Genomic DNA, 175,798 nt, shown 5'->3' with positions numbered 1-175,798 from the left:
CCCCGACCATTTAGCCTGCCCATCTGGTATTTCTCGATCTAATCGAGTTTCGGGGGCTCGGAGATGTTTTTAAGCTGCTGGTACGGGGCGGGGTGGGGAAAGAAGCCGCGCAGCGCTCGAACACCACCGCCCCCTCCCCGCCCCGCTTCACCACCAGAACCTCCGGCTCCGGCAGCACGGCCCGGACGGCGGCCGGATCGGCGACCCCCCACAACACCTCCGCCTCGTCCGCCCCGACGAACACGAGGTCCGCCCTGCGGGCGAGTTCGAGCAGCACGTCACCGGCGGCCTCGGGCCGCCGCCGCCACAGGCCGGGCCGGTGGTTCACATCGAAGGAGACGAGCGGGCGCCCGGCCCGGGGCGCGGTGAGCTCCCGCATCAGGGCGAGGCAGTCGGCGGAGAGGGCGGCGGTGATGCCGGAGAGGTGGAGGACCCGGGCGCCGGCGACGGAGTCGTACGGCACGGTGGCCGGCGACATGGCCGAGGCGGCCGATCCCGCCCGGTAGTAGGCGACCTCGTGGGCGTCGGTGGCCCGGTCCGCGTCGGTACGGAAGTAGACGCCGGTCGGCCGGTGCGGGTCGCGGCCGACGGCGCTGACGTCGACGCTGTACGCGCCGATCGTCTCCACCAGGTGGTCGCCGAAGCCGTCCCGGCCGACGCGGCCGACCCATTTCGCCCGGTGTCCTGCGGCGGCGAGGGCGCAGGCGACGTTGGACTCGGCGCCGCCGATCGCCCGGGTGAAGGCGGGGACGTCGGCGAGGCGGCCCGGACGGGTCGGAAGGAAGGTGACCATGGACTCGCCGAGGCAGAGGACGTCGGGGTGCGCGTCCACGGGCGCGTGTGCGCTCACTCTCGTGCTCCCTGTGGCTCGTACGGGCCTGTCGACCCGGCGTGGCTCGTACGGGCCCCGTCGGCCCGGCGTGACTCGTCCGGGTCCATTGACCCGGCCTCGGCCCGGATGTTAGACAGCCATGAGCAATATGCGCAATGCGCGTTGCATATAACGCAACGCACTGATGAGGAGGCCTCATGCCCGACCCGGCGAACGAGAAGCCCGACCTGGCGAACGAGCGCGTCGACCACCGCTTCAAGGCCCTGCCCCCGGACGCCGAGGGCCTGACCGTCGGCGAACTCTCCGCCCAGCGGCGCAACCTCTTCACCGGCGGCTTCACCACCCCGGTGCTCGCCCTCTCCGCCGAGTCCGTCGAGCACAACCTGCGCCTCCTGAAGACCTACGCCGAGCGCCACGGCCTCGCCTTCGCCCCGCACGGCAAGACCTCCATGGCCCCGCAGCTCTTCGACCGCCAGCTGGCGCACGGCGCGTGGGGCATCACCGCCGCCGTGCCCCACCAGGTCCGGGTCTACCGCGCGCACGGCATCGCCCGGATCTTCCTCGCCAACGAGGTCGTCGACGCCGCCGCCCTGCGCTGGCTCGCCGCCGAGCTCGACGCCGACCCGGACTTCCGGCTCGTCTGCTACGTCGACTCCGTGCGGGGCGTCGAGCTGATGGACGAGGCGCTGCGCGCGGCGGGCGCCCGGCGCCCCGTGGACGTCGTCGTCGAGCTGGGCGCCGGCGAGGGGGCCCGTACCGGAGCCCGTACGGAGGCCGACTGCGCCGCCGTCGCCGACGCGGTCGCCGCCGTCACGACCCTGCGGCTGGTCGGTGTCGCCGGGTACGAGGGCGAGGTGCCGAAGCCGGACACCGAGCGGGTCCGCGCCTGGCTGCTCCGGCTGACCGGGCTCGCCGCCTCCTTCGACGAGGAGGGCCGCTTCGACACCGGCATCGGCGAGATCGTCGTGAGCGCGGGCGGCAGCGCCTGGTTCGACACGGTCGCCGAGGTCTTCGCCGAGCTGCCCGAGCTCTCCCTCCCGGTCCTCAGGCTGCTGCGCTCCGGCGCGTACGTCTCCCACGACGACGGCCAGTACCGCAATCTGACCCCCTTCAACCGGGTGCCCGAGGAGGGCGCGCTCCAGCCCGCGTTCCGGCTCTGGTCGCAGGTCGTCTCCCGGCCCACCCCCGAGCAGGCCTTCACCAACGCGGGCAAGCGGGACGCCGCCCACGACCTGCACCTCCCCGAGGCGCAGGTGGTCCGCGACGCCCGCACCGGCGAGATCCGTCCCGCCGACGGCATGACCGTCACCGGCCTCTCCGACCAGCACGCCTGGGTACGGACGGAGGAGGGCGCCGACCTGGAGGTCGGCGACTGGCTCGGCATGGGCCTGTCGCACCCGTGCACGTCCTTCGACAAGTGGCAGCTGATCCCGCTGGTCGAGGCGGACGGCACGGTGGTCGACCACATCCGCACGTTCTTCTAGAAGGAGTCGGCATGGACCTCGTCTTCCGTGACGCGGAGGTCGTCGACGGCACCGGCGGTCCGTCCTACCGTGCCGACGTGGCGATCGAGGGCGGCCGGATCGCCGCGATCGTCCAGGAGGGCGCGGCGGCCGGCTGCCAGCGCCCCACCGCCCGGCGCGTGGTGGACGCCGAGGGCCTCGCGCTCTCCCCCGGTTTCATCGACATGCACGCCCACAGCGACCTCGCGCTGCTCCGCGACCCGGACCACAGCGCGAAGGCCGCGCAGGGCGTGACCCTCGAGGTCCTGGGCCAGGACGGGCTCTCGTACGCGCCGGTCGACGACCGCACGCTGGCGCAGGTGCGCACGGCGATCACCGGCTGGAACGGGTACGGCGACGACGTCGACCTCGACTGGCGGACGGTCGGCCAGTACCTGGACCGCCTCGACGGCGCCCACGGCGGCCGGGGCATCGCCGTGAACGCCGCCTACCTCGTCCCCCAGGGCACGGTAAGGATGCAGGCCGTCGGCTGGGAGGACCGTCCCGCGACCGGGGCCGAGCTGGACCGGATGCGGCGGCTCGTCGCCGAGGGCCTGGAGCAGGGCGCCGTCGGCATGTCCTCCGGCCTGACGTACACCCCGGGGATGTACGCGCCGGACGCCGAGCTGACCGAGCTGTGCCGGGTGGTGGCGGAGTACGGCGGCTACTACTGCCCGCACCACCGTTCGTACGGGGCGGGGGCCCTCGAGGCGTACGAGGAGATGGTGCGGCTCACCCGTGACGCGGGCTGCGCCCTCCACCTCGCCCACGCCACCATGAACTTCGGCGTGAACGAGGGCAGGGCCCCGGAGCTCCTCGCCCTCCTCGACGAGGCCCTGGACGCGGGCGCGGACATCAGCCTCGACACGTACCCGTACACGCCCGGCTGTACGACCCTGGTCGCCCTGCTGCCGGGCTGGGCGAGCGAGGGCGGCCCGGAGGCGGTCCTCGCGCGGCTGCGGGACGACGCGACGGCCGAGCGCGTCCGCCACCACCTCGAGGCCGTCGGCTCGGACGGCTGCCACGGGGTGCCGGTCGAGTGGAACACGGTCGAGGTCTCGGGGGTGTCGGATCCGGCGCTCGCGGGGTTCGTGGGCGGTCGTGTGGACGGCTGGCCGACGGCCCGGCGGCTGCTCCTGGACGACCGGCTGGGCACGACGATCCTCCAGCACGTGGGCCACGAGGAGAACGTGCGGACGATCATGCGGCACCGGGTCCACACGGGCGGCTCGGACGGCATCCTCCAGGGTCTGAAGCCGCACCCGCGCGCGTACGGGACGTTTCCCCGGTACCTCGGCCGGTACGTGCGCGAGCTCGGCGTCCTCTCCCTGGAGGAGTGCGTCGCCCACCTCACGTCCCGCCCGGCGGCCCGCCTGCGCCTCCCGGACCGGGGCAGGATCCGGGAGGGCTTCGTGGCGGACCTGGTCCTCTTCGACCCGGCGACGGTGGCGGCGGGCTCGACGTACGCCGCGCCGCGCACCCCGCCGGTGGGCATCCCGCACGTCCTGGTCGACGGCAGGTTCGTGATCGAGGACGGCCGGCGGACGGACGTCCTCGCGGGCCGGGCGATCCGCCGGACGCCGGTACAGAGCCGTTCCCGCTAGAGCCGTTCCCGCTGGATCCGTTCCAGCTGGAGCTGCTTCCGCACCCAGGCGGGGTCCGGGTTGACGTGGGCGCGGCCGTCCACGACGACGGTGGGCACGGTCTCGTCGCCGCCCGTGGCCGCCCGCACCACCGCCGCCGCCTCCGGGTCGCGCCAGATGTCGACCCAGTGCGCCCGGCGGGCCCGGACGCCGAGACGCAGACGGAGGCGCAGGCAGAACACGCAGCCCGGCCGCCAGTAGACGACCGGGCGGCCGTCGGCGGCGGCGCGGCGCCGGGCCTCCGCCGCCCCGGTCGACCCCGGGAAGACAAGCGGTGAGGTGACGGCGGCGAGCAGCGCGAACAACGACAGCAGGATCACGGCCGTGCCGGGACTCCCTCCGGCGGCCCGCCCGGCCGCGAGGAGCGAACCGCAGAGCAGCGACAGCACCGGCAGGATCCAGGCACGCGTCATGGTGCCGGAGGTTACCGGGACCGGGCGCCCTTCCGGCCGCGGGGGCCCTCACCCCATCGTGACGACGACCTTGCCGGCCTTCGCGCGGCCCTTCTCGACGTACTCCATGGCCTCCCGGGTCTCCGCGAAGGGGAAGACCCGGTCGACGACGGGACGGATCCTCCCCGCGTCGATGAGCGGTGTGAGTCCGCGCAGCTGGGCGCCGCTGGCCTTCATGAACAGGAACGAGTACGTCACGCCGTAACGCTCGGCGCGGCGCCGGGTCCTGTAGCTCAGTGCGCTCATCGCCAGGCGGAGGACCGGGTTCGCGCCCAGTTCGCGGGCGAAGGCCGCGTCGGGAGGGCCCGCGACGCTGATGAGCTTCCCGCCGGGCCTGAGCACCCGCAGGGACCTCTGGAGCGTCTCGCCGCCGAGGCTGTCCAGGACGACGTCGTAGCCGTCGAGGACGGTCTCGAAGTCCTGCCGCCGGTAGTCGACGACCACGTCGGCGCCGAGCTCCTTCACCAGGTCGAGCTTGGCGGTGCTCGCGGTGGCGGCCACGTGCGCGCCCAGTTCCTTCGCCAGCTGGACGGCGACGGTGCCGAGGCCGCCGGCGCCCGCGTGGATCAGGACCTTCTGGCCCGGCCGCACCTGTGCCCGCTCGACCAGCGCCTGCCACGCGGTCAGGGCGACCAGCGGGAGGGAGGCCGCCTCGGTCATGGTGAGCGTGGCCGGTTTGATCGCCGCGTCGTCCTGGTGGACGGCGATGAGTTCGGCGAAGGTGCCGATGCGGTCCTTGTCGGGCCGGGCGTAGACCTCGTCGCCCACCGCGAACCGGGTGACGGCCGGTCCCACCCGGACCACCGTCCCGGCGAGGTCGTTGCCGAGGACGAGCGGGAGGCGGTACGGCAGGATCGCCTTGAGGTCCCCGTCGCGGATCTTGAGGTCCAGCGGGTTGACGCTCGCCGCGTGGATCCGGACCAGGACGTCGTCGGCGCCCGCCCGCGGGTCGGGCATCTCGGCGGCGCGCACGCCGGCCTTGTCGCCGTACCTCTCGATCATGAAGGTCTTCATCGTCGTCTCCTCAGGCCGCGTGCGGCGCGGCGGCCAGGCTCTGCCTGACGTACCGGGTGATCTCGTCGGCGAGGATCTCGGGCAGGCCCGTCTCGATGCCGTCCAGGGCCTGTGCGGCGACGTCGGCGGGGTCGGTCTTCTGATCGGCGGGTACGGCCGCGGCCATGTCGGTGTCCATGTAGGCGACGTGCAGCGCGGAGACGGTCATTCCGCGGGGCGCCAGTTCCTCCCGGGCCGCGTCGGTCAGCGCCCACGCGGCGGCCTTGGCCGCGGCGTAGGACCCGAGGCCGGCCGGGTGCAGCCAGGACAGGACGGACAGGACGTTGAGCACGGCGCCGCCGCCGTTGCCCTCGATGACGGGGGTGAAGGCCCGTGTCACGGCGAGCGGACCGAAGAAGTTCGTCTCCATCTCGCCGCGCACCGCGTCCAGGTCTCCCGCGATCAGCGGCGTGCCGGTGGAGATGCCGGCGTTGTTCACGAGGAGCGTCGCGTCGGACGCGGTGCGGGCCGCGGCGCGGATCGACTCCTCGTCCGTCAGGTCCAGGCGGAGCGGGGTGACGCCGGGCAGGTCGACCGTCTCGGGGCGGCGGGCCGCCGCGTACACCTTCGCCCCGCGCTCCACGAGCTGGGCGGCCAGATGCCGGCCGAGCCCCCGGTTGGCGCCGGTGACCACCGCGACCGCGTCCTTCAGTTCCATGTCCACTCCCTGCGTCGCGGGCGCCCAGCGACTCCCGCACAATTAGATTACAATTACAATCTAAACCATGGACTAGAATAGATTGCAACCGTCATCCAACTGGGAGGTGGCTCATGGGCCGCGTATCGCAGGCGCAAGCCGAGGAGAACCGCCGACGGGTCGTGGAAACCGCGTCCCGGCTCTTCCGGGAGCAGGGCACCCACGTCAGCGTCGCCGACCTCATGAAGGCGTCCGGCCTCACCCACGGCGGCTTCTACAAGCAGTTCGCCTCCAAGGAGGCACTCGTCGACGAGGCCACGACCCACGCGTTCACCGAGCTCACCCGGCTCCGCGACGAGGGACTCGCACAGCACGCCGGACGGCGCGACGCCGCCCAGCGGGCGCTGATCGACACCTATCTCTCCGTCGGGCACCGGGACGGCGCGGCGGACGGGTGCCCCGCCGCCGCACTCGCCGGCGACATGGCGCGCGCCCCCGGGGACCCCGAGGCCCGCCGCGTCTACGCCGAGGGAGTGGGCGACTTCGCCGAGTGGCTCACCACCGAGGACCAGGACGGCATCACCCGGCTGTGCACCATGGTCGGCGCGCTCGTCCTGGCCCGGGCCACCAAGGGCTCCCCGCTCTCCGAGGAGATCCTCACCACCGCGCACGCGGCGTTGACGGCAACCGACTGACCGGGGGCGGCGGAGGCCACGAGGACCGGACGCCCACCGACCACGACCAGCCGGAGGCCGTCAGAACCGGACACTCACCGGCCACGACCGACCGAGGGCCCTCAGGACCGGGCCCTCACCGGTCGCGGGTGCCCCCCGGCGGGCACGGCCGTGGGCCACGGGTCGCGCCGGAGCCACACCAGGCCGAGCGCGAGCACACCGCCCGCGAGCACGAAGCCGTACCAGGGCGTGTGCCCCGAGGGCGCCGTCTCGTACACGAGGGCGGCCGAGAGGACGGCGAGCACCTGCCCCGCCCGTCCGCGCCAGGCGACCGCCGCGACGACGGCCGTCCCCCACAGCAGGTACCAGGGCTGCACCATCGGCGACAGGGCGACGAGCGCCACCAGCGAGAGGCCGAGCCCGAGGACCGGGTCGATCCGTCCCCGCCAGGCCCGCCACGCGAGCACCGCGATGATCGCGGCGGCGGCGAGCAGGCCCAGCTTCTGCACGGCGCCCTTGACGGGGTCGGGGTCGTCCGCGAGGAGCGTGCCGAGGGCGAGTCCGAGGTCGCTGGTGAGGGAGAGGGGGGTGTGGATGGCCCCGGCGACGCTCTGGGTCCCGAGCCAGCCGAAGCCGGTCCCCGCCGCCAGGCTCGCGGCGGCGGCCACGGCACCCGCGACGGCCCCCGGCAGGACGAGGCCCTTGACCGGACCCCGTACGCCCCCGTCCCGGCGCGCGACCATCACGCCGATGAACAGCAGCGCGACCGCGGCCGGCGACTTGATCATCACCGCCAGGCCGACCAGGACGCAGCCGAGCACCCACCGCCCGCGCGTGGCGAGCAGGACGCCGCCGAGCAGGAGCCCGATCATCAGGCCGTCGTTGTGCGCACCGCCGACGACGTGGATCAGGAGGAGCGGGTTGAGGGCGGCCAGCCAGAGCGCGCCGGACCGGCCGCCGGGGCCGCCGCCGAGTCCGCGTACGGCCCAGACGATGAGGGCGAGCGCGGCCAGGGCGATCAGCCGCGTCCCGAGGACGGCGGGCACGATCGCCCCGCCGGTCACCTTCACGACGGCCGCGGCGAGGAGCAGGAAGACGGGTCCGTACGGGGCGGGGGTGTCCGTCCAGTTCCCGCCGACGCTCGCGGCGGCGTCCGCCCCGAGCTCGTCGGGGCCGAGGACGGAGGGCCCGCCGCCGTACACGTCGTGTCCTTCGAGGACCATCGCGCCCTGTGCGATGTAGCTGTACACGTCGGCGCTGTGCAGGGGCGGGGCGAGGAGCAGCGGAGCGGTCCAGCAGGCGAGGGTGGCGAGGACGCCGTCCCTCAGGCCCCGGGCGAGGAGGACGCCGTACCGCCACCAGGCGGCGACGAGCAGGGTCAGGCCGAGGTACGCGAGGACGGCGCCGGCGACGGTGAGCGCGGAGCCGCGCGGCTCCCACAGCCCCCAGCCGCCGCGCACGGGCAGCGACCCGGCGGCCCATCCGCCCACGGCGACGCCGAGGGCACCGCCCGTACCCAGCCACCGGCATCCGGAGGCACTGAAAGCCCACATGACGGGCCAACCTATCCCGGCCCGCCCCGGTGGGCCGCCGGACCCCTCGCCCGCTACCTGGGTCGCTTGGTCTGTCCCCGGCCCCGTCCGGGTTTGTCCTGCTGTCCCTCGTCGGCGGAGGCGGAGGGGTCGTCCTTCGGTCCGGCCGCGGAGTCGGCCGTCGCCGCTCCGTCCCCGGACGGAGCAGTCGTCGGGCCCGGATCCGAGGCCTTCGAGGAGGCGGAGGGGTCCGTACCGCCGTCCCCGCCCGGCTCGCCCCCGTCGGCGCCCGTGGAACCCGGGGAGCCGGAGGCGCCCGGCGTCCCGCCGGAGCCGTCCGATCCGCCTGAGTCGCCGGAGCCGTCCGATCCGTCCGTCGGATCCGCCTGGATCAGCGCGGGCGGCCCCTCGGGGGCGCCTCCGTCCGGGGCCCCCGTCCCGCCGCCCTGACCGGCGCCTCCCGCGAACAGCGCGGCGCCGATCCCGAGGGCCACGGCGCCGCCGGCGGCGAGCAGCCAGACCGCGCCCGGGCCCCGGCGTGCGGGGGCGTGACGGCGGCGGCCGGGCCGTGGCGCGGCGGCTCCGGAGACGTGGTGGCTCATGGGCCCGGATTGTAGGGAGCACGACACCCCCCGTGCGACACGGGTCACACCGGGGCCGCGCGACGGGCGCCGACGTGTCCGACGTGTCCCAAAACACGAGGCGTCCCGACCGCCCCGGCCGTAAGCTCTCGTCATGCAGGTGATCCAGTCCACGAAGCTCGCCAACGTCTGTTACGAAATCCGGGGTCCGGTGCTCGAAGAGGCGATGCGGCTCGAAGCCGCGGGTCATCGCATCCTCAAGCTCAACACGGGCAACCCGGCCGCCTTCGGCTTCGAGTGCCCGCCCGCCATCCTCGAGGACGTGCTGCGGAACCTCTCCGAGGCGCACGGCTACGGCGACGCGAAGGGGCTGCTCTCGGCCCGCCGCGCGGTGATGAGCCACTACGAGACCAAGGGCATCCCGCTCTCCGTCGAGGACATCTACCTCGGCAACGGCGTCTCGGAGCTCATCCAGATGTCGATGCAGGCGCTGCTCGACGACGGCGACGAGGTCCTCGTCCCGGCCCCCGACTACCCGCTGTGGACCGCTTCGGTGTCCCTCGCGGGCGGTACGGCCGTGCACTACCGCTGTGACGAGCAGGCGGACTGGATGCCGGACCTGGCCGACATCGAGCGGAAGATCACGGACCGCACCAAGGCGATCGTGATCATCAACCCGAACAATCCGACGGGCGCGGTCTACGACGACGAGATGCTCCGCTCGCTGACGGAGATCGCCCGGCGGCACAACCTGGTGGTCTGTTCGGACGAGATCTACGACAAGATCCTCTACGACGGCACCACCCACACCCCGACGGCCGCCGTCGCCCCCGACCTCCTCTGCCTCACCTTCAACGGGATGAGCAAGAACTACCGGGTGGCCGGTTTCCGCTCCGGCTGGCTCGCGGTCTGCGGACCGAAGCACCACGCGTCCTCGTACATAGAGGGTCTGACGATCCTCGCCAACATGCGCCTCTGCGCGAACATGCCGGCGCAGCACGCGGTGGCCGCCGCGCTCCAGGGCCGGCAGTCGATCGAGGATCTGGTGCTGCCGGGCGGGCGGCTCCTGGAGCAGCGGGACACGGCGTACGAGCTGCTCACGCAGATCCCGGGCGTGACGTGCGTGAAGCCGAAGGGCGCGCTGTACCTGTTCCCGCGTCTCGACCCGAGCGTCTACAAGATCAAGGACGACCGGCAGATGGTCCTGGACCTGCTGCGGGCGGAGAAGATCATGGTCGTGCACGGGACGGGCTTCAACTGGCACGAGCCGGACCACTTCCGGATCGTGACGCTGCCGGCGGCGGCGGACCTGGCGGACGCGGTGACGCGGATCGGCCGCTTCCTGGACGGTTACAGCCAGCCCTGAGGCGACCGACCGCGAGGCCCCGGGCCCGTCCGGGCACCCCTCCGGACCCGAATCAACTTTAGACAGGATCTAAGCTAGGATGGCTCCAGAGCACTAGGAGGCCGTCCCATGTACGAACCGATCCGCACCAAGTCGGTCCACCGGATGGCCGACGACGCCCACGACGCGTACCCGCACCGCTCCCGCGAGGAGGAGCTGGACATCCAGCTCGCCGGGCACCTCTCCGCCCTCCTCGCCGTCACGGACGAGCTCGGCGACACCGAGGCCGGCGAGCTGATCGCCCGGCAGGTGGCGCGGTTGCGCGGCGCACCGCCCGCGCGGCACGCGGGCCTGAGCGGCTCGCCCGCCCGGGACCTGCACCGCAAGGCGCACGCCCTCGCGGGCCGCGCACTGGTCGTCGCCGCCTCACGGGCCGACACGGCCGCCGCGATCCTCGCCGCCGAGCGCATGGACGCGCACACCGCGGCACTGGCCGGGGAGACCCTGGTCGGCGCCCCCTGACGGCCCCGGTCCGCGCGGCACGAACCGCGCGGACCGGGCGCCACCCAAAAGGGCCGCCCGCGGCGGACACGGTACGTTCCGCTCCGGTTCGGTACCGGGATCGCTCCTTCACTCCCCGTACACCCAACTCCCCCTGGAATGTGGGTTTCCGCGAGCACGCTGCCCGCGTGAGACGCATCCTGGGAATCATCCTGGCCGTCCTGCTCCTGGGCGGTGTGGCCGCCGTCCTCGTGACGGGCGGCGACAAGGACACGGGCACGGCAACGAAGACCGTGCGAGGAGTCATCGGGTCGGAGAAGGCGGAGTTCTTCGCCGACCCGCAGGTGGTGAAGGCCCTGGCCGCGAAGGGCTTCACCGTGGAATCCGAGACCTCCGGGTCCTGGGACATGGAGGAACTGCCTCTCGACGGATACGACTTCGCCTTCCCCTCCGCCAAGGGTCCGGCCGACGCGCTCCGCGCGAAGGCCCAGAAGCAGGCCGGGGACAAGGCGACGACCGCCCCGCTGCGGCCGTTCTACTCGCCGCTCGTGGTCGTCGCGCACAGCGCCGCCGCCCGGGTCCTCGCCGGGAACGGCCTGGCGACCCTCGGCCCGCGCGGCACCAGCGGCACCCTGAGGATGGACGCCTACCTCGCGGCGGCCCGCGCCGACCGGACGTGGCAGCAGCTCAAGGGCTCCGCCGGGCACGCCGAACTGAGCGGCACCCTCTTCATCACCTCCACCGACCCGGTCGCCTCCAACTCCGGCGCCCTCTACCTCGCCGCCGCGAGCTACGTCGCCGACGGCGGGCGGGTCGCCGGCGACAAGGCCGCCGTCAGCCGCACGGCCCCGCTGCTCCGCAAGCTCGTCCAGGTGCAGGGCGCCCAGCAGTCCGGCTCGGACGCCCCCTTCCGGGACTTCATCAGCGGCGTCGGCAATCCGCTGGTCCTCGTGTACGAGTCACAGGTCGCCACCCAGCTCCTGGCCGGCCGGCCGATGGGAGACCTCGTCGTCCTCTACCCGGACACCACGGTCAACAGCGACCACACCCTCGTACCGATCACCGCGAACGGCCGGGAGCTCGGCGAACTCCTCTCCGACGACTCCGAGTTGCGCAAGCTCGCGGTCCGCCACGGCTTCCGGCCGCAGGGCGCGGCGAGCGAGTTCACCGCCGCGACCGACGGCCACACCGAGTACCTCAACCAGACGCTGACCGGGGTCCGCCAGGCGCCCGTGCCCACCGGCAAGGTGCTGCGCGACATGGCCCTGCGCGCCCGTGACCAGGGGGACACCGCATGACCACGCCCGAGGATCCGAGAAGGACGATGGCCCTGACACCGCCCGAGCACGACGCCCCGCTGGTCCTCACGCCGCCGGAGCCCGTCCCCGTGGTCCGTGCCGCGCAGGCCTCCGGCCTGGTGCCGCTGGACGAGGCCACCCGTACGGAGATGGCGCGGCGGGCCGCCGAGTACGTCGGCTCGATCGAGGGACTCGACCCTCGCTCCCCCGAGTTCGCCGGCCGCGTCGGCGAGATCGCGGCGCTCGGCGCGGGCGAGATGCGCGCGGCGGCGCAGCAGTCGAACCGCATGCTCGACCGCACGGTCCGCTCGCTCGGCTCCGGCGCCTCCGGCGGCGGCGCCGAGTCCCGGGTCGGCACCTCCCTCGTCGAACTCCGGCGCACCGTCGAGGACCTGGCCCCCCAGGACACTCCCGCCAAGGGCTTCAAGGGACTCCTGTCGAAGCTCCCCGGCGGCAACAAGTTCCGCGACCACGTCGCCAAGTACGCCTCCTCGCAGACCACTCTGAACCGGATCGTCCAGTCCCTGCGCGACGGCCAGAACGAACTCCAGCGGGACAACGCCGCGTTGGAGGTCGAGCGGGGCCGACTGTGGGAGACCATGGGCAAGCTCCAGGAGTACGCGGTGCTCACCGAAGCCCTCGACGCGGCCGTGGAGCGGCGCGTCGCGCTCGCGCCCGATCCGGAGCGGGCGGACGCACTCCGCGCCGACCTCCTCTTCCCGGTGCGGCAGAAGCACCAGGACCTGCTGACGCAGCTGGCCGTCTGCGCGCAGGGGTACCTGGCGATGGACGTGGTCCGCCGGAACAACGTCGAGCTGATCAAGGGCGTGGAGCGGGCGGCGACGACGACCGTGTCGGCGCTGCGGATCGCGGTGATGCTCGCCTCCGCGCTCGAACACCAGCGGAAGGTCACCGAGCAGGTGAACGCGCTGCGCTCGACGACCGAGGACCTGATCAGCGGCAACGCCGAGATGCTGTCGTCGCAGGCCGGTGAGATCCAGCGGATCGCGGCGGACCCGGCGGTGGGCGCGGAGACGCTCCGTACCGCCTTCCAGCAGATCTACCGGACCCTGGACGCCATCGACACGTACAAGGCGCGGGCGACGGAGTCCATGGCGGCGACCGTCGAGTCCCTTTCCGCCGAACTCCACCAGGCGACGGCCCACTTGGAGCGCAGCCGCCGCACGGGCGCCCTGGAGGGTGGCACCTCCGCATGACGACCTCCCACGGCTCCCGGTCCCGCCCCCGCGCCCGCCTCCTCAGGCGTACGTTCACCGGGCTCGCCCTCGCCCTGCTCGTGACGGCCACCGGAAGCTCCTGCGACACCGACCGCACCGGCCCCGACCGTGACGGCGCCGACCGGAACGGCACGGAGTTCGTCCCCGGCACGCTCCGCGTCCTCGCCTCCTCCGAGCTCGCCGACATGGAGCCCGTCCTCGACACGGCCGGGCGGGCGACCGGCGTCCGGGTCCGTCCCACGTACGTCGGCACCCTCGACGCCGTCGAGCGGATCGCCTCGGGGAAGGCCGACAAGGAGTACGACGCGGTCTGGCTCTCCTCCAACGACTACCTCCGGCTCGACCCGGCCGCCGCGCGCCGGATCACCAGCGAGACGCCGATCATGACCTCGCCGGTCGCGCTCGGGGTGCGGCCCGCCACCGTCACCCGGCTCGGCTGGGACCCGGCGAAGGTCACCTGGTCGCAGCTCCACCGGGCCGTCGCCGACGGGAAGCTCAGCTACGGCATGACGGACCCGATGCGCTCCAACTCCGGCTTCTCCGCGCTCGTCTCGGTGGCCTCCGGGCTCTCCGGAGCGCAGGCCGCGCTCACCGGGGCGGACGTGCGCCGGGCCACGCCGAAGCTCAAGGAGTTCTTCACCGGGCAGAAGCTGACCTCGGGCTCCTCCGGCTGGCTGGCCACCGCCTACGGCCGTCGCGGCGACGTCGACGCGCTCGTCAACTACGAGTCGGTGCTGCTGTCCTCGTTCCCGGTCGGCGACCTGACCGTGATCCGGCCGACCGACGGCGTCGTCACCGCCGACTACCCGCTCAGCGTGCTCACCTCCGCCCGTCCCGAGGCGAAGGACGCGGCGCGCCGGCTCACCGACCACCTCCGCTCCCCCGAGGTCCAGGACCGGATCACCACGGCGACGCTCCGCCGCCCGGTGGTACCCGGTGTCCGCCCGGCGCCCGCGCTCGCCCGTGACCTGCGGCGCGAGCTGCCGTTCCCCGGCAGCCGGGCGGTGGCGGACGGGCTGCTCGACGCGTACGACAACACCCTGCGCAGGCCCTCCCGCACGGTCTACGTGCTCGACACCTCGGGTTCCATGAGCGGCGAGCGGCTCGAACGGCTCAAGGCCGCCCTCGTGGAGCTGACCGGTGACTTCCGGGACCGGGAGGAGGTCACCCTGATGCCGTTCGGCTCCGCGGTGAAGGAGGACGAGGTCCGTACCCACAGGGTCGACCCGGCCTCACCGCGGAAGGCACTCGACGCGATCAAGTCCGACGCGGCGAAGCTCACGGCCTCGGGCGGCACCGCGATCTACTCCAGCGTCCAGGAGGCGTACCGCTTCCTCGGCAAGGCGCCCGGCGACACGTTCACCTCGATCGTGCTCATGACGGACGGGCAGAACACCGACGGCGACCCGGCCACCGCCTTCGACTCCTTCTACCGCTCGCTGCCCGCCGAGCAGCGGCGGACCCCGGTCTTCCCGATCCTCTTCGGGGACTCCGACCGGGGCGAGCTCGACCACATCGCGAGCCTGACCGGCGGGCAGCTCTTCGACGCCACCAAGGGGTCGCTCGACGGCGCCTTCGAGGAGATCCGTGGCTACCAGTAATCCGCTGCTCCGGTACGCCGAGTCCCGCAAGAACCTCCTCGGCAGCGTCTGCGGCCTGGCCGGTGTGGGCATCGCCCTCACCGGCGCCGCGGGCGCCCTCTGGCCCCTGGTGATCGCGGGCCTGTACGGGGCGGGGGCGCTGATCGCCCCGCCCGAGCGGCCCGACACCCCGCACTTCCCTGACGCGGACGAGCAACTCGTGGCGCTGCGCGGCGACTTCACGACCCTGCGCGCGTATCTGACCGAGGTGGAGCTGCCGCCCGCCGCGCGCGAGCGGCTCACCGCACTCGGCACCCTCGTGGGGGCCCTGCTCGAACCGGGCTCCGTGAGCGACCCGGAGCACCTGCACGTGCTGGCCCGTGCGGTCCGCCAGGACATCCCCGAGGCCGTCGACACCTTCGTACGGACGCGGTGGTGGTCGCGGTTCGCACCGGGCGCCGAGCCGCCGGAGACCCACCTGGAACGGCAGCTCGCCGCGCTCCACGAGGAGGCGACGGCGATCGCCGCCACGCTCCGGGAGGCGGAGGCGATCCGCCAGGAGATCCTCACGCGGTACGTGGAGGGGCGCGGCGACGGCGGACATGCGCCGGCCCCCGGGGCCTGAGGGGGCTCCGGGGGCCGGTTGCGTCGTGGTGGGCCGTCGTGACCCCACTGGTCAGGGCGGTATCTCGGGGCAACCCACCACGAGTCTGCGGTGCGGGATCAGCCCAGGCGCTGGACCAGCGCGTGGTACTCGTCCCACAGCTCCTTCGGCGTGTGGTCGCCGAAGGTGTTCAGGTGGTCGGGGACGAGGGCGGCCTCCTCGCGCCACACGTCACGGTCGACCTTGAGGAGGAACTCCAGGTCCTCGGCCGGCAGGTCCAGGCCGTCGGTGTCGAAGGACTCCGGGGTCGGCAGGATGCCGATCGGGGTCTCGACGCCCTCGGCCTTGCCCTCCAGGCGCTCGACGATCCACTTCAGGACGCGGCTGTTCTCGCCGAAGCCGGGCCAGACGAACTTGCCGGCGTCGTTCTTGCGGAACCAGTTCACGTAGTAGATCTTCGGGAGCTTCGTGGCGTCCGCGGAGGCGCCGACCTTGACCCAGTGGGCCATGTAGTCGCCCATGTTGTAGCCGCAGAACGGCAGCATGGCGAAGGGGTCGCGGCGCAGCTCGCCGACCTTGCCCTCGGCGGCGGCGGTCTTCTCGGAGGCGACGTTCGCGCCGAGGAAGACGCCGTGGTTCCAGTCGAAGGACTCGGTGACCAGCGGGACGGCGGAGGCGCGGCGGCCGCCGAAGAGGATCGCGGAGATCGGGACGCCCTTGGTGTCCTCCCACTCCGGGGCGATCGTCGGGCACTGGCCGGCCGGGACGGTGAAGCGGGCGTTCGGGTGGGCGGCGGGCGTCTCGGACGCGGGCGTCCAGTCGTTGCCCTTCCAGTCCGTGAGGTGGGCCGGGGCCTCCTCGGTCATGCCCTCCCACCACACGTCGCCGTCGTCGGTGAGCGCGACGTTGGTGAAGACGGAGTTGCCCCAGAGGGTCTTCATGGCGTTGGCGTTGGTGTGCTCGCCGGTGCCGGGCGCGACGCCGAAGAAGCCGGCCTCGGGGTTGATCGCGTACAGACGACCGTCCTCGCCGAAGCGCATCCAGGCGATGTCGTCGCCGATGGTCTCGACGGTCCAGCCGGAGATCGTGGGCTCCAGCATGGCCAGGTTCGTCTTGCCGCAGGCCGAGGGGAACGCGGCGGCGACGTACTTCGCCTCGCCCTGCGGCGGGGTCAGCTTGAGGATCAGCATGTGCTCGGCGAGCCAGCCCTCGTCACGGGCCATGACGGAGGCGATGCGGAGCGCGTAGCACTTCTTGCCGAGCAGGGCGTTGCCGCCGTAGCCCGAGCCGTACGACCAGATCTCGCGGGTCTCGGGGAAGTGCGAGATGTACTTGGTGGAGTTGCACGGCCACGGCACGTCCTCCTGGCCCTCCTCCAGGGGGGCGCCGAGGGTGTGGACGGCCTTGACGAAGAAGCCGTCGGTGCCGAGCTCGTCGAGGACGGCCTGTCCCATGCGGGTCATGGTGCGCATGGAGACGGCGACGTACGCGGAGTCGGTGATCTCGACGCCGATGGCGGAGAGCGGGGAGCCGACCGGGCCCATGCAGAAGGGCACGACGTACATGGTGCGGCCGCGCATCGAGCCGCGGAAGATGCCCTCGGAGCCCGCGAAGAGCTCCTTCATCTCGGCCGGGGCCTTCCAGTGGTTGGTCGGGCCCGCGTCCTCCTCCTTCTCGGAGCAGATGAAGGTCCGGTCCTCGACGCGCGCGACGTCGGTCGGGTCGGAGGCGGCGTAGTACGAGTTCGGGCGCTTCACCGGGTCGAGCTTCGTGAAGGTCCCCTTGGCGACGAGCTCCTCGCACAGGCGCTCGTACTCGGCCTCGGAGCCGTCGCACCAGACGATGTTGTCCGGCTGGGTGATCTCGGCGATCTCGCTCACCCAGGAGACGAGCTCCTGGTGCTGGGTCGGAAGGGTCTGGGGAGCCGCGTTGTCGCGCGCCACGATTGCTCCTTGTAGAGGGGTTTTTTGGTGTGTGCCCCGTGGGGGCCGCGACCCGGATGCTTCGTAGCTGCTCATCCGGTGCCGACCGCACTCATTTGATCATCCGACGGATCCGCCCATATGTCCAGGGGGCCGCCCACGTGAGCATCGCCACTCATATCCGCCGCCTACGGAGGCGTAGGTACGATTCGTTCTCATGACAGCAACGCCGGAAGCCACCCCGATCGAGCTCCCCACGTCGCTCCCGATAAAGCCCCGGCTCAGGGGCTGGCTGCACGCGGGGATGTTCCCCGCCGTGATCGTCGCCGGCCTCGTCCTGGTCGCCCTCGCCGAAACCCCCCGGGCCCGCATCGCCTGCGGGATCTTCGCCGTCACCGCCTGCCTGCTCTTCGGCACCAGCGGGCTGTACCACCGCGGCAACTGGGGTCCGCGCGGCGAGGCGATCCTCCGGCGCCTCGACCACGCCAACATCTTCCTGATCATCGCGGGCACCTACACCCCGCTCACCCTGCTGCTGCTCCCCGCCTCCAAGGCCGAGCCGCTCATGTGGGCGATCTGGGCGGCGGCCCTCGCCGGCATCGCCTTCCGGGTCTTCTGGGTCGGCGCCCCTCGCTGGCTGTACACGCCCTGCTACATCGCGATGGGCTGGGCCGCCGTCTTCTTCCTGCCCGACTTCATGCGCGCCGGCGGCGTCGCCGTCCTCGTCCTCGTGATCGTCGGCGGACTGCTCTACAGCGCGGGCGGGGTCATCTACGGCATCAAGCGCCCGAACCCGTCACCGCGCTATTTCGGCTTCCACGAGGTCTTCCACTCGCTGACCCTGGCCGCCTTCATCGCCCACTACGTGGGCATCTCCCTGGTGGCCTACCAGCAGGCCTGACGGCCCCGAAGGAACCGGCCCGGCCGCCCTCACGGACGGGCCGGCGCCCCCAGCGCGTCCCTGAGCACCCGCGCCGACTCGGGATTGTCCGCGCACCCCCACACCCCGTGCGGGCAGTAGTCGGTGACCGTCTGGTACACCGGCCGGTGCCGGGCGAACCAGTCGAGCATCCCCCGTACGTACGCCGGGTTGTCCCCGTTCCGGAAGAGCCCCCACTCCGGGTACGAGACCGGCTTGCCGTGCGCCGCCGCGAACCGGACGTGGTGTTCGAGCCCGTACTCCTCGGCCACCTGGTCCTCGAAGGTGAGCCCCTCGGGCTGGTCGTACGCGTCCATCCCGATGACGTCGACGACGTCGTCCCCCGGGTAGCAGCGCGGCCACTCCACGGCGTCCCGTCCCCGGCTCGGCGTGAAGTCGAACCGGAACCGCTCCCCCGCCACCCCCCGCAGCACCCCGACCACCCGGCGCCAGTACGTCTTCCAGGCCGCCGGGTCCGGGCCGCAGCGGTGGCTGTACGTGGTGCCGTTCATCTCCCAGCCGAGCACCAGGACCGCGTCCCCGAGACCGTGCTCGACGAGCCGCTCCCCCAGCACCCGGAAGTGCCGGTCGTACGCGCCCGCGGCACCGCTCCGCAGCCCCGCCCGCACCTCGGCGTCCGGCAGGCCCTCCTCGCTGCGGTCGAGCAGCGGCACGTTGAGCACGAAGAGGCGCCCCGGCCGCGCCTCCTTCCAGCGCGCCCAGGGCCCGAAGAGCGCCGGATGACCCTCGATGTTGGACCAGCGGTCGCCCGGCAGATAGGTGTGGCCGACGGCCAGCGACCCGCCGCCGAGCCAGGCCTCCGCCTGGGCGATCCTGCGCACCCCCGCCTCGTCGGAGCCGGTGAAGAACCCGGAGGGCACCCCGGGCGGGGACGCCGGTTCGGGCGCGGCCCGGCTTCCGGTGTGCCGCTCGCCGGGCGCGATCCGCTCGGGTGCGAGCAGGAGCACGAGAACGGCCGCGAGCAGCACGGCGAGTGCGGCCCGCGGCCAGGAGAGGAAACGGTTCACGTCAGCTCGTCCAGAATTCCCACCACCGGGTCAGGATCAGCATCCCGATGATCCCGATGTGCAGGACGGGCAGGGCGAAGGTGAACTCGCCGAGGAAGGTCCGCAGCCCCGCCGGCGCGGGGATCAGCCGGTGGCGGACGTTGTGCGCGGTGACGTACCAGAACATGACGATGGTGGCGACCCAGGCCAGGCAGCACCACAGGCAGAGCGCGTTGATCTCGTACAGCGACTGGTACATCAGCCAGGTGCAGAAGCCGACCCCGAAGAGCATCCCGGCGTCGAGGCCGAGCCAGAGCCAGGCCCGGTAGCGGGCCCCGGCGAGCAGCCCCGCCCCGAGGGCGACGACGACGGCGTACGTGACGAGTCCGAGCATCGGGTTCGGGAAGCCGAACACCGCCGCCTGCTCGCTCTTCATGATGTTGCCGCAGGAGACCACCGGGTTCAGGCTGCACCCGGGCTGGAATCCGGGGTCCTCGAGCAGCTTGAACTTGTCGATCGTGATCACCCAGGCGGCGAGCACGCCGGCCGCCCCGGTGATCATCAGCAGCCAGGCGAAGGCCCGGCCGGCGCCGGTCGTCCCGTCGTCCCGCACGAGCCGTCGCTGCCCCGGTACGCCCTGGACATCCACCGTCGCCATGTCGCCGCCGCCCGTCGCCCGTTCAGCCCTGCAGTCGCCGGACCGGCAGCACGACGTGCGCCCCGCCCGACATGAAATCCTCATCGGTGAGGAAGGAACGCAGCTGCTTCTCCGAGATCGGCTCGCCGGGCGTGGCCTCGGGCCAGGGACGGACGGAGCAGACCAGGTAGGCGTGTCCGAGCTTCTTGGCGGCCGCCTCCCACTCCGCCGGCACTGAACACTGCACCTTGAGGAACGGCAGGGTGAGGACCGCCTGCTGGGCCTCGACGAGGAGGTGGGCGTCGACACCGGACTCCTGGGACGCGTCGACCACCGGTCCGCCGACGGTCAGACCCATGCCCTCCACGGCGACCCGCATGGCTTCCGCACCGGCCTCGGGACCCCCACTGCCGTTGCCGAGCGAATACACCATCAGGTATGCGGCGGCCGGCTTTTCCTCGGTGGGACCGGTGGTCCAGAAGACGGTCGCGAGGCTACCCAGCGGGGAGGCGCTGCGCGCCTCGGAAACGACATTCGAAGAAGTCATGGGTCCGGATGCTAGTGGTCGCATGCCCGCAACTCCCCACCCTGTTCACCCGATCGGCCGACATTCACCCGGCCGGCATTTCCACCACAACAAATCAGCGTTTTCCTCGTTGTTCCCTCAGGGTATTTCCCTCCGCCTGTGGCGGGGCCTCCGGACCACCAGGAGATCACTCATGACCGTCACGCGCCGCCTCGCACTGCGGTCCCTCTTCACCCTGACCGTCGCCGCCTTCACCGGTGGCACGCTCGCCCGTATCGCCATGACGCCCCGGAACGGAGCGGCGGGCGGAGCAGCCGCCCCCGACGCGCTGTCCGGCGAGACGTTCGACGAGATGTACCGGGGTCGCCGCATCCAGGGACGGCCGGTGCCCGCCGACGGGATCGAGGTCCTCGTCGACGACCGGCCGCTGCATCTGATGCGCTGCGCGGACGGCGGCTATCTCACCCCCATCGATCACTACCAGACCCATCCGACACCGCTGGCGGCCACGCGCGCGGCCGTGGACGAGCTCGGGTCCGCGCCGCTGACCCGCTTCGCCGCCGCCCACGGCGTCCACCCCCGGAGGGAGTCCGCGTGGCCTACACACGTAAGAACCAGCGCGATCTGACCAGCGCCGAGCGGAAGAAATTCGTCGCCGCGGTCCTGGAACTGAAGCGCAGCGGGGTGTACGACGACTTCGTCCGCACCCACATCGACTACTACACGTCCGACGGCGAGGGCCGCCTGCGCGTGGCCCACATGGCACCCAGTTTCCTTCCATGGCACCGCAAGTTCCTGCTGGAGTTCGAGCGGGCGCTGCGCCGGGTCGACCCGACGGTCACCGTGCCGTACTGGGACTGGACCCGCGACAACACCCCGGCCGCCTCCCTCTGGAACGACGACTTCATGGGCGGCAACGGCCGGCGCGGCGACCTCCAGGTGATGACCGGGCCCTTCGCCCGGGCGGGCGGGCGCTGGACCATCACCCACGGAATGACCGAAGGCACTTTCCTCACCAGGGACTTCGGCCGCCCCCGCGACCCGATCACGCTCCCCACCGGAGCGGACCTCGACGAGGTGATGCGCGAGACGGTGTACGACGTGGCGCCCTGGAACTCCACGAGCGCCTCCGGCTTCCGCAACCGCCTGGAGGGCTGGGCCCCGGGCCGGGGCAACGAGCGCTTCCGGATCCACAACCGGGTGCACCGCTGGGTCGGCGGCCTGATGCTGGGCGGCGCCTCGGTCAACGACCCGGTCTTCTGGCTCCACCACTCCTTCGTCGACCTGCTCTGGTCACGCTGGCAGCGGCGCAACCCGCGCGCCGGCTACCTGCCGGCGCAACCCCCGCCACCGGGTGACTCGCAGTACGGCCGGATCGCGGCCCGCGACGAGCGGATGGGCCCGTGGGGCGTCACCCCGGCGCAGATGCTCGACCACAGCGCGGTCTACCGGTACGCCTGAGGCGCACGAGCGGGCGCGCCGCACACGCGGGAGCGGCCCTCCGGCGGATGCGCCGGGGGCCGCTCCGTGTGGAAGGGGATCAGCCGCCGTAGCCACCGTCGTGGTGATCGTGACCGTCGATGTTCGCGCAGGTGTTGCCGAACGTCGGGTTGAGCAGACCGATGACAGTGACGGTGTTGCCGCACAGGTTGATAGGCACGTGGACCGGGACCTGGACGACGTTGCCGGAGGCGACACCGGGGGACGCGGCGGCGATGGCGTCGGCGCCCGAGTCGGCGACGGCCATGCCGGCTCCGCTGAGGGCAACGGCACCCGTGCCGGCGAGGACAGCGGCAGCCTTCGCGATGCGAGACATCAAGAACTCCTTGGACGTGGAAAGTCGACCGCGAGAATCACGGCCACACAGTTCCGTTCAACGCCGAAAAGGCGCACGAGTAACGGCCCTTAGGCCGGATGGGACGAAATGAAAGGATGAAGGCCCGCAGACCGATGGTCCTTCCGCCGCCGGATACGACGGGCCGAACCTCCGGACCTGCGGGCCGCGGCCATGCGACAAGCCTTCTGTTGTAACGAGCAACGACCCTTAGGGTTGCGGGGAAGAATCGTGTCTTCATCCGCCGGGCCATTGGCCGTACGAAGGAGCCTCCGTCAGGCCGTCGGCTGCGCCAGGCCCAGCTGGGGTTCCAGCACCCCGTTCACCGCGGGGGTGACGACGCCGGCGTCCGGCATCGTGAGGTCCGGGAGCCCGGACCTGTCGCCGCGCGGCAGGCCGACCGGGCTGCCGACCCCGGCCGCGGGGGTGGCCGCCTTCAGGGGCGAGCCCGGGGAGGTGAACAGGGCCGTGCCGAGCCGGCTCCCCTCGATGACCTCGGGAAGCGGGGCGGCGAGGACGGTCCTCGGGAGCGTGCTGGAGACCGGGACCCGCGGCAGGCCGATGTCCGGCAGGCTCCGGGAGCTCCCCTCGTGGAAGACGGTGGGGGCGCCCGGCACGGGCAGCGGAACACCGGTGGCCACGGTGGGCGCGTCCATCGGGATGGCCGGCTCCAGGCCCTGGAGCGGGACGACCACCGGGGCCTCGGCGGCGGAAGCGGGGGCGGCCATGGCCGCGGAGGCGAGAGCGGTCATGAGGATTCCCATGCCGGCTTGTGATCGCAGGTTCATGACTGCGTGTGCCCTTCGGAGAGTAACGGCGGTGCGGTGGAGCTGTGTCCTGTGAACGAGCCCTCCGGTGAGAACGTCGCGAAAATTCGCCTGGGTGCAGCAACGCCGAGGGTCCTCACCGGTGACGGTGAGGACCCTGGTTGACAGGCGGTCAGCCTGAGTCGTCAGTGCAGGCGTTCGGAACGCCCGGCGCGTCCGGCACGGAGACGGACGACCGTTCCACCGAGGATCAGGGCGACGCTGACGGCCGCGGCGCCCGTCAGTACGGCGGTGTCACTTCCGGTGTCGGGGAGCTGGGGCTTACCCGGTCCGGTCGGGCTGGGATGGGCCGGGGTGGTCGGCGGCTGGGTCGGCTCACCCGGCCCCGTCGGATGGCCCGGCCCCGTCGGATGGCCCGGCCCCGTCGGATGGCCCGGCCCCGTCGGCTCACCCGGCTTCGTCGGCTCACCCGGCTTCGTCGGGTGCCCCGGTCCCGTCGGTTCACCGGGCTTCGTCGGTTCACCGGGCTTCGTCGGATGACCCGGTCCCGTCGGCTCACCGGGCTTCGTCGGGTGCCCCGGTCCCGTCGGCTCACCCGGCTTCGTCGGGTGCCCCGGTCCCGTCGGTTCACCGGGCTTCGTCGGCTCACCCGGCTTCGTCGGCTCACCCGGCCCCGTCGGCTCACCCGGCCCCGTCGGCTCACCCGGCTTCGTCGGATGGCCCGGCCCCGTCGGCTCACCCGGCTTCGTCGGGTGCCCCGGTCCCGTCGGTTCACCGGGCTTCGTCGGCTCACCCGGCTTCGTCGGCTCACCCGGCTTCGTCGGATGGCCCGGCCCACCCGGCTCACCCGGAGGTGTCGGCGGAGTGGTCGGCTCACCAGGGTGCGTGGGGTGGCCCGGCTTCGTCGGCTCACCAGGGTGCGTGGGATGCCCCGGCCCCGTCGGCTCACCCGGCTTCGTCGGGTGGCCGGGAGGTGCCGGGTTCTCGCCCGGGTGGTCGGGGGTTTCGTCGTCCGGGCCGTCCCCGTAGCCGTCGGGGTCGTCGACGGCCTGGGCGCAGAGGTCACGGACCGCCCTGGTGGCGATGTCGCCGAGCTTCACGGAGTCCCCGCACAGGCTCATCGAGAGAGGGGCCTGACGATGGTGGCCCGCGCCGGGCCCCGGTGTGTCCCCCGTGGAGTTCGCCGCTACGGCGAAGCCTCCGGTCAGCGACAGAACGCCCGTCGCGGCTGCGGCAGTGAGCAGCTTCCTGGTGATGATGGATCGCATACCGCTCTTCCTCTGGAGAAAGGGAGAGACCGGCGGGGAGTAGTCCCCTCGCTCCGACCGGTCTTCCCGCGCACCCAGTGCGTCAGTCGCTGACGAACTGGTCACGGAAGATCGGGACTCGGGGACACCGGGCGGATGCGCCGCAGCGACCCACGAGCCGACCTTTCGTGGATGATTGGCGAGAGCGTAAGGAGCGGCACACGCCGAAGAACCGGACCCCCACGGCAATAGATCGGAAAATCATTCGATCAGCCGATCGCAGTGAGCAGCGGTGAGGTGTGCCGGAGGGAGCGACCGCCGGAACCGGGCGGAGCCTGGGTCCGTTCCAGAGGGGTCGAGACCGCGCTGCGCGGTCGTTCGCGCAGGAAAAGGGGCGCGGGGATTCCGTTACCGAGGAAGCGTCAGCCGCCCAGCGGGATGCCACCGAGCAGCGGCGCCTTCCTGGCGGTCTCGTTCAGCTGCCCGGAGACCTCGCCCACGGCCTTGACCGGGGAACCGTCCGTGGTGCTGCTCAGCGCGTCCGTCTCCAAGCCCTCGCTGGAGATCATGCCGAGACCCCCGTCAAGGCTGGTGGGAAGCTCCGCCGGCCCCATCGCCATGGCGGGCGCGGCGGCACCCAGGGCCATGACGGAACCGGCGACGATCGCGGCGACCTTGATGGGCTTCATGGAGTGAGTCCTTCCTCTAAGCGTCGATGCGTCTTCTTCACAAGCAAGTCGCCTGCCGCGCGGTGGGGTTGAGCGTCCCCGCGCGTCCTTCTGCTTCTGTAACGAGGGGTGTGCTCACCGGAAACTCCGGGGTGACGACACTGCACCCGAATGAAGGGCCCGGTCGTATTTGCCGATCGGGCGGGCGAACGCCGTACCGACCCAGGAGTGCCGGGCCGGGACGGTGAGGCGGAGTAGCACCCGGGGGCGCACGTTTGTTCCTTTTCCGTACGCGTCGGACGGCTTTCCCCTCACCGCGCCTGCGGGTATAGCGCTCCGCGATGGAGGAACTACTGAGCGCCACGCATTCGTTCGGGTGAATCCGCCCCTCCGGCCTGCTACTCCCAGGGGCGTGCGCCGTTGCACCGGGCGGCGCACGAGGGTGCGTCCGGACGGGCGGAAGGCCGGCGCGCACACCCCGGAGGGGCGGCGCACCGGCCTCGGGAGGGCCGCGATCGTGTGCGGGGTCAGGCGTTGACGCAGGTGTTGCCGAAGGCGGGGTTGAGGGCGCCGATGATGTTGATGCTGTTGCCGCAGAAGTTGATCGGCACGTGGACCGGCACCTGCACGACGTTGCCGGACAGGACGCCCGGGGATGCCACGGCCACGCCCTCGGCGCCGGAGTCGGCGACGGCGACACCGGCGGCACCCGCGACGGACGCGGCGACGGCCACGGACAGGACGACAGCCTTTGCGATACGGAACATGGAGAAGCGCTCCTCGATCGATTGCGAACCACTCGGACCGGAAGGCCGGCGGTGTGACCGGATCTGCCCGGCTCCTTCAACAACGCGGTTCCATTTACTCGGTTGCGCTCTCGAATGGGTGATTTTCAAGCCGCCTTTGGGCCATCAGAGGGTTTTTCGAGCGAGTGAGCCAGGAATGGCGCAACACACCCAACGAGGAACCGGACGCCTGGATACGAAAGTTAGTCTTTGTGGGCATCTAATGCTTACTATCGCCCGGAATCAGCGTTATAACGTTCCCCGACGTCGCCCACGGCCCAGCCGCGCGGCCACTCTTTTCGCGCGGCCGACAGTCTCCTCTTACCCGATCTCAACGGGTGTTTCCTTGTTTCTCTCATCAAAGCGGAGAACCTGCATGCGGAATTCAACGGTTCTTGCTGTACGCCGCGGCGTGCCGCGCGTCCGGTCCGGCACCACCCGGCGCACGGTGCTTTCCCTCCCGGCGGACGCCGGACGCTGACATGCTGCCTCCACGAGAACCGGACCGCTCCCTCTCCGTCCTGCACGCGGTCCAGCCCGGGGACGGGGGCGTCGCCCGTGTCGTCGCGGACCTGGTCCGCGACCAGCTGCGCGCCGGGATGCGGGTCACCGTCGCCTGTCCGCCCGGCACGCCGCTCGCCGCGGCCGTCCGCGTCGAGGGTGCCGACGTGTACGCGTGGCGGGCCGGACGCGACCCCGGTCCCCGGTTGGTCCGCGAGACGCTCGGCCTCGCCCGGCTGATCCGCACCGCCCGCCCGGACCTGGTCCACGCCCACAGCGCCAAGGCGGGACTGTGCGCCCGGCTGGCTCTGCGCGGCGCTCTGCCGACGGTGTACCAGCCGCACGCCTGGTCCTTCGAAGCGGTCGAAGGCACGGTCGCCGCGCTGGCCCGGCGCTGGGAACGCCGGGCGGCCCGCTGGACCCGGCGCATCGTCTGCGTGAGCGAGGCCGAGCGCCGCACCGGCGAGGAGGCCGGCGTACGCGCCTCCTGGTCCGTCATCCACAACGGCGTGGACGTGGCCAGGTTCGCGGACACCTCCGCCGACGCCGTCGCCCGCGCCACCGCGCCCAGCCGATCCGGTGACGGACCCGTCGTCGTCTGCGTGGGCCGGCTCTGCCGGCAGAAGGGGCAGGACACCCTGCTCGCCGCCTGGCCCGCCATCCTCGCCCAGGCCCCTACGGCCCGTCTCTTCCTGGTCGGTGACGGCCCGGACGGCGAGCGACTGCGGACCGCGGCTCCTCCGTCGGTGCGATTCACCGGCGCCGTCGACGACACCGCCCCTTGGTACCGGGCGGCCGACCTCGTCGTCCTGCCGTCCCGTTGGGAGGGCATGGCACTCGCGCCCCTGGAGGCGATGGCGAGCGGCCGTCCAGTCGTGGTCAGCGACGTGGACGGCGCGCGCGAGAGCCTGCCGCCGGGCCACGAACCCCTGTGCCTGGTCCCGCCCGGGGACCCGGCCGCCCTCGCCGTCGCCGTCGGCCGCCTTCTCGGCCGGCCGGAGCTGCGGCGGTCGCTGGGCCGCCAGGCCCACGAACACGTACTCAGCAGATTCGATGTGCGGCGCACCGGCGCCGCCGTCGCGGACGTGTACCGCGAGCTGGCCGGAGTGCGGTGCACCGAGCGCAGGGAGCCGATCTCGCCGTGACCACGGAAAGCACCAGCGTTCCTCCCGCGCCGGGGGCCTGGCCCCCGGCGAGCCGGAGCCACGCTCCCGGACTCGCCTCCCTCGCGCAGCGGCGCGGCGCCGCCGACCGGCTCGCGCTGCCGCCGCGCCGGACCGCGCGGACGCGGTTCGCCGCCGTCCCACTGGTGGCGGCCGACTCTCTGGCCGTGCTGCTCGCGGCCGGACCGCTCGCCGAGCCGCACCGCGAGGTCCGGCTGCTCCTGCTGGTCGTCGGGAGCGTCCTCGTACTCAACGGCCGTGCCGGACTGTACCGGCCGGGGCCTTTCGCCTCCGTCCTGGACGAGCTGCCCGCGCTGGCCGCCCGGGTCGGCGTCGCGTGGTGTGCCGCGGCCGCCGCCGTCGCCGTGTACGCCCCGGCTCTCGCGATCGGTCCGGCCGCGCTCTGCTCCGCGTACGCCACGCAGCTCGTCACCGTGTGCCTGCTCCGCGGCGCGGTGCACGCCCGCGGGCGGCGGACGGCACGGGCGCATCCGAGGTCCGCGCTGGTCGTCGGAGGGGCAGCCGCCGCGCGGCGGTTCGCGGCCACCCTCGGGCAGCATCCGGAGTACGGGATCCGGCCGGTCGGGATCGTCGGCACACGGCAGGGCGACGACTCGCCGCAGCCGACCGGGGAGATGGGGCCGCCGGTGCTGACCACCACGGAGGAGATCCACCGCGCCGTCATCCAGAACACCGTCCTCGACGCGGTGTTCCTGACCGACGACCCGGATCTGGTGATGCTCTTCCAGCACTACGGGTGCACCACCTGGCGGGTGGGCGAGCAGCGGCACGGCGGACAGATGGGTGAGCACCTGTGGGGGTACGCCTGCCGTCGTCTGGTACCGCCGGCCGAGCGGCGCGGTCTGACCGCGAAGCGCGTCCTCGACGTGACCCTGGCCGGTCCGGCACTGGTGCTCGCGCTGCCCGTGCTGCTGCTGTGCGCGGTGGCGGTACGGCTCTCGGACGGGCCCGGTGTGCTGTTTCACCAGGAACGAGTGGGGCAGAACGGGCGGCTGTTCACGCTGCTGAAGTTCCGTACGCTGCGCCCGGCCGACGAGACCGAGTCGGCGACGCGGTGGAACGTCGCCAACGACCGCCGCATGAGCGCGGTCGGCGGCTTCCTGCGGCGGACGTCGCTGGACGAGCTGCCGCAGCTGTGGAACGTCCTGCGCGGGGACATGAGCCTGGTCGGCCCGAGGCCCGAACGTCCTTATTTCGTCGCTCAGTTCAGCAAGGTCCACGCCGGGTACGTCGACCGCCACCGGATGCCGGTGGGGCTGACCGGCCTGGCGCAGGTGCACGGACTGCGCGGTGACACCTCGATCGAGGACCGCTGCCGGTTCGACAACCACTACATCGACCACTGGTCGTTCTGGCAGGACGTCCGCATTCTGCTGCGGACCGCGGCCGGGCTCGTCCGGCCCGCGGGGAGCTGATGATGGCGACGGCCGTACCGGTACGCGTGCCGGGACCCGCGCTCTCGCCGGTGGCGGCGCGTCGGCGGACACGCGGCCCGCTCCGCCGGGCGGGGGCGCTGTCCCCGGTCCTCGCGGTGATCGCCCTGCTGCTCGTCCCGTCCGCCGGCGGTGCGGAGGGCGGCACGGGCGGTTCGGGCACGCTCGCCGACGCGGCCTCGGGGCTGCTCGTGCTGGTCTGCCTCGTACGGGTCCTGCGCGGCGGGGCACGCCCGCTGACCCGGGGCGCGGCCGTCGTGCTCGGGCTGCCGGTCCTCGGGATCTGCCTGTCGGCGATCACGTCGAGCGACCCGGCCGCGAGCCTGCCGGGCGTCGCCCGTTACGTACAGGTCTTCGTGCTCGTCCCGGCGGCCGTGCTGCTGACGATCCGTGACCGGCGGGACTTCGCGCTCGTCGCGTGGGCGCTGGTCGCTCTGGCTCTGTTCCAGGGCGGGATCGGCGTGGTGCAGTACCTGACCGGCACGGGCGCCTCGTACATGGGGGAGGACATCCGGGCGGTCGGGACGTTCGGACCGACCGATGTGATGGGCATGGCGACGATCGTGTCGTACGGACTCGTCGTCGTCACCGGGATCGCGCTGGGCGGCGGCGGAAGGACGCGGACGGCGGCGGTCGTCTGCGCGGGACTGCTGTGCGTGCCGCTGGTGGTGTCGTTCAGCCGGGGCGCGTGGATCGCGACGGTGCTGGCGTGTGCGCTCCAGCTGGTGCTGTCAGGGCTCCGGCGGGCCGGCCGGGTGGCACTGGTGGTGGGCGCGCTGGCCGTGGTCCTCGTCGGCGGTCTCGGCGTCGGCTCGTCGATGGTGAAGGAGCGGGTCTCCAGCATCACGCAGGTGACGGCCGCGCCGGACCAGTCGGTGACGGACCGTTACACGATGTGGGCGGCGGCGGGCCGGATGTGGCGTTCGGAGCCGGTGACGGGGGTCGGGCTGAAGGGCTTCCCTCAGTACCGTGACTCCCACGCCTCGCTGGCGCTGTCCTCGGGCAGTGACACGGCGGGTGCCGGCGCCGACTTCCGGCGTCAGCCACTGCTCTCCCCGCACAACATGTACCTGCTGGTACTGAGCGAGCAGGGCCTGGTGGGGCTGCTCGCCCTGGCAGGCAGCTGGGTGGCGCTCCTTGCGGGAGCGCTGTGGCGGCGCTCCCGGAGCGCGGACTGCGCGCTGGTGGCGGTCGGCCTGCTGTCCTGGCAGCTCATCGACTTCTTCTACGCGGACATCGGCGGCCCCTCCACAGTCCTGATGTCGGTGGTCCTCGGTCTGGCGGCCTGGTGGTCGCTGACGGAGGTGAAGCGTGCGTGACCCCCGGGGCGGGGAGCCGGAATCCACGGACGCGGTGACGGTTCCGGCTCCGGTCCCGGCGCCTTCTCCGGCCCCGGTTCCCGCGCCTTCTCCGGCTCCGGGACCGCCCGGGGCCGGGACGGCGGGGACCGGTGGCCGGGGCCGCCACCGGCTCCGCCCACAGCCGTCCTCCGGCCGGTTCCTCGCGCGGGCCGCCGCCGTGACCGCGGGACTCACCGCTGCCGGTGCGGCGCTCGGACTCGTACGGGACCAGATCCTGGCGCACTTCTTCGGGGCGGGCGCCGAGACGGACGCCTTCCTGGTGGCCTGGACCGTGCCCGAGTTCGCCTCGACGCTGCTCATCGAGGACGCGATGGCGCTGATCCTGGTGCCCGCGTTCAGCCGGGCCCTCGCACGGCGGAGCGGCGTCCTCTCCGGTGACCCGGTCCTCTCCCTCGTACGCTCCACCCTGCCCCGGCTCGCACTCGCCGTGAGCGCCGTCGCGGGACTCCTCGTCCTCACCGCACCGCTCCTGGTCGCCGCCCTCGCGCCCGGTCTCGCCGACCCCCGGCTGGCCGTCGACTGCACCCGGCTGACCGCGACCTGTGTACTGACCTTCGCGCTCGCCGGCTACTGCTCCGCCGCTCTGCGCGCCCACGGCAGCTTCCTGCCACCGGCCGCCATCTACGTGGCGTACAACATCGGCATCATCGGCACGGTCGTGGTGCTCCGCGAGCCCTTCGGCGTCCGGTCGGCGGCCGCCGGGGTCGCCGTCGGCGGTCTGCTGATGGTCCTGGTGCAAGCCCCTTACCTGGTGAAGGAGTTGCGTCGCCCACCGGAATCGGAACCGGCGGCGACGACGGCGCTCCCCGGCGACGGGCGGCTGCTCGTCCTCGGGCTCATCGCGCCCGTCATCGCCTTCGCGCTCTCCCGTCAGTCCCAGATCCTCGTCGAGCGCTTCCTCGCCTCCCCCCTTCCGGCGGGCGCCATCTCGCATCTGAACTACGCGCAGAAGATCGCGCAGATGCCGATGATCCTTTCACTGATGCTGTGCACGGTCAGCTTCCCCGTCGTCGCCCGCGCCATGGCCGCGGGCGACACCGAGGGCGCCCGCCACCGGGTCGAGCGCGACCTGCTGCTGGCCGCCGTCGTCGTACTCGTCGGCGCCTCGATCGTGATCGCCGCCGCTCCCCAGATCGTCGAAGTCCTCTTCCAGCGGGGGGCGTTCGACCGAGCCGACACCGACTCCACCGCCGCCGTCATGCGCGTCTACGCCCTCGGGCTGCTCGGTCAGACGCTGGTCGGCACCCTCGTCCGCTGCTATTTCTCCGCCGCGCGACCGCTCTGGTACCCGGCCGCCGCCATGGCCACGGGGCTCGCCGTGACCGCCCTCGCCGGAATCCCCGGCGCCCGCCTCTGGGGTGCGGTCGGCATCGCCGCCGCCAACGCGCTGGGCATCACGCTCACCGCCGTGATGCTGCTGCTCGGCGCCCGCCGCCAGTCCATCCCGGTCCGCGTCCGCTACCTCGGCGAAGGGCTCCTGCGGCTGGCCACGGCCGCCGCCTGGGCCACCGGCGCCGGCTGGTTCTGCGCCTCCTTCGTGAGCCCGACACTCCTCTCGCTCGCCGTCGCGAGCGTGGTCACCGCGTCCGTCTTCCTGCTCTTCACCGCCTTGGCGCCTCGCGCGCCCGACATCCCGCCCCTCACCCCCATCGCATCACGAAGGCTCGCCCATGCCCGTTGCCTTGGCGCCCCGCACTCCCGCGATTCGTCGTCTGCTGCCGAAGCCGCCTCCCTGGGTGGTGATGTACCACTCGATCGCGGACACACCGATTGATCCGTACCGGGTGACCGTCTCCCCCGTGCGTTTCGCCAGGCAGCTGCACTGGCTGAGCGACCGGGGGCTGCGCGGTGTCTCGGTACGGGAACTGCTCGCCGCCACGGTCGCGGGCCGCGCGAAGGGGCTGGTCGGACTCACCTTCGACGACGGATACGCGGACTTCCTGGAATCGGCGGTGCCGCTGCTGCGCCGCCACCGGTTCACGGCCACCGTCTACGTCCTGCCGGGCCGCTTCGGCGGCGCGAACACCTGGGACGGGGACGGTCCGCGCAAGCCGCTGCTGACGGAGGACGGCATCCTGCGCGCCGCCGAGGCCGGCATGGAGATCGGCTCCCACGGCCTGCGGCACGTCTCGCTGCCCGCCGCCGACGACGCGGCCCTCGCCGACGAGACCCGCCGCAGTCGCGCCCTCCTGGAGGACCTCACCGGGACGACCGTGGACGGATTCTGCTACCCGTACGGCCATGTCGACGCCCGCACGATCCGCGCCGTACGGGCCGCCGGCTACCGCCACGCCTGCGCCATCGATCCCGGCCCGCTGACCAGCGCGCACGCGTTGCCGCGCATCCACATCGACGAGCGGGACGCCGCCTGGCGCCTCACCGCCAAGCGTGTCCTGCACCCGCTGCGCCGCCGTCGTCCCGCCGATCTGGTGCCCGCCCCGCAGCGGCTGGTCGGAGCGGACGCCTCATGAAGGTCCTGCACGTCATCACCGGCCTCGGCATCGGCGGCGCGGAACAGCAGCTGAGGCTGCTGCTGCGCCACCTGCCGGTCGGCGCCGAGGTCGTGACGCTCACCAACCCGGGCGCGGTCGCCCGCGGCATCGAGGCCGACGGCACCCCCGTCACCCACCTCGGTATGGCCGGCAACCGCGACCTCGGCGCACTGCCCCGCCTCACCGGACTGATCCGCCGGGGCCGGTACGACCTCGTCCACACACATCTCTACCGGGCGAACCTGTACGGCAGGATCGCCGCCCGCCTCGCCGGGGTCCGTACGGTCCTGGCCACCGAGCACTCCCTCGGCGACACGCAGATCGAGGGCCGCCCGCTGTCCGCCGGTACCCGCGCCCTCTATCTGGTCGGCGAACGCCTGGGCACCACCACCGTCGCCGTCTCCCCCAGTGTCGCGCGCCGGCTGGAGGGGTGGGGGGTGGCCCCGTCCCGTATCCGCGTCGTGCCCAACGGCATCGAGACGGCCCGATTCGGCTACACCGAGGACCGCCGACGGCTCGCCAGGAAGCTGCTCGGTCTGCCCGGGGACGCGTTCGTCGTCGGCGGGGTGGGGCGGCTCGCGCCCGCGAAGCGATTCGACCGTCTCGTACGGGCGGTGGCGTCGGTGCCGGAGGCGCGGCTGCTCCTCGTCGGCGAGGGCGAGGAGCACGAGCGGCTGACGGCGCTGGCCCGTGAGTGCGGGGCCGCCGACCGGGTGCTGTTCACAGGGGCCTGCGAGGACCCGGCACCTGAGGGAGCCGGGGGTCCCGGCCTGCCGTCGCTGCTCGCCGCGATGGACGTCTTCGTCTCCACCTCCCCCGACGAATCGTTCGGCCTGGCGGTCGTCGAGGCGCTGGCCGCCGGACTGCCGGTGCTGTACGTGGCGTGTCCGGCGATCGACGACCTGCCGCCCGACGCGGCCCCGGGCGCCCGCCGGATCGGCGGGTCGGTCATCGAGATCGCCTCGGCACTGCACGGCATCCGGGACGCCCGGCTCACCCGGCTCCCGGCGCCCGCCGCGGCATCCCGCTACGACATCGCCCACAGTGCACGGCAGTTGCTGTCGCTCTACGAACAGGCCGTTCACGGCGCCCCTCTCCCCGCGAAGCGAGACACCCGATGACCCCTTCACGCTCCTCACGCTCGGCGAGCTCTCCCGGCTCCGCGAGCTCGGTGAGCTCCGCGAACCCCGGCCCGCCGCCGTCACGCCGTTCCCCCCTCCCGAAGGCTCTGCGGACCCCGCGCCGCTGGTGGGCACTGCCCGCCTCCGTCCTTGCGGGCGTCGCCCTCGGCGGCGGTTACGGAGCGCTGAAGGCTCCGGAGTACGCGGCGACGAGCTACGTCATCGTGGTGCCGGCCGGGAAGTCGGACCCGGCCGCGGCCCTCGGCTTCGCCCAGGCGTACGGGCGGGTCGCCACCGACATCGCGGTGACCGGCGACGCCCAGGTGTGGGCCGGGGTCTCCGCGCAGACGCTGCGCTCCGACGTGCAGGCGGCCACCAGCCCGGACGCGCCGATGATCTCCATCACGGCGCGGGCGGCCAAGCCGACCCGGGCGGTGGCCATGGCCGACGGGGTGGCCCGCGCCCTGGTCCTCAACAGCTCGCACGTCTCGGGGAGCACGGGAGTGAAGGTGGTGCAGTTCTCGCGGGCGACCAAGCCCTCCGCGCCGGTCTCGCCGTCCGCGCCGCTCTCGGCGCTCGTCGGCGGCTGCGCGGGCGGTCTGCTCGCCGGTCTGGCCCTCCTGGTGCGCCCCGGGCGCACCGCGCGCGCCGAGGCGCGGCACTCGCGGCAGCCCGCCGCCGTCCCCGGTCCTGCGGGCGCGCAGCACCGGCCGGAACCGGAGACGGTGTGAGCACGGCGGGCGCGGGCGGTCTGCGGGCCGAGATCTGCCGGGACGACGCGGAGTTCGGCGAACTCGCGGACCGGTGGGGATCGCTGTACGCGCGCTGCTCGACGGCGACCCCGTTCCAGTCCCATGCGTGGCTTCACTCGTGGTGGGTGTCGTACGGCAGACCCGGCGCGCTGCGCGTGGTGCTCGTACGGCGGGAGGACGGCGGACTGGTCGCGGCGGCGCCCCTGATGCGCGCCCCCGGCCCGCTCCCGGTCCTCACCCAGCTCGGCGGCGCGATCACCGACTTCACCGACGTCCTCCTCGACGACTCCTGCCCGGACGCGGTCCCCGTCCTTGCCGGGGCGCTGGCCCGGGCGGCGCGCGGCGCGGTGATCGACCTGCGCGAGGTGCGGCCGGGGGCGGCGGCCGAACAGGTCTTCGGCCGCTGGCGCGGTCCGCGCAGACGGCTCGCCGACTCCCTCTGCCTGGAGCTGCCGGCGGTGCCGATGGACGACCTGCTCCAGCGGATCCCGTCGGCCAAGGCCCAGCGGGTGCGTGCCAAGCTGCGCAAGCTCGACGCGCTCGGCATCGACGAGCGGGTCGTGACCGAGGAGGAGGTGCCTGCGGCGCTGGAACGGCTGCTGCGGCTCCACCAGCTCCAGTGGGAGGGCCGGGGGGTGACCGCCGAGCACACCAGTGACCGGTTCGCGCAGCATCTCGCGCGGGCGGTCCGGCCGATGGTCGAGCGCGGGGACGCGCGGGTGACGGAGTTCCGGCTCGCCGGGGACGTGGTCGCGGCCGACCTCACCCTGATGTCGCCGCGGCTCGCGGGCGGTTACCTGTACGGCGCGGATCCGGTGCTGCGGGCTCGGAAGGTCGATGTGGCGACGATGCTGCTGCGGCACGGGGCGCGCGAGACCAGCGCGAGCGGGCGCGCGACGCTGAGCATGCTGCGGGGCACGGAACCGTACAAGCGGCACTGGCGGCCGGAGACCGTGTCGAACCAGCGGCTGATGCTGTCCGGGCGGGTCGCGGCTCCGTTGCTGTGGCTGCGGGCGGGCGCGGCGGACGGGCGGCGCCTGCTGGCGCGGCAGGCGCGCGAGCGGGCGTGGGTGGGGCGGGCGGTCGGACGTCTGCGCGGGCGGCCGAGCGGCGGAGGATGAACTCCGCCGCCGCGGTGACCCCGGGTGATCAGAAGGGCCAGGTCTCGCTGTCCATGATCTCCTCCCAGGGCTCGGTGTCGTCGATGTCGTTGATGTCGACGGCATCGACGACGTCGTCGATCGCGTCCTTCGAGCCGCCCTTGTCGATGCAGAGGGGCCCGCCGAGCCAGCTCTCGATCCAGGGACCGAGGTTGACGCTCCAGCAGTCGGTCTCGGGCTTCGGCGGCACCTCCGGCTTCGGCTCCGGCTTCGGCGGCACCTCCGGCTTCGGCTCCGGCTTCGGCGGCACCTCCGGCTTCGGCTCCGGCTTCGGCGGCACCTCCGGCACCTCGGGCACCTCGGGTTCTGCGCCGTACAGCATCTGCCGGAACACCTGTGACGACTTCGGATTGTCGTCGCACTGCCAGACGCCGTGCGGGCAGTAGTCGGTGATCGTGTGGTACAGCGGTTTGTGCTGCTGCATCCACTCGATCATGCGCCGCATGTACTCGGCATTGTCCCCGTTCCGGAAGAGCCCCCACTCCGGGTACGAGATCTGCTTTCCGTGTTCGGCCGCGAATTCCACCTGCTTGCGCAGCCCGTACGGCTCGTTGACGTGGTCATCGAAACTGGACCCCGACGGCTGGTCGTACGAGTCCATTCCGATGACGTCGACCACGCCGTCACCCGGATAGCATTCCGTCCACGGAACGGCGTCCCTGCCCCGGCTCGGGTTGAAGTCGAAGCGGAACTCCTGGCCGGGGACGGAACGCATCGCGGTGACGATCCGGTTCCAGTACTCCTTCCACGCCGCCGGGTCCGGTGCGCACCGATGGGTGTACGTGGTGCCGTTCATCTCCCACCCGAGGACGATGACGGTGTCCTTCGCCTCCAGGCCGACCAGGCGTTCGGCCAGCGCCCTGAAGTGATGGTCGTAGTGCCCCGAGGCGCCGAGCCGGAGCTGCCTGCGGACCTCCTGGTCGGAGACCCTGGCCTCGTTGCGCTCCAGCATCGGCACGTTCAGGACGAACAGCCGGTCCTCCCGCTCGTTGCGCCAGTCCGCCCAGGCGTCCAGGAACCCCGGGGGGCCCTCGATGTTCGACCAGAGGTCGCCGGGGAGGTACGTGTGCCCGACCCGCAGTTCCCTGCCGCCGAGCCACCGCTCCAGCTGGCCGATGCGGCTGACACCGACGGGGCCGGATTCCAGGAACGCGCCCATCGCGCTGGACAGAGTCGGTTCGGGGGCCTCGGTCGTTAGGGATTCGGCGGCGTGCGCCGGAGAGGACAACACGACCGAACCCGAGGCGAGGAGCCCCGCGGTGAACACCCCCCACCAGGTTCTCGATACTTTCCGTCTTCCACTGGCCATGGCCACTCCTTCTCGTCCCGCACCACTTGATGAGCCATCAATCCGATGTTCAGAAAGTATTCCTAATAAGCCAACCGTGAACGCGGTGGCGATCTGATCCGTAGTCCATTGGTGGATTTCATCCCCCACTTGGGGCACTCGAGAGGAGGACATGCCGTGCCGGGTTTTGACACCGGCGTCCCCGCGCTCCTTGTACGTCTCGACCGGAATCCCTTTCATCACGGCACGCTCGGTGCCGCCCGGTCCCTCGGGCGGGCCGGCGTTCCGGTCCACGCGGTGATCGAATCGCTCACCAGCCCCGTCGCCCGCTCGCGCTACGTCCGAGAGGTCCACCTGAGCCCCGACGCCCCCTCCCCCGCCGAGCTCGCCCGTCTCCTGCTGACGCTGTCCGACGGGCTCCCCGGTTCCGGGCCCGCGCTCCTCGTCCCCATGGACGACGTCACCGCCCTCGCGCTGGCCGAGCACCGCACCGAGCTCACGGGCCGGTACCTGCTGCCCGACCAGACGCCCGAGCGGCTTCTACGGGTGGCTGACAAGGTGGCCCTCGCCGAGACCTGCCGGGCCCTGAACCTCCCCCACCCCCGTACCGAGGTCCCCACCGGCGCCGACGAGGCGGCCGCCATGGCGTGGTCGCTCGGGCTGCCGGTCGTCGCCAAGTGGAGCCGCCCCTGGCTGCTTCCGGCCGGAAGCGGGTTGCGCAGTACGTCGATCGTGCATTCACTCGCCGAGGTGCGCGCGCTGTACGCCCGTACCCCGCAGGCCGGCAGCCGGCTGCTGCTCCAGCGGCTGCTGCCGGCGGGGCGGAACCTGGACTGGTTCTTCCACGGGTACGCGGACTCCACCGGCCGCTGCTCCGCCGCCGCCACCGGGTGCAAGGAGCGCTCGTGGCCGCACGGGGCCGGGCTCACCGCGGTCGGCCGATGGACGCCGAATCCCGCCGTCGAGCGCATCGCCCGCGAACTGCTCGCCGCGCTGGACCACCGGGGCGTGGTCGATCTCGACTTCCGGCTCGACCGGTCGACGGACACGTACCACCTGATCGACTTCAACCCGCGCCCCGGTGCCCAGTTCCGGCTCTTCGCGGACCGTGACGGTCTCGACGTCGTCCGCGCCATGCATCTGGACCTGACCGGGCGCCGGGTTCCACCGCGCTCCCCCGCGTACGGCCGCCGGTTCGTGGTGGAGAACTACGCGGCGCTGGCCGTGCTCACCTCCCCGCGCCACCGCCCGGACGCGGAACGTGACATCGAGGGCGGTGCGCGGTACGGCGTCGAAGGCGGTACGGAGACGGACGCGATACCGGCCACGGAGTCCGCCGACCCCACGCGGCGCGTGGAGACGGCCTGGTTCGCCGCCGACGACCCCGCGCCCGGCCTCGCCATGACCTGGGCCTGGGTACGCCACGCCCTGCGCAAGGGACTTCCGGCACTCCGCCGGGCCGGTCGGCCCGAAGGCTTTCGGCCCGCGACCGGCCCGGCGACCGCGCTCCTGTCCCCGCCGGCGGCCCGTACTCCCTCCCAGGAGGCGTGCCGCGCGACGAAGCCGACGCCGCGCTGATCGAGGGCCGCGAGGGCCGTGTCCGGACGTCCTGCCTCGTGCGGAGACATGACGAAAGGCCGGGCCCGGCCGGCGTGATGAACGCCTTCCGGGTCCGGCCCCTCAGGTCGCGCCCCGGTGAGGGCGCGCAGGCGTCAGTCGGCGTTGACGCAGACGTTGCCGGCGGTCGGGTTCAGCAGACCGATGATGTTGACGGAGTTGCCGCAGACGTTGATCGGCGCGTGGATCGGAACCTGGACGACGTTCCCGGAAAGGAGGCCCGGCGAACCGACGGCCCAACCCTCCGCCTCCGCGTCCGCGAAGGCGGGCGACGCCGCACCCATGGCCATGATGATTCCGGCGACGACGGCCGCGGCCTTCTTGCACTTCATTTCGTCTGCGTCCTTTCTGCGGCGGAAGACTATCCACGGATTTCGTGATCACGCGGGGCGCATTTTCATGCCCCCGGCTTCCGCTGCGCACATCACCGAGCACCATTCCCTGGAAGCGGGCCGGGCGCATCTCGGGACCGACGGTATTCACTCCATCGCATTCACCGAATTACGCCGGACGCCGCACATTTCGGCTCAGCGCGGCCAGATCGGCGCCCTGATCAGCCGCTCCCACTCGCGATCCGGGACTCCCGGCACCGTGCGGCCCTCCAGGGCCCATCGCTGTACCAGCGAGGAGTACAGGGGGAACGGATCTCGGTCGGCGGGTGGCGGTTCCACCACATTACGGCTCTTCGGAATGAAGGCCATCCGCTCCCATTTGCCGGGATCGGGCGCCATCTTTCCCTCCCATCCGGTGTGGTTCCCACATCATTCCACAGACCCCGCACGAGAGTGATTCGACCGGCCGATGCCGCGTCGCGAACCTGTGTGCGACGGAAATCGATTTACAGTGCGGGTCCACATTCCCGAGCTCCGGTGGTGTACGCCCGTGTCCGTCAGGAAATTCACGCGCCCGCGGCGACTCGTGCCTGCCGTCGCCGCGCTCGTCGCCCTCGCTTCCGGGGCGCTCGCCGCCGGCCCCGCCGCCCTGCCGTCCCCCACCCTGCCGTCCCCGGGCCAGGGGCTCAACATCCTGGTGGTCGGTCTCGACACCAGGAAGGGCGTGACCGCGCGGGAGAAGGAGGCGTACCTGCTCGGTGGCAAGGAGTGCGGCTGCACCGACGTGATGATGCTGGTGCACGTCTCCGCCGACAACAGTCGGGTCAGCGTGCTGGGGCTGCCGCGCGACTCGCTCACCGAGTTCCCCGCGGGCCACCGGGACCGGCGGTCGGGCGCGGCGCACGACGCGCATGCGGCGAAGCTCAACAGCGCCTGGGCCGAGGGCGGGCCGTCGTACGCGATGGAGATCGTCGAAAGGGCGACGCGGCTCCCCGTGCACCGCTATCTGGAGATCGACTTCCGCCGGTTCATGGACGCCGTGGACCAGTTGGACGGCGGCGTGCCGATCTGCGCCAAGGAGCCGCTGAAGGACACGGTCACCGGCATCGACCTCGCGCCGGGCACCAGGAACGTCGGCGGCGGAGAGGCCCTCCAGTACGTGCGCTCGCGGCGCGCCGACGGGCAGATGGACTTCGGGCGGATCCGCAAGCAGCAGCAGTTCGTCGTCAACGCCCTGCGGAAGGTGCGTTCGGACCTGCTGGGGAACCCGGTGAAGCTGATGACGTTCGCCTCGGTGCTGAGCGGGACGACGGCGGCGGAGCGGCGCGGTCTCTCCACCCTGGACCTGATGTTCCTCGCCATGCGCCTGCGGAACCTCACCCCGGACCGTATGGAGTTCGCGACCGTGCCCGTGCTCCGCTTCGAAAACGTCCAGGGCGCCGGGTCCTCGGTCGCCTGGAACGTGGCGCACGCCGAGGAGGTGTTCGCGCGGCTGCGCGCGGACGAGCCGCTGCCGCCGGCCCGTCCCACCCCGTCCAGTGAGATCCCCCAGGCCGAGTACCGGCCGGCCGGCGGCGCTTCGCTCGTCTGCGCGTAACCCTCCGGGCCGGTGCCGGTCCGGGCCGGCGCGGGGCGCCGTCAGCGGCCGAGCTTGCGTGCCAGCTCGGCCGGGTCCGTCGTCGGCGCGTCGCAGGTGAAGTGCCGGCAGACGTAGGCGGCCGCTCCCCCGTTCACCAGCGGGCGGTCCCTGAGCAACGGGAACTCGTCGCTGTCAGGGGTGCCGAAGGCGACGACCGCGCCGGGCGCGGGCGCCAGCAGGGCGGTGCGGTGCAGGGCGCGGGCCGGGTCGTCCCCGGCGGGGCCGACCACCGCGATCTCGCGCGGCCCGTCGAGCAGGGCCTCCGCCGTGGCCAGGCCCCAGCCGATGAAGCGGGGAGCACGCGGCCCCAAGGCCTTGACCACGCCCAGTGCGCCCTCGGCGGCCGCCCGGTGGGCCTCCGAGCCGGTGTGTGCGGCGTACGAGAGGAGCGCTCCGGCGGCGGCCGTCCAGCCGGACGGGGTCGCGTTGTCGGTGGGGTCCTGCGGTCGGCGGATCAGGGTCTCCGCGTCGTGGGCCGTGTCGTACAGCGCCCCGCCCTCGGCGACGAACTGGTCGAGCACGATGTCCAGAAGGAAGCCGGCGAACTCCAGCCACACGCCCTCGCCGGTGACACCGGCGAGGGCGAGGAAGCCCTCGGCGACGTCCGCGTAGTCCTCGAGCACTCCGGCGTTGGTCCCGACCCGGCCGTCCTTGGAGGTCCGGGAGAGCCGCGCGCCCTCTCCCATGTGTACGCGAACGAGCAGGTCGGCGGCCTCAGTGGCGCGTTCGACCAGGTCAGGCCGATCGAGGAGGGCGCCGGTCTCGGCGAGGGCGGCGATCGCGAGGCCGTTCCAGGCGGCGACCACCTTGTCGTCGCGACCGGGGCGGGGCCGCCGCGCGCGGGCGGCGAGGAGCCGCTCCTTGATCGAGGCGATCCGGTCGGCGTCGACCGGGTCCGCGTCCCGCGGGAGCTGGAGGACCGAGGCGCCCTCCTCGAAGGTCCCCTCCTCGGTCACTCCGAAGTACCGGGCCGCGTCACGGGCGTCCTCCTCGCCCAGCACCTCGGTCAGCTGCTCCGGTGTCCAGACGTAGTACGCGCCCTCGGCGTGCCGCTCGTCCCCGCCGGAGCCTTCGTCCCGGGAGGGCTCCCCTCCGTCTTCGACGGGGCTGTCGGCGTCCAGCGCCGAGGCGAACCCGCCCTCCGCGGTGCGCAGCTCGCGGACCATGAAGTCGGCGGTCTCCAGCGCGACCCGCCGGGCCAGGTCGTCGCCGGTGGCCCGCCACAGGTGCGCGTACACCCGGCAGAGCAGGGCGTTGTCGTAGAGCATCTTCTCGAAGTGGGGCACGACCCAGTCGCGGTCCACGGAGTAGCGGGCGAAGCCGCCGCCGAGCTGGTCGTAGATGCCGCCGCGGGCCATCGCCGCGCAGGTGTCGGCGGCCATCTGAAGCGCGCCCTCGGCCCCCGTGCGAGCGTGGTGGCGCAGCAGGAACTCCAGCGCCATCGACGGCGGGAACTTGGGCGCGCCGCCGAAGCCGCCGCGGGTCGCGTCGTACTCCCTGGTCAGTCCGAGGAGCGCCTGGGCCAGCTCCTCCTCCCCGGGGACGCCGTCGCCGCCGTAGGCCAGGGAGCGGGACGAGAGGTCCTTGACGATGTTGCCGGCGACCTCGCCGACCTCGTCGCGGCGCTCGGTCCAGGCGCGGGAGACGCCGTCGAGGACGTCACGGAAGGAGGGCATGCCGTGCCGGGGCTCGGGCGGGAAGTAGGTGCCGAAGTAGAAGGGTGCGGCGTCCGGGGTGAGGAAGACCGTCATCGGCCAGCCGCCCTGGCCGGTGGCCGCCTGAACGGCCTCCATGTAGACGGCGTCGACGTCGGGGCGCTCCTCGCGGTCGACCTTGACGGCGACGAAGTGCTCGTTGACGTAGGCGGCGGTGGTGTCGTCCTCGAAGGACTCGTGGGCCATCACATGGCACCAGTGGCAGCTGCTGTAACCGACGCTGAGCAGCACGGGAACGTCGCGACGGCGCGCCTCGGCGAACGCCTCGGGCGACCACGGCCACCAGTCGACCGGGTTGTCGGCGTGCTGGAGGAGGTACGGGGACGTCTCATGGGCCAGTTTGTTCGGCATGCTCCCCATCCTCGCGCACACGGCTGCGCCCCGTCCGTGCGCCACGGGGGCGTCAAACGGTCGGGGCGCCGTTACGGCGGAGCGGCCCCGCCCTTCGCAGGGGAACTGCGAAAGGGGCGGGGCCGCTCAGCGACGAAGCTGACGTCAGCTGACGTCGGTGTTGCCGTTGTCGGCCAGGAGGTCGACGAGGTCCGACAGCGGGTTGTTCTGCTGCTGCTCGACCGAGTTCTGGGTGCACGTCATGTTCTGCTTCGGGCTCAGAACGTCGTCGATCGGGACGGAGACGAGGTTGATGACCGGCACCTGAGCCGTGACGTCCTGGACGTCGAAGCAGTGCAGGACGCCACCGTTGATGAGGCCGAAGTTCGGGCTCATGTAGCCACCGGTGGAGTTGCTGCCGATGGCCTGCTTCGACGTGTTGCCGATGACGTTGGTGCTGTTGCCGTCATCAGCCGCCGCAGTCGCCGTGGCAGCGGACATGCCGACGACGGAGGCCGCAACTGCCGCGGTGGCGAGAACCTTCTTGATCACGAGATTTTCCTTCTTGAGCTGGAGGGCCCTGGAATGCTCCGTTACCGAAGCACGCTGATCAACTACCGGAAAATGGATTGGTTCCGGCTGATCACCCTGATGCGCTATTCGACAGATGAACGCCATCGGACGTGATCTCGAAGGGCACACGTTCGGTAGGGCGCGAGCCCCCGCGGAGGCCGGGCGGGACACCGGTCGACCGCTCCGCGCCCTCGCGCGACGCACATCGCGCGGGACACTTGTTCGGGGCGCTTGTTCGCGAAAGCGGAAGCTCTGGGAGAGGAACCCGCACACGGGACAGCCCCCGGGCCGGAGCCGAGGGGCTGTGGGTACGCGGCCGTGTGGACGAGGAGTGCGGCGCGGGAGGCGGGGACGAAGCGCCGCGGCCGTTCTACGGGCGGGTACGGCTCAGGGCCCCGGGAGGTCCCGGGGCCCTGAGCCGGCGGCTTACCGCTACTTCCCTGGCGCCGCCTTGCCGGGCTCCGCGGCCGCGGGAGCCGACGGGTCCGGGGCCTCCTCGAAGGAGACCTTGCCCATGTGGCGGTTCATCGACTTCATCAGCTGCCAGACCGCGAGGGCCAGGACCGCGAAGACGACGAAGCCGAGGACGCCGGGGGTCACCTTGTTCTTGTCCAGCTCTTCGGCGGCGAAGGGGACAAGCTGGGTCAGTGCCAGGTGTGCGCTCATGTCAGGCATTGTCGCGGATGCCCGCGAAGAGATCTTCCTCGGGGAGGGAGGTGGGCACCAGCGCCTTGCTGAGCTCGTACTCCTCCGTCGGCCAGACCTCCTTCTGGATCTCCATCGGGACCCGGAACCAGCCGCCGTCGGGGTCGATCTGGGTGCGGTGGGCGATCAGGGCCTTGTCACGGGTCTCGAAGAAGTCGGCGCACGGCACGAAGGTGGTCAGCGTCCGCTCCTTGCGCTCGAACTCGCTCCAGCGCTCCAGCCACTCCCCGTACGGGGACTCCAGGCCGCGGGCGAGCAGCGCCTCGTGCAGGGCGGTGGTGCGGGGACGGTTGAAGCCCTGGTTGTAGTAGAGCTTCAGGGGCTGCCAGGCCGGGCCGAACTCGGCCTCCGGGTACTTCACGGCGTCGTTCGCGCCGTCGAAGGCCACCATCGAGATCTTGTGGGTCATGATGTGGTCGGGGTGCGGATAGCCGCCGTTCTCGTCGTAGGTCGTGATCACCTGCGGACGGAAGGAGCGGATCTTGCGGACGAGCGCCCCGGCCGCGGTGTCGACGTCCTCCAGGGCGAAACAGCCCTCGGGCAGCGGGGGCAGCGGGTCGCCCTCGGGGAGCCCGGAGTCGACGAAGCCCAGCCACTCCTGGGAGACGCCGAGGATCTCGCGGGCCTCGTCCATCTCCTTGCGGCGCACCTCGTGGATGTTCGCCTCGATGTAGGGGTCGCCCTGGAGCCGGGGGTTCAGGACCGAGCCCCGCTCGCCGCCCGTGCACGTCACCACGAGGACGTCCACCCCCTCGGACACGTACTTGGCCATCGTGGCCGCACCCTTGCTCGACTCGTCGTCGGGGTGGGCGTGAACGGCCATCAGTCGCAGCTGCTCAGTCAAGACTCGATCCTCAGTGATTCGACGCGGAGGGTGGTCTCTATAGTGACGGAATCGGGGGAGTGAAAATTCCGCCACCCCCTGGCTTCGAGAGGACCGATCATGAGCGCGGCGCGAGAGCAGCTGCCCGAGGGGCGCTACGGACGCTCCGCGGACCAGGCGGCGGACCGCAGGCTCAAGATCACGGGCGCGGTGCTCGGCGTCCTCTTCCTCGGCCTGATGGGCTGGTTCGGCTGGTACTACGTCGTCGACAGCAGGATCAGCGCCGAGATGATCAAGTTCGACGTGGTGAGCGCGACCGAGGTGCAGGTGCACCTGGAGGTCCGCAAGGACGAGGGCGTCGTGGGCGTCTGCACGCTGCGCTCGCGGTCCGAGGACGGCGCCGAGGTGGCCCGCAAGGACGTCCGGATCGACGACCCCGCCACCCGGGTCGACAGCGTCTTCTCGCTGCGTACGACCGCCCACGCGACCAGTGCCGAGCTCATCGGGTGTACGGCCAGGTAGCGGTGGGTAGGGACGGGGTGTCGAGTCCCGGCGAGTCACCACGGTGACCTGGGAAGACGCCACCCCTGATGGTTATGTCCTCCCGCTTTTCGCCACTGATTGTTAGGCTCGTGGTTTCGCCCACCCGGGACGCAAGCTTTCCCGTGTAGGGCGATGCTTTGTATCCCCAGTACCTACGAGGAGCACCCGTGACCCAGACCAGCGACAACGTCACCTGGCTCACCCAGGAGGCGTACACCAAGCTCAAGGACGAGCTTGAGTACCTGTCTGGTCCCGCGCGTACCGAGATCGCCGCCAAGATCGCCGCCGCACGCGAAGAGGGCGATCTGCGCGAGAACGGCGGGTACCACGCGGCCAAGGAGGAGCAGGGCAAGCAGGAGCTCCGGGTCCGCCAGCTCACCCAGCTGCTCCAGCACGCCAAGGTCGGCGAGGCCCCCGCGGACGACGGTGTCGTCGAGCCGGGCATGGTCGTGACGATCGCCTTCGACGGCGACGAGAACGACACGATGACCTTCCTGCTCGCCTCCCGCGAGTACGCGAGCGGTGACATCGAGACCTACTCGCCGCAGTCGCCGCTCGGCGTCGGCGTCAACGGCAAGAAGGCCGGGGACGACGCCGAGTACGAGCTGCCGAACGGCAAGAAGGCCGCGGTGAAGATCCTCAGCGCGAAGCCGTACACCGGCTGAGACGCCTGATCCACTGTTCCACGCGCCGGGCCGGACCCCTCGGGGGTCCGGCCCTTCGCTTTGCGGCGGACATGCCATGATGCGGACCTGACGTCACGTCACCAGGGGGAGGGGCGAAGTGCTGGGACCGCTGCGCAGGAACACGCCGCGCCGGATCGGACCGTACGAGGTGCTCGCGCGGCTCGGCGCGGGCGGCATGGGGGAGGTGTTCCTCGGGCGGGACGGTGCCGCGGACAGCCCCACGGACAGCCCCGCCGCCGGGCCCGTGGCCGGGACCTTCGTCGCCGTGAAGACCGTCCGGCAGGACGTCGCGGGCTCCCCCGCCTTCCGGGACCGCTTCCGCCGTGAGATCAGGGTCGCCGCGCTCGTCGACAGCCCGTACGCCGCCGCCCCGCTCGGCGGCGACGCCGACGCGGAGGTGCCCTGGCTGGCCACCGCGTACGTCCCGGGGCCCAGCCTCTCGCAGGCCGTACGGCGCGGCGGCGCCCTCCCCGTCGCCACCGTCCGCGCGCTCGGCGCCGACGTCGCCCGCGCCCTCGCCGACCTGCACCGGGCCGGGGTCCTGCACCGGGACCTCAAGCCCGGCAACGTGATGCTCTCCGTCGACGGACCCCGGCTCATCGACTTCGGCATCGCCCGCAGCGACACCGCGACCACCATGACCGCCACCGGCCTGATGGTCGGCACCCCCTCCTTCATGTCCCCCGAGCACGTGGCGGGCGCCCGCCGGGTGACCGCCGCCTCCGACGTGTTCTGCCTCGGCTCGCTGCTCTGCTACGCGGCGACCGGCGAGGACCCCTTCGGCGACGGGCCGCTCGCCGCCGTCCTCTACCGCGTCAGCCAGGCCGAGGCCGACCTGAGCCGGGTGCCGGACGAGCTGCGCGGGACCGTCGCCGCCTGCCTGGCCCTGGACCCGGCGGCCCGGCCCACCCCCGAGGCGCTCGCCGAGCTGCTCGGGGGCGGGGCTCCGAAGGTCTTCCCGTGGCCGGAGGGCGTACGGGACCACATCGGCGAGTACGGGACGGAGCTCGCCCGGCTCGTGGCCTCGGGCGGACCGCTCCTGGAGGTCGCGCCGGCGGCCGGTCCGGTCGTCACCCCGGCCGCCCCCGGCCTGCACTCCGTCCCGACCTTCGGGCCCGTCGCACCGCCCGCCGCTCCCCCGCGCGCGCGGCGGCGACGCGCTCTCGCCGCCGCGCTGGCCCTCGCGGTCGTGGCCGGCGGCCTCGGCGCGTACCTGCTGTGGCCGGAGGACGGGAAGCCGCCCCGGGCCCCCGCGAAGGCCGCCCCGGCCGCCGCGCCCCGCGTCCCCGGCGTCGACGACCGGGGCCTCGCCGACGCCTCGGGCGTCGTCCCGCAGAACGCGGCCCAGCGGCCGGCCGGCTGGAAGCCCTGGCGGGCGAAGCTGACCGCGCCCGCGTTCGGCTGCTCGGCCGGCGAGAAGGTGCTCGTATGCCGGACGACGGACGGGCGGTACGAGGCGCTGGACCCGGCGAGCGGGAGGAAGCTGTGGGACGTTCCGCGGGCGGCGGACACGCCCGGTGAGACCTATCTGAGCCCCAAGGGGGGCTTCCCCTTCACGGCCGGGGCCGCCACGCGTCCCACCGTCCACGGCGGAAGCGTCGCCCTCGTCGCCGGGGGCTCCCTCCAGGTGCGCGACGCGCGGACGGGTGCCGTGCGCTGGGAGAAGCCGGCCCATGGGCCGCAGGGCGCCTCCTTCGAGACCCGGCCGCTCGTCGCGGACGGGATCGTCTTCGCGGCGACGGCGGTGGTGGAGGACGTCGACTGGGTCAGGAGCGCCCTGACGGCGTTCTCCCTGGCCGACGGGGAGCGGCTCTGGTCGAAGGAGCTCACCAACGGGGTCATCTCCTTCGCCGAGCGCAAGGCGTACGAGCCGGTGGCCCACGCCCAGGGGGTCGTCTACGCCCTCGGTCAGGGCGGGCTCGTGGCGTACGACGGCAGGAAGGGCACCCCGCTCGGGCAGGTCGAGCCGGACGCCAAGGCCTGCGAGAAGCTCAAGGTGCTCGGCACGTCGGCGTACTGCGCCGGTGTCGGGGAAGGGGCCGACGCCGCCCTGCATCTGCTCGACGCCCGTACCCTCGCCCCGAAGGGGTCCCTGCCCGGCGCGCTCGGCACAGCCCTGCCCACGGCGGTCGGGCCCCGCGCCGTCGTGAGCTGGGACAAGGGCCTGCGGATCCTCGACCCGCGCACCGGCGAGGAGCGGGCCTCCTTCCCGTCCGTGGCGGCTCCGTCGGGCCTGGCCCAGAGCTGGTCCTCGCCCCTGCTGGCGGGCGACCAGGTCGTGTACGCCGACCATTCCTCGCTCTACACCGTGCGGCTCGGCGCCGACGGCACGCCGGACGGGCTCAAGGTCACCCGTGTACCGGGGGCGCCGGGGCCGCGCGTCGCCGAGGAGGACTTCGACCTCGAGTACGGCTACACGATCAGCAAGCGGGTCCGGGAGCCCGAGGTCCTTCCGGTGGGCGGGATCGCGTACGTCGTCTACGACAAGGGCGCCGTCGCGTCCGTCGCGCTCCCCAAGTGATCGCACCCGGGTGATCACACCCGCGTGCCGCCCGTCCGCCAGTGACGTCCCGAAAGGACCTTTTCGGTGCTGGAATCCCTGCCCGCGGGGCAGTCCCCTCGGCTCATCGGCCCCTACCGGCTGCTCGCCCGCCTCGGCGCGGGCGGCATGGGCGAGGTGCATCTCGCCTGCCGGGCCGACGAGCCGACGGCCGATCCGCACCGGATGGTCGCGGTGAAGACCGTACGGGAGGACCTGGAGGTCGACGGGGACTTCAGGACCCGGTTCCGGCGCGAGATCGCGGCGGCCCGGACCGTGGACGGGCCCGGGGTGGCACGGCTCGTGGACGCGGACGCCGACGCCTCCTCGCCGTGGCTGGCGACCGAGTACGTGCCGGGACCCTCGCTCGCGGAGGCGGTCGTACGGTCGGGGGCGCTGCCCGTCGGGGCCGTACGGGCCCTGGGTGCCGAGCTCGCCCGCGCCCTGGACGCCGTGCACGGGGTGCGGGTGCTGCACCGGGACCTGAAGCCGGCGAACGTGCTGCTCGGCGCGGCCGGGCCCAAGCTGATCGACTTCGGCATCGCCCAGGCCTTCGAGGCGACGGCGCTGACCTCGACCGGGCTTGTCGTGGGCTCGCCCGGGTTCATGTCGCCCGAGCACCTGGTGGGGAGTCGGGCGGTGGTGCCCGCGTCGGACGTGTTCTGTCTGGGCGCGGTGCTCGCGTTCGCGGCGAGCGGGCGGGGGCCGTTCCACGACGACGAGATGGCGGCCGTGATCTTCCGGATCAGCCGGGCGGAAGCCGACCTGGACCCGGTTCCGGAGGAGTTGCGGCACGTTCTCGCGCGCTGTCTGCGGCGCGACCCGGCGGAGCGGCCGTCGGCGGCCGAGCTGGCAGAGCTGCTCGGCGGCGGAGAGCCGCCCGAGGTCTTCCCCTGGCCCGGCGGGGTGCTGTCGCTGCTCGCCGAGTCCGGGGAGGCGGCCAGGCGGGCCGGGGAGGCAGCCGCCTCCGGGGCGGGCGTGGCCGATCTGCCGACGCTCGGTCCTGTCGTGCCGTACTCCCCCACGGCCATGAGCGACCGGCCGGTGCTCCCGGACGCCACCGTCGAGCGGCGCCGGCCGTGGGGCGCGGTCGTGGCGGGCGCGGTGGCGGTGGCGGTGGTCGCGGCGGCCGGAGTGGTGCTCCTCGACCGGAACGGCGGGCAGGGCGGTGCGGACGCCGGTGGGGTCGCGGGGCCGAGCGCGAGCACCTCCGCCGGCGCGCCGGCGAACCAGACTCCCGCCACGCTGAGCCAGGTGATGCTGCCGTACGGAGGCAAGGGCCACACCAACGACTTCGGCGGGGCCGGGACCGACCGCGCGTCCCGCCCGGCCGGCTGGGCGCCCTGGACGGCGGAGGTGGAGCCGGGCGGCGGGGCGTGCGCGCTCTCCCCGAAGGTCCTGGTCTGCCCGGGCAACGGTGGCGCGGTCACCGGTCTGAACGCGGCGGACGGCAAGCAGCTGTGGAAGGTGCCGGGCCGGGGCGAGGGGCTGCGCAGCGGTCCGCAGTACCCGGCGGTCGTCGGTGACACGGCGTACGTGACGGGACCCGACGGGGTCGTCTCGTACGGGCTCGACGACGGCCGGGAGCGCGGCCGGATCCCGGCGCCGGGGGCCGACTGGGCCGTGAAGGGCACCGACCTCCTGGACGGCGTCCTCTACTCCACGTACGTCAACAGGCGCGACGAGCGGACGGGGCTCGTCACCGCCGTACGGCTCGCCGACGGCGAGAAGCTGTGGCGGTCACCGCTCGACGGCCTCCCGGAGAAGCCGGTCGCGGCGGCCGGGCGGGTCCTCGTCCCGGTCGGCACGACACCGGTCTCCCTCGACGCCCGTACGGGGGAGGTGGCGGCGCGCGGGACGGAGTACTGCGCCGACTTCACCGTGCACGAGAAGAGCGGGAGCGTGCTCTGCTCCGGCCGCCAGGACGGCACCGTCGGCGTGCTCGACCCGGGGACGCTCCGGCTGCGGCACACCCTGGGCAGCGGCGTCACGGCCGGGCCCGCGGTGAGCGCGGACGGCCTCGTCGCCGTCGTCAGCGCGGGCGACACGGTCGTCACGTACGACCTGGAGAGCGGCCGGGAACGGTGGCGGGCGGACGGCCATTCCGCGAACCGCGTCTACCTGGCCGGAGACCGGGTCGTGACCACGGGCACGAGGTGGGTGGCGTCGTATCCGGCCTCCGGACCCGCCGGCCGGGACGACGTGGAGACATACGACCCCAACCTGCCCGACGGCGTCACGGTGCAGACGCCCGGCGAGGCGATCGCCGCCGGAGGGGCGGTGTTCGCCACCTTCCCCGACGGCTTCGTCGTCTCCGCCTACCTGCCCTGACCCGTACCGGCCAGGGCAGGCCTCACGCCGTCGCCGAGCGGTACTTCCGTACCGACAGCGTCCGGAAGACCACGATGATCAGCACCGACCAGATGAGCGACGCCCACACCGCGTGCTGCATCGGCCAGGCGTCGGACGTCGAGACGCCGGGGTTGCCGAAGAGTTCCCGGCAGGCCTGGACCGTCGCGCTGAACGGGTTCCACTCGGCGATGGTCTGCAGCCAGGACGGCAGCTTGCTGGAGTCCACGAACGCGTTCGAGATGAACGTGACCGGGAAGAGCCAGATCAGTCCGCCCGAGGTCGCGGCCTCGGGGGTGCGGACCGAGAGGCCGATCAGGGCGCCGATCCAGGAGAAGGCGTAGCCGAGGAGGAGCAGGAGGGCGAAGGCGCCGAGCGCCTTCGGGACGCCCTCGTGGATGCGCCAGCCGACCAGCAGGGCGACGATCGCGAGCACGAACAGGGTGAGCGTCGTCTGCACCAGGTCGGCGAGGGTGCGGCCGGTGAGGACCGCGCCGCGGGCCATCGGCAGGGCGCGGAAGCGGTCGATGAGGCCCTTGTGCATGTCGTCGGCGATGCCCGCGCCCGCGCCCGCCGTGGCGAACGTGACGGTCTGGGCGAAGATGCCGGCCATCAGGAACTCGCGGTAGACGGCCGGAGAGGTCGTCCCGCCGATCTGCATGGAGCCGCCGAAGACGTAGCTGAACAGCACCACGAACATGATCGGCTGGATCAGCCCGAAGATGATCATCTCGGGGATCCGGGACATCCTGATCAGGTTGCGGCGGGCGATGACGAGCGAGTCGCCGGCGGACTGGACGACTCCGCCGCGCGGGCGCGGGGCCAGGCGGCCCGGGCCCTCAAGGGTGGTGGTCACGTGACGACCTCCTTCTCGTCCCCTTCGTCCCGCTCGGCCGCGTGGCCGGTGAGGGAGATGAAGACGTCGTCGAGGGTGGGGCGGCGCAGTCCGATGTCGTCGATCTCCACGCCGATGGCGTCCAGGTCGCGGATCACCTCGGCGAGGAGCTTCGCGCCGCCGGTGACGGGGACGATGAGCTTGCGGGTGTGGTTCTCGACCGACACCTCCCCGCGGCCGTCGCCGGCCACGCCGTAGCGGGCGAGGACGTCCCGGGCGCCGGGGATCATCTCCGGTTCGTGGACGACGACCTCGACGCGCTCGCCGCCCGTCTGCGCCTTCAGCTGGTCGGAGGTGCCGCGCGCGATGACCTTGCCCCGGTCGACGACGGCGATGTCGTCGGCGAGGCGGTCGGCCTCCTCCAGGTACTGGGTGGTGAGGAGCAGGGTCGTACCGCCCGCGACGAGCTCCTTGATGACCTCCCAGAGGGCCTGCCGGTTGCGGGGGTCGAGGCCGGTGGTCGGCTCGTCCATGAACATCACCGGCGGGGAGACGACCAGGGCCGCCGCGAGGTCGAGGCGGCGGCGCATGCCTCCGGAGTACGTCTTGGCCGTACGGTCGGCGGCGTCGGCGAGGCCGAAGCGCTCCAGGAGCTCACCGGCCCGCGCCTTCGCGGCCTTCGCCTTCATCTGGTAGAGCTGCCCGACCATCTGGAGGTTCTCACGGCCGGTGAGGTACTCGTCGACGGCCGCGAACTGGCCGGAGAGCCCGATCGAGCGGCGCACCTCGTTGGGGTGCTTGAGGACGTCGATGCCGGCGACGACGGCCCGCCCGCTGTCCGGCTGGAGGAGAGTGGTCAGCACGCGCACGGTGGTCGTCTTCCCCGCGCCGTTCGGGCCGAGCAGACCGAGGACGGTGCCCTCCGGCACGTCGAGGTCCACGCCGTCCAGAGCTCGTACGTCGCCGAAGGTCTTCACCAGACCCTCGGCATGGATCGCGCCTGGCATGTGGGTTCTCCTGGGAGAGGAGGCGTTTGCCCCACCGATCCTAGGATCAGCGGGCCCGCCCCGCCCAGTGAATTGGTGACGTGCGCCACATGATCATGGCCGGGCTTCGGGTACCGGTCAGCCCAGCACCGTGTATCCGGCGTCCCGCAGCGCGTCCGCGACCTCCCGGCAGTGCTCCGGGCCCTTCGTCTCCAGGTGCAGCTCGACCTCCGCCTCCGTCAGGCCGAGCCGCGGGTCGGTCCGCACGTGACTGATGTCGAGGACGTTCGCGTCGGCCACCGTGAGGACCGCGAGCAGGGTCGCGAGGACCCCCGGCCGGTCCGTGACCCGCAGCCGCAGGCTCAGGTAGCGGCCGCCCGCGGCCATGCCGTGCCGCAGGATGCGCTGGAGCAGCAGCGGGTCGACGTTCCCGCCGGACAGCACCGCCACGACCGGCCCCCGGAAGGCCTTCGGGTCGCTGAGCAGGGCCGCCACCGGACTGGCGCCCGCCGGTTCGACGACCAGCTTCGCCCGTTCCAGGCAGAGCAGCAGCGCCGAGGAGAGGGCGTCCTCGGAGACCGTGACGACGTCGTCCACGTACTCCTGGATCAGCGCGAACGGCACGTCACCGGGCCGCCCCACCTTGATCCCGTCGGCCATCGTCACCGGGGACTCGACGACCACGGGGTGCCCGGCGGCCAGCGAGGGCGGATAGGCGGCCGCGCCCTCCGCCTGCACGCCGATCACCTTCACGTCCGGGCGCACCGACTTCACGGCGAGTCCGACGCCGGCCGCGAGACCGCCGCCGCCGACGCCCACGAGGATCGTCCGGACCTCCGGGCACTGCTCCAGGATCTCCAGGCCGACCGTGCCCTGCCCCACGATGATGTCGGGGTGGTCGAAGGGGTGGATGAAGACGGCACCGGTCTCCCGCGCGTACTGCTCGGCCGCCGCGAGCGTCTCGTCCACGACATGGCCGTGCATCCGGACGTCGGCGCCGTACTCCCGGGTCGCCGCGACCTTCGGCAGCGGGGCGCCGACCGGCATGAAGACGGTGGCGTGCACCCCGAGCAGCTTCGAGGCGAGCGCGACACCCTGCGCGTGGTTGCCGGCGGAGGCCGCGACGACCCCGGCGGCCCGCTGCTCGGGCCGCAGCCCGGCGATCCGTACGTACGCCCCGCGCAGTTTGAAGGAACCGGTCCGCTGGAGGTTCTCGCACTTGAGGTGCACCGGCGCCCCCACCAGCGACGACAGATGACGACTGCCCTCCATCGCGGTCATCCGGGCCACCCCGGACAACATCTTCTGCGCCCCCCGCACGTCGTCGAGCATCAGCCGGTGCAAGGGGTCTGGCGTACGGAAGCTCATGACAGCAAGTCTCGCAGCTCACGGCACTCGTGGCCGCCCGGCGGACAGGGGCCCCAACCGGTTTGCGCAGCCCCGGTACGGACCTCCCCGGGGCCGCGTACTCTGTCCCCCACCGACCGACCACCCCCGCACGAGAGAGACCCACAGCCATGCCCACGTCTCAGGACATGACGACTGCGCTCGACCCCGGTCTCCTCGATGCCCTCCAGCACCAGGTGGCCGTCTTCGCCCGCCGGGCCGAGCAGACCCGCCTCGGCGGCACGGGCCAGTTGCGGAACTCGATGGACCGCGCCGCCTACCTCCTGCTCAACCGGCTCGACCAGGAAGGCCCGATGGGCGTCAAGGCGCTGGCCGCGGGCATGGGCATCGACTCGTCGACCGTCACCCGCCAGGTCGCCCCGCTCGTCGACACCGGCCTGGTGAAGCGCACTTCGCACCCGGAGGACGGCCGGGCGGTCGTCCTCCAGCTCTCGCCGCGCGGCCTGGCCCGCCTGGAGGAGGTCCGCTCCTCGCGCCGCCAGCTGATGGCGGAGGTCACGGAGGGCTGGACGCCGGCCGAGCGGGAGTCCTTCTGCACCCTGCTCACCCGCTTCAACACCGCCCTGTCGGCACGGCAGTCGGCGCACACGGGCCACCCTGCGGCGGAGTCCGCGGCCCCGTCGTCGGCCCCGTCGTCGGCCCCGTCCGCCGACGCCTCCACGGCCGAGGGGACGGGCGAGTCCGCGCCGACCTCTTGACCCCGCACCCGCGCTGTCCTCAGATGAGGACGTGCGAGAGCAGCAGAGCGGACCGGACGCCCAACGCGCCCACCGCACAAGTGAGTTCGAGGCGTTCGTCGCCGGGGCGGCGGGCCGGCTGCTGCACGCCGCGACCCTGCTCACCGCCGAGACCCGCACCGGTAACCCGCACGCCCAGGCCCTGCTGACCGCCGCCCTCGCGCACACGTACGCGATGTGGGACCGGCTGCGCGACGACGACCCGTACGAGCTCACCCGGCGCGACCTCGCCGTCCGTTTCGCGCGCGCCGCCTGGCGGTACCGCGCCGGCCGGGGCGGGTTGCTCTCCGCCCTCCACCCGCGGGAACGGCTCGTCGTCGTCCTCCGGCTGTACGAGGGCGTCGCGGAGGAGCAGGTGGGAGCGCTGCTCGGACTGCCCGAAGCACGCGTCCGCGCCGTCTGCGCCCGCTCGGTCGCCACCCTCAGGGCCGCCGAACGGGAGCGGAACGGGCGCCCCCCGGAGGACGCGCGCCGGGCCGCCCGGCGGCAGAACACGCCCCGGGGGACGGCCGCGTGACCCGCCACCAGGACAAGGAGGAGGCGGTCCGCCGGCTCCTCGACACCCCGCACCCGCCCGTCCCCGCGGACCTCGCCGCACGGGCCGCGAGGCACGGGGCCCGGCGGGCCCGCCGCGACCGGGTGGCGCGACGGCTGCTGTGGACCCTGTTGGTCGTCGCCGTGCTCGTGTTCACGGTGTGGGCGACGGCGGCCCGGCCCTGGGAGGCCCCGCCGGCGGAGACGACGCCACCGCTCGAAGGGTGGTGAGAACGGGCCTAACCTGAAGGCAGGGGCCCGTCTGGAGGTCGTCATGGCCAGGAAAGCAACCGACTGCCGGGACACACCGAGCGTCTCCGGCTGTTCGCTCTACATGTCGGGCGAGGAGGACGAGCTTCTGCGGGCGGCCGTCGCGCACGCAGTCTCCGTGCACGAACACACGGACACACTCGAACTCCGCGAGGAGGTCCGGGCCTCGATGAAGGACCCGATGCCCGGCACCTGAAGGGCCCGGCCGGAGGACCCGCCGCCGGGACCCGGAGGACACCTCTGAAGGACCCGGACGACGCCGCCGAAGGACCCGCAGCCAGGACCCGGGCGGGCGCCTCTGGAAGACCTCGGCCCGGGGCCTGGGCGGCGGGGGCCCCGGGGTTCTGGGGCGCTCGGGGTCCGGCGGTGGGCCCGGGACCCCTTGTCGCGGTCGGCCCCGGGGCCTCCGTACCGTACGGCCGCCTCCGTACCGTACGACCGGGCTACTAGCCCAGCGCCTGGCGCAGGTCGGCGAGCAGGTCGTCGGCGTTCTCGATGCCCACCGAGAGGCGGACGAGGTCGGCGGGGACCTCGAGCGCGGAGCCCGCGACGGACGCGTGGGTCATCCGGCCCGGGTGCTCGATGAGCGACTCGACGCCGCCGAGCGACTCACCGAGCGTGAAGAGCCGCGCCCGGTTGCAGACCTCGACCGCCGCCTCCTCGCCGCCCTCGACGCGGAAGGAGATCATGCCGCCGAAGGACCGCATCTGCTTGGCCGCGACCTCGTGCCCCGGGTGCTCCGGCAGACCCGGGTAGAGGACCTGGGTGACCTTCGGGTGCTGGGTCAGCATCTCGACGATCTTCTCCGCGTTCTCGCTGTGGCGGTCCATGCGCACGGCGAGGGTCTTGATGCCGCGCAGCACGATCCACGAGTCGAAGGGACCCGCTACCGCGCCCATCGCGTTCTGGTGGTACGCCAGCTCCTCGCCGAGCGCCTCGTCCGCCGTCACAAGCGCGCCGCCGACGACGTCCGAGTGCCCGCCCATGTACTTGGTGAGCGAGTGCACGACGACGTCCGCGCCCAGCGCCAGCGGCTGCTGGAGGTACGGCGAAGCGAAGGTGTTGTCGACGACGAGCTTCACGCCGGCCTGACGGGCCACGCCCGCGACGGCCTCGATGTCGGTGATGCCGAGGAGCGGGTTCGACGGGGTCTCGACCCAGATCAGCTTCGTACGGTCGTTGACGGCGTCCCGCACCGCGTCGATGTCCGAGGTGTTCGCCACCGAGAAGTCCACGCCCCAGCGCTCCACGACCTTCGCGAACAGCCGGAACGTGCCGCCGTAGGCGTCGTTCGGGATGACCACGTGGTCGCCGGGCGCGAGGAGCGTGCGCAGCAGGCAGTCCTCGGCGGCGAGCCCTGAGGCGAAGGCGAGACCGCGCCGGCCGCCCTCCAGGGCCGCCAGGTTCTCCTCGAGGGCGGTACGGGTCGGGTTGGCGCTGCGGCTGTACTCGTAACCGCCGCGCAGTCCGCCCACGCCGTCCTGCTTGTAGGTGGACACCTGGTAGATGGGCGGGACGACCGCGCCGGTCAGCGGGTCGGCGGTGTTGCCCGCGTGGATCGCGCGGGTCTCGAAGCTCTGGTGGGAGTGCTGGTCGCTCATGCTCAGGAGCGTAGTGCCGCGCACCCCCCGGCGCCGCGATCGTCTCATCGGGTGTCCTGGACAATGGACACCATGGAGATTCTCTGGTTCCTGATCGCGCTCGGGCTGCTGTTCGGCGTCCTCGGCCCCTACCTGCTGCGCCGCCGGGGCGGCGGGATCCGGTTGGCGGCGCCCGGTTCGCCGGACGCGGCGGACCCGGAGGCGTACGGGTTCGTCCGGCAGGAGGACCAGGACGTACGGCTGCCGGGCGCCGACGACGAGCTCCTGCACGTCCTCGACGTCGTCCAGGCCACCCAGGACTGGCGGGCCGCGTCCCGGCTGCTCGCCGCCACCGACAAGGACGGCGAGGTGCGCTGGCAGCGCGTCCAGGCCTTCGCGGGCGCCGCGTCCCTGGAGCTCCAGGAGCGGCCCGGCGTGGGCGGCGCGTGGCTGCGGACCTGGCGGGCGGAGGCCCCGAAGGACGCGGGCGGCGCGGCCGTCCACGCGGAGTTCCTGGTGCAGCAGGCCTGGCGCTCCTCCGCGGCCGGCACCGACGACTTCCGGATCATCCTGGAGGAGGCCCGGAAGGTCACGGAGGAGGCGGCGCTGCTCGCTCCGGGCGACCCCGTCCCGTACATCACGCAGCTGGCCGTGGCGCGCGGCCTCGGCTACGGCCACGAGCAGTTCGACCAGGTGTGGGCGCGGGTCATCGACCGGGCGCCGCAGCACATGGGGGCCCACCTGGCGGCCCTCCACTACTGGTGCGAGAAGTGGCACGGCTCGCGCGAGGAGGCCGACCACTTCGCGACGACGGCGGCGGCGCGCGCCCCGCGCGGTTCGCTGCTCGCGGCGCTGCCGCTGTTCGCGGTGTACGAGCACGTGCCGGAGGTGGTGCTCGTCCAGGACTTCTTCCGTACGGCGGTGGTGTCGAAGGCGATGGACGGCGCGCTGTACGCGGTGCACTCGGCCCGGCCCGACGACCCGATGCTGGCGCACGTCCGCCATCTGCTCGTCTGGTTCCTGGTGCGGTCGGAGCGCTGGTCGGAGGCCATGCACCAGCTGGTGAAGGTCGACGGGCACGTGGGCGCGGTGCCGTGGACGCTGAGCGGCGACCCGGCGGCGGAGTTCACGGTCTTCCGGAACCTGGCGGTGGCGGGGTACGAGGCGAACGGCGGCAGCCCGGCGACGCTGCCGCGCTGAGCCCGTGCCCGTGGGACGGCGAGGGCGGGGGGAAGGTTTCCCCCCGCCTCCTTGTTGTGTCCACTGCCGACCGTCGAGGAGAGATGCAGCATGTTCCTGTCCCGCACCCCCGTCCTCCCCACCCCCGAGCAGGCCCTGCGCGGCCGTCCCGAGCCCGAGTTCACCGTCCCCGAGCGCCACACCGTCCTGGGCAACCCGCTCCTCGGCCCGTACCCGGAGGGCCTGGAGGTCGCCGACTTCGCCCTCGGCTGTTTCTGGGGTGCCGAGCGCAAGTTCTGGCAGACCGACGGCGTCTGGACGACCCTCGTCGGCTACCAGGGCGGCTACACGGTGAACCCGGCGTACGAGGAGGTCTGCTCGGGTCTGACCGGCCACACCGAGGCCGTCCGCGTCGTCTTCGACCCGTCGAAGGTCTCGTACGAGAGCCTCCTGAAGCTGTTCTGGGAGTCGCACGACCCGACCCAGGGCTTCCGCCAGGGCAACGACGTGGGCACCCAGTACCGCTCGGCGATCCACACCCACTCCCCCGCCCAGGCCGCGGCGGCCGAGGCGTCCCGCGAGACCTACCAGAAGGTCCTGACGGGCTCGGGCCACGGCACGATCACCACCGAGATCCTCCCGGCCGACGAGACCCGCCCGTTCTACCCGGCGGAGCCGTATCACCAGCAGTACCTGGACAAGAACCCGGCGGGGTACTGCGGCATCGGCGGTACGGGCGTCTCGTGCCCGATCGGTGTCGCCGAGGCGCCTGCGGAGTGAGCAGCGGCGTCCTGCTGCCCGACCCGGCGCACGAGCGGCTGACCCGGCTCTGGCAGGCCCACAGGCCTGCCGGGCCGGTGCTGCCCTGGGAGCTGAAGACGGTGCACGGAAGCCGCTGGGTGCGCTTCCACAGCCTGCCGGAGTCGAAGCGCTACGCGGAGGACGAGGCCGAGTACGCGGTCCTCCTCGACCGGTACAACACGGTCCTCGACGAGCTCTACGCGGGCGGAGACGTGTACGTGGTGACCACCGACTGGGCGGACCCCTCCGAGCCGACGGACTGGTCGGCCCACCGCGCTGCCCTCCACCCGGAGGGCACGCTGTGGACCACCCTGGACGACACCGACGACCCGGATCCCGACTTCCACACGCGCTGGTACTTCTACGCCGACCGCCGCCGCTGGCGACGCGGCTGCCTCGATCCACTCCTCCGCGCCGCCGCGGACGACAACCTGCCCGGCGTCTTCATGACGGACACCGGGCTCTCCCGCATCCACCACCCGTACGACGGTGGCGCCGACGTCATCCTCGCCACCCCCGAGGAACGTGACCGGATGAGCGACCGGCACTCCGCCTGGCTGTCCGCACACCCCTCGGGGTACTGAACCCGTAAGACAGCTGAGCCCGACGACTGACGACTGACGGGCCCGGAATCGCCGAATGAGCTTTGGGACCTACGCGCGCAGGGCGCGTGACGAGCAGTTGCCGCCCGCCCGACGGCACACCCGGCGGCGCTGTTGCGCGCGCTCGACACGCTGGAGGCGAGCCGCGCGGCCAGGCTGCGGGAAGTGGCGGCCTTCGCGGTCCGCCGCCGCGCGGAGAAGGCGGCCGGTCTCCGCGTTCCCGGGGGCGCCCCTGTCTTCGTACCGTGGCGGCCCCCCTGGCCTTCCACGACGGCGCCCTCGCGCCTGGGGCTGGTCGCCGCCGTAGCGGACCGCCGGGCGGCGTTCCTCCGGATCCCGCACTCCGATCCCTCGCTGCTCCCCGACGACCGGGCACGGGGACTCGCGGACCCGCACGGGCGCCTCGACGCCTGCGGGGCGGCCTGTCTCACCGCCCTCGGGCGGCCGGACGACCCTACGCGGGACGCGTCGGCCGTCGAACTGGCCGATACGGTCGCAGGCATCCGCCGCCACGTCACTCCGGGGTACGCGCCGCTGAACGTGCCCCTCCCGCAGTGGCTGCGGTTCGCAGAGCTCCTCGCTTGCGCGACGGCGTTTTCCCGTACCCGCTGACTACACTCGGGGGCATGGGTTCGTTCTACTTCTTTCTCTGATTTTGGCCGCGGACACGGTCTGACCCGCTGATCCGGCGCCTCCTGGGCGCGGCAGTGGTGGTCCCGGTGTTCCGTTTCCCGGCCCGAACGCCCCCCAGCCCTCAGGGAAAGATCCCATGCGCGACCGCGCCCAGTTGACGTTGAACGACGTCTCCAAGTCCTTCGGGGACCGCTCCGTCCTCGAACAGATCACGCTCACCGTCCGCCCCGGCGAGAAGGCCGCCGTCATCGGCGAGAACGGCTCCGGGAAGTCCACGCTGCTCCGGCTCCTCGCCGGTGTCGAAGTGCCCGACAGCGGGCAGGTGACCGTCCGTTTCCCCGGCGGCGTCGGGCATCTCGCGCAGACGCTCGCCGGGACCTTCGGCCTCGGCCCCGAGCACACCGTGCGGGACGTCGTCGACGCGGCGCTCGCCGAACTCCGCGCCATGGAGCGGGAGATGCGGGCCGCCGAGGAGACGCTCGGCACCGCAGGACCCGAGGAGCTCCTCGCCTACGGCGAGCTGGCCGCCCGGTTCGAGGAGCGCGGCGGCTACCAGGCCGACGCCGCCGTGGACGCCGCCCTGCACGGGCTCGGCCTCGGTCACGTCCCGTACGGGCGCCACGTCGGCACGCTCTCCGGCGGTGAGCGGTCACGGCTCGCCCTCGCCTGCGTCCTCGCCTCCGGCGCCGAACTGCTGCTCCTCGACGAACCGACGAACCACCTCGACCGGGCCGCCGCCGACTGGCTGACGGAACGGCTGCGCGCCCACCGCGGCACGGTGGTGGCGGTCACCCACGACCGGGGCTTCCTGGAAGGGATGGCGACGACGGTCCTGGAGGTCGACCGGGACACCCGCGCGGTGACCCGGTACGGCGACGGCTGGGCCGGCTACCGGGTGGCGAAGGCCGCGGCCCGGCGCCGCCGGGTGCGGGAGCACGAGGAGTGGCGGGAGGAGCTGGCCCGCGCGGAGGAGCTCGTGGCCTCGGCCGGGCAGCGGCTCGCGGGGGCGGGGAAGGACCCCCGGCAGGGTTTCGGAAAGCACCGCCGCTCGCACGAGAACAAACTGTCCGGGCAGGTCAGGGCGGCGCGGGTACGGCTCGAACAGCTGCGGAGGTCACCGGTACCGGCCCCACCGGAGCCGCTCCGGTTCACCGCCCGGATCCCGACGGCCGGGCCCGTCGCCACGGGGGCTCCGGCCGGTCCCGGACCGGCCGGTCCCGGACCGGGCGGGGTGCTCCCCCTCGCCGACGGCGTGCTCGTCGAGCTCTCCGACGTCGTGGTCGGTGACCGGCTGCGGATCGACAAGCTCCGGATCTCCGCCGGTGACCGGATCCTCGTCTCCGGGCCCAACGGAGCCGGGAAGACGACCCTGTTGCGGGTTCTCGCCGGTGACCTTCCGCCCGACAGCGGCACCGTCGTCCGGCCGGGCCGGGTCGGCCACCTGGCCCAGGAGCTGCCCGCCGTACCGTCCCCCGAGCCGCTGCTCACGGCGTACGCGGCGGGCCGGCCCGGTCTGCCCGAGGAACACGCGGAGGAACTGCTCGCCCTCGGTCTCTTCCGGGAGGAGGACCTGACCGTGCCCGTGGCCCGGCTCTCGGTGGGCCAGCAGCGCCGGCTCGAACTGGCGCGCCTCGTGACCCGGCCGGCCGATCTTCTCGTCCTGGACGAGCCGACCAACCATGTGGCGCTCTCCCTGGTGGAGGAGTTGGAGGAGGCCCTCGCCGTCTTCGCGGGCGCGGTGGTCGCGGTCTCCCACGACGACCGCTTCCGCGCGGGCTTCGGCGGCGACCGGCTCGAACTCCGCTCAGGCCGTCCCGTGTGACGCGGCGCGCAGTGCCGCGGCGGTCGTCGCCGGGTCGTAGTCCTCCGGTACGCCGTCGATCAGGAGGACGTCTCCGGTCATGTGGCGGGTGCGCAGGGGGATCAGGGCCCGGTAGGCCTCGGAGTCGTACCAGGTCCGGGCGTCCTCGTACGTCGGGAAGCCGATGATCACGAGGGCGCCGGGCCACTCGCCCTCCTTGACCTCGCGTTCGGGGGCTCCGTGGACGAGGAAGCGGCCGCCGAAGGGGTCGAGGGTGGCCTGGATGCGGTCCATGTAGGTGAAGACCTCGTCGTCGAGGACGGGCTTCGGCTGCAGGTTTCCGATGGCGTATGCGGTCATGACGCAAGGGTGCCGGGGCATGGCGCCCGGGGTCGATTACCCCGGAGGTCATGCCCCGGCAGCCGCGTGCGTCAGGTCGGTCAGATCGTCGACGCGTCGATCACGAAGCGGTAGCGGACGTCGCTCGCGATGACCCGCTCGTACGCCTCGTTGATCCGGTCCGCGTCGATCACCTCGATCTCGGCTCCCAGGCCGTGCGCCGCGCAGAAGTCGAGCATCTCCTGCGTCTCGGCGATGCCGCCGATCATCGAGCCCGCGAGGGTCTTGCGGCCGCCGATGAGGGAGAAGAGGTTGAGCGCGACGGGCTCCTCGGGGGCGCCCACGTTCACCAGGGCGCCGTCCGTCTTCACCAGGCTCAGGTAGGCGCCGAAGTCCAGCGGCGCGGAGACCGTGGAGATGATCAGGTCGAAGGAGCCGGCGAGCTTCGTGAAGGTCTCCGGGTCGCTCGTCGCGTAGAAGTGGTCGGCGCCCAGCTTCAGGCCGTCCTCCTGCTTCTTCAGCGACTGGCTGAGTACGGTGACCTCCGCGCCGAGCGCGTGCGCGATCTTGACGCCCATGTGGCCGAGGCCGCCGAGGCCGACGATCGCGACCTTCTTGCCGGGGCCGGCCTGCCAGTGGGCCAGCGGCGAGTAGAGGGTGATGCCGGCGCAGAGCAGCGGGGCGGCCTCGTCGAGGGCGATGCCCTCGGGGATGCGCAGGGTGTAGTTCTCGTCGACGACGATGTGGCTGGAGTAGCCGCCGTAGGTGGGCTCGCCGTTCTTGTCGAGGGCGTTGTACGTGCCGGTCCCGCCCTGCGTGCAGTACTGCTCCAGACCCTGCTCGCAGTACGCGCACTCGCGGCACGAGTCGACGAAGCAGCCGACGCCGACGCGGTCGCCGACCTTGTGCCTGGTGACCCCGGGGCCGGTCTCCGTGACGATTCCGGCGATCTCGTGGCCCGGGACCATCGGGAAGATGCCCTCGCCCCAGCCGTCGCGCGCCTGGTGGATGTCGGAGTGGCAGATGCCGGCGTACTTGATCTCGATGAGGACGTCGTGCTCGCCGACGGCCCGGCGCGGCACGGTGGTGCGCTCGAGGGGGGCGTTGGCGGCGGGTGCGGCGTAGGCGGGGACGGTGGTCACGTTCGTGGTCATGTCCTCGAGCCTGCCGGACCGCTCGGACATCACCCAGCCACCTGTTCTGCCTACGACCGGCGTGCCTACCACTGGCAGGGTCAGGAACGTACGTCCGGCGGCCGGGCCCGGCGGCGATAATGGGGTCGTATGGACCCCAGTGCAGAACTCAGCGAATTCCTGCGCTCCCGGCGGGCCCGGCTGAAGCCCCAGGACGTCGGGCTGCCCGAGTTCGGGCGGCACCGGCGGGTGCCGGGGCTGCGCCGCGAGGAGCTGGCGCAGCTGGCGGGCGTGTCGGTGGCGTACTACACCCGGCTCGAACAGGGCAACGGCCGCAACGTGTCCATGGAGGTCCTGGACGCCATCGCGCGCGCCCTGCGGCTGAGCGACACCGAGCGGTCCCATCTGACGCACCTGGCGAAGCCGACGGTGAAGAAGCGGCAGCGGGCGTCGATCGCCCGCCCCCAGCAGGTGCGGCCGGGGCTCACGCACCTCATCGACTCGATGGACACCGTGCCGGCCCTGGTGCTCGGCCGGCGTCTCGACCTGCTGGCGTGGAACCGGATGGCGCGGGCGCTGCTCGGCGACTTCGCCGCCTGGGAGCCGCACGAGCGGAACATGGCCCGGATGGTGTTCCTCGATCCGAACGCGCGGGCCCTCTATCTCGACTGGGAGTGCAAGGCGACCGAGGTCGTGAGCGTGCTGCGGCTGTACGCGGGCTGCTATCCGGACGATCCGCTGCTGCTCGCGCTGGTGGGCGAGCTGTCGGTGAAGAGCGAGGAGTTCCGCTCGCTGTGGGCGGCGCACACGGTGGCCGACAAGGGGCACGGGACGAAGCGGCTGCGGCATCCGCTGGTGGGTGAGATGACGCTGGCGTACGAGTCGCTGAAGGTGGCGGGCGGCGATCCGGACCTGGTGCTCGTGACGTACCACGCGGAGCCGGGGACGGCGTCGGCGGACGCGCTGCGGCTGCTCGCGCAGTGGGGTGTGGACGAGCCGGTGGACGTACGGGAGTAGCCGGTCTTTCCGGCTGGGGCCCGTACACGCGCGAAGGCCCCCTCCCGGTGCGGGAGGGGGCCTCGGTCGTACGTGTGCGGGTGCAGACCTCGTACGGGATCAGACCGCCGAGCCGGCCTTCCAGTCCGCCCAGCTCATGTTCCAGCCGTTGAGGCCGTTGTCGGGGGCGATCGTCTTGTCCTTGGAGTTCTTGACGATCACGACGTCACCGACGATCGAGTGCTCGTAGAGCCAGGCGGCCTGCTGGTTCGGGTCGCCGGCGCCCTTCACGTCGTTGAGGCCCACGCAGCCGTGGCTGGTGTTGGCGGAGCCGAAGATCGAGTCCGGGCCCCAGTAGTTGCCGTGGATGAACGTGCCCGAGGTGGACAGGCGCATCGCGTGCGGCACGTCCTTGATGTCGTACTCGCCCTTGCCGTCGTCGTCCGTGAAGCCGACGGTGGCGCCGTTCATCCGGGTCTCCTTGAACTTCTCGGAGATCACCATCTGACCGTTGTAGGTCGGGTTCTCCGGGGAGCCGGCGGAGATCGGGATGGTCTTGATCGTCTTGCCGTCCTGGGTGACCGTCATGGTCTTGGTGGCGACGTCGACGGTGGAGACCTGGTTGCGGCCGATCTTGAAGGTGACGGTCTTCTGCTGGACGCCGAAGACGCCGTCGGCGCCCTCGACGCCGTCGAGGTCGAGCTTGAGGGTGACGGTGGAGCCCTCGGTCCAGTAGTCGTCGGGGCGGAAGTCGATGCGCTGGGAGTTGAACCAGTGCCCGACGACCTCCTGGCCGCTGCTGGAGGAGACGGTGATGCCGCTCTGGACGGCCTTCTTGTCGGTGATCGCCTTGTTGAAGTTGATCGAGACCGGCATGCCGACGCCGACGGTCGAGCCGTCCTCGGGCGTGAAGTTGCCGATGAAGCTGTTGGCCTTGGAGACGGTGGTGAACGAGGAGTTCTCGTGGGCCTCCAGGCCGGCCGCGTCGCTGGCGGTGGCGGTGATCTTGTAGACCGTGGCCCGCTCCAGCTGCTCGCTGGGCTTCCAGCTGAGGCCGTCGGCCGCTATCTCGCCCTTGACCGCGGTGCCCTCGGCGGAGGTCATGGTGACCTCGGTGAGCTTGCCCTTGGCGACGGTGACCTTGGCGTCGTTGTTGATCGACGCGTTCTGCGTGCCGCTCTTGGGCGAGATGGTGATCTGCGCCTCGGACGTCTTGGCCGCCTCTGCGGCCTCGTCGACCTGTGACTGCGACGGTGGGGTCGGGGATCCGGAAGCGCTGCCGCCCTTGTCGCCGTCGCTGCACGCCGAGAGCACCATTACGCCGCCGAGCACCGCGGCCGCGACCGCCAGGCCCCTGCGGCGCTTGCCGTCCGTCATCACACGCATCTCCATCGTCGCCGATTCCCTGCCAACACTTACCTGAATACCCATGACACCCCGTCCGGTTCCAGAACCCGGCGGTATGTGGGGAACACCACTGATCGACACGCACGGGTGGTACATCCGGTTCCCGGAGCGGGAAAAGACCCCGGGACGGTGTCCCGGGGCCTCCGGTCAGGGCGCTCTCCGGTCGGTGTGTTCTCCGGTCAGGGCGCTCTCCGGCCTCGCGGCCGGCGGACCTCGTGCCTACGGGCGGTCGTCGTCGTCTTCCTCCGCCCCATCTTCCTCGCCGAGGTCCCACTCCAGCGCATCGGGGTCGTACTCGACCTCCTCGCTGCTCCAGGAGGCCTGGACCATCTCGATGCCGGGGACGTCGCGGATCAGGTCGAAGGGCTCGACGAGGTAGGCGAGGGCTTCGGCGCTGTCCTCGCGCGCGGCGGCGCGGGCGTGCGCCCGCTCCTCCTCGGGCATGAACTCGTCGTCGCCGATCCGGGCCTCCGCGGCCTCGGCCAGTTCGGCGGGGCCGTCGATCTCCAGGACCACATCGACACGAAGGCGTACATAGCGTGCTGTCTCAGAAGTACTCATGGGTCGGAGCGTAGGGGCGGGGGGGCCTCGGCTTTCCCACGACCCGCTGTGTTCATTAGCATCGGCGCACCGACCAATTCGCGGTTTCCGCAAGGGGGATCGAAATTTCCGTGTCCGCCGCCCGACGCCCACTGCTGACCGCGACCGTCGCGGGGACGCTGCTGTGTGCCCTGTGGTTCGTACCGTCCGCCAACGCCACCGACGAGCAGGGCGGGGTGCGCATCGGGGTGACCCAGGACGCGCCCGCCGGGGGCGGGGGGCTGGCCGAGACCGGGGGCCTGGGCACCGTGCCGTACCTGCTGGGCGGGACGGGTTTCCTGGGGGTCGGGGCGGGTTTCGTGGCGCTCGCGATGAGGCGCCGGGGCCGGGCTTCCTGAGGTCCCGGGATCCCGCGCACGACGGAAGGGCCCGCCCCGGGTGACCGGGACGGGCCCTCGCTCGTGAAACGGCGTCAGGCCAGCGGGCCGGTGACCGGCTCCACCGCGGCGACCAGCTTCCCTTCCCGTACGAAGGCGTCGGCGGCCGCCAGGTCGGGGGCGAGGAACCGGTCGGGACCCGGGCCCTCGACGCCCGCCGCGCGCAGCGCGTCGATGGCGGCCCGCGAGGCGGGGGCGGGGGTGAGGCCCTCGCGGAGCTCGACGCCGCGGGCGGCGGCGTACAGCTCGACGGCGATGATCCGGTTGAGGTTGTCGATCGCGGTGCGCAGCTTGCGGGCGGCGGACCAGCCCATGGAGACGTGGTCCTCCTGCATGGCGGAGGACGGGATGGAGTCGGCGGAGGCAGGGACGGCGAGCCGCTTCATCTCGCTGACCAGGGCGGCCTGCGTGTACTGGGCGATCATCAGGCCGGAGTCGACGCCGGCGTCCTCGGCGAGGAACGGCGGCAGGCCGTGCGAGCGGTTCTTGTCGAGGAGCCGGTCGGTGCGGCGCTCGGCGATGGAACCCAGGTCGGCGGCGGCGATGGCGAGGAAGTCGAGGACGTACGCGACGGGGGCGCCGTGGAAGTTGCCGTTGGAGGCGACGCGGCCGTCGGCGAGGACGACGGGGTTGTCGACGGCGGCGGCGAGCTCGCGCTCGGCGACGAGCCGGGCGTGCGCCATGGTGTCGCGGCCGGCACCGGCGACCTGCGGGGCGCAGCGCACCGAGTAGGCGTCCTGGACGCGGGGGGCCTCGCCGGCCTGGAAGTGGCCGGTGAGGCCGGAGCCCTTGAGCACGGCCAGCATGTTGGCGGCGGAGGCGGCCTGGCCGGGGTGGGGGCGGATGGCGTGCAGCTCGGGTTCGAGGACCTTCTCGGTGCCGAGGAGGGCTTCGAGGGAGAGCGCGGCGGTGATGTCGGCCGACTTGTAGAGGGTGTCGAGGTCGGCGAGGGCCATGATCAGCATGCCGAGCATGCCGTCGGTGCCGTTGAGGAGGGCGAGGCCCTCCTTCTCCTTGAGCGCGACGGGCGCGATGCCGTGCGCGGCGAGCAGCTCGCCGGCGGGCTTCAGGACGCCGTCGGGGCCTTCGGCGTCGCCCTCGCCCATCAGCGTGAGGGCGCAGTGGGAGAGCGGGGCGAGGTCGCCGGAGCAGCCGAGGGAGCCGTACTCGTGCACGACCGGGGTGATGCCGGCGTTGAGGACGTCGGCCATGGTCTGCGCGACCTCGGGGCGGACGCCGGTGTGACCGGACGCGAGGGTCTTCAGCCGGAGGAACATCAGGGCGCGCACGACCTCGCGCTCGACGCGGGGGCCCATGCCGGCGGCGTGCGAGCGGACGATGTTGCGCTGGAGCTGGGCGCGGAGCTCGTGGCTGATGTGCCGGGTGGCGAGCGCGCCGAAGCCGGTGGAGACGCCGTAGACGGGCTCGGGCTTGGCGGCGAGCGCGTCGATGACGCTCCGGGCGGTGGCGAGCGCCTGCACGGCCTCGGCCGACAGCTCGACGCGGGCGCCGTGGCGGGCGACGTCGATGACGTCCTGCGGGGTCGTGCCGGACGTGCCGAGGACGACTGTCTGCATATCCATATTCAGCACCCTACGGATTGAAGACCGACATGTCACTAGGCGACTTCGTCACCGTCCGGACGGGGAACGGACCCTTACCGTTCCGATGATCGCCGGTCGGGTGCCACTCCGCCGCCCAGCGGCGCCGGGACCCCCGGCGGCATCGGGGCCGGCCCGCCACCGGGCCCGGGCTCAAAGCCCCCTCCCCCAGGGTGACCACACTGCCGCCCACCGCTCCCCCAAGGGGTGCCCTGCACGCCCGCTCCGATCACTTCCCGCGCCCGCGTCCAGGTCTCTTCCGGGGCGAACGCCGGACTTTCCCAGGTCGTCGAGGTCAACGCGCCCCTCCCCCGGTACGCGCGCATGATCGCGATGTGCGGCGGCCGGGCGACGAAGGCCTGGAGGGCGGCCCGGTCGCGCCACACGGCCACCGCGCCGCAGCGGCGCGCCAGGGGCCGCGCCCACAGCCACGTCCCGTACGCCCCTTCGAGGTCCGGTCGGCCCGCCGCGAGCCGTCGGGCCGCGCGGTGGACGCCCGACAGGTCCCCGATCCGGTCGAGCCGGAAGTCGGTGACGCCGACCAGGACCGGCCCGCCCTGCCCCTCGTACGGTCCGGGCGTCCAGGACGACTTTCAGCACGGGCGCCAGGCCGCCGGGCGGCCGAGGGTCGCGAGGATCCGGTCCAGCGGGTACGCCCCGGCGGCCGGCGGCGACTCCGGCCGGGAGGGGCTGCCCGGGGCCGTCCGGGCCTCACCGGACGGAACGGCCTCGGCGATCGGCAGGGCCACGGCGAGGATGTCGGGCCCGGGTGCGTACGGGAGGTCGAGGCTGCGGGCGACGTCCCAGCCGTGCACGACGTAGTCGAGGAGACGGAAGCCGATGGCCCGGTCGGCGCGGAACGTCCGGTCCCGGCTGAACCCGGGCAGGCCGAAGGCCGCGTCCGGCCCGTCCACGGCCGCGAAGGCCGCGACGACCCGCTCGGCCGCCTCGCCGTACCGCGCGGGTGCGTCCCCGCCCGCCGGAGAGACCTCCCAGTGCGCCGGATTCAGCCCGTCGCCGCGCGCGGCGGCCTCGAACCCGTGGTGCTGGGCCGCCGGCCCGACCCCGAGGACCGGCGGGCACGACTGCTCTCCTTTGCGCCCCAGCCCGTTGAACCTGCCCCACGCCGACGAAGCCCTCCACCCCGAATGCACAACCCAGGACGGCGAGCCCCACCTCACGGGTTCTGCGGCGGGTGTTCTCGTGGGAGCTCCACCGGTGGTGCGTCCCTGAAGCGGCGGCGGTCGCGAGCTCCCGGTGGGGCGTCGGCGAGGCGGATGACCGTGCCGTCCCGGCCCGCCACCACCGGCTTCGCCGAGCGGGCCGCCTTGGCCTGGTACTGGGCCGCGTCGGCGAGTCGGAAGAGGCGGCGGGCCGACTTCAGGGGGCCGATGGGGTCGCCGGTGGACGCCACCCCGCAGGCCACGCCCTCCCCGAGTTCCAGTTCCGCCGCCCGTACGCAGAGTTCCTCTGCGACCGCGACCACCTCGTCCGCCGTGGGGCCGACCGTCAGGAGGCAGAACTCGTCGCCGCCCAGGCGGGCCGCGAGGGCGCCGGGGAGCATGGCGCCGCAGCGGGAGAGGACGGAACCGAAGCGTTCGAGAAGGCGGTCGCCGACCGCGTGGCCGTGGGTGTCGTTGACGCGCTTGAGGCCGTTGAGGTCGCAGACCATCAGGCTGACGACGGAGCCGTCCGTCCGGTAGCGCTCGATGGCCTCGTCCAGGCGGGTGTCGACGGCCCGCCGGTTGGCGAGGCCGGTCAGGGGGTCGGTGAAGGCGAGTTTGCGTACCTCCTCCAGGCGTTCGGCCTGGGCGATGCCCGCCGCGACGACCGCCGCGAGTACGGTCGCGAAGTCGGCGTCCGCGCGGGTGAAAGGTTTCGCCTCCGGCGGGCGGGCCACGTACAGCTCGCCCCACGCCCGTCCGTGCAGCACGACCGGGGCCACCACGCAGCAGCCGCGCCCCCGTCGGCGCAACCCGGTCACCCGGCCCGTCGGCACCGGGTCGCCGGCGGTCTCCACCCAGGCGTCCGGCTCGCCGCCGCCCGCCCACTGCTCGTGCAGGAACTCGGTGATCTCGGGAAACTGGTGCACCGGATACGTCTCCGAGTCCGGGAACTCCTCCTCCCCCACCGCCCGCTCCCCCGCGTTCACCAGGACCTTGAGGCGGCCGTGGTCCCGCTCCCAGACCGACAGGGCGGCGAAGCTCCCGTCGAGGCCCTCGCAGGACCCGAGCGCCGCCGCCCGCCAGAACTCGCGTGGAGTGTGCGCCGCCGCCATCCCCTGCGCCAGCGCCACTACGGCCCGCAGCCGCCCGTCCTCACCCATTCCTCCAGCTTAGGGAGGTTTGATCCGTTTTCCCTTTCGAGACGTCACCGTCCGTGACATTTGATGCAAAACGGGATGGGTTACTCGCCGGGCCAGTTCGGCTTCCGCTTCTCGTTGAAGGCGGCCACGCCCTCCGCCCGGTCCCCCGAGAAGGCCACCGAGCGCCAGGCCGCGTCCTCGACCTCCAGGCCCGCCCGCAGGTCGAGGCCCTGACCGAGCCGCATGGCCCTCTTCGCGGCGCGCAGCCCGACCGGCGAGTTGGCCGCGATCCGCCCGGCGAGCTCCAGGGCGGCCGTCCGCGCGTCCTCCTCCAGGAGGTCGACGAGACCGAGCTCGCGAGCCTCCTCCGCCGCCACCCGGCGGGCCGTGAAGACCAGCTCGGCGGCGCGTGCCGCGCCCACCCGGCGCGGCAGCAGCTGCGTACCGCCGCCGCCGGGGATGACGCCCACGGAGACCTCGGGGAGGCCGACCACGGCGGTCGCGTCGGCCACGATCACGTCGCAGGCGAGGGCCAGCTCGAAGCCGCCGCCGAGGGCGAAGCCGTGCACGGCGGCGACGGTCGGCATCGGAAGCTCCAGGACGCCGGTGTAGGCGGCGCGGGCGGTCGGCCGCTGGCGGACCAGCTCGGCGTCGGTGAAGGAGTTGCGCTCCTTGAGGTCGGCGCCGACGCAGAAGGCGCGGTCGTTCGACGAGGTGAGGACGGTGACGCGGACCGAGGGGTCGGCGGCGAGCGCGTCGCAGGCGGCGCCGAGGGAGCGGGCCATCTCGGAGGAGACGGCGTTCATCGCCTTGGGCCGGTCGAGGACCAGCTCGGCGACGTGACCGTCGCTCCCGTCGCCTCCGCCCCTCCGGACCACTACGAACTCACCGAAGCGCTGCTCGGACATGACCGCACACCCTCCCGACCAAGACCCGCCCGTTAACGGCTGTTAACCGGCGTCCACGGGAGCGATCCTAAGTCGGACGGCGGGTCAGGAGCCAGGGTTCGACGACGCCGAGGCCACGGACCGGGCGCTGCCACATCGGCTGGAGCGCGAAGCGGTACGAGGCGGCCTTGCGGCCCTCCTTCTCGGCGCGGGCCGCCTGTTCCGCCGCCTCCGCCTCCGAGGCGGGCGCCTCGCCCGTCCTGGACAGCTCCTCCGCGAGCGCGCCGTCCACGAGGACGGCGTCCTTGGGCGCTATCGAGGTGAGGCGGCTGGCCAGGTTCACGGTGGTGCCGAAGACGTCGCCCATCCGGGTCGTCACGGTGCCGAAGGCGATGCCGACGCGCAGCGCGGGCATCGTCTCGTCGTGGCCGAGGGTCTCGATCAGGCGCAGCGCGATCTCGGCGGCCGTGCCGGCGTCGTCCGCCGCGTACAGCACCTCGTCGCCGAGGGTCTTGATGAGCCGTCCCCCGTGCGCGGCGACCAGGTCGGCGCAGGTCGTCTCGAAGGCCTCGACCAGCTCGCCGAGCTCCTCCTCCTCCAGGCGGCGGGTGAGCCGGGTGAAGCCGACGAGGTCCGCGAAGCCCACCGCGAGCCGCCGGTCGACCATCTCCTCGTCGTCGGCGGCCTGCACGACCCGGCCGGTGGCGGCGGCGAGCTGCCGCCGCCAGACGTAGATCAGGAACTCCTCCAGCTCGGGCAGGAGCAGCTCGACCAGGGGGTACGTGACCTCGGTGCGGGTCATGCCGGGCTCGGGCGGCTCGGTGAGGCCCTCCAGGAAGGAGTCGATCTGCCACTCGGCGAGCCGGGCGGTGGTCTGCCCGGTGGAGCGGGCGACCTGGACGGCCATCGGCTCGCTGAGCAGCCCGGCCTCGACGAGACCTGCGAGCCGGCGCAGCGCGAGGACGTCGGCCTCGGTGAGCGCCTTGGCCTGGCCGATGTCGGCGAAGCCCATGGCGCGCCAGAAGCGGGAGGCGAGTTCCATGGAGACGCCGGCGGTTCGGGCGGCCTGGAACGGGGTGTAGCGGCGGTCGGCGCCGAGGATGAGCTGTTCGAGGCGGATGGCCAGCGGGTCGTCGGTCGGCTCGGCCGTGTGGTCGACCTCGTGGTGCGGGGTGGGGTACGTGGGAGGCTCGGGAGCGCCGCCCTCGTTCTCGTCGTCGACGGTCACCGGCCGCCTCCTGCCCGTTCCCTGCCCACTTGCCCTGCCGATCTGTCGCCTGGATCGCGCTCCACGATACGGCAGGTGTGCGCTGGCTCACGCGCGAACGCTGCCGCGTTGGTGCTGGGCCCGGTGGTGCGGGGCCCTCTTGGGCGGGGCCCTTCGGACGGACCCTGTCCGCCGCGGGCCCTTCCAGGCCCGGGCCCTTCGGGTGAACGGCCTGGAAGGCGCGGCGCGCGGTCGGGGTGTGCCCACCCTCCCTCAAGCTCTCGGCTTCGCTCGAGCAGGGGGCACCCCATCGCCCTGCGGAACGATTGCCCACACCGGGGGCGGGGCGGGGACCCCCGGCGGAACGCATGCCCCCACCTGGGTCCGCTAGGTCCGCAGGTGGACGACGTCGCCCGCTCCTACCGCTTCCGTGCCGCCGCCCTCCGTCGCCACGACCAGGCGGCCGTCGCCGTCCAGGGCGACCGCCTCGCCCTCCAGCACGCGTTCGCCGGGCAGGTCGGCCCTGACCCGGCGGCCGAGGGTCGCGCAGCCGGCCGCGTACGCCGCCTGGAGGCCGGAGGCCTCGGGGTCGCCGTCGGCCCGCACCCACTTCCCGTACCACTCGTCGAGGGAGCGCAGGACGGCCCGCAGGAGGGTGTCGCGGTCGGTGGAGACCGCGCCGGCGAGGAGGAGGGAGCCCGCCCCGGGCACGGGGAGTTCGTCCTCGCGGAGGGTGACGTTGATGCCGAGGCCGACGACGACGCCGTCCGCACCGGCCCGCTCGGCGAGGATGCCGCCGGCCTTGCGTTCCTCGCCCGCGACGGAAACCAGCAGGTCGTTGGGCCATTTGAGGGACATGTCGACGCCGGCGGCCTTCGCGAGGCCGGTCGCGGCGGCCACGCCGGTGAGCAGCGGGAGCCAGCCCCAGCGGTGGACGGGCACGGCCGGCTTGAGGAGGACGGAGAGGAAGAGACCGGAGCGGGCCGGGGCCGTCCAGGTGCGGTCGAGGCGGCCACGGCCCGAGGTCTGCTCCTCGGCCACGAGCACGGCGCCCTCGGGGAGGTCGTCGGCTCGGGCGGTGAGGTCGTTGTTGGTCGATCCTGTGGTGGTGACCACGTCGAGCGAGGTCCACAGGCCGTCGGGGAGGACGAGTGCGCGGCGCAGGGCGGCGGCGTTCAGCGGGGGCCGGTCGAGGTCGGACCAGGGTCCGCCGGAGCCTTGTGAGGACGTCATGCAAGCCAGAGTAGGTGTGGCAAAGACCGCAGTGCCGAACCGTATCGGCGTCGATACGCTACGGCTCAGTAGCTGAGCAGTAGCCCATTCGTAGTCAACGAACCCCCCGTGACCAGGCAGGGAGCCGCATCCCGATGTCCGAGCCGGCAGAGCAGTACGAGATCGACATTCACACGACCGCAGGCAAGCTCGCGGACCTCAGGCGCCGTATCGACGAGGCCACGCACGCCGGCTCGGAGCGCGCGGTGGAGAAGCAGCACGCGAAGGGCAAGCTGACCGCGCGCGAGCGGATCGCCCTGCTCCTCGACGAGGGCTCGTTCGTCGAGCTGGACGAGCTGGCCCGGCACCGGTCGACCCATTTCGGCCTGGAGAAGAACCGGCCGTACGGCGACGGTGTGGTCACCGGCTACGGCACGGTCGACGGCCGCCCGGTGGCGGTGTTCTCGCAGGACTTCACGGTCTTCGGCGGCGCGCTGGGCGAGACGTACGGCCAGAAGATCATCAAGGTGATGGACTTCGCCCTGAAGACGGGCTGCCCGGTCGTCGGCATCAACGACTCCGGCGGCGCCCGCATCCAGGAGGGCGTGAGCGCGCTCGGCATGTACGGCGAGATCTTCCGCCGCAACACCCACGCGTCCGGGGTGATCCCGCAGATCTCCCTGGTCGTCGGCCCGTGCGCGGGCGGCGCGGTCTACTCGCCGGCCATCACCGACTTCACGGTGATGGTGGACCAGACCTCGCACATGTTCATCACCGGTCCCGACGTGATCAAGACGGTGACGGGCGAGGACGTGGGCTTCGAGGAGCTGGGCGGCGCCCGTACGCACAACGCGACCTCGGGCGTGGCGCACCACATGGCGGGCGACGAGAAGGACGCCATCGAGTACGTGAAGTCGCTGCTGTCCTACCTGCCGTCGAACAACCTCTCCGAGCCGCCGGCCTTCCCGGAGGTCGCGGAGACCGACGTGAACGACGAGGACCGCGAGCTCGACACGCTGATCCCGGACTCGGCGAACCAGCCGTACGACATGCACAAGGTCATCGAGCACGTGCTCGACGACGGCGAGTTCCTGGAGACGCAGGCGCTGTTCGCGCCGAACATCCTGACCGGCTTCGGCCGGGTCGAGGGCTTCCCGGTGGGTGTGGTCGCCAACCAGCCGATGCAGTTCGCGGGCTGTCTGGACATCGACGCGTCCGAGAAGGCCGCGCGGTTCGTGCGGACCTGCGACGCCTTCAACATCCCGGTGCTGACCTTCGTGGACGTGCCCGGCTTCCTGCCGGGCGTGGACCAGGAGTACGGCGGCATCATCCGGCGCGGCGCGAAGCTGATCTACGCGTACGCGGAGGCCACGGTCCCGCTGATCACGGTCATCACCCGCAAGGCGTTCGGCGGCGCGTACGACGTGATGGGCTCCAAGCACCTGGGCGCGGACCTGAACCTGGCCTGGCCGACCGCGCAGATCGCGGTCATGGGCGCGCAGGGCGCGGTCAACATCCTGCACCGGCGCACCATCACGGAGGCCGCCGACCAGGACGCCGAGCGGGCCCGGCTGATGCAGGAGTACGAGGACGCCCTGCTCAACCCGTACATCGCGGCCGAGCGCGGCTACATCGACGGGGTGATCATGCCGTCCGACACCCGCCCGCAGATCGTCAAGGGGCTGCGTCAGCTGCGCACCAAGCGGGAATCCCTGCCTCCGAAGAAGCACGGCAACATCCCGCTCTAATCCACCCTCCAGGACCTCGAAGGAGTCGTCGTGATCAAGGTCGTACGAGGAAACCCGACCCCGGAGGAGCTGGCCGCCGCACTGGCGGTGGTCCAGGCGCGGGCCGCGGCCACGGCGGCGGCGTCCGCCGAGGGCGGCGGCCCGGTGGCGCCCGAGGGGTGGTCGGACCCCTCCCGCATCGCGAGGTCGGTACGGCATCGTCCCGGCCCCCGGGCCTGGGCGCGGTCGTACTGGCCCGTGTAGTCGTCGCACCGTGGAAGGCCGGACTCCCCGTAAGAACCGGGGGTCCGGCCTTTCGCGTGTCCCGGGCACCCGTCACGTACGGCGCAGGAAGACGCCGGCCAGGACCGCTCCGGCGGCGACGATCGCGGCGTTGACGAGGACCGCGAGGCCGATGCCGTCGAGGAGCACGGGCGCGGTGACGACGACGGCGCTCATGATCGGGGTGCCCATGGTGATGCCGATCTGCTGCGTCATGGTCGCGAGGCCGGTCGCCGTGCCCTGCTCGTGGTCGGGGATGCCCGAGGTGGCGGTGACCATGAAGCCGACGATGGCGAGCATGTTGCCGACGCCGCCCGCGAAGGTCGCGGCGAGCAGCAGCCAGAGGCTGCCCCGGTCGTCGCCGAGACCGTAGAGGGCGAGGGTCGCGGCGGCCTGGAGGAGTCCCCCGGCGACGAGCGCGGCGCGGGCGCCGTAGCGGCCGATGAAGCGGGAGGCGAACACCCCGCCGATGACCGTGCCGGCGCCGAGGACGCCGAAGGAGAGCCCGGCGGCGAGCGGGGAGAAGCCCAGGACGTCCTGGAGGTACAGGGTCATCAGGAAGACCAGGGAGGTCTCGGTCACGAAGGCGACGAGCCCGGCGAGGTTGCCCCAGACGACGGTGCGGCGGGTGAGGATCCGTACGGGCACGAGGGGCGAGGCGGACCGCCGCTCCACGAACCAGAAGGCGACGAGCAGGGCGACGCCGGCGACGAGGGCCAGGGGCTCGGTGGTCAGACCGTAGACGAGGGCGAGCAGGCCGGCGGTGACGGTGATCGCGCCGGGGACGTCGAGGCGGGGCCGGGCGGCGGGGCGGCTCTCGGTGAGGACCACGGGTGCGACGAGGAGGACCGCGAGGGCCACCGGCACGTTGACGAGGAACGCCCAGCGCCAGGAGAGCAGGTCGGTGAGGACGCCGCCGAGGATCGCGCCGGTGGTGAAGCCCGCGGACATCAGGGCGCCGTTGAGACCGAGCGCGCGGGCGCGCAGCGGGCCCTCGGGGAAGGAGGCGGTGAGCAGGGAGAGGCCCGCGGGGGTGACGGCCGCGGTGGCGAGGCCCTGGGCGACCCGGGCGGCCATGAGGATCTCCGGGCTGGTGGCGAGGCCTCCGACGAGGGAGGAGACGCCGAGGAGGGCCATGCCGCCGAGGAAGATCCGGCGGCGGCCGACGAGGTCGGCGACGCGCCCGAAGAGGAGGGTGAAGCCGGCCGCGGCGAGGGCGAAGGCGGTGGCGATCCACTGGAGGCCGCCGAGGGTGAAGCCGAGTCCCTGGCCGATGACGGGCAGGGCGACGTTCAGGATCGAGAAGTCGACGGCCAGCATGAACTGGGCGAGGAGGAGGACGACGAGGACGAGCCGCATGCGGCCGGTCATCCGGGTGTCCGGGTGTTCCACGGGCGTGGGGTGGTCCAGGGCAACCATGGCGTACGACCCCTTAATGGGAGAATGGTTCCGTTAAGATGTGTCGTACCGTAGCAGAGTCGATGGACTTAATGGAACAGGAGACCCGTTTGACCGAGAGCCAGCCGGCCTCGCCCGGCACCCCGGCCTCGCCCGGCACCCTGCGCCCCGGCGGCCGCACCGCGAAGGTCCGCAGGGCGGTCCTCGACGCCACCCAGGACACCCTCGCCGACAGCGGCTTCCATGCCCTGAACATGGACCGGATCGCCGCGAGCGCCGGCGTCGGCAAGACCACCGTGTACCGCCGCTGGGGCTCCCCCGTCGGTCTGGTCACCGACCTCCTGCACGACATGGCCGAGCAGTCCCTGCCCGCCTCCGACACCGGCAGCCTCGCGGGCGACCTGCGGGCCAACGCCGAACTCGTGCGGGCCACCCTCACCGACCCGCGGATGGGCGCCGTCTTCCGCGCGGTCATCGCCGCGGCCGCCTGCGACGAGGAGTGCGCCCGCGCGCTCGCCGCCTTCTACCGGACCCGGCTCGACGAATGGGCCCCCGTCGTCGGCAAGGGCGCGGCGCGCGGCGAGGTCCCGGCGGAGACCGACCCCGTCGAGCTGCTCCGCGCCGTCTCCGCGCCGCTCTACTACCGCTTCACGGTCACCCGCGAGGAGCTCACCGGGGCCGTGGCGGAGCGGGCCGTGACGGCGGCGCTCGCGGCGGCGCGGGGCGGGGTGTTCCTCCGCGAATAGTCCTTCGGCACCGGGGCGCCTGAGTATCCGTACTCAGGCGTTCCGCCCGCCCCGGCCGCAGGATCGGAGGCATGCTGTGGTCCGACCCTAAGAATCAACCGCCGAAGTTCATGCGGGACATGCAGGCGATGCTCCGTCGCGCGGGCGTGCTGCTGGCCCTGGCGATGGTGGTGGGCATGTTCGTGGCGAGCGCACGGTGACGGGCGCACGCGCGAGCGGAGGATGAGCGCGCGCGTGAGCCCGCGGTGCGCGCACGTGCGAGCCCGCGGGAAGCGCACGCGTGGGCCCGCGGGAAGCACTCCGCGCCGCTCCGGCGGGAAGGCGGCCCCCGTACTGGCTACGCTGCCCCCATGACTGCTGAACCGCGCCGCGTCGTGCTCGCCTCCGCCTCCCCCGCCCGGCTCGGTCTGCTCCGGCAGGCCGGTCTCGCCCCGGAGGTGATCGTGAGCGGGGTCGACGAGGACAAGGTCCACGCCCCGACCCCGGCGGAGCTCGCGCTCGCCCTCGCGGAGGCGAAGGCCGCCCATGTGGCCGCCCGACCCGAGGTGTTCGGCGCCCTGGTCATCGGCTGCGACTCGGTCCTCGAGCTCGACAAGCGGGCCCTCGGCAAGCCGGCCGACGCCGAGGAGGCCACCGCCCGCTGGAAGGCGATGCGCGGCCGGGTCGGCATCCTCCAGACCGGTCACTGCGTGTACGACACGACCGCCAAGCGCTTCGAGTCGGCGACGGCCTCCACCGTGGTCCGCTTCGGCGAGCCGACGGACGAGGAGATCGCCGCGTACGTGGCGAGCGGCGAACCGCTGCACGTGGCGGGCGCGTTCACCCTGGACGGGCGCTCGGCGCCGTTCATCGACGGCATCGACGGGGACCCGGGCAACGTGATCGGTCTGTCGCTGCCGCTGCTGCGCACGCTTCTCGGAAAGCTGGGCGTGCGGATCACCGACCTCTGGACCTGAGGTGGCGTGACCTACGCGGCCGCCGGGGCCTCTTCGGGGGCCTCGGCGCCCCTGTCGTACCCCTCGCCGTACGCCACGAGGGTGAGCACGACCAGGCCGAGGACGACCACCAGGAAGGCGAACGCCGGCCAGCCGAGGAGTCCCACCGCCACCGCGGCGAGGACGCCGTGCACGACCGCGCAGCCGATGAGCAGGCCCCGGGCCGCCCGGCCGGGCCGGCGGTCGCGGACGCCGGCGAGGAGGGCGACGAGGCCGCAGAGGACGAGGGCGATCCCGGACCCGATGCCGAGCGCCCAGGTGCCGGTGTACATCGCGTCGGGGTCCATGCCGTCGAGGGACATCGACTGGGCTTCGACGAACCGGGCCATCACGGCGTTGATGGCGACGATCCCGGGCGCTTCGAGGAACAGCACCGCCGCCGTCACGAGAGCTATCGGTCTGCGGGCCACCTCGGCCACCCCCTGAATTCGCCGTTACCGTCAGTACGATCGACTGCGCGCAGGCTACTGGCCGGTAAATCTCTGGACAAGGGTGTGGGCGGGAGCGCGAGCGAGAGCACGGACAAGGCACGACGGGTGTCGGCTCGGCAAAGAATCATCGAGCCGTTCGTAGGGAACTGACAAAGAAACCCGAATGGCGACTGGCCGCACGAACAGAGACCTGCGCCACACCCCGGAGCTACTGTGCCGTAAAGGAACCCTGCGTACCGTGGTGCGACAAGGGAATTCACGACCCGAGCAGGCCCGGGGTCACGCTCCGTGTGGGCAAGCTCACCACTGGGGACGGGTCGAAAGGCCGTGTCGGCAGTCCCTAAACTCAGCTTGTTTCAAGGAGGGAGCCATCGTGCGCAAGGTGCTCATCGCCAACCGTGGCGAAATCGCTGTCCGTGTGGCCCGGGCGTGCCGGGACGCGGGTATCGGCAGCGTGGCCGTGTACGCCGAGCCGGACCGGGATGCCCTGCACGTCCGGGCGGCCGACGAGGCGTTCGCTCTGGGCGGTGACACTCCGGCGACCAGTTACCTGGACATGGGCAAGGTGCTGCAGGCCGCGAAGGACTCCGGGGCCGACGCCGTCCACCCCGGCTACGGCTTCCTGTCCGAGAACGCCGAGTTCGCGCAGGCCGTCCTGGACGCCGGTCTGACGTGGATCGGCCCGCCGCCGCAGGCGATCCGGGACCTGGGCGACAAGGTGGCGGCCCGTCACATCGCGCAGCGCGCCGGCGCCCCGCTGGTCGCCGGCACCCCCGACCCGGTCTCCGGCGCCGACGAGGTCGTCGCCTTCGCCAAGGAGCACGGTCTGCCGATCGCGATCAAGGCCGCGTTCGGTGGCGGCGGCCGTGGTCTGAAGGTCGCCCGCACGCTCGAAGAGGTTCCCGAGCTGTACGACTCCGCCGTCCGTGAGGCCGTCGCGGCCTTCGGCCGGGGCGAGTGCTTCGTGGAGCGCTACCTCGACAAGCCGCGCCACGTCGAGACGCAGTGCCTGGCCGACTCCCACGGCAACGTGGTCGTCGTCTCCACCCGTGACTGCTCGCTGCAGCGCCGCCACCAGAAGCTGGTGGAGGAGGCCCCCGCGCCGTTCCTGACCGAGGCGCAGAACGCGGAGCTGTACGCCGCGTCCAAGGCGATCCTGAAGGAGGCCGGCTACGTCGGCGCCGGCACGGTCGAGTTCCTCGTCGGCACCGACGGCACGATCTCCTTCCTCGAGGTCAACACCCGTCTCCAGGTGGAGCACCCGGTCACCGAGGAGGTCACCGGCCTCGACCTGGTCCGTGAGATGTTCCGGATCGCCGACGGCGAGGAGCTCGGCTACGGCGACCCGGAGATCCGGGGTCACTCGTTCGAGTTCCGCATCAACGGTGAGGACCCGGGCCGCGGCTTCCTGCCCGCCCCCGGCACCGTCACCCTCTTCGCCCCGCCGTCCGGCCCCGGTGTCCGCCTCGACGCGGGCGTGGAGTCCGGCAGCGTCATCGGCCCGGCCTGGGACTCGCTCCTCGCCAAGCTGATCGTCACCGGCGCCACCCGCGAGCAGGCGCTGCAGCGCGCCGCGCGCGCCCTGGCCGAGTTCAAGGTCGAGGGCATGGCCACCGCCATCCCCTTCCACCAGGCCGTCGTGGTCGACCCGGACTTCACCGCCGACCCGTTCCGGGTCCACACCCGGTGGATCGAGACCGAGTTCGTCAACGAGATCAAGCCCTTCACCCCGGCCGGCGCGGAGGCCGACGAGGACGAGTCGGGCCGCGAGACGATCGTCGTCGAGGTCGGCGGCAAGCGCCTTGAGGTCTCCCTGCCGTCCAGCCTCGGCATGAGCCTGGCCCGTCAGGGCATCGCGGCCGGTGCCAAGCCGAAGCGGCGTGCGGCGAAGAAGTCCGGCCCGGCCGCCTCCGGCGACACCCTCGCCTCCCCGATGCAGGGCACGATCGTCAAGATCGCGGTCGAGGAGGGCCAGGAGGTCAAGGAGGGCGACCTGATCGTCGTCCTGGAGGCCATGAAGATGGAGCAGCCGCTCAACGCGCACCGCTCCGGCACCGTCAAGGGCCTGACCGCCGAGGTCGGCGCGTCGGTCACCTCCGGCGCCGCCATCTGCGACATCAAGGACTGACGGTCGCACCGAGTACGGTACGAAGGGCCCGCAGGCAGCCGCCTGTGGGCCCTTCGTCGAAGGGAGGGTCTTCCCGACCATGCGAGCCGACGCACGCCGCAACCACGAGCGGCTGCTCGCCGAAGCCCGTGGCACCTTCGCCGAGCAGGGCGCCGACGCGTCCCTCGAGGAGATCGCGCGGCGCGCGGGCGTGGGCATCGGTACCCTCTACCGCCACTTCCCCTCCCGGGCAGAGCTGTTGAACGCCGTCTTCCAGGAGGCCCTCACGGCGCTCGTCCGCCGCTCGGCGGAGCTGGCGGACGCCGAGGAGCCGTGCCGGGCCCTTGTGGAGTGGCTGCGGGCGCTGATCGCCCACGCGGGCGAGTACCGGGGGCTCGCGCACGCGCTGATGTCCGCGTCGTACGACCGGAGTTCGGCGCTCGCCGGGTGCAGTGAGCCGCTGCGCGCGGCGGGTGAGCGGCTGCTCGAACGCGCCAGGGAGGCGGGTCAGGTGCGCGCCGACGTGTCGATCGGCGATCTGATGCAGCTGACCAACGCGATCGCGCTGGCGGCGGAACAGAGCCCGGAGGAAGCGGAGTTGGCGGACCGCCTGCTCGCGCTGACGCTGCGGGGCATCAAGGACTGACGTCGTCCTGTACGTGTCGGACCGGGCCGCGGGAACCGGGGGCGTCCGGCGCGTGTCGGGCGGCGTGGGACCCCTGGGGGAAGGTCCCTCGGCCGGCCTCAGCGGCGGCGCATGTCCGCGACGCGTGCGGTGCGCTCCAGTGTCTCGGCCGCCATCCCTCCGCCCGGTCCCCGGAACTGACCGGCCGCCATCCGTCCGCGCTGGACCGGGAGCGGCATGTCACGGCGGGGCCGGGCGCCCGGGGGGACCTGATCGCCGCCCGAGGGTCCGCCGGCGGCGCCCGTGCCCGCGACGGCGATCTGCACGCCCTGGTCGGCGAGGGCCTGGAGCTCGGTGGCGGCCCGGTCGTCGTGGGCGGGCGGCTCGTCGGTCACCAGGCGGGTGATCACGTCGGTGGGCACCGTCTGGAACATGGTGTCGGAGCCGAGCTTGGTGTGGTCGGCGAGGACCACGACCTCGGCCGCCGCCTGGACGAGTGCCCGGTCCACGCTCGCGGAGAGCATGTTGGACGTGGACAGGCCGCGCTCGGCGGTCAGTCCGCTCCCGGAGAGGAAGGCGCGGGAGACCCTGAGGCCCTGGAGCGACTGCTCGGCCCCGCTGCCCACCAGGGCGTAGTTGGAGCCGCGCAGGGTGCCCCCGGTCATGACGACCTCGACCCGGTTGGCGTGGGCGAGGGCCTGGGCGACGAGCAGGGAGTTGGTGACCACGGTCAGACCGGGCACGCGGGCGAGCCGGCGGGCCAGCTCCTGCGTGGTCGTCCCGGCGCCGACGACGATGGCCTCGCCTTCTTCGACGAGGCTCGCGGCGACGTCGGCGATGGCCGTCTTCTCCGCGGTCGCGAGATGGGATTTCTGCGGGAAGCCGGATTCTCGCGTGAATCCGCCCGGCAACACCGCACCGCCGTGGCGGCGGTCGAGGAGTCCTTCTGCCTCGAGGGCCCGTACGTCTCTCCGTACGGTCACTTCCGAGGTCTGGACGACGCGGGCGAGCTCGCGGAGCGACACGGCCCCATTGGCTCGCACCATTTCGAGGATCAACTGGCGACGTTCTGCAGCGAACACGAAACTGACAGTAACGTGACCGGCCGATAGTTTTCAGCAGTATGCGCCGAATTGCAGAAGATGCACACAGACGGGGTCTCCAAGTGGTATGGGAGACCCCGTCGTTGGTTCAAGGTGTGCCGGGGCTATGCCCGATCTTGCCGGGGGTTGTCCAGATCGCCCCAGGCCGGGGGCGGGTCAGGCCTCGCCCGCCGTCTTCCGGGTGTGCAACTGCCGTGCCACTTCCGCGATCGAACCCGACAGGGAGGGGTACACGGTGAAAGCATTTGCGATCTGTTCGACGGTCAGATTGTTGTCGACCGCGATCGAGATCGGATGGATCAGTTCGCTCGCCTTCGGGGCGACGACACAGCCGCCGACCACGATGCCGGTGCCCGGACGGCAGAAGATCTTCACGAAGCCGTCCCGGATGCCCTGCATCTTCGCGCGGGGGTTGCGCAGCAGCGGCAGCTTGACGACCTTGGCGTCGATCTTGCCCGCGTCCACGTCGGCCTGGGTGTAGCCGACGGTGGCGATCTCGGGGTCGGTGAAGACGTTCGACGAGACCGTCTTCAGGTTGAGCGGGGCCACCGCGTCGCCGAGGAAGTGGTACATCGCGATACGGCCCTGCATGGCGGCCACCGAGGCCAGCGCGAAGACGCCGGTGACGTCACCGGCCGCGTACACGCCGGGGGCGGTCGTACGGGAGACCTTGTCGGTCCAGATGTGACCGGAGTCCTTCAGCCTGACCCCGGCCTCCTCCAGGCCCATGCCTGCCGAGTTCGGGATCGCGCCGACCGCCATCAGGCAATGGGTGCCGGAGATGACCCGGCCGTCCGCGAGGGTGACCTCCACCCGGTCGCCGACCCGCTTGGCGGACTCGGCGCGCGAGCGGGCCATGACGTTCATGCCGCGGCGGCGGAAGACGTCCTCCAGGACGGCGGCGGCGTCCGGGTCCTCACCGGGGAGGACGCGGTCGCGGCTGGACACCAGGGTGACCCGGGAGCCGAGCGCCTGGTAGGCGCCGGCGAACTCGGCGCCGGTCACGCCGGAGCCGACCACGATGAGCTCCTCGGGGAGCTCCTTGAGGTCGTAGACCTGGGTCCAGTTCAGGATGCGCTCGCCGTCCGGCTTGGCGTCCGGGACCTCGCGCGGGTGACCGCCCGTCGCGATCAGCACGGCGTCCGCCGTCAGCGTCTCCTCCGTGCCGTCGGCGGCGGTGACGACCACCTGGCGGGAGCCGTCCATCGCCTGCCGGCCGGAGAGCCGGCCGCGGCCGCGGAGCACCCGGGCACCCGCACGGGTGACGGAGGCGGTGATGTCGTGCGACTGGGCCAGCGCGAGGCGCTTCACCCGCCGGTTGACCTTGCCGAGGTCCACGCCCACCACACGGGCGGCCTGCTCCACGTGCGGGGTGTCGTCCGCGACGATGATGCCGAGCTCCTCGTAGGAGGAGTCGAAGGTGGTCATCACCTCCGCCGTGGCGATGAGCGTCTTGGAGGGGACGCAGTCGGTCAGGACGGACGCGCCGCCGAGGCCGTCGCAGTCGACGACGGTCACCTCCGCGCCGAGTTGGGCGCCCACCAGGGCCGCCTCGTATCCGCCGGGTCCGCCGCCGATGATCACGATCCGGGTCACTGGGATCTACGCCTCGCGCTCTCGTTCTGCTGCCGGGGAGTCCCCCCGCTGGGATGCAGTGCGTACGCCATTGTCCCGCACGCCTCAAGTGCGTACCCCATTCTCCCGCACGCCCGGTGCGGTCTCACGCCGGGGCCCGTCGGAGGGGCGCGCCCGCGCGTCCGGCCGCGCGCCGGGCGTGTCCCGCGGCCCCCACCTCGGAGTTCGGCGGACACCCCGCCCCCTCCCGTACCCTCGGTCCCATGTCGCTCTACGCTGCTTTCGCCAGCAACCTCGACGCGCGGCTGATGAGCCGCCGCGCACCGCATTCCCCGCTGCGCGGCACCGGCTGGCTGAACGGCTGGCGGCTGACCTTCGGCGGCGAGCAGATGGGCTGGGAGGGGGCGCTGGCCACCATCGTGGAGGCCCCCCGCTCGCAGGTCTTCGTGGCGCTGTACGACATCGCGCCGATGGACGAGGACTCCATGGACCGCTGGGAGGGCGTCGGCCTCGACATCTACCGCCGGATGCGGGTCCGGGTGCACACCCTGGACGGCGAGGAGCCGGCCTGGGTGTACGTCCTCAACGCGTACGAGGGCGGGCTGCCCTCGGCCCGCTACCTGGGCGAGGTCGCCGACGCGGCCGAATCCGCGGGCGCGCCGCACGACTACGTGATGGAGTTGCGCAAGCGCCCCTGCTGAAGGCGTGGCCGGAGGTGTGCGAACGCCCCAGGGACGGGGACGGGAGTACGTGTGCGCTTTTCGTCGGAAACGACAAGACAACGATCGCATGTCCGTCGGCATCGTCATCTACGCGCGTAGGCAATCTCCGGCTACGCTTCTGCGCGTATGAAATCCGTCCGGGGCCCGCCTCGGACCCCCCTCCCCGAGGCGAGAGAGTCAGTGAACGCAACTGCCACCCCGTACGAGGCCGCCGAGGCCGCCGCCGCCCGTCTGCGCGAGCTGACCGGCGTCGAGAACCACGACGTCGCCCTGGTCATGGGCTCGGGCTGGGCACCCGCCGTCGACGCGCTCGGCGCTCCCGAGGCCGAGTTCCCGGTGACCGACCTCCCCGGCTTCCCGCCGCCCGCCGTCGAGGGCCACGGCGGCAAGGTCCGCTCGTACAAGATCGGCGCGAAGCGCGCCCTCGTCTTCCTCGGCCGCACCCACTTCTACGAGGGCCGCGGCGTCGCGTCCGTCGCCCACGGCGTCCGCACCGCCGTCGCCGCGGGCTGCGGGACCGTCATCCTCACCAACGGCTGCGGCGGCCTGCGCGAGGGCATGCGCCCCGGCCAGCCCGTCCTCATCAGCGACCACCTCAACCTGACGGCCGCCTCCCCGATCGTCGGCGCGAACTTCGTCGACCTCACCGACCTGTACTCGCCGCGGCTGCGCGCGCTGTGCAAGGAGGTCGACGAGACCCTCGAAGAGGGCGTGTACGTGCAGTTCCCCGGGCCGCACTACGAGACCCCGGCCGAGATCAACATGGTCCGCGTCCTCGGCGGCGACCTCGTCGGCATGTCCACCGTCCTGGAGGCCATCGCCGCGCGCGAGGCCGGCGCGGAGGTCCTCGGCATCTCCCTGGTCACCAACCTGGCGGCGGGGCTCTCGGGCGAGCCGCTGAACCACGAGGAGGTCCTCCAGGCGGGGCGGGACTCGGCGGCGCGGATGGGTGAGCTGCTGACGCGGGTCCTCGACCGGATCTGAGTCCTCCCCCACCCCGCCCCTTCCCGAAACCGGGGCTCAGCCCCAGACCCGGTCCTCAAACGCCGGACGGGCTGAAGAATTCAGCCCCGCCGGCGTTTGAGACGCGGGGGTCCGGGGGCGGAGCCCTCGGTTTCGGGAAGGGGCGGGGTGGGGAACGGCTCCGCGCAGCGGCCCACCCCGCGCCCCCTTCCTCCCGCCCCACCCCGAAAGGCACACCGTGACGCAGGACGACCTCCTCGCCCGGGCCCAGGCCTGGCTCGCCGAGGACCCCGACAACGAGACCCGCGAGGAGCTCGCGAAGCTCATCGAGGCCGGCGCGGGCGACGAGCTCGCCGCCCGTTTCGCCGGCACCCTCCAGTTCGGCACCGCCGGGCTCCGCGGCGAGCTGGGTGCCGGGCCGATGCGGATGAACCGCTCGGTCGTCATCCGCGCCGCCGCCGGCCTCGCCGCGTACCTCAGGGCGAAGGGCGAGGAGGGCGGGCTCGTCGTCATCGGCTACGACGCCCGCTACAAGTCCGCCGACTTCGCCCGCGACACCGCCGCCGTGATGACGGGCGCCGGGCTGCGCGCCGCGTTGCTCCCCCGCCCGCTGCCGACGCCCGTCCTCGCGTACGCCATAAGGCATCTGGGCGCCGTCGCCGGTGTCGAGGTGACCGCGAGCCACAACCCGCCCCGCGACAACGGTTACAAGGTCTACCTGGGCGACGGCTCGCAGATCGTGCCGCCGGCCGACGCGGAGATCGCCGCCGAGATCGAGGCCGTACGGTCCCTGCACGACGTGCCGCGGCCGGAGAGCGGCTGGGAGACCCTCGGCGACGAGGTCCTGGACGCCTATCTGGAGCGTACGGACGCCGTCCTGACCCCTGGGTCCGCCCGCACCGCCCGGACCGTCTACACGGCCATGCACGGCGTCGGCAAGGAGGTCCTGACGGCCGCGTTCGCGCGGGCCGGTTTCCCGCCGCCGGCGCTCGTCGCCGCGCAGGCCGAGCCCGACCCGGCCTTCCCGACGGTCGCCTTCCCCAACCCGGAGGAGCCGGGCGCCATGGACCTCGCCTTCGAGGCGGCCAGGGCCGTGGACCCCGACCTGGTCATCGCCAACGACCCGGACGCCGACCGCTGCGCGGTGGCCGTGCCCGACCCGTCGGTCGTCGGCGGCTGGCGGATGCTCCGCGGCGACGAGGTCGGCGCGCTGCTCGCCGCGCACCTGGTGCACAAGGGCGCCACGGGCGTCTTCGCCGAGTCGATCGTGTCGTCCTCGCTGCTCGGCCGGATCGCCGAGGCCGCGGGCGTCGGGTACGAGGAGACGCTGACCGGCTTCAAGTGGATCGCCCGCGTCGAGGGCCTGCGGTACGGGTACGAGGAGGCGCTCGGCTACTGCGTCGACCCCGAGGGCGTCCGCGACAAGGACGGCATCACGGCGGCGCTGCTCGTCGTCGAGCTGGCGTCGGTGCTCAAGGAGCAGGGCCGGACGCTGACCGACCTGCTCGACGACCTGGCGGTGGAGCACGGGCTGCACGCCACGGACCAGCTGTCGGTGCGGGTCGAGGACCTGGGCGTCATCGCGAACGCCATGACGGCGCTGCGCGAGCGGCCTCCGGTGTCGCTGGCCGGTCTGACGGTGGTCTCCGCGGAGGACCTGACGAAGGGGACGGAGTCGCTGCCCCCGACGGACGGGCTGCGCTACCACCTGGAGGGCGCCTACAAGGCCCGGGTGATCGTCCGCCCGAGCGGCACCGAGCCCAAGCTCAAGTGCTACCTGGAGGTCGTGGTGCCGGTCACGTCGGCGGTCGACCTCGCCCCGGCCCGCGCGAAGGCCGCGGAAGTGCTGGTCGCGATCAAGCGGGACCTGTCGGCGGCCGCCGGGCTCTGAGCCCTCGGCTCCGGGAGCGGTCGTGGAAGGGCCGGTACGGGATCGATTCCGTACCGGCCCTTCCGCGTGCCCGCCGCACCCGTCCGGGTGGACCCCGGACGGTCTCAGCCGAAGCGGCCGTTGACGTGGTCGGCGGTGCGCGGGTCGCTCGGCGAGCCGAAGACCGGGTCCGTGGGCCCGTGCTCGACGATCACGCCGGGCGTGCCCTGCTCGGCGAGGAAGAAGGCGCGGGAGCCGGAGACCCGGGCCGCCTGCTGCGTGTTGTGGGTGACGATGACGACGGTGAACTCCGCCTTCGGTCGGCGGTGGTCTCCTCGATCCGCCGGGTGGAGGTCGGGTCGAGCGCCGAGCAGGGCTCGTCCATGAGCAGGACGCGGGGGCGGACGGCGAGCGAGCGGGCGATGCACAGGCGCTGCCGCCGGCCGCCGGAGAGCGCCCCGCCGGGCTGCCCGTCCGTAAGGGTCAGCCCGTCGCCATCAGGATCACCAGGAGCAGCAGCCCGGCCGCGGCGGGCCCGACGATCTCGTACGCCCAGCGCACCCGGACCTCGCCCTGCGCCCCCGGCTCCCCGGAGCGCAGCTCGGCGAGCGCCCGCAGGTCGGCGACGGTCCGGTCGGAGGGCGCGGTCCGGGAGGCGGTGTCCCGTACGTCGGCGTTGACCGAGGTGCGGCCGTGCGGGTCGTCCTGGGAGGCGCGGGAGGCACGGCGGGCCGCCCTCTTGCGCTGGCGCAGCGAGACGGGGACGGCCCACAGCTGGTACTTGGTGCCGCTCCTGGTGAGGACCTCGCTGGAGTAACCGGCGCGGACGTCGGCGACCGTCGCCCACGGCAGCGTGATCGACCGGAACGGGTTGCGGATCCGGAGCCGGTCGTCGTTGGCGTACACGGCGGGCCTGATGGTGAAGGCGACGATCAGCGGGACGGCGAGGACGAGTCCCGCGAGCGCGAGCCACGGCGAGCGGCCCTCGCCGCGCAGCAGCACGTCACCGGCGAACACGCACGCGAGGAGCAGCAGGAACACCCCGCTCGCGATCCCCAGGGGCGACCGGAAGACACGGTCGGGGGACGTCTGCGTCGCGGACGGCTGCTCGGGGGTCGACTCGCGGCTCGGCTCGTGGCTGGGCTCGGGGGTCGGCTCGGGGGTCGTCATGCCGCCGATTCTGCCTCAGCGGGCCGGTGGGGGCTCAGGCGGCCCGCACGGCCACGAGATCCGCGTACAGAATGATGTTGTCGGGTCGGTGGCCGTCGACCAGCTCGCCGCCGCAGGTGACGACGCGCAGCTCGGGACGCCGGGTGTCGCCGTACACCTTGGCCGTCGGGAAGGTCTTCTTGTCGACCTGCTCCAGCTCCCGGACGCGGAAGACGGCACGGGTGCCGTCGGCGCGGGTCACGGTGATCTCGTCACCGATCCGGACGCGGGAGACGTCCTTGAGGACGGCCGGGCCGCGGGCGGTGTCGAAGTGCCCGATGAGGACGGCGGGGCCGGTCTCGCCGGGCGTGACGCCCTTGTCGTACCAGCCGATCCGGTCGGCGTCGGCGACCGAGGGCACCTCGATGGTGCCGTCGGCGGCGAGCCCGAGTGCGAGGACGGACCTGGTGGGCCCGGTGTCGACACCGGCGGCGGGCAGTTGCACGCGGACGGGCAGCGACCGGGCCAGCGGCCGTACGGACGCGGCGCTCGCGGCCGGCGGGGGCGCGGCGGCCTCGGTGACACGGGCGGGCGGGGTGGCGGCGGGCCCGCCACCGCCGGAACAGCCGGCGAGCGCGGTGACGGCGAGCACGGCGGCGAGGAGGACGGGGGCGGCACGGGTACGGCGACGGTTCACGGGACGGCTCCGGACGGCACGGGGTGTGGCCGGCCGCCGCGTGGGGGCGGCGACCGGCCGGGACGGGCGCTCCTGCTCGGGTCAGGGTCAGGGAGCGGGTGAACAGGGAGCGGGCGACACGGAAGCCCCGGCCGGACCGCAAGGCCCCGGACCGGGACACGACCGGCCTCGCCCCGACCTCAGGGCCCCGGACCACGACACGGCCGGTGTCGGTCCGGGCGGACGTCGAAGGTCCCGGCCGGGTCGCGGCGGGCATCGGTCCGGCCGGGTCGATGCCCGTACGACCAGGTCGCGGCGGGCATCGACCAGGTCGGACACCAGGTCCCGGCCGGGTCGCGCGGCCGGCGTCAGGCGCGGGCCGCGGACCGGCGGCGCAGGACGACGAAGCCGAGGCCGGCGGCGGCGAGCGAGGCGGCACCGGCACCGGCCGCGACCAGGGCGGTGGAGTCGCCCTCGGCGCCGAACTCGGCACCGGCCGCGACGCCGCCCTGCGGGATGACGGAGGTCTGCCCGGCGTGCACGGTGACGCCGGTGCCGCCCGTGCCGTTGCCGACGGTGGCGCTCTTGACCGGGGCGAGCTTGCAGCCCTTCGGCAGCTTCGGGAAGGCGTGCGTGGCACCCTTGGCGGTCCCTCCCTCGACCTTCGTGTAGAGCGAGGGCGTCGCGGTGTACGGGTTGACGATCCGGGCGACGATGCCGGCGCTCTTCGGCAGTGCCGGGTGGGCGCGGTCGAGGGTGCCGATGAGCTTGTTGTCGCCCGCGGTGATGATCTTGGCCTTCGGTCCCTGGGGGCTCATGATCAGCTTGGCGCCGGTGCCCGCGCCGATGTCGACGATCCGGGCGATCGTGCACGGGGCGAGCGTGTCCTTGTCGACCGGGGTGGGCTCACCCTGGCCGCCGCCGCCCATGCCGTACGGCTGCGGGGCGGCCTGCTTCGCGGAGCCGGGGACGTAGGCGGCGAAGCCCCCGTCGTTCTCCAGGACGACGACGGCCTTGCCGTACGTCCAGACCTGGCGGACGCCGTTGAGGTAGGTGAAGCCGCGGCCCTTGTCGTTCTCGATGAGCTGGAGGCCGTAACGGCCGTCCTTCTTGGCGAGTTCGAGGACGGTGCCGTCGGCGAGCCGGTAGATGCCGGGGGTGGCGCCGGGACGGTAGTTGCCCGTCCAGTTGTGGGTGGTGCCGTTCCCGTTGAGGACGAAGAACTCGCCGTTGTCGTTGCCGGCGGCGGAGGAGTTGCCCGCCTCCAGGACGCCGACCTGACGGCCCTCGCGGAAGAGCTCGGCGCGGTGGTGCAGCGTACCGACCTTGTAGATCTTGGCGACGGTGCCGCTGATGAGGGTCTGGGTGCGGACCAGGGTGCCCTTCGCGACGGCGCTCACGTTGCCCTCGGAGTCCAGGGTCACCGCCCATCCGGCGAAGACCTCGGTGTCCTTGGCTCCGTAGCCGGCGCCGGCCTTCAGCTCGCCCAGCGCCATGCCGCCCTTCAGGACGGTGGCGGTGTGGTACCGGTGCTGGTCACCCCTGGCGTACACCTTGGCCGACAGTCCGCCGGCGAGCTGGACGGTGCGGCTCGCCGGGACGCCGGGCGTGGCGGTGGTCGGGGCAGCAGCCGGAGCGGCCTCGGCGGGGGCGGGCTTCTCGGCCTCGGCGGCCCCCTCGCCCTCGGCGGGCTTCTCGGTCGCCGAGGTCGGCTTCGCGATCACCGCGGGCTTCTCGGTCGCCGAGGTGGGCTTCGCGATCACCGCGGGCTTCGCGGTCGCCGCGACCGGCTTCGGCGCCGGGGCCGGGCCGCCGGCGAAGGCGCTGCCCGCGGCGAGGACCGGGGTGGCGGCGACTCCGGCGACGAGGGCGGTGGCGAGGGCGGTGCGAAGGGCGGTGCGCATAACGACTCCCGAGAAGTCCGGTGGTGGATGAAGACGAGTCGCACGCCGCTGACGTCTCCTCGGGGAGGGCCGGTGAGTTCTCGCTGGCTGCTGATGAGAATCTAAAGATCTTGTACGGGGGATCCGTCCGTTCCGTGTCACAGCCACGTGACAGACGTCACCCCGGATTCCCCCGGGGGGTCATCTCCGGTTCGCCCGCCGCCGGGACGTCCCGCGACCCGCCTTTCCCCCGCCCGCGACCCCGGGCTCCCGCGACCCGCTCCCCTGTACAGGTCGCTACGCGCGTAGATATGCTCGACTGGTGACCATGCCCACCACTGCACCCGCAGCTCTCGCATTCGCCGACGTGACCGCGTCCGACAGTGCGCTGCGCCGCTTCCTCCACGGGCTGCCCGGCGTCGACGCCGTCGGCCTGGAGGCGCGCGCCGCGTCCCTCGGCACCCGCTCGATCAAGACCACGTCCAAGGCGTACGCCATCGACCTGGCCATCTCCATGATCGACCTGACGACGCTCGAAGGCGCGGACACCCCGGGCAAGGTCCGGGCGCTCGCCGCCAAGGCCGTCCGTCCCGATCCGACCGACCGCACGACCCCGACGACCGCCGCCGTCTGCGTCTATCCCGACATGGTCGCCACCGCCAAGGCGGCCCTCGCGGGCTCCGGCGTCAAGGTCGCCTCGGTCGCCACCGCCTTCCCGGCGGGCCGCGCCGCGCTCCCCGTGAAGCTGGCCGACACGGCGGACGCCATCGCCGCGGGCGCCGACGAGATCGACATGGTCATCGACCGGGGCGCCTTCCTCTCCGGCCGCTACCTGGAGGTCTTCGAGCAGATCGCCGCGATCAAGGCGGAGTGCGGCGACCGCGCCCGCCTCAAGGTGATCTTCGAGACCGGCGAACTGTCCACGTACGACAACATCCGCCGTGCCTCCTGGCTCGGCATGATGGCCGGCGCGGACTTCATCAAGACCTCGACCGGCAAGGTCGCGGTCAACGCCACCCCGGCCAACACGCTCCTGATGCTGGAGGCGGTGCGCGACTTCCGCGCCCAGACCGGCGTCCAGATCGGCGTGAAGCCGGCCGGCGGCATCCGCAACACCAAGGAAGCGATCAAGTTCCTGGTCCTCGTCAACGAGACCGTGGGCGAGGACTGGCTGGACAACCACTGGTTCCGGTTCGGCGCCTCCAGCCTGCTCAACGACCTGCTGATGCAGCGCCAGAAGCTGGCGACCGGCCGTTACTCCGGCCCCGATTACGTGACGGTGGACTGATCAACATGGCATCTGCATTCGAGTACGCACCGGCGCCGGAGTTCCGGTCCGTCGTCGACATCGCCCCCTCCTACGGCCTGTTCATCGACGGCGAGTTCGTCGAGGCGGCCGACGGCAAGGTCTTCAAGACCGTCTCCCCCGCCACCGAGGAGGTCCTCTCCGAGGTCGCCCGCGCGGGCGCCGAGGACGTCGACCGCGCGGTGAAGGCGGCCCGCAGGGCCTTCGAGAAGTGGTCGGCGCTGCCCGGCTCCGAGCGCGCCAAGTACCTCTTCCGCATCGCCCGGATCATCCAGGAGCGCAGCCGCGAGCTGGCCGTCCTGGAGACCCTGGACAACGGCAAGCCGATCAAGGAGACCCGCGACGCGGACCTCCCCCTGGTCGCCGCGCACTTCTTCTACTACGCGGGCTGGGCCGACAAGCTCGACCACGCCGGCTACGGCGCGAACCCGCGCCCGCTGGGCGTGGCCGGCCAGGTCATCCCGTGGAACTTCCCCCTCCTCATGCTGGCGTGGAAGATCGCCCCGGCGCTCGCGACGGGCAACACGGTCGTCCTGAAGCCGGCCGAGACGACCCCGCTCTCCGCCCTGTTCTTCGCGGACATCTGCCGCCAGGCCGGGCTGCCGAAGGGCGTCGTCAACATCCTTCCGGGGTACGGGGACACCGGCGCCGCGCTCGTCGAGCACCCGGACGTGGACAAGGTCGCCTTCACCGGTTCGACCGCCGTCGGCAAGGCCATCGCCCGGTCCGTCGCCGGTACGGACAAGAAGGTCACCCTGGAGCTGGGCGGCAAGGGCGCGAACATCGTCTTCGACGACGCGCCGATCGACCAGGCCGTCGAGGGCATCGTCAACGGCATCTTCTTCAACCAGGGCCAGGTCTGCTGCGCGGGCTCGCGCCTCCTCGTCCAGGAGTCGGTCCAGGACGAGCTGCTCGACGCGCTCAAGCGCCGTCTGAGCACCCTGCGCCTGGGCGACCCGCTGGACAAGAACACCGACATCGGCGCCATCAACTCGTCCGAGCAGCTGGCCCGCATCACCACGCTGGTGGAGCAGGGCGAGGCGGAGGGCGCCGAGCGCTGGACCGCCGACTGCGAGATCCCGGCGTCCGGCTACTGGTTCGCCCCGACGCTCTTCACGAACGTCACGCAGGCGCACACGGTGGCCCGCGACGAGATCTTCGGCCCGGTCCTGTCGGTGCTGACCTTCCGTACGCCCGACGAGGCGGTCGCGAAGGCCAACAACAGCCAGTACGGCCTCTCCGCCGGCATCTGGACGGAGAAGGGCTCCCGCATCCTCGCGGTCGCCGGCAAGCTCCGCGCGGGTGTCGTCTGGGCCAACACGTTCAACAAGTTCGACCCGACCTCGCCCTTCGGCGGCTACAAGGAGTCGGGCTTCGGCCGCGAGGGCGGTCGCCACGGCCTGGAGGCGTACCTCGCCCCGTCGAGCCCGAAGGGTGAGCGCTGATGAGCACAGTGGACCGTCTTTCCGTCTTCAAGACCTACAAGCTGTACGTGGGCGGGAAGTTCCCGCGTTCCGAGAGCGGCCGGGTGTACGAAGTGCAGGACAGCAAGGGCAAGTGGCTGGCCAACGCTCCCCTCTCCTCCCGCAAGGACGCCCGTGACGCGGTCGTCGCGGCGCGCAAGGCGTTCGGCGGCTGGGCGGGCGCGACCGCGTACAACCGCGGCCAGATCCTCTACCGCGTCGCCGAGATGCTGGAGGGCCGCAAGGGCCAGTTCGTGCACGAGGTCGCGCACGCGGAGGGCCTGTCCAAGAACAAGGCGGCCGAGGTCGTCGAGGCCGCCATCGACCGCTGGGTCTGGTACGCGGGCTGGACGGACAAGATCGCCCAGGTCGTGGGCGGCGCGAACCCGGTCGCGGGCCCGTACTTCAACCTGTCCACGCCGGAGCCCACGGGCGTCGTCACCGTCATCGCCCCCCAGGACTCGTCGTTCCTGGGCCTGGTCTCGGTGATCGCCCCGGTGATCGCGACGGGCAACACGGCCGTGGTGATCGCGAGCGAGAGGTCGCCGCTGCCGGCGCTCTCCCTCGGCGAGGTGCTCGCCACCTCCGACCTGCCGGGCGGCGTCGTGAACATCCTCTCCGGCAAGGCCGCGGAGATGGGCCCGCACCTGGCGGCCCACCAGGACGTCAACGCGATCGACCTGACGGGTGCGACCGACGGCGACCTCGCCCGCGACCTGGAGGTCGCGGCGGCGGACAACCTGAAGCGCGTACTGCGCCGGCGCACGGAGGACTTCACCGAGTCCCCGGCCCTGGACCGCATGACCGCGTTCCTGGAGACGAAGACGGTCTGGCACCCGACGGGTTCGCTGGGCGCGAGCGGCTCCTCGTACTGAGACGTGTCCCGGCCCGGCCGGAGAAGGGCGGCCCCCGGGTGTGCGCACCCGGGGGCCGTTCCGCTGCCCTGGGGCCGGTTCCGTCGGGGCGGGCGCCGGGACTCCACCGGTGTCGCCGCCCCGCTACGGAAGCAGCCCCTGCGTCAGCGGACCCGCGACCGGCAGATCGGCGACCGCCCCGCCCTTCGTGAGGTGGTCGGTCACCAGGTTCGTGCCCATCGGCTCGAAGTCGGCGACCTGCGTGCCGAGTCCGTTGTCGAGCGGGTCGACGCCGGTGTTGGCCAGCGGGTCGAGCTGGAGGCGGGTCAGCGGGCCCAGGCCGTGGGTGACGCCCGACAGGGCACCCGCCCCCGCCGATCCGGCGTCCGTCCTGGTCAGTGAGTCGACGGGCAGCGGCATCGGTGCGGCGGCCTGCGCCCCGGCACCCGCCCCGAGCACGGCGGCACCCGCCGCCGTGACGATGAGACCGGCCTTGACCAGGGCACGGTGACGGGCGGTCCGGGGTTCCGCGTGACGCGCCATGACGATCCTTCCGAAGGGTGACAGAGCAGCCACCGACAGTAGTTGAGGTGTGATGCTCGATACCAACGGTCTTCCTCGGGGGTCCCCTGCACGAGGGAATGGTTCACACTGGTGTCCCGTGAGTTCCCAACCGATCCCCGCCCGGGTCGTCCTGCTCTCGGGCCCCTCCGGCTCCGGCAAGTCGTCCCTCGCCGCCGTAGCCGGCCTCCCGGTCCTGCGCCTCGACGACTTCTACAAGGAAGCCGACGACCCCACCCTCCCCGTCGTCGCCGGCAGCGCGGACATCGACTGGGACTCCCCACAGTCCTGGGACGCGGACGCCGCCGTCTCCGCGATCGTCGAACTGTGCCGTACGGGACGGACCGAGGTCCCCGTCTACGACATCGCCACCAGCTCCCGGGTGGGCCGCGAGCGGCTCGACATCGGGCGGACGCCGCTCTTCGTGGCGGAGGGGATCTTCGCGGCCGAGATCGTGGCCCGCTGCCGCGAACTCGACGTCCTCGCCGACGCGCTCTGCCTGCGCGGCCGCCCCTCGACGACGTTCCGCCGGCGGCTCGCCCGCGACCTCCGCGAGGGCCGCAAGTCGGTGCCGTTCCTGCTGCGCCGCGGCTGGCGCCTGATGCGGGCCGAGCGGACGATCGTGGCCCGCCAGACCGCCCTGGGCGCCCACCCCTGCGCCAAACCGGAAGCCCTGGGCCGCCTGGCCGCGGCGGCGGCGGGCCGCCACCGCGCGTCGGCGACGACGAACTGACGAAACGCGAAGCGGGTCGTACGGGACCCCCGGCCCGTACGACCCGCTTCGTTTTCCCCGCACCCCCGTACGGGTCCCCCGTGTTCCCCCCGTGAACAACCCGCGCGGGCCCCGTTCCCCCGTAGGCCCCCGCGGGTCTTTCCCCCCGACCTTCAGGCCACCAGCTCGCCGAAGGACTCCTCCTCGTCACGGCCGAAGCTCAGCACCTCGTCCTCGCGCAGTCGCCGCAGCGAGCGCCAGATGCTCGACTTCACCGTGCCGACACTGATGTCCAGGATCTCCGCGATCTCCGGATCGGTCCGGCCCTCGTAGTAGCGCAGCACCAGCATGGTCCGCTGGAGCTCGGGCAGCCGGGCGAGCGCCTGCCACAGCACCGTGCGCAGCTCCGTGCCGCGCATCGCGTCCGTCTCGCCCACCGTCTCCGGGAGCTCCTCGGTCGGGTACTCGTTGAGCTTGCGCCGGCGCCAGGCGCTGATGTGCAGGTTGGTCATGGTGCGGCGGAGGTATCCGCCGACCGCGGCCTTGTCGCTGATCCGCTCCCAGGCGCGGTACGTGGAGAACAGCGCGCTCTGGAGCAGGTCCTCGGCCTCAAAACGGTCACCGGTGAGGTGGTAGGCGGTGGCGTACAGGGAGGCACGACGCTCCTGGACGTAAGCCGTGAACTCGGCTTCCGAGCAGGCGCGCTCCCCCGTGACCTCCCCGTACGCCGCTCCCCCGTCAGCGACGGCGACCATGTACGGCGCCTTGCGCTGACGCCCGACGCTGCGAACGCACCCCCGCCCGTTCACAACCGCGCCGGACTTCTCCGTGCTCCGCACGACATCGTGGAGACGCGTGACTACTGCGCTCGAGGTGGTGCTGTGCAGTGCGTTCATCTCGCGCCCCCCGTCGGTTGGAGTGTGTTTCGTTCCGTGTGCCAGAAGCTTGCCCACCGGACTTCATGGCGTTGTCCGCCGACTGTCACAGGCGTGTCACAGGGGGCCGTGGCAGATGCGCGCCTCCCAGCGGTCGAACTCGGACGGCCGCATGGGACAGAATGACGCCGTGCCTTTTCTGCTGCTGATCGAGGACGACGACGCCATCCGCACGGCCCTCGAACTCTCCCTGTCCCGGCAGGGCCACCGGGTGGCCACCGCCGCGACCGGGGAGGACGGCCTCCTGCTGCTGCGCGAGCAGCGGCCGGACCTGGTCGTGCTCGACGTCATGCTGCCCGGCATCGACGGCTTCGAGGTGTGCCGGCGCATCCGCCGCACCGACCAGCTGCCGATCATCCTGCTGACGGCGCGCAGCGATGACATCGACGTGGTCGTGGGCCTGGAGTCCGGAGCCGACGACTACGTCGTCAAGCCGGTGCAGGGGCGGGTCCTGGACGCCCGGATCCGGGCCGTACTGCGGCGGGGCGAGCGGGAGTCGACGGATTCCGCGACCTACGGGTCCCTCGTCATCGACCGGTCCGCGATGACGGTCACCAAGAACGGCGAGGACCTCCAGCTCACCCCGACCGAGCTGCGGCTGCTCCTCGAACTGAGCCGCCGGCCCGGACAGGCGCTCTCCCGGCAGCAGTTGCTGCGGCTCGTGTGGGAGCACGACTACCTGGGCGACTCCCGACTCGTCGACGCCTGCGTGCAGCGGCTGCGCGCCAAGGTGGAGGACGTGCCGTCCTCGCCGACGCTCATCCGTACCGTGCGCGGGGTCGGCTACCGGCTGGACGTCCCTGCGTGAGCAAGGGGATCCTCACACGACTGCGTCTCTCCAGCCTGCGGCTGCGGCTCGTCGTCGTCTTCGCCCTGGTCGCGCTCACCGCGGCCGTCGCCGCGTCCGGCATCGCGTACTGGCTGAACCGCGAGGCGGTGCTGACCCGCACCCAGGACGGGGCGCTCAACGACTTCCGGCAGGAGATGCAGAACCGGGCGGCGACGCTGCCGCTCCGGCCGACCCAGGACGACCTGCGGCGGACCGCCGAGCAGATGGCGAGCGCCAGCGGCGCCAACTACCAGGTGCTGCTGCTCGGCGAGCGGGACGCGGGCAAGCCGATCGTCGGCGCCTCGGACCCGGACGACTTCACCCTGGCCGACGTGCCGCGCCCGCTGATGGACGCCGTGGACACCGAGCGGCAGGTGACGGAGGCCGACCCGCACCCGTACCACCTGTTCTGGCAGCGTACGGAGCGGAACGGGACGCCGTACCTGGTCGGCGGGACGCGGATCGACGGCGGCGGGCCCGCCGGCTACATGTTCAAGTCGCTGGCGGCGGAGAAGGCCGACCTGAACTCGCTCGCCTGGTCGCTCGGGATCGCCACCGCGCTCGCGGTGGCCGGCTCGGTGCTGCTCGCGCAGGTCGCGGCGACGACCGTGCTGCGCCCGGTGCACCGGCTCGGCGAGGCGGCCAAGCAGCTCGGCGAGGGGAAGCTCGACACCCGGCTGCGGGTCACCGGCGCCGACGAACTGGCCGACCTCACCCGTACGTTCAACAGCGCGGCCGAGTCCCTGCAGAAGAAGGTCGCGGACATGAGCGCCCGGGAGGAGTCCTCCCGGCGGTTCGTGGCCGACATGTCGCACGAGCTGCGGACCCCGCTGACCGCGCTCACGGCCGTCACGGAGGTCCTGGAGGACGAGCAGGACTCCCTCGACCCGATGATCGCCCCGGCGGTGGCGCTGGTCGTCAGCGAGACCCGGCGCCTCAACGACCTGGTGGAGAACCTGATGGAGGTGACCCGCTTCGACGCGGGCACCGCCCGGCTCGTCCTCGACGAGGTCGACATCGCGGACCAGATCACCGCGTGCATCGACGCGCGGGCCTGGCTGGACGCGGTCGACCTGGACGCCGAGCGCGGGATCGTGGCGCCGCTCGACCCGCGCCGGCTCGACGTGATCCTGGCGAACCTGATCGGCAACGCGCTGAAGCACGGCGGTTCGCCGGTCCGGGTCTCGGTGCGCACCGAGGACGACGAGCTGGTCATCGCGGTACGGGACCACGGCCCCGGCATCCCCGAGGAGGTGCTGCCGCACGTCTTCGACCGCTTCTACAAGGCGAGCGCGTCCCGGCCGCGGTCCGAGGGCAGCGGTCTCGGCCTGTCGATCGCCATGGAGAACGCGCTGATCCACGGCGGTTCGATCACCGCGTCCAACTCGGTCGGCGAGGACGGGACGGTGGACGGCGCGGTGTTCGTGCTCCGGCTGCCCCTGGACGCCTCCGGGATCACCCGCGAGGTGCAGACCCGCAGCAGCCAGGGCGAGGTGGAGGAAGCGTGAGGAGCGGTGTCTTCGGGCGTACGGCTCTGGCGGCGGTCACGCTGACCACCCTGGTCACCGGCTGCGGGATCAGGACGACGTCGGTCCCGGTCGACGCGGGCGCGGCCCCGTCCCGAGTCCCGTGCAGCAGCGCCGGGGGAAGTACGACGGGGGCGGTGGCGCAGGGCGTGCCGGTCCGGGTGTTCCTGGTCTGCGGGTCCCAGCTGGAGGCGGTGGAGCGGCGGTCGCCGCTGCCGGAGGAGAAGGCGGGCGGCGACCCGGTGCGTACGGCCGGGGGGCTGCTCGCCCAGCTGCTCGCCGAGCCCCCGGACAGCGAGCGGCAGGCCGGGTTCACGACGGCGGTGCGCGGCCCGCTGGTGGTGGACGGCGGCCGCCGGGGCGACCCGGTGGGCACGCTGCGGCTGAGCCGTCAGCCGGAGGACCTGGCGCCGACGGCCCTGTCGCAGCTGATCTGCACGTTCGCGGGGAGCTCGGCGGGCGCGGGCGACCGGACGGTGCTGCTCGGCGGTCCCGGCGCGTACGCGCCGAAGCGCTACCGGTGCACGACGGAACTGCGCGAGCGTCCCGAGTCGGCGCCGCCGACGGCGGCCGTGACCGCCCCGGCGGCCACGCCCACGGGCTGACCGGGGAGACGCCTTCCGGCCCGGCGGAACCGATTCCGCCGTGCGGGGCGTCTTGGGGGGCGTGCAGCGTCAAGGTTCGGGCGGCAGTGCCGCCGTGGTCGTCCGCGTGGCGGGGTTCGTCCTCGTCCTCGCGCATCTGCTGCTCGTCGCCTGGGTCAGTCTGCGCCCACGGGACGTGGCCTGGGTGACCGCGCCGAACACCGTCCCGCTGAACGGCCTGCGGGCCGATCTCGCCCTGGGCGCCGCCGAGGCGGCCCGGCTGATCGGCGAGGGCCTGCTGCTCCTGGCCCCGCTGGGGGTGCTGCTGCCGATGGCCGAGGGCCGGCTGAACGTCTCCCACTGGGCCTCACTGGTCCGTACGACCGCCGCCGGGGCGCTGGTGTCGCTCGGCGTGGAGCTGCTGCAGACCGCCGTGCCCGGCCAGGTCGTGGACGTGGACTCGATCCTCCTGAACACCGCCGGGGTGGCGCTCGCGCATCTGCTCCTGGTGCCGGCCGGGCGGACCTGGCTGCGGCGCAGGACGGACGCGGGGCGGGCGGGCTCCTCCTCGGGGACCGGCCGTGACGAGGGCTCCGCCCCCCTGCGGAACGAGGGGGCTCAGGGTACGACCCCGACGATTACCAGGGTCCCGATCGCCCGGTAGACCGACGCCCGGCACCCCTGACCGGCGGCAGTATGGAGTCATCGGGAGCCCGACCGAGCGGCTCCCGGACCGACTCCGAAGGAGCCCACCATGGCCGCACTTGCCCGCCCCCGTGACGGACGCGTGATCGGTGGAGTGTGCGCGGCGCTGGCCCGGCGCTTCGGCACTTCCGCGACGACGATGCGCGTGATCTTCGTGGCCTCGTGCCTGCTGCCCGGCCCGCAGTTCCTGATCTACCTGGGCCTGTGGGTGTTCCTGCCGGCGGAGAAGGGCGCGAGCACCGCCTGGTAGCCGCCGCACGCCGAAGGGGCGCGCACCCGGGGAGACCGGGTGCGCGCCCCTTCGGCGTCGTACGTGCCTTATGGCAGGGTCAGCCGATCGGCAGGCCGCTCAGGGGCAGGCCGCCGAGGAGGCCGCCGAGGCCGCCGAGCGGGGTGGCGGCGAGGCCGCCGGTGGCGGCGTCGAGCGGGAGGCCCTGGGTGGCCTGGCCGGCGGTGGCCGGGAGGGTCTTCACGCCCTGGTCGAGGGCGCCCTGGCCGGCACCGAGGGATTCGGCGGCGCCGTCGGGGAGCTCGGTGAGGCCGTCCCCCAGCGGGACGGCCTGGGTCACCGTGCCCAGCGCGTCGGCGCCGACGGGCAGGGACGGCGCGGCGGAGGCCGTGCCGGCGGCGGCAGCGGCGAAAGCGGCACCGAGAGCGGCGACACCGAGCTTCTTGGCGGCAGACTGCTTCATCTGAAAATCTTCCTTGGGGGAATCCGGGGCTTCCGGGAAAGCCGGGCGGGGAAATCCTGGGAATCGGGAATGCAGAGCGGCTCTGCAACCTAACCAGGGAACGACGGCTCCGCAAACACCGGAAAGCGGCCGGGTGTCGTGCTCGCCCGGCCGCCTCCACCCCCGTGACGGGGTGTCGTCTCAGCCTGTCGTGCGGGAAGATTCGCTGGTCGTGGCGGTCTGCTGGAACAGCCATTCGGACTTCAGCTCGGCGTATCCGGGCTTGATGACCTCGTTGATCATGGCCAGGCGTTCATCGAAAGGAATGAATGCCGATTTCATCGCATTGACTGTGAACCACTGCATGTCATCGAGCGTGTAATCGAAAGCCTCGGTCAGCAGCTCGAATTCCCGGCTCATCGTCGTCCCGCTCATCAGCCGGTTGTCGGTGTTGACCGTGGCCCGGAAGTGCAGCTTGCGGAGCAGACCGATGGGGTGCTCGGCGAAGGAGGCGGCGGCCCCCGTCTGCAGGTTGGAGGACGGGCACATCTCCAGCGGGATCCGCTTGTCACGGACGTACGCGGCGAGCCGGCCGAGGGTCACCGAGCCGTCGTCGGCGACCTCGATGTCGTCGATGATCCGGACACCGTGCCCGAGCCGGTCGGCGCCGCACCACTGGAGCGCCTGCCAGATGGAGGGCAGCCCGAAGGCCTCGCCCGCGTGGATCGTGAAGTGGTTGTTCTCCCGCTTGAGGTACTCGAAGGCGTCGAGGTGCCGGGTGGGCGGGTACCCGGCCTCGGCACCCGCGATGTCGAAGCCGACGACGCCCGTGTCGCGGTAGCGGTTGGCGAGTTCGGCGATCTCCAGGGCGCGGGCCGCGTGCCGCATCGCGGTGAGCAGGGCGCCGACCCGGATGCGGTGCCCGTTCGCCCTGGCCTGCCGCTCGCCCTCCCGGAAGCCCTCGTTGACGGCCTCCACGACCTCCTCGAGGGTGAGGCCGCCCTCCAGGTGCTGCTCGGGGGCGTAGCGCACCTCCGCGTACACGACGCCGTCCTCGGCGAGGTCGACGGCGCACTCGGCGGCGACGCGGAAGAGCGCGTCACGGGTCTGCATGACGGCACAGGTGTGCGCGAAGGTCTCCAGGTACCGTTCGAGGGACCCGGAGTCGGCGGCTTCGCGGAACCAGGTGCCGAGCTTGTCGGGCTCCGTCTCGGGGAGCTGCGAGTAGCCCTGCTCCCGGGCGAGTTCGATGATCGTGCCGGGGCGCAGCCCGCCGTCGAGGTGGTCGTGGAGCAGCACCTTCGGGGCGCGGCGGATCTGGTCCGCGGTGGGGATGCTGGGGGTCTGGCTCGTCATTTTCGCACTCTAGCCCCTACGCGCGTAGAACGGCGCCTGTCCACGGGGTCGCGTACGGCTTTTTCGGCCGCGGTCCGTACGGGCCGACCTAGTCTCGCCGTATGACCGCCTCCACGACCGACGCCGAACTCCCGCGCGTCCACCGGTTCCTGTCCTCCTTCCACCGCGCGCAGGCGGGCCGTACCGCCGACTTCCCCGGGGGCTTCGCCGCGCTCGACGACACGTACGCGCACTCCCGGGGCGACAACCACCTCCTGGTGACCGGGCCCACCGATCCGGAGCGGCTGCCCGGCCTGGCCGACGAGCTCCTCGACCACCTCCCGCACCGGCTCGTGTACGTCCTCCACGAGGAGGTCGCGGCCGTCTGCCGGGCCCCTCTCGAACAGGCCGGATACGCGTACTCGACCACGTACCTCATGCGGCACACCGGCCGGGTCCCGGCGCACGGCGGGGCGCGCGAGGTGGGCCTCGACGCGCTGCGCGAGCCGGTCGCCGCGTCCTGGCGGCGGCTCGCGCCGGAGGTGACGGACGAGCAGGTCCACGACCTGGTGGAACGGCGGACGGCCCGGCTCCGGGGCGCCGAGGACGTGCGGTTCCTCGCCTCGTACTCCGAGGACGGCGAGGTGGCCTCCTGGGCCGACCTCTACCTCGATCCGGCCACCGGGACCGCGCAGATCGAGGACCTGGTCACCGCCGGCGCGCACCTCGGGAAGGGGCACGCCGGGCGGGTCCTGGACACGGCGCTGCACCTGGCGGCGGAGGCCGGCTGCGGCCTGCGGTTCCTGACCGCCCGTGCCTCGGACTGGCCGCACCGCTGGTACGGGAGGAAGGGCTTCACCGCCGTCGGCGCGATCCACGTCTTCGAAAGGGCGTGAGCCGCACAGACGTTCGCCCGCCGGGCGATACGCAACAGAGACCGCGCGTACGACTGGCGTACACCTCCGCTTCTGAGACTGTTCTGCCATGGCGCACTTCGCACTCGTGGGGCCGCCCGACGCCCGGAGACCCCGGCTCGGACGGCCTGTTGGAGGTTCACGGACGTCGGCGGCGGGCGGCGTGGTGCTGCTCCTGCCGGACGGCGAGCCGGTGTCGGGACGGCGTGCGTCCGCGCGCGCCCACGCGGCGATGCTGCCGCTCGGGCGCGCGCTCGTCCGGGCGGGCCGGACCGACGGTCTCGTCGCCCATGTGGTGCGCTACCGGGGGCGCGGCTGGAACGGGGCCGACGCGAACCTCGCGGCGGACGCCGGCTGGGCGGTCGCGGAAGCCGTACGGCGCTACGGCGACGTCCCGCTCTGCCTCGTCGGACACGGGCTCGGCGCCCGGGCGGCGCTGCGGGCGGCCGGGCACGACGCGGTCGGCGCGGTCCTGGGACTCGCGCCCTGGCTGCCCGAGGACGACGTGGCGGCGGAACCGGAGTCGGTGCGGCAGCTGGTGGGGCGCCGGGTGCTGCTCGTGCACGGCACGAACGACGCCCGTACGGACCCGGAGCTGTCGTTCCGGTTCGCGGCGCGGGCGAAGAAGGCGAACCGGGACACCTGCCGTTTCGAGGTGCACTCGGACGGCCACGCGCTCCGCCAGTACGCGGCCGAGGTCCAGGCCCTGGCCGCCGACTTCGTCCTCGGCGCCCTCTTCGCCCGCCCGGTCGCCCGCCCGGTGACCGACGCGATGGCCGCTCCCCCGCCGCTGGGCCTGCGGATGCCGCTCTCGGTGGGCTTCGGGAGCTCAGGCCGGCGGTGAGGGCTCCTCCGCGAGCAGCGGTGCCGACGGCTCCTTCGGCAGGAGGTGGCCGCGCCTGCCGAGCAGGAACTTCTTGAAGGCCGCCACCGGGGCCGTGTCCGGGTGGCCGTCGAGCCAGGCGACGCCGATCTCGCGGACCGCGCGCGGGGCGGTGACGGTGAGTTCGACGACACCGGGGCGCGGGACGGCCGGCGGGGGCAGCAGGGCGACGCCGAGGCCCGCGGCGACCAGACCGCGCAGGGTCTCGGCCTCCTCGCCCTCGAAGGCGACCCGGGGCTTGAAGCCGGCCTCCGCGCACAGGTCGTCGGTGATGCGGCGGAGCCCGTACCCCGGTTCCAGGGTCACGAAGGTCTCGTCGGCGGCCTCGGCGAGGCGGACCCGCTTGCGGCCCGCGAGCCGGTGGTCGTCGGGGACGACCAGCCGGAGCCGTTGTTCGTCGAGGCGGCGGGCGACCAGGTCGGGGGCGTCCGGCACCGGGGAGGTCAGGCAGAGGTCGAGGTCGCCGGCCCGGAGCCGTTCGATCATGGCCTCGCCGTAGTTCTGGACGAGGGTGAAGCGGATCCGCGGATGGTCGACGCGGAAGGCCCGGATGAGACCGGGGACGGTCTCGGAGCCCATGGTGTGCAGGAAGCCGAAGGCGACCCGGCCCGCGGTGGGGTCGGCGTCGGCCCGTACGGTGTCGGCGGCCCGCTCCACCTCGGCGAGCGCCTTCTCCGCGGCGGTGAGGAAGCGCCGCCCGGCCGGGGTGAGGGAGACCGTGCGGCCACGCCGGGCGAAGAGGGTGACGCCGAGGTCCTGTTCGAGCCGGACCATCGCCCGGGAGAGCGTGGACTGCGGGACGCCCATCTCGGCCGCGGCGCGGGTCACGTGCTCGTGCCGGGCGACGGCGGCGAAGTACGCGAGCCGCGGCGCGAGCAGCAGCCCCATGTCTTCTTCGTTACTGTTCGGTGACAGGCGAGGCTGTGACCTGTACTCATGCACCATGGGAACGATTACAGCAGTTCCGTGCATTGGACGCATGAAACCGGGCGTCCTACGTTCGTGACATGCCTTCCGCCAGTACCAAGGCGGCCGCCACCACCGCGTCCGCCGACACCCGCCTCGCCCCCGGCCTCCCCGGCTACCGCCGGATGAGCCTCGCGCTCTTCGCCGCGGGCCTCGCCACCTTCGCCCTCCTCTACTCCACACAGGCCCTCCTCCCGGCCATCTCGGCCGAGTTCGGCGCCACCGCCTCGGCCGCCTCCTGGACGGTCTCGGCCGCGACCGGCGCCCTCGCCCTGTGCGTCCTCCCGCTCAGCGCCCTCTCGGAGCGCTTCGGCCGGCGCGCGATGATGACCGCCTCCCTGTCGGTCGCGGTCGCCGTCGCGCTCCTGGTGCCGCTCGCCCCGAACCTGGAGACCCTGATCGCGCTGCGCGCGCTCCAGGGCGCGGCCCTCGCCGGGCTCCCCGCCTCCGCGATGGCCTTCCTCGCCGAGGAGGTCCGGCCCAGGGCACTGATCGCCGCGATCGGCCTGTTCGTGGCGGGCAACTCGATCGGCGGCATGAGCGGCCGCCTGGTGACCGGCTGGGTGGCCCAGATGTGGGGCTGGCGGGCGGGTCTCGCCGCCGTCGGCCTGACCTCCCTGCTGTGCGCGCTCGCCTTCCGGGCGCTGCTGCCGAAGGCACGGCACTTCACGCCCGGCACCCTGAACCCGAAGGCGCTCGCCCGGACCGTGCGGACGCACCTCGCGGACCCGCTGCTCATGCGGCTCTACGTGATCGGCGCGCTGTTCATGACGGTCTTCGGCGCGGTGTACACCGTGATCGGCTACCGCCTGGTGGAGGCCCCGTTCTCGCTGCCGCAGGGTGTCATCGGCTCCATCTTCCTGGTCTACCTGGTCGGTACGGTCTCCTCCGCGGCGGCCGGGAAGCTCGTCGGACGGCTCGGCCGGCGCGGGGCGCTCTACCTGGCGGTGACGACGACCGCGCTCGGCCTGCTGCTCTCGCTGTCCGACGCGCTCGCCGCCGTCCTCGCGGGCCTCGTCCTGATCACGGCCGGCTTCTTCGCGGGCCACGCGGTCGCCTCCTCCTCTGTGAGCCGCACGGCGAAGACGGGCCGCGCGCAGGCCTCGGCGCTGTACCAGTCCGCGTACTACCTGGGCAGCAGCGCGGGCGGCACGCTCGGCGCGGTCGCCTTCCACGCGGGCGGGTGGGCCGGGACGGTCCTGATCGGTCTCGTCGCTGTCCTCGGCGTCGTGTCGGTCACCCTGTACGGCAGCCACAGCGCCCGCGTCGAGGCGCGGCGGATCCAGATCGCCGCGTCCTGCTGACTCCGCCCGGATTCCGCCCGGATTCCACTGCAACTGAGTCGCTCCCCCAGACGTCATAAGGCATAGGACTCAAGGGGGAGTTGACGATCATGAAGAGAATCGCGGGTCGGATAGGCAGAAGAGCGGGCATCGCGGCCGGTCTCACCTCACTGGTGGTGCCGATGACGATCGCGCTCGGTACGGCTCCGGCGCAGGCGGCGTCCTGCAACGTGACGACGGGCCCGTACCAGAAGCAGGTGGAGAAGTTCCTCGGGCGGACCGTCGACGGCCGTCAGTCGCTCGGCGACTGCCAGGCCATCCAGGCCTTCCAGCGCAAGCACGGCATCACCCCGACCATGGGGTACGCGGGGACGCTCACCTGGCGCACGATGAACACGATGATCCAGCAGAAGGCGGCGGGCACCACCCCCAACCGGGCGGGCGCCTGCCCGACCAACCGGGGCCGGATCGCCTGCGTCGACCTGACCCGCCAGCTGAGCTGGATCCAGGACGGCTCCCGCCTCAAGTACGGACCCGTGCCGGTCCGTACGGGCAAGGACGGCACCGAGACGCGTACCGGCTCGAAGAAGATCTACATGCGGAACATCAACCACTGGTCGACGATCTACCACGTCTCCATGCCGTACTCGCAGTTCTTCGACGGCGGACAGGCCTTCCACTCGACCACCAAGTCCATGTGGAACCCCCCGGGTTCCGGCGGCTGCGTCAACATGCGCCCGGCCGACGCCAAGGCCTACTGGAACCTCCTCAGGAACGGCGACGACGTCTTCGTCTACGGACGGAAGCCGGGAACCTGACCCCGGCTGTCAGTCCCCTGCGGTAGCTTCCCTTCACCGGCACCGAACGGGTGCCGGTGAGGGTGAGTGGGGTGTGGACCCGATGAGTGACGCCGCTGTCGCGACGACCGACGAGCTCGACAAGTACCGCAGGGAGCTGACCGGTTACTGCTACCGGATGCTCGGATCGTCCTTCGAGGCGGAGGACGCGGTGCAGGACACGATGGTGCGGGCCTGGAAGGCCATCGACTCCTTCGAGGGCCGCTCCTCGCTGCGGTCCTGGCTGTACCGGATCGCCACCAACGTCTGCCTGGACGCGCTGAACGCCGGTAACAAGAGGGCACGGCCGATGGACCTGACCTCGCCGACCCCGGTCGCGCAGGCGCAGCTCGTCAAGCAGCCGGAGATCACCTGGCTGGAGCCGATCCCCGACGGGCGGGTGCTGCCCTCGGTCGCCGACCCGGCGGAGACGGCCGTCTCCCGGGAGACCGTGCGGCTCGCCTTCGTCGCCGCGCTCCAGCACCTGCCGCCCAAGCAGCGGGCGGTGCTCATCCTGCGCGAGGTGCTCGCCTGGAAGGCGAGCGAGGTCGCGGAGCTCCTCGACACCACCGTCGCCTCGGTCAACAGCGCCCTCCAGCGGGCCCGCGCGACCCTGGCCGAGCAGGCGCCGGCCACCTCTGACCCGGCGAACCCGCTCGACGAGGAGCAGAAGGCGCTCCTGGAGCGGTACGTCGCCGCCTTCGAGGGCTACGACATGAAGGCGCTGACCGCGCTCCTCCACGAGGACGCGACCATGTCCATGCCGCCGTACGACCTCTGGCTCCAGGGTCACGACGACATCGTGGGCTGGATGCTGGGCGTCGGCGACGTGTGCCGGGGCTCGAAGCTGGTGGCCACCGTGGCGAACGGCTCCCCGGCCTTCGCGCACTACCACCCGGACCCGGCGGGCGGCTTCAGCCCGTGGGCGCTGATCGTCCTGGAGCTGCGGGACGGGAAGGTCGCCGGGATGGACTTCTTCCTGGACACCGAGCGCTGGTTCCCGCTCTTCGACCTGCCGGCCCGCCTAGAGGCCTAAGGTCTCGTCGATACCGGTGAGCAGGAGCAGGGCCCGCAGGTCGGGCCCCGCTCCGTGGAAGCGGATCCGGTGGCCGCGCCGCCCGGCCGCGAGTTTCAGCCGGGCGAGCGCGTCGACGGCGGCGAGGTCGGCGGGCGCGAGGGCGCCGACCTCGCAGAGCACGTCACCGGGCGGGGCGGCGGCGAGCTCGGCACAGAGCCGGGCCACCTCGTCCCGGGTGGGGCGGGCGGGCAGGGTCACGACGAGCGGCTGACTGGTGTCCACGTGCCTTGAGACCGGGCGGAGGACGAGAACTCATCGCGGACCCGTTTCGCCGGACAGGCTTTAGGCTGCCGATCATGACTCACGAGCCTGTCGAACTGGTGATCTTCGACTGCGACGGCGTTCTGGTGGACAGCGAGCGGATCTACTGCCGGGTGGACCGGGAGGTGTTCGCGAGTCTCGGGGCGGAGTTCACCGAGGAGGAGGTCGTCGAGTACTTCGTCGGCTCCTCGCACGCCATGCTCACCACGATCGTGGAGGAACGCCGGGGCCGGCCGCTCGGGCCCGACTGGCACGCGCCCTTCAAGCAGCGGTACGAGGACGCGCTGGACGCGGAGCTGACGGCGGTCGAGGGCGTCACCGACGTCCTGGACGCGCTCCACGTCCCGTACTGCCTCGCCTCCAACGGCAGCCACGCCTCCATCCGCAAGAACCTGGGCCGGACCGGTCTCCTCGACCGTTTCGAGGGCCGCATGTTCAGTGCCCGTGACGTCGCACGCGGGAAGCCCGATCCGGACCTCTTCCTGCACGCGGCGGCGACCATGGGCGTACCGCCGGAGCGCTGCGCGGTGGTGGAGGACAGCCCGTACGGCGTCCAGGCGGCCCGCGCGGCGGGGATGCGCGCCTTCGGCTACTGCGGCGGACTGACGCGCGCCGACCGGCTGATGGGACCGCACACGGTGGTCTTCGACCACATGCGGGAGCTGCCGGGGCTGCTCGTCACGTGACGGATCCCAGCACGTGAAACGGGACCGGCGGTGGTCCGCCGGTCCCGTTCACCCGAAGGTGTCAGACGCATACGCCTCAGGCGATGCGGTCCAGGACGATCGGGTTCGCGGTGAACGCCGTGCCCTCCGGTGCGATGTCCCACGCCGCGTCCAGGGACTTCATGGCGTAGTCGAACTTCTCCGGGGTGTCCGTGTGGAGGGTCAGCAGGGGCTGGCCCGCCGTCACCGTGTCGCCCGGCTTCGCGTGGAGCTCGACGCCCGCGCCCGCCTGCACCGGGTCCTCCTTGCGGGCGCGGCCCGCGCCCAGGCGCCAGGCGGCGATGCCGATGTCGTACGCGTCGAGGCGGGTGAGGACACCGGTCGACGGGGCCGTGACGACGTGCTGCTCGCGGGCGACCGGCAGGGCCGCGTCCGGGTCGCCGCCCTGGGCCGCGATCATCCGGCGCCAGTGGTCCATCGCCGAGCCGTCGGCCAGCGCCTTCGCCGGGTCGGCGTCCTTGATGCCGGCCGCGTCGAGCATCTCGCGGGCCAGCGCGATGGTCAGCTCGACGACGTCCGCCGGGCCGCCGCCGGCGAGGACCTCGACCGACTCGCGGACCTCGAGGGCGTTGCCGGCGGTGAGGCCGAGCGGGGTCGACATGTCGGTGAGCAGGGCCACCGTCCTGACGCCGCTGTCGGTGCCGAGGCCGACCATCGTCGAGGCGAGCTCACGGGCGTCCTCGATGTTCTTCATGAAGGCGCCGGTGCCGACCTTGACGTCGAGGACCAGGGAGCCGGTGCCCTCGGCGATCTTCTTGGACATGATCGAGCTGGCGATCAGGGGGATCGCCTCGACCGTGCCCGTCACGTCGCGGAGCGCGTACAGCTTCTTGTCCGCCGGGGCCAGGCCGTCGCCCGCCGCGCAGATGACCGCGCCGGTGGTGTCGAGGACGTGCAGCATCTCCTCGTTGGAGAGCAGGGCGCGCCAGCCGGGGATGGACTCCAGCTTGTCGAGGGTGCCGCCGGTGTGGCCGAGGCCCCGGCCGGAGAGCTGCGGGACGGCCGCGCCGCAGGCGGCGACGAGCGGGGCGAGCGGGAGGGTGATCTTGTCGCCGACGCCGCCGGTGGAGTGCTTGTCGGCGGTGGGGCGGGAGAGGGAGTCGAAGTTCATGCGCTCGCCGCTGGCGATCATGGCGGCGGTCCAGCGTGCGATCTCCGCGCGGTTCATGCCGTTCAGCAGGATGGCCATGGCCAGGGCGGACATCTGCTCGTCGGCGACCGCACCACGGGTGTAGGCGTCGATGACCCAGTCGATCTGCTCCGGGCTCAGCTCGCCCTTGTCCCGCTTCGTGCGGATGACGGAGATGACGTCCATGGTGGTGCCTCTTTCTACGCGCATAGAGGGGGAAAGGGGGAGCGACCCTTCCCATCGTGCCGGAAGGGTCGCTCCGAGGATTACTTCGACAGGTGGTCCGGGCCGAATGCCTGCGGCAGCATCTCGGCCAGCGTCAGGAACCCGGCGGGTGTCTCCAGGACGAGCTCGGGGCCGCCGAACTCGTACAGGAGCTGCCGGCACCGGCCGCACGGGACCAGGGACTCGCCCCGGCCGTCGACGCAGACGAAGTGGGTCAGCCGGCCGCCGCCGGTCGCCTGGAGCGCGGAGACGAGCCCGCACTCGGCGCACAGGCCGAGGCCGAAGGAGGCGTTCTCCACGTTGCAGCCGGAGACCACCCGCCCGTCGTCGACGCGGGCCGCCGCGCCGACCGGGTAGCCCGAGTACGGGGCGTACGCGCGGGACATGGCCTCGCGGGCGGTCTCCCGGAGGAGGTCCCAGTCGGGCGCGGTCGTCACTTGCCCTGGCCCTTCCGGTACGGCAGTCCGTCCGCCTTCGGCATGCGCAGGCGCTGCGCCGACAGGGCGAGCACGAGCAGGGTGGTGATGTACGGGGCGGCGTCGACGAACTGGCTCGGGACCTCGTCGGTCAGCGCGTACCAGAGGAAGAAGCCGGCGGAGAAGGCCGCCGCGACCACACCGGCCACGTACTTCTTCTTGTACAGCTGCCAGGCCGCGGCGATCACCAGGAGCACGGCGACGAGCAGCAGCAGCGCGTGGACGTTCTCGGCGCCGCCGCGCAGCTTGAGGCTGTCGGTGAAGCCGAAGAGGCCGGCGCCGAGCGCCATGCCGCCGGGCATCCAGTTGCCGAAGATCATCGCGGCGAGACCGATGTAGCCGCGGCCGCCGGTCTGACCCTCCTGGTAGATGCCGGTGGCGACGATCGCGAGGAACGCGCCGCCGAGGCCGGCGAGGGCGCCGGAGACGGTGACGGCGATGTACTTGTACTTGTAGACGTTCACGCCGAGGGACTCGGCCGCGACCGGGTTCTCACCGCAGGAGCGCAGCCGCAGGCCGAAGGCCGTGCGCCACAGCAGCCACCAGGTGGCCGGGATCAGCAGCAGGGCGACGACCGTGAGCAGCGACAGGTTGGTGACGAGGCCGCCGAGGATGCCGGCCAGGTCGGAGATCAGGAACCAGTGCTTCTGCTGGAGGTCCTGCAGCCAGTCGGACAACCCTGGGATCGTGATCTTGGTGATCTGCTCGATGCGCGGGGACTGCTTGGAGGAGCCGCCCTCGGCCTCGGCGAACGTGAAGTTCGACAGGTACTGGGTGAAGCCGACCGCGAGGATGTTGATCGCCACACCGGAGACGATGTGGTTCACGTTGAACGTGACGGTGATGATCGCGTGGAGCAGACCGCCGAGCGCGCCGCCGAGGAGACCGAGGAGGACACCCGCCCAGGGGCCCCACTGGTATCCGGCCCAGGCGCCGAACCAGGTGCCGAGCACCATCATGCCTTCGAGGCCGATGTTGACGACGCCCGCCCGCTCGGCCCACAGACCGCCGAGACCGGCGAGGCCGATCGGCACGGCGAGCTGGAGCGCGCCGGAGACCTGGCCCACGGAGGTGAGGTCGTTGGCCCCGGAGACGGCCCGGACGAGGGAGAAGAGCAGGAGACCGGCCGCGACGATCAGCATGATCCACGGCCAGGTGAGCTTGCGGCGTCCGCCGCCCTTGGGCGCGGCGCTCGGCTTGGTGACAGTGCCGGTGCTCATGCCGAGACCTCCTTGTCGGTCTTGATGGCGCCGCCGGCGGCGAGTTCCTCGCCGACCTTCTGCTGCTGGCGGCGGAGGCCGTAACGGCGGACGAGCTCGTAGGAGACGACGACCGCGATCACGATGATGCCCTGCATGATCTTGGTGATCTCCTTCGGGTAGCCCTCGGTGTCCAGCGACGAGGAGGCCTTGTCGAGGAACGCGAAGAGCAGGGCCGCGAAGAGGATGCCGACCGGGTGGTTACGGCCGAGCAGCGCGATGGTGATGGCGGTGAAGCCCACACCGACGGGGAAGTCGAGGCTGTACGTGTGGGACTCGCCAAGCAGCGTCGGCATGCCGGCGAGGCCGGCCAGCGCGCCCGAGATGAGCATCGAGGTGAGGACCATCTTCTTGGCGTCGACGCCGCTGGCCTGGGCGGCGGTCTCGCTGGCGCCGGTGGCGCGCAGGTCGAAGCCGAACCGGGTGCGGTTGAGGACGAACCAGTAGACGACGCCGAGGGCGAGCGCGACGAACGTGAAGCCGTAGATGACTCCGTTGCCCTCGCCCATGTCGATGCCCGGGAACCAGCCGGACTCGGCGATCTCACCGGTGGTGAGGTTGTTCGAGCCCTCCGGCTGGAAGCCGAAGTTCTTCGGCAGGATCAGCCAGGCCACCAGCGAGGTCGCGATGGCGTTCAGCATGATCGTCGAGACGACCTCGGAGACGCCGCGGGTCGTCTTCAGGATGCCGGCGATGCCGGCCCAGAAGGCGCCGGTCAGCATCGCGACGAGGACGATGAGCAGGATGTGCAGCGGGCCGGGCAGCTCGATCGAGGCGCCGACGAGGGCCGAGACCATCGCGGCGAGCCGGTACTGGCCGTCGACACCGATGTTGAACAGGTTCATCCGGAAGCCGATGGCGACGGCCAGGGCTGCCAGGTAGTAGATCCCGGTCTGGTTGACGATCAGCACCTGGATGTCGGAGAACGCCGCGTTGTCGATCATCAGCGTGATCGGCTCGATCGGGTCGAGGCCCGTCGCGAGCAGCACCAGGGCGGTGAGCACGAACGAGGAGACCAGCGCGAGCACCGGTCCCGCCGCGCCCAGGATCAGCTTGTCCTTGTCGAATTTCATCATCGGGCGTCACCGTCTTCGGGCTGCTCTTCGTTGCCTTCGAGGTGACCGCTGGCCGCGCCGGTCATGGCGGAGCCCAGCTCCTCGGGCGTGATGGTGGCGGGGTCGGCGTCGGCGACGAGCCTGCCGCGGTACATGACCCGGAGGGTGTCGGAGAGGCCGATCAGCTCGTCGAGGTCGGCGGAGATCAGCAGCACCGCGAGGCCCTCGCGGCGGGCGTCCCGGATCGCGTCCCAGATCTGCGCCTGCGCGCCGACGTCCACACCACGGGTGGGGTGGGCGGCGATCAGGAACTTGGGGGCGTGGCTCATCTCGCGGCCGACGATCAGCTTCTGCTGGTTGCCGCCGGAGAGGGAGGCCGCGGTGACGTCGATGCCGGGGGTGCGCACGTCGTACTCGCGCACGATCCGCTCGGTGTCCTTGCGGGCCGCCTTCGGGTCGAGGACGCCTCGCTTGGAGTTGGGCGCCTCGGTGACGTGGCCGAGGATGCGGTTCTCCCAGAGCGGCGCTTCGAGGAGCAGGCCGTGGCGGTGGCGGTCCTCGGGGATGTAGCCGATGCCGTTCTCACGGCGCTTGCGCACCGAGACCTTGGAGATGTCCTGGCCGTCGAGGCTGATGACGCCCGCGTCGGGGGTGGACATGCCCATGAGGGCCTCGATGAGCTCGGTCTGCCCGTTGCCCTCGACGCCCGCGATGCCGAGGATCTCGCCCTTGTGGATCGTGAGGGAGATGTCGTCGAGGAGCTTGCGGCCCGCGCCGATCTCCTGGAGGGCGACCGCACCGGACGGGTCCGGCGGGGCGGCGGTCGTCAGCGGGACGGCCGCGACTCCGCTCTCGACCAGGGTCAGGTGCTCGACCTTGAGCATGGGGACGGTGGTGACCGTCGACTCGCGGGTCTCCGGCGAGGGCAGCTCGCTGCCGACCATCAGCTCGGCGAGCTGCTTGGTGGTGGCGGTCCTCGGGTCGGCGGTGCCGACCGTGGTGCCCCGGCGGATGACGGTGATGTCGTCGGCGACCTTCAGGACCTCGCCCAGCTTGTGCGAGATGAAGATGACGGTCAGGCCCTCGGACTTGAGCTCGCGCAGGTTGTCGAAGAGCGCGTCGACCTCCTGCGGGACGAGCACGGCGGTCGGCTCGTCGAGGATGAGGATCCTGGCGCCGCGGTAGAGGACCTTGAGGATCTCCACGCGCTGGCGGTCGGCGACCCCGAGGTCCTCGACGAGGGCGTCGGGGCGGACCCCGAGGCCGTACGCCTCGGAGATCTCCTGGATCTTCTTCCGCGCCTTGGCACCGATGCCGTAGAGCTTCTCGCCGCCGAGGACGACGTTCTCCAGGACGGTGAGGTTGTCGGCGAGCATGAAGTGCTGGTGCACCATGCCGATGCCGCGCGCGATGGCGTCACCGGGGCTGGAGAAGGTGACCTGCTCGCCGTCGACGGCGATGGTGCCCTCGTCCGGCTTCTGCATGCCGTAGAGGATCTTCATGAGGGTCGACTTGCCGGCACCGTTCTCGCCGATGAGGGCGTGCACGGTGCCCTTGCGGACCGTGATGGCGATGTCCTTGTTGGCGACGACGCCGGGGAATCGCTTGGTGATGCCGTGCAGTTCTACGGCAGGGGGGCTGGACGCGTTGATGACGCACTCTCCTTGGCCGGAAGGAGTGGGAGCGGGAGGGGCAGGGCGGGGTGAAGTTATCGTGCCAGGGAGACATCTACACGCGTAGCACTGCCGGAAAGTGAAAACCTGTACGGGAACGGGGCCCGGCCCGGTGGGAGGTCCCACCGCTGCCGGGCCCTGAGGTCAGCGACCCGCGGTCCTTACGGAGCGGTCTTGACCGTGATCTTGCCGTCGACGATGTCCTTCTTCGCCTTGTCCACGGCGGCGATGACATCGGTCATCTTCTTGTACGCCGGGTTGGAGTCGGCCAGGCCGACGCCGTCCGTGGCGAGGCCGTAGCGGATCTCACCGGTCTGCGGCTTGCCGTCCTTGACCGACTTGATCAGGTTGAAGACGGAGTCGGAGACGTCCTTGGTGACCGAGGTCAGGATGTGCTCCTTGTACGAGGCCAGACCCGCCTGGTTGTACTGGTCGGAGTCGACACCGATGGCCCACTTGCCGGCGGAAGCGGCGGCCTCGATCGAGCCGGAACCGGCCAGACCGGCGGCGGCGTAGATCACGTCGGCGCCCTTGTCGAGCTGGCCCTGAGCGGCGGCCTTGCCGAGGTCGGGCTTGGCGAAGCCGTCGAAGTTCGGCGGCTGGGTCAGGTACTGGGTGAGCACCTTCGCCTTGGGGTTGGTGTCCTTGACGCCCTGGACGAAGCCCGCCTCGAACTTCTTGATCAGCGGAACCTCGACACCGCCGATGAAGCCGACCGTGCCGGTCTTGGACGCCTTGGCGGCGGCGACGCCGGCCAGGTAGGAGCCCTGCTCCTCGTTGAAGACGAGGTTGGCGATGTTCGGGCCGGTCTTCGACGTGTCGTCGATGAGGCCGAAGGTGGTCTTCGGGTAGGCCTTGGCGACCTTCTCGATCGCCGGCGCGTAGGCGAAGCCGACGCCGATGACCGGGTTGTTGCCGGCGCGGGCGAGCGCGGTGAGGCGCTGCACCTTGTCGGCGTCGCCCTCACCCTCGGAGGGCTCGGCCTCGGAGCCCTTGACGCCGAGCTCGTCCTCGGCCTTCTTCAGGCCCGCGTAGGCGGCGTCGTTGAACGACTGGTCGCCACGGCCGCCGATGTCGTACGCGATGGCCGCCTTGGCCGCCTTCGAGTCCGTGCCGGAGCCGGAGTCGTTCGAAGACTTGCCACACGCGGTGGCGGACAGGGCGAGCGCCGCGGAGGCGATGCCCACGGTCGTGATCCTGGTGATCCGGCGCAAGAGGAGGGTCCCTTCAAGACTGACCGAAAGCGCCTCTTCCGGCGCTGGTTTCGCGGCGATCGTAACGCGCGTAGATGTCAGTTAAAGACCCGTTCATGAGTCGTTATCGGATCGTCGCGAACCGGCCAGTCGAGGCGACCGGGGGCGTTCGGCCCGGTACGGCCGGTTATATCGCCGGAAAGGGGCGGCGGTACGGGCGCCGGGGCGCGCCACGCCGGGCGCTGGGCCGAAGGGAGGACGGCGGTCGGCCGGACGGATGAGGGGCCCGTCCGGCCGGAACTCGGGCGGGTGGCGCGGGGGCGGTCGGGGCGGGCCCGGTCAGGGAAGCGGCGTGGCGTCGAGCAGGGCCGCGGCCGTGAAGAGTTCCACCGCCGTCTCGATGCAGTGCTCGTCCACGTCGAAGTCGCCGGCGTGCAGGTCGCGGACGCGGGTGTCGCCGGGGGTGCGGACGCCGAGGCGGGCCATGGCGCCGGGGACGTGCTCCAGGTACCAGGAGAAGTCCTCGCCGCCGAGGCTCTGCTCGGTGTCCTCGATCGCATGCGTTCCGCGGCGGGCGGCCATGGCGTCGTGGAGCAGTTCGGTGATGCCCGGGTCGTTGACGACCGGGGGGACGCCGCGAACGTAGTTCACCGTCGACTTGGCGCGGTGCAGGGTCGCGATCTCGTCGATCGCCGCGTGCACGAGGTCGGGTGCCTCGCGCCAGGTCGGCAGGTCCAGGCAGCGGACGGTGCCGGAGAGCTCCGCGTGCTGCGGGATGACGTTGGGCGCGTGGCCGGACTCGATGCGCCCCCAGGTCACCGAGAGCCCCGAGCGGGCGTCGACGCGGCGGGCCAGGACGGCGGGGACGTCGGTGGCGACCCGGGCGGCGGCGGTGACGAGGTCGGTGGTGAGGTGCGGGCGGGCGGTGTGGCCGCCGGGCCCGTCGAGGGTGACTTCGAGGCGGTCGCAGGCGGAGGTGATGGGGCCGGTGCGGAGGCCGATCTTCCCCGCGTCCACCCGGGGGTCGCAGTGAATGGCGATGATCCGGCCGACTCCGTCCAGGACCCCGGCCGCGACGGCGTCGGCGGCGCCGCCGGGGAGGACCTCCTCGGCGGGCTGGAAGATCAGCCGCACCGCGTGGGGCAGCAGGCCCTGCCGGTGGAGTTCGGCGAGGACGAGCCCGGCGCCGAGGACGGTGGTGGTGTGGACGTCGTGTCCGCAGGCGTGGGCGCGGTTGGCCACGGTGGAGCGGTAGGCGACGGTCTTGACGTCGGGGATCGGCAGCCCGTCGAGGTCGGCGCGGATCGCCAGCATGGGCCGGCGGGGGTCCGGGGTGCCGATGTCACAGATGAGCCCGGTGCCGGCCGGCAGGACCTTCGGCGCGAGGCCGGCCGCTTCGAGGCGGGCCTTGAGCGCTGCGGTCGCACGGAACTCCTGGTTCCCGAGCTCCGGGTGCATGTGCATGTCCCTGCGGAAGGCGATCAGCTCGACGCGCAGGGGGTCGGACAGCTTTCCGGGCAGGGTGACGGAGCCTGGCTCACGGGACTTCAACTGGTTCACCTTTTGAAGGGTAGGCCTTCAGACAGGTCAACTGCCCGTTGATCACGAAAAGTTCAACCCGTTAGGGGAAAGAAAATCCGTTCACCAGGTATGACGGCCACTCGATGTGGGTATGCTCACCCGAATTCGAGCCGGTCCGTAGGGTTCGACACCCGCGCGGTGAGCCGGTCGACCTCGTGGGCCGCCGTCCCCGCCACCCCGGACAGGAAGCCCTGGGCGCGCGGCGAGGCGCTCGCCCGCAGCCACTCCGGCGCGACCGCGCAGACCGCCACCTTCACGCCCGTCCCCGCGAGGGCGAGCGGCAGGGTGTGCACCACCGTGGACGGGAAGCTGACGATCGTACGGCCGACGGGACCGCGCCGGGCGATCAGCTCCAGGGGCAGTTCGGGCCGGACCACCTGAAGGCCCGTCTCGACGGCGATCCGGTGCAGTTTCTCGGCGCTCTCCCTGCGGTGGGCGAAGTAGCGGGTGGCGCCGTGGGTGCGGGCGAGCTCCGCCACGACCCGGTCGTAGTGGGCGGCGTCGACCACCCCCGCCTCGACCAGCGAGGTGCCCACCAGGTCCGCGCCGCCGGTGAGCAGCGGCGGGCCGAAGCGGGCCCGGGTCCAGGCGAAGGAGTTCTCGGTGACCGTGATGCCCTCGGGAGCCTCGACGGGCAGCGAGGTGAAGATCTCGACCGTACGGCCACGGGTCGGGGCGAGGCGCCGCCGGGCGAGCGAGGTCACCGGCGCGAGGACCAGCTCGCGCGGGCCCAGGCTGCCCTTGCGGTGCCAGCGCACCAGGCGCTCGCCCCGGCCGATCTGGGCGGCGAACTCCATGGTCGCGGTGCCGTCGTCGACCACCGTCAGGTGCCGGGGGCCGAACAGGGTCAGGAGCAGCTGGACGTACCGGGAGAACGGGTCGCCGATGATCACCCGTTCCGCCGAGCGCAGCGGCCGGGCGAGCTCCCGCAGGGTGCGGACGAGCGCGCCCCGGCCGCCGCGGGCCTCCTGCCAGTGGACGGTGAGGCCCTCGTCGCGGGCCAGCTGGGCCATCCGGCGCAGCTGGCCACGCGACATGGGGTCGGTCGGCGAGAGGACGACGACCGTGAGGGGCGGGGCGGTGCCCGCCGGGTCGGGCGTGCCCGTGGGCGGCGTGACGTCCGCGGAGCCTGGCGTACCCGCGGGCGGCGTGGCGTCCGCCGGGTCGGGCGCGCCTATGGACGCGGTGCGGGGCACGTCCGGGGCGGATGCCCGGGTGTGCGCCCATTCCAGGACGTTGAGGAGCTGGACCGGGCTCTCGACGAACGCCAGCTGCCCGGTCATGCGGCGACGAGCCCCTGGACCCGGCGGAGCTTCTTCATCGGGCCGAGCTCCGACTCGTAGACCTTCTTGACGCCGTCACCGAGGGCGGCCTCGATGGTGCGGATGTCGCGGACCAGGCGCTGCAGGCCCTGCGGCTCGACGGAGGCGGCCTGGTCGGAACCCCACATGGCGCGGTCGAGGGTGATGTGGCGCTCGACGAAGGTGGCGCCGAGGGCGACGGCCGCGAGGGTCGTCTGGAGGCCGGTCTCGTGGCCGGAGTAGCCGATCGGGACGTTCGGGTACTCGTCCTGGAGCGTCTGGATGACGCGCAGGTTGAGCTCCTCCGCCTTGGCCGGGTAGGTCGAGGTGGCGTGGCAGAGCAGGATGTTGTCGGAGCCGAGGACCTCGACGGCGTGCCGGATCTGCTTCGGCGTCGACATGCCCGTGGAGAGGATGACCGTACGGCCGGTGGCGCGCAGCTCGCGAAGCAGCTCGTCGTCGGTGAGGGAGGCGGAGGCGACCTTGTGGGCGGGGACGTCGAACTTCTCCAGGAAGGCGACGGCCTCGGGGTCCCACGGAGAGGCGAACCAGTCGATGCCGCGCTTCTTGCAGTGCTCGTCGATCGCGCGGTACTGGGCCTCGTCGAACTCGACGCGGTGACGGTAGTCGATGTACGTCATCCGGCCCCAGGGGGTGTCGCGCTCGATGTCCCACTGGTCGCGCGGGGTGCAGATCTCCGGGGTGCGCTTCTGGAACTTGACGGCGTCGCAGCCGGCCTCGGCGGCCACGTCGATCAGGGCGAAGGCGTTGTCGAGGTCACCGTTGTGGTTGATGCCGATCTCGCCGGTGATGTAGACGGAGTGGCCGGGGCCCGCGGTCTTGTCGCCGAGGGTGCGGAGGCGCGTGTTCATGGTGCTGTTTCCTTAGGATTCGGGGGTGTTGAGCTCGGGTCCGAGGAGCCAGGCGGCGATCTCGCGGATCGCTCCTGAACCGCCCGGGGTGACGGTGACCGCGCGGGCCGCGGCCCGTACGGAGTCGTGGGCGCTGCTCACCGCGACGGGCCAGCCGACGAGGTGGAAGCAGGGCAGGTCGTTGACGTCGTTTCCGGCGTAGAGCACGCGCTGCGGGTCGATGCCCTCGGCGTCGCACCACTCCTTGAGCGCCCGGTCCTTGCGGTCGACGCCGTGCAGGACGGGAATCTTGAGCTTGCGGGCGCGGGCGGCGACGACGGCGTTCTGCTCGGTGGAGAGGATGAGGACCGGGAGGCCGGCGCGGCGCAGGGCGGCGATGCCGAGGCCGTCGCCGCGGTGGGCGGAGACGAACTCGCGCCCCTCGGAGTCGAGGTGGACCCGGTCGTCGGTCTGGGTGCCGTCGAAGTCGAGGACCACGGCGTCGATGTCGGCGAAGCCGGGGGTGGCCGGGGTGTCGAGCAGCGGCGCGATCGCACGGGCGCGGGCCAGGTCGTGCGGATCGTCGATCTCCAGGACCCGGGCGGGGTCGGTGACGACGAGCGCGGTACGGCCGAAGAAGCGGTGCTCGTGGGTACGGAAGCCCTCCGCGTCCATGGCGTAGACGGCGCCGGTCTCCAGGTACTCGGGCTCCCGGTCCTGGCGGCGGGGGCGGTGCGCCTTGTCGTGGTTGACGCCCTCGGCTCCCTGAGGGGTGTCGCGCCAGAGGAAGCCGTGGGTGGGGGCGGCGGTGAAGGCCGTGTCGGCGGCCCCGGAGGTGATGCGCTCGGCGGTCTCCGCGACCTCGGAGGAGGTGAGGAAGGGGCTCGTGCACTGGACGAGGAGGACCACGTCGGCCGGGCTGCCGTGGACGGCCTCGAAGGCGTCCATGGCGTGCAGGACCGCGGCCTCGCTGGTGGCGGTGTCGCCCGCGATCTCGGCGGGGCGCCGCACGGCCTCGGCTCCGGCGGCACGGGCGGCGGCCGCGATGCCGGCGTCGTCGGTGGAGACCAGGACGTGGGTGACGGGGCGGGCGCCGAGACAGGCACGGACGGCGCGGGTCACCAGGGGGACGCCGGCCACCGGGGCGAGGTTCTTGGCGGGGACGCCCTTGGAGCCGCCCCTCGCGGGGATCACGGCGAGCACGGTGGCCGCGGGTTCCGTGACTGCGGGCTTCACGGTGGTGGGCTCCGTGGCCGGCTTCGCGGTCGGCGTGGCGGGGGCGGTCATCAGAGTTCTCCCAGGCGGCGGATGACGGGCGCGACGCGTTGCACGCCGTGGCGGTACGCACCCCGCGCCGCCTCCCGCACGACCCGGCGGAGGCCGCTCTCGCGGGGCTCCGGCGCGGTGACGTCCAGGCGGTGGCGGGCGAGGATCCCGGGCAGGTAACCGGGGGCCGTCTCCGCTGTGTAGTAGGGGGTGATCGGGGGCAGCGCGGGGAGCGCCAGGAGTTCGGCGACCCGGTCGCGGGCCGCGTCGAAGGCGTTCTCGTACGGGCTGTCGGACGCGACGCCCTGCCGGGCGAGCCAGGTCTCGTCCGGGACCGGGGCGAGCCCCTTGTCGAGGCGGTCGAAGGAGGCGAGCAGGCCGGAGCCGACGAAGTGGTGGTTGCCGAGCGCCTCGCGGACCCCGAGGTCGGTGAGGATCGCCGTGGGGATCCGGCGGTGGAGCGCTTCGAGGGCGGCCGTGGAGGAGACGGTGACGAGCAGGTCGGTGCGGTCGAGGACCTCGCCCATGTGCCCGTACACGAGGCGGAAGTTGGGGGGCGGGTCGAGCTCGCGGACCAGCTTCTGGAACGGGAACTCCTCCAGGTGCGTGGTGTGTTCGCCCGGCTTGGAGCGGAGCTTGAGGAGCACCTCGCGGCCCGGGTGGAGGCGGGCGTGGGCTGTCAGCCGCCGGAGGACGTAGGCGCGTTCGGCCCGGGTGGCGGGCACGGACGGCTGGGCGGCGAAGACCAGGGTGTCGCGGCCGGCCTCGGGGGCGTACGGGGCGCCGCCCAGGAAGGGCAGCGCGGCCTCGACGACCGAGTCGGCCCCGGCGCCCACACCCTCGTACACGGCGCGGAAACGCTCGGCGTCGTGCAGGGAGTTGGCGAGGACGACGTCCGCGCCGTGGCGGAGCAGCAGGCCGTCGGTGAGCTTCTCGTAGACGACCCCGACGTAGCCGGTGACGATCACCGGGCGCCGGGACAGGTCCAGGTCGGCCAGACCCTGGAGGACGGCGCGGACGGTGCCGCCGACGAGGGCGAGGACGACGACGTCGTACCCCTCGCCGCGCTCCTCCGCGTCCCGTACCGCACGCAGGAACTCCGCGCCCGTCACCTCGCTCGGGGTCGTCGTGGACGCCCCGGTCTCGGCGAGTTGGCGCGGGGTGGGCGTGGCCCGTCCGCGCAGGACGAATCCGGCGGGTTCGGCGGTCGCCGTGGTGATGCGGCGCGCGGTGAGGGCGCCCCATTTCCACCGGGTGTCGGAGTCGGCGAGTACGGCGACCCGTACCGCTTCTCTGTTGCTTCCTTGCACGCCGAGGACGCTAGAAGGGCATTCCGCTTTCCGGCCCAACTGAGTCACAACAAAGGGTGAACAGAGCCTCTCCGCCCGCTGAAGTGGGTCGGGAACCGGACGCGACAGGGCCTGATCCGTCCCTGGGGAAAGGCGGTTAATCGGCCCGCCGCTTGGTGTTCACCGAATAGCTGCCCACCGGTCGGTGGGAATGCCGGGGCGGCGCCTAGCGTCGGTCGCGTGGTCAAGCTCTCCGTCGTCGTGCCGTTCTTCAACGTGCAGACATACGCCCCCGACACCCTCACGAGCCTGCGGGCCAACGCCCGCGAGGACTTCGAGTTCCTCCTTGTCGACGACTGCTCGTCGGACGGGACTCCGGAGCTCCTCGAACGGGCCGCGCGCGAGATCCCGGGTGCCGTCCTGATCAGGCACGAGCACAACGAGGGTCTCGCCACGGCCCGGAACACCGGCCTCGACGCCGCCCGCGGCGAGTACCTCACCTTCCTCGACGGGGACGACTGGCTCGCCCCCGGCTACTTCTCCCGCCTGGTCGCCGCGGCCGAGGACCTCGGCTGCGACTTCCTGCGCACCGACCACGTCTCCGTCACCGGCCGCAGCCGCGGCATCCGGCGCGCGCCGGTCCCCCGGCGCGCCGAGGTGCTGAACCCGCGGGACGCGATCCTGCCGGCGCACCGGACCACCTCGGTCGACTACCCGTACGCCTGGGCGGGGATCTACCACCGGCGGCTCCTGGAGCGCGGCCTTCTGCACTTCCCGCACGGACTGCGGACGGCCGAGGACCGGCCGTGGATCTGGCGGCTTCACCGGGAGGCGGAATCGTTCGCCGCGATCGGTGAACTCGGTGTCTTCTACCGGCGCGGGGTGGCGACTTCACTCACCCAGATCGGCGATGTGCGGCAATTGGATTTCATCCGCGCTTTCGACCAGGTGATCGAGGAAACGGCGAAGGACGCCGACGCGGATCTTCTTCTTCCCAAAGCCGTCCGCACCTATTGCGCGGTGATCTCCCATCACATCGGTTCGATCGGGCGATTCGAACCCGAGGTGGCGCGTCAATTGAAGGCGATGAGCGCGGGGGCGTTGCGGCGGATGCCGCAGGGGGTCCTCGACGAGGCCCTGACCGCGATGGGCGGCGACCGGGCGACGATGCTGCGCAAGCTGCGCCGCCGCCGCCCGGCCCCACCGCCGGCTCCGACCCCGACCCGGGGATCCGGTGCCGGCTCGGCCGCCGCGGAGGTGGCCGCGTGAGCGCCCGCCGTACCACCCAGATCTTCTGCGCCTCCACCCTCTACGGCGCGGTGACCCTCGCCGCCGCCCTGGACAGCGGCTGCTTCGGCACCGCCGACCGCCGGATCCTCCTCGTCACCAACAACGCGGCCGTCCCGGAGACCACCCCGGCCCTCGACGAGGCCGAGGGCTTCGACCGGCTGCGCGGCCGCTTCGACTCCGTCCTGTCCTGGAACGCGACGATCTCCCCGCTCCACCCGGGCGGCTGGACCCCGCGCCCGAGCGATCTGCCGCTGCTCCAGCGCCATCTGCGCAAGCTCTGGAACCTCGGCGACGACCGCGTCGAACTCGCCCTGGAATCGCTCCAGGTGACGCCCGCGCTCGCCATCGCCCAACTGCTGCCCGAGGCACCGATCACCGTGTACGCGGACGGGCTGATGAGCTACGGGCCGACCCGTAACAAGATCGACCCGCTGATCGGCGGGCGCGTCGGCCAGCTGCTCCACCTGGACCTCGTCCCCGGGCTCGCGCCGCTGCTGCTCGCCGAGTTCGGGGCGGTGCCGGAGGCCGTACCGACGGAGGCGTTCACCAAGGTCGTCGAGGAGCTGGCCGGTGGAACCGCGGCGTCCGGGGACGGGCCCGCCCTGCTCCTCGGCCAGTACCTGGCGGCGCTGAACCTGCTGACCGCCGCCGAGGAGGAGGAGCTGCACCTGCGGATGGTCCGGGGCGCGGTCGCCCTGGGCCACCGGCGGCTCGTCTTCAAGCCGCACCCGACGGCCCCGGACGCCTGGTCGCGGACGCTGGTGCGCGAGGCGGCGGAGCTCGGTGCCGAGCTGACGGTCGAGGACCGGCCGGTGCTCGCCGAGGTCCTCTACGGCGAGCTGCGGCCCGCGCTCGTCGTCGGCTGCTTCTCCACGGCGCTGCTGACCGCGCGGACCTTCTACGGGCTGCCGGTCGCCCGGGTCGGCACGGGCACCCTCCTGGAACGGCTCACCCCGTTCCAGAACAGCAACCGCATCCCGCTCACGGTCGTGGACGCCGTCGTGCCGCACCTGGAGGAAGGGGAGTCCGGTGCCGCCGAGGTCGGGGCGGCGGAGCTGAACGACCTGGTCGCGGCCGTCGGCTTCGCGATGCAGCCGAAGATACGGCCGGAGCTGCGGGAGCCGGCGGTACGGCACCTCTCGGGTCCGTTCGCCGAGCGCACCCGGCACCACTTCAACCGCCGCCGCCTCACCGTCCTCGACCTGCCCGGCGGTCTGCCGATCCCCCGCCACCCGAAGGTCCGCCGCCTCGCGCGCCGCGCGCTTCGACTGCGCAAGGCGCTGAAGAGGTAGCGGGCCACCAGACCGGCGGGCCCGGGAGCCCGTGCGGGGGTCCCGGGCCCGCGGGCGCGTTCGCGCTCAGGCGCGGGCGACGGGCTCCTGGATCTCGGCGATCCAGCCGGCCGGGTCCTCCGGGGTCTCCAGGTACAGCTCGCGGGCGTAGCCGGCCGACCGGTAGCCGTTGGTGTCGATCCAGGCGGCCAAGGTCTGCACGGTCGGCAGGATCTCCTCCATCGATCCCCGGTGGACGATGGTGGCCGCCTCCTCGATGGCGGGCAGGACGCGCACCTGGACGCCCTCCACGGCCGTCCCCTCGGGGACGGTCATGCCGGCGTGCACGACGACCGAGCCGTCGCCCTTGCCCGCGTCCTCGTAGTACGCGATCCCCGGGCCGAACCCGGTGACCCCCGCGGCCTCCAGGCGGCCGCACAGCTTCTCGTACAGCGGTCCGATGACCGGGGTGATGTCCTGCGGGCCGAAGCTCGCGGCGATCCCGTCCAGCTCGGCGATCCGAACGGCGGGGATCTTCTTGACGACGACGTCCTGGGTGGACATGCGTCCCTCGCTCTCGATGGCTCGGAGCCGCGCGCCGACCTGGGCGAGCCGGGCCCGCGCCTCCGTCAGGGCCGCTTCCAGCTCGGCCTGACGCAGGCGCAGCATGCCCCGCAGCTCGTCCGCGTCGAGCCGCTCGTCGAGGATCGCCCCCACCTGTTCGAGGGTGAAGCCGAGGTCCTTGAGCGCGATGACGCGGTTGAGCCGGGCGAGCTGGTCCGCCGTGTAGAAGCGGTAGCCGCTGTGCGGGTCGACGTGGGCCGGGCGCAGCAGTCCGATGGCGTCGTAGTGGCGCAGCATCCGGACCGACACCCGCCCGTGCCGGGCGAAGTCTCCGATGGCAAACATGACGCCCCCTACGGAACGACCTCACACGGTGTGAGGGTCAAGCGGCGCTGCTGAGGGAGAGCTTCGCGGCGAAGCCGAGGAAGAGGGCGCCCGCGGCGGAGGTCGCGCCCGCCGAGAGCCGCCTGCGGCGCCGGAACGTGGCGGCGAGCCGCGTCCCGCCGAAGATCAGCATCGTGAGGTAGAGGAAGCTGCCGATCTCCAGGAGTGTGCCGAGGACGAGGAAGGACAGCGCCGGGTAGGCGTAGCCGGGGTCCACGAACTGCACGAAGAACGAGATCAGGAAGAGGATCGCCTTCGGGTTGAAGAGGCTGATGATCAGCGCCCGTCGGTACGGGTTCTCCCCCGCGGCCACCGGAGCCCGCGCCGTCTCCTCCGCGCGCTCGTCGTCCCGCCCGCGCCACATCGACCAGGCCGCCCGCAGCATCCCGTACGCCATCCAGGCCAGGTAGCCCGCGCCCGCGTACTTCACGATCATGAAGAGCAGGGGCGTGGTCTGGAGCAGTGAGGCGGCGCCGAGCGCGGCGAGCGTCATCAGGACGGCGTCGCCGGTGAAGACGCCGGCGGCGGCCTTGTATCCGGTCCGGGTGCCCTTGCGGGCGGCGACGGACAGCACGTACAGCGAGTTCGGCCCCGGCAGGAGGATGATGAGGACGAGGCCCACGAGATAGGTCGGAAGATCGGTGACACCCAGCATGAGGCGGATCCTCGCACACGGGTGCGACGATCCGCCTCGGGATTCCGTATGCCGGAAGATCAGAACGCGTCGGTCGGGACGTACGTGCCCCAGACCTCCCGCAGCGCGTCGCAGACCTCGCCGACCGTGGCCCGGGCCTTGAGGGCGTCCTTCATCGGGTAGAGGACGTTGTCCGTGCCCTCGGCGGCCTTCTTCAGCGCGGCGAGCGCCGCGTCCACGGCCGTCTTGTCGCGCTCGGCCCGCAGCCGCGCGAGGCGTTCGGCCTGCTGGGCCTCGATCGCCGGGTCGACGCGCAGCGGCTCGTAGGGCTCCTCGACGTCGACCGTGTAGCGGTTGACGCCGACGACGACCCGCTCGCCGCTGTCGGTCTCCTGCGCGATCCGGTACGCCGAGCGCTCGATCTCGCCCTTCTGGAAGCCGCGCTCGATCGCGGCGACCGCGCCGCCCATCTCCTCGACCCGGTCCATCAGCGCCAGGGCCGCGGCCTCGACGTCGTCGGTCATGCTCTCGACGACGTAGGAGCCGGCGAAGGGGTCGACGGTGGCCGTCACGTCCGTCTCGTACGCGAGGACCTGCTGGGTGCGCAGGGCGAGGCGGGCGGACTTGTCCGTCGGCAGGGCGATGGCCTCGTCGAAGGAGTTGGTGTGCAGCGACTGCGTGCCGCCGAGGACGGCCGCCAGGCCCTGCACGGCGACGCGCACCAGGTTGACCTCGGGCTGCTGGGCGGTGAGCTGGACGCCGGCGGTCTGGGTGTGGAAGCGGAGCATCAGCGACTTGGGGTTCTTCGCGCCGAACTCCTCCCTCATCACCCGGGCCCAGATCCGGCGGGCCGCCCGGAACTTCGCGACCTCTTCGAGGATCGTCGTGCGGGCCACGAAGAAGAAGGAGAGCCGCGGGGCGAAGTCGTCGACGTCCATGCCCGCCGCGACGGCCGTCCGCACGTACTCGATGCCGTCGGCGAGGGTGAACGCGATCTCCTGCGCGGGCGAGGCCCCGGCCTCGGCCATGTGGTAGCCGGAGATCGAGATGGTGTTCCACTTCGGGATCTCGGCCCTGCAGTACTTGAAGATGTCCGCGATCAGCCGCAGCGAGGGCTTCGGCGGGAAGATGTACGTGCCGCGGGCGATGTACTCCTTGAGCACGTCGTTCTGGATCGTGCCGGTCAGCCTGTCGGCCGGCACGCCCTGCTCCTCGCCGACCAGTTGGTAGAGGAGCAGCAGGAGGGCGCCGGGGGCGTTGATCGTCATCGACGTGGAGACCTTGTCCAGCGGGATGCCGTCGAACAGGATCCGCATGTCGTCGACCGAGTCGATCGCGACGCCGACCTTGCCGACCTCGCCGTGCGCGATCGGCGCGTCCGAGTCGTGGCCCATCTGGGTCGGCAGGTCGAAGGCGACCGACAGGCCCGTCGTGCCGTTCGCGATCAGCTGCTTGTAGCGGGCGTTGGACTCCACCGCCGTGCCGAAGCCGGCGTACTGGCGCATCGTCCAGGGCCGGCCGGTGTACATCGACGGGTACACGCCGCGCGTGAAGGGGTACTCGCCCGGCTCGCCCAGCTTCTCGGCGGGATCCCACCCGTCCAGGGCGCCCGGTCCGTAGACCGGCTCGATGGGCAGTCCCGACTCCGTCTCGCGCGCCATGCGTGGTGCCTCCCATAGGTGTGCCGACTGGTTACTCAGCGGTACCGACTCTCGCGACGGACTGTAGCGGCGGGCGTCCGGGGGGTGGAGAGCAGCACGCTGGGACCTTCCTCACAGCATGCGCGGTCCGTGGTTCCGGCGCGCAACCGCACACGCGTGGAAAGCATCCCTACGTACATACGACACGTCCCGGGGGGCAACGATGAAGCGGTCTTCTTCCGTCATACGCAGAGCGGTACTGGCAGCGGCCTCGGTGGCCCTCGCGACCGCCTGTACGGCCCAGGCGACCGGCTCCGCAGGCGGCTCGGGAGGCGGCTCGGCGAGCCCGGCGAAGGCACCGACGACCGCCGCCCCGACCGGGGACGGCAAGGCGCCTTCCCCGTCCGCCACGTCGACCGCACCCGCCACCCCGACCACGGAGGCGCCGAGCCCCGGGACGACGCCGACCAGCGAGGCGTCGACCACCGGGGCCGCGCCGACCACGGAGGCCCCGGGCCCCGAGGTCATGATGCGCGACGGGGACGAGAGCGAGCAGGTCCGTGAGCTCCAGGCGCGGCTGCGGCAGCTCGGCCACTTCGACCGGGCGCCCACCGGTTTCTACGGGACGATGACGGCCGGTTCGGTCAAGGCCTTCCAGAAGAAGCAGGGCCTGCCGGGAACGGGCTGGGTCGACGAGGCGACCTGGCGGAAGCTGCTCGGCGCGAGCCGGAAGCCGACCGCCGACGAGCTGAAGCCGTCGACCACCAACAAGCTGGACACCCCCGACGCCCGGTGCATGACCGGCCGGGTGCTCTGCATCAGCAAGGAGAGCCGGACCCTCGCCTGGATGATCGACGGCAGGGTCGTCTCGTCGATGGACGTCCGCTTCGGTTCGGAGAACACCCCGACCAGGGAGGGCACGTTCAACGTGGGCTGGAAGGCCCGCGAGTGGACGTCGACGATCTACCACACGCCGATGCCGTACGCGATGTTCTTCAGCGGCGGCCAGGCGGTGCACTACTCGGCGGACTTCGCGGCCCGCGGCTACGACGGGGCCTCGCACGGCTGCGTCAACGTCCGGGACCGGGCCAAGCTCGCGACCCTCTTCGACCAGGTGAAGGTCGGCGACAAGGTCGTCGTCCACTGGTGAACCGGGAGGGAAGAAGAGAGGGCGCGGGTGGGACCGGGGGAACGTGTCCCACCCGCGCCGGGTGCGCGGAGCCGTAGGTACGGGGGGAACCCCGGCTCACGCGCGGCCGATGACCAGTCGGCTCACTCCATACTGCGCCGACGGGCCGAGAAGTGTTACACCGCGAGCGGAACGCGTGCGGTGACGGCGATCCCGAGGGGCAGTTCCGCGGAGAGCGGGGCGGTGCCGTGGTGGTCCCGGCCGCCGTTCCCGGCGCGGTCACCGACGGAGCCGCCACGCTCGTCGTCCGGTGCGCCGTCGCGCTGGTCCCGGGTCCGGTCGTCGTTCCTGCCGTCGCCTTCGGAGTCGTCCTTGGGGTCGTCCTCGGAGCCGCTGCCGGAGCCGCCCGTGCCGTCGCCCTCGGCGCCGCCCTCGGGCGCGCCCGTGGCGCCGCCGAGGATCCGGTCGCAGTAGCGGCGCAGGGTCTCGCCGCCGCGCAGGCTGTTCGTGAGCTGCTTCCGGCCGGTGGCGTCGAGCCTTCCCGACCGGTACTCCCGGCAGGCCTTGACGGCCTTCGCCAGGGAGGTCTCCGTCCCCGGGGCCTCGGTCGTGCCGCCGGAACCCGTTCCCGTACCGCCGGAGCCCGTACCCGCGCCCGGGCCCGCCGTGGTCCTGCCGGGCTGCGGGGTACCCGGGTCCCGGGTGCCCGTCCCGGGCCCGTCCGGGCCTCCGGTGGGCGGTGCGGCGGTGCCGGCGGTGGGGGTCGTCCCCGGTGCGGGTTCACCGCTGGTGCCCGGATCCGTCGGGGGTGCCTCGGGGTCCTCGCGTATGCCGGGCTCCTTCGAGACCAGCGGGGCGGCGGTCTCCCCCGCCGTGACGGAGCTGGCGGGCGCCGGACCCACCAGTGGCAGCACACCTGTTCCAGCGGCGACGGCGACCCCGCCGACGGTGACGGCGGCGACCGCCGCGGCGAGTCCGTACCGCACGGAGCGTCCCCAGCGGCGTGCCGGCGGGGCGGTCTGCGTGAGCCGCACCCGGCCGAGGTCGGCGTGGACGGTGCGGCCCCGCGTCCCGGTCACCGCGGAGGCGCCGACGGCGGCGCGCCCGGCGGCGGCCTGCCGGAAGGCGGCGAGCGCGGCGGCCTCGCCCGGCAGTTCGCCGGGCCGGGCCGGGGGGACGACCGGGGTACGGGCCGCTTCGAGGGCTTCGGCGAGGCGTCCGGCCTGCGCGCGCGCGTGGTCGTCGACGGCGTCGACCGGCTCGCCGCGGAGCAGCCGCTCCGCGGCCTCCTGGTCGAGCCACTGGTACCGCTCGTCGGCCATCACATGTCCTTCTGCGTACGGGGACGTGATTGCGTCACACCGCGGGGGGCGGCGGGCCCCGGCCCGCGCCCGCGCTGCGGAGGCACGCCGTCCAGCGCGGTGACGGCTTCGCCGGTGCCGTCCGCCCCGCCCGTCTCTCCGTCGACGCCGAGGAGTTCGGCGAGCTTCTTGAGGCCGCGGTGGGCGGCCGTGCGGACGGCGCCGGGGCGTTTCCCCAAAGTGTCGGCGGCGCTCTTGGCGTCCAGGCCGACGACGACGCGCAGGACGACGGCCTCGGCCTGGTCCTGGGGAAGCTGGGAGATCAGCCGCATGGTGTGGCCGGTGGCGAGGGCTTCGAGGGCCTCGCCCGCGGTGTCGGACGCGGCGGGCCGCTCGGCGAGTTCGGCCTCGTCGGCGCCGACGGCGGGGCGCCTGCCGCGCATCCTTATGTGGTCGAGGGCGCGGTTGCGGGCGATCCGGGCGGCCCAGCCGCGGAACCGGTCGGCGTCGCCGTCGAAGCGGTCGAGGTCGCGGGCGATCTGGAGCCAGGACTCCGAGGCGACGTCCTCGGCGTCGGCGTCGCCGACCAGTGTGCGTATGTAGCCGAGCAACCGTGGATGCACGGCGCGATACACAGTACGGAAGGCGCCTTCGTCCCCGTCCTGCGCAGCGAGCACCGCGGCCGTCAGCTCCGCGTCGTCCCCCAGCACTCCCCAAACCCTGTTCGTCGGTCGCGTCGTCGCTTCATCGCGGCTGGTCACCACCGCCCACGCCGCCTCGCGCATCTGCACGCTACGTCGTGTCCCGGCACCGCGTCCACGCGATCCGGGGTCTTTGTGCAACTTGCAACCTTCGGGGGAGGCGCGCGAGGAGTGCGCGGATCGCGGTCCGCGCGCGGGCGCGGGGCGGTGTGACAGAAAACGCAGCCCCGGCGCTGAATGGAGTACGGAGCCGTGCTGCGGCTCCGTGGACGACGACCGGGGCCTCTCCTGTGGGGGGTGGCGGCCCCGGTCGTCTCCCATTTCCCGGGCCTTTTCGGCGCCTTTTCGCATCCTCTTCCCGCCGGGGAGCGGTGCGCCCTCTCCACTGTCAACTGACGGTTGACAGTGAAGGAGTGTCAACCTAGGGTTGCACTCATGACGAATCCAGTCGTTCCGAACGTTCCCGTCCGTCTCGACGAACTCATCGAAGCGATCAAGAAGGTCCACCCCGACGCCCTGGAGCAGCTCTCCGGCGCGGTCATCGCGGCGGACCACCTCGGTGACGTCGCCGACCACCTCATCGGCCACTTCGTGGACCAGGCCCGGCGCTCCGGCGCCTCCTGGACCGACATCGGCCGCAGCATGGGCGTCACCCGCCAGGCGGCCCAGAAGCGTTTCGTCCCCAAGGACCCCGACGCCGAGAAGACGGACCCGAACGCCGGGTTCAACCGCTTCACCCCCCGGGCCAGGAACGTCGTCATGGCGTCCCAGAACGAGGCCACGGCCGTCGGCAACGCCGAGATCACCCCGGCCCACCTCGTGCTCGGCCTGCTCGCCGAACCCGAGGGGCTCGCGGCGCTCTGGATCACCTCCCGGGGCGTGACCCTCGACCAGGTCCGCGAGGCCGCCGCCGCGACCCTGCCGCCGGCCGTCGACGAGCCGCCCACCCTCGTCCCGTACGACGCGGCGGCGAAGAAGGTCCTGGAGCTGACGTTCCGCGAGGCCCTGCGCCTCGGCCACAACTACGTCGGCACCGAGCACATCCTGCTCGCGCTCCTGGAGCACGAGGACGGTACGGGCGTGCTCACCGGCCTCGGGCTCGACAAGGCCACGGCGGAGCGGCAGATCGCCGAGACCATCGCCTCGGCGACGATCGAGGCACCGCAGTCCTGATCAAGCGGTCTTGATCAATACGCCTAGACGGTGCGGGCCCGGCGCGAGACGACCGCGCGCAGCACCCGGCCGCCCTCGACGGAGAGTTCACGGGCCCGGCGCAGACCGGTCGGGCCGTGGGCGACCGCTTCGAGGACGGCCTGCTGGCGGCGGAGCTCCCCGGCGAGCAGCGGGCCCGCGCCGTCCGCGTCCCCGCCCCGGCAGCGCTCGACGAGGCCGTCGGTCACCTCGGCGGCGTCGTACCGGCCGTGCAGGGCGAGGGCGGTGGCGGAGCAGGCGTGGGCCCAGACGCGGAGGTCCCCGGCGGTCCAGGCCTCCGGCGCGGCGGCCAGCATCCCGCGTACGGCCCCGGAGCCTTCCGTACCGCCGGATTCCTCCGCACCGTCGACGTCCAGTGCGACGCGGACCTTGGCGACGGTCTCGCCCCAGGCGCTCCCGTCGCCGCGCGCGACGGCCGCCCACACGGGCCGCAGGGCGTCGCCGCGGTCGCCGGCGAGCAGCGGGAGGCAGCGGTCGAGGCAGGCGAGGCCGGCCGCGGCCAGCCCCCGCTCGTCGGCCCCGTCGATCAGTTCCAGCAGGCTCCGGCCGTTCCCCGACGTCATGGACGCCTCCTCGCCACCCGATGCGGACGCAGTACTTCCACTACTGCGCCGAGGGGCGCTTTTTCGTCACTGCGCGGCCGGAATCATGCCAGTGGCGCGGCGCGCTGCATAGAGGCCGGACAGCCGCCTACGGCGCCCCATGGGTCTTCTCGTTGAAGACCTCCACCGGACACTTGGCCCGGGTGGCGCGCGCCCCGTCCTTGACCCTGTCGTCACTCGTGACCAGCGGCACGTCGTACCCCTCGGCCAGCGCCACGTACACGGCGTCGCACGCGCTGAGATTCGCGTGCAGCTCACGCACGCGCGGCAGCAGGAACAGGTGCTCCGACCTGCGCAGCGGAAGTTCCGCGAACGCCGCGCAGGCGTCATCCAGCTCGCGGCCGGTCAGCTTGCCGCCGCGGTGTCTGCCCAGGAGCGCGGACGTCACCTCGACATCCACCAGATAGGGGGCGAGCAGTCGCTCCTCCTTCACCCGCTCCCTCAGCGCCGCGCCGACCGGCCCCGCGTCGGAGAGCAGCATGACCAGCGCCCCGGCGTCCACGACGATCACTCGCGCCGCCTTCCCCGGTCGATCTCGTGGAGCACGTCCTCGGTGGAGAGCCGCGCCGTAACCCGATCCTGGATCCGCGCGATCACATCGTCCAGCGACGGCGTCGCCGCTTCCTGCTCCAGCAGGGTCCTCGCGTACGCCTGAAGAGACTGCCTGTTGCGGGCAGCCCTTATCTTCAGCTCGGTCAGCGCTTCCTCGGACAGGTCCCGCACGTAGAGAGTGGCCATGCGACAACTTTAGCCGCATCGCCAGCACTCTGCTAGCAGATTCCCTCAGCGCACCTTCGTCGCCAGGGTCCGGAACTGCTCCCAGGTCAGGGTCGGTTTCGCCGGGTCCCAGACCTTCTGCGCGAGTGCCGTCAGGGGCATCCGGATGCCCTCCGCCACCTGTGCCTGCGTCTGCGAGCGGGACAGGTCGCACCAGACCGCGAAGCGGGCGCCGAGGATCTGGGAGTCGTACCGCGCGGGGACGGGGGTGGTGCCGCGCAGGACGAGCGGTGTCCACTGCTCGTAGATGCGGCGGCCGGTGGGGTACGTGAACTGGTTCGGTTCGCCGAGGACGTAGTAGAGGTACTCGTCGTTGAGGTTCACCACCTTGCGGCCCTCGGCCAGGTACTCGGCCGGCGGCCGGGCCCCGATCTCCTTGCCGGTCCAGTACTCGACCTCGATGCCCTTGTCCGCGTTGACGACCCCGCCCCGGAAGAAGCCGTCGTTCCAGGCCTTCGCCGTCTTGCCGGTGCCGCGCACCACCGCCGCGCGGTCGTTCAGCCAGCCCTCCGCCAGGTCCTGGACGCGCGCCTGGGCGCCGTACTTCTGGCGGGCGGCCGTGGCCAGCTGCGGGTAGGAGGTCTCCGGGGAGCGGACGGTCAGCGCCTGGTACTCGTCGGCGCCGACGTGGAACCAGCCGCCGGGGAAGAGGGCGGCGTACTCACGCAGCAGCTCGTCGACGAGCCGCGCGGAGGCGGGCTTGGAGATGTCGATCGCGCCCTGGCGCGGGGTCCCCTGGACGTTGCGCAGCTGGAGGTCCGGGTGGGCGCGCAGGACGGCGCCGAGGTGTCCCGGCGAGTCGATCTCGGGCACGACGGTGATGTGCAGGGTTTGGGCGAGGGCGAGGATCCGGCGGACCTCGGCCTTGGTGAGGTGCTCGGCCGAGACGATCTCGGGGTGGGTGTCCGAGGCGATCCGGAAGCCCTGGTCGTCGGAGAAGTGCAGGCCGAACTGGTTGAGCTTGAGGTCGGCCATCTCCCGGAGCCGGGCCTCGATCCACTCCGCGGTGAAGAACTTGCGGGCGATGTCGAGGTTCAGTCCGCGCTGCGGCTTCGCGGGCCGGTCGGTGACGGTGCCCTCGGGCATGGCGCCGGTCGACTTCACCGACTGCTTGAGGGTGCGGGTGCCGTAGAAGACGCCGGCCTCGTCGGGGCCGCTGATCCGGACCCGGTTGTCGCGGACGCTGAGGGTGTACGACTCGGGGGCACCGCCCTTCGCCCCGAGGGCGAGCTCGACGTCCCCGGGCTCGGCGGCGACGGCGCCCCGGTACGGGATGCCGAGCTCCCCGGCGAGCAGCCTTCCCTCGTCGGCGAGGCCCGCGCTGTTCGCGGCGACGACGACCCCGCCCGTCGGCGCGGGCTTCCAGCCGGGGCCGCGGGCGGCCTCGTGGTCGCGGACGGCTGGGACGGTCCGGGGCGCGGTGGAGAGCGGGTAGGTCCGGGTCGGCGTGGGCGTCGGGCTGGGCGGCGCGCTGGTGGGCGCGGCGCTCGCGGACGTGCCGCCGGACGGCGCGGAGGGGGGCGTGGGCGCTCCCACGGGAGCGCCGTTGGAGCAGGCCGCCACGGTGACCAGTGCCACCGCGGTCGCCAGGAGAGCGGGGCCCCGGTGGGACCCCCGTATGGAGTACCGCATCATTCGGAATCCTCCCGTACGGCGGGCGGTCCGGCCAATCGGGGGAACGGAGCCGGACCTTCCGTCACTTGTTCCGAAACTCTCCCTTCCGGGTGAAATTCGCGCATCCGTCGGACACTTCCCTCGTCCCGTCGATAACGTTGAGTCACGCCTACCCCAACCGTCCCGGAGTACCGGAGCCCACGCTGACCAGCGACACCCACGCGCCCTGCCGGAAGCCGGGCTCCACGGACACGTCTGCCACCCCCGCCGCTCCCGCCATACCCGGCCAGAACAAGGGTCCGGCACCCCACGGGTCCGTCCGCGGCCTGGCCCGTCTCAACGCCGCCGCGCCCGCCGAGGCCGAGGCGTTGCTGCTCTCCTGCTGCCACAGCCGCCGCTGGGCCGAACGGGTGACGGCGCACCGTCCGTACCCGACCGTGGACGCGCTCCTCGCCGCCGCCGACGAGGCGGGGTACGACCTGTCCCGCGCCGACCTCGACGAGGCCCTGGCCGCCGAGGCCCCCGCCCTGCCGCCCCCGGACGCCCCTCCGGCCGCCCGGACCGCGCTGCGGGCCGCCCATGCCGCGTACGAGAGCAGCTTCGGACACGCGTTCGTGATCAGTCTCGACGGAGTGCGCCCCGGGGAGCGGCTCGACCAGGTATTGGCAGGCATTCGGTCACGTCTCGGCAACGAAGCGGAGGAAGAACGGGTGATCGCCGCCGAGGAACTGAGGCGGCTCGCCCGCGCCCGGCTGGCCTTCCGGCTCTCCGAGGCGCTCACAGCCCGACACACCGGACCGTGATTCCGTCCGGAATACGGCGATTCCGGCCTGTGCGATAGTCCGTCCGTGCCTGTTTGATCACACCGATGGACCCCGCGCGAGCGAACCGACAAGTCGTCGCTACGATGACCGGGGCCGGTGGACCGTACCCGGCCGGGTCAGACCGACAGAGAAGCCGGCCGACCCTGATCCCCGCTCCCGGAGGGTTTTTCCGTGCCGGCTGGAACGCTGTACCGCGGCCGGGAAGGAATGTGGAGCTGGGTGGCTCATCGAGTCACCGGCGTCCTCATCTTCTTCTTCCTGTTCGTACACGTGCTGGACACCGCTCTCGTCCGCGTCTCCCCCGAGGCGTACGACGAGGTCGTCGCGACCTACAAGACGCCGATCGTCGCTCTTCTGGAGTACGGCCTCGTCGCAGCCATCCTCTTCCACGCGCTGAACGGCCTCCGGGTCATCGCCGTGGACTTCTGGTCCAAGGGCCCGCGCTACCAGAAGCAGATGCTCTGGACCGTCGTGGGCATCTGGGTCGTACTGATGGCGGGCTCCATCTACCCCGTCCTCGGCCACGCCGCACGTGAACTGTTCGGGAGCTGACGCCAGACATGTCGACTGACACCTCCGCGATCGGTCCCGTCGAGGGCAGCGCCCAGTACGACGTGGACAACCCCGCGCCGTACATCGAGGCTCCCCGCAAGCGCACCGGCAAGACGCCCAGGGCGACCCGTGGCAACTTCGAGATGGCCGCGTGGCTCTTCATGCGCCTCTCGGGCATCGTCCTGGTCGTCCTGGTCCTCGGCCACCTGCTGATCCAGCTCTTCCTGGACGGCGGCGTCTCCAAGATCGGCTTCGCCTTCGTGGCCGGCCGCTGGGCGTCCCCGTTCTGGCAGGTCTGGGACCTGCTGATGCTCTGGCTCGCCATGCTGCACGGCGCCAACGGCCTCCGTACCGTCATCAACGACTACGCGGAGCGGGCCAACACGCGCCTGTGGCTCAAGGGCCTGCTGTACACCGCCACGGTGTTCACCATCCTTCTGGGCACGCTGGTGATCTTCACCTTCGACCCGAACATCCGCTAGGCACGGGGCTGAGGTAATCCACGTCATGAAGATCCACAAGTACGACACCGTCATCGTCGGCGCCGGTGGCGCCGGCATGCGCGCCGCCATCGAGTCGACGAAGCGCAGCCGCACCGCCGTCCTGACGAAGCTCTACCCCACCCGCTCCCACACGGGCGCCGCGCAGGGCGGCATGGCCGCCGCGCTCGCCAACGTGGAGGAGGACAACTGGGAGTGGCACACCTTCGACACGGTCAAGGGCGGTGACTACCTGGTCGACCAGGACGCCGCCGAGATCCTGGCGAAGGAGGCCATCGACGCCGTCCTCGACCTGGAGAAGATGGGCCTGCCCTTCAACCGGACCCCGAACGGCACCATCGACCAGCGCCGCTTCGGCGGTCACTCCCGCAACCACGGCGAGGCCCCGGTCCGCCGGTCCTGCTACGCCGCGGACCGCACCGGCCACATGATCCTCCAGACGCTGTACCAGAACTGCGTCAAGGAGGGCGTGGAGTTCTTCAACGAGTTCTACGTCCTGGACCAGCTGATCACCGAGGTCGACGGCGTCAAGAAGTCCGCCGGTGTGGTCGCGTACGAGCTGGCCACCGGCGAGATCCACATCTTCCAGGCCAAGGCCGTGATCTACGCGTCCGGCGGCACCGGCAAGTTCTTCAAGGTGACCTCCAACGCGCACACCCTGACCGGTGACGGCCAGGCCGCCTGCTACCGCCGCGGTCTGCCCCTGGAGGACATGGAGTTCTTCCAGTTCCACCCGACGGGCATCTGGCGCATGGGCATCCTCCTGACGGAGGGCGCCCGCGGTGAGGGCGGCATCCTGCGCAACAAGGACGGCGAGCGCTTCATGGAGAAGTACGCGCCGGTCATGAAGGACCTCGCGTCCCGTGACGTCGTCTCCCGCTCCATCTACACGGAGATCCGCGAGGGCCGCGGCTGCGGTCCCGAGGGCGACCACGTCTACCTGGACCTGACGCACCTCCCGCCGGAGCAGCTCGACGCCAAGCTCCCGGACATCACCGAGTTCGCCCGTACGTACCTCGGCATCGAGCCGTACACGGACCCGATCCCGATCCAGCCCACCGCGCACTACGCCATGGGCGGCATCCCGACCAACGTCCAGGGTGAGGTCCTCAGCGACAACACCACGGTCGTCCCGGGCCTGTACGCGGCCGGCGAGGTCGCCTGCGTGTCGGTGCACGGCGCCAACCGCCTCGGCACCAACTCGCTCCTGGACATCAACGTCTTCGGCAAGCGCGCCGGCATCGCCGCCGCCGAGTACTCCGCGAAGTCCGACTACGTGGAGCTGCCGGAGAACCCGGCGGCGTTCGTCGCCGAGCAGGTCGAGCGGCTGCGCAACTCCACGGGCAGCGAGCGGGTGGCCGACATCCGCCGCGAGCTCCAGGAGACGATGGACGCCAACGTGATGGTGTTCCGTACGGAGCAGACCATCAAGACGGCCGTCGAGAAGATCGCCGAGCTGCGCGAGCGCTACCTGAACGTGTCCATCCAGGACAAGGGCAAGCGCTTCAACACGGACCTCCTGGAGGCCGTCGAGCTGGGCAACCTGCTCGACCTGGCCGAGGTCATGGCCGTCTCGGCCCTGGCGCGCAAGGAGTCCCGCGGCGGTCACTACCGCGAGGACTACCCGAACCGCGACGACGTCAACTTCATGCGCCACACCATGGCGTACCGCGAGGTCGGCGAGGACGGCTCCGAGACCGTCCGTCTCGACTACAAGCCGGTCGTCCAGACCCGCTACCAGCCGATGGAGCGTAAGTACTGATGGCTACTCCCGTACTGGACAAGGTGGAGAAGGACTCCGCCGCCTCCCCGTACATCACGGTCACGATGCGGATCCGCCGCTTCAACCCGGAGATCTCGGACGCGGCGGTCTGGGAGGACTTCCAGATCGAGATCGACCCGAAGGAGCGTGTGCTCGACGCCCTCCACAAGATCAAGTGGGACGTCGACGGCACGCTGACCTTCCGTCGCTCGTGCGCGCACGGCATCTGCGGCTCGGACGCGATGCGGATCAACGGCAAGAACAGGCTCGCCTGCAAGACGCTGATCAAGGACATCAACCCCGAGAAGCCCATCACGGTCGAGGCCATCAAGGGCCTGACGGTCCTCAAGGACCTCGTCGTGGACATGGAGCCGTTCTTCCAGGCGTACCGGGACGTCATGCCGTTCCTGGTCACCAAGGGCAACGAGCCGACGCGCGAGCGCCTGCAGTCCGCCGAGGACCGCGAGCGCTTCGACGACACCACCAAGTGCATCCTGTGCGCCGCGTGCACGTCGTCCTGCCCGGTCTTCTGGAACGACGGGCAGTACTTCGGCCCGGCCGCGATCGTCAACGCGCACCGCTTCATCTTCGACTCGCGTGACGAGGCGGGCGAGCAGCGCCTGGAGATCCTGAACGACAAGGACGGCGTGTGGCGCTGCCGCACGACGTTCAACTGCACCGACGCGTGCCCGCGTGGCATCGAGGTCACGAAGGCCATCCAGGAAGTGAAGCGCGCGCTGATCACGCGTCGCTTCTGACGTCCCGTTTCTGACGTCCCGTTCGGCCGTCAAGGCCCGCTTCTGTACGCTGCGGCGTGCAGGAGCGGGCTTTTTTCTTTGCGGAGGACGGGGACTGATGAGCGAGCCGAACCCTTACAAGTCGGACGACTACGAGTGGGGCCCCGGTCAGCAGGCCGGGACGCCGGGGTACGGGTACCCGCAGAGCCCGTCGTACCAGCCGACGCTCCCCGAGGGGGTGCCGGTGCCGCCGCAGGCGTATCCGCCGGCGCCGCAGGGCGGGGGGCCGCTGCTCGTGCTCGGTGACATCACCGTCGTCGGGGACCAGATCATCACGCCGGCCGGGGCCATGCCCCTGAAGGGCGCCGTCTGGAACGCGATGGACATGTCGCGGAACGAGGAGAAGATCTCCACGACCGGGATCGTCCTCGCGTGCGTCTTCGTCGCGTTCTGCGGTCTCGGCCTGCTGTTCCTGCTGATGAAGGAGCAGCGGACGACCGGCTTCGTGCAGGTCACGGTGACCAGCGGGGGCAAGTACCACTCGGCGATGATCCCCGCCATGCGGCCGGACACCATCCACTGGGTGATGGGGCAGCTCAACTACGCGCGACAGCTCAGCATCTGACTCCGTGCCGGTCCCCGCGCCCGGTCTCAGCCGTGCCAGGAGCGGCGGACGGGCTCCGCGGACTCCGCCTCGACCATGACCCGGCGCAGCAGGTCGTTGAGGAGGACGCGCTCCTCGGGGGCGAGCACCCCGAGCAGCCGGTACTCCTCGTGGCCGAGGACGTCCATCGCGCCGAGCCAGGTCTCGTGGCCGGCGGCGGTGAGTTCGACGACGACCCGGCGCCGGTCGTCCGTGGACCGGGTGCGGCGGACGAAGCCGCGCTTCTCCAGGGCGTCGAGGCGGCCGGAGACGGAGGCGGGGGCCAGGTCGAGGTCCTGGGCGAGTTCGGAGGGGGCGGCGCTGCCGCCGCGCCCGGCGATCTTGTGGAGCGTGTCGAACTCGTAGCGCTCCAGGTCGAAATCGAGGAGGGACTGCTCCCTGACCCGGCGGAGGTGGACGGAGAGCTTCTTCATCCGGGTGACGGCGCCTTCGACGACGGGATCGAGGGCGGGCAGGACGGGCTGCCAGCGGGCGACGTGCTCGTCGGTCCAGTCGCGCGGCACGCCGGGAGCGGGCGCTTGGCCGGGGGTACGCGGTTCTTCCGGAGTACGCGGTTCCTCGGGGTGCTCCATGAGGTGATCGTACGTCGGCGCGGGGAGAACCTCCCGAAAAAGTATTTCGGTAGCGAATCATTCGGTACCGAAATACTCTCGGATCATGACCGCTGTCGCCACCACGGCGCCCCCGCCCGTCCGCCACCCCCTGCGCACCCGCCCCTTCCGGCTGCTCTTCGCCGGCCGCGCCCTCTCCCTCCTGGGCGACGCCGCCATCCCCGCCGCCCTCGCCCTCGCCGTCCTCGAAGCCACCGGCTCCACCTCGGCGCTCGCCCTGGTCCTCGGCTGCGCGATGGTGCCCAAACTGCTCCTGCTGCCGCTGGGCGGGGTCGTCGGCGACCGCTTCGACGCCCGCACGGTCGCGCTCACCACGGATCTCGTACGGTGCGCCACCCAACTCCTCGTCGGCGTCCAGCTGCTCGGCGGCGCGCCGAGCCTCGCCGTCCTCGCGGCGGCCGAGGCGCTCGGCGGCGCGGCCGGGGCCTTCGCGATGCCGACCGTGTCACCGCTGGTCAAAGGCACGGTGCCGGCCGACGCCCTGCACCGCGCCAACGCGGCGATGGGAGTCGCCCAGAGCGCCACCCGGCTCGGCGGCCCGGCGCTCGCGGGCGCCCTCGTCCTGACCGTGGGGCCCGGCTGGGCGTTCGTCCTGGACGCGGCCACCTTCGCCCTCAGCGCACTGCTCCTGACGGCCGTCCGGGTGGAACGGGTGCCGATCCCGCGCCGCTCGCTGCGCTCCGACCTCCTGGAGGGCTGGCGGGAGGTCCGCTCCCGCGACTGGTACTGGACCAGCCTGATCGGCCACAGTGCCTGGAACGGCGCCGCGGCCGTTCTGATGACCCTCGGCCCCGCCGTCGCCGTGCAGCGGCTCGGCGGCGGCACGACCTGGGTCCTCCTGCTCCAGGTCGGCGCCGTCGGCTTCCTGCTCGGCGCGCTGCTCGCCGACCGCGCCCGCCCCCGGCGGCCCGTCCTCGCGGCCAACCTGGGGCTCGCCACGTACGCCCTGCCCCTGGTCCTGCTCGCGGTCGCCGCGCCCGCGCCGCTGACGATCGCGGCCTATGGCCTCGCGCAGGCGGGGCTCGGCTTCCTCTCCCCCGTGTGGCAGACCGCCGTGCAGCGGGCGGTGCCCGCCCACGCGCTCGCCCGGGTCACCTCGTACGACTGGCTGCTCTCCCTCGCGGCGATGCCCCTGGGGTACGCGCTGGCCCCGCTCGCGGCCTCCGCCTGGGGGCCCGAAGTGCCACTGCTCGCGGCCGCGCTGGTGGTGGGCGGCTGCTGCCTGGGGACGGCGCTGGTGCCGGGGGTGCGGAGGTTCGGGGCCGACGGCCGGGCATGACCGACACCCCTCGCCCCACAGGACTTGAACACGTTCAAAGAGAGGCCTACAGTCATCACTGCCAGCTTTTGAACGCGTTCAAGGGAGGGTGGGGCATGGACCTCACTGTCATCGCGTACATCGTCTACCTGCTGATCAGCGTCGCCCTGACCGTCTGGGTCGCGCGCACGCTCAGCCGCAACGGAAGGATCTTCCTCGCGGACGTCCTCCACGGGAACGAGAAGCTCGCCGAGGCGGTCAACCACCTCCTGGTGGTCGGCTTCTACCTCGTCAACTTCGGCTTCGTCGCCCTCTACCTCAGCCAGGACGAGGCCGTCCTCGACGCCCGCGCGCTCTTCGAGGCCCTCTCCGTGAAGCTCGGAGTCGTCCTGCTCGTCCTCGGCGTGATGCACCTCGGGAACGTCTACGTCCTCAACAAGATCCGCCGCCGCGGCGTCATGGAACGCGAACAGGTCCCGCCGGTCGGCCCCCAGGGCTGGACCACCACGCCCAAGGCCGGCCCCTGGGCCCCGCCCGCTCCTCAGGGCTGACCCGCCGTGACGGCCCCGACCGCGCCGACGACCCCCGTGGGACGTCTGACCGTGCTGTACGACGCCGACTGCCCGCTCTGCGTGCACCTCAGGCACTGGCTGCTGCGCCAGCGGCAGCTCGTCCCGCTCGACCTCGTACCGGCCGGGTCGCAGGAGGCCAGGCGCCGCTTCCCGGACCTCGACCACACCGCCACCCTGCGGGAGATCACCGTGGTCGGGGACCGGGGCCAGGTCTACCGGGAGACCTCCGCCTGGATCGTCTGCCTCTGGGCGCTCGCCGACCACCGGGCCAGGGCCCACTGGCTCGCCACCCCCGCGGGGCGGCCCTTCGCCCGGATGACCGTACTGGCGGCGGCGAAGTGGCGCGAGGCCCTCAAGGGACCGGTCGCCGAGGACGGGCGCTGCGAGGACGGGCACTGCGAGGTGCTCGGTCCGCCCGGCTAGGCTCGGCACCGTGAAGGACGTGAAGGAAGAGAAGAAGGCCGACGAGCAGCCGGCCTCGGACAAGAAGGCCGACGACAAGAAGGCCCCGAAGAGCGAGCAGACCCGCACGCTCATCCTCGAAACCGCGCTCCGGCTGTTCAGGGAGCGCGGTTACGACAAGACGACGATGAGGGCCATCGCGCAGGAGGCCGGGGTCTCCGTCGGCAACGCGTACTACTACTTCTCCTCCAAGGAACACCTCGTCCAGGGCTTCTACGACCGGATCGCCGAGGAGCACCAGGCGGCCGTCGAGCCCATCCTGACCGGTGGCGAGAAGGACCTGACGGCGCGGATCCGCGGGGTCTACCTCGGCTGGCTGGACATCGCGGAGCCGTACCACGAGTTCGCGGCCCAGTTCTTCAAGAACGCCGCCGACCCGGACAGTCCGCTCAGCCCGTTCTCGCCCGAGTCGGAGGGCCCGCGCGAGGCGGCGATCGAGGTGCACCGGCGGGTCATCTCCGGCGCGTCGGTGAAGGCCGACCCCGAACTGTCCGAGGCGCTCCCGCGGTTGCTCTGGCTCCAGCAGATGGGTCTGGTGCTGTTCTGGGTGTACGACCGCTCGGAGGGCGCCGCCAACAGCCGCCGGCTCGTGGAGCGACTGGCACCGGTCACCGCCCGGGCGATCTCGCTCTCCCGCTTCCGCGTCCTCCGCCCGCTCGTCAAGGAGACGCACGAACTCCTTTCGGACTTCATGCCGACGGCGGCCGGGATGGCGGCCTCGGGGAAGCCCAAGAAGCGGACGGAACCGAAGCCGCCGAAGACCGTGTGAGGCCCCCGCGCGAGGTCTGCCTCGTGAGGCCCCCGCGCGAGGTCCAGGGCCTGCCTTCCGGACAGAGGCCTCAGATCCAGCCGAGTTCCCACAGCCGCCAGATGCCCGTGCCGTCCGTCAGGTACTGGGAGCCGTCGACCGCCTCCGTGGCGAGGACGTAGTCCTTCTTCTGCCACAGGGGCACGAGCGGGACGTCGGCGGCGACCTCGCTCTGGATGGCCTTGAAGTCGGAGGTCGCCCGGGACCGGTCGCCGAACTGCTGCGTCGAGGCGATCAGGGCGTCGATCCTCTTGCTGGAGAACCCGTTGTGCAGGGTGTTCCCGGTGCCGACGAGCGGTGCGGTGAAGCTGTCGGAGTCGGGGAAGTCGGGGAGCCAGCCGACGGTGTACGCGTCGTAGGTGCCCTTCGCGTACGCCTTCTGGAACTCCGTCCACTTCACCTCGACGGCCTCGACCTCGAAGAGACCGGTCTCCTCCAGCTGCCGCTTGATCTCGGCGGTCTCGGCGGCGTAGGTGGCGTCCTCGCGATAGCCGAAGGTGAACTTCACCGGGGTCTCGACGCCGGCGTCCTTCAGGAGCTTCTTCGCCTTCTTGGCGCTCGGCTCCGGGTCGACGTCGTAGAAGGCCGTGCTGTGCCCGACGAAGCCCTGCGGGATGAGGGAGTACAGCGGCTCGACCGTGCCCTTGTAGGCGCCGGTGGTGATCGCCGGCCGGTCGAGGACGGCGGCGACGGCCTGCCGTACGGCCTTGTCGGCCATGGGCGAGCCGGGCCGGACGTTGAAGTTGAGGTTGCGGATCTCGGCGCTCTCCGCCTCGGTGACCCGCGTCCCGTCGCCGGCCTCCAGGGTCGAGATGAACGCGGGCGGGAGCTGCCGGTGCGTCACCACGACGTCCTTCGTCTTCCAGGCGGCGGCGAGCTCCGCCGACTGGCCGAAGTACTTCACGAGGACCGGGCCGCCGGTCTTCGTGACCGCGCCCCGGTACGACGAGTTGGGCTCGAGGAGCGCGGACTCGCCCTCCTTGTACTCCTTGAGGACGTACGGCCCCGAGCCGTCCACCGCGAAGCCCTCACGCAGCCTGTCGGCCGGGTACAGGTCCTTGTCGACGATCGAACCGGCGCCCGTGGCCACCTTCAGCGGGAACGTGGCGTCCCGGCCGCTCAGGTGGAAGGTGACGGTACGGCCCGCGGCCGAGACGTGCTTCAGGGTCGGGAAGAGGGCCTTCGGTCCGACGTCCGTCTTGATGCGCAGCATCCGCTCGAAGGAGTACGTGACGTCCTCGACGGTCACCTTGCGCCCGTTGGAGAAGGTGAGGTCGTCGCGGAGCGTGCACCGGTACGTCGTGAGCGCGGCGCCCACGAACTTGCAGCTCTCCGCCGCGTCCGGCACCGGGGTCGTGGACCCCGGCCTGAACGTCAGCAGGGACTGGAAAACGTTGCTGTAGAGGGCCCAGGAACCGGCGTCGTACGCGCCGGCCGGGTCCAGTGAAGTAACCGCGTCGGTCGTGCCGACACTGATCGGATCGGTCCGGCCGCCGTCGGAGGGCAGGAGTTGCCAGCCCCCCACTCCGGCGGCCACCAGTACTCCACACGTGATGAGGATCCGCAGACGGACCGTCGACCGCATTGCCGTGCTTCCTTTATTCGTCCACCCCAGCTGCGACGGCCCCCGAAAACGTCGCGATGCGGACATCTGATCACACGGTCTTCACGAGGGGAAGGAAAAACCTTCACATCACATACATATGTCCGGGAAATGCGAATTTAAGCCGATGAGCAGCACGTATCGGTCTTCGAGCAGGGAGTGGCGCCGTCCCGGTCACGCCTGTTTCGAGGCGAGTTCGACGACGGTGATGTCGGAGGGCGCCCCGACCCGCACCGGCGGTCCCCAGGCGCCCGCGCCCCGAGAGACGTACAGCTGGGTGTCGCCGTACCGTTCGAGCCCCGCGACCGTCGGGTTGGCCAGTTCGGCGAGGTAGTTGCCGGGCCAGAGCTGGCCGCCGTGGGTGTGGCCGGAGAGCTGGAGGTCCACACCGTGGCGCACCGCGTCGTGGACGACGACCGGCTGGTGCGCGAGGAGGACCGCGGCGCGGGCCCGGTCGCGGTCGCCGAGGGCCCGTGCGAAGTCCGGCCCCTGCCCCTCGCTCTCCCCCGCGATGTCGTCGACCCCGGCGAGGTCGAAGCCCGCCGCGATCTCCAGGCGCTCGTTGCGCAGCGGGCGCAGACCGAGCTCGCGGACGTGGTCGACCCAGGCGTCGGCGCCCGAGAAGTACTCGTGGTTGCCGGTCACGAAGAACGAGCCGTGCCGGGCGCGGAGCCGGGCGAGCGGCTCGGCGGCGGGGCCGAGGTTCTCGACGGTGCCGTCGACGAGGTCGCCGACGACCGCGATCAGATCGGGCTGGGTCGAGTTGATCGCGTCCACGATGCGCTGGGTGTGGGCGCGGCCCAGGATCGGCCCGAGGTGGATGTCGGACACGACGGCGATCCGGTAGCCGTGCGCGGCGCGCGGCACCTTGGCGAGCGGGACGGTGACCCGCTTGATCCGGGGGCCGCGCAGCACGCCGTACGTGCCGTAGCCCACGGTCCCGGCGGCGACGGCGGCGGCGGCGCCGCCGACGACCCGGGAGACGAACAGCCGGCGGGAGACCTCGGCGGGGGTGTCGGCGGTGTCCACGGCGGCGGGCGCCGGGCCGACCGGCTCCGTCAGCTCCGTCGGCCTTCCCGGCGCGGCGGGTGTCCCGGCGGCGGACACGGGCTCCCGTACCGGCACCGGCACGGAGGCGGCCGACGGCGCGGCGGCCGTCGCCGGCACCGCGGCCCGCGCGTCCCGGCGGGCGAGCCGGCCGCGCAGGACGGGGCGGACGGCCTCGCCGACGGCCAGGGCCAGCGTCACGTACAGGAGCAGGGCGAGCCACAGGTAGCCCGGCCAGGCGACCACCTGCTGGAACCCGAAGGGGGCTCCGACGCTCGGGGAGAACAGGGCCGCGAACGAGAGCAGGGGCAGCACCACCACGGCGGCCGTGCCCAGGCGGCGCGGCAGGCCCCCGCGCGCCGTGACGTCGCGCACGAGGCGCCGCCACACGTACCAGTGGACCGCGCCGAGCAGCGCGAGCACCACGATCAGGATCAACAGGTTGACGACCACGCCCCGAACTCCTCTTCTAACCGTTCGAGCGGCGCGCGGCGCGCACCCCACGGAACCCGAGCACTCCGATCACCGTCCCCAGGACAAAGGACGTGACGGCGAGCAGCAGATGAACCCAGAAGTAGGCCGTCGGGTCGCCCGCGCCGTCGAAGGCGAGGCCGCTCCCGTCGTTCCAGAGGTTCTTGACGAAGGTGATCCAGATGAACCAGCTCCAGACCCCGAACGCGAGCAGGAACCAGGAGACGCGGCGGCTGAGCTTCATGGCCCCAGTATCACCGCGCGCCTCCCCGGACCCGCGTCCGGGTGGTGGAGCGGTGGTGGAGCGCCAGCCGGGGTTCGGATCCCTCTTCCGTACCTGTACGTTCACGATCGTGCCTGCTTCGAAGAAGACCGCTTGGGCGGTCGCCGCTGCCGTGCTCCTGTCGCTCGCCACCACCGTGCCCGCCCATGCGGACACCAAGGACGAGAAGGACAAGCAGCCCAAGCCCCCCGCCGCGATGTCCTCGCTCGGCGGCCCCCTGCTCGGCCTCCCCGGCACCCAGGTGAAGCTGCGCCCCGGCGCCCCGGTCCTGCCGAAGGAACTCTCCGGCCGCTCCTGGATCGTCGCGGACGCGGAGAGCGGCGAGGTCCTCGCCGCGCACAACGCGCACTGGCCGCTCGCCCCGGCCTCCACCCTCAAGATGCTCTTCGCGGACACGCTGCTGCCGAAGTTCCCCAAGACGCAGAACCACCTCGTCACCACCGCCGACCTCGCCGGGATAGGAGCGGGCTCCAGCCTCGTCGGCATCAAGGAGAAGCAGACCTACAGCGTCCACGACCTGTGGCTCGGCGTCTTCCTCCGCTCCGGCAACGACGCCGTGCACGTCCTGACGAACATGAACAACGGCCTCCGCCAGACCGTGAAGGACATGAACGACCACGCGGCCGAGCTCCAGGCGCTCGACACGCGCGTGGTCTCCCCGGACGGTTACGACGCCCCCGGCCAGGTCTCCTCCGCGTACGACCTGACGCTCATCGCCCGCAACGGCATGCAGAATCCGGACTTCCGCGCGTACGCCGCCACGCCCCGGGCCGTCTTCCCCGGCGAGCTGAAGCCGGGCATGAAGAAGCGCGAGACCTTCGAGATCCAGAACACCAACCGGCTCCTCACCGGCGACTTCGGCGTCGCCCCGTACCAGGGCATCGCCGGGGTCAAGAACGGCAACACCACGCACGCGGGCGCCACCTTCACCGGGGTCGCGGAGCGGAACGGCAAGGTCCTGCTCGTCACCGTGATGAACCCGTCGTCGAAGGAGCAGCACGCGGTCTACCGCGAGACCGCCCGGCTGCTCGACTGGGGCTTCGCCGCCGCCGGGAAGGTGACCCCGGTCGGCGAACTGGTGCCGCCGCGCTCCGCCCGTACGGAGACGGCGGTCCCGGTCGACGGTTCGGCACCCGCCCCCGGCGAGAACGCCCCGGCGGACACCGTCCGGGCGGCCGCCGCGGAGAAGTCCGGCGGCGTGGGGATCGCGCTCGCCGTGGCGGGCGGGGTGCTCGTGCTCCTCGCCGGTGCCGTCTTCCTGGTCAACCGCCGCTGGCCGCTGGCCGCGTCGGCGGGACGTCGTCGCCACTCCCAGCTGGATCCTTCCCAGCCGGATCCCGGTGTGAACCCGTAGCGGTCCAGGCGGCGCAGAACAGCAGCAGCTTCGCGGTGAAGTTGATCCAGAGCATCAGGGCGATCGGGACGCCGAACGCCCCGTACATCGACTTCCCCGCGACGTCCCTCATGTAGCCGCCGAGCAGCAGTTTGAGCAGTTCGAAGCCGACGGCCCCCATGAGCGCCGCGATCACGAGCGCGCGGCGGGGCGGGTGCACGCCGGGCAGCAGCGTCAGCACGTACAGCAGGATCAGGAAGTCGGCGGCGACGGCGACGAGTACGGCGGCGGCCTGGAGGAGGACTCCGCCCGCCCCTTCGCCGGAGACGCCGACCTGTTCCGCGCTCCAGCCGACGGCGGTGGAGCCGAGCCAGGACGCGGCGAGCGAGCCGACGGCGACACCACCGAAGCCGACCAGGACGAGCGCGTCCTTGCCCTTGAGCAGGACCGGGTTGCCCTCGTCCACGTCGTCGAGCTTCCACACCGCGCGCAGGCAGTCCCGCATGGAGCCGACCCAGCCGATGCCGGTGACGAGGAGGAGGGCGCCGGCGACGAGTCCGACGGTGCCCGCGTTGGCGACCAGGCCGCCGATGTCGAGCTGCTCGGAGATCCCCGGGACCTGGTCGGCGATCTTCTCCTCGATCCGGTCGAGCTGCTCCTGGGAGAGGAGTGCGGCGCCGATCGCGGCGGCCAGGGTGATCAGCGGGAAGAGGGCCAGGAAGGAGAGGAAGGTGATCGCGGCGGCGAGCCGGCTCCAGTGGACCTCGTCGAGGTTCTCGTACGCGCGCCAGGCATGGGTGCGCATGAGGCGGGCCACCCAGGGGCCGATGACGGGGAGCTTGGTCAGCCAGTCCATGGCGTACCCCTACCCCCGATCAGGGTGACGGCCCGGGACGCTTTCCTGAAACTCTGTTAATCACCCATTTCGCCGAACCGCCAAGCAATACCGACATAAGCGACAGAGTCGGCTATACCGTCACCTCCATGGCTGTCGAGACCCACGTCCTTGACGACGACTGCGTAGAGCTCAGCGGCTGGGGGCGCACCGCCCCGACCCTCGCGCGCGTGTACCGGCCCCGCGGCGACGCCGAGGCGGCCGAGGCCGTCCGCGCCTCCGGAGCCCGCGGCGCGATCGCCCGCGGCCTCGGCCGCGCGTACGGGGACGCCGCCCAGAACGCCGGCGGCACCGTCCTCGACATGACCGGCCTCGACCGGATCCTCGCCGTCGACGCCACCGCGGGACTCGCCGTCTGCGAGGCGGGCGTCAGTCTGCACCGGCTGACGGAGGCTCTGCTGCCGCTCGGCTGGTTCCCGCCGGTCGTCCCCGGCACCCGGTACGTCACCGTCGGCGGCGCCGTCGCGGCCGACGTCCACGGCACGAACCACCCGGCCTCCGGCTCCTTCGGCCGGCACGTCACCGCGCTCCGGATCCTCACCGCCGACGGCGCCGTCCGGACCGTGCTGCCCGGCACCCCGCTCTTCGACGCCACCACCGGCGGCATGGGCCTGACCGGGGTGATCCTCTCCGCCACCCTGCGGCTGCTGCCCGTCGAGACCTCCCTCGTCTCCGTGGACACCGAACGCGCCGGCGACCTCGACGACCTGATGGACCGGCTCGCCTCCACCGACCACCGGTACCGCTACTCCGTCGCCCGGATCGACCCGCTCGCCCGGGGCGCCGCCACCGGCCGAGCCGTCCTCACCCGCGGCGACCACGTCCCGTACGACGCGCTGCCCCGCCGCCACCGGGCCCGGCGCGCACCGCTCGACTTCCGGCCGGGACGGCTGCCCGCCCCGCCGCCGTACGTCCCCGGCGGGCTGCTCGGCCGCACCACCGTCGGGCTCCTCCACGAGCTGCGGTACCGCACGGCCCACGAGAGCACCGGCCGTCTCCGGCCGCTCGGCTCCCTCCTGCACCCCCTCCTCCTCCACCCCCTCGACGGCATCCCGCACTGGAACCGGATCCACGGACCCGAGGGCCTCGTCCCGTACCGGTTCGTCGTCCCGTACGGGCGGGAGGAGGCACTGCGGACGGTGGTGCGGCGGATCGCGGACCGCGGACACCCCGTCTTCCACGTCACCCTCCGCCGCTTCGGCGCGGCCGGCCCGGGACCGCTGTCCTTCCCCCTCCCCGGCTGGGCGCTCTCCCTCGACCTGCCCACCGGTCTCCCCGGGCTCGGGGCCTTCCTCGACACGCTCGACGAGGAGGTCGCGGGCGCGGGCGGCCGGGTCTGTCTCGCCGAGGACTCCCGGGTACGGCCGGAGACGCTGGCCGCGATGTACCCGCGGCTCGGCGCGTTCCGGTCCCTGCGCGCCGAACTCGACCCCCGGTCCGTCCACACCTCGGACCTCTCCCGCCGCCTCGGCCTCTAGGAACCCCCGTGAAGTCGGCAAAACACCCCCTAGGAGCCCCCGTGAAGGACGCGTTCGGCGCCCCGCAGTCCCTGCTCGTCCTCGGCGGCACCTCCGAGATCGGGCTCGCCACCGCCCGGCGGCTGATCGCCCGGCGCACCCGTACCGTCTGGCTCGCCGGACGGCCCTCCCCCGCCCTCACCGCCGCCGCCGACTCCCTGCGCGCGCTCGGCGCCGACGTGCGGACCGTCCCCTTCGACGCGCTCGACACCGAGTCCCACGAGGAACGGCTCGGCAAGATCTTCACCGAGGGCGACATCGACATGGTGCTGCTGGCCTTCGGGGTCCTCGGCGACCAGGCGCGGGACGAGTCCGACCCGGTCGCCGCGGTCCGCGTCGTCCGGACCAACTACACCGGTGCCGTCTCGGCCGGCCTGGTGTGCGCGGGCGCGCTCCAGGCGCAGGGGCACGGTTCGCTCGTGGTGCTCTCCTCGGTGGCGGGCGAACGGGCCCGCCGCGCCGACTTCATCTACGGCTCGTCGAAAGCCGGGCTCGACGCCTTCGCCCAGGGCCTCGGGGACGCGCTGCACGGCACCGGCGTGCACGTCATGGTCGTACGGCCCGGATTCGTGCGTTCGAAGATGACGGCGGGGCGGGCCGAGGCACCGCTCGCGACGACGCCGGAGGCGGTCGCGGGCGCCATCGAACTGGGGCTGCGGCGCCGCTCGGAGACGGTGTGGGTGCCGGGGGCGCTACGGATGGTGATGACGGCGGTACGGCACGTCCCGAGGCCGCTGTTCCGGCGGCTGCCGGTGTGAGCGGGCCGCTCCGGTGGCTGCCGGAGCGGGGCTCGGCCCGTTGCCCGCTGTCCGTTGTCCGGGGAGGGTCAGCCGGTGGGGGTGACCGTCGGCGTGTCGAGCGGGCTGCCGCCCTGCGCCGGGACGGCCGAGACGGGGCGGCCGCTGCCGAACTCGTAGTCGTACAGCTTCCGCCACACCCCGTCCGGGCCCTGCTCGTACAGCGCGAAGGAGCGGCAGTTCCAGGCCGCCTCGTACCCGGCGAGCTCCTTGAACGCGCGGTCCATCCCCTCCTCGGAGATGCCGTGCGCCACGGTGACGTGCGGGTGGTACGGGAACTGGAGCTCGCGCACCAGCGGCCCGTTCTCGTCGCGGATCAGGCTCTGGAGCCGGTGGCAGCGGGAGACGCCGTCCCGCACCTTCACGTAGACGACCGGCGACAGCGGCCGGAAGGTCCCGGTGCCCTTGAGGCGCATCCGGAAGTGCTGGTGATCGGCCGCGATGCCGGCGAGGTGCGCCTCGATCTCCGGCAGCCGCTCCTCCGCCACCTCGGTCGGCGGGACGAGCGTGACGTGCGTGGGGATGCCGTACGCGGCAGGATCCCCGAAGCCGGCGCGCCGCTCCTGGAGCAGGCTGCCGTAAGGCTCCGGGACCGCGATCGAAACGCCGAGCGTTACGGTCCCCACGTCGTTCTCCTCCGTCGTCCGTCGACTTGTGTGCGATGGCTCAGCCGCCAGTGTGCGGCCTCCACCACCCTTGTGGCCAGGGTCCTCCGTCCCATGCGCGGCGGGGCGGGACCTCGATGCCCGGCGGGCGCGGACCTCGGCGCCCGGCGGGGCGGGACCCTCGGTGCGCGGCGGGCGGCACCTCAGTGCTTGGCGGGCAGGAAGCCGATCCGCTCGTACGTCTGCGCCAGCGTCTCCGCGGCGACCGCGCGGGCCTTCTCCGCTCCCTTGGCCAGGACAGAGTCCAGCGTCTCCGGGTCGTCCAGGTATTCCTGGGTGCGGGCCCGGAACGGCGTGACGAAGTCCACCATGACCTCGGCGAGATCCGTCTTCAGCGCGCCGTACATCTTGCCCTCGTAGCTCTTCTCCAGGTCCGCGACGGACGTGGAGGTGAGCGTGGACATGATCGTGAGCAGGTTGGAGACGCCCGCCTTGTTCTCCGGGTCGAAGCGGATCACCGTGTCGGTGTCGGTGACCGCGCTCTTGACCTTCTTCGCGGTGACCTTCGGGTCGTCCAGGAGGTTGACGAGGCCCTTCGGCGTGGACGCCGACTTGCTCATCTTGATCGTCGGGTCCTGGAGGTCGTAGATCTTCCCGGTCTCCTTGACGATGTGCGGCTTGGGGACGGTGAAGGTGTCGCCGAACCGGCCGTTGAAGCGCTCCGCGAGGTCGCGGGTCAGCTCGATGTGCTGGCGCTGGTCCTCGCCGACCGGGACCTCGTTGGCCTGGTAGAGCAGGATGTCCGCGACCTGGAGGATCGGGTACGTGAAGAGGCCCACGGTGGCGCGGTCGGCGCCCTGCTTCGCGGACTTGTCCTTGAACTGGGTCATGCGGGAGGCCTCGCCGAAGCCGGTGAGGCAGTTCATGACCCAGCCGAGCTGCGCGTGCTCGGGGACGTGGCTCTGGACGAAGAGGGTGCAGCGGTCCGGGTCGAGGCCGGAGGCCAGCAGCTGGGCGGCGGCGAGGCGGGTGTTCGCCCGCAGCTCGGCGGGGTCCTGCGGGACCGTGATGGCGTGCAGGTCGACGACCATGTAGAAGGCGTCGTGGGTCTCCTGCAGTGCGACGTACTGACGGATCGCACCGAGGTAGTTGCCGAGGTGGAACGAGCCTGCCGTGGGCTGGATTCCGGAGAGCGCGCGAGGACGATCAGAGGCCATGCACATCATTCTCTCAGGTGTGGGAACCGATCCCGGACTGCCGGTGTATCAAGAGTGTGAGGACACGGGAGGGGGGCCTGGTCGACGACGAGGCCGTGGTGATCGCACGGGTGCGCGCCGGAGAGCCGGAGGCGTACGCGGAGCTGGTCCGCGCGCACACGGCGGTCGCCCTGAGGGCGGCGGTGGCGTGCGGTGCGGGCGCGGAGGCCGAGGACGTGGTGCAGCAGGCCTTCTTCAAGGCGTACCGCTCGCTCGGCCGGTTCCAGGAGGGCGCGGCGTTCCGGCCTTGGCTGCTGCGGATCGTCGTCAATGAGACCAGGAACACAGTGCGCTCGGCGGGCCGGCAGCGCGCCGTCGCCGACCGCGAGGCGGACCTCCTCGGCGGGGAGCCGCGGATACCGGAGTCGGCGGATCCCGCGGTCGCGGCCGAGGAGCGGGAGCGGAGCCGGCGGCTCCTCGACGCCCTGGACGGTCTCACCGAGGACCACCGGCAGGTGGTGATCCACCGCTACCTGCTCGAACTGGACGAGCCGGAGACGGCCCGGGCCCTCGGCTGGCCGAAGGGGACGGTGAAGTCCCGGCTGAGCCGGGCGCTGAAGAAGCTGGGACTCGCGCTGGAGGAAGGCCGGGAGGGAGGTGAGGGGCATGGATGACGAGCGTCTGCCGGACGAACTGAGGGAGCTGGGACGGCGGCTGCGGGTGCCGGACGTGGACGGGGAGACCATGGCCGAGCGGGTGCTCGCGCGGCTCCTCGCCGAGCAGGTCCCGACGCCGGTGGCCGTGCCGGCGTTCGTGCCGGCCGGGAGCCGGTGGGCGCGCGGACGGCGGTGGGCGCGCGAGCGGTGGCGGGCGCTGCTGGCCGGCCTGACCGGGGTGCTGATCGTCCTGGTGCTCACCCCGCCGGTGCGGGCGGCGGTGGCGGACTGGTTCGGCTTCGGAGGGGTCACCGTGCGGTACGACCCGGACGGGCGCGGTGCCCCGGCCGGGGGCGCGGTGCCGGGGTGCCCGGAGCCGGTGTCCCTGGCGGAGGCCGGGCGCCGGGCGGGCTTCGAGCCACTGATACCCGGGGCGCTCGGCGCGCCGGACGCGGTCGCGGTGACGGGGTCGGCCGAGCGGGGCCGGGCGGTGATCAGCCTGTGCTGGCGGGACGGGGAGCGGACGGTGCGGCTCGACGAGTTCCCGGCCCGGCTGGACATCGGCTTCGCCAAGCAGGTCAGGACGCAGCCGGAATGGGTCGACCTGCCGGACGGCGCACAGGGCTACTGGTTCGCGGCCCCGCACCTGCTGACGTTCCCGATGACGGACGGGACGGGCACGGCGTGGACCCACGAGGTCCGGACGGCGGGCCCCACGCTCCTCTGGACGAGGAGCGGGGGTGCGCTCACCTTCCGCATGGAAGGCATACCGGACCGCGAGGAGGCCCGCCGAACGGCGGAGTCGACGGGCGGATAGCCGGGACCGGGCGGTCCGGGTGGCCGGGACCGGGCAGGCCGACCGACCGGGGCCGGACGGGCCGGGTCGGTCGGGGCCGGACAGGCCGGGCAGGCCCGTCCTGTCGGGTCTCCCCGGCCCCGGACGGGGCGCTCCCCGGTACGGGCGGCCGGACCCGGTCTGAGGGGTTTCCCGGCCGGGTGGCCGGACCCGGTCTGAGGGGTCTCCCGGCCGGGTGGTCGGTCAGGTCGGGAGGCCCGGGGCCGGGTGCGCGGCCATCAGGTCGGCGACCTCGGCTCGGACGGTGCGGAGGGCGTCCTCGTCGCCCTTGCCGGCCGCCGTGACGCCGCGGTCGATCCAGTCGGCGACCTGGCCCATGTGCGCGGTCGTGAGGCCGCGGGAGGTGAGGGAGGGGGTGCCGATGCGGATGCCGGAGGGGTCGAAGGGCTTCCGGGGGTCGTAGGGGACGGTGTTGTAGTTGACGACGATGCCCGCCCGGTCGAGGGCCTTCGCGGCGATCTTGCCCGGGACCTGATTCGGGGTCAGGTCCAGCAGGATCAGGTGGTTGTCGGTGCCGCCGGAGACCAGGTCGAAGCCGCGGGCGAGGAGCGCCTCCGCGAGGGCCTTGGCGTTGGCGACGACGGCGTGGGCGTAGTCACGGAAGGAGGGCTGGGAGGCCTCGCGGAGGGCGACGGCGATGCCGGCGGTGGTCTGGTTGTGCGGGCCGCCCTGGAGGCCCGGGAAGACGGCCTTGTCGAGCGCTTTGGCGTGCTCCTCGCGGCACATGAGCATGGCGCCGCGCGGGCCGCGCAGGGTCTTGTGGGTGGTCGTGGAGATCACGTCCACGTGCGGGACCGGGGACGGGTGGGCGCCGCCCGCGACGAGGCCGGCGATGTGGGCCACGTCGGCGACGAGCACGGCGCCGGCCTCGCGGGCGATCTCGCCGAAGGCGGCGAAGTCGATGGTGCGGGGCAGCGCTGTGCCGCCGCAGAAGATCACCTTCGGGCGCTCGGCGAGGGCCAGTTCGCGGACCTGGTCGAAATCGATGAGGCCGGTGTCCTGGCGAACGCCGTACTGGACGCCGCGGAACCACCTGCCGGTGGCGGAGACGCCCCAGCCGTGGGTGAGGTGGCCGCCCATGGGCAGCGCCATGCCCATGACGGTGTCGCCGGGTTCGGCGAAGGCGAGGTGGACGGCGAGGTTGGCCGGGGAGCCGGAGTAGGGCTGGACGTTGGCGTGGTCGACGCCGAAGACGGCCTTGGCGCGCTCGACGGCGAGGGTCTCGATCTGGTCGATGTTCTGCTGGCCCTCGTAGTAACGGCGCCCGGGGTAGCCCTCGCTGTACTTGTTCTGGAGGACGGTGCCGGAGGCTTCGAGGACGGCGGCGGAGACGTAGTTCTCGCTGGGAATGAGGCGCAGGGTCTCGGCCTGGAGTCGTTCCTCGGCTCCGACGAGGGCGGCGAGCTCGGGATCGGCGGCGGCGAGTGCGGGGTGCTGCGGGGCGTATTGCGGGGCGCTCATGGCGGGGTCCTCCGGGCGTCGGTGGGTCCCGGGGCACTGCGTGGGAGGCGCGGCGCCACGCGGGACTTTGGTCCCGTGACGCCCAGGCGGGCGGCGTCCCGTGTGGTTGCCGCGCACGGCTCCCCCGGGGTCGCTTCCCCGTACGCCAGTCGCCGTGCGTGTTCTCAGCGTAGCGGGCGCGCCGCGCGCGAGGTTTCCCGGTCCGGCATCCGAGCGACGATAGAAACAGGGGCCACACCCCTTCGGCGGGTCCATCCCGCGAGCCGCAGGACGAACGGAGATCCCGTGTCGAGCACCCAAGACGCGATCGCTTCGGCGGAGGCGCACAGCGCTCACAACTACCACCCCCTGCCCGTCGTCGTCGCTTCGGCGGACGGCGCCTGGATGACCGATGTCGAGGGGCGCCGCTATCTCGACATGCTCGCCGGATACTCGGCGCTCAACTTCGGGCACGGCAACCGGCGTCTGATCGACGCGGCGAAGGCCCAGCTGGAGCGGGTGACGCTGACCTCGCGCGCCTTCCACCACGACCGGTTCGCCGAGTTCTGCACGCAGCTCGCGGAGCTGTGCGGCAAGGAAGCGGTGCTGCCGATGAACACCGGCGCGGAGGCGGTCGAGACGGCCGTGAAGACCGCCCGGAAGTGGGGGTACGAGGTGAAGGGCGTGCCGGACGGGCACGCGAAGATCGTGGTCGCGGCGAACAACTTCCACGGCCGGACCACGACGATCGTCAGCTTCTCCACGGACCACGAGGCACGGGACCACTACGGGCCGTACACGCCGGGGTTCGAGATCGTGCCGTACGGGGACCTGACGGCGATGGAGGCGGCGGTCACCGAGAACACGGTGGCGGTGCTGATCGAACCGATCCAGGGCGAGGCGGGTGTCCTGGTCCCGCCGGCCGGCTATCTGGCGGGGGTGCGGGAGCTGACGCGCCGGCGGAACGTGCTGTTCGTGGCGGACGAGATCCAGTCGGGTCTGGGCCGGACGGGAAGGACGTTCGCGTGCGAGCACGAGGGTGTGGTGCCGGACGTGTACGTCCTGGGGAAGGCGCTGGGCGGCGGGGTGGTGCCGGTGTCGGCGGTGGTCGCCGACCGTTCGGTGCTCGGGGTGTTCCGGCCGGGTGAGCACGGTTCGACGTTCGGCGGGAACCCGCTGGCCTGCGCGGTGGCCCTCGAGGTGATCGCGATGCTGCGGACGGGCGAGTTCCAGGAGCGGGCGGCGGAGCTGGGCGAGCACCTCCACGCGGAGCTGGGCCTCCTCGTGGGCGGCGGTGCGGTGGAGGCGGTGCGCGGGCGCGGCCTGTGGGCCGGGGTGGACGTCACGCCGTCCCGGGGCACCGGCCGGGAGATCTCGGAGAAGCTGATGGAGCGGGGTGTCCTGGTGAAGGACACCCACGGTTCGACGATCCGGATCGCGCCGCCCCTGGTGATCTCGAAGGAGGACCTGGACTGGGGCCTGGAGCAGCTGAGGGGCGTGCTGTCGGACTGAGGCCGGGCCGGGCCCCGAGGGCGGGGCGGTCAGAGGATCACGTGCGGGAGGAAGCGGGCGTACTCGTCGGTGACGAGGCCGGCCGACTCCCGGATGCCGAGTCCCGCCGCCTCGTCCTCGACGACCCACGCGCCGAGCACGACCCGGTTGCCGTCGAAGTCGGGCAGCGGGGCCAGCTCCTGGTAGCAGCAGGGTTCCCCGTCCCGTACGAACGGCTCCGTGCCGGCCTCGTGCAGGGTGACGCCCGCGCCCTCGCGGCCGAGCAGCGGCTTGGCCACCCAGCCGGCGGTCGTGGCGAGTTCGCGCGGCCCGTCGAGGTAGGCGGGCAGCAGGTTGGGGTGGCCGGGGTACAGCTCCCAGAGGATCGCGAGGAGCGCCTTGTTGGAGAGCAGCATCTTCCAGGCGGGCTCGATCCAGCAGGTCGTGCCGGTGCCGCCGCCGTTGTCGAGGGTGTCCAGGACGTGCCGGCCGAAGCGGTCGGTGGTCAGCCACTCCCACGGGTAGAGCTTGAAGCAGCTGCGGATGAAGCGGAGCCGGTCGTCCACGAAGCGGCGGGAGAGCCGGTCCCAGCCGATCCGTTCGACGGAGAGCGCCTCGGTGGCGAGTCCGGCCTGCTGGGCGGTCTCGCGCAGGTACGCGACCGTCATCAGGTCCTCGCCGAGCTCGTCGCCGTCGGAGTGGACGAAGTGGACGGGTCCCGGCGGCAGCAGGGGTGCCTGGCGCTTCCAGGCGGCGACGAGGCGTTCGTGGAGGGAGTTCCACTGGTCGGCGCCGGGGAACCGCTCCTCCATCCAGAACCACTGCGGGCTGGCGGCCTCCACGAGCGAGGTGGGGGTGTCGGCGTTGTACTCCAGCATCTTCGCCGGGCCCGTACCGTCGTAGTGCAGGTCGAACCGACCGTAGAGGGAGGGGAGTTCCGCGCGGCGGCGCCAGGACTCGGCGACCCGGGCGACGAGCTTCGGGTCGGTGATGCCGAGCTCGGCGAACCGGTCCCGCTCGACGATGTGCGCGGCCGCCGCCAGGCACATCGCGTGCAGCTCCTCGACGACCTCCTCCAGGGCCTCGACCTCGGGCAGGGTGAAGGAGTAGTAGGCGCTCTCGTCCCAGTACGGGCGCAGCGTTCCGTCCGGGTACCGGGTCAGCGGGTAGACGACCCCCTGCTCCTCCACCGTCTCCTGCCAGCCGGGCCGGGGTTCGATCGTGTGCCGTTCCATGTGCCGGGCCCTCTCAGCCGCCGCCGGAACCGGAGCAGCCGAAGCCGCCGGTGTCGACGGCCGTCTTGTCGAAGCTGCCGCCGCTCACGCGGTTGTCGCGGACGGAACCGCCGTAGTAGTACGAGCCCCGGTGGGTCGTGCCGTCGTCGTCATCGCTGCCGCCGCTCTCGCACCGGTAGCTCGGCAGTTCCTCCCGGGTCAGCGGGTCCACGCACCGCTTGTCCGGCTCGGAACCGCACGCGGTGATCGTCGCCGCGAGCACACCCATCCCGCCGAGCACCACCGTGCTCGACCTCAGCCTCCGCATGTGCGTCGCCCTCCCCTTCGCGGTCGCGACCTCCACGGTCACGGCCTTCACGGTCACGCTTGTCGCGTTCACGTCTGTCGCGACCGCACAGTGTAGGCCGGTGGTTTCCGGCCGCACGTCCTAGAGTCGTTTCGTGCTTCTCGGGATGATTTGTGCGCTCGCCTCGTCCGTCTGTTTCGGCACGGCCTCGGTTCTCCAGGCGATGGCGGCCCGCGCCGCGACCCCGGGGACCGGTGGCGGCGTCGACGTCGCGCTGATGTGGCGGGCGCTGCGGCAGTGGCGGTACGTCGTCGGCCTCGGCCTGGACGGTCTGGGCTTCGTCCTGGAGATCGTCGCCCTGCGGACGCTGCCCATCTACGCGGTGGGAGCCGCCCTCGCCGCGAGCCTCGCGGTCACCGCGGTCGTCGCCTCCCGGGTGCTGGCGGTGCGGCTGCGCCGGGTGGAGTGGGCGGCCGTGGCCGCGGTCTGCGCCGGGCTGGCCCTGCTCGCCCTCGCTTCCGGCAAGGAGGGGCACCGGGACGGCTCGGAGGCGCTCCGGTGGGCGCTGCTCGCGACCGCGTTCGGCGTGCTGCTGCTCGGCGTGGTGGGCGGCCGGCTGCCGGACCGGCCGCGCTCGCTGGTCCTCGGCCTGGGCTCGGGCTTCGGCTTCGGGGTGGTGGAGGTGGGGGTGCGGCTGATCGACGGCGTCGACTTCGCCGATCCGGTCCTGTACGCGGTGCTCGTGGGCGGCGGGGCGGCGTTCCTCCTCCTGACCTCGGCGCTCCAGCGGGGTTCGGTGACCACGGCGACGGCGGGCATGGTGCTCGGCGAGACGATCGGGCCGGCGGTGGTCGGGGTGGTCTGGCTCGGGGACCGTACGCGGGAGGGGCTCGGGTGGTCGGCGGTCGCCGGCTTCGCCGTGGCCGTGGCGGGTTCCCTGGTCCTGGCCCGCTTCGGCGAGGCACCGGCGGTGGACCCCGCCGGGGACCCGGGCGACGCGGCGGTCACGGAGCCGGGCCCGGGGCGCGGCGGGCCCTGACGTTCCCGACGGGCCCTGGCGTCCCGACGGGCCCTGGCGTCCCGACGGACGCCGGCATTCCCCCGGCGTGCCCCGAGGGGTGGTCTCCTAGGGAAGGATCCGGCAGAGGCTCTGGAGGGCGCCCTGCCAGGCGCTGTCCGGCGGTGTGGCGTAGCCGACGACGAGGCCGTCCAGGGTCGCGGGGACCGTCGGGCGGCGGAACTGGTCGACGCCCTGCACGGCGAGGCCGTTCCAGGCGGCGGCCCGCAGAACGGCCTGTTCGGCGCCGGGCGGCAGGGCCAGGACGGCGTGGAGACCCGCCGCGATCCCGCTCACCCGGGTCTCGGGCGAGTGCGCGGCCACCGCCGCCACCAACTGGTCGCGGCGGCGCCGGTAACGCAGCCGCATCGCCCGTACGTGCCGGTCGTACGCCCCCGAGCCCAGGAACTCGGCGAACGCCAGCTGGTCCGGCGTGCCGGACGACCAGTCCACGGCCCCCTTCGCCGCCGCCACCTCGCCGGCCAGGCTCTCCGGCAGCACCATCCACGCCAGCCGGAGGCCGGGGGCGAGCGACTTGCTCGCCGTGCCGAAGTAGACGACCCGCTCGGGGTCGAGGCCCTGGAGCGCGCCCACCGGCTGCCGGTCGTAGCGGAACTCCCCGTCGTAGTCGTCCTCCAGGACGAGGCCGCCGGAGGCCCGCGCCCAGTCGACGACCGCCGCCCTCCGGTCGGGCGGCAGGGCGCCGCCCAGCGGGAACTGGTGGGCGGCCGTCATGAGGACGGCCCCCACCCGGTCCTGTCCGGACAGCTCCTCGACGCGGGTGCCGCGTTCGTCGAAGGGCAGGACCGGGGTACCGAGTCCCGCTCCGGTGAGCAGACCGGCGTGGAGGCCGAGCCCGTACGACTCGACCGCCACGTCCCGTACGCCCCGGCTCCGCAGCACCTGGCCGATCAGCATCAGTCCGTGCACGAAGCCCGCGCAGACGACGATCCGTTCGGGCCTGGCGTGCACGCCCCGCGTGCGGGCGAGGTACTCGGCGAGGGCGGTGCGCAGTTCGATCCGGCCGCGCGGATCCCCGTACCCGAAGGCCTCGTTGGGGGCGGCGGTGAGTGCCCGCCGGTACGCCTTGAGCCACTCGGCGCGCGGGAAGGACGCGAGGTCGGGGGTGCCGGCCTTGAGGTCGTGCGCGGGCGCGGCGGACCGGGGCAGGGAGAGCACGGGGGCGGAAGGGGAGGGGGCGGGGGGCTGCCGTACCGCCGTACGGGGTTCGGCGCGGCGGGCGACCCGGGTGCCGGAGCCCTGCCGGGCCGTCAGCCAGCCCTCGGCGACGAGTTCGGCGTAGGCGTCGGCGACGGTGTTGCGGGCCATGCCGAGGTCGGCGGCGAGCGTCCGGGAGGAGGGCAGCCGGGTGCCCGCCGCCAGGCGCCCACTGCGCACGGCCTCCCGCAGGGCGTCCATGAGGCCGGCCCGCAGGCGCGGGCCACGGAGTTCCAGATGGAGGTCGGTGCCGGAAGTGGCCCACTCGTCTGCCATGGAAATGGACCATACTCCTGCGCCACCCGGCTCGTACGGTGACGTCATGACCACGAACACCACCCTCACCGAGACCGCCGACCGCACCGCGTACGCCCACGAGCACGCCCCGCGCCTCCCGCTCGCCGAGCGCGTCCCCGAGTTCTACCGGGCGATGCTCCGCCTGGAGACGGCCGCCGCGAAGGACATCGACCCGACGCTCTACCACCTGATCAAGATCCGGGCGTCCCAGGTCAACCACTGCGCGTTCTGCATCGACATGCACACCAAGGACGCGCTCGCGGAGGGCGAGACCGTGGAGCGGATCGTGCAGCTCTCCGCCTGGCGGGAGTCCCGGCACTTCTACACCGAGCGGGAGCTCGCGGCCCTCGCGCTGACCGAGTCCGTCACCGTCCTCACCGACGGCTTCGTCCCCGACGAGGTGTACGCCCAGGCCGCCGCCCACTTCGACGAGATCGAGCTCGCCCGGGTCATCGGCGCGATCGTCGTCATCAACGCCTGGAACCGGATCGCCGTCACCACCCGGATGGTGCCCGGCCACTACACCCCCCGCTCCGCGTGAGCGGGGGCGGAGACGGGGGCGTGAAGGCCGGGGTCCTGCGCGCCCTCCACCGGGACCGGGCCGCCGGCGATCCGCTGGTGCTGCCCGGACCGTGGGACGCGGTGAGCGCCCGCTCCTTCGAGGCGGCCGGGTTCCCGGCGCTCGCCACACCGAGCGCCGGGGTGGCCGCGTCCCTCGGGTACGAGGACGGGGCGACGCCGGCGGCGGAGATGTTCGCCGCCGTGGCCCGGATCGTCCGCGCGGTCTCCGTACCGGTCACGGCGGACCTGGAGGGCGGCTACGGGCTGCCGGCCGAGGAACTGGTGGAGCGGGTAAGGGAGTCGGGGGCCGTCGGGGTGAACCTGGAGGACACCGGCGAGGACCGCGAGCTCAAGGACGCGGAGGCGCACGCCGAATGGCTGGCGGAGGTACGGGCCGCCGCCGGTCCCGGGCTCTTCGTCAACGCGCGCGTGGACGTGTACATCCGCCGGGCGGCCGACCCGGTGGAGGCGGCGATCGCCCGCGCCCGGCGCTACGCGGAGGCGGGTGCGGACTGCGTCTACCCGATCGGGGCCCCGCCCGCCGACCTGCCGGTACTGCGCGCGGCCCTCGGCGACCTCCCCCTCAACGCCCTGGCGGGACCGGGCGACCCGCCCTTCGCGGAACTCGGCCGGCTGGGCGCGACCCGGATCACCTTCGGCGACGGGCTGCTCCTGCGGGCGCGGGACGACCTGGCGGCGACGGCGGCGAAACTGAGGGACGCGGGAGCGCTCTGAGGAGCTCGGGGAACGGGGCGGGCCCCCGAGGCCTCGCCTCGGGGGCCGGTGCGGCCGGTGCGGCCGGTGCGATCAGTACGCGCCGGGGCGGAAGAACGCCAGTGCCACGCGGAGCACTTCGCGCTGCTTCGGCCACGCGCTCTCCGGGCCGGCCGCCAGGATCGCGTAGTGGTTGCCGTCCTCGGCCGTGAACGCCCGGTCGACGACCTTGCGGCGGCTGCCGTCGTCCCGGGTGTACGCGTAGACCAGTTCGGCGGAGTCGGCCGGGGCGCCCGCCTCGCCGGTGACCCGTTCGAGGCTGATCTCCTGGTAGCCGGGCTTGTTGGCCCTGCCGTCCTCGGAGGCCCCGCGCAGGGCCTCGTACGGGGTCAGTCCGGCCTCCGTGACCACGAAGACCTGGAGCAGGCTCCTGCGGTCCGGCGCGTTGTAGAAGACGCCCTGGTCGGACTCGGTGCGGTCCCAGCCCTCGGGGACGGCGACCGTGAAGCCCTTGAGGTCCTCGACGGCGCGGTAACCGGGCGGCGGCACGTCGTCCGTGGGAGCGGTGGACGTGCCGGAGGGCGACGGCGTGTCGGAGGCGGGAGCGGTGGCCCCCGTGGCCCCGGTGGTCTCCGGGACCACCGGGACGGAGGCCGGCGGGCCGCCCGCCGCAGGGAGCCTGGCGTCGTCCCCGCCCCAGAGCAGCCAGCCGCCGACGGAGCCCGCCGCGAGGACGGCCACGGCGACCCCTGCCACGACCGCCGCCCGCGCGCGTGGCCGGGTCGCCGGGGCGGCCGTGCCAGAAGCGGGATACTGCCGGCCGCCCGCCCCGGGCACGTACACGGAGACCTGCGCGGGAACGTGGTCGGGGTCGTACGTGAACTCCGGCGCGTACTGCGGCGCTTGTATCGGCACGTGTCCCGGAACGTGATCCGGGGCGTATTCCGGCGGGGGCGGTGGCGGGGGTACGACGGGGCCGCCGCCGGCTCCCGTCGCGGGAGCGGGGGGCGTGCCGCCGCTCTCCCAGCTCTGCGTCTCGTCGTTCCAGCGGGCCCCGCCCCCGCTCCCGCCCCCGTAACCGCTCATCTCACCCTCCGAGCAGGGTGCCGACGGCCTGCCCGACGGTCACCCCCGAGGCGAGGATCCCGGTGACCGCGCCCGCGTCCGTGAGGGCGCGGCGCAGCCGGGTGAGCCGCCCCGCGTCGGCCCGTCCCGTGCCCTCGATCTCGTCCTCGGCCTCGGCGAGTTCGGCGTCCAGGACGGCCGTCTGCTCGGAGGGGACGATGCCGCCGAGGTCGGCGCGGAGCCGGCGGATGGCCTGGAGCAGCGCCTCCTGCTCCGGGTCGCGGGCCGGCTGGGCGCCGTTCACCGTGTGGGTGACGGTGTTGTGGTCGCCGATGGTGACGCTGCCCCCGGTGTTGGTGACGTGAATGCCGCCAGGAGCGCGGACGTCAGGGGTGCCGTTCCCGGTCTCAGCCACGGTTGCCTCCGGTCGTCGCGGTGGTGAAGCTCTTGTTGGTGACGGTGTTGTGGTTGCCGAGGGTGACGTTGCCCCTGGTGTTCTCGATGAACGTGCCGCCCTCGGCGACGTGCACGATCTTCTGCTCGAACTCGGCGGTCTCGTAACCGGCTTCGCGGAGCGCGACCGTCACGCCGTTCGCGACCCGGTCCTGCACGCTCTTCAGGTAGCGGCTGACGTCCATCTCCTGGAAGAGCGAGGCCTCGTCGTCGGAGCCGAGCTCGCGGATCGAGACCTCGGGTCCCTCGGGCAGCGCGTTGGCGTGTCCCGCGGTGAGCAGCCGCCAGCCGTGGCCGAGCGAGCGCCCGACGGTGACCAGGGCCTGGCCGGCGGAGCGCGGGGTCTGGCCCAGGGCCCAGACCGCCTTGCCGAAGTGGTGGTTGTGCCGGTAGCGGTGGGCGATCCGGTCGGCGTACCGGTAGAGCGGCTTCACCGGCCGCAGGACGTGCGGTGCCACCTCCAGCATCAGCATCCCGCCCTGTGTGTGCACGCGGACGAAGACGGTGGTGACGATCTCCTCGCCCCAGCCTCCGACCCGGATGCGCAGGAAGTGACGACGGGTCTCGCCGCCCTCCTCGATGGCGCCGGAGCGGTGCGTCTCGAAGCCCTCGGGGCTGTACGGGGCGGCGCCGCGGGCCGGCAGTCCGTCGACCGGCAGGAAGACGACCTCGTCGATCTCGAGCTCGCGCAGCCGGTCCCGTACGGCGGCCTGGATCCGCGGCGAGCCGTGCGGCGAGGGCACGCGCAGCGCCTCCACGAGCGGGACCACGTGCCGCATGATGGCGCTGTTGTCGAGCGGCTCGGGCTCCGTGCCCTCGAGGTTCTTCCGGGGCCGCAGCTCGACGGAGAGCGACCAGGGCTCGTACGGTTCGCCGGCGCCGCAGAACGGGTCGTCGGCCCCGTACATGACGATCCGCGCGTGCTGTTCGGTACGGATCCGGTCGCGCAGACGGCGGGACCTGGCGCCCTCGGCCTGCTCGGCCGGATCGGAGCGCTGGTCGGGGAAGCGGTCCCGGGACAGCTCCTGGGTGAGCGCGCGGGCGAACTGACCGCGCTGGGTGGCCACCGCCCAGGCCACGAGGAGCGGCACGGCGACGGTGATCCACACCTCCAGCGGTCCGATGCCCCACATCTCCTGGGCGGCGAGGCTCACCGCGAGGTCGAGGAACTCGCCCGTCTCGGAGACCTCGCCGAGGAATCCCCCGTCGGATCCCCCGGACTCCTCGTCGCCGAGGGCGAGGAAGAGGAGGAACAGGGCGGACTGGAGGAGCATGATCCGTCCGTACCAGCGCAGGACGAAGGCGGGGACGAGACGGTAGACGGGGGCGTCGGCCGACCGGCCGCGGACCCAGCGGGCCAGGCCGAGGATCAGGAACGGCGCGATGAGGAGGGCGATCAGACCCTTGGTGAGCGGGAGCGCGATGATCCAGAGGGCCAGGATGCCGACGGCCCAGCCGAGTTCGACGCGGCGGGCGCGCAGCGCGTGGGCGAGGACGCGGCTCGCGTCGTAGCCGAGCGAGGGGGCGGCGAAGCGCTCCTCGTGGATGTACAGCTGGTCGATGACCGCGTCGCGGAAGGCGTCGTCGAGGTACGTGCCGGCGCAGAGCAGCCGGGTCGCCTCGCTGGAGGCCGGTAACCGGCGCGGGTCGACGGCCGGCGGCGCGTGGGGCGGCCGGCCGGGCTGCTGCGGAATGGACGACTGCGTCAAGGCTCCCCCGATGATGTGCGACTGTCCGCGCGCGGCCTGCCCGGCCGCGAACCGGTGGGTCAGCATAGGGGAGGTGGGGCCTCCGTGTCGGCACGAAAAACGGCGCCCCCGGTCCGTACGGTCGGTCGTACGGTCCGGAGGCGCCGAGAGTGTGGAGCCGGGCTCTGACGAGCCGGACCCGGGTGGGCCCGACCCGCATGCGAGCGGACCCGGGTGGGCCCGACTCACGTACGAGCGGGCCCGGGTGAGTCCGGATCAGGCGTGAGCCGACTCGGGTGGGGCCGGGCTCAGATGAGGCCGAGCTCGCGCACCGCGTCGCGCTCCTCGGTGAGCTCCTTCACGGAGGCGTCGATGCGGCTGCGGGAGAAGTCGTTGATCTCCAGGCCCTGGACGATCTCGTACTTTCCGTCGGTGCAGGTGACGGGGAAGGAGGAGATGAGGCCCTCGGGGACGCCGTAGGAGCCGTCCGACGGGATGCCCATGGAGGTCCAGTCGCCGGCGGCGGTGCCGTTGACCCAGGTGTGGACGTGGTCGATGGCGGCGTTCGCTGCGGAGGCGGCGGAGGACGCGCCACGGGCCTCGATGATCGCGGCGCCGCGCTTGGCGACGGTCGGGATGAAGGTGTCGGCCAGCCACTGCTCGTCGTTGACGACCTCGGCGGCGTTCTTGCCGGCGATCTCCGCGTGGAAGACGTCCGGGTACTGGGTCGCCGAGTGGTTGCCCCAGATGGTGAGGCGCTTGATGTCCTCGACGGAGGCGCCGGTCTTGGCGGCCAGCTGCGACAGCGCGCGGTTGTGGTCCAGGCGGGTCATCGCGGTGAAGCGCTCGGCCGGCACGTCCGGGGCGGCGGCCTGGGCGATCAGGGCGTTGGTGTTGGCCGGGTTGCCGACGACGAGGACCTTGATGTCGTCCGCGGCGTGGTCGTTGATGGCCTTGCCCTGCGGCTTGAAGATGCCGCCGTTGGCCTGCAGCAGGTCGCCGCGCTCCATGCCCTTGGTGCGCGGGCGGGCGCCGACGAGCAGCGCGACGTTGGCGCCCTCGAAGCCCTGGTTCGGGTCGTCGAAGATGTCGATGCCCTTGAGCAGCGGGAACGCGCAGTCGTCGAGCTCCATGGCGATGCCCTCGGCGGCCTTCACGCCCTGCGGGATCTCGAGGAGGCGCAGCTTGACCGGCACGTCCGCGCCGAGCAGGTGGCCGGAGGCGATGCGGAAGAGCAGCGCGTAGCCGATCTGGCCGGCCGCGCCGGTCACGGTGACATTCACGGGAGTGCGGGTCATGGCGATCTCCGTAAGACAGCTGGCGGTGGGGGGTCCCTGCCCCGGGTTCCGGACGTCCCTTCGTGATCGACGATCGACGATCGATCGCTGTGATCGATCGGTGTCTCGACGTGAAGAGATTTCCAGCGGTCAGGCTATCCGACCCGGGGCCCCGCGAACCCCCACACCCTTGTGGTCCGGCTCACTGCCACCCGTCCGAGGCTGCGCTGTCCGTCAGTTCGTGGTGCAGGCCTCGCGCCCGTTCGCGAGTGTGCCGCAGGCGCGCGCGTCGGCGCCGGAACCGACCGCGACCATCGGCGTGTACGCGTCGGTCTCCGCCGCCGTGCCGGCGTCCTGGGCGACGGTGGCGCGCCGCTCGGTGCCGCCGGCCTCGACGGCCACGGTGTCCCCGGGGGCGGCCCCGGTGATCCGGGCCCAGGCCGCCGCGCAGGTCTCGCTGTAGCGGACCTCGACCTGGGCGGCGCCCACGCGGGCGCGTGCGACGGTGGTGGCGAGGGCTCCGCCGCACCCCATGGCCTCCGGGTCCTGGCCGTCGCAGTCGGGCCCCACGCACGTCACCCCCGCGGGGAGGGTGGCGGGCCGGGTGACGGGTGGGGCGGTCGTGGTGGGCGGGGCGGCCACCGGTTCGCCCGCGCCGTCGGAGCCGCCCAGGTCGACGAGGAGCAGGGCGGCGGTGACGACGAGCAGGGCACCGACGATCCCGGCGGCGTAGAGCAGCACGGCCCGGCGGCGGGAGGCGACGGCGGGGGTACGGGGCGCGGGCCCGCCGGAGTCGGAGGTGGGGGTACGGGGCGCGGATGCGGGCGCGGCGGCCGAGTCCGGGGCACGGACAGGGGGCGCCGACGGGTCCGGGGCCGAAGTCCGCGCCGGGAACGGCCTGTCGATGCGCCGGATCTGCATGGTGCGGTCACTCCCGCCCCCGGCACCATCGACGTCCCTGTCACCGTCGACGGCCTCGCCCTCACCACTCCCCGCCCCGGCGACGCCCTTCGAGCGGTTCCACCCTCGGTCCGCACGCTCCCAGTGGGTCGCGAGGTCCGACGGGTCGCTTCCGGTCACGTCGGCGAGTGCCACGACCGCGCCCCGGGGGGCGGGCAGACGCGCGTTCAGGTAGCCGTCCCAGGCGGAGCGTTCGTGGCCGGTGCGCTCGGCGACCGCCGTGATACCGAGTCCGCTGCGGTCGATCAGGCGGCGGAGCCGTTCCGTGAACGCGCGAACCTCCGGGTCGAGTTCGTCCGGCAGCGCCTTCCAGCCAGGCATGTGCGGTCCCCCTTGTCCCGTGCTCCCTCGACTTCCGCGACTCCCGAAGGATGGCAGGTCCGGGGGCGACGCGCGCCCCGGATGCGGAGTCGAAGTGGCGGAATGGTCACTTCCGTGCCACAGCGCGCCGACGGACCTTGAACCAACCTTGGCACGTACATGACCCTTGATCACGACGGCGCCCGCCCTCCCACGGGGGAGAGGGCGGGCGTCGTCGCTCACGCGGTCCGGTCGGGACCTCCGGTCCGGGTCGCCGTGAGGCTAGGTCACCGTGAGGTGGAGGATGTCCTCCAGGAACGGGATCTTCAGCCAGGGCTTCGGCTGCACCATGAGCGCGAGCAGCACGATCAGGCCACCCATCACCCCGTACGTGATCATGTCCGTGAAGCGGGACCGTACGGCCAGCATGCCCACCGAGGGCAGTACCCGGCGCATCACGGCCCCCACGAGGAGCGCGGCCCCGATCAGGATCGCTCCGATCCTGAAGGCATGCGGGAACGGGTCCGTACCCACCACGAGCAGACCGAGCCCGGCGAGCCCGAGCACGGTGAGCAGCGGCCACTGGCGCGCGGGCGCCGAGGCGTCGCCGGGAGCCGCCCGGCCGCCGCCCTCGGGCCGCGCGGTACCGGTCGTGACGATGGACGGCCGCCGCCGCGGACCGCCACCGGAGGCAGCGGAACCGGAAGCGACGGAAGCGTCGAAGGCGACGGAGGCGAAAGCGCCGGCCTCGGACTCCGTGCCGTTCGCACCGTTCGCGCCCTCCGCCCCGCCCGGCTTCCCGTTCCCGGGTGTCCCCGGGGTCCCGGCGGTCACGTCAGAGCGCCGCGGCCGCGCGCTCGGCGGCCTCGACGACGTTGACGAGGAGCTGTGCCCGGGTCATCGGACCCACACCGCCGGGGTTCGGGGAGATCCAGCCGGCCACCTCGGCGACGTCCGGGTGGACGTCTCCGAGGATCTTGCCCTCGGCGTTGCGCGAGACGCCGACGTCGAGGACGGCCGCGCCCGGCTTCACGTCCTCGGGCTTGATCAGGTGCGGCACGCCGGCCGCGGCGACGATGATGTCGGCGTTGCGCAGGTGCGCGGAGAGGTCGCGGGTGCCGGTGTGGCACTGGGTCACGGTGGCGTTCTCGGAGCGGCGGGTGAGGATGAGCGGCATCGGGCGGCCGATGGTGACACCGCGTCCGACGACCACGACCTCGGCGCCGTTGATCTCCACGCCGTGCGCGCGCAGCAGGGTGATGACACCGTTCGGCGTGCAGGGCAGCGGGGCGGGCTCGTTGAGGACGAGCCGGCCGAGGTTGGTCGGGTGCAGTCCGTCCGCGTCCTTGGCCGGGTCCATCAGCTCCAGGATGCGGTTCTCGTCGATGCCCTTGGGCAGCGGGAGCTGGACGATGTACCCCGTGCAGGCCGGGTCCTCGTTGAGCTCCCGTACGACCGCCTCGATCTCCTCCTGGGTGGCGGTGGCGGGCAGCGTGCGCTGGATCGAGGCGAGGCCGACCTGCGCGCAGTCCCGGTGCTTGCCGGCCACGTACTTCTGGCTGGCCGGGTCGTCGCCGACCAGGACCGTGCCGAGTCCGGGCGTGAGGCCCTTCTCCTTGAGGGCCGCCACACGGACGGTCAGATCGGACTTGATCGCGGCTGCGGTGGCCTTGCCATCGAGAATCTGGGCGCTCATGGAGACATCCTCCCGGATGACCCCCGCCTTGTTCCAATTCGCTCGCACCGAGGGGCCCGCCGGGCGCGACGAGAGGTTGCACTTGCACAACTCCGGTACGTATCGACTGGACAAGAAGTCGACGGTACGACCACGATGATCCGCGAAGTACCGCGGAAAGTGCCGGGGGGAATCCGCTCACATCCCGTGAAAAGTCCTCCGCGCGGGCCGCGTCGTCCCCGCACAGAGAGATTCACGGAGGAATCCCGCGATGAGCTTCGGTGACCCGAACAACCCCTACGGCCAGCAGCAGGGCCAGGGCCAGCAGCCCGGTTACGGCTACCCGCAGCAGGCCCCCCAGGGCGTGCCGCCGCAGCAGGGCGGCTACGGCTACCCGGCCGCTCCGCCGGTCTCCCCGTACGGCGGCGGTGGCTACCCGGGCGCGGTCATGGAGATGCCGGGCGGGGTGAAGGCGAACCGCGTGATCCTGTGGATCCTCGGCGTCCTCCAGGCGCTGTTCGGCCTGCTCGCCGTCGTGGCCAGCGGCTGGCTCGCCGACCAGCTCGCCAGCTCCCCCGAGCTCGACGGCCAGACCCAGGACGTCTCCTCGATCCTGGCCGGCACCATGATCGTCTTCGGCATCATCGGCATCGCCTTCGGCGTCTGGGCCATCATCATGGCGGTCAAGATCCGCTCCGGCGGCAACGGCATCCGCATCTCGGGCATCGTCTACGGCTCGCTGGTGACCCTCGGCAGCCTCGTGAACCTGCTCGGCGCGAACGTCTTCGCCCTGATCAGCCTCGTTCTCGGCATCCTGCTCATCGTCTTCTTCGCGAAGGGCGACGCCGCGGCCTGGTTCAAGCGGAACCAGCAGCAGTACTGAGCACCACACGCGCCGAGGGGCCGGGTTCCGTACGGAGAGTACGGAACCCGGCCCCTCGACCGTTCCCCGCGGATGCGCCCGCGGTGCGCGTCACACCCTCTTGAGGACCGCGAAGCCGTCCGAGCGGTACGTGATCTCGTACCGGGCCTCCGGATGCAGTTGCGAAGCCAGCTGCACCGGGTCCGAGACCTGCTGCGACCAGCCGCGCAGGTCGTAGGCGAGATAGTCCGGGGTGGCACCCTTCGACGTGCCCACCCAGTAGACCCGGTGGTCCGCCGTGAGGTGCGCGAGGAGCGACACGTCCGCCTCCACGCTGACGCCCTCCGGCACCGCGGCGACCGCGGCCCGCGCCTGCTCGGCCCGGGTGTCGGCCCGGTACGTCTCCGGCTTCAGGAGCTCCCGCAGCGGCAGGTTCGCGGCGAGGACGAGCGCGACCGCCGTCGCGACCGGGACGACGACCTTCCCGTACGAGGCGAGCCACGCGCGCGGGGAGGTGCGTACCGAGCGGACGCCGTCCACCAGGGCCAGGAAGACCACCGGCATCAGGATCGCGCTGTAGTGCCAGTGCATGCCCCAGTGGTTGGGGTCCTGGGAGAGGAAGCGCCAGCCGAGGGTGGGCAGGACGAGCAGGATCAGCGGGGAGCGCAGCGCGAGGAAACCGGTGATCGCGAGCAGGAAGAACACCATCTCCCAGCGCTCGCCGGAGGCGAGGGCGTCGCCGACGACCTGCCCGAAGGAGGTCTCGGCGCCCTCCCCGGTCTTCTCGATCTTGGACCAGTAGTCGTACTCGCCGACCCGGCTCGCCGCCGGGATGAGGACGAGGACCGTCAGCGCGAAGGCGGCCGCGCCGAAGCCGGCCATGGCCGCGCCGAGCCGCTTCTGCCCCTTCACGAAGAGGACCACGCCGACCATGGACACGGTGAGTCCCATGTCCTCCTTGACGAGGACGAGCGGCGCCGACCAGGCGACGGCCGCGGTCCAGCGCCCGAGGAGCAGGGCCCGGCAGGTCAGGGCGAGCAGCGGGACGGCGAAGGCGATCTCGTGGAAGTCGGACTTGACCGCCTCCTGGAGTCCCCAGGAGAGCCCGTACGCGACGGCGAGTCCGATGCCGGCGGCCCGGCTGCCGAGGACCTGCTGGGTGGTGCGGCCGACGACGACGGCGCCGGAGGCGAAGAGCGCGGCCTGGGCGAAGAGCAGGGAGACCGGCGACGGCCAGATCCAGTAGAGCGGCGCGAGCAGCGCGGTGACCGGGCTGAAGTGGTCGCCGAGTATGTGGAAGCCGGGGCCCTTGATGTCGACGACGGGGGCCCGGAACTCGGCGTACGCCCGGACGGACTGCCCGAAGATGCCGAGGTCCCACGACGGGGTGCGGAAGTGCGCGTACTGCACCCAGGAGTAGAGGAAGTACAGGCCGCACAGGACGGCCGCGAGGATCAGGTACGGGCGGAGCGGGGCCGGGGAGAGGCCGTCGGGGGGCTCGGTGCCGACGGCGCCGGGAGCGCCGGTGGCGGCCTCCTCGGCGGACCTGTTCTGTACGTCCAACACCACGCCCCCACCACCAGTGGTCGACAGTCGACAAAAGAGCAACCCATTAGACCAGAGACCACCCGATCGGCGGATCCGTCGCCGCCGGTCCTCCCGGAGCGCGGAACGGGGCGGGGCCCCCCGGCCCCCCCCGGGGCCCGCGGGCGCCCCCCCCGCCCGCCCCCCCCCCGGGCAAGGGTAGACACCCCGGCC

Annotated in this window: 172 protein-coding genes, 2 pseudogenes and 1 riboswitch; of the genes and pseudogenes, 86 read left to right on the top strand and 88 right to left on the bottom strand. The window is 72.4% G+C overall.

The genetic code is table 11. The features are described from left to right. Positions 1–85: 85 nt before the first annotated feature. A pseudogene (locus tag ACFWUY_RS12275) lies at positions 86–793 on the bottom strand (sugar kinase); the annotation flags it as partial. A gap of 236 nt (positions 794–1,029) precedes the next feature. Here ACFWUY_RS12275 and ACFWUY_RS12270 point away from each other — a divergent pair. Then, positions 1,030–2,316, top strand: coding sequence for an alanine racemase (locus tag ACFWUY_RS12270; RefSeq protein WP_384106081.1), 1,287 nt, complete (start codon positions 1,030–1,032; stop codon positions 2,314–2,316). An 11-nt stretch (positions 2,317–2,327) separates the two neighbouring features. Continuing rightward, positions 2,328–3,938, top strand: coding sequence for an amidohydrolase family protein (locus ACFWUY_RS12265; protein ID WP_384106074.1), 1,611 nt, complete (start codon positions 2,328–2,330; stop codon positions 3,936–3,938). On the opposite strand, the gene ACFWUY_RS12260 is transcribed toward ACFWUY_RS12265, so the two are convergent. From ACFWUY_RS12260 to ACFWUY_RS12250, 3 genes are read right to left on the bottom strand one after another with little or no spacing between them, the layout of a single operon-like run. Then, a complete protein-coding gene (locus ACFWUY_RS12260; protein ID WP_384106069.1) occupies positions 3,935–4,390 on the bottom strand; it encodes a glutaredoxin domain-containing protein in 456 nt (151 codons plus the stop codon). The two genes, ACFWUY_RS12265 and ACFWUY_RS12260, sit on opposite strands and share 4 nt — an antisense overlap. A 48-nt stretch (positions 4,391–4,438) precedes the next feature. Continuing rightward, complete coding sequence (locus tag ACFWUY_RS12255; protein WP_384106066.1) at positions 4,439–5,443, bottom strand: NADP-dependent oxidoreductase; 1,005 nt, start codon at positions 5,441–5,443, stop codon at positions 4,439–4,441. Between the two features lie 10 nt (positions 5,444–5,453). Beyond that, entirely contained in the window at positions 5,454–6,140 is a 687-nt protein-coding gene (locus tag ACFWUY_RS12250) for an SDR family oxidoreductase (protein ID WP_384106063.1), read from the bottom strand. A gap of 113 nt (positions 6,141–6,253) precedes the next feature. On the opposite strand from ACFWUY_RS12250, the gene ACFWUY_RS12245 reads away from it, so the two are divergent. Continuing rightward, on the top strand, positions 6,254–6,814 hold the full coding sequence (locus tag ACFWUY_RS12245; RefSeq protein ID WP_384106060.1) for a TetR/AcrR family transcriptional regulator: 561 nt from the start codon (positions 6,254–6,256) through the stop codon (positions 6,812–6,814). 101 nt (positions 6,815–6,915) lie between these two features. Here the strand turns inward: ACFWUY_RS12245 and mptB are convergent, their stop codons facing one another. Both mptB and ACFWUY_RS12235 read right to left on the bottom strand, forming a co-directional pair. Then, a complete protein-coding gene (mptB, locus tag ACFWUY_RS12240) occupies positions 6,916–8,346 on the bottom strand; it encodes a polyprenol phosphomannose-dependent alpha 1,6 mannosyltransferase MptB (RefSeq protein ID WP_384106057.1) in 1,431 nt (476 codons plus the stop codon). 53 nt (positions 8,347–8,399) lie between these two features. Beyond that, complete coding sequence (locus tag ACFWUY_RS12235) at positions 8,400–8,927, bottom strand: hypothetical protein (RefSeq protein WP_384106054.1); 528 nt, start codon at positions 8,925–8,927, stop codon at positions 8,400–8,402. A gap of 133 nt (positions 8,928–9,060) precedes the next feature. Between ACFWUY_RS12235 and ACFWUY_RS12230 the strand changes: the two genes are divergently transcribed. The 6 genes from ACFWUY_RS12230 (at position 9,061) to ACFWUY_RS12205 (ending at position 15,493) form a co-directional block, all read left to right on the top strand. Next, entirely contained in the window at positions 9,061–10,272 is a 1,212-nt protein-coding gene (locus ACFWUY_RS12230; protein ID WP_384106051.1) for a pyridoxal phosphate-dependent aminotransferase, read from the top strand. Between the two features lie 108 nt (positions 10,273–10,380). Next, positions 10,381–10,773: a hypothetical protein gene (locus ACFWUY_RS12225; protein ID WP_384106048.1), complete on the top strand. Its 393-nt coding sequence runs from the start codon at positions 10,381–10,383 to the stop codon at positions 10,771–10,773. 140 nt (positions 10,774–10,913) lie between these two features. Beyond that, a complete protein-coding gene (locus ACFWUY_RS12220) occupies positions 10,914–12,050 on the top strand; it encodes a hypothetical protein (RefSeq protein ID WP_384106045.1) in 1,137 nt (378 codons plus the stop codon). Further along, entirely contained in the window at positions 12,047–13,267 is a 1,221-nt protein-coding gene (locus tag ACFWUY_RS12215; protein ID WP_384106042.1) for a toxic anion resistance protein, read from the top strand. The genes ACFWUY_RS12220 and ACFWUY_RS12215 overlap by 4 nt, the downstream gene beginning before the upstream one ends. Continuing rightward, a complete protein-coding gene (locus tag ACFWUY_RS12210; RefSeq protein ID WP_384106039.1) occupies positions 13,264–14,889 on the top strand; it encodes a substrate-binding domain-containing protein in 1,626 nt (541 codons plus the stop codon). Before ACFWUY_RS12215 ends, ACFWUY_RS12210 begins: the two co-directional genes overlap by 4 nt. Continuing rightward, the gene (locus ACFWUY_RS12205) at positions 14,876–15,493 is read left to right on the top strand and encodes a hypothetical protein (RefSeq protein WP_384106036.1); all 618 of its coding nucleotides are present in this window, start codon (positions 14,876–14,878) and stop codon (positions 15,491–15,493) included. Before ACFWUY_RS12210 ends, ACFWUY_RS12205 begins: the two co-directional genes overlap by 14 nt. A gap of 98 nt (positions 15,494–15,591) precedes the next feature. Here the strand turns inward: ACFWUY_RS12205 and ACFWUY_RS12200 are convergent, their stop codons facing one another. Then, complete coding sequence (locus tag ACFWUY_RS12200) at positions 15,592–17,415, bottom strand: phosphoenolpyruvate carboxykinase (GTP) (RefSeq protein ID WP_384106033.1); 1,824 nt, start codon at positions 17,413–17,415, stop codon at positions 15,592–15,594. Positions 17,416–17,611: 196 nt separating this feature from the next. On the opposite strand from ACFWUY_RS12200, the gene ACFWUY_RS12195 reads away from it, so the two are divergent. Then, positions 17,612–18,295, top strand: a complete 684-nt coding sequence (locus ACFWUY_RS12195) for a hemolysin III family protein (protein WP_384106030.1) — start codon at positions 17,612–17,614, stop codon at positions 18,293–18,295. Between the two features lie 29 nt (positions 18,296–18,324). Here ACFWUY_RS12195 and ACFWUY_RS12190 read toward each other — a convergent pair whose 3' ends face one another. From ACFWUY_RS12190 to ACFWUY_RS12180, 3 genes are read right to left on the bottom strand one after another with little or no spacing between them, the layout of a single operon-like run. After that, positions 18,325–19,341 carry a glycoside hydrolase family 26 protein gene (locus ACFWUY_RS12190; protein ID WP_384106027.1) on the bottom strand — a complete coding sequence of 339 codons (1,017 nt, stop codon included), beginning with the start codon at positions 19,339–19,341 and terminating at the stop codon, positions 18,325–18,327. Position 19,342: 1 nt separating this feature from the next. Next, the gene (locus ACFWUY_RS12185) at positions 19,343–19,978 is read right to left on the bottom strand and encodes a vitamin K epoxide reductase family protein (RefSeq protein WP_384106024.1); all 636 of its coding nucleotides are present in this window, start codon (positions 19,976–19,978) and stop codon (positions 19,343–19,345) included. Positions 19,979–20,000: 22 nt separating this feature from the next. After that, positions 20,001–20,504, bottom strand: a complete 504-nt coding sequence (locus ACFWUY_RS12180) for a DUF5949 family protein (protein ID WP_384106021.1) — start codon at positions 20,502–20,504, stop codon at positions 20,001–20,003. Between the two features lie 172 nt (positions 20,505–20,676). Here ACFWUY_RS12180 and ACFWUY_RS12175 point away from each other — a divergent pair, with 172 nt between their 5' ends. Next, positions 20,677–21,111 (top strand): tyrosinase family oxidase copper chaperone, encoded by a 435-nt coding sequence (locus tag ACFWUY_RS12175; RefSeq protein ID WP_384106018.1) that lies wholly within the window; start codon positions 20,677–20,679, stop codon positions 21,109–21,111. Then, positions 21,078–21,944 carry a tyrosinase family protein gene (locus ACFWUY_RS12170; RefSeq protein ID WP_384106014.1) on the top strand — a complete coding sequence of 289 codons (867 nt, stop codon included), beginning with the start codon at positions 21,078–21,080 and terminating at the stop codon, positions 21,942–21,944. Before ACFWUY_RS12175 ends, ACFWUY_RS12170 begins: the two co-directional genes overlap by 34 nt. A 79-nt stretch (positions 21,945–22,023) precedes the next feature. On the opposite strand, the gene ACFWUY_RS12165 is transcribed toward ACFWUY_RS12170, so the two are convergent. The 4 genes from ACFWUY_RS12165 to ACFWUY_RS12150 form a co-directional block, all read right to left on the bottom strand. Then, positions 22,024–22,299 (bottom strand): chaplin, encoded by a 276-nt coding sequence (locus ACFWUY_RS12165; RefSeq protein WP_384106008.1) that lies wholly within the window; start codon positions 22,297–22,299, stop codon positions 22,024–22,026. A 293-nt stretch (positions 22,300–22,592) separates the two neighbouring features. Continuing rightward, complete coding sequence (locus tag ACFWUY_RS12160) at positions 22,593–23,069, bottom strand: hypothetical protein (RefSeq protein ID WP_384106004.1); 477 nt, start codon at positions 23,067–23,069, stop codon at positions 22,593–22,595. 1,684 nt (positions 23,070–24,753) lie between these two features. Further along, a complete protein-coding gene (locus ACFWUY_RS12155) occupies positions 24,754–25,020 on the bottom strand; it encodes a hypothetical protein (protein WP_384105999.1) in 267 nt (88 codons plus the stop codon). A 506-nt stretch (positions 25,021–25,526) separates the two neighbouring features. Next, complete coding sequence (locus tag ACFWUY_RS12150; RefSeq protein ID WP_384105993.1) at positions 25,527–25,766, bottom strand: chaplin; 240 nt, start codon at positions 25,764–25,766, stop codon at positions 25,527–25,529. A 500-nt stretch (positions 25,767–26,266) separates the two neighbouring features. Here ACFWUY_RS12150 and ACFWUY_RS12145 point away from each other — a divergent pair, with 500 nt between their 5' ends. Genes ACFWUY_RS12145 through ACFWUY_RS12110 form a run of 8 tightly spaced genes read left to right on the top strand, consistent with a single transcriptional unit; the run spans position 26,267 to position 35,749 of the window. Further along, on the top strand, positions 26,267–27,430 hold the full coding sequence (locus ACFWUY_RS12145) for a glycosyltransferase (RefSeq protein WP_384105986.1): 1,164 nt from the start codon (positions 26,267–26,269) through the stop codon (positions 27,428–27,430). Continuing rightward, positions 27,427–28,884, top strand: a complete 1,458-nt coding sequence (locus ACFWUY_RS12140) for an exopolysaccharide biosynthesis polyprenyl glycosylphosphotransferase (protein WP_384105981.1) — start codon at positions 27,427–27,429, stop codon at positions 28,882–28,884. The genes ACFWUY_RS12145 and ACFWUY_RS12140 overlap by 4 nt, the downstream gene beginning before the upstream one ends. 2 nt (positions 28,885–28,886) lie before the next feature. After that, complete coding sequence (locus tag ACFWUY_RS12135) at positions 28,887–30,221, top strand: O-antigen ligase family protein (protein ID WP_384106100.1); 1,335 nt, start codon at positions 28,887–28,889, stop codon at positions 30,219–30,221. Further along, on the top strand, positions 30,214–32,037 hold the full coding sequence (locus ACFWUY_RS12130; protein WP_384105978.1) for a lipid II flippase MurJ: 1,824 nt from the start codon (positions 30,214–30,216) through the stop codon (positions 32,035–32,037). The genes ACFWUY_RS12135 and ACFWUY_RS12130 overlap by 8 nt, the downstream gene beginning before the upstream one ends. Beyond that, on the top strand, positions 31,934–32,734 hold the full coding sequence (locus ACFWUY_RS12125; protein ID WP_384105975.1) for a polysaccharide deacetylase family protein: 801 nt from the start codon (positions 31,934–31,936) through the stop codon (positions 32,732–32,734). Before ACFWUY_RS12130 ends, ACFWUY_RS12125 begins: the two co-directional genes overlap by 104 nt. Further along, positions 32,731–33,876, top strand: coding sequence for a glycosyltransferase (locus ACFWUY_RS12120; protein ID WP_384105972.1), 1,146 nt, complete (start codon positions 32,731–32,733; stop codon positions 33,874–33,876). The genes ACFWUY_RS12125 and ACFWUY_RS12120 overlap by 4 nt, the downstream gene beginning before the upstream one ends. Before the next feature lie 50 nt (positions 33,877–33,926). Then, the gene (locus tag ACFWUY_RS12115) at positions 33,927–34,607 is read left to right on the top strand and encodes a lipopolysaccharide biosynthesis protein (RefSeq protein WP_384105969.1); all 681 of its coding nucleotides are present in this window, start codon (positions 33,927–33,929) and stop codon (positions 34,605–34,607) included. Further along, positions 34,604–35,749 carry a GNAT family N-acetyltransferase gene (locus tag ACFWUY_RS12110; RefSeq protein ID WP_384105966.1) on the top strand — a complete coding sequence of 382 codons (1,146 nt, stop codon included), beginning with the start codon at positions 34,604–34,606 and terminating at the stop codon, positions 35,747–35,749. The genes ACFWUY_RS12115 and ACFWUY_RS12110 overlap by 4 nt, the downstream gene beginning before the upstream one ends. 28 nt (positions 35,750–35,777) lie before the next feature. On the opposite strand, the gene ACFWUY_RS12105 is transcribed toward ACFWUY_RS12110, so the two are convergent. Continuing rightward, positions 35,778–37,097: a glycoside hydrolase family 26 protein gene (locus ACFWUY_RS12105; RefSeq protein ID WP_384105963.1), complete on the bottom strand. Its 1,320-nt coding sequence runs from the start codon at positions 37,095–37,097 to the stop codon at positions 35,778–35,780. Between the two features lie 156 nt (positions 37,098–37,253). Between ACFWUY_RS12105 and ACFWUY_RS12100 the strand changes: the two genes are divergently transcribed. After that, complete coding sequence (locus ACFWUY_RS12100; protein ID WP_384105961.1) at positions 37,254–38,654, top strand: ATP-grasp domain-containing protein; 1,401 nt, start codon at positions 37,254–37,256, stop codon at positions 38,652–38,654. 134 nt (positions 38,655–38,788) lie between these two features. Here ACFWUY_RS12100 and ACFWUY_RS12095 read toward each other — a convergent pair whose 3' ends face one another. Together ACFWUY_RS12095 and ACFWUY_RS12090 are read right to left on the bottom strand one after the other, a co-directional pair. After that, the gene (locus tag ACFWUY_RS12095; RefSeq protein WP_384105958.1) at positions 38,789–39,025 is read right to left on the bottom strand and encodes a chaplin; all 237 of its coding nucleotides are present in this window, start codon (positions 39,023–39,025) and stop codon (positions 38,789–38,791) included. 195 nt (positions 39,026–39,220) lie between these two features. Then, positions 39,221–39,424 carry a hypothetical protein gene (locus ACFWUY_RS12090; protein ID WP_384105955.1) on the bottom strand — a complete coding sequence of 68 codons (204 nt, stop codon included), beginning with the start codon at positions 39,422–39,424 and terminating at the stop codon, positions 39,221–39,223. A gap of 151 nt (positions 39,425–39,575) precedes the next feature. On the opposite strand from ACFWUY_RS12090, the gene ACFWUY_RS12085 reads away from it, so the two are divergent. Next, complete coding sequence (locus ACFWUY_RS12085; RefSeq protein ID WP_384105952.1) at positions 39,576–40,622, top strand: LCP family protein; 1,047 nt, start codon at positions 39,576–39,578, stop codon at positions 40,620–40,622. Positions 40,623–40,663: 41 nt separating this feature from the next. Here the strand turns inward: ACFWUY_RS12085 and ACFWUY_RS12080 are convergent, their stop codons facing one another. The 4 genes from ACFWUY_RS12080 to mca form a co-directional block, all read right to left on the bottom strand. Beyond that, positions 40,664–42,730 carry a thioredoxin domain-containing protein gene (locus ACFWUY_RS12080; RefSeq protein ID WP_384105949.1) on the bottom strand — a complete coding sequence of 689 codons (2,067 nt, stop codon included), beginning with the start codon at positions 42,728–42,730 and terminating at the stop codon, positions 40,664–40,666. A 144-nt stretch (positions 42,731–42,874) separates the two neighbouring features. Beyond that, positions 42,875–43,261, bottom strand: coding sequence for a rodlin (locus ACFWUY_RS12075; protein WP_384105946.1), 387 nt, complete (start codon positions 43,259–43,261; stop codon positions 42,875–42,877). Positions 43,262–43,714: 453 nt separating this feature from the next. Then, positions 43,715–43,957, bottom strand: coding sequence for a hypothetical protein (locus tag ACFWUY_RS12070; protein ID WP_384105943.1), 243 nt, complete (start codon positions 43,955–43,957; stop codon positions 43,715–43,717). Then, the gene (mca, locus tag ACFWUY_RS12065) at positions 43,950–44,831 is read right to left on the bottom strand and encodes a mycothiol conjugate amidase Mca (protein ID WP_384105938.1); all 882 of its coding nucleotides are present in this window, start codon (positions 44,829–44,831) and stop codon (positions 43,950–43,952) included. The genes ACFWUY_RS12070 and mca overlap by 8 nt, the downstream gene beginning before the upstream one ends. Before the next feature lie 99 nt (positions 44,832–44,930). Here mca and ACFWUY_RS12060 point away from each other — a divergent pair, with 99 nt between their 5' ends. From ACFWUY_RS12060 to ACFWUY_RS12045, 4 genes are all read left to right on the top strand, one after another. Beyond that, positions 44,931–45,332, top strand: coding sequence for a DUF4307 domain-containing protein (locus ACFWUY_RS12060; RefSeq protein ID WP_384105935.1), 402 nt, complete (start codon positions 44,931–44,933; stop codon positions 45,330–45,332). A 188-nt stretch (positions 45,333–45,520) separates the two neighbouring features. After that, the gene (greA, locus tag ACFWUY_RS12055; protein WP_384105932.1) at positions 45,521–46,018 is read left to right on the top strand and encodes a transcription elongation factor GreA; all 498 of its coding nucleotides are present in this window, start codon (positions 45,521–45,523) and stop codon (positions 46,016–46,018) included. Between the two features lie 118 nt (positions 46,019–46,136). Next, on the top strand, positions 46,137–48,560 hold the full coding sequence (locus ACFWUY_RS12050; RefSeq protein ID WP_384105929.1) for a PQQ-binding-like beta-propeller repeat protein: 2,424 nt from the start codon (positions 46,137–46,139) through the stop codon (positions 48,558–48,560). 66 nt (positions 48,561–48,626) lie between these two features. After that, the gene (locus ACFWUY_RS12045; RefSeq protein ID WP_384105925.1) at positions 48,627–50,909 is read left to right on the top strand and encodes a protein kinase; all 2,283 of its coding nucleotides are present in this window, start codon (positions 48,627–48,629) and stop codon (positions 50,907–50,909) included. A 22-nt stretch (positions 50,910–50,931) separates the two neighbouring features. On the opposite strand, the gene ACFWUY_RS12040 is transcribed toward ACFWUY_RS12045, so the two are convergent. The 3 genes from ACFWUY_RS12040 to ilvA form a co-directional block, all read right to left on the bottom strand. After that, a complete protein-coding gene (locus tag ACFWUY_RS12040) occupies positions 50,932–51,783 on the bottom strand; it encodes an ABC transporter permease (protein WP_384105922.1) in 852 nt (283 codons plus the stop codon). Then, positions 51,780–52,769: an ATP-binding cassette domain-containing protein gene (locus ACFWUY_RS12035; RefSeq protein WP_384105919.1), complete on the bottom strand. Its 990-nt coding sequence runs from the start codon at positions 52,767–52,769 to the stop codon at positions 51,780–51,782. The genes ACFWUY_RS12040 and ACFWUY_RS12035 overlap by 4 nt, the downstream gene beginning before the upstream one ends. 117 nt (positions 52,770–52,886) lie before the next feature. Then, positions 52,887–54,116 (bottom strand): threonine ammonia-lyase, encoded by a 1,230-nt coding sequence (gene ilvA / locus ACFWUY_RS12030; RefSeq protein ID WP_384105916.1) that lies wholly within the window; start codon positions 54,114–54,116, stop codon positions 52,887–52,889. A 149-nt stretch (positions 54,117–54,265) separates the two neighbouring features. Between ilvA and ACFWUY_RS12025 the strand changes: the two genes are divergently transcribed. The 4 genes from ACFWUY_RS12025 to ACFWUY_RS12010 are packed head-to-tail and all read left to right on the top strand — an operon-like array spanning position 54,266 to position 55,892. Beyond that, positions 54,266–54,853, top strand: a complete 588-nt coding sequence (locus tag ACFWUY_RS12025; protein ID WP_384105914.1) for a MarR family winged helix-turn-helix transcriptional regulator — start codon at positions 54,266–54,268, stop codon at positions 54,851–54,853. 31 nt (positions 54,854–54,884) lie between these two features. Beyond that, a complete protein-coding gene (locus tag ACFWUY_RS12020) occupies positions 54,885–55,409 on the top strand; it encodes a sigma factor-like helix-turn-helix DNA-binding protein (protein WP_384105911.1) in 525 nt (174 codons plus the stop codon). Further along, a complete protein-coding gene (locus ACFWUY_RS12015) occupies positions 55,406–55,657 on the top strand; it encodes a hypothetical protein (RefSeq protein ID WP_384105908.1) in 252 nt (83 codons plus the stop codon). Before ACFWUY_RS12020 ends, ACFWUY_RS12015 begins: the two co-directional genes overlap by 4 nt. A 43-nt stretch (positions 55,658–55,700) precedes the next feature. Further along, positions 55,701–55,892, top strand: a complete 192-nt coding sequence (locus ACFWUY_RS12010) for a DUF1059 domain-containing protein (protein WP_384105905.1) — start codon at positions 55,701–55,703, stop codon at positions 55,890–55,892. A gap of 250 nt (positions 55,893–56,142) precedes the next feature. Here the strand turns inward: ACFWUY_RS12010 and ACFWUY_RS12005 are convergent, their stop codons facing one another. Beyond that, positions 56,143–57,297, bottom strand: a complete 1,155-nt coding sequence (locus ACFWUY_RS12005; RefSeq protein WP_384105902.1) for a cystathionine gamma-synthase — start codon at positions 57,295–57,297, stop codon at positions 56,143–56,145. A gap of 72 nt (positions 57,298–57,369) precedes the next feature. Here ACFWUY_RS12005 and ACFWUY_RS12000 point away from each other — a divergent pair, with 72 nt between their 5' ends. From ACFWUY_RS12000 to ACFWUY_RS11980, 5 genes are all read left to right on the top strand, one after another. Next, entirely contained in the window at positions 57,370–58,476 is a 1,107-nt protein-coding gene (locus tag ACFWUY_RS12000) for a hypothetical protein (protein WP_384105899.1), read from the top strand. Positions 58,477–58,566: 90 nt separating this feature from the next. Next, a complete protein-coding gene (msrA, locus tag ACFWUY_RS11995; RefSeq protein WP_384105896.1) occupies positions 58,567–59,235 on the top strand; it encodes a peptide-methionine (S)-S-oxide reductase MsrA in 669 nt (222 codons plus the stop codon). Further along, on the top strand, positions 59,232–59,840 hold the full coding sequence (locus ACFWUY_RS11990) for a hypothetical protein (protein ID WP_384105893.1): 609 nt from the start codon (positions 59,232–59,234) through the stop codon (positions 59,838–59,840). The genes msrA and ACFWUY_RS11990 overlap by 4 nt, the downstream gene beginning before the upstream one ends. Before the next feature lie 132 nt (positions 59,841–59,972). Further along, positions 59,973–60,470, top strand: coding sequence for a hypothetical protein (locus ACFWUY_RS11985; protein ID WP_384105890.1), 498 nt, complete (start codon positions 59,973–59,975; stop codon positions 60,468–60,470). A gap of 157 nt (positions 60,471–60,627) precedes the next feature. Continuing rightward, complete coding sequence (locus ACFWUY_RS11980) at positions 60,628–62,313, top strand: ABC-F family ATP-binding cassette domain-containing protein (RefSeq protein ID WP_384105887.1); 1,686 nt, start codon at positions 60,628–60,630, stop codon at positions 62,311–62,313. On the opposite strand, the gene ACFWUY_RS11975 is transcribed toward ACFWUY_RS11980, so the two are convergent. Beyond that, the gene (locus tag ACFWUY_RS11975) at positions 62,296–62,652 is read right to left on the bottom strand and encodes a DUF1330 domain-containing protein (RefSeq protein ID WP_384105884.1); all 357 of its coding nucleotides are present in this window, start codon (positions 62,650–62,652) and stop codon (positions 62,296–62,298) included. The two genes, ACFWUY_RS11980 and ACFWUY_RS11975, sit on opposite strands and share 18 nt — an antisense overlap. An 80-nt stretch (positions 62,653–62,732) precedes the next feature. Next, a complete protein-coding gene (locus ACFWUY_RS11970; protein ID WP_384105881.1) occupies positions 62,733–63,785 on the bottom strand; it encodes an NAD(P)-dependent alcohol dehydrogenase in 1,053 nt (350 codons plus the stop codon). A 129-nt stretch (positions 63,786–63,914) separates the two neighbouring features. Between ACFWUY_RS11970 and ACFWUY_RS11965 the strand changes: the two genes are divergently transcribed. Continuing rightward, the gene (locus ACFWUY_RS11965) at positions 63,915–64,781 is read left to right on the top strand and encodes a helix-turn-helix domain-containing protein (RefSeq protein WP_384105878.1); all 867 of its coding nucleotides are present in this window, start codon (positions 63,915–63,917) and stop codon (positions 64,779–64,781) included. 99 nt (positions 64,782–64,880) lie between these two features. Here the strand turns inward: ACFWUY_RS11965 and ACFWUY_RS11960 are convergent, their stop codons facing one another. Both ACFWUY_RS11960 and ACFWUY_RS11955 read right to left on the bottom strand, forming a co-directional pair. Continuing rightward, on the bottom strand, positions 64,881–66,152 hold the full coding sequence (locus ACFWUY_RS11960; RefSeq protein ID WP_384105874.1) for an Ig-like domain-containing protein: 1,272 nt from the start codon (positions 66,150–66,152) through the stop codon (positions 64,881–64,883). Positions 66,153–66,386: 234 nt separating this feature from the next. Further along, complete coding sequence (locus ACFWUY_RS11955; RefSeq protein WP_384105871.1) at positions 66,387–66,728, bottom strand: hypothetical protein; 342 nt, start codon at positions 66,726–66,728, stop codon at positions 66,387–66,389. 110 nt (positions 66,729–66,838) lie between these two features. Here ACFWUY_RS11955 and ACFWUY_RS11950 point away from each other — a divergent pair, with 110 nt between their 5' ends. Further along, positions 66,839–67,105, top strand: coding sequence for a hypothetical protein (locus tag ACFWUY_RS11950; RefSeq protein ID WP_384105868.1), 267 nt, complete (start codon positions 66,839–66,841; stop codon positions 67,103–67,105). Positions 67,106–67,179: 74 nt separating this feature from the next. Here ACFWUY_RS11950 and hutH read toward each other — a convergent pair whose 3' ends face one another. The 6 genes from hutH to ACFWUY_RS11920 form a co-directional block, all read right to left on the bottom strand. Continuing rightward, a complete protein-coding gene (gene hutH, locus ACFWUY_RS11945) occupies positions 67,180–68,721 on the bottom strand; it encodes a histidine ammonia-lyase (protein WP_384106097.1) in 1,542 nt (513 codons plus the stop codon). A 617-nt stretch (positions 68,722–69,338) separates the two neighbouring features. Beyond that, positions 69,339–69,899 carry a TIGR03086 family metal-binding protein gene (locus tag ACFWUY_RS11940; RefSeq protein ID WP_384105865.1) on the bottom strand — a complete coding sequence of 187 codons (561 nt, stop codon included), beginning with the start codon at positions 69,897–69,899 and terminating at the stop codon, positions 69,339–69,341. Positions 69,900–69,922: 23 nt separating this feature from the next. Continuing rightward, positions 69,923–71,071 carry a diguanylate cyclase domain-containing protein gene (locus ACFWUY_RS11935; protein WP_384105862.1) on the bottom strand — a complete coding sequence of 383 codons (1,149 nt, stop codon included), beginning with the start codon at positions 71,069–71,071 and terminating at the stop codon, positions 69,923–69,925. A gap of 80 nt (positions 71,072–71,151) precedes the next feature. Beyond that, positions 71,152–71,958, bottom strand: a complete 807-nt coding sequence (locus ACFWUY_RS11930; RefSeq protein ID WP_384105859.1) for an enoyl-CoA hydratase/isomerase family protein — start codon at positions 71,956–71,958, stop codon at positions 71,152–71,154. Positions 71,959–72,025: 67 nt separating this feature from the next. Then, positions 72,026–73,165: an adenylate/guanylate cyclase domain-containing protein gene (locus ACFWUY_RS11925; protein ID WP_384105856.1), complete on the bottom strand. Its 1,140-nt coding sequence runs from the start codon at positions 73,163–73,165 to the stop codon at positions 72,026–72,028. Between the two features lie 366 nt (positions 73,166–73,531). Further along, the gene (locus ACFWUY_RS11920) at positions 73,532–74,377 is read right to left on the bottom strand and encodes a biotin--[acetyl-CoA-carboxylase] ligase (RefSeq protein ID WP_384105853.1); all 846 of its coding nucleotides are present in this window, start codon (positions 74,375–74,377) and stop codon (positions 73,532–73,534) included. A gap of 134 nt (positions 74,378–74,511) precedes the next feature. Here ACFWUY_RS11920 and ACFWUY_RS11915 point away from each other — a divergent pair, with 134 nt between their 5' ends. Both ACFWUY_RS11915 and ACFWUY_RS11910 read left to right on the top strand, forming a co-directional pair. Then, positions 74,512–76,104, top strand: a complete 1,593-nt coding sequence (locus ACFWUY_RS11915) for an acyl-CoA carboxylase subunit beta (RefSeq protein WP_384105850.1) — start codon at positions 74,512–74,514, stop codon at positions 76,102–76,104. A 30-nt stretch (positions 76,105–76,134) separates the two neighbouring features. Next, positions 76,135–76,347, top strand: a complete 213-nt coding sequence (locus ACFWUY_RS11910) for an acyl-CoA carboxylase subunit epsilon (protein WP_384105847.1) — start codon at positions 76,135–76,137, stop codon at positions 76,345–76,347. Between the two features lie 72 nt (positions 76,348–76,419). Here ACFWUY_RS11910 and ACFWUY_RS11905 read toward each other — a convergent pair whose 3' ends face one another. Next, complete coding sequence (locus tag ACFWUY_RS11905; protein WP_384105843.1) at positions 76,420–77,784, bottom strand: MFS transporter; 1,365 nt, start codon at positions 77,782–77,784, stop codon at positions 76,420–76,422. A gap of 71 nt (positions 77,785–77,855) precedes the next feature. On the opposite strand from ACFWUY_RS11905, the gene ACFWUY_RS11900 reads away from it, so the two are divergent. The 3 genes from ACFWUY_RS11900 (at position 77,856) to ACFWUY_RS11890 (ending at position 79,465) form a co-directional block, all read left to right on the top strand. After that, on the top strand, positions 77,856–78,509 hold the full coding sequence (locus ACFWUY_RS11900) for a TetR/AcrR family transcriptional regulator (RefSeq protein ID WP_384105840.1): 654 nt from the start codon (positions 77,856–77,858) through the stop codon (positions 78,507–78,509). A gap of 71 nt (positions 78,510–78,580) precedes the next feature. Continuing rightward, complete coding sequence (gene mmpB, locus ACFWUY_RS11895; protein WP_384105837.1) at positions 78,581–78,709, top strand: morphogenic membrane protein MmpB; 129 nt, start codon at positions 78,581–78,583, stop codon at positions 78,707–78,709. 150 nt (positions 78,710–78,859) lie between these two features. Continuing rightward, positions 78,860–79,465 carry a nucleoside triphosphate pyrophosphatase gene (locus ACFWUY_RS11890; protein WP_384105830.1) on the top strand — a complete coding sequence of 202 codons (606 nt, stop codon included), beginning with the start codon at positions 78,860–78,862 and terminating at the stop codon, positions 79,463–79,465. 11 nt (positions 79,466–79,476) lie between these two features. Here ACFWUY_RS11890 and ACFWUY_RS11885 read toward each other — a convergent pair whose 3' ends face one another. Then, positions 79,477–79,914, bottom strand: coding sequence for a hypothetical protein (locus ACFWUY_RS11885; protein WP_384105828.1), 438 nt, complete (start codon positions 79,912–79,914; stop codon positions 79,477–79,479). A gap of 394 nt (positions 79,915–80,308) precedes the next feature. Between ACFWUY_RS11885 and ACFWUY_RS11880 the strand changes: the two genes are divergently transcribed. Beyond that, positions 80,309–82,063 (top strand): acetyl/propionyl/methylcrotonyl-CoA carboxylase subunit alpha, encoded by a 1,755-nt coding sequence (locus ACFWUY_RS11880; protein ID WP_384105823.1) that lies wholly within the window; start codon positions 80,309–80,311, stop codon positions 82,061–82,063. Between the two features lie 79 nt (positions 82,064–82,142). After that, complete coding sequence (locus ACFWUY_RS11875; protein ID WP_384105819.1) at positions 82,143–82,688, top strand: TetR/AcrR family transcriptional regulator; 546 nt, start codon at positions 82,143–82,145, stop codon at positions 82,686–82,688. A gap of 98 nt (positions 82,689–82,786) precedes the next feature. Here the strand turns inward: ACFWUY_RS11875 and ACFWUY_RS11870 are convergent, their stop codons facing one another. Then, positions 82,787–83,713 carry a DeoR/GlpR family DNA-binding transcription regulator gene (locus ACFWUY_RS11870; RefSeq protein ID WP_209499177.1) on the bottom strand — a complete coding sequence of 309 codons (927 nt, stop codon included), beginning with the start codon at positions 83,711–83,713 and terminating at the stop codon, positions 82,787–82,789. A 213-nt stretch (positions 83,714–83,926) separates the two neighbouring features. Continuing rightward, positions 83,927–85,366 carry an NAD(P)H-quinone dehydrogenase gene (locus tag ACFWUY_RS11865; protein WP_384105813.1) on the bottom strand — a complete coding sequence of 480 codons (1,440 nt, stop codon included), beginning with the start codon at positions 85,364–85,366 and terminating at the stop codon, positions 83,927–83,929. Between the two features lie 242 nt (positions 85,367–85,608). Here ACFWUY_RS11865 and ACFWUY_RS11860 point away from each other — a divergent pair, with 242 nt between their 5' ends. From ACFWUY_RS11860 to ACFWUY_RS11850, 3 genes are all read left to right on the top strand, one after another. Further along, positions 85,609–86,046: a gamma-glutamylcyclotransferase gene (locus ACFWUY_RS11860; protein ID WP_384105809.1), complete on the top strand. Its 438-nt coding sequence runs from the start codon at positions 85,609–85,611 to the stop codon at positions 86,044–86,046. A gap of 201 nt (positions 86,047–86,247) precedes the next feature. Further along, complete coding sequence (locus ACFWUY_RS11855; protein WP_384105807.1) at positions 86,248–87,051, top strand: purine-nucleoside phosphorylase; 804 nt, start codon at positions 86,248–86,250, stop codon at positions 87,049–87,051. Between the two features lie 217 nt (positions 87,052–87,268). Then, positions 87,269–88,921 carry a phospho-sugar mutase gene (locus ACFWUY_RS11850; protein ID WP_384105802.1) on the top strand — a complete coding sequence of 551 codons (1,653 nt, stop codon included), beginning with the start codon at positions 87,269–87,271 and terminating at the stop codon, positions 88,919–88,921. 104 nt (positions 88,922–89,025) lie between these two features. Here ACFWUY_RS11850 and ACFWUY_RS11845 read toward each other — a convergent pair. From ACFWUY_RS11845 to ACFWUY_RS11830, 4 genes and pseudogenes are all read right to left on the bottom strand, one after another. Further along, positions 89,026–89,369 (bottom strand): annotated as a pseudogene (locus ACFWUY_RS11845) (ATP-binding cassette domain-containing protein); the annotation flags it as partial. Between the two features lie 14 nt (positions 89,370–89,383). Beyond that, positions 89,384–90,070, bottom strand: coding sequence for a PH domain-containing protein (locus ACFWUY_RS11840; protein ID WP_384105798.1), 687 nt, complete (start codon positions 90,068–90,070; stop codon positions 89,384–89,386). A 34-nt stretch (positions 90,071–90,104) separates the two neighbouring features. Continuing rightward, on the bottom strand, positions 90,105–90,746 hold the full coding sequence (locus ACFWUY_RS11835; protein WP_384105791.1) for a class F sortase: 642 nt from the start codon (positions 90,744–90,746) through the stop codon (positions 90,105–90,107). Positions 90,747–91,093: 347 nt separating this feature from the next. Next, positions 91,094–92,629 carry a hypothetical protein gene (locus ACFWUY_RS11830; protein WP_384105787.1) on the bottom strand — a complete coding sequence of 512 codons (1,536 nt, stop codon included), beginning with the start codon at positions 92,627–92,629 and terminating at the stop codon, positions 91,094–91,096. A gap of 307 nt (positions 92,630–92,936) precedes the next feature. Between ACFWUY_RS11830 and deoC the strand changes: the two genes are divergently transcribed. From deoC to ACFWUY_RS11815, 3 genes are read left to right on the top strand one after another with little or no spacing between them, the layout of a single operon-like run. Continuing rightward, positions 92,937–93,896 carry a deoxyribose-phosphate aldolase gene (gene deoC, locus ACFWUY_RS11825; protein ID WP_384106094.1) on the top strand — a complete coding sequence of 320 codons (960 nt, stop codon included), beginning with the start codon at positions 92,937–92,939 and terminating at the stop codon, positions 93,894–93,896. A 5-nt stretch (positions 93,897–93,901) separates the two neighbouring features. Next, positions 93,902–95,359: an aldehyde dehydrogenase family protein gene (locus tag ACFWUY_RS11820; RefSeq protein ID WP_384105782.1), complete on the top strand. Its 1,458-nt coding sequence runs from the start codon at positions 93,902–93,904 to the stop codon at positions 95,357–95,359. Next, positions 95,359–96,252: an aldehyde dehydrogenase family protein gene (locus ACFWUY_RS11815; RefSeq protein ID WP_384105777.1), complete on the top strand. Its 894-nt coding sequence runs from the start codon at positions 95,359–95,361 to the stop codon at positions 96,250–96,252. The genes ACFWUY_RS11820 and ACFWUY_RS11815 overlap by 1 nt, the downstream gene beginning before the upstream one ends. 123 nt (positions 96,253–96,375) lie before the next feature. Here the strand turns inward: ACFWUY_RS11815 and ACFWUY_RS11810 are convergent, their stop codons facing one another. After that, positions 96,376–96,774: a hypothetical protein gene (locus ACFWUY_RS11810; RefSeq protein WP_384105774.1), complete on the bottom strand. Its 399-nt coding sequence runs from the start codon at positions 96,772–96,774 to the stop codon at positions 96,376–96,378. Between the two features lie 52 nt (positions 96,775–96,826). Here ACFWUY_RS11810 and ACFWUY_RS11805 point away from each other — a divergent pair, with 52 nt between their 5' ends. Further along, complete coding sequence (locus ACFWUY_RS11805) at positions 96,827–97,525, top strand: ATP-binding protein (RefSeq protein ID WP_384105769.1); 699 nt, start codon at positions 96,827–96,829, stop codon at positions 97,523–97,525. Between the two features lie 152 nt (positions 97,526–97,677). Here the strand turns inward: ACFWUY_RS11805 and ACFWUY_RS11800 are convergent, their stop codons facing one another. After that, positions 97,678–98,400: a SigE family RNA polymerase sigma factor gene (locus tag ACFWUY_RS11800; protein WP_384105766.1), complete on the bottom strand. Its 723-nt coding sequence runs from the start codon at positions 98,398–98,400 to the stop codon at positions 97,678–97,680. 169 nt (positions 98,401–98,569) lie between these two features. On the opposite strand from ACFWUY_RS11800, the gene afsQ1 reads away from it, so the two are divergent. The 5 genes from afsQ1 to ACFWUY_RS11775 all read left to right on the top strand — a co-directional run bounded on the left by afsQ1 (position 98,570) and on the right by ACFWUY_RS11775 (position 102,333). Further along, positions 98,570–99,247, top strand: coding sequence for a two-component system response regulator AfsQ1 (gene afsQ1 / locus ACFWUY_RS11795; RefSeq protein ID WP_267045480.1), 678 nt, complete (start codon positions 98,570–98,572; stop codon positions 99,245–99,247). After that, entirely contained in the window at positions 99,244–100,776 is a 1,533-nt protein-coding gene (locus ACFWUY_RS11790; protein WP_384105761.1) for an ATP-binding protein, read from the top strand. Before afsQ1 ends, ACFWUY_RS11790 begins: the two co-directional genes overlap by 4 nt. Continuing rightward, positions 100,773–101,399: a hypothetical protein gene (locus ACFWUY_RS11785; RefSeq protein WP_384105758.1), complete on the top strand. Its 627-nt coding sequence runs from the start codon at positions 100,773–100,775 to the stop codon at positions 101,397–101,399. Before ACFWUY_RS11790 ends, ACFWUY_RS11785 begins: the two co-directional genes overlap by 4 nt. A gap of 61 nt (positions 101,400–101,460) precedes the next feature. Further along, positions 101,461–102,042: a VanZ family protein gene (locus tag ACFWUY_RS11780; RefSeq protein ID WP_384105755.1), complete on the top strand. Its 582-nt coding sequence runs from the start codon at positions 101,461–101,463 to the stop codon at positions 102,040–102,042. A 90-nt stretch (positions 102,043–102,132) separates the two neighbouring features. Continuing rightward, positions 102,133–102,333, top strand: a complete 201-nt coding sequence (locus tag ACFWUY_RS11775) for a PspC domain-containing protein (protein WP_384105751.1) — start codon at positions 102,133–102,135, stop codon at positions 102,331–102,333. Positions 102,334–102,412: 79 nt separating this feature from the next. Here ACFWUY_RS11775 and ACFWUY_RS11770 read toward each other — a convergent pair whose 3' ends face one another. Then, entirely contained in the window at positions 102,413–102,775 is a 363-nt protein-coding gene (locus ACFWUY_RS11770) for a hypothetical protein (protein WP_384105748.1), read from the bottom strand. 180 nt (positions 102,776–102,955) lie between these two features. Next, a complete protein-coding gene (locus tag ACFWUY_RS11765) occupies positions 102,956–104,110 on the bottom strand; it encodes an adenosine deaminase (protein WP_384105745.1) in 1,155 nt (384 codons plus the stop codon). Between the two features lie 101 nt (positions 104,111–104,211). On the opposite strand from ACFWUY_RS11765, the gene ACFWUY_RS11760 reads away from it, so the two are divergent. Together ACFWUY_RS11760 and ACFWUY_RS11755 are read left to right on the top strand one after the other, a co-directional pair. Further along, the gene (locus ACFWUY_RS11760; RefSeq protein WP_384105742.1) at positions 104,212–104,985 is read left to right on the top strand and encodes a GNAT family N-acetyltransferase; all 774 of its coding nucleotides are present in this window, start codon (positions 104,212–104,214) and stop codon (positions 104,983–104,985) included. Positions 104,986–105,073: 88 nt separating this feature from the next. Continuing rightward, positions 105,074–105,847: an alpha/beta hydrolase gene (locus ACFWUY_RS11755; RefSeq protein WP_384105739.1), complete on the top strand. Its 774-nt coding sequence runs from the start codon at positions 105,074–105,076 to the stop codon at positions 105,845–105,847. Here ACFWUY_RS11755 and ACFWUY_RS11750 read toward each other — a convergent pair. Further along, entirely contained in the window at positions 105,833–106,831 is a 999-nt protein-coding gene (locus tag ACFWUY_RS11750; RefSeq protein ID WP_384105737.1) for a LysR family transcriptional regulator, read from the bottom strand. The two genes, ACFWUY_RS11755 and ACFWUY_RS11750, sit on opposite strands and share 15 nt — an antisense overlap. A gap of 62 nt (positions 106,832–106,893) precedes the next feature. Between ACFWUY_RS11750 and ACFWUY_RS11745 the strand changes: the two genes are divergently transcribed. The 3 genes from ACFWUY_RS11745 (at position 106,894) to ACFWUY_RS11735 (ending at position 110,007) form a co-directional block, all read left to right on the top strand. Continuing rightward, positions 106,894–108,156, top strand: coding sequence for an MFS transporter (locus tag ACFWUY_RS11745; RefSeq protein WP_384105734.1), 1,263 nt, complete (start codon positions 106,894–106,896; stop codon positions 108,154–108,156). An 89-nt stretch (positions 108,157–108,245) separates the two neighbouring features. Further along, the gene (locus ACFWUY_RS11740; RefSeq protein ID WP_384105731.1) at positions 108,246–108,953 is read left to right on the top strand and encodes a L,D-transpeptidase family protein; all 708 of its coding nucleotides are present in this window, start codon (positions 108,246–108,248) and stop codon (positions 108,951–108,953) included. Positions 108,954–109,035: 82 nt separating this feature from the next. Next, on the top strand, positions 109,036–110,007 hold the full coding sequence (locus ACFWUY_RS11735) for a sigma-70 family RNA polymerase sigma factor (protein WP_384105729.1): 972 nt from the start codon (positions 109,036–109,038) through the stop codon (positions 110,005–110,007). Here ACFWUY_RS11735 and ACFWUY_RS11730 read toward each other — a convergent pair. Then, positions 109,996–110,271 carry an STAS domain-containing protein gene (locus tag ACFWUY_RS11730; RefSeq protein ID WP_384105726.1) on the bottom strand — a complete coding sequence of 92 codons (276 nt, stop codon included), beginning with the start codon at positions 110,269–110,271 and terminating at the stop codon, positions 109,996–109,998. The genes ACFWUY_RS11735 and ACFWUY_RS11730 overlap by 12 nt on opposite strands. 74 nt (positions 110,272–110,345) lie before the next feature. On the opposite strand from ACFWUY_RS11730, the gene ACFWUY_RS11725 reads away from it, so the two are divergent. Further along, the gene (locus ACFWUY_RS11725) at positions 110,346–110,996 is read left to right on the top strand and encodes an HAD family hydrolase (RefSeq protein WP_384105723.1); all 651 of its coding nucleotides are present in this window, start codon (positions 110,346–110,348) and stop codon (positions 110,994–110,996) included. A 76-nt stretch (positions 110,997–111,072) separates the two neighbouring features. On the opposite strand, the gene ACFWUY_RS11720 is transcribed toward ACFWUY_RS11725, so the two are convergent. From ACFWUY_RS11720 to ACFWUY_RS11670, 11 genes are all read right to left on the bottom strand, one after another. After that, positions 111,073–112,350, bottom strand: coding sequence for a thymidine phosphorylase (locus tag ACFWUY_RS11720; protein WP_384105720.1), 1,278 nt, complete (start codon positions 112,348–112,350; stop codon positions 111,073–111,075). A gap of 80 nt (positions 112,351–112,430) precedes the next feature. Beyond that, positions 112,431–112,826, bottom strand: coding sequence for a cytidine deaminase (locus ACFWUY_RS11715; protein ID WP_384105717.1), 396 nt, complete (start codon positions 112,824–112,826; stop codon positions 112,431–112,433). Further along, a complete protein-coding gene (locus tag ACFWUY_RS11710; RefSeq protein ID WP_384105714.1) occupies positions 112,823–114,085 on the bottom strand; it encodes an ABC transporter permease in 1,263 nt (420 codons plus the stop codon). The genes ACFWUY_RS11715 and ACFWUY_RS11710 overlap by 4 nt, the downstream gene beginning before the upstream one ends. Beyond that, the gene (locus ACFWUY_RS11705) at positions 114,082–115,200 is read right to left on the bottom strand and encodes an ABC transporter permease (protein WP_384105711.1); all 1,119 of its coding nucleotides are present in this window, start codon (positions 115,198–115,200) and stop codon (positions 114,082–114,084) included. Before ACFWUY_RS11705 ends, ACFWUY_RS11710 begins: the two co-directional genes overlap by 4 nt. Then, positions 115,197–116,891 carry an ABC transporter ATP-binding protein gene (locus tag ACFWUY_RS11700; RefSeq protein WP_384106091.1) on the bottom strand — a complete coding sequence of 565 codons (1,695 nt, stop codon included), beginning with the start codon at positions 116,889–116,891 and terminating at the stop codon, positions 115,197–115,199. The genes ACFWUY_RS11705 and ACFWUY_RS11700 overlap by 4 nt, the downstream gene beginning before the upstream one ends. A gap of 122 nt (positions 116,892–117,013) precedes the next feature. After that, positions 117,014–118,066 carry a BMP family protein gene (locus ACFWUY_RS11695; protein ID WP_384105706.1) on the bottom strand — a complete coding sequence of 351 codons (1,053 nt, stop codon included), beginning with the start codon at positions 118,064–118,066 and terminating at the stop codon, positions 117,014–117,016. A gap of 318 nt (positions 118,067–118,384) precedes the next feature. Continuing rightward, the gene (locus ACFWUY_RS11690) at positions 118,385–119,605 is read right to left on the bottom strand and encodes an amidohydrolase (protein WP_384105698.1); all 1,221 of its coding nucleotides are present in this window, start codon (positions 119,603–119,605) and stop codon (positions 118,385–118,387) included. A gap of 116 nt (positions 119,606–119,721) precedes the next feature. Continuing rightward, a complete protein-coding gene (locus ACFWUY_RS11685; protein WP_384105695.1) occupies positions 119,722–120,909 on the bottom strand; it encodes a hypothetical protein in 1,188 nt (395 codons plus the stop codon). After that, positions 120,906–121,799 carry an N-acetylneuraminate synthase family protein gene (locus ACFWUY_RS11680; RefSeq protein WP_384105691.1) on the bottom strand — a complete coding sequence of 298 codons (894 nt, stop codon included), beginning with the start codon at positions 121,797–121,799 and terminating at the stop codon, positions 120,906–120,908. Before ACFWUY_RS11680 ends, ACFWUY_RS11685 begins: the two co-directional genes overlap by 4 nt. A 12-nt stretch (positions 121,800–121,811) precedes the next feature. Beyond that, a complete protein-coding gene (locus ACFWUY_RS11675; RefSeq protein WP_384105688.1) occupies positions 121,812–123,065 on the bottom strand; it encodes a cytidylyltransferase domain-containing protein in 1,254 nt (417 codons plus the stop codon). After that, positions 123,065–124,354, bottom strand: coding sequence for a DUF6716 putative glycosyltransferase (locus tag ACFWUY_RS11670; protein WP_384105685.1), 1,290 nt, complete (start codon positions 124,352–124,354; stop codon positions 123,065–123,067). The genes ACFWUY_RS11675 and ACFWUY_RS11670 overlap by 1 nt, the downstream gene beginning before the upstream one ends. 219 nt (positions 124,355–124,573) lie before the next feature. Here ACFWUY_RS11670 and ACFWUY_RS11665 point away from each other — a divergent pair, with 219 nt between their 5' ends. Both ACFWUY_RS11665 and ACFWUY_RS11660 read left to right on the top strand, forming a co-directional pair. Continuing rightward, positions 124,574–125,602, top strand: a complete 1,029-nt coding sequence (locus ACFWUY_RS11665; RefSeq protein WP_384105683.1) for a glycosyltransferase family 2 protein — start codon at positions 124,574–124,576, stop codon at positions 125,600–125,602. Beyond that, positions 125,599–126,915 carry a polysialyltransferase family glycosyltransferase gene (locus ACFWUY_RS11660; RefSeq protein WP_384105680.1) on the top strand — a complete coding sequence of 439 codons (1,317 nt, stop codon included), beginning with the start codon at positions 125,599–125,601 and terminating at the stop codon, positions 126,913–126,915. Before ACFWUY_RS11665 ends, ACFWUY_RS11660 begins: the two co-directional genes overlap by 4 nt. A gap of 66 nt (positions 126,916–126,981) precedes the next feature. Here the strand turns inward: ACFWUY_RS11660 and ACFWUY_RS11655 are convergent, their stop codons facing one another. From ACFWUY_RS11655 to ACFWUY_RS11645, 3 genes are read right to left on the bottom strand one after another with little or no spacing between them, the layout of a single operon-like run. Then, positions 126,982–127,803: a MerR family transcriptional regulator gene (locus ACFWUY_RS11655; protein ID WP_384105678.1), complete on the bottom strand. Its 822-nt coding sequence runs from the start codon at positions 127,801–127,803 to the stop codon at positions 126,982–126,984. Between the two features lie 37 nt (positions 127,804–127,840). Further along, a complete protein-coding gene (gene leuE, locus ACFWUY_RS11650; protein ID WP_384105675.1) occupies positions 127,841–128,497 on the bottom strand; it encodes a leucine efflux protein LeuE in 657 nt (218 codons plus the stop codon). Positions 128,498–128,556: 59 nt separating this feature from the next. After that, on the bottom strand, positions 128,557–130,137 hold the full coding sequence (locus ACFWUY_RS11645; protein ID WP_384105672.1) for a methylmalonyl-CoA mutase: 1,581 nt from the start codon (positions 130,135–130,137) through the stop codon (positions 128,557–128,559). A 202-nt stretch (positions 130,138–130,339) separates the two neighbouring features. Here ACFWUY_RS11645 and ACFWUY_RS11640 point away from each other — a divergent pair, with 202 nt between their 5' ends. Next, positions 130,340–131,266 carry a peptidoglycan-binding protein gene (locus tag ACFWUY_RS11640; protein ID WP_384105670.1) on the top strand — a complete coding sequence of 309 codons (927 nt, stop codon included), beginning with the start codon at positions 130,340–130,342 and terminating at the stop codon, positions 131,264–131,266. 155 nt (positions 131,267–131,421) lie between these two features. Here the strand turns inward: ACFWUY_RS11640 and ACFWUY_RS11635 are convergent, their stop codons facing one another. After that, positions 131,422–132,567, bottom strand: a complete 1,146-nt coding sequence (locus ACFWUY_RS11635; RefSeq protein ID WP_384105667.1) for a hypothetical protein — start codon at positions 132,565–132,567, stop codon at positions 131,422–131,424. Continuing rightward, positions 132,567–133,256 carry an RNA polymerase sigma factor gene (locus tag ACFWUY_RS11630; protein WP_384105665.1) on the bottom strand — a complete coding sequence of 230 codons (690 nt, stop codon included), beginning with the start codon at positions 133,254–133,256 and terminating at the stop codon, positions 132,567–132,569. The genes ACFWUY_RS11635 and ACFWUY_RS11630 overlap by 1 nt, the downstream gene beginning before the upstream one ends. A gap of 426 nt (positions 133,257–133,682) precedes the next feature. Between ACFWUY_RS11630 and ACFWUY_RS11625 the strand changes: the two genes are divergently transcribed. Continuing rightward, positions 133,683–134,420 carry a Clp protease N-terminal domain-containing protein gene (locus ACFWUY_RS11625; protein WP_384105662.1) on the top strand — a complete coding sequence of 246 codons (738 nt, stop codon included), beginning with the start codon at positions 133,683–133,685 and terminating at the stop codon, positions 134,418–134,420. Between the two features lie 23 nt (positions 134,421–134,443). Here the strand turns inward: ACFWUY_RS11625 and ACFWUY_RS11620 are convergent, their stop codons facing one another. The 4 genes from ACFWUY_RS11620 to ACFWUY_RS11605 all read right to left on the bottom strand — a co-directional run bounded on the left by ACFWUY_RS11620 (position 134,444) and on the right by ACFWUY_RS11605 (position 137,473). Beyond that, a complete protein-coding gene (locus tag ACFWUY_RS11620) occupies positions 134,444–135,022 on the bottom strand; it encodes a hypothetical protein (RefSeq protein WP_384105659.1) in 579 nt (192 codons plus the stop codon). 127 nt (positions 135,023–135,149) lie between these two features. Further along, positions 135,150–135,572, bottom strand: coding sequence for a type II toxin-antitoxin system VapC family toxin (locus ACFWUY_RS11615; RefSeq protein ID WP_384105657.1), 423 nt, complete (start codon positions 135,570–135,572; stop codon positions 135,150–135,152). Beyond that, on the bottom strand, positions 135,569–135,799 hold the full coding sequence (locus tag ACFWUY_RS11610; protein ID WP_384105654.1) for an antitoxin: 231 nt from the start codon (positions 135,797–135,799) through the stop codon (positions 135,569–135,571). The genes ACFWUY_RS11615 and ACFWUY_RS11610 overlap by 4 nt, the downstream gene beginning before the upstream one ends. Positions 135,800–135,844: 45 nt before the next feature. Next, positions 135,845–137,473 (bottom strand): glycoside hydrolase family 20 protein, encoded by a 1,629-nt coding sequence (locus ACFWUY_RS11605; RefSeq protein WP_384105651.1) that lies wholly within the window; start codon positions 137,471–137,473, stop codon positions 135,845–135,847. A gap of 137 nt (positions 137,474–137,610) precedes the next feature. On the opposite strand from ACFWUY_RS11605, the gene ACFWUY_RS11600 reads away from it, so the two are divergent. The 6 genes from ACFWUY_RS11600 (at position 137,611) to ACFWUY_RS11575 (ending at position 142,452) form a co-directional block, all read left to right on the top strand. After that, on the top strand, positions 137,611–138,255 hold the full coding sequence (locus tag ACFWUY_RS11600) for a 2-oxo-4-hydroxy-4-carboxy-5-ureidoimidazoline decarboxylase (protein WP_384105648.1): 645 nt from the start codon (positions 137,611–137,613) through the stop codon (positions 138,253–138,255). 192 nt (positions 138,256–138,447) lie between these two features. Beyond that, positions 138,448–138,828: a succinate dehydrogenase, cytochrome b556 subunit gene (sdhC, locus tag ACFWUY_RS11595; RefSeq protein WP_189948009.1), complete on the top strand. Its 381-nt coding sequence runs from the start codon at positions 138,448–138,450 to the stop codon at positions 138,826–138,828. Between the two features lie 8 nt (positions 138,829–138,836). Continuing rightward, entirely contained in the window at positions 138,837–139,310 is a 474-nt protein-coding gene (locus ACFWUY_RS11590) for a succinate dehydrogenase hydrophobic membrane anchor subunit (protein WP_384105644.1), read from the top strand. A 25-nt stretch (positions 139,311–139,335) separates the two neighbouring features. Then, entirely contained in the window at positions 139,336–141,090 is a 1,755-nt protein-coding gene (sdhA, locus tag ACFWUY_RS11585) for a succinate dehydrogenase flavoprotein subunit (protein WP_384105641.1), read from the top strand. Then, positions 141,090–141,848, top strand: a complete 759-nt coding sequence (locus ACFWUY_RS11580; protein ID WP_062752578.1) for a succinate dehydrogenase iron-sulfur subunit — start codon at positions 141,090–141,092, stop codon at positions 141,846–141,848. The genes sdhA and ACFWUY_RS11580 overlap by 1 nt, the downstream gene beginning before the upstream one ends. 97 nt (positions 141,849–141,945) lie before the next feature. Then, on the top strand, positions 141,946–142,452 hold the full coding sequence (locus ACFWUY_RS11575) for a hypothetical protein (protein WP_384105638.1): 507 nt from the start codon (positions 141,946–141,948) through the stop codon (positions 142,450–142,452). Between the two features lie 26 nt (positions 142,453–142,478). Here the strand turns inward: ACFWUY_RS11575 and ACFWUY_RS11570 are convergent, their stop codons facing one another. Next, positions 142,479–143,063, bottom strand: coding sequence for a MarR family winged helix-turn-helix transcriptional regulator (locus tag ACFWUY_RS11570; protein ID WP_384105635.1), 585 nt, complete (start codon positions 143,061–143,063; stop codon positions 142,479–142,481). Between the two features lie 85 nt (positions 143,064–143,148). Here ACFWUY_RS11570 and ACFWUY_RS11565 point away from each other — a divergent pair, with 85 nt between their 5' ends. The 4 genes from ACFWUY_RS11565 to ACFWUY_RS11550 all read left to right on the top strand — a co-directional run bounded on the left by ACFWUY_RS11565 (position 143,149) and on the right by ACFWUY_RS11550 (position 146,163). Further along, positions 143,149–144,381: an MFS transporter gene (locus ACFWUY_RS11565; protein ID WP_384105632.1), complete on the top strand. Its 1,233-nt coding sequence runs from the start codon at positions 143,149–143,151 to the stop codon at positions 144,379–144,381. Between the two features lie 95 nt (positions 144,382–144,476). Further along, positions 144,477–144,911, top strand: a complete 435-nt coding sequence (locus ACFWUY_RS11560; protein ID WP_073809832.1) for a hypothetical protein — start codon at positions 144,477–144,479, stop codon at positions 144,909–144,911. A gap of 6 nt (positions 144,912–144,917) precedes the next feature. Next, the gene (locus ACFWUY_RS11555; protein ID WP_384105629.1) at positions 144,918–145,355 is read left to right on the top strand and encodes a thiol-disulfide oxidoreductase DCC family protein; all 438 of its coding nucleotides are present in this window, start codon (positions 144,918–144,920) and stop codon (positions 145,353–145,355) included. 10 nt (positions 145,356–145,365) lie between these two features. Next, positions 145,366–146,163 (top strand): TetR family transcriptional regulator, encoded by a 798-nt coding sequence (locus ACFWUY_RS11550; RefSeq protein WP_384105626.1) that lies wholly within the window; start codon positions 145,366–145,368, stop codon positions 146,161–146,163. Positions 146,164–146,233: 70 nt separating this feature from the next. Here ACFWUY_RS11550 and ACFWUY_RS11545 read toward each other — a convergent pair whose 3' ends face one another. The 3 genes from ACFWUY_RS11545 to ACFWUY_RS11535 all read right to left on the bottom strand — a co-directional run bounded on the left by ACFWUY_RS11545 (position 146,234) and on the right by ACFWUY_RS11535 (position 149,567). Next, positions 146,234–147,787 (bottom strand): ABC transporter substrate-binding protein, encoded by a 1,554-nt coding sequence (locus ACFWUY_RS11545; RefSeq protein ID WP_384105623.1) that lies wholly within the window; start codon positions 147,785–147,787, stop codon positions 146,234–146,236. A 192-nt stretch (positions 147,788–147,979) separates the two neighbouring features. Next, positions 147,980–149,305, bottom strand: coding sequence for a metallophosphoesterase (locus tag ACFWUY_RS11540; protein ID WP_384105620.1), 1,326 nt, complete (start codon positions 149,303–149,305; stop codon positions 147,980–147,982). A gap of 16 nt (positions 149,306–149,321) precedes the next feature. Further along, the gene (locus ACFWUY_RS11535) at positions 149,322–149,567 is read right to left on the bottom strand and encodes an SCO4848 family membrane protein (RefSeq protein WP_384105618.1); all 246 of its coding nucleotides are present in this window, start codon (positions 149,565–149,567) and stop codon (positions 149,322–149,324) included. A gap of 109 nt (positions 149,568–149,676) precedes the next feature. On the opposite strand from ACFWUY_RS11535, the gene ACFWUY_RS11530 reads away from it, so the two are divergent. After that, positions 149,677–150,960, top strand: coding sequence for a D-alanyl-D-alanine carboxypeptidase family protein (locus ACFWUY_RS11530; protein WP_384105616.1), 1,284 nt, complete (start codon positions 149,677–149,679; stop codon positions 150,958–150,960). Here ACFWUY_RS11530 and ACFWUY_RS11525 read toward each other — a convergent pair. Beyond that, the gene (locus ACFWUY_RS11525) at positions 150,869–151,795 is read right to left on the bottom strand and encodes a YihY/virulence factor BrkB family protein (protein ID WP_384105614.1); all 927 of its coding nucleotides are present in this window, start codon (positions 151,793–151,795) and stop codon (positions 150,869–150,871) included. The genes ACFWUY_RS11530 and ACFWUY_RS11525 overlap by 92 nt on opposite strands. A 128-nt stretch (positions 151,796–151,923) precedes the next feature. Here ACFWUY_RS11525 and ACFWUY_RS11520 point away from each other — a divergent pair, with 128 nt between their 5' ends. Both ACFWUY_RS11520 and ACFWUY_RS11515 read left to right on the top strand, forming a co-directional pair. Then, positions 151,924–153,312 carry an FAD-binding protein gene (locus tag ACFWUY_RS11520; RefSeq protein WP_384105612.1) on the top strand — a complete coding sequence of 463 codons (1,389 nt, stop codon included), beginning with the start codon at positions 151,924–151,926 and terminating at the stop codon, positions 153,310–153,312. A 41-nt stretch (positions 153,313–153,353) separates the two neighbouring features. Beyond that, positions 153,354–154,109 carry a decaprenylphospho-beta-D-erythro-pentofuranosid-2-ulose 2-reductase gene (locus ACFWUY_RS11515; RefSeq protein WP_384105609.1) on the top strand — a complete coding sequence of 252 codons (756 nt, stop codon included), beginning with the start codon at positions 153,354–153,356 and terminating at the stop codon, positions 154,107–154,109. 68 nt (positions 154,110–154,177) lie between these two features. On the opposite strand, the gene ACFWUY_RS11510 is transcribed toward ACFWUY_RS11515, so the two are convergent. Next, positions 154,178–154,774, bottom strand: coding sequence for a 2'-5' RNA ligase family protein (locus ACFWUY_RS11510; RefSeq protein WP_384105606.1), 597 nt, complete (start codon positions 154,772–154,774; stop codon positions 154,178–154,180). A gap of 182 nt (positions 154,775–154,956) precedes the next feature. Further along, positions 154,957–155,970 carry a tryptophan--tRNA ligase gene (gene trpS / locus ACFWUY_RS11505; RefSeq protein ID WP_384105603.1) on the bottom strand — a complete coding sequence of 338 codons (1,014 nt, stop codon included), beginning with the start codon at positions 155,968–155,970 and terminating at the stop codon, positions 154,957–154,959. A gap of 56 nt (positions 155,971–156,026) precedes the next feature. On the opposite strand from trpS, the gene ACFWUY_RS11500 reads away from it, so the two are divergent. Both ACFWUY_RS11500 and ACFWUY_RS11495 read left to right on the top strand, forming a co-directional pair. After that, positions 156,027–156,623, top strand: a complete 597-nt coding sequence (locus ACFWUY_RS11500; protein ID WP_384105600.1) for an RNA polymerase sigma factor — start codon at positions 156,027–156,029, stop codon at positions 156,621–156,623. Beyond that, the gene (locus ACFWUY_RS11495) at positions 156,616–157,422 is read left to right on the top strand and encodes a hypothetical protein (protein ID WP_384105597.1); all 807 of its coding nucleotides are present in this window, start codon (positions 156,616–156,618) and stop codon (positions 157,420–157,422) included. The genes ACFWUY_RS11500 and ACFWUY_RS11495 overlap by 8 nt, the downstream gene beginning before the upstream one ends. Positions 157,423–157,644: 222 nt before the next feature. Here ACFWUY_RS11495 and glyA read toward each other — a convergent pair whose 3' ends face one another. Further along, positions 157,645–158,922: a serine hydroxymethyltransferase gene (gene glyA, locus ACFWUY_RS11490; protein ID WP_384105594.1), complete on the bottom strand. Its 1,278-nt coding sequence runs from the start codon at positions 158,920–158,922 to the stop codon at positions 157,645–157,647. Between the two features lie 73 nt (positions 158,923–158,995). Then, positions 158,996–159,085: riboswitch (ZMP/ZTP riboswitch) on the bottom strand. Between the two features lie 122 nt (positions 159,086–159,207). On the opposite strand from glyA, the gene rocD reads away from it, so the two are divergent. Next, entirely contained in the window at positions 159,208–160,413 is a 1,206-nt protein-coding gene (gene rocD / locus ACFWUY_RS11485) for an ornithine--oxo-acid transaminase (RefSeq protein ID WP_384105591.1), read from the top strand. Between the two features lie 29 nt (positions 160,414–160,442). Here the strand turns inward: rocD and ACFWUY_RS11480 are convergent, their stop codons facing one another. Together ACFWUY_RS11480 and ACFWUY_RS11475 are read right to left on the bottom strand one after the other, a co-directional pair. After that, positions 160,443–161,627, bottom strand: coding sequence for a glutathionylspermidine synthase family protein (locus ACFWUY_RS11480; RefSeq protein ID WP_384105588.1), 1,185 nt, complete (start codon positions 161,625–161,627; stop codon positions 160,443–160,445). A 13-nt stretch (positions 161,628–161,640) separates the two neighbouring features. Continuing rightward, positions 161,641–161,934, bottom strand: coding sequence for a hypothetical protein (locus ACFWUY_RS11475; RefSeq protein WP_384106087.1), 294 nt, complete (start codon positions 161,932–161,934; stop codon positions 161,641–161,643). A 145-nt stretch (positions 161,935–162,079) separates the two neighbouring features. On the opposite strand from ACFWUY_RS11475, the gene ACFWUY_RS11470 reads away from it, so the two are divergent. Further along, positions 162,080–162,952, top strand: a complete 873-nt coding sequence (locus ACFWUY_RS11470) for a hypothetical protein (RefSeq protein WP_384105587.1) — start codon at positions 162,080–162,082, stop codon at positions 162,950–162,952. An 87-nt stretch (positions 162,953–163,039) separates the two neighbouring features. Here ACFWUY_RS11470 and ACFWUY_RS11465 read toward each other — a convergent pair whose 3' ends face one another. Further along, on the bottom strand, positions 163,040–164,464 hold the full coding sequence (locus ACFWUY_RS11465) for a PLP-dependent aminotransferase family protein (RefSeq protein ID WP_384105584.1): 1,425 nt from the start codon (positions 164,462–164,464) through the stop codon (positions 163,040–163,042). A gap of 46 nt (positions 164,465–164,510) precedes the next feature. On the opposite strand from ACFWUY_RS11465, the gene ACFWUY_RS11460 reads away from it, so the two are divergent. Together ACFWUY_RS11460 and ACFWUY_RS11455 are read left to right on the top strand one after the other, a co-directional pair. Next, positions 164,511–165,026, top strand: coding sequence for a carboxymuconolactone decarboxylase family protein (locus tag ACFWUY_RS11460; protein ID WP_384105581.1), 516 nt, complete (start codon positions 164,511–164,513; stop codon positions 165,024–165,026). Between the two features lie 20 nt (positions 165,027–165,046). Further along, entirely contained in the window at positions 165,047–165,781 is a 735-nt protein-coding gene (locus ACFWUY_RS11455; protein ID WP_384105579.1) for an isocitrate lyase/phosphoenolpyruvate mutase family protein, read from the top strand. A 72-nt stretch (positions 165,782–165,853) separates the two neighbouring features. Here the strand turns inward: ACFWUY_RS11455 and ACFWUY_RS11450 are convergent, their stop codons facing one another. From ACFWUY_RS11450 to ACFWUY_RS11420, 7 genes are all read right to left on the bottom strand, one after another. Beyond that, the gene (locus tag ACFWUY_RS11450; protein WP_384105576.1) at positions 165,854–166,675 is read right to left on the bottom strand and encodes a hypothetical protein; all 822 of its coding nucleotides are present in this window, start codon (positions 166,673–166,675) and stop codon (positions 165,854–165,856) included. A gap of 172 nt (positions 166,676–166,847) precedes the next feature. Continuing rightward, positions 166,848–167,240, bottom strand: a complete 393-nt coding sequence (locus ACFWUY_RS11445; protein ID WP_384105573.1) for a hypothetical protein — start codon at positions 167,238–167,240, stop codon at positions 166,848–166,850. Next, on the bottom strand, positions 167,233–169,053 hold the full coding sequence (locus ACFWUY_RS11440) for a hypothetical protein (protein WP_384105571.1): 1,821 nt from the start codon (positions 169,051–169,053) through the stop codon (positions 167,233–167,235). Before ACFWUY_RS11440 ends, ACFWUY_RS11445 begins: the two co-directional genes overlap by 8 nt. Positions 169,054–169,274: 221 nt before the next feature. After that, positions 169,275–170,264, bottom strand: a complete 990-nt coding sequence (locus ACFWUY_RS11435) for a malate dehydrogenase (RefSeq protein ID WP_384105568.1) — start codon at positions 170,262–170,264, stop codon at positions 169,275–169,277. A gap of 213 nt (positions 170,265–170,477) precedes the next feature. Then, positions 170,478–171,524 (bottom strand): DUF2690 domain-containing protein, encoded by a 1,047-nt coding sequence (locus tag ACFWUY_RS11430; protein ID WP_384105565.1) that lies wholly within the window; start codon positions 171,522–171,524, stop codon positions 170,478–170,480. Between the two features lie 261 nt (positions 171,525–171,785). Then, positions 171,786–172,337 (bottom strand): DUF3017 domain-containing protein, encoded by a 552-nt coding sequence (locus ACFWUY_RS11425; protein ID WP_384105563.1) that lies wholly within the window; start codon positions 172,335–172,337, stop codon positions 171,786–171,788. A 1-nt stretch (position 172,338) separates the two neighbouring features. Further along, positions 172,339–173,199, bottom strand: coding sequence for a bifunctional methylenetetrahydrofolate dehydrogenase/methenyltetrahydrofolate cyclohydrolase (locus ACFWUY_RS11420; RefSeq protein ID WP_384105560.1), 861 nt, complete (start codon positions 173,197–173,199; stop codon positions 172,339–172,341). Positions 173,200–173,449: 250 nt separating this feature from the next. Between ACFWUY_RS11420 and ACFWUY_RS11415 the strand changes: the two genes are divergently transcribed. Next, positions 173,450–174,061: a hypothetical protein gene (locus ACFWUY_RS11415; RefSeq protein WP_384105557.1), complete on the top strand. Its 612-nt coding sequence runs from the start codon at positions 173,450–173,452 to the stop codon at positions 174,059–174,061. A 90-nt stretch (positions 174,062–174,151) separates the two neighbouring features. On the opposite strand, the gene ACFWUY_RS11410 is transcribed toward ACFWUY_RS11415, so the two are convergent. After that, a complete protein-coding gene (locus ACFWUY_RS11410) occupies positions 174,152–175,606 on the bottom strand; it encodes a DUF2079 domain-containing protein (protein WP_384106084.1) in 1,455 nt (484 codons plus the stop codon). Between the last annotated feature and the right edge of the window lie 192 nt (positions 175,607–175,798).

Origin of the sequence: Streptomyces sp. NPDC058664 (assembly GCF_042716635.1) — a bacterium.
Classification (GTDB): domain Bacteria; phylum Actinomycetota; class Actinomycetes; order Streptomycetales; family Streptomycetaceae; genus Streptomyces.
Note: the sequence above shows the minus strand (reverse complement) of the source record. Positions and strands in the feature narration are given on the sequence as shown.

What these genes read in the sequence shown, in the direction of transcription:
- ACFWUY_RS12145 (WP_384105986.1), top strand. Translation starts at nt 26,267, where the DNA reads ATGCTGCCTCCACGAGAACCGGACCGCTCCCTCTCCGTCCTGCACGCG.
- ACFWUY_RS11675 (WP_384105688.1), bottom strand. Translation starts at nt 123,065, where the DNA reads ATGACCGCCCCCGCCACGCCGACCGCGAAGCCGGCCACGGAGCCCACC.
- ACFWUY_RS11605 (WP_384105651.1), bottom strand. Translation starts at nt 137,473, where the DNA reads ATGATGCGGTACTCCATACGGGGGTCCCACCGGGGCCCCGCTCTCCTG.
- ACFWUY_RS11575 (WP_384105638.1), top strand. Translation starts at nt 141,946, where the DNA reads ATGAGCGAGCCGAACCCTTACAAGTCGGACGACTACGAGTGGGGCCCC.
- ACFWUY_RS11620 (WP_384105659.1), bottom strand. Translation starts at nt 135,022, where the DNA reads ATGACGTCGGGGAACGGCCGGAGCCTGCTGGAACTGATCGACGGGGCC.
- ACFWUY_RS12120 (WP_384105972.1), top strand. Translation starts at nt 32,731, where the DNA reads ATGAAGGTCCTGCACGTCATCACCGGCCTCGGCATCGGCGGCGCGGAA.
- ACFWUY_RS12250 (WP_384106063.1), bottom strand. Translation starts at nt 6,140, where the DNA reads ATGGAACTGAAGGACGCGGTCGCGGTGGTCACCGGCGCCAACCGGGGG.
- ACFWUY_RS11415 (WP_384105557.1), top strand. Translation starts at nt 173,450, where the DNA reads ATGAGCTTCGGTGACCCGAACAACCCCTACGGCCAGCAGCAGGGCCAG.
- ACFWUY_RS12245 (WP_384106060.1), top strand. Translation starts at nt 6,254, where the DNA reads ATGGGCCGCGTATCGCAGGCGCAAGCCGAGGAGAACCGCCGACGGGTC.
- ACFWUY_RS11520 (WP_384105612.1), top strand. Translation starts at nt 151,924, where the DNA reads ATGGCTGTCGAGACCCACGTCCTTGACGACGACTGCGTAGAGCTCAGC.
- ACFWUY_RS11535 (WP_384105618.1), bottom strand. Translation starts at nt 149,567, where the DNA reads ATGAAGCTCAGCCGCCGCGTCTCCTGGTTCCTGCTCGCGTTCGGGGTC.
- ACFWUY_RS12095 (WP_384105958.1), bottom strand. Translation starts at nt 39,025, where the DNA reads ATGAAGTGCAAGAAGGCCGCGGCCGTCGTCGCCGGAATCATCATGGCC.
- ACFWUY_RS11755 (WP_384105739.1), top strand. Translation starts at nt 105,074, where the DNA reads ATGGCGCACTTCGCACTCGTGGGGCCGCCCGACGCCCGGAGACCCCGG.
- ACFWUY_RS11440 (WP_384105571.1), bottom strand. Translation starts at nt 169,053, where the DNA reads ATGCTGACCCACCGGTTCGCGGCCGGGCAGGCCGCGCGCGGACAGTCG.
- ACFWUY_RS12080 (WP_384105949.1), bottom strand. Translation starts at nt 42,730, where the DNA reads ATGCCGAACAAACTGGCCCATGAGACGTCCCCGTACCTCCTCCAGCAC.
- ACFWUY_RS11735 (WP_384105729.1), top strand. Translation starts at nt 109,036, where the DNA reads ATGAGTGACGCCGCTGTCGCGACGACCGACGAGCTCGACAAGTACCGC.
- ACFWUY_RS11570 (WP_384105635.1), bottom strand. Translation starts at nt 143,063, where the DNA reads ATGGAGCACCCCGAGGAACCGCGTACTCCGGAAGAACCGCGTACCCCC.
- ACFWUY_RS11655 (WP_384105678.1), bottom strand. Translation starts at nt 127,803, where the DNA reads ATGTTTGCCATCGGAGACTTCGCCCGGCACGGGCGGGTGTCGGTCCGG.
- ACFWUY_RS11980 (WP_384105887.1), top strand. Translation starts at nt 60,628, where the DNA reads ATGCGCGACCGCGCCCAGTTGACGTTGAACGACGTCTCCAAGTCCTTC.
- ACFWUY_RS12265 (WP_384106074.1), top strand. Translation starts at nt 2,328, where the DNA reads ATGGACCTCGTCTTCCGTGACGCGGAGGTCGTCGACGGCACCGGCGGT.
- ACFWUY_RS12105 (WP_384105963.1), bottom strand. Translation starts at nt 37,097, where the DNA reads ATGGCCAGTGGAAGACGGAAAGTATCGAGAACCTGGTGGGGGGTGTTC.
- ACFWUY_RS11470 (WP_384105587.1), top strand. Translation starts at nt 162,080, where the DNA reads ATGATTTGTGCGCTCGCCTCGTCCGTCTGTTTCGGCACGGCCTCGGTT.
- ACFWUY_RS11635 (WP_384105667.1), bottom strand. Translation starts at nt 132,567, where the DNA reads ATGGCCGACGAGCGGTACCAGTGGCTCGACCAGGAGGCCGCGGAGCGG.
- ACFWUY_RS12060 (WP_384105935.1), top strand. Translation starts at nt 44,931, where the DNA reads ATGAGCGCGGCGCGAGAGCAGCTGCCCGAGGGGCGCTACGGACGCTCC.
- ACFWUY_RS12125 (WP_384105975.1), top strand. Translation starts at nt 31,934, where the DNA reads ATGCCCGTTGCCTTGGCGCCCCGCACTCCCGCGATTCGTCGTCTGCTG.
- ACFWUY_RS12025 (WP_384105914.1), top strand. Translation starts at nt 54,266, where the DNA reads ATGCCCACGTCTCAGGACATGACGACTGCGCTCGACCCCGGTCTCCTC.
- ACFWUY_RS11905 (WP_384105843.1), bottom strand. Translation starts at nt 77,784, where the DNA reads ATGGTTGCCCTGGACCACCCCACGCCCGTGGAACACCCGGACACCCGG.
- mptB (WP_384106057.1), bottom strand. Translation starts at nt 8,346, where the DNA reads ATGTGGGCTTTCAGTGCCTCCGGATGCCGGTGGCTGGGTACGGGCGGT.
- ACFWUY_RS11970 (WP_384105881.1), bottom strand. Translation starts at nt 63,785, where the DNA reads ATGACCACGAACGTGACCACCGTCCCCGCCTACGCCGCACCCGCCGCC.
- ACFWUY_RS11525 (WP_384105614.1), bottom strand. Translation starts at nt 151,795, where the DNA reads ATGGACTGGCTGACCAAGCTCCCCGTCATCGGCCCCTGGGTGGCCCGC.
- ACFWUY_RS11745 (WP_384105734.1), top strand. Translation starts at nt 106,894, where the DNA reads ATGCCTTCCGCCAGTACCAAGGCGGCCGCCACCACCGCGTCCGCCGAC.
- ACFWUY_RS11870 (WP_209499177.1), bottom strand. Translation starts at nt 83,713, where the DNA reads ATGGTGCGAGCCAATGGGGCCGTGTCGCTCCGCGAGCTCGCCCGCGTC.
- ACFWUY_RS11430 (WP_384105565.1), bottom strand. Translation starts at nt 171,524, where the DNA reads ATGCCTGGCTGGAAGGCGCTGCCGGACGAACTCGACCCGGAGGTTCGC.
- ACFWUY_RS11765 (WP_384105745.1), bottom strand. Translation starts at nt 104,110, where the DNA reads ATGACGAGCCAGACCCCCAGCATCCCCACCGCGGACCAGATCCGCCGC.
- ACFWUY_RS12160 (WP_384106004.1), bottom strand. Translation starts at nt 23,069, where the DNA reads ATGACCGCTCTCGCCTCCGCGGCCATGGCCGCCCCCGCTTCCGCCGCC.
- ACFWUY_RS11710 (WP_384105714.1), bottom strand. Translation starts at nt 114,085, where the DNA reads ATGAGCACCGGCACTGTCACCAAGCCGAGCGCCGCGCCCAAGGGCGGC.
- ilvA (WP_384105916.1), bottom strand. Translation starts at nt 54,116, where the DNA reads ATGAGCTTCCGTACGCCAGACCCCTTGCACCGGCTGATGCTCGACGAC.
- ACFWUY_RS11760 (WP_384105742.1), top strand. Translation starts at nt 104,212, where the DNA reads ATGACCGCCTCCACGACCGACGCCGAACTCCCGCGCGTCCACCGGTTC.
- ACFWUY_RS11705 (WP_384105711.1), bottom strand. Translation starts at nt 115,200, where the DNA reads ATGATGAAATTCGACAAGGACAAGCTGATCCTGGGCGCGGCGGGACCG.
- ACFWUY_RS12210 (WP_384106039.1), top strand. Translation starts at nt 13,264, where the DNA reads ATGACGACCTCCCACGGCTCCCGGTCCCGCCCCCGCGCCCGCCTCCTC.
- ACFWUY_RS11460 (WP_384105581.1), top strand. Translation starts at nt 164,511, where the DNA reads ATGACCACGAACACCACCCTCACCGAGACCGCCGACCGCACCGCGTAC.
- ACFWUY_RS11750 (WP_384105737.1), bottom strand. Translation starts at nt 106,831, where the DNA reads ATGGTGCATGAGTACAGGTCACAGCCTCGCCTGTCACCGAACAGTAAC.
- ACFWUY_RS11775 (WP_384105751.1), top strand. Translation starts at nt 102,133, where the DNA reads ATGGCCGCACTTGCCCGCCCCCGTGACGGACGCGTGATCGGTGGAGTG.
- glyA (WP_384105594.1), bottom strand. Translation starts at nt 158,922, where the DNA reads ATGAGCGCCCCGCAATACGCCCCGCAGCACCCCGCACTCGCCGCCGCC.
- ACFWUY_RS11830 (WP_384105787.1), bottom strand. Translation starts at nt 92,629, where the DNA reads ATGCGCACCGCCCTTCGCACCGCCCTCGCCACCGCCCTCGTCGCCGGA.
- ACFWUY_RS11685 (WP_384105695.1), bottom strand. Translation starts at nt 120,909, where the DNA reads ATGACCGGGCAGCTGGCGTTCGTCGAGAGCCCGGTCCAGCTCCTCAAC.
- ACFWUY_RS11565 (WP_384105632.1), top strand. Translation starts at nt 143,149, where the DNA reads ATGACCGCTGTCGCCACCACGGCGCCCCCGCCCGTCCGCCACCCCCTG.
- ACFWUY_RS12260 (WP_384106069.1), bottom strand. Translation starts at nt 4,390, where the DNA reads ATGACGCGTGCCTGGATCCTGCCGGTGCTGTCGCTGCTCTGCGGTTCG.
- ACFWUY_RS11930 (WP_384105859.1), bottom strand. Translation starts at nt 71,958, where the DNA reads ATGTCCGAGCAGCGCTTCGGTGAGTTCGTAGTGGTCCGGAGGGGCGGA.
- ACFWUY_RS11920 (WP_384105853.1), bottom strand. Translation starts at nt 74,377, where the DNA reads ATGACGTCCTCACAAGGCTCCGGCGGACCCTGGTCCGACCTCGACCGG.
- ACFWUY_RS12185 (WP_384106024.1), bottom strand. Translation starts at nt 19,978, where the DNA reads ATGGCGACGGTGGATGTCCAGGGCGTACCGGGGCAGCGACGGCTCGTG.
- ACFWUY_RS11560 (WP_073809832.1), top strand. Translation starts at nt 144,477, where the DNA reads ATGGACCTCACTGTCATCGCGTACATCGTCTACCTGCTGATCAGCGTC.
- ACFWUY_RS11480 (WP_384105588.1), bottom strand. Translation starts at nt 161,627, where the DNA reads ATGGAACGGCACACGATCGAACCCCGGCCCGGCTGGCAGGAGACGGTG.
- ACFWUY_RS11890 (WP_384105830.1), top strand. Translation starts at nt 78,860, where the DNA reads ATGACTGCTGAACCGCGCCGCGTCGTGCTCGCCTCCGCCTCCCCCGCC.
- ACFWUY_RS11625 (WP_384105662.1), top strand. Translation starts at nt 133,683, where the DNA reads ATGACGAATCCAGTCGTTCCGAACGTTCCCGTCCGTCTCGACGAACTC.
- ACFWUY_RS11465 (WP_384105584.1), bottom strand. Translation starts at nt 164,464, where the DNA reads ATGGCAGACGAGTGGGCCACTTCCGGCACCGACCTCCATCTGGAACTC.
- ACFWUY_RS11815 (WP_384105777.1), top strand. Translation starts at nt 95,359, where the DNA reads ATGAGCACAGTGGACCGTCTTTCCGTCTTCAAGACCTACAAGCTGTAC.
- ACFWUY_RS11545 (WP_384105623.1), bottom strand. Translation starts at nt 147,787, where the DNA reads ATGCGGTCGACGGTCCGTCTGCGGATCCTCATCACGTGTGGAGTACTG.
- mmpB (WP_384105837.1), top strand. Translation starts at nt 78,581, where the DNA reads ATGCTGTGGTCCGACCCTAAGAATCAACCGCCGAAGTTCATGCGGGAC.
- ACFWUY_RS12150 (WP_384105993.1), bottom strand. Translation starts at nt 25,766, where the DNA reads ATGTTCCGTATCGCAAAGGCTGTCGTCCTGTCCGTGGCCGTCGCCGCG.
- ACFWUY_RS11915 (WP_384105850.1), top strand. Translation starts at nt 74,512, where the DNA reads ATGTCCGAGCCGGCAGAGCAGTACGAGATCGACATTCACACGACCGCA.
- ACFWUY_RS11435 (WP_384105568.1), bottom strand. Translation starts at nt 170,264, where the DNA reads ATGACCCGCACTCCCGTGAATGTCACCGTGACCGGCGCGGCCGGCCAG.
- sdhA (WP_384105641.1), top strand. Translation starts at nt 139,336, where the DNA reads ATGAAGATCCACAAGTACGACACCGTCATCGTCGGCGCCGGTGGCGCC.
- ACFWUY_RS12090 (WP_384105955.1), bottom strand. Translation starts at nt 39,424, where the DNA reads ATGGCGCCCGATCCCGGCAAATGGGAGCGGATGGCCTTCATTCCGAAG.
- leuE (WP_384105675.1), bottom strand. Translation starts at nt 128,497, where the DNA reads ATGCTGGGTGTCACCGATCTTCCGACCTATCTCGTGGGCCTCGTCCTC.
- ACFWUY_RS11800 (WP_384105766.1), bottom strand. Translation starts at nt 98,400, where the DNA reads ATGAACGCACTGCACAGCACCACCTCGAGCGCAGTAGTCACGCGTCTC.
- ACFWUY_RS11770 (WP_384105748.1), bottom strand. Translation starts at nt 102,775, where the DNA reads ATGAAGCAGTCTGCCGCCAAGAAGCTCGGTGTCGCCGCTCTCGGTGCC.
- ACFWUY_RS11640 (WP_384105670.1), top strand. Translation starts at nt 130,340, where the DNA reads ATGAAGCGGTCTTCTTCCGTCATACGCAGAGCGGTACTGGCAGCGGCC.
- msrA (WP_384105896.1), top strand. Translation starts at nt 58,567, where the DNA reads ATGTTCCTGTCCCGCACCCCCGTCCTCCCCACCCCCGAGCAGGCCCTG.
- ACFWUY_RS11590 (WP_384105644.1), top strand. Translation starts at nt 138,837, where the DNA reads ATGTCGACTGACACCTCCGCGATCGGTCCCGTCGAGGGCAGCGCCCAG.
- ACFWUY_RS12010 (WP_384105905.1), top strand. Translation starts at nt 55,701, where the DNA reads ATGGCCAGGAAAGCAACCGACTGCCGGGACACACCGAGCGTCTCCGGC.
- ACFWUY_RS12195 (WP_384106030.1), top strand. Translation starts at nt 17,612, where the DNA reads ATGACAGCAACGCCGGAAGCCACCCCGATCGAGCTCCCCACGTCGCTC.
- ACFWUY_RS12235 (WP_384106054.1), bottom strand. Translation starts at nt 8,927, where the DNA reads ATGAGCCACCACGTCTCCGGAGCCGCCGCGCCACGGCCCGGCCGCCGC.
- hutH (WP_384106097.1), bottom strand. Translation starts at nt 68,721, where the DNA reads ATGCAGACAGTCGTCCTCGGCACGTCCGGCACGACCCCGCAGGACGTC.
- ACFWUY_RS12230 (WP_384106051.1), top strand. Translation starts at nt 9,061, where the DNA reads ATGCAGGTGATCCAGTCCACGAAGCTCGCCAACGTCTGTTACGAAATC.
- ACFWUY_RS11860 (WP_384105809.1), top strand. Translation starts at nt 85,609, where the DNA reads ATGTCGCTCTACGCTGCTTTCGCCAGCAACCTCGACGCGCGGCTGATG.
- ACFWUY_RS11875 (WP_384105819.1), top strand. Translation starts at nt 82,143, where the DNA reads ATGCGAGCCGACGCACGCCGCAACCACGAGCGGCTGCTCGCCGAAGCC.
- ACFWUY_RS12215 (WP_384106042.1), top strand. Translation starts at nt 12,047, where the DNA reads ATGACCACGCCCGAGGATCCGAGAAGGACGATGGCCCTGACACCGCCC.
- ACFWUY_RS11965 (WP_384105878.1), top strand. Translation starts at nt 63,915, where the DNA reads ATGGACCCCAGTGCAGAACTCAGCGAATTCCTGCGCTCCCGGCGGGCC.
- ACFWUY_RS11610 (WP_384105654.1), bottom strand. Translation starts at nt 135,799, where the DNA reads ATGGCCACTCTCTACGTGCGGGACCTGTCCGAGGAAGCGCTGACCGAG.
- ACFWUY_RS11820 (WP_384105782.1), top strand. Translation starts at nt 93,902, where the DNA reads ATGGCATCTGCATTCGAGTACGCACCGGCGCCGGAGTTCCGGTCCGTC.
- ACFWUY_RS11805 (WP_384105769.1), top strand. Translation starts at nt 96,827, where the DNA reads ATGCTCGATACCAACGGTCTTCCTCGGGGGTCCCCTGCACGAGGGAAT.
- ACFWUY_RS11840 (WP_384105798.1), bottom strand. Translation starts at nt 90,070, where the DNA reads ATGACGACCCCCGAGCCGACCCCCGAGCCCAGCCACGAGCCGAGCCGC.
- ACFWUY_RS12225 (WP_384106048.1), top strand. Translation starts at nt 10,381, where the DNA reads ATGTACGAACCGATCCGCACCAAGTCGGTCCACCGGATGGCCGACGAC.
- ACFWUY_RS11725 (WP_384105723.1), top strand. Translation starts at nt 110,346, where the DNA reads ATGACTCACGAGCCTGTCGAACTGGTGATCTTCGACTGCGACGGCGTT.
- ACFWUY_RS11720 (WP_384105720.1), bottom strand. Translation starts at nt 112,350, where the DNA reads ATGGACGTCATCTCCGTCATCCGCACGAAGCGGGACAAGGGCGAGCTG.
- ACFWUY_RS11960 (WP_384105874.1), bottom strand. Translation starts at nt 66,152, where the DNA reads ATGGAGATGCGTGTGATGACGGACGGCAAGCGCCGCAGGGGCCTGGCG.
- ACFWUY_RS12070 (WP_384105943.1), bottom strand. Translation starts at nt 43,957, where the DNA reads ATGCCTGACATGAGCGCACACCTGGCACTGACCCAGCTTGTCCCCTTC.
- ACFWUY_RS11810 (WP_384105774.1), bottom strand. Translation starts at nt 96,774, where the DNA reads ATGGCGCGTCACGCGGAACCCCGGACCGCCCGTCACCGTGCCCTGGTC.
- ACFWUY_RS12165 (WP_384106008.1), bottom strand. Translation starts at nt 22,299, where the DNA reads ATGTCTCGCATCGCGAAGGCTGCCGCTGTCCTCGCCGGCACGGGTGCC.
- ACFWUY_RS11680 (WP_384105691.1), bottom strand. Translation starts at nt 121,799, where the DNA reads ATGAACACGCGCCTCCGCACCCTCGGCGACAAGACCGCGGGCCCCGGC.
- ACFWUY_RS12180 (WP_384106021.1), bottom strand. Translation starts at nt 20,504, where the DNA reads ATGACTTCTTCGAATGTCGTTTCCGAGGCGCGCAGCGCCTCCCCGCTG.
- ACFWUY_RS11935 (WP_384105862.1), bottom strand. Translation starts at nt 71,071, where the DNA reads ATGGGTGAGGACGGGCGGCTGCGGGCCGTAGTGGCGCTGGCGCAGGGG.
- trpS (WP_384105603.1), bottom strand. Translation starts at nt 155,970, where the DNA reads ATGGCCTCTGATCGTCCTCGCGCGCTCTCCGGAATCCAGCCCACGGCA.
- ACFWUY_RS11740 (WP_384105731.1), top strand. Translation starts at nt 108,246, where the DNA reads ATGAAGAGAATCGCGGGTCGGATAGGCAGAAGAGCGGGCATCGCGGCC.
- ACFWUY_RS12175 (WP_384106018.1), top strand. Translation starts at nt 20,677, where the DNA reads ATGACCGTCACGCGCCGCCTCGCACTGCGGTCCCTCTTCACCCTGACC.
- ACFWUY_RS11475 (WP_384106087.1), bottom strand. Translation starts at nt 161,934, where the DNA reads ATGCGGAGGCTGAGGTCGAGCACGGTGGTGCTCGGCGGGATGGGTGTG.
- deoC (WP_384106094.1), top strand. Translation starts at nt 92,937, where the DNA reads ATGCCCACCACTGCACCCGCAGCTCTCGCATTCGCCGACGTGACCGCG.
- ACFWUY_RS11645 (WP_384105672.1), bottom strand. Translation starts at nt 130,137, where the DNA reads ATGGCGCGCGAGACGGAGTCGGGACTGCCCATCGAGCCGGTCTACGGA.
- ACFWUY_RS11420 (WP_384105560.1), bottom strand. Translation starts at nt 173,199, where the DNA reads ATGAGCGCCCAGATTCTCGATGGCAAGGCCACCGCAGCCGCGATCAAG.
- ACFWUY_RS11975 (WP_384105884.1), bottom strand. Translation starts at nt 62,652, where the DNA reads ATGACCGCATACGCCATCGGAAACCTGCAGCCGAAGCCCGTCCTCGAC.
- ACFWUY_RS12135 (WP_384106100.1), top strand. Translation starts at nt 28,887, where the DNA reads ATGGCGACGGCCGTACCGGTACGCGTGCCGGGACCCGCGCTCTCGCCG.
- ACFWUY_RS12255 (WP_384106066.1), bottom strand. Translation starts at nt 5,443, where the DNA reads ATGAAGACCTTCATGATCGAGAGGTACGGCGACAAGGCCGGCGTGCGC.
- ACFWUY_RS11955 (WP_384105871.1), bottom strand. Translation starts at nt 66,728, where the DNA reads ATGAGTACTTCTGAGACAGCACGCTATGTACGCCTTCGTGTCGATGTG.
- ACFWUY_RS11900 (WP_384105840.1), top strand. Translation starts at nt 77,856, where the DNA reads ATGGAACAGGAGACCCGTTTGACCGAGAGCCAGCCGGCCTCGCCCGGC.
- ACFWUY_RS11495 (WP_384105597.1), top strand. Translation starts at nt 156,616, where the DNA reads ATGGATGACGAGCGTCTGCCGGACGAACTGAGGGAGCTGGGACGGCGG.
- ACFWUY_RS12005 (WP_384105902.1), bottom strand. Translation starts at nt 57,297, where the DNA reads ATGAGCGACCAGCACTCCCACCAGAGCTTCGAGACCCGCGCGATCCAC.
- ACFWUY_RS12035 (WP_384105919.1), bottom strand. Translation starts at nt 52,769, where the DNA reads ATGCCAGGCGCGATCCATGCCGAGGGTCTGGTGAAGACCTTCGGCGAC.
- ACFWUY_RS12155 (WP_384105999.1), bottom strand. Translation starts at nt 25,020, where the DNA reads ATGAAGCCCATCAAGGTCGCCGCGATCGTCGCCGGTTCCGTCATGGCC.
- ACFWUY_RS11580 (WP_062752578.1), top strand. Translation starts at nt 141,090, where the DNA reads ATGGCTACTCCCGTACTGGACAAGGTGGAGAAGGACTCCGCCGCCTCC.
- ACFWUY_RS12000 (WP_384105899.1), top strand. Translation starts at nt 57,370, where the DNA reads ATGGAGATTCTCTGGTTCCTGATCGCGCTCGGGCTGCTGTTCGGCGTC.
- ACFWUY_RS12270 (WP_384106081.1), top strand. Translation starts at nt 1,030, where the DNA reads ATGCCCGACCCGGCGAACGAGAAGCCCGACCTGGCGAACGAGCGCGTC.